The sequence below is a fragment of the Acidimicrobiia bacterium genome, assembly GCA_040878325.1.
Taxonomy (GTDB): Bacteria; Actinomycetota; Acidimicrobiia; order Spongiisociales; family UBA11373; genus JAUYIV01.
In genome coordinates this window covers 1-177,700 of record JBBDMM010000001.1, presented here as the reverse complement: position 1 = coordinate 177,700, position 177,700 = coordinate 1, and the positions used below count along the sequence as shown (strand labels likewise).

General features: G+C 66.6%; 166 protein-coding genes, 4 tRNA genes, 2 rRNA genes and 1 riboswitch. Of the genes, 129 read left to right on the top strand and 43 right to left on the bottom strand.

What is annotated here, in order from left to right; all coding sequences use genetic code 11:
• Window positions 1-126: 126 nt before the first annotated feature.
• On the bottom strand, window positions 127-1,050 hold the full coding sequence (gene speB, locus WD184_00860; GenBank protein ID MEX0825300.1) for an agmatinase: 924 nt from the start codon (window positions 1,048-1,050) through the stop codon (window positions 127-129).
• A gap of 221 nt (window positions 1,051-1,271) precedes the next feature.
• On the opposite strand from speB, the gene WD184_00855 reads away from it, so the two are divergent.
• A complete protein-coding gene (locus tag WD184_00855; GenBank protein ID MEX0825299.1) occupies window positions 1,272-1,913 on the top strand; it encodes a hypothetical protein in 642 nt (213 codons plus the stop codon).
• Window positions 1,914-1,919: 6 nt separating this feature from the next.
• Here the strand turns inward: WD184_00855 and WD184_00850 are convergent, their stop codons facing one another.
• The 4 genes from WD184_00850 to WD184_00835 are packed head-to-tail and all read right to left on the bottom strand — an operon-like array spanning window position 1,920 to window position 4,947.
• The gene (locus tag WD184_00850; protein MEX0825298.1) at window positions 1,920-2,360 is read right to left on the bottom strand and encodes a PPC domain-containing DNA-binding protein; all 441 of its coding nucleotides are present in this window, start codon (window positions 2,358-2,360) and stop codon (window positions 1,920-1,922) included.
• Window positions 2,357-3,142, bottom strand: a complete 786-nt coding sequence (locus WD184_00845; GenBank protein MEX0825297.1) for a BtpA/SgcQ family protein — start codon at window positions 3,140-3,142, stop codon at window positions 2,357-2,359. The genes WD184_00850 and WD184_00845 overlap by 4 nt, the downstream gene beginning before the upstream one ends.
• Entirely contained in the window at window positions 3,139-3,870 is a 732-nt protein-coding gene (locus WD184_00840) for a maleylpyruvate isomerase family mycothiol-dependent enzyme (GenBank protein MEX0825296.1), read from the bottom strand. Before WD184_00840 ends, WD184_00845 begins: the two co-directional genes overlap by 4 nt.
• Window positions 3,871-3,882: 12 nt before the next feature.
• Window positions 3,883-4,947 carry a TIGR00730 family Rossman fold protein gene (locus WD184_00835; protein MEX0825295.1) on the bottom strand — a complete coding sequence of 355 codons (1,065 nt, stop codon included), beginning with the start codon at window positions 4,945-4,947 and terminating at the stop codon, window positions 3,883-3,885.
• A 191-nt stretch (window positions 4,948-5,138) separates the two neighbouring features.
• Between WD184_00835 and WD184_00830 the strand changes: the two genes are divergently transcribed.
• On the top strand, window positions 5,139-5,513 hold the full coding sequence (locus WD184_00830) for a VOC family protein (protein ID MEX0825294.1): 375 nt from the start codon (window positions 5,139-5,141) through the stop codon (window positions 5,511-5,513).
• Between the two features lie 106 nt (window positions 5,514-5,619).
• Here WD184_00830 and WD184_00825 read toward each other — a convergent pair whose 3' ends face one another.
• Entirely contained in the window at window positions 5,620-6,612 is a 993-nt protein-coding gene (locus WD184_00825) for an AAA family ATPase (GenBank protein ID MEX0825293.1), read from the bottom strand.
• Window positions 6,605-8,710 (bottom strand): hypothetical protein, encoded by a 2,106-nt coding sequence (locus WD184_00820; GenBank protein MEX0825292.1) that lies wholly within the window; start codon window positions 8,708-8,710, stop codon window positions 6,605-6,607. The genes WD184_00825 and WD184_00820 overlap by 8 nt, the downstream gene beginning before the upstream one ends.
• A gap of 131 nt (window positions 8,711-8,841) precedes the next feature.
• Here WD184_00820 and WD184_00815 point away from each other — a divergent pair, with 131 nt between their 5' ends.
• The 8 genes from WD184_00815 (at window position 8,842) to dapB (ending at window position 17,320) form a co-directional block, all read left to right on the top strand.
• Window positions 8,842-10,218 carry a branched-chain amino acid ABC transporter substrate-binding protein gene (locus WD184_00815; GenBank protein ID MEX0825291.1) on the top strand — a complete coding sequence of 459 codons (1,377 nt, stop codon included), beginning with the start codon at window positions 8,842-8,844 and terminating at the stop codon, window positions 10,216-10,218.
• A 65-nt stretch (window positions 10,219-10,283) separates the two neighbouring features.
• On the top strand, window positions 10,284-11,369 hold the full coding sequence (locus WD184_00810; protein ID MEX0825290.1) for a branched-chain amino acid ABC transporter permease: 1,086 nt from the start codon (window positions 10,284-10,286) through the stop codon (window positions 11,367-11,369).
• Window positions 11,369-13,306: a hypothetical protein gene (locus WD184_00805; GenBank protein ID MEX0825289.1), complete on the top strand. Its 1,938-nt coding sequence runs from the start codon at window positions 11,369-11,371 to the stop codon at window positions 13,304-13,306. Before WD184_00810 ends, WD184_00805 begins: the two co-directional genes overlap by 1 nt.
• On the top strand, window positions 13,306-14,091 hold the full coding sequence (locus WD184_00800; GenBank protein MEX0825288.1) for an ABC transporter ATP-binding protein: 786 nt from the start codon (window positions 13,306-13,308) through the stop codon (window positions 14,089-14,091). The genes WD184_00805 and WD184_00800 overlap by 1 nt, the downstream gene beginning before the upstream one ends.
• The gene (locus WD184_00795; protein ID MEX0825287.1) at window positions 14,088-14,810 is read left to right on the top strand and encodes an ABC transporter ATP-binding protein; all 723 of its coding nucleotides are present in this window, start codon (window positions 14,088-14,090) and stop codon (window positions 14,808-14,810) included. Before WD184_00800 ends, WD184_00795 begins: the two co-directional genes overlap by 4 nt.
• Window positions 14,811-14,890: 80 nt before the next feature.
• Window positions 14,891-15,259, top strand: coding sequence for a four helix bundle protein (locus WD184_00790; GenBank protein MEX0825286.1), 369 nt, complete (start codon window positions 14,891-14,893; stop codon window positions 15,257-15,259).
• 52 nt (window positions 15,260-15,311) lie between these two features.
• A complete protein-coding gene (locus WD184_00785) occupies window positions 15,312-16,562 on the top strand; it encodes a pitrilysin family protein (GenBank protein MEX0825285.1) in 1,251 nt (416 codons plus the stop codon).
• Window positions 16,559-17,320, top strand: a complete 762-nt coding sequence (gene dapB, locus WD184_00780) for a 4-hydroxy-tetrahydrodipicolinate reductase (protein ID MEX0825284.1) — start codon at window positions 16,559-16,561, stop codon at window positions 17,318-17,320. The genes WD184_00785 and dapB overlap by 4 nt, the downstream gene beginning before the upstream one ends.
• Before the next feature lie 133 nt (window positions 17,321-17,453).
• On the opposite strand, the gene trxA is transcribed toward dapB, so the two are convergent.
• Entirely contained in the window at window positions 17,454-18,287 is an 834-nt protein-coding gene (trxA, locus tag WD184_00775; protein ID MEX0825283.1) for a thioredoxin, read from the bottom strand.
• Window positions 18,288-18,469: 182 nt separating this feature from the next.
• Here trxA and dapA point away from each other — a divergent pair, with 182 nt between their 5' ends.
• From dapA to WD184_00735, 8 genes are all read left to right on the top strand, one after another.
• Window positions 18,470-19,360, top strand: a complete 891-nt coding sequence (gene dapA / locus WD184_00770) for a 4-hydroxy-tetrahydrodipicolinate synthase (protein ID MEX0825282.1) — start codon at window positions 18,470-18,472, stop codon at window positions 19,358-19,360.
• Window positions 19,357-20,988 (top strand): ribonuclease J, encoded by a 1,632-nt coding sequence (locus WD184_00765; GenBank protein ID MEX0825281.1) that lies wholly within the window; start codon window positions 19,357-19,359, stop codon window positions 20,986-20,988. Before dapA ends, WD184_00765 begins: the two co-directional genes overlap by 4 nt.
• Window positions 20,989-21,151: 163 nt before the next feature.
• Window positions 21,152-23,410 (top strand): DNA translocase FtsK 4TM domain-containing protein, encoded by a 2,259-nt coding sequence (locus tag WD184_00760; GenBank protein ID MEX0825280.1) that lies wholly within the window; start codon window positions 21,152-21,154, stop codon window positions 23,408-23,410.
• A 212-nt stretch (window positions 23,411-23,622) separates the two neighbouring features.
• Window positions 23,623-25,146 carry a hypothetical protein gene (locus WD184_00755; protein MEX0825279.1) on the top strand — a complete coding sequence of 508 codons (1,524 nt, stop codon included), beginning with the start codon at window positions 23,623-23,625 and terminating at the stop codon, window positions 25,144-25,146.
• A 229-nt stretch (window positions 25,147-25,375) separates the two neighbouring features.
• A complete protein-coding gene (gene pdhA, locus WD184_00750) occupies window positions 25,376-26,410 on the top strand; it encodes a pyruvate dehydrogenase (acetyl-transferring) E1 component subunit alpha (GenBank protein MEX0825278.1) in 1,035 nt (344 codons plus the stop codon).
• Window positions 26,407-27,381: an alpha-ketoacid dehydrogenase subunit beta gene (locus WD184_00745; GenBank protein ID MEX0825277.1), complete on the top strand. Its 975-nt coding sequence runs from the start codon at window positions 26,407-26,409 to the stop codon at window positions 27,379-27,381. The genes pdhA and WD184_00745 overlap by 4 nt, the downstream gene beginning before the upstream one ends.
• Window positions 27,381-28,514: a dihydrolipoamide acetyltransferase family protein gene (locus tag WD184_00740; protein MEX0825276.1), complete on the top strand. Its 1,134-nt coding sequence runs from the start codon at window positions 27,381-27,383 to the stop codon at window positions 28,512-28,514. The genes WD184_00745 and WD184_00740 overlap by 1 nt, the downstream gene beginning before the upstream one ends.
• Before the next feature lie 4 nt (window positions 28,515-28,518).
• On the top strand, window positions 28,519-28,797 hold the full coding sequence (locus WD184_00735; protein ID MEX0825275.1) for a hypothetical protein: 279 nt from the start codon (window positions 28,519-28,521) through the stop codon (window positions 28,795-28,797).
• Window positions 28,798-28,819: 22 nt separating this feature from the next.
• Here WD184_00735 and hisN read toward each other — a convergent pair whose 3' ends face one another.
• Window positions 28,820-29,602: a histidinol-phosphatase gene (gene hisN / locus WD184_00730; GenBank protein MEX0825274.1), complete on the bottom strand. Its 783-nt coding sequence runs from the start codon at window positions 29,600-29,602 to the stop codon at window positions 28,820-28,822.
• Between the two features lie 133 nt (window positions 29,603-29,735).
• On the opposite strand from hisN, the gene WD184_00725 reads away from it, so the two are divergent.
• The 9 genes from WD184_00725 (at window position 29,736) to dapF (ending at window position 39,550) form a co-directional block, all read left to right on the top strand.
• Window positions 29,736-30,251: a flavin reductase family protein gene (locus tag WD184_00725; protein ID MEX0825273.1), complete on the top strand. Its 516-nt coding sequence runs from the start codon at window positions 29,736-29,738 to the stop codon at window positions 30,249-30,251.
• Window positions 30,248-31,555, top strand: coding sequence for a 30S ribosomal protein S12 methylthiotransferase RimO (rimO, locus tag WD184_00720; protein MEX0825272.1), 1,308 nt, complete (start codon window positions 30,248-30,250; stop codon window positions 31,553-31,555). The genes WD184_00725 and rimO overlap by 4 nt, the downstream gene beginning before the upstream one ends.
• Entirely contained in the window at window positions 31,552-32,802 is a 1,251-nt protein-coding gene (locus WD184_00715) for a competence/damage-inducible protein A (GenBank protein ID MEX0825271.1), read from the top strand. Before rimO ends, WD184_00715 begins: the two co-directional genes overlap by 4 nt.
• Entirely contained in the window at window positions 32,787-33,338 is a 552-nt protein-coding gene (thpR, locus tag WD184_00710) for an RNA 2',3'-cyclic phosphodiesterase (protein MEX0825270.1), read from the top strand. Before WD184_00715 ends, thpR begins: the two co-directional genes overlap by 16 nt.
• A gap of 296 nt (window positions 33,339-33,634) precedes the next feature.
• On the top strand, window positions 33,635-34,735 hold the full coding sequence (gene recA / locus WD184_00705; protein MEX0825269.1) for a recombinase RecA: 1,101 nt from the start codon (window positions 33,635-33,637) through the stop codon (window positions 34,733-34,735).
• 195 nt (window positions 34,736-34,930) lie between these two features.
• Entirely contained in the window at window positions 34,931-36,463 is a 1,533-nt protein-coding gene (gene rny, locus WD184_00700) for a ribonuclease Y (protein MEX0825268.1), read from the top strand.
• Window positions 36,460-37,848, top strand: a complete 1,389-nt coding sequence (miaB, locus tag WD184_00695; GenBank protein MEX0825267.1) for a tRNA (N6-isopentenyl adenosine(37)-C2)-methylthiotransferase MiaB — start codon at window positions 36,460-36,462, stop codon at window positions 37,846-37,848. Before rny ends, miaB begins: the two co-directional genes overlap by 4 nt.
• Complete coding sequence (gene miaA, locus WD184_00690) at window positions 37,845-38,762, top strand: tRNA (adenosine(37)-N6)-dimethylallyltransferase MiaA (protein ID MEX0825266.1); 918 nt, start codon at window positions 37,845-37,847, stop codon at window positions 38,760-38,762. Before miaB ends, miaA begins: the two co-directional genes overlap by 4 nt.
• On the top strand, window positions 38,750-39,550 hold the full coding sequence (dapF, locus tag WD184_00685) for a diaminopimelate epimerase (GenBank protein ID MEX0825265.1): 801 nt from the start codon (window positions 38,750-38,752) through the stop codon (window positions 39,548-39,550). Before miaA ends, dapF begins: the two co-directional genes overlap by 13 nt.
• A gap of 47 nt (window positions 39,551-39,597) precedes the next feature.
• On the opposite strand, the gene lexA is transcribed toward dapF, so the two are convergent.
• Entirely contained in the window at window positions 39,598-40,227 is a 630-nt protein-coding gene (lexA, locus tag WD184_00680; protein ID MEX0825264.1) for a transcriptional repressor LexA, read from the bottom strand.
• Window positions 40,228-40,436: 209 nt separating this feature from the next.
• Between lexA and WD184_00675 the strand changes: the two genes are divergently transcribed.
• The gene (locus WD184_00675; GenBank protein MEX0825263.1) at window positions 40,437-40,742 is read left to right on the top strand and encodes a LysM peptidoglycan-binding domain-containing protein; all 306 of its coding nucleotides are present in this window, start codon (window positions 40,437-40,439) and stop codon (window positions 40,740-40,742) included.
• A gap of 81 nt (window positions 40,743-40,823) precedes the next feature.
• Window positions 40,824-41,270, top strand: a complete 447-nt coding sequence (gene nrdR / locus WD184_00670; GenBank protein MEX0825262.1) for a transcriptional regulator NrdR — start codon at window positions 40,824-40,826, stop codon at window positions 41,268-41,270.
• A 19-nt stretch (window positions 41,271-41,289) separates the two neighbouring features.
• Here the strand turns inward: nrdR and WD184_00665 are convergent, their stop codons facing one another.
• Window positions 41,290-42,192, bottom strand: a complete 903-nt coding sequence (locus WD184_00665) for a hypothetical protein (protein MEX0825261.1) — start codon at window positions 42,190-42,192, stop codon at window positions 41,290-41,292.
• 87 nt (window positions 42,193-42,279) lie between these two features.
• Here WD184_00665 and dut point away from each other — a divergent pair, with 87 nt between their 5' ends.
• The 5 genes from dut to WD184_00640 all read left to right on the top strand — a co-directional run bounded on the left by dut (window position 42,280) and on the right by WD184_00640 (window position 43,540).
• Window positions 42,280-42,708, top strand: a complete 429-nt coding sequence (dut, locus tag WD184_00660; protein ID MEX0825260.1) for a dUTP diphosphatase — start codon at window positions 42,280-42,282, stop codon at window positions 42,706-42,708.
• A 34-nt stretch (window positions 42,709-42,742) separates the two neighbouring features.
• Window positions 42,743-42,815 (top strand) — tRNA-Gly (locus WD184_00655).
• A gap of 231 nt (window positions 42,816-43,046) precedes the next feature.
• Window positions 43,047-43,117 (top strand) — tRNA-Cys (locus WD184_00650).
• Window positions 43,118-43,126: 9 nt separating this feature from the next.
• Entirely contained in the window at window positions 43,127-43,429 is a 303-nt protein-coding gene (locus WD184_00645; protein MEX0825259.1) for a hypothetical protein, read from the top strand.
• A 39-nt stretch (window positions 43,430-43,468) separates the two neighbouring features.
• Window positions 43,469-43,540 (top strand) — tRNA-Val (locus WD184_00640).
• A 112-nt stretch (window positions 43,541-43,652) separates the two neighbouring features.
• On the opposite strand, the gene WD184_00635 is transcribed toward WD184_00640, so the two are convergent.
• The 3 genes from WD184_00635 to WD184_00625 form a co-directional block, all read right to left on the bottom strand.
• On the bottom strand, window positions 43,653-44,522 hold the full coding sequence (locus tag WD184_00635; GenBank protein MEX0825258.1) for a sulfotransferase: 870 nt from the start codon (window positions 44,520-44,522) through the stop codon (window positions 43,653-43,655).
• Between the two features lie 2 nt (window positions 44,523-44,524).
• Window positions 44,525-45,988 (bottom strand): 4-hydroxyphenylacetate 3-hydroxylase N-terminal domain-containing protein, encoded by a 1,464-nt coding sequence (locus WD184_00630; protein ID MEX0825257.1) that lies wholly within the window; start codon window positions 45,986-45,988, stop codon window positions 44,525-44,527.
• 173 nt (window positions 45,989-46,161) lie between these two features.
• Window positions 46,162-47,208 carry a hypothetical protein gene (locus WD184_00625; GenBank protein ID MEX0825256.1) on the bottom strand — a complete coding sequence of 349 codons (1,047 nt, stop codon included), beginning with the start codon at window positions 47,206-47,208 and terminating at the stop codon, window positions 46,162-46,164.
• Window positions 47,209-47,488: 280 nt separating this feature from the next.
• Between WD184_00625 and WD184_00620 the strand changes: the two genes are divergently transcribed.
• The 5 genes from WD184_00620 to WD184_00600 all read left to right on the top strand — a co-directional run bounded on the left by WD184_00620 (window position 47,489) and on the right by WD184_00600 (window position 53,114).
• Complete coding sequence (locus WD184_00620) at window positions 47,489-48,553, top strand: amidohydrolase family protein (protein ID MEX0825255.1); 1,065 nt, start codon at window positions 47,489-47,491, stop codon at window positions 48,551-48,553.
• Window positions 48,553-49,527 carry an aspartate carbamoyltransferase gene (gene pyrB, locus WD184_00615; protein MEX0825254.1) on the top strand — a complete coding sequence of 325 codons (975 nt, stop codon included), beginning with the start codon at window positions 48,553-48,555 and terminating at the stop codon, window positions 49,525-49,527. Before WD184_00620 ends, pyrB begins: the two co-directional genes overlap by 1 nt.
• Window positions 49,524-50,894: an orotidine-5'-phosphate decarboxylase gene (gene pyrF / locus WD184_00610; protein MEX0825253.1), complete on the top strand. Its 1,371-nt coding sequence runs from the start codon at window positions 49,524-49,526 to the stop codon at window positions 50,892-50,894. Before pyrB ends, pyrF begins: the two co-directional genes overlap by 4 nt.
• Window positions 50,894-51,898 (top strand): quinone-dependent dihydroorotate dehydrogenase, encoded by a 1,005-nt coding sequence (locus tag WD184_00605; GenBank protein MEX0825252.1) that lies wholly within the window; start codon window positions 50,894-50,896, stop codon window positions 51,896-51,898. Before pyrF ends, WD184_00605 begins: the two co-directional genes overlap by 1 nt.
• 91 nt (window positions 51,899-51,989) lie before the next feature.
• Window positions 51,990-53,114: a peptidoglycan-binding protein gene (locus tag WD184_00600; protein ID MEX0825251.1), complete on the top strand. Its 1,125-nt coding sequence runs from the start codon at window positions 51,990-51,992 to the stop codon at window positions 53,112-53,114.
• A gap of 1 nt (window position 53,115) precedes the next feature.
• Here WD184_00600 and WD184_00595 read toward each other — a convergent pair whose 3' ends face one another.
• Window positions 53,116-53,388, bottom strand: coding sequence for a DUF1905 domain-containing protein (locus WD184_00595; GenBank protein MEX0825250.1), 273 nt, complete (start codon window positions 53,386-53,388; stop codon window positions 53,116-53,118).
• Window positions 53,389-53,534: 146 nt separating this feature from the next.
• On the opposite strand from WD184_00595, the gene WD184_00590 reads away from it, so the two are divergent.
• Window positions 53,535-55,316, top strand: a complete 1,782-nt coding sequence (locus tag WD184_00590; GenBank protein ID MEX0825249.1) for a long-chain fatty acid--CoA ligase — start codon at window positions 53,535-53,537, stop codon at window positions 55,314-55,316.
• A 150-nt stretch (window positions 55,317-55,466) separates the two neighbouring features.
• Here the strand turns inward: WD184_00590 and WD184_00585 are convergent, their stop codons facing one another.
• Complete coding sequence (locus WD184_00585; protein MEX0825248.1) at window positions 55,467-56,579, bottom strand: DUF222 domain-containing protein; 1,113 nt, start codon at window positions 56,577-56,579, stop codon at window positions 55,467-55,469.
• A 69-nt stretch (window positions 56,580-56,648) separates the two neighbouring features.
• Between WD184_00585 and WD184_00580 the strand changes: the two genes are divergently transcribed.
• The gene (locus WD184_00580; GenBank protein MEX0825247.1) at window positions 56,649-58,670 is read left to right on the top strand and encodes a thioredoxin-like domain-containing protein; all 2,022 of its coding nucleotides are present in this window, start codon (window positions 56,649-56,651) and stop codon (window positions 58,668-58,670) included.
• 17 nt (window positions 58,671-58,687) lie between these two features.
• Window positions 58,688-58,828, top strand: coding sequence for a hypothetical protein (locus WD184_00575; GenBank protein ID MEX0825246.1), 141 nt, complete (start codon window positions 58,688-58,690; stop codon window positions 58,826-58,828).
• A 12-nt stretch (window positions 58,829-58,840) separates the two neighbouring features.
• Here the strand turns inward: WD184_00575 and WD184_00570 are convergent, their stop codons facing one another.
• Entirely contained in the window at window positions 58,841-60,949 is a 2,109-nt protein-coding gene (locus tag WD184_00570; protein MEX0825245.1) for an AarF/UbiB family protein, read from the bottom strand.
• 147 nt (window positions 60,950-61,096) lie between these two features.
• Between WD184_00570 and WD184_00565 the strand changes: the two genes are divergently transcribed.
• From WD184_00565 to WD184_00555, 3 genes are all read left to right on the top strand, one after another.
• Window positions 61,097-62,236, top strand: a complete 1,140-nt coding sequence (locus WD184_00565) for an ABC transporter permease (GenBank protein MEX0825244.1) — start codon at window positions 61,097-61,099, stop codon at window positions 62,234-62,236.
• A complete protein-coding gene (locus WD184_00560; GenBank protein ID MEX0825243.1) occupies window positions 62,233-63,168 on the top strand; it encodes an ABC transporter permease in 936 nt (311 codons plus the stop codon). The genes WD184_00565 and WD184_00560 overlap by 4 nt, the downstream gene beginning before the upstream one ends.
• Window positions 63,169-63,237: 69 nt before the next feature.
• Entirely contained in the window at window positions 63,238-63,396 is a 159-nt protein-coding gene (locus WD184_00555) for a hypothetical protein (GenBank protein ID MEX0825242.1), read from the top strand.
• Window positions 63,397-63,424: 28 nt separating this feature from the next.
• On the opposite strand, the gene sthA is transcribed toward WD184_00555, so the two are convergent.
• Window positions 63,425-64,819 carry a Si-specific NAD(P)(+) transhydrogenase gene (sthA, locus tag WD184_00550; protein ID MEX0825241.1) on the bottom strand — a complete coding sequence of 465 codons (1,395 nt, stop codon included), beginning with the start codon at window positions 64,817-64,819 and terminating at the stop codon, window positions 63,425-63,427.
• A 233-nt stretch (window positions 64,820-65,052) separates the two neighbouring features.
• Here sthA and carA point away from each other — a divergent pair, with 233 nt between their 5' ends.
• Both carA and carB read left to right on the top strand, forming a co-directional pair.
• A complete protein-coding gene (gene carA / locus WD184_00545) occupies window positions 65,053-66,222 on the top strand; it encodes a glutamine-hydrolyzing carbamoyl-phosphate synthase small subunit (protein ID MEX0825240.1) in 1,170 nt (389 codons plus the stop codon).
• Window positions 66,206-69,427 carry a carbamoyl-phosphate synthase large subunit gene (gene carB / locus WD184_00540; GenBank protein MEX0825239.1) on the top strand — a complete coding sequence of 1,074 codons (3,222 nt, stop codon included), beginning with the start codon at window positions 66,206-66,208 and terminating at the stop codon, window positions 69,425-69,427. Before carA ends, carB begins: the two co-directional genes overlap by 17 nt.
• A 92-nt stretch (window positions 69,428-69,519) precedes the next feature.
• On the opposite strand, the gene WD184_00535 is transcribed toward carB, so the two are convergent.
• The 12 genes from WD184_00535 to WD184_00480 all read right to left on the bottom strand — a co-directional run bounded on the left by WD184_00535 (window position 69,520) and on the right by WD184_00480 (window position 81,027).
• A complete protein-coding gene (locus WD184_00535) occupies window positions 69,520-69,873 on the bottom strand; it encodes a VOC family protein (protein ID MEX0825238.1) in 354 nt (117 codons plus the stop codon).
• A 135-nt stretch (window positions 69,874-70,008) separates the two neighbouring features.
• Window positions 70,009-70,503, bottom strand: a complete 495-nt coding sequence (gene purE, locus WD184_00530) for a 5-(carboxyamino)imidazole ribonucleotide mutase (protein MEX0825237.1) — start codon at window positions 70,501-70,503, stop codon at window positions 70,009-70,011.
• The gene (purD, locus tag WD184_00525) at window positions 70,496-71,749 is read right to left on the bottom strand and encodes a phosphoribosylamine--glycine ligase (GenBank protein ID MEX0825236.1); all 1,254 of its coding nucleotides are present in this window, start codon (window positions 71,747-71,749) and stop codon (window positions 70,496-70,498) included. Before purD ends, purE begins: the two co-directional genes overlap by 8 nt.
• A gap of 73 nt (window positions 71,750-71,822) precedes the next feature.
• Window positions 71,823-73,874, bottom strand: coding sequence for a bifunctional phosphoribosylaminoimidazolecarboxamide formyltransferase/IMP cyclohydrolase (gene purH, locus WD184_00520; protein ID MEX0825235.1), 2,052 nt, complete (start codon window positions 73,872-73,874; stop codon window positions 71,823-71,825).
• Window positions 73,861-74,862 carry a phosphoribosylformylglycinamidine cyclo-ligase gene (gene purM / locus WD184_00515; protein ID MEX0825234.1) on the bottom strand — a complete coding sequence of 334 codons (1,002 nt, stop codon included), beginning with the start codon at window positions 74,860-74,862 and terminating at the stop codon, window positions 73,861-73,863. Before purM ends, purH begins: the two co-directional genes overlap by 14 nt.
• On the bottom strand, window positions 74,859-76,229 hold the full coding sequence (gene purF, locus WD184_00510) for an amidophosphoribosyltransferase (GenBank protein MEX0825233.1): 1,371 nt from the start codon (window positions 76,227-76,229) through the stop codon (window positions 74,859-74,861). The genes purM and purF overlap by 4 nt, the downstream gene beginning before the upstream one ends.
• Window positions 76,226-78,403: a phosphoribosylformylglycinamidine synthase subunit PurL gene (gene purL, locus WD184_00505; GenBank protein ID MEX0825232.1), complete on the bottom strand. Its 2,178-nt coding sequence runs from the start codon at window positions 78,401-78,403 to the stop codon at window positions 76,226-76,228. The genes purF and purL overlap by 4 nt, the downstream gene beginning before the upstream one ends.
• The gene (purQ, locus tag WD184_00500) at window positions 78,400-79,131 is read right to left on the bottom strand and encodes a phosphoribosylformylglycinamidine synthase I (protein MEX0825231.1); all 732 of its coding nucleotides are present in this window, start codon (window positions 79,129-79,131) and stop codon (window positions 78,400-78,402) included. Before purQ ends, purL begins: the two co-directional genes overlap by 4 nt.
• Window positions 79,128-79,379 (bottom strand): phosphoribosylformylglycinamidine synthase subunit PurS, encoded by a 252-nt coding sequence (purS, locus tag WD184_00495; protein ID MEX0825230.1) that lies wholly within the window; start codon window positions 79,377-79,379, stop codon window positions 79,128-79,130. The genes purQ and purS overlap by 4 nt, the downstream gene beginning before the upstream one ends.
• Window positions 79,366-80,100: a phosphoribosylaminoimidazolesuccinocarboxamide synthase gene (locus tag WD184_00490; protein MEX0825229.1), complete on the bottom strand. Its 735-nt coding sequence runs from the start codon at window positions 80,098-80,100 to the stop codon at window positions 79,366-79,368. The genes purS and WD184_00490 overlap by 14 nt, the downstream gene beginning before the upstream one ends.
• Window positions 80,101-80,167: 67 nt before the next feature.
• Window positions 80,168-80,845 carry an XRE family transcriptional regulator gene (locus tag WD184_00485; GenBank protein MEX0825228.1) on the bottom strand — a complete coding sequence of 226 codons (678 nt, stop codon included), beginning with the start codon at window positions 80,843-80,845 and terminating at the stop codon, window positions 80,168-80,170.
• Window positions 80,830-81,027 carry a hypothetical protein gene (locus tag WD184_00480; protein MEX0825227.1) on the bottom strand — a complete coding sequence of 66 codons (198 nt, stop codon included), beginning with the start codon at window positions 81,025-81,027 and terminating at the stop codon, window positions 80,830-80,832. Before WD184_00480 ends, WD184_00485 begins: the two co-directional genes overlap by 16 nt.
• Window positions 81,028-81,154: 127 nt before the next feature.
• Between WD184_00480 and WD184_00475 the strand changes: the two genes are divergently transcribed.
• Window positions 81,155-83,584: an adenylate/guanylate cyclase domain-containing protein gene (locus tag WD184_00475; protein MEX0825226.1), complete on the top strand. Its 2,430-nt coding sequence runs from the start codon at window positions 81,155-81,157 to the stop codon at window positions 83,582-83,584.
• A gap of 559 nt (window positions 83,585-84,143) precedes the next feature.
• On the opposite strand, the gene WD184_00470 is transcribed toward WD184_00475, so the two are convergent.
• Window positions 84,144-84,218 (bottom strand) — tRNA-Val (locus WD184_00470).
• 37 nt (window positions 84,219-84,255) lie between these two features.
• Window positions 84,256-84,828, bottom strand: coding sequence for a GNAT family N-acetyltransferase (locus WD184_00465; protein ID MEX0825225.1), 573 nt, complete (start codon window positions 84,826-84,828; stop codon window positions 84,256-84,258).
• Between the two features lie 90 nt (window positions 84,829-84,918).
• On the opposite strand from WD184_00465, the gene WD184_00460 reads away from it, so the two are divergent.
• A complete protein-coding gene (locus WD184_00460; GenBank protein ID MEX0825224.1) occupies window positions 84,919-85,242 on the top strand; it encodes an MmcQ/YjbR family DNA-binding protein in 324 nt (107 codons plus the stop codon).
• Here WD184_00460 and WD184_00455 read toward each other — a convergent pair whose 3' ends face one another.
• Complete coding sequence (locus WD184_00455; protein MEX0825223.1) at window positions 85,243-86,355, bottom strand: HNH endonuclease signature motif containing protein; 1,113 nt, start codon at window positions 86,353-86,355, stop codon at window positions 85,243-85,245.
• Between the two features lie 1,097 nt (window positions 86,356-87,452).
• Here WD184_00455 and WD184_00450 point away from each other — a divergent pair.
• Entirely contained in the window at window positions 87,453-87,812 is a 360-nt protein-coding gene (locus WD184_00450) for a metallopeptidase family protein (GenBank protein ID MEX0825222.1), read from the top strand.
• A 24-nt stretch (window positions 87,813-87,836) separates the two neighbouring features.
• Here the strand turns inward: WD184_00450 and WD184_00445 are convergent, their stop codons facing one another.
• Window positions 87,837-88,196, bottom strand: a complete 360-nt coding sequence (locus WD184_00445; protein MEX0825221.1) for a phage holin family protein — start codon at window positions 88,194-88,196, stop codon at window positions 87,837-87,839.
• A 47-nt stretch (window positions 88,197-88,243) separates the two neighbouring features.
• On the opposite strand from WD184_00445, the gene WD184_00440 reads away from it, so the two are divergent.
• Both WD184_00440 and WD184_00435 read left to right on the top strand, forming a co-directional pair.
• Window positions 88,244-88,531, top strand: a complete 288-nt coding sequence (locus WD184_00440) for a hypothetical protein (protein ID MEX0825220.1) — start codon at window positions 88,244-88,246, stop codon at window positions 88,529-88,531.
• 60 nt (window positions 88,532-88,591) lie between these two features.
• A complete protein-coding gene (locus WD184_00435) occupies window positions 88,592-89,065 on the top strand; it encodes a DUF4332 domain-containing protein (protein MEX0825219.1) in 474 nt (157 codons plus the stop codon).
• A gap of 11 nt (window positions 89,066-89,076) precedes the next feature.
• Here WD184_00435 and WD184_00430 read toward each other — a convergent pair whose 3' ends face one another.
• Together WD184_00430 and WD184_00425 are read right to left on the bottom strand one after the other, a co-directional pair.
• A complete protein-coding gene (locus WD184_00430) occupies window positions 89,077-89,364 on the bottom strand; it encodes a LapA family protein (GenBank protein MEX0825218.1) in 288 nt (95 codons plus the stop codon).
• A gap of 80 nt (window positions 89,365-89,444) precedes the next feature.
• The gene (locus tag WD184_00425; protein MEX0825217.1) at window positions 89,445-90,443 is read right to left on the bottom strand and encodes a patatin-like phospholipase family protein; all 999 of its coding nucleotides are present in this window, start codon (window positions 90,441-90,443) and stop codon (window positions 89,445-89,447) included.
• Between the two features lie 112 nt (window positions 90,444-90,555).
• On the opposite strand from WD184_00425, the gene WD184_00420 reads away from it, so the two are divergent.
• From WD184_00420 to WD184_00395, 6 genes are all read left to right on the top strand, one after another.
• Window positions 90,556-90,729 (top strand): hypothetical protein, encoded by a 174-nt coding sequence (locus WD184_00420; protein ID MEX0825216.1) that lies wholly within the window; start codon window positions 90,556-90,558, stop codon window positions 90,727-90,729.
• 106 nt (window positions 90,730-90,835) lie between these two features.
• A complete protein-coding gene (locus WD184_00415; GenBank protein ID MEX0825215.1) occupies window positions 90,836-91,546 on the top strand; it encodes a DoxX family protein in 711 nt (236 codons plus the stop codon).
• Window positions 91,547-91,640: 94 nt separating this feature from the next.
• Entirely contained in the window at window positions 91,641-93,569 is a 1,929-nt protein-coding gene (gene thrS, locus WD184_00410) for a threonine--tRNA ligase (protein MEX0825214.1), read from the top strand.
• A gap of 107 nt (window positions 93,570-93,676) precedes the next feature.
• On the top strand, window positions 93,677-94,096 hold the full coding sequence (locus tag WD184_00405; GenBank protein MEX0825213.1) for a hypothetical protein: 420 nt from the start codon (window positions 93,677-93,679) through the stop codon (window positions 94,094-94,096).
• A 176-nt stretch (window positions 94,097-94,272) separates the two neighbouring features.
• Window positions 94,273-96,870: an MMPL family transporter gene (locus WD184_00400; GenBank protein MEX0825212.1), complete on the top strand. Its 2,598-nt coding sequence runs from the start codon at window positions 94,273-94,275 to the stop codon at window positions 96,868-96,870.
• Window positions 96,867-97,364: a hypothetical protein gene (locus tag WD184_00395; GenBank protein MEX0825211.1), complete on the top strand. Its 498-nt coding sequence runs from the start codon at window positions 96,867-96,869 to the stop codon at window positions 97,362-97,364. Before WD184_00400 ends, WD184_00395 begins: the two co-directional genes overlap by 4 nt.
• Window positions 97,365-97,386: 22 nt before the next feature.
• Here the strand turns inward: WD184_00395 and WD184_00390 are convergent, their stop codons facing one another.
• From WD184_00390 to fusA, 3 genes are all read right to left on the bottom strand, one after another.
• Window positions 97,387-97,989 carry a hypothetical protein gene (locus WD184_00390; GenBank protein ID MEX0825210.1) on the bottom strand — a complete coding sequence of 201 codons (603 nt, stop codon included), beginning with the start codon at window positions 97,987-97,989 and terminating at the stop codon, window positions 97,387-97,389.
• Window positions 97,990-98,083: 94 nt separating this feature from the next.
• Entirely contained in the window at window positions 98,084-99,361 is a 1,278-nt protein-coding gene (locus WD184_00385) for a citrate synthase (protein MEX0825209.1), read from the bottom strand.
• Between the two features lie 16 nt (window positions 99,362-99,377).
• Window positions 99,378-101,420 carry an elongation factor G gene (gene fusA, locus WD184_00380; protein MEX0825208.1) on the bottom strand — a complete coding sequence of 681 codons (2,043 nt, stop codon included), beginning with the start codon at window positions 101,418-101,420 and terminating at the stop codon, window positions 99,378-99,380.
• A 126-nt stretch (window positions 101,421-101,546) separates the two neighbouring features.
• On the opposite strand from fusA, the gene WD184_00375 reads away from it, so the two are divergent.
• From WD184_00375 to mihF, 48 genes are all read left to right on the top strand, one after another.
• A complete protein-coding gene (locus WD184_00375) occupies window positions 101,547-102,140 on the top strand; it encodes a CDP-alcohol phosphatidyltransferase family protein (GenBank protein MEX0825207.1) in 594 nt (197 codons plus the stop codon).
• Window positions 102,137-103,021: a phosphatidylinositol mannoside acyltransferase gene (locus WD184_00370; protein ID MEX0825206.1), complete on the top strand. Its 885-nt coding sequence runs from the start codon at window positions 102,137-102,139 to the stop codon at window positions 103,019-103,021. The genes WD184_00375 and WD184_00370 overlap by 4 nt, the downstream gene beginning before the upstream one ends.
• Window positions 103,018-104,073: a glycosyltransferase family 4 protein gene (locus WD184_00365; protein ID MEX0825205.1), complete on the top strand. Its 1,056-nt coding sequence runs from the start codon at window positions 103,018-103,020 to the stop codon at window positions 104,071-104,073. Before WD184_00370 ends, WD184_00365 begins: the two co-directional genes overlap by 4 nt.
• 151 nt (window positions 104,074-104,224) lie before the next feature.
• Window positions 104,225-105,106, top strand: coding sequence for a pyridoxal 5'-phosphate synthase lyase subunit PdxS (gene pdxS, locus WD184_00360; protein ID MEX0825204.1), 882 nt, complete (start codon window positions 104,225-104,227; stop codon window positions 105,104-105,106).
• Window positions 105,103-105,684, top strand: coding sequence for a pyridoxal 5'-phosphate synthase glutaminase subunit PdxT (gene pdxT, locus WD184_00355; protein MEX0825203.1), 582 nt, complete (start codon window positions 105,103-105,105; stop codon window positions 105,682-105,684). The genes pdxS and pdxT overlap by 4 nt, the downstream gene beginning before the upstream one ends.
• On the top strand, window positions 105,685-106,425 hold the full coding sequence (locus WD184_00350) for a YebC/PmpR family DNA-binding transcriptional regulator (GenBank protein ID MEX0825202.1): 741 nt from the start codon (window positions 105,685-105,687) through the stop codon (window positions 106,423-106,425).
• 142 nt (window positions 106,426-106,567) lie between these two features.
• Complete coding sequence (ruvC, locus tag WD184_00345) at window positions 106,568-107,068, top strand: crossover junction endodeoxyribonuclease RuvC (GenBank protein ID MEX0825201.1); 501 nt, start codon at window positions 106,568-106,570, stop codon at window positions 107,066-107,068.
• Complete coding sequence (gene ruvA / locus WD184_00340) at window positions 107,065-107,637, top strand: Holliday junction branch migration protein RuvA (GenBank protein ID MEX0825200.1); 573 nt, start codon at window positions 107,065-107,067, stop codon at window positions 107,635-107,637. The genes ruvC and ruvA overlap by 4 nt, the downstream gene beginning before the upstream one ends.
• On the top strand, window positions 107,634-108,656 hold the full coding sequence (gene ruvB, locus WD184_00335; protein ID MEX0825199.1) for a Holliday junction branch migration DNA helicase RuvB: 1,023 nt from the start codon (window positions 107,634-107,636) through the stop codon (window positions 108,654-108,656). Before ruvA ends, ruvB begins: the two co-directional genes overlap by 4 nt.
• A gap of 132 nt (window positions 108,657-108,788) precedes the next feature.
• Entirely contained in the window at window positions 108,789-109,796 is a 1,008-nt protein-coding gene (gene queA / locus WD184_00330; GenBank protein ID MEX0825198.1) for a tRNA preQ1(34) S-adenosylmethionine ribosyltransferase-isomerase QueA, read from the top strand.
• The gene (gene tgt / locus WD184_00325; GenBank protein MEX0825197.1) at window positions 109,793-110,935 is read left to right on the top strand and encodes a tRNA guanosine(34) transglycosylase Tgt; all 1,143 of its coding nucleotides are present in this window, start codon (window positions 109,793-109,795) and stop codon (window positions 110,933-110,935) included. Before queA ends, tgt begins: the two co-directional genes overlap by 4 nt.
• 58 nt (window positions 110,936-110,993) lie before the next feature.
• Window positions 110,994-111,299: a preprotein translocase subunit YajC gene (gene yajC, locus WD184_00320; GenBank protein ID MEX0825196.1), complete on the top strand. Its 306-nt coding sequence runs from the start codon at window positions 110,994-110,996 to the stop codon at window positions 111,297-111,299.
• A gap of 2 nt (window positions 111,300-111,301) precedes the next feature.
• Window positions 111,302-112,978: a protein translocase subunit SecD gene (secD, locus tag WD184_00315; protein MEX0825195.1), complete on the top strand. Its 1,677-nt coding sequence runs from the start codon at window positions 111,302-111,304 to the stop codon at window positions 112,976-112,978.
• Window positions 112,975-114,036, top strand: a complete 1,062-nt coding sequence (gene secF / locus WD184_00310; GenBank protein MEX0825194.1) for a protein translocase subunit SecF — start codon at window positions 112,975-112,977, stop codon at window positions 114,034-114,036. The genes secD and secF overlap by 4 nt, the downstream gene beginning before the upstream one ends.
• An 84-nt stretch (window positions 114,037-114,120) precedes the next feature.
• On the top strand, window positions 114,121-114,636 hold the full coding sequence (locus WD184_00305; GenBank protein ID MEX0825193.1) for an adenine phosphoribosyltransferase: 516 nt from the start codon (window positions 114,121-114,123) through the stop codon (window positions 114,634-114,636).
• The gene (locus tag WD184_00300; GenBank protein ID MEX0825192.1) at window positions 114,629-116,812 is read left to right on the top strand and encodes a bifunctional (p)ppGpp synthetase/guanosine-3',5'-bis(diphosphate) 3'-pyrophosphohydrolase; all 2,184 of its coding nucleotides are present in this window, start codon (window positions 114,629-114,631) and stop codon (window positions 116,810-116,812) included. Before WD184_00305 ends, WD184_00300 begins: the two co-directional genes overlap by 8 nt.
• A gap of 37 nt (window positions 116,813-116,849) precedes the next feature.
• Window positions 116,850-117,392 (top strand): hypothetical protein, encoded by a 543-nt coding sequence (locus tag WD184_00295; protein MEX0825191.1) that lies wholly within the window; start codon window positions 116,850-116,852, stop codon window positions 117,390-117,392.
• Window positions 117,389-117,907, top strand: coding sequence for a hypothetical protein (locus tag WD184_00290; protein MEX0825190.1), 519 nt, complete (start codon window positions 117,389-117,391; stop codon window positions 117,905-117,907). The genes WD184_00295 and WD184_00290 overlap by 4 nt, the downstream gene beginning before the upstream one ends.
• The gene (locus WD184_00285; GenBank protein MEX0825189.1) at window positions 117,907-119,325 is read left to right on the top strand and encodes a hypothetical protein; all 1,419 of its coding nucleotides are present in this window, start codon (window positions 117,907-117,909) and stop codon (window positions 119,323-119,325) included. The genes WD184_00290 and WD184_00285 overlap by 1 nt, the downstream gene beginning before the upstream one ends.
• A 201-nt stretch (window positions 119,326-119,526) precedes the next feature.
• Entirely contained in the window at window positions 119,527-120,024 is a 498-nt protein-coding gene (locus tag WD184_00280; protein MEX0825188.1) for a type II secretion system protein, read from the top strand.
• A complete protein-coding gene (locus tag WD184_00275; GenBank protein MEX0825187.1) occupies window positions 120,021-120,536 on the top strand; it encodes a hypothetical protein in 516 nt (171 codons plus the stop codon). Before WD184_00280 ends, WD184_00275 begins: the two co-directional genes overlap by 4 nt.
• The gene (locus WD184_00270) at window positions 120,533-121,915 is read left to right on the top strand and encodes a hypothetical protein (GenBank protein ID MEX0825186.1); all 1,383 of its coding nucleotides are present in this window, start codon (window positions 120,533-120,535) and stop codon (window positions 121,913-121,915) included. Before WD184_00275 ends, WD184_00270 begins: the two co-directional genes overlap by 4 nt.
• A 74-nt stretch (window positions 121,916-121,989) precedes the next feature.
• Window positions 121,990-122,637 carry an MBL fold metallo-hydrolase gene (locus WD184_00265; protein MEX0825185.1) on the top strand — a complete coding sequence of 216 codons (648 nt, stop codon included), beginning with the start codon at window positions 121,990-121,992 and terminating at the stop codon, window positions 122,635-122,637.
• Window positions 122,634-123,863, top strand: a complete 1,230-nt coding sequence (gene hisS / locus WD184_00260; protein MEX0825184.1) for a histidine--tRNA ligase — start codon at window positions 122,634-122,636, stop codon at window positions 123,861-123,863. The genes WD184_00265 and hisS overlap by 4 nt, the downstream gene beginning before the upstream one ends.
• Entirely contained in the window at window positions 123,845-125,635 is a 1,791-nt protein-coding gene (gene aspS / locus WD184_00255; GenBank protein ID MEX0825183.1) for an aspartate--tRNA ligase, read from the top strand. The genes hisS and aspS overlap by 19 nt, the downstream gene beginning before the upstream one ends.
• Complete coding sequence (locus tag WD184_00250; GenBank protein ID MEX0825182.1) at window positions 125,635-126,993, top strand: replication-associated recombination protein A; 1,359 nt, start codon at window positions 125,635-125,637, stop codon at window positions 126,991-126,993. Before aspS ends, WD184_00250 begins: the two co-directional genes overlap by 1 nt.
• Window positions 126,994-127,146: 153 nt before the next feature.
• Window positions 127,147-129,783: an alanine--tRNA ligase gene (gene alaS, locus WD184_00245; protein ID MEX0825181.1), complete on the top strand. Its 2,637-nt coding sequence runs from the start codon at window positions 127,147-127,149 to the stop codon at window positions 129,781-129,783.
• 1 nt (window position 129,784) lies between these two features.
• Window positions 129,785-130,192 carry a Holliday junction resolvase RuvX gene (gene ruvX, locus WD184_00240; GenBank protein MEX0825180.1) on the top strand — a complete coding sequence of 136 codons (408 nt, stop codon included), beginning with the start codon at window positions 129,785-129,787 and terminating at the stop codon, window positions 130,190-130,192.
• On the top strand, window positions 130,189-131,292 hold the full coding sequence (gene mltG, locus WD184_00235) for an endolytic transglycosylase MltG (GenBank protein ID MEX0825179.1): 1,104 nt from the start codon (window positions 130,189-130,191) through the stop codon (window positions 131,290-131,292). Before ruvX ends, mltG begins: the two co-directional genes overlap by 4 nt.
• A complete protein-coding gene (gene aroE, locus WD184_00230) occupies window positions 131,289-132,068 on the top strand; it encodes a shikimate dehydrogenase (GenBank protein MEX0825178.1) in 780 nt (259 codons plus the stop codon). The genes mltG and aroE overlap by 4 nt, the downstream gene beginning before the upstream one ends.
• Before the next feature lie 148 nt (window positions 132,069-132,216).
• Window positions 132,217-133,884, top strand: a complete 1,668-nt coding sequence (locus WD184_00225; protein ID MEX0825177.1) for an ATPase, T2SS/T4P/T4SS family — start codon at window positions 132,217-132,219, stop codon at window positions 133,882-133,884.
• Window positions 133,884-135,491: a PilT/PilU family type 4a pilus ATPase gene (locus WD184_00220; protein MEX0825176.1), complete on the top strand. Its 1,608-nt coding sequence runs from the start codon at window positions 133,884-133,886 to the stop codon at window positions 135,489-135,491. The genes WD184_00225 and WD184_00220 overlap by 1 nt, the downstream gene beginning before the upstream one ends.
• Entirely contained in the window at window positions 135,488-136,714 is a 1,227-nt protein-coding gene (locus WD184_00215) for a type II secretion system F family protein (GenBank protein MEX0825175.1), read from the top strand. Before WD184_00220 ends, WD184_00215 begins: the two co-directional genes overlap by 4 nt.
• A gap of 216 nt (window positions 136,715-136,930) precedes the next feature.
• A complete protein-coding gene (locus WD184_00210; protein MEX0825174.1) occupies window positions 136,931-137,392 on the top strand; it encodes a prepilin-type N-terminal cleavage/methylation domain-containing protein in 462 nt (153 codons plus the stop codon).
• A gap of 177 nt (window positions 137,393-137,569) precedes the next feature.
• Window positions 137,570-137,692 carry a hypothetical protein gene (locus WD184_00205; GenBank protein ID MEX0825173.1) on the top strand — a complete coding sequence of 41 codons (123 nt, stop codon included), beginning with the start codon at window positions 137,570-137,572 and terminating at the stop codon, window positions 137,690-137,692.
• Complete coding sequence (locus tag WD184_00200; GenBank protein ID MEX0825172.1) at window positions 137,689-138,450, top strand: prepilin peptidase; 762 nt, start codon at window positions 137,689-137,691, stop codon at window positions 138,448-138,450. Before WD184_00205 ends, WD184_00200 begins: the two co-directional genes overlap by 4 nt.
• Window positions 138,451-138,624: 174 nt before the next feature.
• Window positions 138,625-139,728, top strand: a complete 1,104-nt coding sequence (gene pilM / locus WD184_00195) for a type IV pilus assembly protein PilM (GenBank protein MEX0825171.1) — start codon at window positions 138,625-138,627, stop codon at window positions 139,726-139,728.
• Window positions 139,729-139,743: 15 nt separating this feature from the next.
• Complete coding sequence (locus tag WD184_00190; protein MEX0825170.1) at window positions 139,744-140,358, top strand: PilN domain-containing protein; 615 nt, start codon at window positions 139,744-139,746, stop codon at window positions 140,356-140,358.
• A 34-nt stretch (window positions 140,359-140,392) separates the two neighbouring features.
• Window positions 140,393-141,010, top strand: coding sequence for a type 4a pilus biogenesis protein PilO (gene pilO, locus WD184_00185; GenBank protein MEX0825169.1), 618 nt, complete (start codon window positions 140,393-140,395; stop codon window positions 141,008-141,010).
• Complete coding sequence (locus tag WD184_00180) at window positions 141,007-141,594, top strand: hypothetical protein (GenBank protein MEX0825168.1); 588 nt, start codon at window positions 141,007-141,009, stop codon at window positions 141,592-141,594. The genes pilO and WD184_00180 overlap by 4 nt, the downstream gene beginning before the upstream one ends.
• 158 nt (window positions 141,595-141,752) lie before the next feature.
• Window positions 141,753-142,904 carry a chorismate synthase gene (aroC, locus tag WD184_00175; GenBank protein MEX0825167.1) on the top strand — a complete coding sequence of 384 codons (1,152 nt, stop codon included), beginning with the start codon at window positions 141,753-141,755 and terminating at the stop codon, window positions 142,902-142,904.
• Window positions 142,904-143,404, top strand: coding sequence for a shikimate kinase (locus tag WD184_00170; GenBank protein ID MEX0825166.1), 501 nt, complete (start codon window positions 142,904-142,906; stop codon window positions 143,402-143,404). The genes aroC and WD184_00170 overlap by 1 nt, the downstream gene beginning before the upstream one ends.
• Window positions 143,386-144,429, top strand: a complete 1,044-nt coding sequence (locus WD184_00165) for a 3-dehydroquinate synthase family protein (GenBank protein MEX0825165.1) — start codon at window positions 143,386-143,388, stop codon at window positions 144,427-144,429. Before WD184_00170 ends, WD184_00165 begins: the two co-directional genes overlap by 19 nt.
• Complete coding sequence (locus tag WD184_00160; protein ID MEX0825164.1) at window positions 144,426-145,493, top strand: aminopeptidase P family protein; 1,068 nt, start codon at window positions 144,426-144,428, stop codon at window positions 145,491-145,493. Before WD184_00165 ends, WD184_00160 begins: the two co-directional genes overlap by 4 nt.
• A 22-nt stretch (window positions 145,494-145,515) precedes the next feature.
• Window positions 145,516-146,076: an elongation factor P gene (gene efp / locus WD184_00155; GenBank protein ID MEX0825163.1), complete on the top strand. Its 561-nt coding sequence runs from the start codon at window positions 145,516-145,518 to the stop codon at window positions 146,074-146,076.
• Entirely contained in the window at window positions 146,073-146,444 is a 372-nt protein-coding gene (gene nusB, locus WD184_00150) for a transcription antitermination factor NusB (GenBank protein MEX0825162.1), read from the top strand. The genes efp and nusB overlap by 4 nt, the downstream gene beginning before the upstream one ends.
• Window positions 146,441-147,046: a hypothetical protein gene (locus WD184_00145; GenBank protein MEX0825161.1), complete on the top strand. Its 606-nt coding sequence runs from the start codon at window positions 146,441-146,443 to the stop codon at window positions 147,044-147,046. The genes nusB and WD184_00145 overlap by 4 nt, the downstream gene beginning before the upstream one ends.
• A 32-nt stretch (window positions 147,047-147,078) precedes the next feature.
• On the top strand, window positions 147,079-147,393 hold the full coding sequence (gene mihF / locus WD184_00140; protein MEX0825160.1) for an integration host factor, actinobacterial type: 315 nt from the start codon (window positions 147,079-147,081) through the stop codon (window positions 147,391-147,393).
• A gap of 4 nt (window positions 147,394-147,397) precedes the next feature.
• Here the strand turns inward: mihF and WD184_00135 are convergent, their stop codons facing one another.
• Window positions 147,398-148,246 (bottom strand): cytidylate kinase family protein, encoded by an 849-nt coding sequence (locus WD184_00135; protein MEX0825159.1) that lies wholly within the window; start codon window positions 148,244-148,246, stop codon window positions 147,398-147,400.
• Window positions 148,247-148,337: 91 nt separating this feature from the next.
• Here WD184_00135 and rpoZ point away from each other — a divergent pair, with 91 nt between their 5' ends.
• Genes rpoZ through fmt form a run of 5 tightly spaced genes read left to right on the top strand, consistent with a single transcriptional unit; the run spans window position 148,338 to window position 153,051 of the window.
• Window positions 148,338-148,598 (top strand): DNA-directed RNA polymerase subunit omega, encoded by a 261-nt coding sequence (rpoZ, locus tag WD184_00130; GenBank protein MEX0825158.1) that lies wholly within the window; start codon window positions 148,338-148,340, stop codon window positions 148,596-148,598.
• Between the two features lie 7 nt (window positions 148,599-148,605).
• Window positions 148,606-149,811, top strand: coding sequence for a bifunctional phosphopantothenoylcysteine decarboxylase/phosphopantothenate--cysteine ligase CoaBC (coaBC, locus tag WD184_00125; GenBank protein MEX0825157.1), 1,206 nt, complete (start codon window positions 148,606-148,608; stop codon window positions 149,809-149,811).
• A gap of 39 nt (window positions 149,812-149,850) precedes the next feature.
• Entirely contained in the window at window positions 149,851-151,614 is a 1,764-nt protein-coding gene (locus WD184_00120; protein MEX0825156.1) for a hypothetical protein, read from the top strand.
• A gap of 28 nt (window positions 151,615-151,642) precedes the next feature.
• A complete protein-coding gene (gene def, locus WD184_00115; GenBank protein ID MEX0825155.1) occupies window positions 151,643-152,137 on the top strand; it encodes a peptide deformylase in 495 nt (164 codons plus the stop codon).
• A complete protein-coding gene (gene fmt / locus WD184_00110) occupies window positions 152,134-153,051 on the top strand; it encodes a methionyl-tRNA formyltransferase (protein MEX0825154.1) in 918 nt (305 codons plus the stop codon). The genes def and fmt overlap by 4 nt, the downstream gene beginning before the upstream one ends.
• Before the next feature lie 154 nt (window positions 153,052-153,205).
• Here fmt and WD184_00105 read toward each other — a convergent pair whose 3' ends face one another.
• Complete coding sequence (locus tag WD184_00105; protein ID MEX0825153.1) at window positions 153,206-154,009, bottom strand: polyphosphate kinase 2 family protein; 804 nt, start codon at window positions 154,007-154,009, stop codon at window positions 153,206-153,208.
• Window positions 154,010-154,103: 94 nt separating this feature from the next.
• Between WD184_00105 and rpe the strand changes: the two genes are divergently transcribed.
• The 16 genes from rpe (at window position 154,104) to WD184_00025 (ending at window position 169,701) form a co-directional block, all read left to right on the top strand.
• Complete coding sequence (gene rpe, locus WD184_00100) at window positions 154,104-154,766, top strand: ribulose-phosphate 3-epimerase (protein MEX0825152.1); 663 nt, start codon at window positions 154,104-154,106, stop codon at window positions 154,764-154,766.
• Complete coding sequence (locus WD184_00095; GenBank protein MEX0825151.1) at window positions 154,763-155,692, top strand: response regulator; 930 nt, start codon at window positions 154,763-154,765, stop codon at window positions 155,690-155,692. Before rpe ends, WD184_00095 begins: the two co-directional genes overlap by 4 nt.
• A gap of 157 nt (window positions 155,693-155,849) precedes the next feature.
• Window positions 155,850-155,976, top strand: a riboswitch (FMN riboswitch).
• Between the two features lie 46 nt (window positions 155,977-156,022).
• Entirely contained in the window at window positions 156,023-157,060 is a 1,038-nt protein-coding gene (gene ribD / locus WD184_00090) for a bifunctional diaminohydroxyphosphoribosylaminopyrimidine deaminase/5-amino-6-(5-phosphoribosylamino)uracil reductase RibD (GenBank protein ID MEX0825150.1), read from the top strand.
• Window positions 157,060-157,653, top strand: coding sequence for a riboflavin synthase (locus tag WD184_00085; GenBank protein MEX0825149.1), 594 nt, complete (start codon window positions 157,060-157,062; stop codon window positions 157,651-157,653). The genes ribD and WD184_00085 overlap by 1 nt, the downstream gene beginning before the upstream one ends.
• Entirely contained in the window at window positions 157,650-158,864 is a 1,215-nt protein-coding gene (locus tag WD184_00080; protein ID MEX0825148.1) for a bifunctional 3,4-dihydroxy-2-butanone-4-phosphate synthase/GTP cyclohydrolase II, read from the top strand. The genes WD184_00085 and WD184_00080 overlap by 4 nt, the downstream gene beginning before the upstream one ends.
• On the top strand, window positions 158,857-159,318 hold the full coding sequence (ribH, locus tag WD184_00075; protein ID MEX0825147.1) for a 6,7-dimethyl-8-ribityllumazine synthase: 462 nt from the start codon (window positions 158,857-158,859) through the stop codon (window positions 159,316-159,318). The genes WD184_00080 and ribH overlap by 8 nt, the downstream gene beginning before the upstream one ends.
• 56 nt (window positions 159,319-159,374) lie before the next feature.
• Window positions 159,375-160,055 carry a ribonuclease HII gene (locus WD184_00070; protein MEX0825146.1) on the top strand — a complete coding sequence of 227 codons (681 nt, stop codon included), beginning with the start codon at window positions 159,375-159,377 and terminating at the stop codon, window positions 160,053-160,055.
• A 199-nt stretch (window positions 160,056-160,254) separates the two neighbouring features.
• Entirely contained in the window at window positions 160,255-160,941 is a 687-nt protein-coding gene (gene infC, locus WD184_00065; protein ID MEX0825145.1) for a translation initiation factor IF-3, read from the top strand.
• A gap of 3 nt (window positions 160,942-160,944) precedes the next feature.
• Entirely contained in the window at window positions 160,945-161,142 is a 198-nt protein-coding gene (rpmI, locus tag WD184_00060) for a 50S ribosomal protein L35 (protein ID MEX0825144.1), read from the top strand.
• Between the two features lie 10 nt (window positions 161,143-161,152).
• On the top strand, window positions 161,153-161,506 hold the full coding sequence (rplT, locus tag WD184_00055) for a 50S ribosomal protein L20 (protein ID MEX0825143.1): 354 nt from the start codon (window positions 161,153-161,155) through the stop codon (window positions 161,504-161,506).
• A gap of 63 nt (window positions 161,507-161,569) precedes the next feature.
• Entirely contained in the window at window positions 161,570-162,322 is a 753-nt protein-coding gene (locus WD184_00050) for an RNA methyltransferase (protein MEX0825142.1), read from the top strand.
• Window positions 162,323-162,334: 12 nt separating this feature from the next.
• Complete coding sequence (pheS, locus tag WD184_00045; GenBank protein ID MEX0825141.1) at window positions 162,335-163,378, top strand: phenylalanine--tRNA ligase subunit alpha; 1,044 nt, start codon at window positions 162,335-162,337, stop codon at window positions 163,376-163,378.
• Entirely contained in the window at window positions 163,375-165,750 is a 2,376-nt protein-coding gene (gene pheT, locus WD184_00040) for a phenylalanine--tRNA ligase subunit beta (GenBank protein MEX0825140.1), read from the top strand. The genes pheS and pheT overlap by 4 nt, the downstream gene beginning before the upstream one ends.
• Window position 165,751: 1 nt before the next feature.
• The gene (argF, locus tag WD184_00035) at window positions 165,752-166,654 is read left to right on the top strand and encodes an ornithine carbamoyltransferase (protein MEX0825139.1); all 903 of its coding nucleotides are present in this window, start codon (window positions 165,752-165,754) and stop codon (window positions 166,652-166,654) included.
• Window positions 166,651-167,190 (top strand): DNA-3-methyladenine glycosylase, encoded by a 540-nt coding sequence (locus WD184_00030; GenBank protein ID MEX0825138.1) that lies wholly within the window; start codon window positions 166,651-166,653, stop codon window positions 167,188-167,190. The genes argF and WD184_00030 overlap by 4 nt, the downstream gene beginning before the upstream one ends.
• A gap of 132 nt (window positions 167,191-167,322) precedes the next feature.
• Window positions 167,323-169,701, top strand: a complete 2,379-nt coding sequence (locus WD184_00025) for a PBP1A family penicillin-binding protein (GenBank protein MEX0825137.1) — start codon at window positions 167,323-167,325, stop codon at window positions 169,699-169,701.
• Here the strand turns inward: WD184_00025 and tyrS are convergent.
• Window positions 169,698-170,978 (bottom strand): tyrosine--tRNA ligase, encoded by a 1,281-nt coding sequence (gene tyrS, locus WD184_00020; GenBank protein ID MEX0825136.1) that lies wholly within the window; start codon window positions 170,976-170,978, stop codon window positions 169,698-169,700. The genes WD184_00025 and tyrS overlap by 4 nt on opposite strands.
• 40 nt (window positions 170,979-171,018) lie before the next feature.
• The gene (locus WD184_00015) at window positions 171,019-171,741 is read right to left on the bottom strand and encodes a cupredoxin domain-containing protein (GenBank protein ID MEX0825135.1); all 723 of its coding nucleotides are present in this window, start codon (window positions 171,739-171,741) and stop codon (window positions 171,019-171,021) included.
• A 427-nt stretch (window positions 171,742-172,168) separates the two neighbouring features.
• Between WD184_00015 and WD184_00010 the strand changes: the two genes are divergently transcribed.
• Together WD184_00010 and WD184_00005 are read left to right on the top strand one after the other, a co-directional pair.
• Window positions 172,169-173,697, top strand: a 16S ribosomal RNA gene (locus WD184_00010).
• Between the two features lie 218 nt (window positions 173,698-173,915).
• Window positions 173,916-177,700: ribosomal RNA gene (locus tag WD184_00005) — 23S ribosomal RNA — on the top strand; the annotation flags it as partial.

The window sequence follows — 177,700 nt, the reverse complement described above, 5'->3', positions numbered from 1 at the left end:
CCCCCCGCCCCCCCCCCCCCCCCCCCCCCCGGACGTGCCAGCCCACCGAGATAGTGGACAGGCGGTGAAGAGAGCCTCGTCTTGCCGAGGGCGGAAGGCGGAAGGCGGAAGGCCACCTCAACTTGGCTAGCTGCTCGCGTCACCTCGGCCCAAAACCCGCTGCGCCATCCCGTTGAGCAGCTCGAGCACAACCCGGTTTGCTAACAGGGCCGTGATGTCGGAGGTGTCGTAGGCGGGGGCGACTTCGACGACGTCGGCGCCGAGGACGTTGAGGTCGCGGCCGAGGCGGCGGACCGTGTCGAGCAACTCGCGGGCGGTGAGCCCTCCTGGTTCGGGGGTGCCGGTGCCGGGTGCTGCTCCCGGGTCGACCACGTCGATGTCCACCGAAATGAATACACCTTTGGCGCCGTCGGCGGCGTGAGCAACCGCGTCGTCGACCACCGGCCCGAGGCCCCGTTCGACGATCTCGCCCATGAAGAAGGATCGCATCCCCTCGCCCCGCATCCACTCGACCACCGGCGGATCGGGCCAGTACCCCCGCAGCCCGATCTGGACGAAGCGGTGACCGGGCACGGCACCCGATTCGATCAGCCGACGCATCGGCGTTCCGTGTCCCAGAAGCTTTCCGTAGTGGCTCTCGCCGGTGTCGGCGTGGGCGTCGAAATGGATGAGGGCGATCTCGCCGTGGCCGTGGACGTCGGCCACCCCACCGGCGTCGGGGAAAGTGATGGTGTGATCGCCGCCCAGCACGACGGGAACCGCCCCCGCCCCAGCGACGGTCGACACGACAGCGCGGATCCGATCGATGCTCTCTTCCATGTATCCGGTAAGCACGTGCACATCCCCGATGTCGACCACGCCGAGCACTTCGAGCGGATCGATCCCGGTGTCGAGGTGAGGCCGCTTCCCATCGGGGTCGAGGTAATCGGCCTCACGAATCGCCTTCGGTCCGAAGCGGGCGCCGGGCCGGTTGGTGGTCCCCCAGTCGAGCGGAGCGCCGAGGATCACCACCGCGGCATCGCCGATCTCCCCAATCTCCCGCCGAGGCACCCCCACGAACGAAGACCGCGCAGAGAAAGAGGTGTAATCGAAGCCGACCTTGAGGAGAGGCTAGGGGAGTCTCCAGTCTCCAGTCTCCAGACTGGCCTTCCGCCTTCCGCCTTCCGCCTTCAGCAAGAGCGGACGCGACCTTCCGGCGAATTGCGAATTGCGAATTGCGAATTGCGAATTGCGAATTGCGAATGCTGCCCTTGGCGGCCGACAATCGCTCCATGGACATCGCGGTCAATCTGGTCGAGACCTATTTGCGGCTCAATGGGTATCTGACGCTCAGTGAGTTCGAGGTGCAGGCGCGTCGGGTTGATGGGGAATTCGAGTCGATCACCGACATCGACATCATGGCGTTGCGCTTCCCCGGAAAGATCTACGCGGGCGATCCGCACGACGAGCCCGACACCCGGCTGCTTCTCCTCGATGATCCCGAACTGCGGCTCGAGCCGGGCCAGATCGATGTGGTGATCGGCGAGGTGAAGCAGAGTGAAGCCGAGTTCAACCCGGGGATCCGCGACCACAAGGTGCTACACCAGATGCTGCGCCGCATCGAGTGGTTGTTCACCGTCGAACTGACGTCGATCGTCGACGACCTGTCGTCCGCGAAGCTGTGCGTGGCGCCCGCTCGGGGTGGCGGCGAGGTCAGGGTGCGGCTGGTGGCGTTCGGACGGGCGCCGCACTGTGACCTTCATACGATGACCCACGCTCACATGGTGCAGACGCTGATGCGGTTCTTCTCGGGTACCGACCTGGCGTTCCGCCCGGTGCAATTCCGCGACCCGGCGCCGGCGATGCTCAGCCTGCTGTTGAAGAGCGGCTTCGAGGTCACACCGCGGGGTCTCGACGCCCCGCCCGAGGCCTAGGCCGGCTCAGGCCTCGTCGTGGCGCCAGAGGCCGAGACCGGTGGTCTCGTCGAATTGGCGCATCGGGGGGTCACCGATGAGTTCCTCCACCCGCACCTCGAGCGACCAGACCTCGCAGCCGGTGTTGAGGTGGCCGCCGAATGCCTTGCCGTCCTCGTCCGAGAAGACCGCGTGGGTGTGAACGAAGGGCTTGCCGTCGAGAAGCGAGACGTTCCCGACCCCCGACAGGACCTCGAGATGATGGTCGATGGTGAAGTCCTGGTATTCGAGGCGGTTCTGGTCGTAGTAGCGCAGCGACGCCTTGCGCACCGCCCCCAGGTAGCTGATCCACGCCACCGAGATCCCGTGCTCGGTCACGAATCGGGTGATCTCGTGAACGATGTCGTCGCCTGCCTCGAGCCTGAAGAGATGGGTGGTGCCCGACTCGAAGCGGCGATGAGCCTTCATCCCGCCGCCTTCACCAGTGCCGCCGCGCGCTCCGGATCGACCGGGGCAGTGCTCAGGCCGGCTTCCTTGACCGATGTGCCGACGATGACGCCCGAGCAGACCTCCAGGAGTTCTCCGACCGTGGCGGCGTCGACTCCCGATCCGACGAACAACGGTGCATCAGGAACCACCTTGCGGATCTCGTGCAGCCGGTCGAAGTCGACCGGATGGCCGGTTCCGCTGCCGCTGGCCACGATCCCGTCGGCACCGCCCCGCTCCCACAGGTCGCGGGCGGCCTGGGCCAGGGTGAGGCCGGGCGGGGGGACCGCATGTTTCACGAACACGTCGGCGAGCACCTGAAGGGTCGGATGGACTGCTGCTCGCAGCCGGGCCACTTCGGCGGGGCGCCCGGTGATGGGCCCCTGGTCGGTGCTCATCGTGCCGGCAAGGACGTTCACTCTGATGAACGACGCTCCGGACGCCGCCGCGACGGCGACTGCGGCGAGGGCGTCGTTTCGCAACACGTTGATCCCGAGGGGCAGGTCCACCGCCTCGCGGATCGCGGTGGCTACCCGCGTCATTGCGGCCACCGTGACCTTGGGCACATCGTCGGCGAAGAAGGGGGCATCGCCGAAGTTCTCCATCATCAGAGCGTCGAATCCGGCGTCGGCGAGGCGGCGGGCGTCGAGCAGTGCACCGGCGAGCGTCGAGTCGAGATCGCCGTCGAAGCGGGGCGCTCCGGGCAGCGGGCCGACGTGCACCATGCCGATGAGCCGCCAGTGCCCGAGCGAAGGCGCCCTCATACGAAGATGCCGGCCACCTCGAGCGCCATCTCGGCCACCTCACCGGTCGCGGCGAGCGATTCCGACTTGGCGGGGTCGAGACGGCCGACCACCAGGCGGCACCATTCGCCCGCCTGGCCCCGAATCACCTGATCGCCGCCTTCGGGTCCGAACACCCACCGGGCGTACGCCGGGCCGGTGACCTCGACCCGGACTGGCTCATAGTGCTCGCCGGCAGCCTTGAAGGCATGGGGGAGGGTCGCCCACCCGAGCCAGGCGATGTGGCGCAAGCGGGGGGTATCGACGATCTCCTTGTCGAGGCCCTCGAGGATCGCCAGGCCCCGGGCCCAGGTCTCGGCGAGTCGCAGCGTCGCAAACGACCGCGCACTCACCTTGCCCTCGACCCAGGTAACCCGGTCGGTGGGCTTCATCCTGCTGAGGGCGTCGACGACGTCGGCCCGGGCGAACCGCCACCATTCGATGACTTCCTGCGGCCGCTTGCCCTTGGCCTTGGCCGCCCCCGCCTTCACGAAGGCGTCGAGGTCGTCGTAGGAAGCGAGTTCCTTGCGCACCGTGCGGTCCCCGGCGAGGGCGCGGGCGGCGTGCTGTTCCTCCCACGCGAGGATGGCGATCGCCTCTTGGACTGTGTTCCCCTCGACGCGCTTCTTCCAGTCTCGATCTGGAGCGCGTTGCAGCGACTGATCGAGGCCCTGTTGCTCGGCGACGAGGTCGGCCAGGATTTCCCGCATGAACCCTGAAGATTAATCCGCCCCAGGGGCCCCGGACTCGGCCACCGCATCATTGACCGTGTCGAGCAGCAACCTGAGCCTTCCCAGGCTCCGCCGGTCGAAGTGCAAACGCAGGCGGGGGAGGTCGACATGGTCGTTGTCGGCGATCTCGGCGTCGCTGGGTTCCACCGACTCGATCCGCCCTGAAGCGAGCACGTCGGAGTATTCGTCGTTCAGGCGCTGCACGAGCGCGTCATCGGGTGGGGTCCGGAGTCGCAGGACCAGCCGATCGCCGACAAACCGCTGCGAGTGATAGTTGGCGTAGAAGTGGGTGATCTCGCGGGCGGCGACATCGAGGTCGTGGGTGTGGGTGAAGAGGGCGAGATCGTCGGGGGCGATCATGCCCCGCTCGATGAGAGTCCCTCGCACGAAGTCCAGCCATCCCTTCCAATAGTCGAAGCCTGGTGCCTCGAGGAGGACGATCGGATGGATTGTGGTCTTCCCGGTCTGGGTGAGGGTCAGCAGTTCGAACGTCTCGTCCTGCGTTCCGAAACCGCCCGGGAAGAGGGCGAATGCGTGCGACTCCTTGAGGAACATCAGCTTCCGCGTGAAGAAGTACTTGAAGTTGATGAGCCGGGCGTCGTCCACGTAGGGGTTCGCCGCAGCCTCGAACGGCAGCCTGATGTTCACCCCGAACGAGAATTCCCCGCCGGCGCCGCGGTTGGCGGCCTCCATGATCCCGGGGCCGGCCCCGGTGACGACCATCCACTTCTCGACTTCAACCATCCGTTCGGCAAAGTCGGCCGCCAGTTGGTAGTTGGCATGCTCGGGACCCGTGCGGGCCGATCCGAAGACGGACACCTTGGGGATGTGCCGGTACTGGGAGAACACCAGGAAGGCGAACCGCAACTCCTTGAGCGCGCTGTTGAGCAGTTTCAGGTCACCCCGGCTGGCCCGGTCACGGCCGAGTTTGAGCGAGGTGACGATCAACTCCGAGATCAAGTCGAGGTCGTTGTCGTCGTGGTGTTCGAGCACCTCGGCCGCAAGCGCGGCAATCCGAGCGTCCAGCTCCGGATCACCGAGGTCGTAACGGGGCATGGGGGGGAAGGTAGTCGGCAGTCGCCAGTCGCCAGTCTCCAGTCTCCAGGAAGAAGGGCCTTCCGCCTTCCGCCTTCCGCCTTCCGCAAGACTCAGCTCGACGGGTCCGACGCTTCGAACGCGTTCTGCCAATCGCCAATCGCCAATCGCGGGAGGTCGCCGACGGCGGCCGACCTTGCCAGACTCATTCCATGACCATCTCCCGCCTCCATCAGGTGGCGCAGCGGGCTGAGGATTTCGAGCGGGCGATCGCGTTCTACCGCGACACTCTGGGGCTGCGCTTCATTGCTTCGTTCGATCCACCGGGGCTGGCGTTCTTCGACCTGGGGGACACCCGCCTCCTGATCGAGCGGGGGGCACCATCGGCACTGCTCTACCTCGCGGTCGACGACATCGACGCCGAGTACGCCGCCCTCCGCGATGCCGGAGTGGAAGTGACCGACGCCCCCCACATGATCTTCCGCGACGCCGACGGCACCTTCGGCGCCGCCGGCACCGAGGAGTGGATGGCCTTCTTCAAGGACTCAGAGGGGAATGTGGTAGGTCTCGTAGAGAGGAGGGCTTGACCGCCATCCGCGATGCGCGATGCGCGATGCGCAACCCGCCAGCCCTGTGAAGCGCGTTCACCTGCTTCAGACTGGAGACTGGAGACTGGAGACTGGCGACTGAGGACTACTTCTTGAACGGTGGCCCTTCTGGGCCTCGTCTTGCTACTGCTGACCACACTGTTTCGTAGTGGTCGAGGTCGTAGGGGTCGATGTGGCTGAGGACGAACTCTTCCCAGGTGCGGCGGAGGGGATCCTCGTCGTCGGCATACATCCACAACCCGGCCGGAATCCGGTCGAGCACGGTCCGCAGGCTCATCGGGGTTCCCACCCGGGTGCGGGCATCCGACGCGGTGAAGGACTCGTTCACCTCGATGGCGAGCCGGGCGATCGTCTTCACGAAGGGCGCGTGGAGCTTCGGATAGCGGCGTTCCAGCATCGCCTCGGTCTGCTCGACATCGGGGAAGTGCTTCTCCCAGATGACCCACCGGTCGGCGAACGCTTTGTTGAGGGTCTGGGTCCCGGCGTAGTCGCGTAGATCGGTGGGATTCAGCGTGCCGAAGATCCGCGTGTCGTCGCGCAGATGGACGGTCTCCCCGGTGGGGAGGTCGAGGGCCTGGTACCGATCGAGCAGTGCATGCAGGGCGAACAGCGTTTCGGCCCCGGCGGCGTTCAGCTCAGAGAGGTTGATGAGGGCGGGCCCGCGCAGTGCCCGGGTGATGTCGCCGTCCTCCCACCGGCTCTCGGTGCCTCCACGGCCGTCGCCGTGGAGCTTGACCGACCCGATCAGGGTGATGTCACGCACCTCTCCGGTGAGCGGGATCCGGTAGTACGGCATCCGCAGCATCGCCGCGAACTGCTCGAGGTCGTGGTCCTTGCCGGTGCCCATGTGGCCGCGGAGCGCGAGGTGGAGCGGCGTGTCGACCAGGCCGGCACGCCGCACCTGCTCGATCGCGGCGAGGCGGTACAACATGCCGAGGTCGACATAGTTGGGGTCGGCCTCCGGGATCTTGCCGGCTCGCTGATCGTGGTCGGGGATGTCGGCAGGCACCTCGAACGCGGTGAGCTGGATCACCTTGCCCCGTCCGGTTGGGTCGACGAACTTCACTTTCTCAGGCACTGTTGCTCCTTGTCATCTCACGGCGTTCGGACAGCAAGCTCTCGTGGGCCCACCAGGTGTCGCCCCCCGAGAGGGCGATGCTCTTGCGAAGGGCCGAGCGGACCCCGTCGATCATCGCCTTGGTCAATTCTTCCGGTCGGCCCACCACCTGGCGGCGTGAATAGGCGGCTTCGACCGTGGCGTCCCCGATGCCGATTCCCAGAACGGTGGTACCCGAGGCTTCCACCGCATCGACTGACGCCGCCAGGGTCTCCACCGAGCCGCGGGTCATCCCGTCGGCGAGCACCACCAGCATCCGCACCTGGGCGCTGCGGCGGGCGAGGCGCTCGGCCGCGTGGCTCACGTTCAACTCGTCGACGTTGGCTGCCTTCTCGAACATCGAGACAGGCGGTGACCCGGTCGGATCCTTTCGGGCGACGGTGGCGGCTTCGGCCGGGCGGGCCGCGGTCCAGAAGAGTCCGGCGAGGCTCGGCTCGGCCGACTCCCACCGCTGATCGAAGGTCTTGACGAGGTAGTGATTGATGGTTCGGGTGAGGCGGTCGGCGGCGCCGCCCTGGCTACGGCGCAGGGCTCCCCGGGTCTGGTTGAGGCGGTCGACATAGCTGCGTTCGCTGTCGTCGACCCGGGAGGCAAACGCCCGGTTGAACAGTGCCACCTCGAACTCCACCTGCAACTCGTCACAGAGTCGGGCGAGGGTCCATGCCCCGAGGGTGGCGGCCGCCATCGCCCACGGGGCCTTCAGCCCGCCCGGGAGCGGCCGCGGCTGCAACATGCTGGCTGACCCATCGACCAGGAGGCTCACCGCATAGGCGCGGCGGGTGGGGAGCGACCGCCGCTCGAACATCCGCTGATACAGGCCCGCGCCCAGGAACAGGGCGGCGTGTGGGGACAGGTCGCCGGCGTCGTAGCCCGACCGGAGGCCGCGCCGCTGATTGGCGACGAACAGCGGATAAAGCTCACCGGAGATGTGACGGGGGGCCACATCCCACTTGCGGGCGGCCTCATCGATGGCATCTCGCCCGTTGGATGCGAACGCGGTGAATCGGTCTGGCATGGCCGAGACGATCAGCCGTCCGCTCTGGCCCGTCGGGAGGTACACGTCAGGCCCTTCCGAAACCCGCAGGATCTGGTCGGTGGCGGGGTCACCAGCCTCGTCGATGTCGGCTTTCGTGCCCCTCTCGGCCGCCATCGCCTGGGCGGAACGCTTGGTGGCGTCGTACGACTCGGCGTCGCGCAGGATCGGCGTGATGATCCGTACACCGTCAACGCCCTCGTCGATGCGGTCCCGGTCGACTTCCTCGCGCGCCTCGGTCTGGGTCGGGGTCTCGGTGGTGGATGCCTCGGTGAGCAGCCCATGCAGGCGGGCGATCGCCAGCAGGGCGAGCCCGATCCCGGCCGTCTCCCAGGGACCGTCTGCGGCTTGAGCCTGTTCGATGAGGTCCCGGGACTCCTCGAGGGCGGTGGCCACCGGCGTATCGGACAGGCCCTGGAGGGTGTCGACGTCCTGGTAAGCGCCCACCGCGAGAAAGCAGCAGAGGGCGAACTGCCCCATGGGGCGCGCCTTCCCCATCGCTCCCGGAATCGAAGCGCGGTAGAGGTCCCCGAGCACCGAACGGGCGCCCGGATAGATGCCAAGATGCTGAGCCTCCTGGCGGGCGTCTTCGATGGCGAGGAACATCGCTTCGGCGGCCGGGCCTCCGGCCCGGTCGACGGCATCGAGCAGCGTCACCGGATCCTCCGGGAGTGGCTCATCGAGGTCGGGGAACCATTCCGGGGGGAGGGGCCGCTTCTCGTCGAGGTCGGTGGCAACCAGGTGCACCACCTCGTGGAGTGCAGATGCCAGGGCTACTTCGGAGGGCGTGACGGGTGCCCTGCGGGCGTAGGCCGCCTGGAAAATGCCTGGGTCCATAACGATCTCCCCGGCGTCCGCCACCGTCCGCGAACCGAGGCGGACCCGCAATTCGTCGTTGTCGGCCAACGAGCGGGCGAAGCGGGTCACCGCCGGAGCGACCCTTTGATACCGGGCGACCACCGCCTCGACTGCCCGCTCTTCTGGGGGCAGTATCTCGGTCAGCAGGGCTTCATCTCGGGCGCGCACAGCCGCTCATTGTCTCATGAAGTGCTGTGCCCGGTCGCCTCTCAGCCGCCAGGCCAACCGGTTACACTCCATTGTTCTGGGTCGCGGTCCACTGCCGGCGGCCGGCTCCCAATATGGAGGGGAAACAACTAATGAATCGATTCACGAAGATGCGGCACCTCGGTGTGTTGCTCGTGGTGTTTGCGCTGTTTGCCGCCGCCTGCGGCGACGACGATGCCACCACGACGACCACCGGCGCGGCCGCTACCACTACCACCGCTGCGGCGACCACGACCACCGCGGGAGAAGCATTCCCGCCGGAGGCTGGTCCTGCCGGCGGAGTGCTGATCGAGGCCGGTGCACCGGTCGAGATCCGCGCCCTGCAGGCCATCAGCGGCGAGGTCGCCTTCCTTGGCATCGACCAGCAGCGAGGGATCGAACTCGCGATAGAAGACTTCGGCGACGTCCACGGTCACGCGGTCAACCTCGGCACCGTCGAGGACGATCTGTGCCTGGGCGAGGGCGGCGGCGCCGGTGCCACCGTCATTTCGGCGCAGCCTGGAGTCTTGGGCGTCATCGGGACGACCTGCTCGGGTGCTGCGGTGCCGGCGATGGCGATCTTCAATGAAGCCGGAATCGTGATGATCTCGGGTTCCAACACGGGCCCGTCACTCACCTCCGACTTCCAGGGGAACGCCGGGGAGAACTACTTCCCGTTCTACCTGCGCACGGCGCACAACGACCTGATCCAGGGCGGCGCGGCGGCTCTGTTCGCCTTCGACGTGCTTGGACTCACGAACATGTGCACCATCCACGACGGTGACCCCTATACCAGCGGCCTCGCCGGTGCCTTCGGCGCCGCGTTCGAGACCCTTGGTGGGGAAATCTCGGTGGCCACCTCGATCAACAAGGGCGACACCGACATGGTGCCCGTCCTGACCGAGTGCGCCAATGGTGCACCCGAAGGGATCTACTTCCCGATCTTCCAGCCTGAGGGTGACTTCATCCTTCAGCAGCGGGGCGGGGTTGCCGGTCTTGAGGAAGTGGTGATGTACGGCGCCGATGGCCTGATCACCCCGGACCTGTTCTCGCTGCCTGAGGCCGCGGGCGCGTACTTCTCGGGTCCGGATCTCGGGTTCGAAGGCAACGCCGGTTTCACCGGTGAGAGCTACACGAACCTGGTGGCCCGTTACGAGGCCGCCTACGGCGAGGCCCCGGTGGCCGCGTTCCATGCCCACACCTATGACGCGACGATGATGCTGCTCAATGCCATCGCGTCGGTCGGGGTGCAGGGTCCGAACGGCGAGCTGTGGGTCGACCGTCAGGAACTGCGCGACTTCCTGTATGCGACGGTGGACTTCCCCGGCGTGACGGGAACGCTCAGCTGCGACGCGTTCGGTGACTGCGGCGCCAACACGGTGTCCGTGGTCCTGAACGAGGATCCGACGGATCCTCAGGCGGGTATCGCCAACGTCGTGTTCCGTGCCGGCAAGGGCGCTGGCGGCGAAGTCGTCGTCATCGACTCCTGATCGGCTGATTGACCGGGTGGAGACCCGGCACCCTCGGGTGCCGGGTCTCTGCTCACCCAGATCCGATGCAACTGCTCAAGCCCCGAAGCTTCCGTTTCAGTTGGGTCGACACGTTCCTGTGGGCGATCCGCATCGGCGCGCTCGTCTTCATCGTCGTGGGTGTGCTGGGGACCGTTTCGAAGGCGGTCGACGGTGAGGGGCTCACCGCGCAAGCGTGGCGGGAGCTGGTTGTCACCGGGCTCGCCCAGGGGTCGATGTACGGCCTGATCGCCCTCGGATACTCGATGGTGTACGGCGTGCTCGGGTTCATCAACTTCGCCCACGGCGAGGTGTTCATGAGCGGGGCGGTGACCGGATTCTTCGCCGCCAATGCGCTGGCCGACGCCGGGGTCTGGGACAGCCAGCCAATCGTTGGCCTCGGTGTCACCATCCTGGTCTCGATGGCCACCTCGATGCTGGTGGCGGTGCTGATCGAGCGGCTCGCCTACCGGCCGCTTCGCGGCGCCCCGCGTCTCATCCCGCTGATCACTTCGATCGGGATGTCCTTCTTCGTCCAGTACACCTTCCGCGGGCTGTTCGGCGAGAGTTTCAAGAGCTATCCCGTCCTGCCCACGGTGATGCAGGGGCGGATTTCCCTACTCGGCATCGAAATCCTCAAGACGCAGTTGGTAGTGATCATCGTGGCTGCGGTGGCGATGGCCGGCCTCTACACCTATGTAACCCGGACCCGGATGGGCCGGGCGATGCGGGCGATCGCCGAAGACCGTGAGATCGCCGCACTGATGGGGGTCAATGTCGATCGGGTGATCGCCCTCACTTTCGCCGTGGGCGGGGCGATGGCGGGCGTCGCCGGTGTCCTGTGGGCACTCTTGTTCCGCCAGGTCTACTTCCTCACCGGATTCCTGCCGGGGATCAAGGCCTTCACCGCCGCGGTGCTCGGCGGCATCGGCAACATGGCCGGGGCGTATGTCGGCGGGCTCGCCCTCGGCCTGTTCGAATCCTTGGGGCCGCTGCTGGTCCTCGACGGCTGGGACATCCCCTCGGTGAGCCAGTTGAAGGATGTGGTGGCTTTCAGCGCCCTCGTGCTCATCCTCATTTTCCGCCCGACCGGCCTTCTCGGTGAACGGCTCGCAGTAGAGGAGCGCGGCTGATGGCTGTCTCCGAAGCGCCCCCGGTCGACCGGCGCAAAGTGCTGCGGGCGGGCCTTCTCGGTGGGCTCGGTTTCGTGTTTGTCTCGACCATCGGCATGGTCGAGACTTTCTCGACAAAGAACGTCATCGACCCGATCCTGAGCCTCGGATACACGGTGCTGATGAGCATCGCGGTGTGGACCGGGTACCGGGGAGCGAAGGCGGCCGCCGTCGATCGTGAGGCGAGAGCGGCAGAACGGATTCTCTCCGGGGCCGCCGCCGGTTTGGTCGGTGGCCTGGTCGGCGCCATCTACGTGGTCTGGATCAACACCTTCGTGGTGCGCGAGGTTCTCAGCAACATCTCGCCCCGGCTGATCGAACTGCTCAACTTCGGCGGCGGGATGGGGTCGGGGATCACCCTGGCCATCGTCGGTGGGTTGGTGGGTGGAGCGGTCGGCGCCCTGCTGTCGCTGGCCTCCCCGCTGATGCGGCGCGCCTTGATCGGCGCGTTCCTGTGGGTGTTGATCGTGGGGTTCCTCGAGGTGGTGATCAGCCAGATCCTCCGTGAGCTCCACCTGGGTTTCATCGTCGGGCTGGCGATCCCCTCCGTCGCCGCTTTGGTACTGGGGCGGTTCCTGCAGCGGGGTCCGGCGCTCGTTTTCGGGCTGCTCGCTGCGGTGGCGCTCGGTATCTATTCCGCCATCAACCTCGAGAGCGTCGGCCTGAGCATGACCTTCCTGATCGACTTCCTGTACGAGAGCAGGGTGGGTGGCCGGGCGTTGACCACCCCGGCGGCGGCGGTGATCTTCGTGCTGGCTTTTGTCCTGGTGGTGGTCACCGAACGGCCCCGCAAGCGGGCTCGAGCGCGAATCGCCGCGATGGACCCAGAGGAGCGCCAGCGCTGGCTGTTCGGGGGCGTCGCGGTGTTCCTCGGCCTTGGCATCTTCCTCCCGATGCTCCTCGGCAGCGTCGTCAACGAGTTGTTGGCGACGACAGGGATCTTCTTGCTGATGGGCCTCGGGTTGAACATCGTGATCGGCTATGCCGGCCTGCTCGACCTGGGATATGTGGCGTTCTTCGCGGTCGGCGCCTACACGACCGCGATCCTCACATCTCCATTGTCGAAGGTCTCCTTCGATTGGGGCTTCATCGCCACGCCCCTCAACTTCTGGGAGGCGATGCCCTTTGTGATCGTCGCCGCCGCCATCGCCGGCATCATCGTGGGCACACCGGTCATCCGCATGCGGGGCGACTACCTGGCAATCGTCACCCTGGGATTCGGAGAGATCGCCCGAATCCTCTTCCTCTCCGACTGGCTCAGCGGCACCACCGGCGGCGCGCAGGGCATCTCACGGATCCCATCGATCCCCCTCGGGTTCACCGAGATCAAGGGCACCGATCAACAGATGATCTTCTATGCGGTGTTCTTCTTCGTTCTCATCGCGGCCTACATCTCGTGGCGGCTCCAGGACTCTCGCATCGGGCGGTCGTGGATGGCCATGCGCGAGGACGAGCAGGTTGCCGAGACGATGGGCGTCAACATCGTCCGGGCCAAGCTGCAAGCGTTCGTAATCGGAGCGATCATCGCCTCCTTCAGCGGCGCAGTGTTCGCAGTCAAATTCGGGACGATCTTCCCTGCGTCGTTCTCCCTGATCGTGTCGATCACCGTCCTGGTGGTCATCATCGTCGGCGGCATGGGCAACATCCCTGGTGTTGCGGTCGGCGCGTTGGTGATGATCGGAGTGCTGGGGGGACGCAACTCACCCGGCCTGCTGCGCGAGTTCGAGGGCTTCAAACTCCTCATCTACGGCGCTCTGCTGATCTTGATGATGCTCAAGCGTCCTGAGGGGCTCTTGCCCAGCCGGCGGCGCGCCCGTGAGTTGCACCAGGATGAGGCCTTGCAGGATGTCTGGTTGCGCGCCGCGGCAGCAGGCGAGCACGACGAGGACGGGTCCTGATGGCTCTCCTCGAAACGATCGGGCTTCGCAAAGGGTTTGGCGGCGTGGCGGCGATCGCCGGACTCGACTTCCATGTCGACCAGGGCGAGATCGTGTCGGTGATCGGGCCGAACGGCGCCGGCAAGACCACCTTCTTCAACCTGATCACGGGTATGGCCCGCCCGGACTCCGGCAAGGTGATGTTCGACGGTGAGAGCATCGTCGGCCTCACCCCTGACTCGTTGACGCGTCTGGGTATCGCTCGCACCTTCCAGAACGTCCGCCTCTTCCCCAACATGACGGTGCTGGAGAATGTGATGGTCGCCCAGCACTGCCGCACCTCCAAGGGGGTGTTCGCCGCACTCCTCCAGACGCGGGGATTCCGCGATGAGGAGAAGGAGATCGAGGAACGGGCGCGCGACGTGCTTTCTTTCTTCGGTACCAGGCTCACCGGGTATCGCCACGACCAGCCCGCGTTCATGCTGTCGTACGCCAACCGCCGGCGCCTCGAGATCGCTCGCGCCATCGCCACCCAGCCCAAGCTGATCCTGCTGGACGAGCCCACCGCCGGCATGAACCCCCGCGAGACCGCTGAGCTCACCGGGTTGATCGGCCAGCTCCGTGACATCAAGGGCCTCACCGTGGTGGTGATCGAACACGAGATGAAAGTTGTCCGTGATGTCTCCGATCGGGTGGTGGTGCTCGACCACGGGGTGAAGATCGCCGAAGGGCGCTACGCGGAAGTCACTTCCAACCCAGACGTGATCGAGGCGTACCTGGGTCGGCCCACCGGGGGTGACGAATGAGCGCCCCCGTCCTCGAGTTCCGCGACGTCAACACCTACTACGGCCCGGTCCACTCGCTGAAGAACGTCAACCTTCGTATCGACGCCGGGGAGATCGTCTGCCTCCTCGGGGGCAATGCCTCCGGCAAGACCACCACTCTCAAGACAATCCTCGGGATGGTGATCCCCGCCTCGGGCGAGGTGCTGATCGACGGGGACATCATGACCAATAGCCCCACCAGCGAGCGGGTCGAGCGAGGGGTTTCGATGGTGCCCGAGAACCGGCGCCTCTTCAAGCGGATGTCGGTGCGCGAGAACCTCGAGATCGGGGCGTTCCTCCGCAACGACAAGGATGGCATCGAGGAGGACCTGGAGCGGATCTTCGAATTGTTCCCCAGGGTGAAGGAGCGGCTCGGCCAAAAGGCGGGGACCCTCTCGGGGGGTGAGCAGCAGATGGTGGCAGTGGGTCGAGCGCTGATGGCGCGCCCCAAGGTTCTGCTGATGGACGAGCCGTCGATGGGCCTGGCGCCGGTGTTGGTCGCGCAGAGCTTCGAGATCATCCAGCAAATCAACGCGGCCGGGACCACCGTGTTCGTGGTCGAGCAGAACGCCAACATGGCCCTCTCGATCGCCGACCGCGGCTACGTGTTACAGACAGGGCAGATAGTCCTAGCCGACACAGCGAAAGGCCTGCTGGCCAATCCCGAGATGAGGGCGGCGTATTTGGGCGAGGTGGAGTAGGCAGGAAGTCTCCAGTCACCAGTCTCCAGTCTCCAGTCAGACCCCTTGACCTGGCCCGCGGGTTGTGACATGAAACAGGCATGCGTGACTACCGGCAGCTCAAAGTCTGGGAGCGGTCGCACGCCCTGACACTTCGCTCATACTTGGTCACCGGGGCGTATCCACCCGACGAGCGGTTCGGACTCGTGTCGCAGACGCGCCGGTCGGTGTCGTCGATTCCGATGAATATCGCCGAAGGTTCGGGGCGGATGACGCGTGCCGACTATTCCCGGTTCATCGGGTACGCCTCGGCGTCATGCAACGAAGCCGAATACCAGCTCCTCCTGGGTCGAGATCTTGGATATCTGGCAGATTCGGATTTCGAGGCTATGAGCCAGGAATTGTCGGAGCTGCGAGCCATGCTGACAAGCCTCCAGCGGACTCTCTTGAGGACATCAGCCAGCAGCTGATGAGCGGAACTGGAGACTGGAGACTCTGGACGATGGGTACCATCGTCCAGCCATGGACCACCTCCTCACCGTTCTTCCCAATGGTTTGCGTGTGATCACCGAGACCATGCCTTCGGTGCGGTCGGTGGCTGTGGGGTGTTGGGTGGATACGGGGAGCCGTGACGAGATCGGTGCTGAGGCCGGTTGCTCGCACTTTCTCGAGCACTTGCTCTTCAAGGGGACCGAACTACTGGGTGCCCGCGAGATCGCCGAGGCTTTTGATTCGGTCGGCGCTCGCTCCAATGCCTTCACCTCGAAGGAGTACACCTGTTATTGGGCGCAGTTGCGCGACGAGGATGTCTCCATGGGTCTCGGTCTGCTCTCCGAGATGCTTCAGCGCCCGTCCTTCCGTGCGGACGACATCGCCTCCGAGTCGAACGTGGTCCTCGAAGAGATCAACATGAACGAGGACGACCCGTCCGACGTCGCCCACGATCAGTTCGCGCAGGCGCTGTGGGACCAGCACGTTCTGGCGAAGCCGGTGCTGGGCACCCGAGAGTCGATCAACGCAATGGGTCGAGAAGTCATCTCGGAGTATTGGTCACGGCGCTATCACCCTTCCACGGTGGTGATCGCCGCCGCCGGGCACATCGACCACGACGAGGTGGTCAAGATGGCCGCCGATCGGTTCGGCACCTGGGACGGCACCGTGCCCGGACGCGACCTGGAGCCTCCGACGATGAGGTCGAACGTTGAAGTGGTGCGCCGCGACACCGAGCAGGCCCACCTGGTCATCGGGGGCGAGGCGCTCACCCGCGGCGACGACCGCCGATTCGCCTTCGGGATCCTCAACCATGTCCTCGGCGGCGGCATGTCGAGCCGCCTGTTCCGGGAGATCCGGGAAGAGCGCGGTCTGGCCTACGCGGTGTACGCCTTCCGGATGCCGTACGCCGACTCCGGTGCCTTTGGCGTCTACGTGGGCACTACTCCGACCCAGACCCAGCAGGTACTCGAACTGATCCGGGCGGAACTCGGCCAACTGATCGAGTGGGGGATCACGCCCGAGGAACTGGACCGCGCCAAAGGCAACATGAAGGGATCCCTTGCCCTGTCGATGGAGGACACCAACAGCCGGATGGTGCGGTTGGGCCGGCATGAGCTGACCGGTGTTCCCCACCTCTCCCTCGACGAGACCGTGGCCAGCATCGACGCGGTGAGCCTCGAGGATGTCCACGCGGTCGCCAAAGAGGTCTATTCAGGCCCGTACGTCATCGGCGCCGTCGGCCCCTTCGACGCCGCCGACCTGGAAACGTACGTGGCATGACACGCGTCGCCGTATCCGGGGCGGGCGGCCGGATGGGCCGCCTCGTCATCGAGACGGTTGCTGGGGAGCCCGACCTCGAACTGGTGGCGGCGTTCGATCCTTCCCACGCCGGCGAGACCATCTCCGGGGTCGTCGTCGCATCGGATCCCGTCGTCGTCGGCGAGGCCGAGGTGGTCGTCGAGTTCACGATGCCTGACGTGGTGATGCCCAACCTGGCAGCGTGGCGCGATCTCGGAGTCCACGCGGTGGTGGGCACCTCCGGATTCGACGCGGCCCGGATCGCAGCCCTCAGGGAACAGTGGGGGGGCGGGCCGCCCAATTGCCTGGTGGTTCCCAACTTCTCCATCGGGGCGATCCTGATGATGCGGTTCGCCGAACTCGCCGCCCCGCACTTTTCCGCTTCGGAGATCGTCGAACTGCATCACGACAAGAAAGCGGATGCCCCCTCGGGGACGGCCATCACCACCGCAGCGCGGATCACCGAAGCCGGGGGCCGTCAGGAGCGCACGGTCGAATCGGAGGAGCTGCTTCCCGGTGCGCGCGGTGCGGCGGCCGGCCCCCGCATCCACTCGATTCGCCTGCCGGGGATGCTTGCCCATCAAGAGGTGCTGTTCGGCTCCCCCGGCGAAACCCTGACCATCCGCCACGACACCACCGACCGGGCATCATTCATGCCAGGAGTCCTGCTCGCCATCCGATCGGTGGCCGGACTACCCGATCCAGTGACGGTGGGTTTGGAGGGGTTGTTGGGGATTTGAGGCCAGTCCCCAGTCTCCAGTCTCCAGTCTCCAGCAAGAAGCGCTCGACCACGCGAACGCGATCTCCTCCCGTCTTTGAGCGATGGCGATGTCTTGTTTGACTGGGGACTGGAGACTGGCGACTGGAGACTCTTCAGAACAGCGCGTTCGCCAGCGCTCTCCGATACGAGACCGCTACCGGATGATCCGCCCCCAGGATTCCGAAGACGTCCACCATCGCCTGGCGGGCGGGATCGCGTAGGTCGCCGCCTGCCTTGACGACTTCGAGGAGGCGGTCGAGAGCCGGTTCGTACTCGCCGCGGGCCGCCAGGGCCTGACCCAGTTCGAGCAGAGCGGACTGGTCGTCGGGGTCGGCGGCGAGGCGACGTTCGATGGCGGTGAGGTCGATCTCTTGCGCTGCGGTCACCCGGGCGGCGGCCTCGAGGCGTTCCACCTCGGCGGTTCGGGGGAGCCGCCCGAGAACGATCAGGGCTTCTTCGGTGTCGCCGCGGGCGATCAGCATCGAGGCCAGGGCGGTGGCGCCCTCCTCATGGCCGGGGACCCGCGCGACCACGTCGCGGAGGATGGTCTCGGCCGCGGTCTCGTCGCCGTCGAGTACCAGGTCTCTGGCCCGGTCGACCATGCGGTCCTCTTCGGTGGGGAGGAGCGTGTCGACCCATTGGCGCACCTGGGTCTCAGGGATTGCCCCCATGAACTGGCCGACGGGCTTGCCGTTCTTGAAGGCCATGACGGTGGGAATCGACTTGATGCCGAACTGAGCGGCGAGCGCCTGGTTGGCGTCGACATCGATCTTCACCAGCTCGAAGGCACCCCTATGGGCCTCGGCCACCTTCTCGAGCGTCGGCCCGAGCGTCTTGCACGGCCCGCACCACTCGGCCCAGAAGTCGACGACGACCGGCACTTCCTCGCTGCGCTGCAGCACCTCGCGCCCAAAGTCCTGCTGATCGATGTCCTTGACATGGTCCATGTGCGTTACAACGGATCGCGCGCCGTTGGGATTCCGAGGATAGGTGAGTCTCCAGTCACCAGTCGCCAGTCACCAGGCAGACCCGATCCGAATCGGCGCGCCCACTTCGTTCTTGCTGGGGACTGGGGACTGGCGACTGGAGACTCGCGACTACCGTCCTACCAGACACACAGGAGATCTTGATGTCCCTGACCCCACCATTCGGCCGCGTGCTGACTGCAATGATCACGCCCTTCGACTCTGAGGGGGCGGTCGACTACGGGGCGGTTTGGGAGCTGGCGGTCCATCTGGTGGAGACCGGGTCCGACGGCGTCGTGGTGGCGGGCACCACCGGCGAGTCGCCCACCCTTTCGGAGGACGAGAAGCTCTCGCTGTTCCGCACGGTCGTCGAAGCGGTGGGTAACCGTGCTGCGGTGCTGGCCGGCACCGGCTCGTACGACACCGCCGAGTCGGTCCACCTGACGAGATTGGCCTGCGAGTTGGGCTGTTCGGGAGTCATGGCGGTGACGCCCTACTACTCCCGCCCGCCCCAGCAGGGCCTCTTCGAGCACTTCACCGCGATCGCCGACGCCTCGACAGTGCCCGTCCTGCTCTACAACATCCCGTCCCGTACCGCCCGCTTGATCGAAGTCGACACGCTGGCCCGCCTGGCGGCGCACGAGCGGATCGTTGCCGTGAAGGATGCGGTGGGCGACTTGGCCTTCACTACCAGCACCCGGCGTGCCTGCCCCGACGACTTCGCGATCTACTCCGGGGACGACATCCTCACCTTGCCGATGATGGCGGTGGGGGCGGTGGGGATCGTGTCGGTGGCAGCGCACCTCGCCGGCGACCAAATCGCCGCGATGGTGGCTGCAGCAGCCGAGGGCGACTTCGCCGAGGCCCGTCGCCTGCACCTCGCTCTGACGCCGCTGTTCACCTCGCTGTTCGTCGAGCCCAACCCGATCCCGGTGAAGGCGGCAATGGACGCGTTGTGGCGTCCGGTGGGTCGGCCCCGCCTGCCCCTGGTGGCGGCGGCATCCGACACGGTGGACCGCATCAAGGAGGCGCTGGCGGGCGCCCGCGACACATGAGCGTCCGCGTCTCGTTTCTCGGTGGGCTGGGCAACATTGGTCGCAACTGCGCGGTTCTCGAGATCGACGGGAAACTGGCGCTGATCGACTGCGGGCTCATGTTCCCGGACGAGCACATGCTCGGGGTGGATCTGGTGCTACCCGACCTCTCTCCGATCGTGGCACGGGCTGACGACCTCGAGTGCGTGGTCCTCACCCACGGACACGAGGACCATGTCGGGGCCCTCTTCTACCTCCTGCGCGAGGTGAACGTGCCCGTCTATGGCACCCCGCTGGCGGTGGCATTCGCCCGGTCGCGCATCGACGAAGCCGGTATCGATGCCGACATGCGTGCCGTCGCCACCGGCGAGTGGATCGACCACAAGCCCTTCCGCTTCATGCTGATCCCGGTGTCGCACTCCATTCCCCAGGGTGCCGGGATCGCCTTCGACACGCCCGAGGGGATCGTGGTGCACAGCGGCGACTTCAAGCTGGATCCGACCCCCATCGACAGCGTGCCCACCGACCTGCCCCAATTCGCCGACCTCGGCCGCCAGGGAGTGAGGTTGCTGCTATCCGACAGCACCAACGCCGAGGTGCCCGGGTTCGTCCCCTCCGAGTCGAGCCTCGCCCAGCCGCTCTATGAGATCGTGGTGGAGACCAAGGGCCGGTTGATCGCGGCGTGCTTCGCCAGCCACATTCATCGGGTGCAACAGATAGTGAACGCCGCGGTCGACGCGGGTCGGTTCGTCGGACTGATGGGACGGTCGATGGTGCGCAACGTCCCCATCGCCGAGTCGCTCGGGTTGATCGACGTCCCTCCTGACGCGGTGCTCCCGATCGAGGAGCTGTTGCGCCTTCCCCCGGAGAAGACCGCGCTCGTGTCGACCGGCAGCCAGGGCGAGCCGTTCTCGGCGCTCTCATTGATGGCGGCGGGGGAGCACCGTTGGGTGAAGATCACCGAGGGCGACACCGTCCTGATCTCGGCCCGGCCGATCCCCGGCAACGAGATGAAAGTGTCGCGGGTGATCAACGGCCTGTTGCGCCGTGGCGCCCGGGTGTTCCACGGCAACAACTCCGAGGTCCACGTGTCGGGACATGCGGCCCGGGACGAGTTGAAGACCTTCATCAACGTCGTCAGGCCCCAAGCGCTGGTACCGATCCACGGCGAATATCGCCACTTGAAGGCCCACGCCGAGCTAGCCGAGGAGATGAAGGTTCCGGAGGTGTTCCTTTGCGCCGACGGCGACGCCATCGTCCTCGACAAGGGCAAGGCCCGGATGGAGAAGGGGGCGATCTCTGCCTCGCATGTGTATGTCGACGGCCTCGAGGTGGCCGGCTCGGTGCACGGGATCATCCGTGACCGCAGGCACCTGTCCGAGGATGGGGTGGTGGTGGTCACGCTCGCCGTCGACGTGTCCACCGGAGAGATCATCCAGGGCCCCGACCTCGACAGCCACGGCTTCATGGACGATCCCGAGGCCGTGTTCGCCAAGGCGGCCAAGGCCGTGGTCGACGTTCTCGGCTCGATCGAAGTGCCGGTCGATGCAGAACAAGTCGAACGCCATGCCCGCGGCGCCGTCAACCGGGTAATCAGCAACGAAACCCAGAAGAAGCCGGTGGTGATACCAGTAGTCCTGGAGGTTTAGCCCTCCGGGCTAGACCTCCAGCTCCAGCCACTGCTCCTGCTCCAGCCAGAGGCATCGGGGTCGGCCCTTACTGGTACCGGTCTGGCTGGGGCCGGGGCTGGAGCCGGGGCTTTGTCGGACAATCGTTTGTTCTAGCCCACCCCTGCCCTACCCTGGCTCGCACATGGCAACACGGAAGCCTGCCCGCCGGGGCTCGGGGCGGGCGCGGGCTACCGGCACCACCAAAACTCAGCAAAAATCGGGGTCTTCCGCGCTGGCGGCCCTGAGAGAACGAATCCGCGACGGGTTCGGGAGCAACGCCGACGACGTCTGGGGCGTGATCCTGCTCGTCGGCGGCGTCCTCGTCGGCCTCGCCTTCTTTGGCCTCGCCGGTCCGTTCGGAAAGGGCCTGGTAACCGGTCTGCAGGTCTTGTTCGGAGTCTGGGGCTATGTCGTCGGCGTGCTGCTCGTCGTCCTCGGCGCACTTCTGGTGATCACCCGACGCCGCGAGGAGTACCGCCGCCTGGTGAGCGGGTTCATCATCACCTTCCTCTCGACGCTGGCGATGTTCCATTTGATGACCGGCACGGTGTCGCTTGCCGACTCGCTCGACCTCGTCAAGGAGAGGGGCGGAGCGATCGGCTCGCTGATCGCGTTCCCGTTGCGCCGCGTCGTCGGGTTCTGGGGTGCGTTCACCATCCTGGTGGCGTTCACCGCGCTGGGGGTGCTGCTGATGACCCGCACCACGGTGCGCGAGGCGGGTCACACGGTTGCCGACCTGCTCCGCGCTGGCTGGGCTCGAATCAGAGGTAGCGGCAACCGCCGTCGGGCCCCCGTGGTCGAGGTGCGCCAGTCACCGCCGCGGCTGGTGTCTTCCAAGCCCGAACCGCGACCCGATCCCGGGCCGGAGATTCTCGTCCAGGGCAATCCGGGGTCGGTGCCCAAGCGGCGTGTTGGCGCATCGCCCCAGCCCGTGCGGTCCGCGCCGACACAGGGTTACTCGCTCCCGCCGCTCGAACTGCTCGAACTCGGAGGTGGCGCCGGCCAGTCGAAGAAGGCGCTCGACGAGACGGCGCGCGAGTTGGAGCAGACCTTCATCCAGCACGGCGTGGATGCCCGTCTCACCCGGATCGTCCCCGGCCCCACGGTCACCCGATTCGAGATCGAGCTCGCTCCCGGGGTCAAGGTCGCCCGGGTCACCGGGCTGTCGCATGACATCGCCTACGCCCTCGCCACCCCCGACGTCCGCATCCTCGCCCCGATCCCCGGGAAGAGCGCGATCGGCGTCGAGGTACCCAACCGGCGTCGTCGTTTGGTGACCCTCGGTGACATCCTGCGCAGTCCCGAGGCCAAGGAGGCGGTCCACCCCCTCGAGGTCGCCCTCGGCATGGACATCTCCGGCCGCGCCCAGATGATCAACCTGGGGGAACTGCCCCATGTGCTCATTGCCGGTGCCACGGGGGCGGGCAAGTCGTCGTGCATCAATGCCATCGTCACGTCGCTGCTCTTCCGCACCACGCCCGAAGAGGTGCGGATGATCCTGGTGGACCCGAAGCGGGTGGAACTCGGCCAGTACAACGACGTTCCCCACCTGCTCACCCGGGTTATCACCAACCCGAAGAAGGCGGCCGACGCCCTCCAGTGGGCGGTGCGCGAGATGGATCGCCGGTACGACCTGCTCGCCGAGGGAGGGGTGCGTGACATCGACGGCTACCACGAGAAGTTCGATCGCGGCATGCTCGAGGGCGAGCACTACGACCGCTTCCCGTTCATCGTGGTGGTGGTCGACGAGCTGAACGACCTGATGATGGTCGCGGGCCGCGCGGTGGAGGATGCTGTCGTGCGCATCGCCCAGATGGCCCGGGCTGTCGGCATCCATCTCGTCATCGCCACCCAGCGCCCCTCGGTCGATGTGATCACCGGCGTGATCAAGGCCAACATCCCGTCGCGGCTGGCGTTCTCGGTGGCGTCACAGGCGGACAGCCGGGTGATCCTCGACCTGTCGGGCGCCGAGAAGCTGATCGGGCTCGGCGACATGATCGTCGTCACCGCCCGCGACCCCCACGCCCGCCGGATTCAGGGCGCGTGGGTCAGCGAATCCGAGATCCACGCTGTGGTCGAATACGTGCGCAACCAGCGCAAGGCTCGTTACGAAGCGGTCTTCGAGGCAGCCGAGGCGGCAAGGGCCGACGAGGAAGAGTTCGAGGGAGAAGACGGCGACATCGTTCGTCAGGCGATCGAGCTGATCGTCCGCTCCCAGCTCGGCTCCACCTCGATGCTCCAACGCAAGCTCCGGATCGGCTTTGCCCGCGCCGGGCGGGTGATGGACATCCTCGAGCGCCAGGGAATCGTCGGACCCTCCGAGGGGTCCAAAGCCCGCGCCGTCCTTGTATCGGTAGACGAACTCGACTCGCTTCTCAATGGGGAGATAGTGGGGGCGTAGTCGGTCGGCTGCGCCGACCTCCCGCAATGCGCAAGAACCGCGGCTCGCGTCAGCGTGCCTCTGCAGGCATCTCCGCCGGCGGAGCGGTCGCCGCTCGGCGCAATTCGCGATACGACAGCACGCGTTGAAGCCGCGTGGTCGTCGTATCGCGTATCGCGTATTGCGAATTGCAGGGGCCCAGCGCATCGGGGCCCCGCCGTTACTCTTCACCCATGAAAGCCCGGCGCTTCCTTCCCATTGCGGTGGTTTTGGCCGCGGGTGCGGTCGTGTTCATGTGGCCCACCACCCAGCCGCTGCAGGCGCCTTCGTCGGCTTCCACCAGCACCACGGCGCCCTTCATCGACGGCGTGTATGGGGCGGCGTGGGAGGTCGTTCCGGGTGCACCGGTCGCCGGCCGCGAGCAGATCGCCGTCGCCGACGTCGCCGGGAAGATCTTCGTATTCGGCGGTACCACCGGCGGGTACAGCGACGAGAACCTGGCGCCGTCGCTGTTCTTCCAGGACGCCTGGGTATACGACCCGGCCGACGGCTCGTGGGCACTGATGCCGCTGCCCCACTTCGAGATGTGCGATCTGGCCGACCCGGTGGCGATCGCTGGAGGCTTCTGGGCGCCGGTGGTTCTGTGGGGCCGGGTGGATCGCACCGCTGAGCCGACCTGCGTCCCCGCGGCCGCCCTGGACCCGACGTCGCGCACGTGGCGCCCACTGACCGGCGAGTTTTTCGAGCTCCTTGGGCCCGATCATCTGGTCTCGCGGCAGGAGATTCCGCTCGGCGACCCTGCGCTTCCGCCGGCGAGCCGTCTCGTCGCCCCCGAACTCGGGCTCTACTTCGACCTGGTGTCAGGAGCCACGGGTTCTCTCGAGAGCGGAGGAGGGCCCCCGATCACCGGACCGGCTTCATCCGCCTGGACGGGAGAGTGGCACCTCACGGTGGACCGTGGCCTCCTGTTCGGCTGGGAGGCTCATTCCGACTCGTGGCACTTCGACCTCGGCGGCACCCCGATCGCCGCCGATGGGCAGGACATCGCCGCCACCGACCTTGGCGCGTTCCTGGTGAACCAGCGCCTCGAGGCGGCGGTGCTCGATGCCCCCGATTCGATGTTGTGGTCATTCGTGGATTCTGTGCCGCTGCGCGCCTCGGCCTGCGACCCCGAGGTGCTGTCGGTGGGCGGCCGGCCGCTGGTGCGCACCTGCGTAGGGGTGGCCATCTACGAGGCGGCAGGAGCGGGGTGGATCCCGTTCTCGCCCCCGATCGGCATCGATGGCACGATGCTGGCCACCGCCGACACCCTCTACTGGTTCTCGGGCCAGGTGTCCCGCCTCGAATTCGCCCCTGACGGCGTGATCGCCCCCCGCCGGTTGCCGATCGGGCTCACCGACATCGAACTACCGGACGGATACCACTTCGCCCGAGCCATCGGGTTGGTGCAGACCATGGACGCCGACGGCAACGTAACCGCCGAGGTCCATGGGTTCGAAGTCTCGACTCCGACGGGAGGGACATGCACTCTCGTCGGCTTGTATCGAGTGAACGCGAGTCCAGTCCCAGATCCGGTGAAGGTGATCTCCGTGGAACGCCCGGTCCTCCCACCGCTCAGAGTCCTCGACTACTCCAGCGAGGGTGCACCCGTCCGTATGGTGATCCCCACCGCCCCGACCGACTCAGTGGAGGCCCGCTGCGGCGACTACGCAGAGGCCCTCGAACTGGTAGCCGCCCTCCAGTGGATCGAGGTGTAGGAGGCCTCGCTCCGCTCGGCCCGCAATTCGCAATTCGCAATACGACGGAACGCGAGCACACGCCGTCGACGCGTCTGTCGCATTGCGCATTGCGCATTGCGCATTGCGCCGAGCGGCGACCCGACCAACCCTGAGATGCCTTGAGAGGCACTCTGGCGCGAGCCGCGGGACTGGCGCATCGCGGGAGGCCGGCGCAGCCGGCCGACCAGATACCATCCCGCCAGTGCAAATGGAAGTGCTTCGCATCCTCGATGTCGACGGGTCGTTGATCGGGGATTCTCCGGTCGATCTCGACGAGGCTCGTCGGCTCTTTGCGGCGATGGTCACCGCCCGGGTCTACGACCGCAAGGGCTCGGCGCTGCAACGACAAGGGCGGTTGGCCACCTACGCGCAGTTCGAAGGGCAGGAGGCTGCCCAGATCGGGTCGGTGGCGGCGCTGCGTCCCGACGACTGGCTGGTCGGCACGTATCGGGACGCCGCGGCGATGTGGATGCACGGCTACCCGTGGGAGGCTCTGCTCTTGGGTCGGATGGGCGACGAGCGTGGCGGTGCCCCTCCGGCCGGCGTGAACGTGCTGCCGCCGTCGATAACCGTGGGCGGGCACATGATCCATGCGGTCGGATTGGGGTGGGCCGAACGGATGAAGGGCAGCGACCGCATCGCCCTCACCCTCTTCGGTGACGGCGCGACCTCGGAAGGCGACTTCCACGAGGCGATGAACTTCGCAGCCGTGTATTCCACTCCGACGGTGTTCGTCTGTCAGAACAACGGATGGGCCATCTCGATGAGCCGCGGCCGCCAAACGGCGTCCGAGACGATCGCCCAGAAGGCGGACGCCTACGGGATGGCGGGCGTTCTGGTCGACGGCAACGACATATTCGCCGTGTTGACGGCGGCGCGTACGGCCGTGCAGCGGGCACGGGCGGGGGAGGGACCCACCCTGATCGAAGCCCTCACCTACCGGATCGGTCCCCACACGACCACCGATGACGCCGGGCGCTATCGCTCCGACGAGGACGTCGACGCATGGCGCAAGAAGGACCCGATCGATCGGCTCAGGGCTCACCTCCGCTCGGCCGGCGGATGGGACGAGGCTTGGGAGGGGGCGATCGAGCAGTCGGCCTCCACCGAGATCGAGGCCGCCGTCGCCCAGGCCGAAGGGCTGGAGCCGTTCCCTGCCGACGCGATGTTCGATCGGATGTATGCCAAGCCGCCCGGTTCGCTCGAGGCCCAGCGTCGCCTGCAAGGGGACGAACCAGGGTGAGCGAGTTGAACCTGGCGCAAGCCCTCAACGACGCCCTCGACGTCGCCCTTGCCGCCGATGACCGGGTGGTCCTCCTCGGCGAGGATGTCGGGGTCACCGGCGGCGTGTTCCGGGTCACTGACGGGCTCCACGAGCGGCACGGGGGGAGGGTGATCGACACCCCGGTGGCCGAGTCGGGGATCGTAGGGGCAGCCTTCGGCATGGCCATCGCCGGTCTCCGCCCCGTCGCCGAACTTCAGTTTCTCGGATTCGCCTACCCGGCCTTCGATCAGATCGTCAGCCATGTCGGCCGGATCCGCAACCGTTCGAACCACCGCTTTACCGCGCCGTTGGTCATTCGGATTCCTTTCGGCGGTGGGATCGGCGCCGCCGAGCATCACAGTGAGTCGTCGGAGGCGATCTTCGCCCACACCCCGGGCATCAAGGTGGTCGCCCCGGCGACCCCCGCCGACGCCAAGGGACTGCTTCTGTCGGCCATTGCCGATCCCGACCCGGTGGTGTTCCTCGAACCGATCCGGGTCTACCGGGCCATCAAGGAGGAGGTCCCCGCGGGGCACTACACGGTGCCGATCGGGGAGGCCAGGGTGGTGCGGGAAGGGGCCGATGTCACCCTGGTGTCCTATGGGGCGATGCTGCGCGACGCCGGGCGCGCCGCCGACACGCTCGAAGCCGATGGAGTGTCGGTGGAGCTGATCGACCTCCGTACGCTCTCGCCGATGGATCACGCCACGATCGTGGGATCGGCACGCAAGACCGGGCGGGTGGTGGCGGTGGTGGAGAGCCATCGGTCCGCCTCACTGGCTTCGGAGATCGCCGCGGTCGTCCAGGAGCAGGCGCTCTACTCGCTGCTCGCCCCCGTCGAGCGTGTCACCGGATGGGACACCGTGGTGCCGCTCAAGCGCACCGAGCACCACTACATCCCCAGCCCTGCTCGCATCGTGACTGCCGCCCGACGGACACTGGCAGGCTGATGGCACACGAATTCCGGCTCCCCGACATCGGCGAAGGCCTGACCGAGGCGACGGTGGTGCGGTGGCTGGTGCCGGTCGGTGCCGCGGTGGCCCTGGACCAGCCAATCGTCGAGTTGGAGACCGACAAGGCCGTGGTCGACATTCCCGCCCCCCACGCCGGGTTCGTGCTCTACCACGGTGCCGCCGAGGGGGCCACGCTGCCGGTTGGGGCGATCCTCGTGGTGATCGGAGCGCAGGGCGAGTCGTGGACTGCGACGGCAACTGCCCCTCGCCGTGCCGAAGTGAAGGCCGCCGCTCCCATCGTCGGCAACCTCGAGGAAGCTCCCGACGGCGACCGGTCCAAGGCACTGCCGCTGGTGCGCAAGCTGGCGGCCAGCATGGGCGTCGATCTCTCGGCCGTCACCGGTACGGGGCCGGGAGGGATGGTCATCCGCGAGGACGTCGAAGCGGCGGTCGGCAGCGCGGGACCGGTCGAACGGGTGCGGATGTCGCCCACCCGGCTGGCGATCGCCCGCAACCTCACCCGGTCGTGGCAGGAGATCCCTCACGTCACCACCTTCGGGTCAGCGGACGCCTCGGGAATCCTCGCCGAGCGGTACCGGATCGGTGAGGCAAGCGGACGGCAGACTCCCCTCGAAGCCATCCTCATGGTGGCGATCGCCCCATTGCTCGCTGAGTATCCGTCGTTCAATGCGTCGGTCGAGGGCGAGACCCTGGTTCTCCGCAAGTATTACGACCTGGGCTTCGCGGTGGAGACGAACGAGGGGCTGATGGTCGCCGTCGTCCGTGGGGTTCCAGGGCAGGGGATCGAGGAGGTTGCGGAGCAGATCGTCGAGCTCGCCGCCGCAGCCCGCGATCGAACGATCGGCCGCGATCGGCTGCGCGGGGGAACCTTCACCATCTCCAACATCGGGGCCGTCGGTGGCGGCCACGGCACGCCGATCATTCCCTACGGCACCACGGCCATCCTCTCGGTGGGCCGGGCCGATGAGAGGCCCGTGGTGCGTGACGGGAAGATCGTGGTCGGTCGCGAGATGCCGTTGTCGCTCTCCTACGACCACCGGGTGATCGATGGGGCGTTGGGGCGCGAGTTCCTCGGCGCGGTGATCGCCGCCATCGAAGTGCGGGGCTGAATCGGTGGACGGTCATAAGCAGCGCCGGGCGTTGACCGCCGCCGAGCAGGCGCTGCAGGCGCTGGCAGACGGTGATTCTGATCGGGCGCAGGAGGCAGCGGCACGCGCCGCAGAGCTCGACCAGGTCGGGGTGTTCGCCGGGCTGATGGAGGCGGTTGCGTCCGCAGGCGCCGAGATCGCCGCGACGGGCGCCGTGTCACGGTCGGGCTGGCAGCGGCTGTCGGCGGCGCTCGGCCCGGGCCCGCTCCAAGCGGTCGCCGACCTCGCCGCCGAGCGGGCCTGATCTACCGCGGCTCGCGGCGCCGTCAAACCTTTGAGCCAACGATCGACATCACCGCGTCATGGAGCAGTCCGTTGGTGGCGACCGCGTTGCCGCCATCGACCGCCCGGCGACCGGAGCGATCGGTCATCTGCCCCCCGGCCTCCTCGACGATCACCTGAAGTGGGGCGAGATCCCAGATTGCGGCGACCGGCTCGACCACCACGTCGACCGCGCCTTCGGCGAGCAGCATGAACGACCAGAAGTCACCGAAGCCCCGGGTCCGGCCACAACGACGGGACAGTTCTCGTGCCTCATCCCCGAAGCCGGCTGCCTCGCAGGACAGCAGCGAGTTGAAGGAGAGGTGGGCGTCGGCGAGCGAACCGACCGACGACACCGCGATCTTCGAGGCGTTGTGCCATGCTCCGCTGCCGCGGGCGGCCCACCAGCGGGCGCCCAGTGCCGGCGCCGACACCACGCCGACGACGATAACCCCGTCGGCCTCGAGGGCGATCAAGGTGCCCCACACCGGTACCCCCCGGATGTAATTGACCGTGGCGTCGATCGGGTCGACGATCCACCGGCGTCCGGCGCGTGTCTCCTCGCCGTACTCCTCACCGAGGATCGCGTCGGCGGGAAAGGCTCGCTCGAGCACCCGGCGGATCGCCTGCTCGGCGTTGCGGTCGGCCTCGGAGACGGGCGTCGCGTCGGACTTCACATCGACGGCGAGGTCGTGCGCCCGAAATCTGAGCGCGGTGACCGCGTCGGCGGCATCGGCGGCCTCGAGCGCGACCCGGAGTTCTTGGCGAAGAAGCACTGGTGGAATGATCGCCGAGGCCGCCCCGCCGGGCAACACCCCAGAGCGGCTGCGCCTCAGTGCGTCCGCTTGCCTCTTACCGCCTACCTCTTGATTCTTGACTCTTGGCCCTTGGCTCCTTCCACCGTCGCTACGGTTTGCCCTCGTGATTCACGACGAGCATCCGTTTGCGGACCCCGAAGACATGCGTGACCCGGTTCGACGATTCCGGGGCCGGCTCGCCGCGCCCGTCACGGTGATCACCGCCGGAGGACCGGGGAACCACAGTGGTCTCACCGTGTCCTCGCTGGTCGTTGCCGAGGGCGAGCCTTCCCACGTGATCTTCCTGTGCGGCACCAACACCGATCTGTGGAGCGCCATCGTGGCGTCGGGCCATTTCATCGTCCACGTGCTCGAGGAGAGCCACCGCGAGATCTCGGACCGCTTCGCCGGCATCCGCCCCAGCCCCGGAGGGTTGTTCGCCGGGCTCGACCCGGTCGATACCGATTGGGGCCCGCTGATCCCTTCGGTGGAAACCCGGGCCTTCTGTCGTTTCAGCGGCCACACCGAGACCGAGATCTACGCCCTGGTCGACGGGATCGTCGACCGCGTCGATCTGTCCGACGTGAGCCGGCCCCTGCAGTACTTCCGGGGCCGCTACTTGCGGAGCGAGACCCCGTGAAGGCCGCCCCGTCCGTCTGGCTCACCACGCTCGGCTGCGCCAAGAACCAGGTCGATTCCGACAAGCTCGAAGCGCGGCTCGGCGAATCCGGATATGTCTTTGCCGAGTCACCGGAGACCGCCGACGTGGTCATGGTCAACACCTGCGCCTTCATCGAGGCGGCCCGGCGCGAGTCGATCGACACGATCCTCGAGCATGCCGATCGGAAGCGTGCCGACGCCAGCCTGGTCGTCTTGGGCTGCATGGCCCAGCGCTACCAGGCGGAACTCGCCGAATCCCTGCCTGAAGCCGATGCCGTGCTCGGCATGGAGCGGTATGGGGAGTTGATCGCCGACCTCGACCGGCTCACCGGCTGGTCGCCGCTGCGGCTGCGGATCAGCCCGATGGACATCCTCTACGAGGTGCGCCGGCCCACTCCCACCACGCCTTATGCATACGTGAAGGTGGCGGAGGGTTGCGACAAGACCTGTTCGTTCTGCGCCATCCCCCAGTTCCGCGGCAAGCAGCGCTCGCGGCCGCCGGTGGGGATCCGGGAGGAGATCGCCGGCTTGGCCGCCGCCGGGGTGGGGGAGATCGTGCTCGTGGCACAAGATCTGGCGGCGTATGGGCGGGACATCGAAGCCCCCGGTGGGATCGTCGATCTGCTGCGATTCGTGTCGGATGTCGGCGGCCTGCGAGCGCTTCGGCTGCTCTATCTGTATCCCCGCGAGATCACGCCGGCGCTGATCGAAGAGATGACCTCGAACCCGGTCGTGACGCAGTATTTCGACCTCAGCCTGCAGCACGCGTCGGGCCGCCTGCTGCGGGCGATGCGCCGACCCGGCGACGGTGCCCGCCACCTCGAGCTGATCCGGCAGATCCGCCAGGCGGCTCCCGATGCCGCCTTCCGGTCGTCGTTCATCGTCGGGTTCCCCGGGGAGACGGAGGCAGATGTCGACCTGCTCGAGCAGTTCCTGGTCGACGCCGAACTCGACTGGGCGGGATTCTTCCCCTATTCGGCGGAGGAGGGGACTCCGGCGGCCGACCTGCTCGATCAGGTCGAGGGCGTGGAAGCCGCCGAACGGACCCGCCGGCTGCAGGAGGTGCAGGAGGAGATCACCGCTCGCCTCGGCGCCGAGCAGATCGGTCGGGTACTGGATGTGGTCGTCGACCAGGTGGAGGACGGCACGCCGGTGGCGCGGTCGTATCGAGAAGCGCCCGAGATCGACGGGGTGGTGCTGCTCGACCGCGGATCCCCCGGCGAGTGGCTGCGCGCCCGGGTCACCGCTACTTACGGATCGGACCTGATGGCGGAGGTCGTGTGATCGTCGAAGTCCTCGCCGTGGGCACCGAGCTCCTCTTGGGTCAGATCGTCAACGGCAACGGTGCGGAGATCGGCAGCCTCCTCGCCGACGCCGGGCTCACCCATTACCGGCAGGGCGTCGTCGGCGACAACCTGCCGCGCCTCACCGCGGCGGTGGCCGAGTCGGTCGGCCGCTCGGACGCCCTGGTGATCACCGGCGGTCTCGGCCCCACCCAGGACGATCTCACCCGTGAGGCCCTGGCGGTGTGCGCCGGGGTGGCGATGGAATTCGACGAGGAGCACGCTGAGCGCCTGCGGGCTATCTGGGCGCGGCGCGGCCGGGAAATGCCCGAAACCAACCTGCGTCAGGCCGAGCATCCCGAAGGATCGGTGCTGATCCCCAATCCGAAAGGGACCGCACCGGGACTGCGGATGCAGATCGGGTCTTGCTGGGTGTTCGCCCTTCCCGGGGTCCCCGAGGAGATGCGCCCGATGCTCCACTCCGACGTGATCCCCTTCCTCGCCGCCCGGGCGGGTGACGACCGCGGCGTCATCGCCAGCCGCCTGCTGCGGACCTGGGGTGAGTCGGAGTCGCGGATCGCGGTGGTCCTCGCCGACCTGTACGAGCAGGGTGAGAACCCGACGCTCGCCTTTCTCGCTTCGGGCGGGGAGATCAAGCTGCGGCTCACGGCCCGCGCCGAAACGAGAGAGGAAGCAGCGCGCCTCATCGATCCGATCGATGCCGAGATCCGCCGGCGTCTCGGTCGAATGGTCTTCGGGGCCGATGAGGACACTGTGGAGCGGATCGTCCTGGCCCGGTGCGCCGAGCGCGGCTGGTCGCTCGCCACTGCTGAGTCGGCGACCGGGGGCCTGGTGGCGGCGGCAATCACGGCGGTGCCCGGCGCCTCCGAAACGTTCCGTGGCTCGGTGGTGGCATACACCCGCGGTGCCAAGGAGGCGCTGCTCGGGGTGCCGGCCGGCCTGATGGACGATCACGGACTGGTCAGCGAGGAGACGGCCCTGGCGATGGCCGCAGGGGCTGCAGAGCGACTCGGGGCAGATGTCGTGGTAGCGGTGACCGGGTCGGCCGGGCCGGACCCGCTCGAACACCGGCCGGGGACCATGGTCTTCGCAGTGCGCACCCCCGAGCGGGCGCAGGCGCGAATGCTCACCTTCCCCGGGGATCGGGAGCGGGTCCGCGCCTACAGCACGACGACTGCACTCCATCTCCTGCGACTGGCGGTGACGGGGGAGTGGTGGCCGAACTGATGCGGGTGTTCGTGGCGGTCCCCCTCGATGAGGAGACCCGCCACCGGCTGGCCCATGTGGTGGCCGAGCGGGTTCCCGAGATTCCGGGCGGCGCCGTCGACCCGCAGAAATGGCATCTCACCTTGCGCTTCCTCGGTGAGGTCGGCGAGGTCGAGGTAGACCGGATTCGACACTCGCTCGACACGGCCGACCTGGGCGGTCCGTTCAGCGTGACCTGGGGTGGGTTGGGGGCGTTTCCCCGTCCGGCACGCGCCTCGGTGTTGTGGGTGGGAGTCCCTCGGGGCGCCGACGAGTTGCGCTCTCTGTGGATGGCGACGGAACTGGCTCTCGAGGATGCCGGATTTCCTCCCGAGGATCGTCCCTTCCGCCCCCACCTAACGATCGCCCGGATTCGGCCGCCCGAGGACGTGAGCCTGGTGGTTGGTGGCGAGCCGTTGGCCAACGTCCCCATGAAAGTCGACCGAATCACCCTCTTCCAGAGCCGCCTGGGACGGGGAGGCGCCAGCTATTCGATAGTGGACGAGTTCGCCCTCTGAAGAAACCCGCAATGCGCGATGCGCAATGCGCTACGCGCCGGGAGTGATTTTCCCAACGAACCTGTCCTTGTTCAGGACGCGCCAATCCGACGGAGTTGGCTGGCCCTTCGAACGCGATACGACGCGTCGCGTATTGCGGTATTGCGTATCGCGAATTGCCTGACTCCTTGTAATCGAACATGTGTTCGTCTACTGTCACCGACAGCCCGAGTGAGATACCATTGATGTAATTCTCTCCCGGATGTGTCACAGGCCCGGCGTAGCGTCAGCCGCATCATCACTAAAGGAGTCCGAAGGTGGAACGAGACAAGTCCCTCGAGATGGCCCTCTCGCAGATCGAGCGCCAGTTCGGCAAGGGCGCGATCATGCGGCTCGGCACCGACAACATCGTGAAGATCGAGGCGATCCCGACGGGTGCCCTGTCGCTCGACCTCGCATTGGGTATCGGAGGCGTTCCCCGCGGTCGGATCGTCGAGATATACGGACCTGAGAGCAGCGGAAAGACGACCCTCGCGCTCCACATCGCCGCCGAAGCCCAGCGCAACGGGGGTATTGCCGCCTTCATCGATGCCGAGCACGCTCTCGATCCGAGCTACGCCTCGGCCCTTGGGGTCGATGTGGACGAGTTGCTGATCTCGCAGCCAGACACCGGGGAGCAGGCCCTGGAGATCACCGACATGCTGATCCGTTCGGGCTCGCTCGACGTGATCATCATCGACTCGGTGGCCGCCCTCACCCCCCGGGCCGAGATCGAAGGCGAGATGGGCGACACCCACATGGGCCTCCAGGCCCGCCTGATGTCGCAGGCGCTGCGCAAGTTGGCCGGCTCGATCAACCGCTCACACACCACCGCCATCTTCATCAACCAGATCCGCGAGAAGATCGGCGTCCTATTTGGTTCTCCCGAAACAACCCCCGGTGGTCGCGCCCTGAAGTTCTATTCGTCGGTGCGGATCGAGGTCCGTCGTATCCAGACGATCAAGGACGGCCAGGAATCGATCGGCAACCGGGTGGTCGCCAAGGTGGTCAAGAACAAGGTGGCTTCGCCCTTCCGCAAGGCCGAGTTCGACATCATGTTCGGCACCGGCATCTCCCGGGAGGGAAGCCTCCTCGACGTGGCGGTGGAGCAGGACGTGGTCCGTAAGAGCGGCGCCTGGTACACGTACGAGGACGATCAGCTGGGCCAGGGTCGGGAGAACGCCAAGCGCTTCCTCAAGGAGAACCCGGAGGTCGCCATGCAACTCCAGGCCCGAGTGCTCGAGGCGGTCGGTCTCGCCGGCAAGGTGATGGAGTCGTTCGACGAGGATGATGTGGAATCCGACGACGAGACCGTCGCCCCGGCGAAAACCAAGGGTTCGGTGGAGAAAATCTCCATCGACGACATTCCGGAAGACTGATCCTGGCAGATCGGCCGGGGCGCGGTACGATTACCTCCCAACGCGCACACGCAATTGAAACAAAACGTTCTGAAGTTACGGCCCTGCCGGGAGGTGTGATCGACCGAGTCTGTGGATGACTGGGTCTGAGGGTGCGCGTCGAGCCGGGTGGCTCGACGCGCAGTTTGTCCGGCGGGGTCGGCCGGAAGGAGAATCATGGCCACCGCGGTGATCGGTTCGATCGCCGGGATCGTGGCGCTCGGCGCCGGGATTCTCATAGGCCGCTGGCTTCAGCGAAGAAGCCTGGGCCGGGCCGCGACGACGGCCGACCTATTGGTTCGCGACGCCCGCACCTCCTCACAGCGGATGCTGGAACGGGCCGAAGAGGAGGCCCGCGCCAAGGCAGAGACCTATCGCGAGCGCGAAGAGGCGACTCTCGAGCATCGTCGCGTCGAGATCGAATCTCAGGAGGAGCGGATCATCCAGCGCGAGGCGACCCTCGAACAGCGTGCCTCGAATCTTGCGCAGCGCGAGACCCTGATCCTTGACCGCGAGCGCGACGTGTCGTCATCGCGCCGCGACGTCGAGGCGCTTCGTGAGGAGGCACGGGCCGCGCTGGAAGCGCTCGCCGGCGTCGATGCGCGCGCTGCGAAGGAAGAGTTGCTGCATCGGGTCGAAGACGAGGCACGCCGCGATGCGATGGTTCTCATGCGCGACATGGAGACCAAGGCTCGAGAAGAGGCCGACCGGCGAGCCCGACGCATTCTTGCCACCGCGGTGCAACGGCTTGCGTCGGAAGTGGTAGCCGAGACGACCGTATCGACCGTCGCCCTGCCGTCGGACGACATGAAGGGCCGCATCATCGGGCGGGACGGTCGCAACATCCGCGCTTTCGAGTCGGTCACCGGGGTGAACATCATCGTCGACGACACCCCCGAGGCGGTCGCCATCTCGGCGTTCGACCCGGTGCGGCGTGAAGTGGCCCGAATCGCCCTCGAACGCCTCATCGCCGACGGTCGCATCCACCCATCATCGATCGAGGACGCCTACGAGAAGGCCTTGGCGGAGGTGGAGCAGGGAGTGCGCGATGCCGGCGAGTGGGCGCTGCTGGAGGTCGGGGTCTCCCGGGTACATCCCGAGATCGTCACACTGCTCGGCCGGCTCAAATACCGGCTCTCGTACGGACAGAACGTGCTCCACCACCTCATCGAGTCGGCAAAGGTGGCGGGGATGCTGGCGGCGGAGATCGGTATCAATCCAGAAGAGGCGAAGCGGGCGGCCTTCCTCCACGATATCGGGAAGGCCGTCAGTCACGAGTTGGGCGGCTCTCACGCGCTGGTGGGCGCCGAGATCGCCCGCCGGTTCGGTGAAGACCCGGCGATTGTCCACGGCATCGAGGCCCACCACAACGAAGTCGAGCCCCGAACCCTTACCGCGGTGGTGGTGCAGGCGGCGGACGCCGTGTCTGCCAGCCGCCCCGGAGCCCGTCGCGAGGCGGTCGACTCCTACGTTCGTCGTCTCGAGCAGCTCGAGGCGATCGCCATGGAGTTCGACGGGGTCGAGCGGGTGTACGCGATGCAGGCCGGACGCGAGGTGAGAGTGGTGGTCGATCCCGGATCGGTGGACGATCTCGGCGCTCACGATCTCGCCCGGCGAATCTCCAAGCGGTTCGAAGAGGACCTTCAGTATCCGGGTCAGATCCGGGTAACGGTCATCCGCGAGCTGCGCGCCACCGATTTCGCCCGATGACCACCGTCGAACTCGGTATCCCCGTGGTGCGCGAGCGTCGCGTTCCGACGCGCACCGGGCGCCGGTACCTGGTGCGGACCTTCGGCTGTCAAATGAACGAGCACGATTCCGAACGCATTGGAGGGCTGTTCGAAGCCGATGGGATGGTTCCCGCCGCCGGGCTCGCCGATGCCGACGTGGTGATGATCAACACCTGCTGTATCCGCGAGAACGCCGACAACCGCCTCTATGGGAACCTCGGTCAACTCAAGGCGGTGAAGGACGAACGCCCCGGCATGCGGATCCTGGTGGGTGGGTGCCTCGCCCAGAAGGATCGAGAGGTCGTTCAGGCAAAGGCGCCGTGGGTGGATGTGGTCTTCGGTACGCACAACCTCCATCGGGTGATCACCCTCCTCGATCACGCCGAGGAGTGGGGCCCGGTCACCGAGATCTGGGACGAGACCGCCTCGATCGACGATGTGCCGTCCACCCTGCCGGCCCACCGGGAGGTTCCGCATTCGGCCTGGGTGACGATCACGATCGGGTGCAACAACGGGTGCACCTTCTGCATCGTGCCGATCGTCCGGGGCAAGGAGATCTCGCGGCGTCCGGGCGACGTCGTCCGCGAGGTGCGCGATCTGGTTGCCGACGGGGTGGTCGAGGTGACCCTTCTCGGCCAGAACGTCAACTCCTACGGGCGGGACCTGGCGATCGATGGCCGCCGCCGTCCGATCTTCGCCGACCTGCTGCGGCGAGTGGGCGAGATCGAAGGGATCCGGCGGATCCGGTTCACCAGCCCGCACCCCAAGGACATCAAGCAGGATGTGCTCGAGGCGATGGCCGAGACACCTGCGGTGTGCGAGCAACTCCATCTGCCCCTTCAGAGCGGCAGCGCCCGGATCCTGCGGGCGATGCAACGCGGCTACACCCCGGATCGTTTCATCGAGAAGCTGCGGGCCGCCGAGGCGACGATTCCCGGCCTGGCGACCTCCACCGACGTCATCGTGGGGTTCCCCGGCGAGACGGAGGATGACTTCCAGCGGACACTCGATGTGGTGGCCGAAGCCCGCTTCGACGGTGCCTACATGTTCATCTACTCGCCCCGACCGGGGACCCCTGCAGCCGACATGGACGGGCAGGTCGACCCCGCAGTGGCGTCCGCGCGGTTCACCCGGTTGGCCGATCTGCAGCGCCAGGTGTCGCTGGAGAAGAACCAGGCGTTGGTGGGCAGCACGGTCGAGGGTCTCGTCGAGGGTCCTTCGAGGAAGGATCCTGGAGTGGTGACGGCGAGGACGAGGACCAACAAGGTCTTGCACGTTCCCGGTGAGCACGCCCCAGGGTCCTTTCTTGACGCCGTCGTCGAGCGTGCCGCCCCCAGCCACCTGGTCGGGCGGGTGGCGACCTGAAGGTCGGGGCGATTCTCGGCCCCACTGCGGCCGGTAAGAGCGATGTCGCCCTGCTCGTCGCCGAGCGGCTCGGCGCGGAGATCGTCTCGGTAGACAGCATGCAGGTCTATCGGGGCATGGACATCGGGACCGCCAAGCCGGCGGCCGGCGAGGTCGCCCGTGTGCCGCATCACATGATCGACATCGTCGATCCGGAGGTGGCCTTCTCCGTGGCCGAGTTTCAGGTGCGCGGACGTCTGGCGATGGCCGAGATCGAGGGTCGGGGAGCTCGGGTCCTGATCGTGGGTGGCAGCGGGCTGCACTTCAGGTCGCTGGTGGATCCGCTGGAGTTTCCTCCGACGGACGAGAGCCTGCGGGAGGTCATCGAGGGCATGTCGGCCGAGGAGGCAACCGCGGAACTGCTCGCGGCTGATTCGGAAGCAGGGGTGTGGGTCGATCTGAGCAACCCGCGCCGGGTGATCCGCGCCCTGGAGATCCACCGGCTCACCGGGTTGACGCCTACGGCCCGGGCGACTGCGCCAACTGCCGATGCCGTCCGGGAGTATCGGCCCGAGATCCCGGTGGCCGTGGTGGGTGTCGATCCGGGGGAGCAGCTTCCCGCCCGGGTGGAGCGGCGGCTCGACCGGATGATCGAGGGCGGTCTGCTCGACGAAGTCGATGGCTTGCGCGGCCGGTTAGGCCCCACCGCCGCCACCGCGGTCGGGTACCGCGAGATGATGCGGGTGGTCGAGGGGGAGTGGGACCTGGCCACCGCTCGCAGGCGGGCGATCGACGCCACTACCGCGCTGGCGCGGCGCCAGCGCACCTATCACCGGCGCGACCCGAGGATCGACTGGCTGGGGTGGCAAGATGACCCCGCTTTGCTTGCCGAGACGGCGGTGGCGAGCCTCGAGGGGGCCGGATGGACTTCGTGAAGATGGAGGGCCTGGGCAACGACTTCGTCGTCTTCGGTGGCCCATTCGACCCATCTCCGGCGCAGGTGGCTGATTGGTGCGACCGCCGGCGCGGGATCGGAGCCGATGGGGTCCTGGTGGTGACTCCGGTGGACGCCGGGACCGTGTCCATGGGCTACTGGAACGCCGATGGATCGGCCGCCGAAATGTGCGGGAACGGCTTGCGGTGTGTCGCCCTATATGCGGTGACGCACGGGATGGTCCCCGGCCCCGAAGTGACGGTCGACACCCCGGTCGGGCCGAGGAGCACCGTGGTGCGAGACGGGACCGTCCGCGCCCAACTCGGCCCGGTTGCGGTCTCCGGTGACCCGGTGGAACTGATCGGCTATCGGCTGGAGCGGGTCGACGTCGGGAATCCCCATGCCGTCGCCTTCGTCTCCGACACCGGGGCGGTGCCCGTCGGCGCCGCCGGCCCCCTGGTCGAAGGCGATCCAGCGTTCCCCGACCGCACCAATGTGGAGTTCGCCACGGTCGTCGCTCCGGACCGAATCGACCTCCGGGTGTGGGAGCGGGGAGTGGGCGAGACCCTCGCCTGCGGCACCGGTGCCGCCGCCACGGTGGCAGCCGCCATCCACCGCGGCCTGACCGATCCCAAGGTGACCGTGATGCTCCCCGGTGGCCCACTGCTGGTGGAGATCATCGAAGGCGAAGCCTGGATCGAAGGCCCCGCCCGCGAGGTCTTCTCAGGAACGATCGTCTTCCCCCGGCTTCCGGGGGGAGTACCCCGAAGGGGGGAGGGGGGCAGCTGACCCTGCGAGCAGGCTCGCCAATCGCCAATCGCGCTCGAAGGGCCCTCTTACTTCACCGTTCGCAGGACCGCGACGACCTTCCCCACGATCTCGACGCCGCTGGTGAGCACGATCGGTTCGTAGGCAGGGTTCTCGGCGATCAGTAGCACCCGGTCGCCCTCACGGCGGAATCGCTTGACGGTGGCTTCTTCGCCGTTGATCAGGGCGGCCACCAGTTCGCCGTTCCGGGCGTCGGGCTGGCGTCGCACGACGACGAGGTCGCCGTCGAAGATCCCCGCGTTGATCATCGAGTCGCCCTGGACCCGCAGCATGATGACAGGCTCGTTGCCGACCAGCTCGGTGGGCAGCGGGAAGATCTCCTCGATGTCCTCCTCGGCGAGCATCGGAGAGCCGGCGGCGATTCGCCCAACGAGGGGGACATCGCGTACCGGGGCGCGGCGCAGTTCGCCGTCACCGCCGGTGTCGATGACTTCGATGGCGCGCGGCTTGGTGGCATCGCGGCGGAGGTATCCGCCCTCCACCAGGGCCGAAAGGTGACTGTGGACGGTGGAGGGCGAGCTGAGACCGACGGCCTCCCCGATCTCCCGTACGGATGGGGGATAGCCCCGACGCTGCACCGTCTCGTAGATGAGCTCGAGAATCTGCTTCTGGCGATCGCTTATGTCGCTCGGGGACATGGGGCCCTCCCTTTCTTATCGCCGAACGATAGCCGAACAGGTGTTCACCGACAAACATATGTTCGACTTGACAGGCGAACACCCGTTCGGTACATTGGTCACCTCAGAGCGAACACACGTTCGTGTCACACCGGGTCCATAGGGTGTGCAGCGTGTGGGGGGTAACCAAGGCCCCCGAGACAGACAGCAAAGTAGGAGGTGCCAGCGCAATGACGATCTCCGCCAATACCCGCACCAGGGTCGTGGTTCTCCTCACCTCGGTCGCCGTGGCGCTGGCCCTCCTGCTCGCTGTCGCCGTTGCCGCTCGCGCCGAGGGGCCAACGGTCGCCTCGCACGACGAAATCAGCTTCGTCACCCATACGGTTCGGGTTGGCGACACTTTGTGGGATATCGCCATGGTTCACGCTCCCGAGGATTCCGACGTTCGTGACTTCGTTTTCGACCTGAAAGCAGTGAACGGCCTCGAGACGAGCAGCATTCAGCCGGGCCAGGTGCTCCGGATCCCGGTCCCCTAGACCACGGATCGTCGTCGTCGGGCACCCTCCGTGGTTCCTGTTGAGAACGCCTGGTCGGCGGCACCGGTACCCTTCGAGGCCATGCGATGCCCCTATTGCTCGGCCGAGGACACCAGGGTCGTCGACAGTCGTCCCGCTGAAGGCGGGTCGGCCATCCGCCGCCGCCGGGCGTGCGAGGTGTGCGCCAACCGATTCACCACCTATGAGCGGCGGGAGAGCAGTCTCACGGTGCGCAAGCGGGATGGCCGCATCGAGCCCTTCGTCCCCGAGAAGGTACGGGCGGGGGTGGCGAACGCGGTCGCCGGTCGGGAGGTTCCCCCAGGGGCCATCGACGCCCTCGTGGGCGAGATCGAGGCCTTCGTCGAGGCCGAAGGCGAATCGGCAACCGACGAGATCGGCCGGCGGGTGCTCGAAGCGCTCCGCCATCTCGACGAGGTGGCCTATCTCCGATTTGCCTCGGTATACAAGGACTTCGAGGGGGCCAGCGACTTCGAGCGAGAGATGGCCGCCCTCGAGGACCCGGGCTGAACCCTGTTCGAATCGCCGGTCAGCCCGCACCCCCTAGAAGGATCCTCACCTCGGCGATCCCGCGCTTCAGTTCCAGGATCAGGGTGGCGGCGTCCGCTTCGACCTGCCCGAGTACTGCTTCGACTTCGGCGAGGGTGTCCGCCCGGGTCGCCTCCAGCTCGGCGATGAGCGCCACCGCGGTCGCCTCCTCCCCGCGCCGGAGCGCCAGGAGATAGCGGTCGATCCGCCCCGGCACCGTGGCCAGGGCCTGTTCCACGCTTTCCCGATACGCGGCGTACTCGTCGCTGTCGTCGAGGCGTCCTGCCGCCGCTGCCGATTGGCTGAGCATGGCGGCGAGGGCCCGGGCGGCCGGATCGATCAACTCGGGGGGAGCGCTCGAGGGAAGCAGCGGGATCTCGAGGATTTCCCCGGCCGCCTCGCGGTACTGGGCGGCGCGGGCGAGTCGGGCGGCGATCGAGTCGGCGGCGTCGGCCAGGATCAGGAGCCGGTGGCGGACGGATCGCACATCCGCCACGGGTCCGGCCGGCATGAACGGCAGGAACCCCGGTGGTCCGGGACGGGCGACCACGAGGAGCTCCCCGGCCGCTTCGAGAAACTGCCCGGCGGCGGCCGGGTCGGTGAGGGTCGCCGCCTCCTCCATCGCCTCGATGGCAGCGGAGAAATCGTCGACTGCCGTGGCGTATTCGACGAGGCGGGCCTCCGCCTGGTCGGCGGGGAGGTAGATGACGAACCGCGCCACGAAGAGCACCGCCAACCCAACGAGCGCCGCCCCGGCGACGATCGGGTACCGATACTCCCGTTTCGACTCCACCACCTTCCCCAGGGGGGTGGGTCGCCAGTCGAAGTCGAGGTCGGGGACCGGCTCCTCCAGATCGCCGTGGGTGCCGGCGCGCGCCACCGTCGCTGGAGTGGTCTCCAGCATGCCGAGAATCGTCCTACGGGACGCTTCTCGTTCGGGTGTCCTCAGCCGGCTCACGTCTGTCATCTTCCCAGGGGCATAATCGACATCATGCGCATCCCGCTCAAGCGGCTCGACCCCGACCTTCCGATGCCCGCTCACGCCCATCCGGGCGATGGCGGCGTGGACCTCTACGCCCGCGAGGCCACCTCACTCGAGCCTGGGGAGCGGGGGGTCGTTCCCACCGGCGTGGCGGTGGCGATCCCGGATGGGTTCGCCGGTCTGGTCACCCCGCGGTCCGGCCTCGCCGCCCGTTCGGGGCTCGGGGTGGTCAACAGCCCGGGGCTGGTGGACTCCGGCTATCGCGGCGAGATCAAGGTGATCCTGGTGAATCTGGGCTCAGAAGCGATCCAGATCGAGCGAGGTGATCGAGTCGCCCAGATGGTGGTGGTACCCGTCGCCTCACAAGAATTCGAGGCGGTCGATGACCTTCCGGAGTCATCGCGTGGGGCCGGGGGGTTCGGTTCCACGGGCTCCTGACCGAAGAATGCCTCGTGATATATTCACCGTTCTCGCGGACGTAGCTCAGTTGGTAGAGCGTCACCTTGCCAAGGTGAAGGTCGCCGGTTCGAGACCGGTCGTCCGCTCCGAGGGGCGGCGAGAGTCGCCCCTTCCTATTAGTCGGGCTCGGGAGGAGGTCGGGGTTGGGCCCCGACCGGGTCTGACGGATACGGCCCGGCATGGGGTTGGGGCCCCATGCTCGGGAGGAGGTCGGGGTTGGGCCCCGACCGGGTCTGACGGATACGGCCCGGCATGGGGTTGGGGCCCCATGCTCGGGAGGAGGTCGGGGTTGGGCCCCGACCGGGTCTGACGGATAGGGCGGCGTGGCCGAGTGGTTAGGCAAGGGTCTGCAAAACCCTCTACCCCGGTTCAATTCCGGGCGCCGCCTCGGAGAGACATGACCCACGACGAGTTGGTGGAGGCACTGCGGTCGATCGACGGGCTCGTCGATCACGGTGGCGGCTCGCCCAACTTCCAATTTCGCTCGCGACCGTTCCTCCACTTCCACGAGGACGACCGGGGTACCTACGCCGATGTCCGCCTCGGGACTGCGGGCTTCGAGCCCATCAGGGCCTCGACCGCCGACGAGCGTCTCGCCTTGTTGGGTAGCGTGATCGACCACGTCGAGCGCCTCGCCCAGACCCGGAAGTCGCATCGTCGGCAGACCCAGAGGGACCGAACCGACCGCTCGAGGCGGTGACGGACCCGCACCGGGTACCACTACAGTCCCGCCCCTGAAGGGCGCTTAGCTCAGCGGAAGAGCGCTTCCCTGACACGGAAGAGGTCACTGGTTCGATCCCAGTAGCGCCCACGGGAACCCAGCAGAATTCGGCAAAGCCGGACTCTGCTGGGTTCCTTGCGAGTTCGGCTTTGCCGAACTCGGGGGCACCTGGCGAGGCGGACTTCTGGACGCGGGCTCTCGGTCAGGAGTCGAACGTGTATCCCGCCAGGTGTTCGTAGGTCTCGATCCCCCGTGCGATCCGGGTTCGATCGCGCTCCGACCAGTCGATGCTGTGCCGACTCCTCTTCGGTGAGGTGAACACCTTGGCGGCGGTCGCGGTGAGGTACTCCTCGGTCGGTTCGAGGCCGAGGAAATCCATCACGACCCGGAGGGTGGCCACCGGAGCCGCGGTGAGTTGCTCGAGTCGAACGTCGAGGATGTCTTGCGGGTCGGTTCGGCGCTTGATCTCGCTGACCCCGTCGCACAGCTGGAAGTAGCGCTCGATCCTCGGCGTCACCTTGCCGCGACCACCCTTTCTGGCATGACTCGAAGCGATGTTGTCGTAGGGGTTACGGACGACATGGATCAGTCGCACCGGAACGCCCACCGTCGCCCGCAGGCGGTCGAGCAGCGCAGGGGTCTCCTGGCGTCGCAGCGTCGAACGGCCTCCCTTCTTGTCACCCAGGACGAGCATCTCGTCGTGCCGGCCCTGCCATTGACCGTCGACCGCGTAGTCGTAGCCGGCCCACCGATGGCCCATCTCGGTGAAGGCGCGGTTGTTCCGCAGGATCAGGTCGTACAACTGGAGACGCCCGAACCCGGCCGCCAGAAACGCGATGACATCGAGTTCATGGGCGATCACCGCGTTGGGATGGGCATCCACCAACGACCCGACGAGGGTGTGGCCGCTGCGCGGGTAGCCGACGAACAAGCAGAATGTCCGGACGGAGCCGAAAGATGACTGGCGGCGGAAGCCTCCCCAGGCCGATACGGCACGGACCTGGAGTATCTCCCTGCGAGTCCGCGACTCGGAGAAGGGCCGGATCAGATCGAACGGGAGCCCTGATCTCACCGCTACCCGCCGACGTCGATTCCTGCCAGTTTCTCGGCGAGCCGCTTCTTGCCCTCGATGTCCGAGCCACGCTCGATCATGATCCGCTGCGCCTGCGGGGAGCCCGCCCCGTGCAGGGACTCGGTCAGGTAGCCCACCGCGTTGCGGCCCATCGTCATGTTCTCGATGAGCCGGAGGATCCGCACCCGGTCGGCGGTGGGAACGCCCGGCCTGCCCTGGAAGTACTTCTCGAGCAGCGGGCCGACGTCGGGGTGGTCGAAATCCTGCTCCGAGGGAAGGGTTACCACCGCGCCGCCGGCGAGATCCTGGGCGAGGCGGCCGATCTCGTAGGGATAGCGGGTGACGTTGAGCTTGCACGAGTTGGCGAGTAGCGGCTCAGGCTCCCAGTTGCCGGCGGGTCGCTCGGTCGACTCGTGTGATGCCGCCATCCCCAGCCCGTAGATCGTTTCGTTGAGGTGGGACATCTCGACCAGCTTGTCGCGAATGTGCGAAGCCTTGGGCACGCCGTTGTAGTCGGCGATCAGCGCCGCCGCTCCGATGAGCACATCTCCCACCCCGGACTTACAGACGTATGACCGGCGGTGGTACGAAGTGAACCGGTCCACCAGTTCCGCGGCGGACTCCGTCTCGCCGTCCATGAACACGTGCTCCGTCGGCACGAACACGTCGTCGAACACCACCAGGCACTCCTGGCCGGCGAACTGGGCGTTGCCGACGTCGATGTCGCCCTCCATGCTCCGGGTGTCGCTCGACTGGCGCCCGTACACATAGGTGATCCCGGGTGCCTCCACCGGGAGCGCAGCCACCACGGCGTAGTCGCGGTCCTCGGGGGCGAGCCGGGCGGTGGGCATCACCAGCATCCAGTGTGAGTTGATCGCTCCGGTCTGATGGGCCTTCGCCCCCCGGATCACCAGGCCGTCGCCGCGCCGTTCCACTACTCGGACATAGAGGTCGGGGTCCACCTGGCCGCCGGGGCCCTTGCTGCGATCGCCCTTGACGTCGGTCATCGCACCTCCAATGACCACATTGAGCCGCTGCATCTCGGTGAGCCACGCGGTGAAGCGCTGGTGGTACCCGGTCTGATGGGCGGCGTCGAGGTCGAACGTCAGCGAGAAGAGCGAATTGACCGCGTCCATGCCGACGCACCGCTGGAAGCAGGTGCCGGTCATTCGGCCCAGCTGCCGCTGCATCCTGTTCTGCGCCACCACGTCATCGGCGCTGCCGGTGATGTGGAGGAACCGGTTGACGGTGCCGCCGGTGAGTTCGGATTTCGCCGCGGCGAGTTCGGGGTCGTCGACCGCCAGGTCGTAGGTGGCGGCGATGGCATTGATGGAGGGCCGGATGATCGGGTGGTCCACCGGCTCGGCGATCAGTTTGCCGAAGAGGTAGACGGCGAGGTCACGGCCGCGCAGGCTCTCCAGGTACTCGGTGCCGTCGCGGATGGGGTCACCGGGTTGCCACGCCATTGGGTGAGGGTACCCGGGGGATCACGAGGAAGGGGCCGCCTAATGGCGGCCCCTTCTATCGCATTGGTCAGCTCGTCGGTTCAGGCGGCCCGATTCCGTCGGAAACGCATGTTCAGCTCACAGGCGCGGATCCCCTCTACTGCTCAGACGGCAGCTGTGTCGAGGGTCGACGTCTACTTGCAGAGCCCTCCCGGCGAGCTGGTGTCGCACCGGTTCTTGTCCCAGGTGTTGGCCGTGCCGCCGGTGCCAGCGCCGAGGGTGTCGTCGGAGATGTCGAATCCGCCACTGACTCCGATCTTGTTGAATCCGAAGAAGTTCCCTGGAGCTCCGCTAACGGTGAAGCCGTCGTCACCGATCGAGGGCACCTGGTTGTGGGAGAGGTTGTTGCCGGTGATCACGGGAACCGTGTCCCGAGTGTCGGTGAGTTCGAACCCGTTGACGTTCACCACTCCCGGAGTGTCGCTGACCAGCTCCACCGTGTTGTGGTGGATCGTGTTCCCACTCAGGGAAGTGGCGCCTGCCCGACCTGAGCGGAAGTCTGCGAAGAGGACGATGCCGGTGCCGTCGTAGCCACCACAGTCACCCGACGACACATGAAGGGTCCCACTGACCTCGTTGTGCGAGATCTCGTTGTCGCCATGTGCTCCGCCGTCGAAGCCGCCGGCCAGTATGCCGATACCCCCTCCGCAGAAGGTCCACAGATCGGTGAGGGTGTTGTGGTCGATCACCCAGTCACTCCCGTTCCAGTTGGTGATGCCCTGGAGAGAGTCGTTCATCGTGTTGTGACTGACCGCGACTCCATTGGCGCCCCGGCTGAAGATGGGAAAGTCGAGCTCGCCGTCATCGCCGCCGGTCTGCTGAGTGCCTTGGAAGTGGAAGCCCCTGATGGAGCTGCCGCTGCCGCTGTAGTCGGGTGGGAACAGAAATCCAGCAACCAGAAAACCGGGGTGCGAGTAGGGACCAGTGTCGATCACGACGTGGCCGACGGCCTCGAGGTTCACCATCTTGTCGACGGTGGCCCCGGCGTAGGTGCCGGCGCACACTCGGATGGTGGCTCCTGCGACCGCCGCATCGATGGCGTCTTGAATGGTGGTGTGATCGGCGCTTTTGCACTGGCCACCGTCGTCGTCCACCCAGAGTGTGTCGTTACCGGCGTGCACTGGGCTCATCACCGTCAGTAGGAGGACGGCGACAGCGAAAATCGTGTTGAATCGTCTCATCAGAAAGCTCCTCTCGGTCGCGATCGAGACCACGATCGCGAATGGTCCCCTCTATCTTCCAATCCACCCTACCCAACAACCAACGTTACTTTGGGTGTTCGCTGGATGCGTTGAGTATTCGCCTCTTGGCGCGAAAGTCGCGATGACATAGAATCCTGTCGCCCGAACAGGGAGTGGAGTGAGTACGAACGGAAAAGGTCACCTTGGCTGACTCTCGATCCGTTGGCGATCGAACCTCCCCGGCCCCCGATGTGGGGGTCCTTTTCTTGGGGGAGGAGCGATGACCACCATCCGGCTCCCCGGCCTCGTCGATGTCCATACGCACATGCGCGACCCTGGTCAGACCCACAAGGAGGACTGGGCGTCGGGCACGGCTGCAGCGCTGGCGGGGGGTTTCACCACGGTGCTGGCCATGCCGAACACCAAGCCTCCGGTGGTCGATCGAGCCTCGTTCGACGAGGCGCAGCAGGCGGCTCAGGCCCGGGCGCGCTGCGACTACGGCCTCTTCGTCGGGGCCACCGAGACGAACTTTGCCGACGCGGCGGCGCTCGCCCCCGGCGCCGCCGGGCTGAAGATGTACCTCGACTCCACCTTCGGCGACCTCCGTCTGCTCGATCCGGAATCCTGGTCGCGCCACCTGGAGGCCTGGCCAACGGATCGCCCGGTGGCGGTCCACGCCGAGGGGTCGACCCTCGGGGCGCTGCTTCTCATCGCCACCCTGCTCGAGCGCCCGGTGCACGTCTGCCATCTCGCCACCGAGCAGGAGATGGTGATGGTGCTGCGGGCCCGGGATCGCGGGTTGGCGGTGACCTGCGAGGTGACCCCTCACCACCTCTTCCTCGATACGGCCATTGCCGCGGATCTCGGCCCCCTCGCCGAGGTGCGCCCGCCGCTGGCTTCGCCCGCCGACCGCGAGGCGCTGTGGCGCCATCTCGATGACATCGACTGCTTTGCCACCGATCACGCCCCCCACACCAGCGCGGAGAAGGCCGGGGATGCCCCGCCACCGGGGTTCCCCGGGCTCGAGACGGTCCTTCCCCTCTTCTTGGGCGCCGTCGACGATGGCCGGCTGACCCTGGATCAGGTGACCGCCCGACTCCACGACAGTCCCCGGCGAATCTTCGGGCTTCCGCCGCAGGAGGCCGTGGTGGAGGTCGACCCCGATGAGGCCTGGACCGTCATCGGGTCGCAGCAGCACACCCGGGCAGGGTGGACGCCCTTCGAGGGGCGCCCGATGCGCGGCAAGGTGACACGGGTGACGCTGCGAGGGGTGGAGGTGTTTCGGGACGGTGAGGTTCTCGCCGATCCGGGGTTCGGTCAGGACGTACGCACAAAGGAGAGCTGATGGATCGAGAAGCGCGCAGCCACCTTCCCTTTGGGGACAGGCAGGACGCACCGTTCTACGGGCGTGACATCGTGTCGGTACGGCAGTTCGACAAGGACGACCTCGACTACATCTTCGAGGTGGCGCACGAGATGCAGGCGATGGTCGCCCGCGTCGGCACTTTCGACCTGCTGAAGGGCAAGCTTCTCGCCAACCTGTTCTACGAGCCGTCGACCAGGACTTCGTCCTCTTTCGCGGCAGCGATGGAGCGGCTCGGTGGGAGCGTGATCTCGATCAATGAGGTGACCTACTCGTCGGTGTCGAAGGGCGAGTCGCTGCCCGACACCGTCCGCACTCTGGAGCGGTACGCCGATGTGATCGTGCTCCGTCATCCCGATGTCGGGGCCTCCGCCCTCGCCGCCGAGTACGCCACCAAGCCGATCATCAACGCCGGTGATGGTGTGGGGGAGCACCCCACCCAGGCCCTCCTCGACCTCTTCACGATCCGGGAAGAGCTTGGGGAGGTCGACGGGCTCACGGTGACCATGGTCGGCGACCTCAAGTACGGACGCACGGTGCACTCGCTGTCCCGCCTGCTCTCCAAGTTCGAGGTGACCCTCAACCTGGTCTCGCCGGAGATCCTCCAGATGCCGGCGGAGATACTCGAGGAGTTGGAAGAGGCGAAGACCCCGTTCGCGGTGCACGGCTCGCTGGACTCGGTGTTGCCGGCGACCGACGTGCTTTACGTCACCCGGGTACAGAAGGAGCGCTTCGAAGAACCCGCCGCCTATGACGCAGTGAAGGACGGGTTCGTCGTGACACCCGCCACACTGGAAGCCGCAAAGGAGCGGATGATCGTGATGCATCCCCTCCCCAGGGTGAACGAGATCGCGATGGAGGTCGACGCCGATCCCCGGGCGGCCTATTTCCGACAGATGGAGTACGGCATGTATGTGCGGATGGCGCTGCTGGCGATGGTGCTGGGCAAGGCGTGAAGGCGTTCTTCGAGGCCCTTGACGAGCGGTCGCGTGCGGTCGACTCCTTGCTGTGCGTCGGGATCGACCCGCGGGCCAAGGATGCCGTCGAGGCGCGTCGGGTGTCGCTCGACCTGATCGCCGTCACCGCCCATGCCGCCGCGGCGTTCAAGTTCAACTCGGCGTTCTTCGAAGCCCATGGGGCCGCCGGCATCGAGGCATTGATCGAAGTGGTGGCATCGGTCCCCGACGAGATTCCGACGATCCTCGACGCGAAACGCGGGGACATCGCATCGACTGCGGCCGCCTACGCCGAGGCGTGCTTTGGCGTCGTTGGGGCCGGATCCGTGACACTGAGCCCCTACCTGGGCCGCGACGCCGTGGACCCTTTTCTGGCCCACCCCGGCCGGGGGGTCTGGTTGCTGTGCCGCACGTCGAACCCGAGCAGTGCCGATCTCCAGGACGCCACTCTCGACACCGGCGAGTTGATCTACGAGCGTGTGGCTCGGCTCGCCGCGGGGTGGGCGGAATCCGATCGGCTGGGAGTCGTAGTGGGAGCAACCTTTCCGGGCGCCATGGCCAAAGTGCGGGCGATGATGCCCGAGCACTGGATCCTCGTACCGGGAGTCGGCCCGCAGGGAGCCGATCCTGAGGCAATCGGGGTGGCATTGCGGTCCGACGGCCGCGGGGTGCTGATCCCTTCCTCGCGCCTCGTCGGAGACTCGCCGGATCCGGGCGTCATGGCCACGGATCTGCGGGATGCATTTCGCGGGGTCCGACCCCGTGAGGCTGTCCCCCGGCCTCGCGGCCTCGCCTACGATCTCCACGCCTCTGGATGCGTGCGCTTCGGCGAGTTCACTCTCCGGTCGGGGGTGGTCTCTCCCATCTATGTGGATCTCCGGCGAGTGTCCGGCCGGCCCGGTCTCCTTCGTCGGGTCGCCGCCTCGTACGGCTCGGTTCTCGAGACGCTCACGTATGACCACGTCGGCGCAGTTCCCTACGGGGCACTGCCCCTGGCGACGGCGGTTGCCCTCGAGCGATCGAAGTCGCTGGTATGGCCGCGCCGGGAGTCCAAAGAGCACGGCACCGGTGCCCGGGTGGAGGGCGAATGGCGAGCGGGGGATCGGGTGGTGCTTGTCGACGATGTGGTCACCAGCGGAATTAGCGCGATCGAAGCGGCGGGTCTGCTGCGTGACGCCGGACTGGTCGTCGAGGACCTGGTGGTGCTGATCGAGCGGGACAGCGGAGCGAGGGCGGCCCTTGCCGGCGAAGGGATCAAGATGCACGCCATCACCAACCTGGAGACCCTCGTCGACGAACTAGGAGAAGCCGGGGCGATCGGCGAAGACGAGCGGCGGGCAGTCGCTTCGTTTCTCGCGGGACGGTGATGTACCGGGCACTACGCGCTCTCGGCTTCCGGCTGGATCCCGAGCGGGCACATCGTCTGGCTCTTCGCGGAGTTCGTCTGGCCCGCTGGGCGCCGCGGCGCCGCAGCCGGTTCGTGGTCGAACCGGTGGAGGCGTTCGGCCTGCGCTTCCGCAACCCTCTCGGCCTCGCTGCCGGATACGACAAAGACGGATCGGCCTGGAGGGCCCTGGCGGCACTCGGATTCGGACACGTCGAGGTCGGGACCGTGACGCCTCGGCCGCAGCCGGGAAACCCCCGGCCGAGGGTCCATCGGCTGCCGGAACAGACCGCGCTCATCAATCGCATGGGGTTCCCCAGTGTCGGGGCCGATCGGGTTGCGGCGCGCCTTGCCGGCCGGAGCCGGCCCGGTGGGGTGGTGGTGGGAGTGTCGATCGGGCCGAACGCCGACACCCCGCCCGACCAGCGGATCGCCGACTACCTGACCCTCGTCGATCGGTTCAGTCCGCTCGCCGACTACCTGGCGGTCAATGTCTCGTCACCGAACACCCCTGGTCTCCGTGACCTGGAAAGTGATCTAGCGGAGTTGCTCGGCCCGATCGTCGGGCGCCGCGATGAATGGGCGCGACGTCTCGGGCGGCGGCTACCGCTGCTGGTGAAGCTGTCGCCGGACTCGGAGGAGTTCGAGACGGCGATCGGCGCCGCCGAGTCCACCGGCGTCGACGGCTTCGTCGTGGGCAATACCACCACCGCCCGGCCGGGCATCGTCGACAGTCCGGATGGTGGGCTGAGCGGCAGCCCGCTGGCGCCGATCGCGCTCGACCGGCTTCGGCGCGCCGTGGCGGCGACCTCGTTGCCGATCGTCGCGTCGGGCGGCGTGATGAGCCCGGATGACGTGCGGGACCGCCTCGAGGCGGGGGCGGTGCTCGTTCAGATGTACACGGGCTTGGTTTATTCCGGGCCCCGTTTGCTGCGGGATTCCTTGGGGGCCCTGCGAGGCCACTCGCCCTCCGGCCGAGTTTTTTGATCCTCCCGCGCGACTTGTCTTAGGTTTCGCGACTTTCCCGCCGATTCGATCTGTGACGCCGGGTGGCCGGCGGAGCTAGCGGAGAAGGATCATGCGAGGATTTTTGCGGCTGATGATCGTTGGAGCACTGGCGGTGTCGGGAATCGGGATGGCGCCTGTCGCCTCGGCCAACCACCAGACCCCCTTCGGCGGGACGGTTCATTCGTACGGTCAGATGGTCGACTATCCACTGGTGTTTCCGGTGCAGGGAGACCACTGGTACTACGACTGGTTCTGGGCATATCGGGGGAACGGACTCCATCACGCCCAGGACATCATGGCCGAGAAGATGGTGCCGGTCGTCGCCGCTGCCACCGGCACTGTGACCTATGTCAACTGGTCGACCGACCCCGCAAACCTCAACCCGCACCGTTGCTGCAACCTGGTGATTCGCCACGACGACGGTTGGCAGAGTTGGTACATCCACCTCAACAACGACACTCCGGGCACCGACGACGGCCAGGCGTGGGGAATCGCCCCCGGCATCGTCCCTGGAACGAGGGTCAACGCCGGCGACGTGATCGGCTGGGTCGGCGACTCCGGCAACGCCGAGAACACCGCACCCCACCTCCACTTCGAGCTCTATGACCCCGACGGCGTCCTCGTCAACCCATTCGATGCGTTGCGCAAGTCACAGGGCCTCTCGGTCTGTTCCGTCAGGGAGCTGAGCGATGTGTCGGCGTTGGTAGAAGGCAGAGGTCGGCTGATGAAGGGGAGCGCTGGTGAGCAGGTGCGCGCCCTCCAGGTGTTCCTCAACACATTCGAATTCCAGCCCGGACCGATCGACGGAATCTTCGGCAGCCTCACCAAGCGGGCGGTGAAGGCGTTCCAGGAGGCGTACGACCTGAAGGTCAACGGCAAGGTCAAGAAGCCCACCAGGTCGGCGATCATCCAACTGTCCGACCTCGCCGACAAGGCATCGGTCCTCAACCCCGATAGCCGCTCAATCGGGTACGGCGCCTCTGGTGCGGACGTCGCCCAGCTCCAGGGCTTGCTGGCAGTCGTCGGACACGATCCTGGCCCGCCCGATGGACACTTCGGTGCGAAGACCTACAACTCGGTGCGGGCATTCCAGGAGGCGAGGGGCCTGGGAGTCGACGGAATCATCGGTCGGGGGACGAGGGCGGCGCTCACCGAGTTGCTCGGCCTGACCGCGCTGATCGACTGCGACTTCTAACTCAGCCGTTGGGGGCGAGGTGAACGGTGACGGTGTCGCCCGCCTGCTTGCGGATCGCGGCGCGGATGTCTGCCTTCACCGGGAGCATGTGAGTGCCATCGCCTCGAGCCATGAACGACGAGCGAAACGGATGGCCATCGATCGTGCCGGCCACCTTGACCAGGCCACGGGTGCCGAAGAAGTTCGCCGAGCCTTCCATCATCACGTAGGTCCACGCCCCCTCTGAGGTGCCCTTGTGGAGGATGGCCGTGAATGTCCGGTCGAGGGTGCTCATGGCCCCGAGGATATCGAACCGCGCCGGGACGATCCTGCGAGGCGTCGTCGAATGTCAGATCGGGGCCGTGGAGCGCGAAATGAGCCCGCATCTGATTCCTCGTTCGAGGGCCGGGTACGATCTGCTCGTTTCCCAACGGAGGTCACGTGGCCGACACGATTCCCGCCCGGCTGCTGCGGCAGGCCGAGATACGGCCGGGTAGCCCGGCCTACTTCGAAAAGATCGATGGCGAGTATCGGGCCACGTCGTGGTCCGAATTCGCCGATCAGGTAAAGCGTGCGGGAAAGGCATTGATCGCGACCGGGTTCGATCCCGGGCGTCACGTAGCGATCCTCGGTTTCAATCGTCCCGAATGGGTGATACTCGACGTCGCCTGCATGGCCGTCGGCGGCGCGCCGGCCGGGATCTACACCACCTCGTCACCGGAGGAGGTCGCCTATGTCGCCGGGCACTCCGAGGCTCCGGTGATCCTGGTCGAGAACAAGGTCCAACTCGAGAAGGTGCTCGCCGTCAGAAGTGACCTACCGCACCTGGCGTGGATCGTGACCATGCGCGGTGCCCCGGTGGTCGATGATGCCCAGGTGCTCTCGTGGGACGAGTTCCTGGCGATGGGGGACGGCGTGAGCGACTCCGAGTTTCTCGCCCGCGTCGCATCGCTGGAATCGTCGGGTCTGGCGACCCTCATCTACACCTCCGGCACGACTGGCCCTCCCAAGGGCGTTATGCTGACCCACTCCAACCTCACCTGGACGGCCGACCAGGCGCACTCGGTGCTGCCCAGTCTGTCCTCGGACGACTGCACCATCTCGTACCTGCCTCTCAGTCACATCGCCGAGCAGATGTTCTCGATCCACCTCCCGATCTCCGTGGGCTGGCCGGTCTATTTCGCCGAGTCGATCGAAGCGCTGGCCGAAAACCTCAAGGAAGTCCGCCCGACGGTGTTCTTTGCGGTCCCGCGGGTTTGGGAGAAGTTCCACGCTGGTATCGCGGCCAAGCTCGGTGAGGCCCATGGACCGAAGGCACGGATCGCTTCTTGGGCGCAGCGGGTGAACCGCGAGTCCGTCGACCACATCAACGCCGGCAAGCGGCTGCCCGCAGGGCTGGCGGTACAGCAGGGCGTCGCCGACAAGCTCGTCGGCCATAAAGTGCGCGCCGCGGTCGGCCTGGATCGCTGCACCGCTGCGGTGACCGGTGCGGCGCCCATCTCCACCGAAGTCCTCGAGTTCTTCGCCGGCTTCGGCCTCAGCGTCCTCGAGGTGTACGGGCAATCGGAAGGCTCTGGTCCGAGCACGTTCAACCAGCCGGGGGCAACGAAGTTCGGGACGGTGGGGCTGGCATTTCCCGGTTGCGATGTCGTAGTGGCCGCCGACGGTGAGGTGCTGGTGCGGGGTGGGAACGTCTTCGCCGGGTACTACAAGAACGCAGACGCGACGGCTGAAACGGTTAAGGATGGGTGGCTTCACTCGGGCGACATCGGTGAGTTCGACGACGAGGGTTTCTTGACAATCACCGGTCGCAAGAAGGACATCATCATCACTGCCGGCGGCAAGAACATCGCCCCCAGCGACATCGAGACACACCTCAAGGACGACATGATGATCTCCGAGGCGGTGCTGATCGGCGACCGCCGCAAGTTCATCACCGCTCTGGTGACTCTTGCCCCCGACGTCGCCGATGCCTACGCCTCGGAGCACGGGGTCTCGGGACCACTCCACAAGTCGGACGCGATTCGGGCCCGGATCCAGGAGACGTTCGACAGGGTGAACTCGCGTTATGCCAGGGTCGAACAAGTGAAGAAGTTCGCCATCCTGCCTCGCGATTTCTCGATCGACGAAGGCGAACTCACCGGAACGCTCAAGGTGCGGCGCAACGTGGTCGTCGAGCACTTCGCCGACGAGATCGAAGCGCTCTACCGCGATCCGGAGTAAAGGGATGGCCGTGCCCGTGCCCGGTTGAGCACCCGGGCACGATCCGCCCTGCCGCCCGTCGCCAGGATCGGGACGGGGCACGAGATTTGCCGCTGACGCATGAACGACCATCCCCGGCGGATGACGCCTATGCAACCAGGCATCCTGCCCTCACTCCAACTGCGGTAAATCCAGAAACCCCAGGTGGACTGCGAGGTGATGCGGTCGGCAGAGCAGGCACATGTCGCAGACATCGGTGAGTCCGCCTTCGACCCAGGGGAGTTTGTGATGGGCGTCGCACCAGGACGGCGGCCGTCCGCAGCCCGGAATCACGCATCCCCGATCCCGGATTGCGAGTGCTTTGAGCTGCAGTGGGGTCGCGGTGCGGACCGTTCGTCCCATATCGAGCAGTCGTGACGGGCCGTCCATGACGACCCGGCACACGTTCGAGTCGCACGCGAAGAACTCCATGGTCTTGAGGCCGATCATCCGGCCCTCGCCGATCTCGCTACGGGACCGGACTCCCTGGTGGAGGGTGTCGACATCGACGATCACATTGAGGTGTGGCTTCTGGCCGCCCACGATCGGGGCCGTGCCGGAGTCGAGGTGGTTGCGGCAGAGCTCATGGAGGGCGTCGGCCCGCCGCTGTGCGGGGGTGCGGCCGTCGTTGCCGTCACGGTTGGCAGGCCCGGCGAGTGACTGGATCGCGGCGAGCACCGTCTCCCCGGAGACCGGATCGAGTTCGGCGTCGAGGCGCATCATCCCGTCGAACGTCTCGGTGATGGACAAGCGGCGCCGGGCGAAACGCTCGCGCTCCTCGTTCTCCGTGACGGCAAGCGCTTCGCGACGACGCCACATCTCCACCTCACCAGTGAATTGCTTCGCGGTCAGGGTGGAGGCTTTGCGGACTAGGGAGGGTTCGGCCTCGAGGAAGGCGTCAGGAGCGGACTCGTGAGCCCTCGCCAGCCAGCGCACCCGCTCCGGACCGATATCCCCACTCTCGAACGACTCGGCCGTGGCAGGCATGTTGCGGAGAGCGCGAGCGGTGCGTACCCGGCCGGCGGCAGCCTGATGGGAGTCGCCGATGCGCTCCGCCACGTAGGAGGCGGTCGAGAGATAGCCGTAGGGTTGGTAACAACGACGTTCGTCGATCTCGGCAAGCAGCTTGGCGGCTCGGGCCTCGTGCCGGCTGATCTCACGGCGTTCGTGCTCGTACGCGTCGAACAGTTCCGTGTCGCTGAGCGCAGAGGGCCCGTTCAGGGGATGATCGATGAGTCCCAACATTCCGACAACGTATCGCCTGGGTGTGACAAGAATGGGAACGCCCCATTGCCACCCGGCGTTGCTCCCACCGTGACCCGTCGCCTGACACCTTTCGCGCTCCTCGCCCTCGTCGCCGTATCCTGCGGCGGCTCGAGTGGGGGTGGGGAGAGCGTCCTCACGCCCTCCGAAACGACCGTCACGACCATCGACCGCGGTGAATCGTTCGCCGGCACGACGCCCGCTCCGGAGTTTCCCGACGGTCTCGAGTGGCTCAACGTCGAGCGTCCCCTGAGCCTCGCCGAGCTGCGCGGCAAGCTGGTCTTGCTCGACTTCTGGACCTACGGGTGTATCAACTGCATCCACATCATCCCCGACCTGAAGCGACTCGAGGCGGAGTACGCCGACGAGTTGGTCGTGATCGGGGTCCACAGTGCCAAGTTCGCCAATGAGGGCGACACCGAGAACATCCGCGACATCATCCGGCGTTACGGGCTCGAGCACCCGGTGGTCAACGACAGCGACTTTGCGGTGTGGCGTGATTGGGGCGCCAGCGCCTGGCCGACCGTCGTGCTCATCGACCCGGCCGGCAACATCGTGGGTGGCCATGCCGGCGAGGGGATCTACCCGATCTTCCAGCCCGTGATCGACTCGCTCGTCGAGGAGTTCGACGAGCGAGGACAAATAGACCGTACCCCGATCGACCTCGATGTCGAGCGAGCGCCCGACACCGTGTTGTCGTTCCCGGGCAAGGTTCTCGCCGACCCTGTCGGGGGCCGCCTGTTCGTTGCCGACACCAATCACCATCGCATCGTCGTTGCCGACTTGGAGACCGGCGAGGTCATCGACGTTGCCGGCTCCGGAGGGCGTGGCCTCGAAGGAGGTGACTTCGCGACGTCGTCCTTCGACCAACCACAGGGGATGGCGCTCGTCGATGACGGGCGCACCCTCTTGGTGGCCGACGTCGGCAACCACTCGATCCGTGCTCTCGACCTCGCCTCGAGGTCGGTGACGACGCTGGTGGGCAATGGGGATCAGTCCTCGACCTATCCACCTCGTTCGGGCATTGCCCCGGATGTGGAGCTCTCCTCCCCGTGGGATCTTCTGGTGGACGGCGAGGTGCTCTACATCGCAATGGCCGGCTCGCACCAACTATGGACGCTGGACCTGGGTTCGGCCAGGTTCGACCCCTTTGCAGGCACCGGAGGTGAGAGCGTGCTGAATGGCCCGCGCCTCTTCGCCGAGCTGGCCCAGCCGAGCGGGCTCGCCATCGATGATGCGGGGCGGATCTATTTCGCCGACTCGGAGTCGTCGTCGATCCGCTGGGCCGACCCCGGCGCGGACGGCGAGGTGGGTCTCCTGGCCGGTACGCCGAACAACCTCTTCGACTTCGGTTTGGTCGATGGCGTCGGACCGGCAGCCCGCTTTCAGCATCCTCTCGGGGTCGTCCACGTCGACGGATTGCTCTTCGTCGCCGACACCTACAACTCAGCCCTGCGGGTCATCGATCTAGCGAACGGTGCAGTGACCACGCTCGCCGGCGGAGATCAGGGCTGGGCCGACGGGCTGGACCCGCGCTTCTCAGAGCCGGGAGGCATCTCGTTCGCCAACGGATCCCTCTACGTCGCCGACACGAACAACCACGTGATTCGCCGGGTGGATGCGGCGACCGGCGAAACCGAGACCCTGGTGTTCTATGGGATCGAGCGCTTCCCTTACACCGGCTCAGATGGGGGCCCGGCCACCTTCGAGGTGGCGGCGGTGGCAGCCGGACCCGGGGCGGGGCATGTCGTACTCGACCTCATGCTTCCGGCGGGCTACAAGCTGAACGACATCGCTCCCTTGACCATCGCCTGGTCGGTCGAGGGAGACGCGGCCGATTTCGGCGACCACGCACTCGTTTCGATCGTGGAGCCCGGGCTGCCGCTAGAGATCCCGGTCACCTGGTCCACCGGGGAAGCGACCCTGCGCGGCGAGCTCACGGTGTATTACTGCACGGAAGAGTCGAGTGAGCTCTGCCTCGTGCATCAGGTTGCCCTCGAGGTTCCCGTGGTCGTTGCTTCCGGCGGCCCGGAAGCGGTCTTGGTGGCGTACCGAATACCCGATCCCGACTGACCGGATAGGCTCGCTCGATGGCCGGGACCAACCAGGGGCCGCCGCCCAGATCCATCTGGCGGCGTATCGAACGCCGCTTTGTCGGCTTGTGGATGTCCGCGCTGGTCTGGATCGCCGAACGGAAGCTGAAGAAGTCGACCAAGAAGGCGCGCCGCTGACCCCCTGGCCGGTCAGTCCCGACGGCGGAGCATGTCCAGCACCAGGGCGAGCACAACGGCGAACGCGGTGACCACCAGAGTCACCGGGAGCCAGTCAGAGGTCCGCTCGGCGGTCGAGGCGATCGCCGCGCCCAGCAGCGCACCGGCGGCGATCAGGCCGAACGTCAGCCGATATCCGGCGCGACGAACGGTCGCCTCGAGCTTCTCGGCGCCGAAGTCGATCCTCATCCGAGGACCGGGCCGCGCCCCGACGAGGCGCTCGATGGCCTCCACCATGCGGGTGACCCTGACCTTGAGTTTTTGGGCTTGATAGAACATCCGCTGCGGGTTGATCTTCTCGCGGATGCCCCCGGTCAGGGTCCGCATCAGGAACTTCCCGGCCACATCGAACGGGTCGAGGTCGGGATCCAACTCTCCGGTCGCCAGCTGCATCTGCGCCATCGCCTTGGCGGTGAGCGTCATCGAGGCGGGAAGTGGGATCCGGTGGCGAATCGAGATCTCGGTCATCTCCTGGAGGATTGGGCCAAGCTGTAGTTCGCTGAGGGGTACATCGCGATACCTCGCCATCAGCGATCCCAATTCGGCCTCGATCGCACCGACATCGAGGTCGTCGCGCTCGGCGCCGGCAGCCAGCATCAGGGTGACATCGGTGAGGAAGCTCACGTCCTCCTGCCAGAAGGCCAGCAACAACAGCATGAGCTGCTCACGGAGGTCCGGCTCGAGTAAACCGACCATCCCGAGGTCGAGCAGGTACACCTTGTCATCGGCCCACATCAGATTGCCCGGATGGGGGTCGGCGTGGAAGAAGCCTTCGGACATGATCTGTCGGTAAAACGACTCGAGCAACTGGCGGGCCGCCTCCTTGCGGGCGGGGCTGTCAGGGGCGTTCCGAATCGCCACCCCTTCGATCCGTTCCATGACCAGCAGGCGCTCCGTGGTCAGCTCATGATCGACCTGAGGCACGTCGATCCGGGGGTACGGCTCGAGGACTCGCCGCATGCGCTCGATGTTGGCCGCCTCGTTCCGGAAGTCGAGTTCCCGCTGCAACGAAGCAGAAAGGTGTTCGAACACGGCCGGCATGTCCACTACCTCGCGCAGTGCGGGGCGCTTCTCGGTTTTCTCGGCGAGGACCTCGAGCAACGCGAGGTCTTGCATGATGTCTTCGCGGGCAGTTGGGCGCTGGATCTTGACGACGACCCGGCGTCCGTCGGCGGTGACTGCTCCGTGCACCTGGGCGATCGTGCCGGCAGCCATCGGCTGGCGCTCGATGCTGTCGAACACGTCTTCCCAAGGAACACCCAACTCCGCCTCGGCGACGCCGACCACCTCTTCCTCGGTGAGCGGTCGGGCATTGTCCTGGAGCATCGAGAGCTCTTCGATGAACACCGGCGGAAGCAGGTCGGCGCGGGTCGAGAGGATCTGGCCCAGCTTCGCAAAGGTGGGGCCGAGCTCCTCGAGGGCCGTGCGGAGACGGCGCGCTTGAGCCCGCTGTGCCTCGAGCGGATCGTCGGGTCCGCGTCCGAAGAGGCTCTGCAACCCGTGCTTCGCCATCACCGTGGCAAGGTGGGTGGCGCGGCCGAGCAGGTGGGGTTCGACGGGCTCCGGATCGGGCTTGAGCAGCCCGGGGAGGGTGGGGATCGAACCAGGGGATTGCGCAGCGCCGGCGGTGTTGACGATGATCACGGTGCAGGTGGCGTTGTGCGAAATCCGGTTGGGGATGTTCCCGAGCAGGAACTCCTTGCGGCCGCTCATGCCGGCATTGCCGACCACGAGCGTGTCGATCTCCGCCCGGTGCGCCTCCTCGAGCAGGGCGCGCGCCGGATCGTCATCGACTACGACGATGGACTCCCCCCGGGGTCCAGCGAGCTCGGCGGCAAAGCGGCGGAGTTGATCGGCGAGGAGGTCGACCCGTTCGGTCAGGGCACTCGTCCCGGCCGCAGCGTCGGCGACCATCTCTGCGGTAGGGGGGTGCGGGACCACCACCTGTACCAGCCGGAGGACAGCCTCATGACGATTGGCGAGGGCCGCCGCCCAGGTCGCGGCGGCGTCGCCGGTCGGGGAACGATCGGTGGCCGCCATCACGCGCCGGATCGGACCCCCTGCGGCGGAAGGAGCGTCCACGGTTCCTCGCAAGCTCACCACCCGGGTCAGGCCGCCGCGAGACTAGCCCCCACCAGGACTTCATCTCATCGTGCCTGCGTCGGCAGTCCGCCGGTCACTCCATTCGGAGTCATCCGTCTGGTGTTCGGTGTTACCGTCCGGCGCCTCGTGACGAGGTTCGTACTCAGGCGGGTTCTGTGGGCCGTGGTGACGCTGATGTTGGTCGCCTCGATCGCATTCTTCGCGGTGAACCTGTTGCTGCCGTTCGACTTTGCCGTAGGTGTCGGGCAGCGGCCACGGGCGATAGAGGCGATCCGCGAGCACTTGGGGACCGACCGTCCCCTGGTGGTCCAATGGCTCGACTACATGGCGAACTTCGTTCGGGCCGACCTCGGCGAGTCCTACGACGGCGAACGCGTGTCGACGCTGGTGGCGTCGGTGCTCCCGACCACCGTGGCGATCTTCGCCGTCGGAGGGATGGTGGCGTATCTGGTCGGCGAGTGGATTGGGCGGGTGGTGGCATGGAGCCGAAACCGCTTCTTCAGCGGCGCCTCGAGCGCAGGGAGCGTGCTGTTGTTCACCGCATTCCCACCGTGGCTGGTGTTCCTCCTCATCTACTTCGGCACGGACCGCCTCTTCCAGGTCCGGGGGTGGTTCGGGCTCGACCTGATGCCATACGGCCCGGTGCCGGAGGGGCCGCTGTTGAACGTGCTCGCGGTGGGGCTGGTGGCGGCGTTCGTGGGTGGCATCCTCTTGCGAGGATGGGCCCGGCGTAACGATCGCCGGGTGCTGGGGATGCTCGCCATCCCGATCGGCCTGGCGGCCTTCGTGACGTCCTTGCTCTCACTCGGCGTCTGGGCGGCGGCGATCGATCTGCTGTTGTGGCCCAGTGCGGTGATGGCGACCATCGCCATCGTGCTGATCGCATTCGGGGAGAGCATGCTCGTGATGCGTGCCGGGGTCTCGGCGGAGATGACCGAGGACTACGTGTTCACCGCTCGGGCCAAGGCCTTGCCGGAGCGTTCCATCCGTGACCGCCATGTGGCGCCGAATGCGGTGCTCCCGGCGATCTCGAGGCTGGTCACCAGTGTGCCCTACTTGATCACCGGCCTGATCATCATCGAACGCGAGCTTCGACTGAACGGGGTGGCGAGCCTCTTCTTCCAGGCGATCGAGTCCGGGAACACGCCGATCATCATCGGGATACTCACGATCGTCGGGCTGCTCGGTCTGGTGCTCAGGATCGCGCTAGACGCCATCCAGGCAACGATCGATCCCCGAATCCGCATCGAGGGGGAGGCGGCATGACCCACGACCCTGTGGTCGAGATCGAATACGACCACGAGATCGAAGGATGGGCCGACACCAGGAGGAAGATTCGGCAGAGCAAGATGGTCGTCGCCGGGGTGTCGATCCTCGCCGTCTTCGCCGTGCTCACCTTCATTCATCCGGTCCTCCAGGCCACCATCTGGTCTTCGAAACAAGGGGTCTATCGACCGGAGACCGGGCACGACCCGGCTATCAGCCATCCGTCCGGCCCCACGCTCGATCATCTCCTGGGCACGGATTCGCTGGGCCGCGACGTGCTCAGCCTGATGACCTTCGGCCTCCGTCCCACTTTCCTGGTCGCGGTGGCGACGGCCATCAGCGCCGGAGTGATCGGCCTGGTGGTCGGGACGTCTTCGGCGTATTTCCGCGGGAAATACGACCGGGTCATGACTCAGGTCGCCGACGCGTTCGTCCTGCTGCCTCCGCCGCTGATCTTCCTCATCGCCAGCAAACGAGGCTTGCTGGGGCCTCTCGCGCTGGGACTGCTCTATGGCCTATTCTTCGGATTCGGCCCGGCGGCGATCGTGGTCAGGTCCCGTGCGCTGTCCGTGATGGAGAAGCCGTTCATCGATGCGGCTCGTTCGGTGGGTGGCAGCCCCAGTTGGATCATCACCCACCATGTGGTGCCGCACGTGATCCCCCACGTGGCCGTGGTGGTCTTGGCGGGAGTGGTTGGGGCCTTGGTCACCCAGGGGTTCGTCGAGTTTCTCGGCATCGCCGAGTACCGGTTCGGGCTCGGGAACCTCGTCTACAACGCGCTGACCTACCGGACCGCGCTGGGGACGTCGGTTCCCTGGAGCGCCCTGATGGCAGGGGCTCTTTCGATCTCGTTGCTGGCCTCATCCTTCTACATGATCAGCTCCGGGCTGCGCGAGGTGACCGACCCGCGGCGGGGCTCGCGGAGGATCTGATGCCGGTCCGGCGCAGCGCGCTCGCCACGGACCTTCTCGTTGCCCTCATCGGGTTTGCCCTGGTGTTCAGTGCGGCGTTCATTGCCGGCCGGTACTTCCTCCCATCGCCGGGACTCGACATCGCTGCTCACCGGCCATGTCATCTGCACCGAACTCGCCGACATCCGCGGAGGCGAGCCGATCTCCTTCACGGCCGTCTTCGACCACGCCGACCCTCCCCCGCACTGAACTGGCCGACACGACCAGCAAGAATGACTCAGGCGTCCCGCCCCTGGAGCCGCTGCAGCCCGTCGTAAGCGGCGTACTTGTAGGCCTCGCTCCGGGTGGGGATGTTGAAGGTCGAGTCGATGAACTGGTCGATCGTCTTCCCGGCGTGGATCACCGCCTGCCCGATGTGCACCAATTCGGCCGCCTCTTCACCGACGATGTGGACGCCGAGGAGCCGGCGGTCCTCGCGGCGGAACACCAGCTTGATCATCCCGTAGGTGGTGCCAGCGATCCGGCTTCGCGAGTTCTCGGAGAAGTCGTAGCGGCCGACCTCGAAATCGATTCCGGCGGCGGCCGCCTGTTCGGACGTCATCCCCACTACTCCCACTTCGGGGATCGAGTAGATCCCGGACGGGGCCAACTCGTCGACCCCCTCCTTGAACGGAATGTCGAAGGCGTGACAGGCCGCTACCCGCCCCTGCTCAGCCGAGACGGAGGCGAGGGCAGGCGGGCCGATCACGTCGCCGGCCGCGTAGATCCCGGGCGCCGTCGTCTGGTACTCGGCGTCCACGATGATCCGCCCGCGGTCGTCGAGGTTCACCCCGGCGTCCTCGAGCCCCAGACCGTCGGTATTGCCCTTGCGCCCGGCGACGAACAACACCTTGCCGGGCCTCATCACCCTGTCACCGATGGTGACGGTGAGCTTGCCATCGACGCGATCGACCGTGGCGGGCGGAGACCCGACCAACACCTCGATGCCGAGATCCTTCAAGCAGACGGCGAGCTGCTCCGACGCGTCGAAGTCGAGGAAGGGCATGAGCCGCGCGGCCATGTCGACGAGCGTGACTTCGACCCCTAACGCACCGAAGATCGACGCGTACTCGCATCCCACCGGTCCGCCTCCGATGACCACCATGCTGTCGGGGATGCGGTCGAGGGCAAGGATCGAGTCTGAGTCCTCTACGTCGGGGTCGTCGAAGGGAATACTCGGCGGGCGGAGCGGATGTGATCCCGTGGCGATCAGGATCACCTTGCCATGTAGCGCCTCATTGCCGCCGCCGGCCAGTGCGACCGACACGGCGTGATCGGGTCCAAGAAGCCCGGCTCCGTGCACCACCACCACCCCGTGGCGTTCCAGGTTGACGCGCACGGTTTCGCCGGCGCGTTCCGACTCCTCGGCCGAACGCTTGCGAAGCCGGTCGAGCATGATGTCACTGCTCAACTCCATTCCGACGCCGTACAAGTGGCGACGGGTGTGACCGGTCAGGTAGAGGGCGGTCTCGCGCAGGGTCTTGGCGGGAATGCCGCCGCTGTTCACCGGGGCCCCGCCGAGGCGCGCGGCGCGCTCCACCAGAGCCACCGATTTCCCGAAGTAGGCCGCTTGGGCCGCGGCCTTCTCGCCGGCCGGGCCCGATCCGATGACCACCAGGTCGTATCTCTCCATCACTCGCCTCAGGGTATCCGCCGCGACGCCCGGCGCTGACCTTCGCCAATGACGAGCATGATCGACGAGTAGCGGGTGCTCCTCTCCGCGACGCGCGTGTTGCTACCGTGCCCCCGGATAGAGGCCACGACGACGGGGGAGTGACCGATCGGCGGCGCCATCCACATCGATGGTGACGAGCCGCTCGCCGGAGCGGCGGTCCGGGCCTTTTCCCAATCAGCGGACGGCAAGCGATGAGGCGCGCCCTACTCGTAACCGCAGACGGCGCCGAGTTCCGGGGAGTGGCGGTCGGCGCCGAGGGAGTGACCGTCGGTGAGGCGGTCTTCAACACCGCCATGGCCGGATACCAGGAGGTGGTGACCGACCCTTCCTACACCGGGCAGATCGTCGTCATGACCGCGCCTCACATCGGCAACTACGGGGTGACCCCCGCCGACGACCAGGGACGTGGGCCGCACTGCGCCGGTCTCGTGATGCGCTCGATGTCACGGCTCGCCAGCGGTTCCCGCGCCACCGGGCGACTGGACGAGTACCTCACGGACGCCGGGGTGGTCGCGCTCGCCGAGATCGACACGCGGAGGTTGACCCGGCACGTCCGCGAGCGAGGGGCCATGCCGGCGGCCATGGGCTCCGACGTCGATGCCGCAGAGTTGAAAGAGCTCGCTCGGTCATCGCCCGACATGGCGGGCCGCGACCTCGTCTCCGCGGTCACGACCAGGAAGGCCTACTTCGTCCCGCCGGTGGGTGAGCGGCGGGCGACCGTCGCCGCCTTCGACTTCGGCATCAAACGGGCCATCGTCGACCAGTTGGCACTCCGAGGCTGCGGCGTCCATGTGGTACCGGCGGGAGCGACACCAGAGGACATCATGGCCATCGGGCCCGACGGCGTCTTCCTGTCCAACGGGCCCGGCGATCCGGAGCCGCTCGTGGGTCCGATCGCCACGGTCGCTGCTCTCTTGGCCAAGGTGCCGATGTTCGGGATCTGCCTCGGGCACCAGATCATGGGGCTCGCCCTCGGGGCTACGACTTACAAGCTTCCGTTCGGCCACCACGGGGCCAACCACCCGGTGCGGCGCCTGGTCGACGGCGGCATCGAGATCACATCGCAGAATCACGGCTTCGCCGTCGACCTCTGGTCGCTCTCTGTCGATGCTCCACCGCGATCATCGGATGGCCTTCCAGGCCCGGATCGCCTCCCCGGCTCGGTGACGAGCCGTTTCGGTGAGGTGGTGGCGACCCATCAGAACCTCAACGACGGAACGCTGGAGGGATTGCGGTGCCGTGAAGTTCCCGCCTTCTCGGTCCAGTATCACCCCGAGGCGGCACCCGGACCGCACGATGCGCGCGGCCTGTTCGACCGCTTCATGGAACTGATGGGGGCGGGTCATGCCGCGCCGGGATGACCTCCATTCGATCCTGCTGATCGGGTCGGGCCCGATCGTCGTCGGCCAGGCCAGTGAGTTCGACTACTCCGGCACTCAGGCGATCAAAGCACTCCGTGCCCATGGCTTCCGGGTGATCCTGGTCAACTCGAATCCGGCGACGATCATGACCGATCCCGACCTCGCCGACGCCACCTACATCGAGCCGATCACCTCCGAGGTGGTCGCGGCGATTATCGAAAAGGAGCGCCCCGACGCACTGCTGCCGACGCTGGGCGGCCAGACCGCCCTCAACGTCACTGCCGAACTGCATCGTTCGGGTGAGCTCGGGCGGCTCGGCGTGGAGGTGATCGGGGCGTCCTTCGATGCCATCGAGGCTGCCGAGGATCGGGGCCGGTTCCGCGAGCTCATGGAATCAGTTGGGCTCGAGTGCCCTCCCTCCCGGGCAGTTCGCTCGATCGAGGATGCCCGCCTTGCCGCCGAAGAGGTCGGCTTTCCGCTGATGCTGCGCCCCTCCTACACCCTGGGAGGTGGTGGCACCGGGATCGTGACCGACCCCGCGGCCCTCGATCGGGCAGTCGCCCTCGGCCTGGCGGCGTCGCCGGTGGGAGAGGTGCTCGTCGAGGCGTCAGTGGTCGGGTGGAAGGAGTTCGAGCTCGAGGTAATGCGCGACGGCGCGGGCAACGCCGTGATCGTGTGCTCCATCGAGAACGTCGACCCGATGGGGGTCCACACCGGCGACTCGGTCACCGTGGCGCCGGCGATGACCCTTTCGGACCCGGAGTACCAGGAGATGCGGACCGACGCGATCCGCTGTCTCGAAGCGGTCGGCGTGCAGACGGGCGGATCGAACGTCCAGTTCGCCGTCGACCCCGTGACCGGTCGGCGGCTCGTGATCGAGATGAACCCACGGGTGTCCCGATCCTCGGCGCTGGCATCCAAGGCAACGGGCTTCCCCATCGCCAAGATTGCCGCACTGCTGGCGGTGGGGTTCAACCTCGACGAGATCGCCAATGACATCACCGGCAAGACCCCGGCCTCGTTCGAGCCAGCGCTCGATTATGTGGTGGTTAAGTTTCCTCGATTCGACTTCGCAAAGTTTCCTGACACCGACGACGCACTGGGCACCTCGATGAAGAGCGTGGGCGAAGTGATGGCGATCGGGCGCACCTTCCCGGAGGCCCTCCAGAAGGCGATGCGCAGTCTGGAGATCGGCGACAGGGTCGCCGGCGTCGCCGAGCTCGACCTTGCCGCACTCGTCGCCTCCTGTGCGCTGCCGCGATCCGACCGGTTGCTGCGGGTGGCGGCCGCCCTGTGGCGGGGAGCATCGGTGGCGGAGCTGGCGGAGGCGACCGCGATCGACCCATGGTTCCTCGACCAGATGTCCCTGGTGGAGGAGCTGGCCCACCAGGTGGAAGGAGAAGGCCCATCGGAAGACGGGGCTCGGGCTGCCAAGCGTCTGGGAATCTCCGACGCCAGGCTCGCCGGGCTCTGGAGTCTGACCGAGGCCGAGGTGCGTGCCCGGAGGGCTGGATGGGGCATCGAGGCAACGTTCAAGACCGTCGACACCTGTGCCGCAGAGTTCGAGGCGCTGACCCCCTACTTCTATTCGACCTTCGAGGACGAGGACGAGGCCGCCCCGCCGAGCCCGCGCACGGTGGTGGTGCTCGGGTCGGGCCCCAATCGGATCGGGCAGGGGGTGGAGTTCGACTACTGCTGCGTCCACGCCTGCTTTGCGCTGCACGAAGCGGGCTATCAGCCGGTGATGATCAACTGCAATCCGGAGACCGTGTCCACCGATTACGACACGTCCGACCGCCTGTACTTCGAACCCCTGGATTTCGAGAACGTGATGGCGGTGATCGAGCGGGAGCGCCCCGAGGCGGTCATCGTGCAGTTGGGCGGGCAGACCCCGCTGCGGCTGGCGCGTGCCCTGGCCGATGCCGGCGTGCCCATCGCCGGCACCTCGGCCGATGCCATCGATGCTGCCGAGGACCGGCGGCGGTTCTCGGCCCTTTGCCGCGAGATCGGCGTGCCCCAGCCTCCCAACGGCGAGGCGACTTCGGTGCGGGAGGCGGAGGAGGTCGCCGACCAGATCGGCTTCCCGGTGCTGGTTCGCCCTTCGTACGTGCTGGGCGGCCGGGGGATGCGAGTGGTGTACACCCTCGACGAGTTGATCGAATACTTGCGCGGCCTTTACGGGGCAGCGCCTTCGGAGGTCGACGCCTCGGGCGCCCCGGTGGCGATCGACCGGTTCCTCGAAGGCGCGGTCGAGGTGGATGTCGACGCGCTGTTCGATGGGGCGGAGCTGGTGATCGGCGGGATCATGGAGCATGTCGAGGAGGCCGGTGTCCACTCCGGCGACTCGGCCTGTGTGATTCCGTCGCAGACCCTGTCCGAGGAGGCTCGCAAGCTGATCGTCCGCTACACCGATGCGCTGGCGCAGGGCATCGGGGTGCGCGGGCTGCTCAACATCCAGTTCGCGGTGCGGGGTGACGATGTCGTGGTGCTCGAGGCCAACCCTCGCGCCTCGCGCACGATCCCGTTCGTTTCGAAGGCGACGGGGGTGCCCCTCGCCAAGCTCGCCACCCGGGTGATGATGGGGGAGAGCATCCAGTCATTGCGCGATGCCGGGTTCCCGTTGCCCGATGAGCAGGTGCCGGGGTTCGTCTCGGTGAAGGTGGCCGTGATCCCCTGGCCGAAATTCCCGGAACAGGACATCGTGCTCGGGCCTGAGATGCGGGCCACAGGAGAGGTGATGGGAATCGCCGCCGACCTCGGCACTGCCTACGCCAAGGCGTTGCTGGGCGCCGGGGTTCGGCTTCCCGAGAAGGGGACCGTGTTCTTCTCACTGGCGGATCGCGACAAGGAGGCCGGTCTCGAGGTGGCCCGGATCTTCGCCCGGCGCGGATTCCGTCTGCTCGCCACTGCCGGTACCGCGTCCTTCCTGGCCGAGCGGGGGGTGCCCGCGGCGCACGTCGACAAGGTAGGCGAGGGCCCCTGGGATCCGGTGACTCTCATCCAGGAGGGCAAGGTCGACCTCGTGGTCAACACCCCGCTCGGACGCCGGGCCCGCGGCGATGGCCGAATGATCCGCGCCGCTGCTCAAGCAGGCGCCATCCCCTGCATCACCACGGTGCGCGGCGGCCTCGCCGTCGCCCGCACCCTCGAAGGTGCCGCCGCTGACGTGCTCCAAGTGAAGAGCCTGCAGGAGTGGAGGGCGTAGGGCTCCGCTCCGGTCGGCTCGCGTTTGGCGTTTGGCGAGTCCGCTAGGTAGTCATGGCGAGCCTGGTGGCGCGCCACGCGACTCGGCGATCCTCAACCCGCGTCGAACACACAAAAGCGGTTGCCTTCGGGGTCGGCGAGGATCACGTAGTCGGCGTCCGCCGGCCGCTTGTCCCAATGCACCTCGGTGGCCCCCAGTGCGATGAGTCGCTCGACCTCGGCCCCCTGGTCTTCGGCATACAGGTCGAGATGGATTCGTGGCGGCACTTGTACCTCCGAGCTCACCCGGTCGAGTGAAAGGTTCGGCCCTTTGCCATCCCGCGGCCGCAGGAGAGCGAACGTGTCGTCATCACCCTCGCGCGGCACGTAGTCCAACGCCGCAGTCCAAAACGCCTTCTGCCGCTCCAGGTCATCCACCCGAATCACGATCGAGCCAACTCTGATCATGTGGGGACTGTACGGAAAGCGATCAGCGATCGGCGACTCACAAAACGCCTCGCTTCACGCGTGGCCAGCCGCAGGCTGGGCCAAGGCCCCCCTCTTGCGGGTGGTGGGAGGCGGGTGGCGGCAGGCCGCCAGGCACTACGCGTCCGGCAGCTTTGCCGCGCGCACCTTCTCCCGATCTTCCTCCAGCACCTGCGCCAATCTCGCCTTCAGTTCCGGATGACTCAGCGCCAGGATTCGGGCTGCGAGGTAGGCGGCGTTCTTGCCCCCCGGGGATCCGATCCCCAGCGTCGCCACCGGTACCCCTGGTGGCATCTGCACGGTCGACAGCAACGCGTCGATGCCCTGCAGCGTTCCCGACGCCATCGGCACCCCGAGGACCGGGAGGCTGGTGTGGGAGGCCACCACTCCGGCGAGATGGGCGGCCATCCCCGCGGCGGCGATGACGATCTGAATGCCGCGGCCTTCGAGTCCGTCGAGGTACTCGGCCAGTTCGGTGGGGGTTCGATGGGCCGAAATCACTCGGGCCTCGTGGCCGATGCCGAGCCGACCAAGCGCTTCGCGGCACCCGGCGATCTGATCGCCGTCCGAGGCCGAGCCGACGATGACGGCCACGAGGACGGGATCAGCCATCGTGGCTTCCGATGTCGGTGCGGTGGATCATGCCCTCCCACTGTACGTGGCCGACTCCGTCATAGGCCGAGTCGCGCGCAGCAACGTTCGTGTCGCCGCGGGCGACGACAGCACCCACCCGGCCCCCGTGGGTCAGCAGTCGCCCGTCGTCGACGCCGGTTCCGGCATGGATGAACCAGCGGTCCGCCGTCTCCAAACCGGGCGAGAAAGTGATCGGATCACCCCGTCGCGGCCGGTCGGGGTAACCGGCTGCTGCCAACACGACCGCGCAGGTATCGCGTCGATCGAATTCGAACCGGGGCGGATTGTCCCGAAGCCCTGCCACCCAGGCGCACACCTCGGCAAAGACCCCGTCGGGGAGCCGGGGGAGGATCGCCTGGGCTTCAGGATCTCCGAGTCGGACGTTGTACTCGAGGAGGTATGGACGGTCGCCATCGAGGATCAGCCCGCTGAAGAGGAACCCGTTGAAGGGCGTGCCGCCCTCGGCCAGCGACCGCAGCGTCGGCACGACGAAGTCGCTTCGCACCGCGTTCTCCAGGTCCTGGCCGACGTTGGGGTTGGGGCTCACCGCTCCCATCCCGCCGGTGTTGGGTCCGAGGTCACCGTCCAGCAGCCGCTTGTGATCCATGGCGTTGGGGAGGGCAATCGCCTCGGTGCCGCGGCACGCATGAAACCAAGATGCCTCGAAGCCTCCGAGCCGCTGTTCCATTACCACCGTCGATCCGGCCGGCCCGAGTAGCCCGGCGAGGAGATCGCGGGTGATCGCGGCGCACTCGTCGAAGGTGTCGGGGAGGAACACTCCCTTGCCGGCGGCAAGGCCATCGGCCTTGATCACGGGCGGAGCCTCGAAAGCCCGGAGGGCGTCGTCGACGGCTGCAGGCAAGGTGACGATCCGATGGGTGGGGGAGGGCACCCCGGCGGCTGCGGTCAGAAGTCGGGTGAACGCCTTGGATCCCTCGAGTCGGGCCGCCGCCGCCGTCGGCCCACAGCTCGGGATTCCGGCGGTGGCGAGCGCATCCGCCAACCCGGCGACGAGCGGCCCCTCCGGCCCGGGGATGACCAGGTCCACACCCCGAGCCGCTTCGACAAGCCCGCCAATGTCATCGGCGGGAACATCGATGTTCCGTCCGTGCTGAGCAGTCCCCGGATTTCCCGGAGCGATCAGGATCTCGATCCCTGGAGCGGTCGCCAACGCCCGACAGATAGCGTGCTCCCGACCCCCTGAACCAACGATGAGGACTTTCATGCGGAGGGCCCAAGGCGGCCGGAGGCCGCCCGCCCTCTTGCTGGAGGCTGGAGGCTGGAGGCTGGCGGCTTCTTCAATGCCGAAAGTGCCTTCGTCCGGTGAACACCATTGCCAGGCCGAGTTCGTCGCATGCGGCGATCACCTCCTTGTCGCGGCGGGATCCCCCCGGCTGGACGATCAGGGTGACGCCGGCGGCGGCGGCGAGGTGGACGCAGTCGTCGAAGGGGAAGAACCCGTCGGAGGCGAGCACGCCCCCCCGGGCGCGATCTCCGGCCTTCTCCAGTGCAAGGCGGCAGGCGTCGATCCGGCTCATCAGCCCGGCCCCGGTGCCGACCAGGGTGCGGTCGTGGGTCACGGCTATCGCGTTCGACTTGAGGATGGCCGCGGCGCGAAGGGCAAACTCCGCCTCGCCCCAGTCGTCCGGCTGGAGCCGGGTCGGCACGGTCCACGACGTCCGGTCCGCGGGTCCCGGATCGGACGTTTGAACCAGAGTGCCCCCTCCGATCGAGTGGACCACCCGGGCGGGGTTCGGATCGCCGGGCGGCACCGCCAGCAGCCGCAGGTTCTTGCGTTGGGAGAGCAGGTCGAGCGCACCCGGGTCGAAGCCGGGCGCGGCGATGCACTCGACGAACAATGCCGACTCGATGATCTCCCGGGCAGTTGTTTCGTCGAGAGCCAGGTTGAAGCCGAGAATCCCGCCGAATGCCGCCTCGGGATCACCCGACAACGCCCGGCGGAAGGCCTCGGCCTGGGTCTCGGCCTCGGCGAGACCGCAGGGATTGGAGTGTTTCACCACCGAGCATCGATGGGGGCCGGGGCCGGCCACCGCCCGGTAGGCGGCGTCGAGGTCGAGCAGGTTGTTGTACGAGAGGTCCTTGCCGTGGAGCAGCCTGCCGGCGGCGACTCCCCGACCGGTGCCGTCGGGCACCAGGCGGGCCTCCTGGTGGGGGTTCTCCCCGTAACGAAGCGGCCGGTCCGCAGCCCAGACAGCGATGGCGGTGTCGTAATCGGCGATCAACCGGAACGCCTTGGCCGCGAGTCGGCGGCGAAGCGCCCGGGGCACCGACCCATGGGTGCCGATCTCCTCCGCCACCTCGTCATAGTCGGCCGGATCCACCACCACCGTGACCCCGCCGTCGGCATTCTTGGCGGCAGCGCGCACCAGGGTGGGGCCGCCGATATCGATTGTCTCGATGATCGTGTCGCGGTCTACTCTGGCGGCGAGGGTCTGTTCGAACGGATACAGGTTGCAGACCACCAGATCGATCGGTTGGTAACCGCGTTCCTCGATCTCGGCCAGATGGGCACGGACGCGACGATCGGCGAGGATGCCTGCGTGGATGGCGGGATGGAGGGTCTTCACTCGCCCGCCGAGCACCTCTGCTGCCCCGGTCACCTCCTCGACGGCGCGCACGGTGACCCCGGCCTCTTCGAGATCGCGGGCGGTACCGCCCGAAGCGATCAGGGCGACTCCTGCCTTGGCGAGCCGGCGAGCGAAGTCGGCGATCCCAGCCTTGTTCGAGACGCTGAACAAGGCCCGGGCGACCCTGGGCTGCAGACGGTCGAGCAGCATTCGGACAGCCTCGGGGTAGATCCGATGTTCCACCTCGGTGAGAATCCGCTGGGCGAGGCCGTCGGCACTCTCATCCCCGCGCACCTCGATCGATCCCTGGAGCAACACCGGCCCGGTGTCGACCCCCCGGTCGACGAAGTGGACCGTCGCCCCCGCCGTCGTCACCCTCGCTTCCCATTGTCGGGTGACCGCGTCGAGCCCGGGGAAGTCGGGGAGGAGCGAGGGGTGAATGTTGAGGATCGTCCCCGGGAACCGGTCGAGGAACCAGGGGGAAAGGACGCGCATGTACCCGGCGAGCAGCAGGTGGTCGACGACGGCGACGGCCTCGAGGAGGCGCGCCTCGTGGTCCGCCCGGGTGTCGGAGGCGGCCACCACGACCGTGGCTACGCCCCGCCGGGTGGCGCGCTCGAGCACGGGGGCGTCGGGGTTGTCGCTGACGACGAGGGCCAACTCGGCATCGGAGAGGTCGTTGGTGAACGCCTCCATCAGGCTCTCGGCGTTCGATCCTCGTCCCGAGGCGAGGATGGCGAAGCGGGGCCTAGCGGGCGGCATAGCCGAGGTCGGTCACTCCGCCTTCGACGACCTCTCCGACCCGAATCCAGTCGGCGGGCTCCAATCCGGGCTCGACGATGGCAACGAATCCCAGGCCCATGTTGAAGGTCGCCGCCATCTCCGCCGCCGCGATCTCTCCCGCTTCTGCGATCAGATCGAACACGGGAGGCCGCGCGTAGGCATTGGGGTCGACGTTGGCACCGAGTCCCTGGGGGAGCATCGCCGCGATCCTGCCGAGCAAGCCGCCCCCGGTGATGTGGGCCGCCGCCTTGAAGGCGGTGCCGAGCACCCGATCGACGTAAATGGCGGTCGGGGTACGCAAGGTGTCGCCGACGGTTCGATCGAGCCTGGGCAGGGTGTCGTCGAGACCGAAACCACCGCGGTCGATCAGGGCGCGCCGGGCAAGGGAAAACCCGTTGGAGTGCAGTCCGGTCGATGGCAAGGCGACCACCGTGTCGCCCGGGCGAACCGAGGCGGGATCGGGCAGGGTGGTGGCGTCGACCACACCCACCGAGAATCCGGCCATCTCCACAGTGTCGTTGTGGAGGGCGTCGGGCATCTCAGCGGTCTCGCCGCCCAGCAACGCGCAGCCGGCCTCCCGGCAGGCGGCGGCGATCCCGCGCACCGCGGCTTCGAGGCGAGCCGGGTCGAGCCTGCCCGCCGCCAGGTAGTCGAGGAACAGCAAGGGCCGCGCACCGAGGGGGAGCAGATCGTTGACGTTCATCGCCACCAGATCGCGTCCCAGGCCCTCATAGTGCGATGGCTCGGTCGCGAGCAGGACCTTGGTGCCGACCCCGTCGCAAGTGGCGGCAATCAGGGGATCCGTCATTCCCGAGATGTCGGGACGGATCAGCCCGGCGAAACGCGAATCATGCGCCACCACGCCGGCGGTGTGGGTGGATCGGACCAGCGGGCCAATCGCTTCGATGAACCTTTCGGCCGCGGCGATGTCGACTCCCGCCGCCTCATACGAGAGGGGCCGGGTCACACCGGGTAGTCCCCGGTCATGCACGCCATGCAGAACTCCCCGTTGCCGGTGGCCCGGCGCAGTCCCTCCACCGACAGGTAGCGCAGGTCGTCTACTCCGATCATGTCGGCCACCCGTTCGACCGAGCCTGCCCGGTTGATCACCAGCTCCTCGCGGCTGGGGGTGTCGATCCCCAGATAGCACGGCCAGGCAAGGGGAGGACTGGCGACGCGCATCACGACCTCGGACGCACCAGCGTCGCGCACCATCTGGACTATCTGGCGCGAGGTGTTGCCTCGTACGATCGAATCGTCGACGAGCATTACCCGCATCCCCCGCACTGCGTCCCGGATCACCGAGAGCTTGAGTTCGATCTGAGCGGTGCGCGAGTCCTGGTCCGGAAGGATGAAGGTGCGGCCGACGTAGTGGCTGCGGAGGATCGCCTTCTCGTACAGCACCCCGCTGCGGCGCGAATACCCGATGGCGGCGGGAACACCCGAGTCGGGCACCGGGATCACCACGTCGGGCCGCGGTGAGCCGGACTCCTCGTCGGCAACCGCCAGCTCCATTCCCATCCGGATCCGCGCACTGTTGACCGATTGGCCGAACACCGTCGAGTTGGGACGCGAGAAGTAGACCAGCTCGAACACGCACGGGCTCGGTTGGGCGGGCTCGAGGAGTTGGAGAGTCGTCACCCCTTCCGGGCCGATCGTCACCAGTTCACCCGGTGCGATCTCCTTGACGTGCTCCGCATGGAGGACGTCGAGAGCGCAGGTCTCGGAGGCGATCACCCAGCCGCCCTTCATCTCGCCGAGAACGAGGGGGCGGAGCCCGTTGGGGTCGCGCAGGGCGTAGATCGTGCCGTTGCACAGCATGGTGAGCGAGTATGCGCCGACCGCCCGCTCTGCCATGTAGCGGAGCGCGCCCGCGAAGTCGGGTGCTTGCGACCGGGCGATGAGGTGCACCAGTAACTCGGTGTCGAGCGACGTGGCCACCAGGGAGCCTTCGGCCTCGAGACTCTTGCGCAACTCGTCGGCGTTCTTGATGTTGCCGTTGTGCGCCAGGGCGATCTTGCCGTACGGGGTGTTGGCGATGAACGGCTGGGTGTTCTGCTCCGGTCCCACGGTCGAATACCGACAATGACCCACCGCTCGAGTCCCCGCCATCGCTTCGATCCGATGGAACGGCAAGGCATCGGCGATGAGGCCCTGGCCCTTTTCCGTGTGCAGTTCGCCGTCGGCTCCGGTCGAAGCGATTCCCGCGGCCTCTTGCCCCCGGTGCTGGAGCTCGAAGAGCGCTCGGTGGACCAGCGGGGCGGCACCGTCGACGTTGTAGACGGCGACGACTCCGCAGTTCTCTCGCAGCTTGTCGAGGGGGACCGAGATCACGCCGGCTCCTTCGCGTAGGCGGTCGCCAGATCCCCGACGCCGAGGTCGATGAGGCCACCGATCGTGAGGCGGTTCCCGCCGACTACCCCCATCTGCTGCACCGGAACTCCTGCAGTCGCCGCGTCGGCGATCGCCGCTCCGGCGTCCTCAGCTCGGGTGGTGATCCACGCCGCCCCTGACCCCTCGCCAAATAGCGCCCAGTCGGGTCGGCTACCCCACTCGCCCCCGACCTCGGCGCCGACGCCGCCGCGGATGCAGAGTTTGGCGAGGGCGACGGCGAGGCCTCCGCGCCCGGAGTCCTTCGCCGCGCGAATCCTCCCGGCGGCGATCTGCCCCACCAAGAATGCTGCGAGGCGTTGGTCGGCGGCGAGATCGACCGAGGGGGCAGGTCCGGCCGATCCGGTGATCATGCGTCCGTAGGCGGCATGACCCTGCTCGCCGGGGGGTGATCCAGCGAGAAGCAGGACCTCGCCGGACTCCATCGCAACGGCGGGTATGCGGCGGATGTCTCCGACGGTGCCGACGACCCCGATCATCGGAGTGGGGGGGATCGCCCCCGCGGGCGACTCGTTGTACAGCGAGCAGTTGCCACCGGTCACCGGGAGGTCGAGTGAGCGGAGACCGTCGCCGAGACCCTTGATCAACGCCGCCAGGCGGGCGAACTCGACCGGATCGGAAGGCGACCCGGCGTTGATCCCGTCGGAGACCGCGACGGGCCTCGCTCCGACGCAGCCGAGGTTACGAACTGCTTCGCCGAGCAGCGCCTGGGTGCCGAGGTAGGGGTCGACGGCGCAGCGTTCACCGCCACCCACCAGGCTGATCGCGTAGCCGGCCGTCGACCCGGGCAACTTCTGCACCGCCGCCTCGCCCTGGCCCGGTCCGCGGATGGTGCGATTCCCCACGGTCTGGTCGTAGCGCTCGTAGAGCCGCGAATGATCGGCCATCCCTGGTTGGGCGATCAGTTGGATGAGCACTGCGGCGAGGTCGTCCGGAATCGGAAAGTCGGGGTACGGCCGCGGGTCGGGGAGCGTCCCTGTCTCCCACTCCTGGCGCGGGGTGCCGTCGGCCACCAGGGCGGCGGGCACGTCGACGACGATCGCGCCGTCGTGGCGCACCCGCATCTGGCCCGAGTCGGTGACGGTGCCGCAGACCGCGGCGTGGACACCGTGGCCGCGGAAATGGGCGAGAGCGGTTTCTGCGCGGCCCTCGGCAACCACCAGCATGAAGCGCTCCTGCGACTCGGACAGCAGGATCTCGAAGGGCTCCATGCCGGCCTCTCGCTGCGGCACCAGGTCGAGATCGATGTCGAAGCCGGTGCCGCCGGCGGCCGCCATCTCAGCGGTGGCGCAGGCGATGCCACACGCTCCGAGGTCCTGGCAGGCGACGAGCCCATCGTCGAACGAGAGCATCGCCTCCATCAGCTTCTTGCCCATGAACGGGTCGCCCACCTGGACGTGCGATCGGCGCGCGGTGTGCTCGTGGTGCTCGCCGAGCTCCTCTGACGCAAAGGCCGCGCCGAGGATGCCGTCGCGCCCGGTGGTGGCGCCGACGACGAGCACGGCGTTGCCCGGGCCGGTGGCGGCTGCGGTACGCATCCCCTCGTGGCGGACCAACCCGGCGGCGAGGGCATTGACGAGTGGGTTCCCCTCATAGCCGGAGTCGTAGACCGTGAGGCCGCCGATATTGGGCACCCCGTACGAATTGCCGTAGCCGCCGATGCCGCCGATGACCCCGTCCCGGAGCCATCGGGTGCGGGGGGAGGCCGGGTCACCGAAGCAGAGCGCGTCCATGACGGCTACCGGGCGGGCGCCCTGGGCGACGACGTCGCGGAGAATTCCACCCACCCCGGTTGCTGCTCCCTGATACGGCTCGACTGCGCTCGGGTGATTGTGGCTCTCGATCTTGAAGGCGATCGCCCATCCGTCGCCGATATCGACCGTACCGGCGTGGGCTCCCGGGCCTGCCAGGACACCCGGTCCCGTCGTGGGGAGGGTCGCCAGCAATGCCTTCGTGGACTTGTAGGAGCAATGCTCACTCCACATGCCGGCGAACACCGCCAGTTCCACCCGGTTCGGCTCGCGTCCCAACTCGGCGACGATGTGGTCGAGTTCGGCCTCGGTGAGCCCCATCGCCAACCCGATCTCGCGTGCCGAGTTCTCGGTTGAAAGCGTCAAGACCCGCCTCCCGTCTTGCCGACTAGGACGCTTGGCGCGTTCTTGCTGGAGGCTGGAGGCTGGAGGCTGGAGGCGGCGCCGAAGGCGCCTTGGAACAGCCGGAGCCCGTCGCCACTGCCGAGGTCGGGATCCGAGGCACGCTCGGGGTGGGGCATTATCCCCAGCACCCGGCCGGTAGCGTCGAGGAGCGCCGCCACGCCGCCCACGGAGCCGTTGGGGTTGTCCTCGTAGAGCAGCGGGGCATGCGCGGCGACCGCGTCGAATCCCCCAGGGTGGAAGTAGGAGCCCTCGCCGTGGGCGATCGGCATACGCAGCCTGGAGCCTGCGGGCACGGCCTCGAACCACGGGCTGCTGGAGTCGAAGGCGCACTCGAGCGTGACCCATCGATGACGGAACCCAGCAGGGTCGTTGTAGGACAGCGCCCCGGGAAGCAGCCCGGCCTCGACGAGGATCTGGAAGCCATTGCAGAGTCCGATCACCAGTCCGCCCCGATCGACGAGATGGTCGAGGCTGCGCACCGCCGGCTCCTGGCTGGCAAGCATCCCCGCCCTCCAGTAGTCGCCGAACGAGAAGCCTCCGGGAAGTCCGGCGAGGACGACGTCTTCCGGCAGTGCGCGTCCCGAAGGGTGGGGAAAGGCGTCGAATCCGGCGGTGCGAAGTGTCTCGAGGAGGTCGCGGTCCCCGTTGGAGCCGGGGAAAACGATGACGGCTGCCCGCGGGCCGCTCACGTCGAACCCGCGATCGACACCGTGTAGGTCTCCAGGTTCGGGTTGACCAGCAGCTGTTCGCAGAGGTCAGCGGTGATCCGCTCGGCCTCCTCGGCGGAAGGGCAATCGATCGTGAGGGACAGCGACCGGCCGACGGAATCCACGGTCACCCCGTCATGGCCAAGGCGGGCGAGGCTCTCCTGAACTGCCTCCGCCTGCGGGTCCTTGACGCCGGGGCGGGGGCGGACCGCCAGTTCAACTCTGAACACTGGCACCCGGTTCCGCGGCAAGGGCGCGGTCGAGGTGGGCGAGGAGCTTGCGGTATCCGGCGAGGAGATCGCCCTCATCGAAGCGGAATAGGTCCTTGTCGAGGATCTCCCCGGTCGCCAGGTCGCGGAACCGGCAGGTGTCGGGGGAGACCTCGTCGGCGAGAACCAGTTCGCCGTCGGCGGTCCTGCCGAACTCGAACTTGAGGTCGACCAGGTCAACCCCCGCCTTGAAGAATAGGTCGCGCAGGGCGTCGGCGGCTCGGCGGGACATCGCCCGCAGCCAGGCGACCTCTTCCGGGGTCGCCAGGTCGAGGAGGCGCACATGGTCATCGTTGATCAAGGGATCGCCGAGATCGTCGCGCTTGAAGTACATCTCGATGACCGGGGGGTCGCATTCGGCGAGGTGATCGAGTCCGGTTCGCTTGCCGAGGCTCCCGGCCACCTTGTAGCGGACGACGGATTCGATGGGGATGATCTCGACGAACTTGGCCGCGAGGGTCCGGTCGTCGATGCGGCCGATGTGGTGCGTGGGAATGCCCTGGCCGGTCAAGTACCCGAAGAGGCGTTCGGTGATCTGGCTGTTGAGGGTGCCCTTCCCCTCGAACTGCTCGTGCCGCTGGCCGTTGAACGCAGTGGCGTCATCCTTGTAATAGATGTGCGCGGTGCCATCAGGCTGCGAGACGACTCGCTTTGCCTTGCCCTCGTAGACCGGCCGCTCCAAGGTTGGGTTCCCGCCCCTCGACTGGGCGGCATGGTAACTGGACCGGAGTGGAAGACGCGTCCGTTCGTCAGGAGGCCGGGGTGTCGTCCCGGCCGAGGACCAACCCCACGACGAACCAGATGCCGTGCACTGGCTCGTCGCCGAGGTTGAACAGGCGGTGGGGGCGGGTGGAGTCGAAGCCGATGGCGTCTCCCGGTTCGAGGCGGTGCTCCTCGAAGCCGATCTGCACGCCGAGGGTCCCCGAGATGATGAACCCGTACTCGCGTCCGTGGTGTCGCATCAAGGATTCGTCGGGCGTCGACGACCCGCCGACCTCGTATATGACGTGGAGAAAGTCGATGTCGTCGTCGGGGCCCACCGAGAGCTGCTCCCACCGCACGCCCGACACCAGCTCGACCGCCTTCCGCTCGGCGGGTCTGACGACCGGGTGGTGTTCGGGATCGCGGGGTGCGCTGCCGTTGCTTCCTTCGACGTACTCCTCACCACGCATCACCCGGTCGAGGGAGATGTCCAGTTCGGTGACGATCGCGTAGAGAGTCCCGACCGACGGGTTCGATTGACCCGACTCCAGTTGAGAGATGAGGCTGGCGGACAGGCCGATGCGGCGAGCCAATTCGCGTTGGCTCAGACCCGCCTTGACCCGCTCGTCGCGGAGCCGCTGTCCGATTCCGTCGAGGTGGTGGTTCGGGCCGTCGTCGGAGTCTCTTGCTGCGGGGGTCCCTCCGTGGATCACATCAGCATCCATCCGCCGTCGACGTAGAGGTTGGTTCCGTTTACCGACCGATTCTCTCGACGAAAGTCACCCTGTTCCACGTCGCCGGCGAGGTGGCGATGTGCGACCCGGGACGTCTCGAGGTCAACGTCGCTGGCACCAGGCGGGTGCTCGCCGCCGCCGCCCGCGCCGAGGGAGTCGTGTAGCGAAGCCATAAGGCCGACGAGCCTCGATGTGGAGTCGACCCGTGCGTGGCGGTGACTCCGCGACTCGGTTCCGCGGCTGTCCGTCACCCCGGGCTTGGCGCGGTCAGGGCGGTACGATCCGAACTGGAGGCAGAATTTGAGCGTCGTTCTTCCTGAGGGAACGGTCACCCTCCTGTTCACCGACATCGAGGGCTCCACCAAGCTGCTGGCTTTGATGGGGCTGCCGGCATATGCCCAGGCCCTCGAGGAGCACCGCGGCATGCTGCGGGAGGCCTTCGTCCACCACGGCGGCGTCGAGGTGAGCACTGCAGGAGACTCCTTTTTCGTGGCCTTCCCCACCGCCTCGGGAGCAGTGGAGGCGGCCCGAGAAAGCCAGCAGGCATTGGCGGAAAGCTCGATGCAGGTACGGATGGGCCTGCACACCGGAGCCCCGCTGGTGGCCGACGGCGACTACACCGGGGCCGACGTGCACCTGACGGCCCGGATCGCGGCCGCAGGACATGGGGGCCAGGTGCTGCTCTCCAGGGCGACCCGGGAGCTGGTTTCGGTCGAGGTCACCTCCCTCGGCGAGCACCGACTCAAGGACTTCGACCACCCGGTGGCGATCTTTCAGCTCGGTTCGCAAAGTTTCCCGCCGCTGAAGACGATCTCGAACACCAACCTGCCCCGACCGGCCAGCTCATTCGTCGGCAGAGAGCGGGAGGTGTCCGAGGTGGCGGCGTTGTTAGGGAACGGAGCCCGGCTGCTCACCCTGACCGGACCAGGCGGATCGGGAAAGACCCGCCTGGCGATCGAGGCTGCCACCCAACTGGTGCCCGAATTCGCCGCTGGGGTGTTCTGGGTTGGACTTGCCGCGCTGCGCGACCCCGCCCTGGTGCCCGACACCATCGCCCAGACCCTGGGGACCCGGGACGACCTGGCGGGCCACATCGGGGATCGGCAGCTGCTGGTGGTGATCGACAACCTGGAGCAAGTGGTGGCCGCGGCCCCGCAGCTCTCGGCCCTGATCGAAGCCTGCCCCAGACTGCGCATGCTGGCTACGAGTCGGGAGCTGCTCCGGATCAGGGGTGAGGTCGAATATCCGGTGCTTCCACTCGCCGAGACCGAAGCAGTCGATCTGTTCTGCTCCCGGGCGGGAGTAGAAGCCGACGACACGATCCATCGACTCTGTGGCGCGCTCGAGAACCTCCCCCTGGCGGTCGAGCTGGCCGCGGCCCGGACCAGCGTGCTTACGCCGGGACAGATCCTCGAGAGGCTTACGGGACGGCTCGACCTATTGAAGGGAGGACGGGATTCCGATCCCCGCCAGCGCACTCTGCGGGCGACGCTCGAGTGGTCTCACGAGCTGCTCTCCGAAGCGGAGCAACGGCTGTTCGCCCGCCTCGCCGTGTTTCGAGGCGGCTGGACACTGGAGGCGGCCGAACTTGTCGCCGAGGCCGATCTCGACGTGCTCCAGTCCCTGGTCGACAAGAGCCTGGTCCGTCGCACCGGACCGCGGTTCTGGATGCTGGAGACGATTCGCGACTACGCCGTCGAGCGACTCGATACGTCGAACGAGGCAGAGTGGGCGCGGCGGCGCCACGCCGAGCACTTCTTGGCTCTGGCCGAGGAGGCGTATCCGCATCTCACCGGCAACCCCAGGCAGTGGACCGACCGGCTCGAGGCCGAATACGACAACTTTCGAGCTGCCCTCGACCGCCTCCAGAGTGGCGGCGCCACTCAGCTCTCCCTGCAGCTCGCTGGAGCGCTGTGGAAGTACTGGTACCAACGTGGGCACTACACGGAAGGCCGCCACCGCCTCCAGATCGCCCTCGCCGCCGACCCCGCCCCGACGCCAGCACGGGCTCGCGCCCTCAACGGGGCGACCGCAATGGAGGGCGAGGGAGGCGACGCCGCCGCAGCGCGGGTCTATGCCGAGGAGGCCTTGGCCCTGCATCGCAGCCTCGATGACGAATGGGGCATCGCCAACTCTCTGTTCATGCTCGGGTTCATACCTGAGTCCGCAGAGGGCTTGCCACTTCTCGAGGAAAGTGCCCGCCTCTTCGAGAGCCTCGGCGACGAGCACTACATCATGCTCGTGAACAACAGCCTGGCCTGGGCGTATGGGGACCTCGGTGACCTCGCGCGCGAACGAGCCCTCATGGAGGAGAACCTCGTCAGAGCCCGCGCCGCGGGCAACCGGCGGATGGAGCTCGACCCACTCTCAAGCTTGGCAACCCACGCGTTGCGGGAAGAGCGGTTTGCGGACGCCTACGCGATGCTCCGGGAGTCCGTACGCCTTACCCTTGAGCTAAACGAGCCACTCACGCTGGCCGCCATCCTTATGCAGATAGCCGAGATCCTCGCCGCCGAAGGGCACGCGACAACAGCCACCCGACTCCTCTCCTCGGCCGAGGCGATTCGCGAGAGGACCGGTGGCAGTCGGGAGTACCTCATCGCGAGGAGGGACCGAACCCTTGCTGCTGTGCGAGTTCGGCTCGATGATGCGGCGTTCACTGCCGCGTGGGAGCAGGGCCGGACTCTGACCGTAGAGCAGACGATCGACCTCGCCCTTGACCAGGCCTGAGCGCAGCGCTTCCGGGTTCGCCCGGTGCCGGCGCTACAGGCCGAAGCAGCAGGAGACCCCGTGCTGGTCGCGGTTGGATCAGCGGTGGGTGACAGCCGCACGCTTCGGGTTTCAAGGAGGGACAACGGTGATTGCCGATCAGGACCCCTCGCGGTTTCAGGCGGCCTGGTACTTGAACGTAGGTAATCGCGCCGTGGTCGGAGAGGGACTGGACCCAACAGCGACAAGGGGTCTTACTGGTGGGCGCTATCGAACCAGTGACCTCTTCCGTGTCAGGGAAGAACAGGCCCATTCGCATAACCCCAGGTCAGAAGCCACTTCCCCCCGAATCCCTATATGCGGTGTGGGTTTTCTTCGTGTAGGTGGGGTGAGTGGGTTTGAGGTGGGTTTGAGTAGGTCAGCACGTTGTGGCCCCGAGGGTGACGTCGTCCAAGCGGAGGGGGTAGTAGACCCGGCAGAGGTCGCTGAGGATGTCTGCGATGCGGCCAAGCTGCCGTTCGATTTCGTTTGGCAGTGTGAAGCGGGCACTAAAATCCCTTATGAAATTTGGGGTTTCGCGTGGTGGGCGCTACTGGGATTGAACCAGTGACCTCTGCCGTGTGAAGGCAGCGCTCTGCCGCTGAGCTAAGCGCCCGGAGAAGGCGGGATTGTACCGGGCTGGCCGGGGCCCATCACGACAGGTCGAGCCGCATCAGCCAGCGCGGCAAGCCGGCGCTCACCGAACCGGTCTGGGCAACCCTGCGGAACCCGGCCTCCTCAAAGGTCGTGACCGTGCCCACGTAGAGGAACGCCGTGCTGACCCGCGAGTCCTCCGGGTCGATGGGGTAGGCCTCGAGCGCGGGGGCGCCCATCGCCCGGGCGTAGTCGACGACCGAGGCGAGGAGCCCCTTGGTGATGCCCTGGCGGCGGTAACCGGGGCGCACGTTGAAGCACACGATCGACCACACCGCGCGATCGTCGACCTTCGGGATGGTGCGCGACCGCACCAGCCGCTCCAGGTCGGTCCTGGGGCCGAAGCCGCACCAGGCGACCGGGATCTCGCCCGCGTAGGCGATCATCCCCGGCGCCGGCGTGTCTTGGAGCTGGCGGCGCAGGGCTCCCACCCGCGTCTCCTCGTCGGATCGTGAGTAGTCGCCAGAGGACATCCGAAAGTACTGGCAGGTGCAGCCGCGCCCGGACGGAACCACCTCGAGCACATCGTCGAGGCGCTCGAGGGAGGCGGGCACGAAGGTGACTTCCGTCATCCGGTCATTCTGCCGTTCGGGCCGGTCGTATCCTCGATCTGTGGAAAGCGCCATGTGACGTCAGCGGAGCTCCTCCGTTACTGCCTGTCCATGCCTGGGGCCTGGCAGGACGAACCCTGGGAGGACGACGTCGTCGCCAAGGTCGACACCAAGATCTTTGTCTTCTTCGGGGACCGCTCGGTCGGGGTGAAGTGCGGGACCCGCGAGGAAGCCGACGAGTGGTTGGCGCGCTACCCGAACGACGCCTCCGTGATGGCCTACATCGGGCGCTCGGGCTGGAACACGCTCGCCCTCGACGGAGCCATTCCTGAAGCCGAGATCATCGAGGCGGTCGACGAGTCGTATCACCTGGTCGTCTCGAAGCTGCCGAAGAGCAGGCGGCCGGAGGGTTGGGACTCGCCGGGACGGCGCTGATCAGCGGGGACCGGCGCGCGCCGGTTTGAGCCTCCCCGCCTCCCGGTCGCGGGCAGTCTTCTTCTGGTGGCACTTTCGGTAGCGGGGCTTCAGGTTCTCAAGCGAGGTTTCGCCCCCGTTGGCCTTTGGGTCGTCGTGGTCCCATTCCAGTCCGTGGCGGTTGCCGCAGTCGTCGCACCGGGGTCCGTCGAATTCCGGAGGATCGCCCAGGTTGAGGGCGACCTTGACCGCGGCGGGGATGTGTCGGGTCCAGCGCTTGATATGCCGCAGGTCTTCACCGTCGAAGAACATGCCAGACAGGAAGGCGTCGTCGGCTACACGACGGGCGGTCTCGGGATCGATGGGTCCCACCCCGGGGATCTTGCAGAACTCGCCATCCTGAACGCTTCTCCAGCCTCGCTCGGCCACGCCGTGCGAGACGAGCACGACCAGTTCGGTGTGTCCCTTTGCCGCGCCGGTCCCTGCGATGAGGTTGGGGAGGGCGTCGGCGAGATAGCGCGGGAACGGCTCCTCGTGACGATTGGCTCGGGCCAAGCGCCGCGCTTCGGCTTCGAGTCGGTTGACCAGGCGGCAGCCCACCTCTGGCTCGAACTCACCCTCGAAACGAACCATTCCGTCCTCTGTGACGCCGTGGCTGAGGAATCGTGCTTCTCGCTGCCGCTCTGCCAGACCCTCAAAGGACTGAACTTCGAGCCGCCGTTTGCGACCCTCGTCTCGCAGCACCTGGAAGGGGGCACCGCCCCGGGCTCGCTCCAACAGCGCCCCCGCCGAACCCGGAGCCACCCGCTCGGTCCTGGCGATCTCGGCTGCCTGTTCGAGCGATATCTGACCGGCCCGCATCGCCTTGCCCAACGCGGGTGTCTTCGCCGCCTGCTCGGCGGTCTGCAGCGTCTCCCTGGCCCGGCGGACCGAGGTGCCGGTCACCCGGGCCACATGGCCGGGATCGGCGAGTCGGGCGGCGAGCGCCGCCTCACCGAACGAGGCCAGCTTCTTCGCCTCGGCGTAGTGCGCCAGGAGCGCCCGAGCCTCGGCGTCGTCGCACCGGTTCGGATTCAGCGCGTCGTTCGCCTTGTGCAAGAACCCGACCGCCTCGGCCAGGAAGTGCCTTTCCATGTCAGCACAATGCCACCGGGGTGTGACAGAAACCGGCTCGTCGCGATTTGCGTGGGTTGTTACCGATCAATTGCGCGCAGAGAGCGTTCGATCTCCTCCAGCCGATAGTCCAGATTCTCGCGGAGACGTTCGCCCGGCAGGGGGTGCTCTCGATCGCGATCGATCATCCACAGCGCCGTGGCGGCGTGTCGCAGGGCGACCATCAGCTCGAGGTCCGCGTGGTGCTCTGACGGAAGCGGTCTCGCCGACCGATACCCGTCGAGGAACGACTTCCAGAGTGTTCGGTGATTGGGGTAGTCCTTGAGGTTTCCGAGAATGCCCCCGAAAATCCTGGAGATAGAAACCCCAGCCGCAGTCGTCGAAGTCGATCACGGCAGTACGGCGACCACGGTGAAGGCAGTTGAGCAGGATTAAGTCGTTGTGAATCATCCCGTGATTGGCCGGCGTCCGAGCGATGCCGCCAAGGGCGGCCCCAGAGCGTTGGTGCACTTCGTCGATGAGATGTCGCCCTCGGGCCAGCTGGGAGGCGTCGCGGTCGAGCAGCGCCCCGACCTCCCACCTCGGCCTCTCGAAGGCTGACGGCGGAGTGAACGACTCTGAGAACGAATGCATCCACCCGAGTGCCTCTCCGATCCGAGACAGCGTCGCCTGTCCGGCACCAGTACCGGGCCGGCGGACTGCTCCTGGTTGCCAGGTGATGACACTGCAGAGCCGAGCCTCGTCGCCGGCATCGATTTCGGCCACCAGGCGCCCATGCCGGGTCGGGAGAGGAGTCGGGACTTCGATCGGTCCGGTTGCAGCCAGGCCGCTGAGGTAGACCAGTTCGGATCGAATCTGCCTCGAGGTGCGATATCCGGATCGGTGGATCCGTAGCGCCAGGTCATCGGTGGGGGTCGTCACGCGGAACACCGCGTTGTTGAACGCCCTGATGGGCTCCACCCGCGCACCTGTCAGGCCATACTCGTCGAGCGCCGCGCTCAAGAGGCCGCTTGGGTAGGTGACATCCCAATGCACGCCGGGAAGGTACCGGATCCCATGCTGCGCATCGCTCGAGTCACGGCGAGGCCTGTCTTCTGGCGGTCGTATCCTGCCCCCCGGTGAGACGCGACGAGTTCGAAGCACTGGTGGACGCCGCCCTCGAAGAACTTCCCGAGTGGGTGGTCGAGGCGGTCGACAACGTCCATGTGGTGGTCGAGGACTGGCCGTCACCCGACCAGGACGACGAGTACGGCGGAGGGGGCACCCTGCTCGGTCTGTACCACGGGGTGAACCTCCACGACCGGGCGGGCCATTACTCCGGCGCGATGCCCGATCGGATCACCATATTCATGGGCCCCCACCTGGCCCTGCGGCTGCCGCCGTCACGGCTCAAGAAGCAGATCCGCAAGACGGTGCTCCACGAGGTGGCCCACCATCTGGGGATCGACGACGAGCGTCTTCACGAGCTGGGGTACTAGATCGACCTCAGTAGGCTGCCAGGCTCACTTGGAGACAGCCGCCGACGCCATCCAGCTGGCGATCGACACGATGAGAGCGCCGAAGAAGGTGGCCCAGAACCCGGTGGAAGTGAGGCCGAGGTCGAGTCGGTTGGGCGCGGCCAGCCAGATGACGAGGGCGAACATCAACCAGTTGATCACCAGCAGGAATAGGCCCAAGGTGACCACGATCAGAGGGATGCTGAGCACCTTCAGGACCGGCTTGATGGCGGCGTTGACGGCGCCGAGGATCACCGCGATCAACACGAGTTTCCAGAAGTCGCCGCTGAACTCGAGGCCGCCCACCACGCCGACCGCCACCCAGACCGCGAATGCGTTGATGGCGACGCCGAGGACGAATTTCATCCCGCCAACCCTACCCGTCCGCTGGCGGCAAGCCGGGAGTCGCGGCGATGGGCAGCAGCGACACCCAGGGATGGGTAAAGGCCCCTCGGCAGGGTGCCGATTGCCACTCGGTGGAACCTGCAAACACTCCGGACCCCTACGACAGTTGCGAGCGAGGCCGCTGCAACCACGATCTGGCGCGTGCGGTCGGCATCGACGAATTGTGGGGTGTCGATGGCCCCTTTCCCGCAGGGGCGATCATTCTTCGACCGGGCGGCTCGGCGGTGCTTCTCGACGACCAGGACGAGGCCTACCAGCCTGACTTCGCCGCCGAACAGCAGCGCTGGGCGGTCTGATACCGGCCCGGGTGGTGCGATCTTGGTAATTTGAGGCCAGGCAACAGAAACCGAGATCAGATGGCCAGCCTGACCAGCCTCAAAGGGATCACCGACAAGCAGATCGAGCGGCTGCAGTCCGCCGGGATCAAGGGAACGGCTCGACTGCTCACCTGGGGCAGCACTCCTGACGGGCGCCGGGAAATAGCCCGCGAGACCAAGATCCCGATCCAGCGTGTCGCCAACTGGGTTCAGCGCGCCGACCTCATGCGGGTCAAGGGTGTCAGCGATGATTACGCCCGTCTCCTCGTGAGGGCCGGCGTCGACGATATCGCCGACCTGAGCACCCGGAACCCTGCCCAATTGGCGGACGAGATCGAAGTGGCCTCAGCGGTGGAGCGTGACATCAAGCGACTGCCGACGAAGGCAAAGATCGTCCAATGGATCGAGCAGGCTCGACTGATGCTGCGCCACGTCTGGTACCACGACACATGGGGTGACGAGGAAGTCACCGGGCGAAAGGCGCCCGCACTCTTTCCAGCCCCGCGGGTGTGACCCCGGGCGGTTCAGAACTCGGAGTCGGGGTGTTCCCGTGGCATCGCCGCGGCCCTCTTGCTATGCCGGCGCCGAACCAGCACCCGGACGAGCTCGTCGACTCCCGCCCCGAGGATCATGAATGTGATCAGCACCCAGGCCAGGGCTGCTTCAGCGCGCCAGAAGAGGAATTGAACCTCGGTGGTGTCGAAGTTCTGCAGGATCAGGATCAGCGCCAGCAGCCCCAGGGACCCGTAGAAGACAATGAGGCGAAAGCGTCGGGTCTGCCAGACAGGCTTCTCGTTCGGTATCTGGGTCACGGCTCGTCTCCTCGGCTTGCCTGCGGATGCAAGCGTAGATGGCTGATCGGTCGCGAGCCCGATGCCGCCATTGCCCCTCGTCATCTGACCTTGGCGACGACCTGCGGTTCCCGCTTCCAGGGATAGCGCCGCTTGCGGGCGACGAGGTGGCGTTCGAGCACCGGCCATACCTGAGGCGATCCAAGGGTTCTCCGCATCGAGCGCAGGGTCCGCAAGAAGGCCGGCAAGGCAGCCGCCGGATCCAGCGGATTGGGTCGGGTCTCGGCGAGGACCGACCGGTCGGGACGAAGCACCACGATCTCGGTCTCGGGCCACGCGGTGCGGATGGCGTCCAGCTCGGCGGTGAGGGCGGAGCCCCCAAGGCGATCGACGACGCCCTCATAGAAGCGGGCGTCAGGACGCTGTTCGATCGAGGCCATCGGAGCCACCACGATCACCAGGTCGAGAGGCTCGGCCGATCCGAGCACCAGGTCGGCATTGGTTCCACTGGCGATACCACCGTCGACGTAATGACGGCCTTCGATCAGCACGGGCTCGAAGACCATCGGCACCGCGGTCGAAGCGGCCACGACTACTCCGAGGCCGGCATCCGGGCTGCCGACCGTACCGAAGGCGACCCGCTCCTTTGCCTCGAGTTGATACGCAACGATGGTCGTCGGACGGTCGGGCCAGCTGGCGGCGGCGTCGCCCATCGCTCGCTCGAGCCACTCCTGGATACCGGCGGTGCTGTATCGGGCCGGGCAACCGAGTGCCAGTCTCACCCCCGGCTTGCGGAGGCCGGGAATCAGGCCGTGCCTCACCCAGCGGCCCATCCCCGTCGGCCGGATCCGCCGGTAGATGATGCGACCCAGAAGCCGCGACAGCTGCGGGGCGCCGCGGACGTCGCCAACGATCGACTCCAGGTCGAGATGGCCCGACCGAATGAGGGCGGCCGCCACTGCCCCCGATGAGGTGCCGACGATGACGTCGGCGTCATTGGGTTCCCACCCCGTGGCCATTCGCAACGAGAAGAGGGATCCGAAATTGAAGGCGGCTCCGGTGACGCCACCACCACCCAGGACCAATCCGACGCGTGACATGAAGCCCAGACTCTAGGGAGGGCAGGGACCGGCCTGCCCGGCGGGCGCGGAGGTCCTTGGTCGGCGCGCGACGGCGTTCTACGCTCGTCCTTCGGTCGATCGAGGAGAAACCATGTTCGCGATCGTCACAACGCTCATCATCGGAATGGCCGCTGTCGGCGGGCGATCGCATCGCCTGGTACTGCTCCACGATCCCATCGACCCCGACCTGCCCTGCCCGTGGTGCCGCACGAGCACCTTCGAAGACGATTCCTCCTGCCCCGGCTGCGGCAAGCACTTCGGATAGCACCGGCCGGGCCTCGTCCGTCCGGTAGCCCACGGCCTGGTCGGAACGCTGGTGGCTGTCCATCGGCGCCTCCATCTATCCTGCCCGTCATCGAAGAGGGGTGATCATGACGACGACCGTGGTTCAGTTCGACGAGCCCCGATGGTCCAAGTGGCTATTCGGCTCCAGCAGGACGGCGTGGCTTTGGTTGGGGGCCCGCCTGTGGCTCGGTTGGGAATGGCTGCACGCCGGCTGGGGCAAAGTCTTTGGCGGCAACATCACCTGGAAGGTATGGGAGTGGGGCAGCGAGTTCTCGCTGACGGGTAGCGGTTCCATCGGATGGGTTCGCTCGGGAACCGTCGTCACCGCCGATGGCACCGAGGTCTTCCGGGGTGTCGGCGACTCGGTGGCTGGATTCGCCGCCAGGGCGATCGAAGCATCCCAAGGCCCGCACCCCGATGTCGCCTACTCCTGGTACGTCAACTTCCTCGAGTTCGTGCGTGACGACTTTCATCCGATTCTCGGCCCGATGGTGGCAATTGGTGAGTTCGCCATCGGAATCGCCCTGATCGTCGGAGCATTCACCGGGATAGCGGCCTTTCTCGGCGCGTTGCTCAATTTCTCGTTCATGTTCGCCGGAAGCTCAGGGGCGAACCCGGGGATGGTGCTGGTGTCGCTGTTCCTGGTGCTCGCCTGGCGCAATGCCGGCTGGTACGGCCTCGATCGTTACCTGCTTCCGAAGCTGGGAGTGCCGTGGCAGCGACAGCCACGGCCACAGCCCCAGCCACAGCCGGAACCCGAAAGCGCGTCTCGGAGAGACATGCGACAGGACGAGTAGGCACCACCAGTTCCGGCGACATCCGCAGCCGGAATCTCGTCTGGCTCGAGCGGTAGCCGGGGCTCGGGCTGGGCCTCACTACCCTTGCGCTCCCATGCCCAGGCTGACGCTTCCCGACGGAAAGGTCCTCGAGGTCGAGGACGGCGCGACCGGGTTGGACGCCGCTCTCGTCATCGGCCCGCGCCTTGCCAAGGCGGCGGTGGCGGTGAAGGTCGATGGAGAAGCGTTCGACCTCTCGCGGCCGCTCCCGGAAACGGGGCGCCTCGAGGTGGTCACCGCGGCCACCGAAGAGGGGCGCCATATCCTGCGTCACTCGGCTGCGCACATCCTCGCCCAGGCTGTGTTGCACTTGTTCCCGGAGGCGACATTCGCCATCGGGCCCCCGATCGAGGACGGCTTCTACTACGACTTCGACATCGGGCGGGCGTTCACTCCAGAGGACCTCGAGGCGATAGAGGCGCGCATGGCCGAGATCGTCTCCCTCGACCAGCCGTTCGTACGAGACGAGTTGTCGAAACAGGAGGCCCTCGCCGAGTTCGCCGCCCATCCCTTCAAGACCGAGATCATCCAGTCGGTCGAAGAGGCCGAGGGTGCCTCCGGCGAAGCGGTATCGGTGTATCGCAACAACGGGTTCACCGACCTGTGCCGGGGCCCGCACCTTCCGTCGACCGGGCGGCTTTCCGCGTTCAAGCTGCTGCGAACCTCCGGGGCCTATTGGCGGGGTGACGAGAAGAACCCGCAGCTTCAGCGCATTTACGGCACGGCGTGGGAGAGCCGCGACGCGCTCGAGCAGTACCTATATCGAATCGAGGAGGCGCGCAAACGCGACCACCGCAAGCTCGGCGCCGAGTTGGACCTGTTCTCCTTCCCCGAGGAGCTGGGCAGCGGGCTGGCGGTGTGGCATCCGAAGGGCGCGTTGACCCGGATGGTGATGGAGGATTACTCGCGCCGCACGCACCTGAGCCATGACTACCAGTTGGTGGCGACGCCGCACATCGCCCGCCGTCGGCTCTGGGAAATCTCCAAGCATGTCGACTTCTACGCCGAAAACATGTACCCGGCGATCGAGGTCGACGAGGGCGAGCGCTACATGATCAAGCCGATGAATTGCCCGGGCCACATCCTCATCTATCAGGCGCATCCGCGGTCGTACCGCGAGCTGCCGATGAGGCTCTTCGAACTGGGCACCGTGTATCGCTACGAGCGATCGGGCGTGGTCCAGGGCCTGCTGCGCGCCCGGGGCTTCACTCAGGACGACAGCCACATTTTCTGCACCGAGGATCAGGTGGAGCAGGAACTGCAGACCCTCCTCGACTTCGTGCTGATGGTCGATCGCGATTTCGGGTTCGTCGAATTCGACGCCGACCTGTCGACGAAGCCCGAGAAGTATGTAGGCAGCGACGATCTGTGGGAGAAGGCCACCGACGCGTTGCGGCTGGCTCTCGACAATGCCGGGCTGAACTATCAGGTGGCCGAGGGCGAGGGAGCCTTTTACGGACCGAAGATCGACATCCACATCCGCGATGCGATCGGCCGTCGGTGGCAGATGGGGACGCTGCAGGTCGACTTCGGGCAGCCGGCCAATTTCGACCTCGAATACACCTCGGCTGACAACAGCCGCCAGCGCCCGGTGATGATCCATCGGGCGCTGATGGGATCGATCGAGCGCTTCTTCGCGGTGATGCTCGAGCACTACGCCGGCGCCCTGCCAGGGTGGCTGTCGCCGGTCCAGGCGACGGTCGTCCCGGTGGCCGATCGGCATGGCGACTACGCCACCCAGGTCGCCACCGACCTGCGCCGCGCCGGATTGCGAGTGGAGGTGGATCAGTCCGACGACACCGTGGGTGAAAAGGTGCGCCGTGCCATTACCGCCAAGCACCCGGCAGTGTTGGTGGTGGGCGACAACGACGTCGAGGCCTCCACCGTCGGGATCCGCCTTCGCGGGAGTGAGGAAGAACGACGGGGGATCGCCGTGTCCGAGGCGGCTGACGAGTTGCTGGAGCTCTGCCGTCCGCCGCGGTAGCCGCCAGCCTTCCACCATCCGCCTTCCGCCTTGCGCAAGAACCGACCCAGGCGGTTGGTCGGGAACCGCCTGGCGGTTTCGGCCGTCAGAGCGGCCAAAGGAGACCCATGAAGAGATATATCGCCCTGCTGGCGTTGGCGTTGGTGGTGGCAGCGTGCGGCGATGCCACTGCGGACGAGCCGACCACGACCTCCGGACCCGACGGCGGTCGGGTGGCGGTGGGCGCCCCGATCTCCGTGGCGGACGCGTTGGCGTTGGATGGCAATGCTCCCGTGCTGGTGACGGGGTACCTGTTCGTGTTGGAGGACGGGACCGTGCTGCTGGCCGACATGATCTTGGAGTCGTACCCCCCGCAACCGGGCGGCGCGACCATCGTTGTCGACGGGTTCTCCGTCGAGGGTATGGCACTGGAGCAGGCTGACGCGGACAGCGGTTTGGCCCAGGTCAAGTGGACCGAGACCCCATATGAGATCCTCGGCACGGTCGACGGTGGCGTTCTCGTCTACTACGACAACCCCAACGCCTGAGGCGGCCGGGCGCGGCGAAAACGCTGGCCCCCGCAGCCCGCCCGGCAGGCACTCTCCCGCATGCTCGGCGATCTCCGAGAGGAGACTCGGCGGGTAGCGGGCAGCGGGTCTTTTGACGCGGCGTCGACTCGTCGTAGCCTTGCGGCCGTTATCAGGCAGTCCAGGAGGAATCGGGCGTGAAGACGGTCATTGGAGGCTTGGCCCGGATGGTCGTCCGGAGCCCGCTGGCGGTTTTGGTGGCGATGCTGGTCATCACGGGATTCCTCGGATACATGTCCGGGCAGATCGTGCTCACCGACGGCAACGACGGCTTTGCTCCTGATGCCGAGGCGCTTATCGCGGCAGAGGAGATCAGCGAACTGTTCGGGAGTGAGTCGTCTTCTTCGGTGTTCCAGGTGCTCATCTCGGCCGACGATGGCGACGTGGTCGACCTCGATGGCCTCGACACGGTCGAGACTGTCGCCGGCATCGTCGAAGGCAGCGACCTTGCCCCACTCTTGATCACCCGGCCCGGCGAGCCCGCCGTCGTCTCGTACGTGTTCCCGATTCGGCAGGCGATCGCGAACGGCGAGATCGACGCGCCCGCCACCGACGCCGAGCTCAAGCAGGCGTACGCTGCCGCGCTCGAGACGCTTCCACCCGAGGTTTCGGGGGTCGCACTGCAGTTGATGTCGTCCGACCGCGTCCTCGACAACCCCACCGCGTCGCGTGGGCTCGTGCTGGTGTTCCTCAACGCCCCGCGCTTCGACGACTCGACCTCCACCCCGGACTTCGATCCGGCAATCGACTACGAAGACTTCCTCGACGTCCAGGTAGACGTCGCAGAGGCGATTCGTACCGCCGCACTCCCTACCGGCTACTCCGCCGAGCCGTTCTCGTTCGAGTTGATCTTCGCCAGCGGTGACGAATTCGAAGCCGAAGTCGGTCGACTCTTCGGCATGGCGGCAGGGATCATCATGCTGATCCTGTTATTCGTCTACTGGGTGCGTCCCCGCTCGGACGAGTCCCGCCTGGCCGGCATTCGACGGACGGTTGCCGACATGGCGCTGACGATGGCGGCGATCTTCATGGCCGTGACCTGGATGAACGGCATCGGCGTGTTGTTCGGGCCGAAGTACCTCGGATGGATCGACGACTTCGGGCCGATGAATCAGATCGTCCCCATTCTGTTGATCGGGCTCGGGGTGGACTACGCCATCCACCTCACCACCCGGTACCGCGAAGAGGTTGGTAACGGCGCAGGGGTCGACGCGGGCATGGAGCGGGCGATCCACACCGTGGGGGTGGCGCTGGTGCTGGCCACCGTCACCACCGCCGTCGGATTCCTCACCAACCTCGTGAGCCCGATACCAGCGCTCCGGGACTTCGGCATACTCGCTGCCGTCGGCATCGTCGCCTCGTTCCTGATCATGATGTCGTTCGTCGCCGCCTTCCGCATCCTGCTCGACCGGCGGGCGGAGCGGGGCGGTCGCCTGCCCCGCCAGGGGATGGGGGCCACCCGCGAACGATTCCTTCCGAAGCTGATCGGCCGGACCTCGGTGCTTGCCGAGAAGGCGGCGGTGCCGACGGTGATCGTGGCTCTGTTGCTCGGAGCGGCCGGGATGTTCGGCGTCACCAAGCTCCGTTCCGAGTTCTCCATCACCGACTTCGTGCCACGGCCGAACCCGCTTCTCGAGACCTTCGACACCCTCATCACCGATTTCTCCGGCGGCTTCGGGGAGACCACCGATGTGCTGGTCGCCGACGGGAACCTCGCCACCGCGGAGATTCACAATGCCATGGCGACATCGATCGCCAACCTGACCGGCGTTCCCAATGTCGTTCTGTATGGCGGATTCCCAGACGCGGAGTCGGTGATCTCGCTGATCGCATCACATCTCGACCCGGCTCTCCCGGGCTACGACGAGACCCTGGCGGCTGCGGCCGCCAACGCCGGATTCGGCCCCGACGGGACGGTGTCACCGGGCGCCGACGTCGGCGCCCTCTATGACGCCCTGTTCGCCGCCACCCCCGAGGAGGCGAGCCGGTTGATCCATGTGTCGGATGGCGGGTATGACGCCGCGTTGGTGTCGATCACGACGCAGGCGGGGGAGCGTGGCGCAAGCACCCTCGAGGGGGACGTGCGCGAAGCGTTCGCGCCGGTATCTGACCTCGGAGTGCGGGCGGTCCCCACATCGGACTACATCATCACCAACGTGGTCATCTCGTCGATGAGCGACTCGCAGCTCTCTTCGTTGGTGATCGCGGTGATCGCGGCGGCGTTGCTTTTGGTCATCAACTTCTGGGTCGAGTCGCGCCGCCCATTCCTCGGGCTCATCACGATCGCCCCCGTGGCCCTGGTGATGCTGTGGGCGTTCGGGCTGTTCCCGGTGTTTGGTCTGACGTTCGGCCCCGTCACCGCGACGGTGTCGGCGCTGGCGATCGGGATCGGCGTGCCCTACATGATCCACATCACCCACCGGTACCAGGAGGACCGGATTCGATGTGCCTCTCCCGAGGAGGCGATCCGTTCCACGACCACCAACACCGGTGGGGCCCTCGCCGGCTCGGCGCTCACCACCGTGGCCGGCTTCGGGATCCTGATGACCGCGTCACTGGTGCCGTTCCAGCAGCTAGGCCTTGTCACCGCCTACACGATCTTGCTTGCCCTGGTCGGGGCGATCCTCGTGCTGCCGAGCATGTTGGTGCTGTGGGACCGTTGGCATCGCCGCCGGGGTGACGACCCGGTAGACCCGAGGGCCGTACGCCGGGCGATGGACCTGAACGGCTCGTGAGCGAGCGCCGCCGCCGCCGGATCGAGATCTCTGGAGAGGTGGCGCGCGCGGTCGACCTGCCCCCGGATCTCGACTCCACCCAGCGAGCGCCTTATGCCATCCCGTCGACGCGCCGCCGGAGGAACGCTGCCGTGGTCTACGCCGTGACCGCGGCGCTGGCGGCGCTGGCCGCGATTTCCCACCCGGGCATGATCTTTGCGGCGGCGTTGCTGGCGTCAATCGCTCTATGGCACACGCTCTCCGCCTGGGACATTGCCGTCCTCGATCCCCAGGCTCTCGAAGTAGCCAATCGAGAGGTCCCGATGGCGGTGGGTCACGCTTCGGCCGCCGTCGGGTTCGACGGCTGGCGGGCGCGCCCCGTGTGGAACGTCCTGGTGTTCAGTGCCGATGACCCCCCCACCGAGCGAGGCCTGGTCCGGGTCGACGCGGTGGAAGGGACGGTGGTGGGCACCTATGTGGAGAAGATTCAAGAGCCGCCAGCCACCAGCCATTGATCCTTGAATCTTGATTCTTGACTCACAGCACGAAGCGGTCGCCTTCCCGGTCGCCGACCTCCAGGGCAACGGCGAGGTCGGCTCGTCGGGCCCACTTTTCGAGGACGGCGAGGCCCTGGACGTGGCAGCCAGCCTTGAAGGTGGGCCAGGGCTCGCCGTCGTGGGCGTCACCCATGTCGACCGAGTGCCCGGGTGCCGGCTCGATCCACTCCGGGTGGACGATGAACCCCTCGAGGCTGACGACCGCGAGGTCGAGCACGGTGCACCGTTCGAAGATGCTGGCCGCGACGGCCACCGGATAGAACCCTTCGTCCTCCTCGCCCCGCCTCACCGCCAGGGCATCGAACTCGGTGGCGAGGGTGTCGACCGGGTGGTCGCCGTCGGTCGGCCCGATTCCGGTGCCTTCGAGTGGCTCGGGATCCAGGATCGCCCGCGCCGCATCAAGTGAGCGCTGCAGGTCGTCGACGTCGAAGGCCCATGGCGCGCCTTCTGCGTCGGAGAGGAACTCGGCGAAGAGCGTCCCGTCATCGAGGTAGACGTACCCGACGGTCCGACCCTCCTCGGTCAGATCGACGATCGGCTCGCCGTCCTCGCTCTGTCCGTCGCGAGCGGTGAGATCAGACAAGTCAGCCCCCAGTCCTCAGTCTCCAGTCGCCAGTCCACCGTGGCCAGTCGCCTCGCGCCCATTGCAGGAGGGCCGCCGACACGGTTGACCGTTCTTACCTCTCGAGTTTGCGCTCGGGGTGACCCGTGTAGATCTGGCGGGGGCGGCCGATCCTGGTCTCGGGATCGCCGGTCATCTCACGCCACTGGGCGACCCATCCGGGGAGGCGTCCAATGGCGAACAGCGGAGTGAACATCCTCACCGGGAAGCCGAGCGCCCGGAACATCAGGCCGGAGTAGAAGTCGACGTTGGGATAGAGCCGACGCTCCACAAAGTAGTCGTCGGCGAGCGCTGCTTCCTCGAGCTTGACGGCGATGTCGAGGAGCGGATCGTCTCCGCCGACCAGGTCCATGACCTCGTATGCAAAGCCCTTGAGGATCTTCGCCCTCGGGTCGTAATTCTTGTAGACCCGGTGCCCGAAGCCCCACAGCCGGAAGGGGTCGTTGGGGTCCTTCGCCTTTTTGATGTACTTCTTGAAGTCGCGTCCGTCTTCGTTGATCTCTTCGAGCATCTCGACAACCCGCTGATTGGCGCCGCCGTGCAGCGGGCCCCACAGAGCACTCATCCCTGCCGCCACCGAGGTGAAGAGATTGGCCTGGCTCGACCCGGCGAGCCTCACGGTCGAGGTGGAGCAGTTCTGGCCATGGTCGGCGTGGAGGATGAGCAGCACGTCGAGTGCCTTCGCCACCACCGGATTCGCCAGATACTCCTCGACCGGGAGGGCGAACATCATGTGGAGGAAGTTCGACACGTAGTCGAGGTCGTTGCGCGGATAGATGTATGGCTGTCCCATCGACTTCTTGTAGGCAAACGCCGCCACGGTGGGGAGTTTGGCGACGAGCCGGAGCGCTGACTGCTCTACCGAGTAGGGATCGGTGGGGTTGTGGAAATCGGGGTAGAAGGTGGCCATGGCGTTGGTGGCCGAGGCGAGAATCGCCATGGGGTGGGCGCTCTTGGGGAACGCATCGAAGAGCCGCTTCATCTCCTCGTTGAGGAGCGTGTGGCGGGTGACGTCGTGGACGTACGCCTCGAGCGCAGCGTCGGTGGGCAACTCACCGTGGAACAGGAGATAGGCCACCTCGAGGAACGTCGAGTTCTCGGCAAGATCCTCGATCGAGTAGCCGCGGTACCGCAGCGCTCCGGCCGCCCCATCGACGAACGAGACGGAACTCATCGTCCCTGCGGTGTTGGCGAACCCATAATCGAGCGTGACGAGGCCCGTCTGGGCTCTGAGGTTCCCGATGTCGAATCCGTCGCCCCCTTCGGTTCCGGGGACGATCGAGAATTCGAGTTCCCCGCCGTCGTATTTCAGGACGACCTTGCGATCAGCCATTGTTCCCTTTCAGGGTTCAGTCCTCGTCACGAGTGGCTGCGATGACTCGCTGAGCCTCGTTCGGTGGAGCCTCTTCATACCGGGCAAACTCCATCTCGAACGAACCCCGGCCGCTCGTGATGGAACGGAGGTCGATCGAATACCTCTGCATCTCGGCGAGGGGGACCTCGGCCGTCAGCACCCTTGTCCCGCCTTCCGAATCCATCCCCAGCACCCGGCCCCGTTTGGCGTTCAGGTCGCCGATCACCTCGCCCATCAGGTCCTCGGGGACCCGCACGGTTGCTCTCATGATCGGCTCCAGCAGCGTGGCGTTGAGCTTGGGTGCCGCTTCGCGCACCGCCAGGATACCGGCCATCCGGAAGGACAATTCATCGGAATCGACCGGGTGGTACTTGCCGTCGAAGACCGTGGCCTTCACTCCGACCACCGGGAACCCGGCGAGGATCCCGCGCTGCAGAGCTTCGACCACCCCCTTTTCGACGGCCGGGACGTATTGCTTCGGGATCGAACCGCCTTTGATCTCGTTGGCGAACTCGAACACCGAGTCGGCTCGCAGGGGCTCGAAGCGAAGGTTGGCGACTCCATATTGGCCCCGCCCTCCTGACTGCTTCTTGTGCTTGCCTTCGACTTCGGCCGTCCCCCGGATCGTCTCGCGGTACGCGATCTTCGGGAGGGCGGTGTCGATGTCGACCCCGAAGCGGGAGTGGAGCCGGGCGATGGCCACTTCGAGGTGGGCATCGCCGAGGCCAGACAGCACTGTCTGATGGGTTTCGACATTGCGCTCGGACCGCAGGGTCGGATCGTCTTCGACCGCGCGGTGCAATGCAGTGGACAGTTTCTCCTCATCGTGCTGCGAGCGGGGAAAGACCGCGAGGGACATCGTCGGGCGGGGAAACCGAACCGGATCGATGACGACTTTCGAACCTGGCGAACGGAGGGTGTCACCGGCGAGCGTCGCCTCGAGCTTCGCGACTGCGGCGATATCGCCTTCTTCGACGCGCTTGGTCTCCGCGTGCTCCTTGCCGCGCATCGTAAAGATGTTGTGCATCCGGCCGGCGACGCCCCGATTGGGGTTCTGCAGATCGGCATCTAGGTTGATCTCGCCCCGGAACACCCGGAACATCGAAATCCGGCCGACGTATTGGTCGGACATGGTCTTGAAGACGTAGGCGACGACCCCGGAACCGTCGAGGCTTTCACCTTCGGCCAAAGGCGGCGCCGGCCGCTCCGAGGGCCTCGGGCCGTAGTCGATGAGGAATTGCGCCAGCCGGTCGATCCCGATGAGTCCGGTGGCCGAGCCGCAGAGGACCGGGAATGCGGTCCGCTCGACCATCCCGCGGTGCATTCCCGCGATGAGTTGCGGTCCGGTGGGCTCCTCGCCCGAGTCGAGGTACTTTTCGAGCATCGCGTCGTCGGTTTCCACCACTGCTTCAACCAGCGCCGTGTGCAGTGCGGCTACCTCGGCATGGATCTCCTCAGGGACGTCGCCTTCCGTAGCCTTGTTTCCTGCCGAGTAGGTGAAGGCGCGACCTCCAACGAGGTTGGCGACCCCGCGGAGATCGGCCTCGGCGCCGATTGGAATCTGGAGCGGAGCGATCCCTGTGCCGAACACTTCTTTGAGTTGGGTGAGGGTGCGGGAAAACGAAGCCCTTTCGCGGTCGAGCTTGTTGACGAAGACCGCCCGCGCGATGCCTTCCTCCCCGGCCATGTTCCACAGCGCTTCGGTCTGTACCTCGACGCCGTCGACGCCCGACACGACGAACAGGGCGAGGTCGGCTGCCCGGAGGGCGGTCAGGGCCTCGCCCATGAAATCGGACAGCCCCGGCGTGTCGATGAGGTTGATCCGGTGACCGGACCACTCGAATGGCGCCATCGCCAGGCTGACCGAGGAACCGCGAGCCACCTCCTCGGCGTCGAAGTCGGTGACCGTGTTCCGGTCCTCGACCCGGCCCATGCGGGTGGTCACCCCGGCGGTGAAGAGCAGTGCCTCCGCGAGCATCGTCTTTCCACTGCCGCTGTGGCCAACGAGGGCGACGTTGCGGATCTTGTCCGAAGCCATCCAGCCTCCCGAGGTTTCCGGAGATCGAGTGCGGCCGGAGTGTACTAACGGGTCATGGGTCGCTCTGGGCCGAAAGACCGGATCGGGTAAGGTCGGCCGGAGTAGCCGCACTGCTAGGTTCCCCCCATGCTGGACATCAGAGCCCGCAAACAGGTTTCGCGTGTCGCCGATCCGTTCGCCCGCCTCCTCGCCCGGCTGGGGTTGACCCCGACCATGATCACCGTCGCCGGTTTCACGATCTCGGTCGGTGGGGCGGTGCTGATCGCCATGGGATACCTGGCGGTCGGAGCCGCCGTCCTCGGGTTCGGGGCTGTGCTCGACATCCTCGACGGGGTACTCGCCCGCCTGACGAACCAGGAAACGGCGCGAGGTGCCCTGCTCGATTCGTTCACCGATCGTCTCGGTGAGGTCGCCGCCTGGACCGGGCTGGCCTTCTACCTCGGACGCCGCGCTGAGGCGACTCTGGTCCTCTTGTCACTGCTCGCCGTGTGCGGCTCGTTGCTCATCCCCTACCTCCGGGCGAAGGCTGAGGGCGCCGGGCTCGATGGGAAGGGCGGCCTGATGGGCCGAGCCGAACGCCTGCTCGTCTTCGGGATCGGCGTCGGTCTCCACGGTGTCGGCCTCGCCACCCTTCCGGCAACCATCTGGATTCTGGCGATCCTGTCATGGCTCACGGTCCTGCAGCGCTTCCATCGCACCTGGGCCCAACTGCAAGAGTGAAGCGGAATCTGGGCTACCTCCTTTACCGGGTGCTCTCCGGACTGTTCGGCCTGCTGCCCGAGCCTGCGATGCGTCGGCTGGGCCACGCCGCCGGTTGGGTGGCTTCGTTCATCGCACGTGACCGCTTCGCGATGGCAGTCCGTCACCAATCGCGGGTGCTCGGTGACGGCGCCGAGGCGCAACGGTCGGCGCGCAAGGTCTTCGGGTATTACGGCCGGTACTGGGCCGAGACCTTCTGGATGCGGCCCCGGCGGCGCGCCGCCGCGCTGGCGAGGACCGAGTTCCACGGGGTCGAGCGTCTCCGCGCCGCAGTGGCGACCGGGCGCGGGGTGGTGGTGGCGTTGCCTCACGTGGGCAACTGGGAGATGGCGGGCATGCGCGCTGCCGAGGAGGACCTCCGGGTGCTGGCGGTCGCCGAGGAACTCGGCAATGAGCGGATCGTCGAGTGGTTCATCGAGATGCGACGCATGATGTCGATCGACGTGGTCATCGCCCGAAAAGGCGCGCAGGTCAGCAAGGAACTACTCCAGCGCCTGCGCGCCGGGGGAGTGGTCGCACTCCTGTGCGATCGTGACATCACGGGGACCGGTGTGCCGGTCGAGTTCTTCGGCGAGACCACCACCCTTCCGGCGGGGCCGGTCGCGCTCGCCGACCGCACCGGGGCGGTGCTGCTTCCTGCCGGCACCTACTTCGCCGATGGCGCCGGCCATGCCATCGAGGTGGGCGAACCCATCGAGCTACCCCAACTGCCCGACCAGGATGCCCGAATCGCCGCCGGGGTTGCCCTGCTGGCTGGAGTGGTCGAAGACATCATTCGCAAAGCGCCTGCCCAGTGGCACCTGATCGTGCCCAACTGGCCCAGCGACCGGGTGACGGGATGAGGATCGCCGTCGTTTGCCCCTACGCGTTCGACGCTCCCGGCGGGGTGCAGGACCAGGTGACGCGTATCGTGAGATGGCTGAACGATGCCGGCCACACGGCGTGGGCGGTGGCGCCAGGCAGCGGAGGGCCGGAGGGAACCCGGTCGGTCGGTTCCTTCAAGTCGCTGTCGGTGAACCGGTCGCGCGCCCCGGTGTCGGTCGATCCCCGAGCCATCAAGCGCGTGGGTGAGGCGGTAGGGGATGCCGATGTCGTCCACATCCACGAACCGCTCATGCCCATGGTCTCCGTTGGTGCGCTGTTCGCTGCCACCCCGCCGAAGGTGGGCACATTCCATGCCGACCCCAGCAGGGCCGTGCGGATGGCATACCGGGCAGGCGGCCCCCTCCTCGACCTGGCCGCCAGGCGCCTGCGGGTGGTCACTGCCGTCAGCCCGGTGGCGGCCTTGGCAATCGACCGACTCCCGGGTATTCGGATCGTCCCGAACGGCATCGACATCGACGACTATCGACCGACCGCCGCGCCGGTTGCTGGTCGAGTGGTGTTCCTCGGCCGGGACGAGGCGCGCAAGGGCCTCGACGTGCTGCTTCAGGCTTGGCCGCTAGTCCGGCGGATGGCGCCGGAGGCGGTCCTGCGGGTCATCGGCACGCTGCGGTCGCAGGGGCCGGACGGAGTGCAGTTCCTCGGTCGGCTGAGCGGTCCGGCGAAGATTTCAGAGTTGCGCGATGCCGCGGTCCTTGTCGCCCCGAACCTGGGCGGAGAGAGTTTCGGCTTGGTGGTGTTAGAAGGGCTCGCCGCCGGTTGCGCGGTGGTGGCGAGCGATCTCCCGGCGTTTCGCGCCGTAGCCGGCGATGCCGCCGAGTATGCCCCGGCGGGTGAGCCGCCTGCCCTGGTCGAGAAGGTGGGGCGCCTTCTCGGCGACGACGCGCGGAGGGCCGCCCTGGTCCAGCGGGGACTCGAGCGGGCGCGGCTTTTCGGCCCGGAAGTGGTGCGGAGCGCCTACCTGGCCGCATATCGTGACGCGATCGGGGCCTCGTCGGGGGTGAGCGAATAGGCTCGCCCCGGGACCAGGTTTCGGCTTGCCACAAGCCGAAAGCTGATCGAGCCAGCGACCTATTCGCTCGCCCCCGGTCCGCCCTGGGTCACCGCCCGGTGTTGCCCGGGGGACCTGCCGGTACAATCGAGTGAAGGACCAAGGAGCAACCATGGACAAGGGCACCGATCGCGTCAAGCGGGGCCTGGCCGACATGCTCAAAGGCGGAGTGATCATGGATGTCACCAACGCCGAGCAGGCCAAGATCGCCGAGGAGGCGGGCGCCGTTTCGGTTATGGCGCTGGAGCGAGTCCCCTCCGATATTCGCCGGGATGGCGGTGTGGCCCGGATGGCCGACCCGACCAAGGTAGAGGAGATAATCGCCGCAGTCTCGATTCCCGTCATGGCCAAGGTGAGGATCGGCCACTTCGTAGAGGCGCAGATAATTCAGGCTCTCGGCGTCGACTTCATCGACGAGTCGGAAGTCTTGACGCCGGCCGACGAGGCGTATCACATCGACAAGTGGAAGTTCACCGTGCCGTTCGTATGCGGCTGCCGCGATCTGGGGGAAGCCCTGCGGCGCATCGGTGAAGGCGCGGCGATGATCCGGACGAAGGGCGAGGCTGGTACCGGCAATGTGGTCGAGGCGGTCCGCCACATGCGGACCGTCACCGATGGCATTCGGCGGCTGCAGTCGCTCGACAGCGAGCAGCTGATGAGTGCGGCCCGCGACCTGGGGGCACCGTTCGAGCTGGTCCAGGAGGTGGCCGAGGCCGGGCGGTTGCCAGTGGTCAACTTTGCGGCTGGAGGCTTGGCCACACCTGCCGACGCCGCCCTGATGATGCAGCTCGGCTGCGACGGCGTCTTTGTCGGATCGGGAATCTTCAAGAGCGCTGATCCCGCGGCCCGAGCCCGCGCCATCGTCGAGGCGACGACCTACTACCAGGACCCGCAGATCCTCGCCAAGGTGTCACGCGGGCTCGGCGAGGCGATGCCTGGCATCGAGATCGACCGGCTCGCCGACGAGGACCTGCTGCAAAATCGGGGCTGGTGACGTCGGTGCGCGTCGGGGTGTTGGCCTTACAGGGTGACGTGCGGGAGCACACCGAGATCCTTGTTCGGCTCGGAGCCGAGGTCACCGAGGTCCGCCTGCCCCACGACCTCGATGGTCTCGACGCCCTCGTGATCCCGGGTGGGGAATCGACGACGATCGGCAAGCTGGCGGACCGCTACGGGATGGTCGAGCCGCTGCGCGCCGCGATCGAAGGGGGCCTAGCCACGTTTGGTACCTGTGCCGGGATGATCTTTCTCTCGGGGTCCACCACCGAAGATCGGCCTCAGGTTCAACTCGGGGTCCTCGACGTCGTCGTGCAACGCAATGCGTTCGGACGCCAGACCGAGTCATTCGAGGCGGAGCTGCCGGTCGAGGGCATTGGCGAACCGGTGCACGCCGTATTCATCCGAGCGCCGTGGATCGAAAAGGTGGGTCAACGGGTGGAGGTGCTCGCCGAGGTCGATGGCCACCCGGTGATGGTCCGCGAAGGGAATGTCATCGCGACGTCGTTCCATCCCGAGCTGACGGGCGACACCCGGATACATGCGTTGTTGTTGCAGATGGCCGAGGAGGGCTAGATGTCGGGGCACTCGAAATGGTCCACCATCAAGTACAAGAAGGGGGCCAAGGACGTTCAGCGCGGCAAGGTGTTCGCCAAGCTGGCGAGGGCCGTCGAGGTAGCAGCCCGCGCCGGTGGCGGTGATCCTGCCGCCAATGCTTCGCTCGCCCAGGCGATCGACAAGGCGAAGAGTGCTTCGGTGCCCAACGACAACATCGACCGGGCGATCAAGCGCGGAATCGGCGATACCGAAGGGGCCCATTACGACGAGATCTGGTACGAAGGTTACGCCCCCGGCGGAGTGGCGCTCTACGTGCTGGTGCTGACCGACAACCGGAACCGGGCCGCATCGGACGTGCGGTCGACGTTCAGCCGGAATGGCGGCAGCCTGGGTGAGCCGGGATCGGTCGGCTACCTGTTCGAGCAGCGGGGCTACATCCTCGCCTCAGGCCCGGAGGACGACGTGATGCTCGCCGCGCTCGATGCGGGAGCCGAGGACGTGAGGCCGTCGGGCGATCAGTTCGAGGTGATCACCACCCCAGCAGACTTCAGGGCGGTTCGCCAGGCCCTGGAGGATGCCGGCCTCACCGTCGAGGCATCGGAGGTCACCCAGATTCCGACGACCACCGTCGCGCTCGGCGAAGAGACCGCGCGGTCTGTTCTTCGCCTGGTCGACGCCCTCGAAGACCTCGACGACGTGCAGACCGTCTACGCCAACTTCGACATTTCAGACGAAGTACTGGCGGCGGTAGCCGGCTAGCGCCGGCCACCACCGCCAGCCCCGGCTCCAGCCCCGGCCACGGCCAGAAGGAATCCGGACGGGTGGGGCGGGGGCTGGGGCCTTGGCTGGAGCGGGCTCAATCACTGAAACTGTCACCGACACCCTCTAACCTCCCGTACATATGTTCGTTCTCGGCATCGATCCTGGGCTCTCGCGTACCGGATACGGCGTGGTCGAGGCAAGCGGCACCACGATCCGCGCCGTCGCCGCCGGGGTGATCTCCACGGCTCCCGGTGACACCATTGCCTCCCGGCTCCGCGAGCTCTACGACGACCTCGAGGGGGTGGTTGCCCAGTTCGCTCCCGAGGAGGTTGCCATCGAAGAAGTCTTCGTCAACCGCAATCTGCAGACAGCCACATCGGTGGCGAGGGCATCGGGCGTGGCGATGCTCGCCGCCGCGCGGGCGGGCCTGGCCGTGTTCGAATACACCCCGTCGGCGGTGAAGATGGCCGTCGCCGGCTACGGCGATGCCACCAAGGACCAGGTACAGGTGATGGTGGCGCGGCGTCTGGGGCTCGCCGGAGCACCATCACCGGCGGATGCCGCCGACGCGCTCGCAGTTGCGCTGTGCCATCTGCAATCTGCCACCCTCCGCCGGGCAGTTGAAGGTGCCCCGCGATGATCGGGCGGCTCCGGGGTGTGCTGGCGGGTCGCACCGCGACCGGTCTGCTCGTCGACGTGGGCGGGGTGGGTTACGAGGTGGCGATGCCACCGCGAGACATTGGCGAGTTGCCGGCGGTGGGGGAGGAGGTGGTCGTTCATATCCACCTCCATGTGCGCGAGGACGCCATGGCGCTGTACGGATTCTCGACAATGGAGGGTCGTGATCTGTTCCGCGACCTGATCGGCGCCAGTGGGGTCGGGCCGAAACTCGGTCTGGCGATGCTGGCGACCCTGACGCCGTCGCAGTTGCGGGGCGCCCTGGCCGCCGAGGATGTCGACACGCTCACCGCGGTGCCGGGTATCGGCAAGCGCAGCGCCCAGAAGTTGATCCTCGACCTACGCGCCCGTCTCACCATGCCCGAGGGAGAACTCGGAGCGGTGGCCGGCAGCGTCACCGAGGTGCGCGGTGCCCTCGAAGGGCTCGGCTATGCATCCGGCGAGATCCGTGAGGCGCTCGACGGCCTCGACCCCACTCAGGGTCCGGAGGCACTGCTGCGCGCTGCTCTGCAGAGGCTGGGGCGCGCATGAGGGAGGAGGGCCTCCTCGCCGCCCGGCCGTCCCCGGAGGACGCCGCGTTCGAGGAGGGTCTGCGGCCCTCGACGCTCGACGAGTTCATCGGTCAGGACGACCTGAAGGAGAGGCTCTCGATCCTGGTGGAGGCCGCGCGGGGGAGAGGGGAGACCCTCGACCACATTCTCTTCAGCGGTCCTCCGGGGCTCGGCAAGACCACGCTCGCGGCGATCGTTGCCTCGGAGATCGGCGCGCGGTTCCGTGCCACTTCCGGTCCGGCGTTGGAGCGAGCGGGAGACCTCGCCGCCATTCTCTCCAACATCGAATCGGGCGACGTCATGTTCATCGACGAGATCCATCGCTTGCCGCGGGCAGTGGAGGAGATCCTTTACACAGCGATGGAAGACTTCCAACTCGACATCGTCGTCGGCAAGGGAGCCGGCGCCCGTTCGATTCGGCTCGAATTGCCGCCCTTCACCCTGGTGGGTGCCACCACCCGGGTGGGCCGGGTGTCACCTCCGCTGCGCGATCGCTTCGGATACGTCGCCCGTATCGACTACTACCGGCCCGAGGAACTGGAGTCGATCGTCGCCCGGTCTTCCCGGCTCATGGACATCGACATCAGCGCTGCTGCCCGCCGCGCCATCGGCACGCGGTCCCGGGGGACTCCGCGAATCGCCAACCGGCTGCTACGACGCGTACGGGACTTCGCCGATGTGAGGGCGGCGGGTACCGCCGACGAGGAGACGGCTCATCAGGCCCTTGCAGTATTCGAAGTGGATGCAGCGGGGCTCGACCGGGTCGATCGAGCGATCCTCGAAGCCGTGATCCACAAGTTCGACGGCGGGCCGGTGGGCCTTTCCACGCTGGCGATCGCGGTGTCGGAGGAGCCGCAGACGGTCGAGGACGCATACGAGCCATTCCTGCTTCAAATGGGCTTCCTGCAGCGGACCGCCCGGGGACGAGTGGCGACCCGCCTCGCCTACGAGCACCTCGGTGCCCCAATGCCCGATCCGGCGCAGCAGAGGCTGATTTGAGAGTCTCCAGTCTCCAGTCTCCAGTCTCCAGCGAGGAGCCGTAAGCGCCCTCCGCCTTCCGCAAGACGAAGATTCTCGGCTTCGGTGCTCTTTGAATTGTGAATTGCGAATTGCGAACACAACACTCCGCCGATGGAGACGGCGGAGTTCGACTACCAGCTTCCGGAGGAAGCGATCGCGCAATCTGCGGTCGAGCCGCGGGATTCGGCGCGATTGCTCGACACGCGGGACTTGTCCGATCACAGGTTTGCAGAGCTTCCCGGGATGCTCCGTCCCGGCGACCTGTTGGTGGTGAACCGGACGCGGGTGCGGCGGGCGCGGTTGATCGGCGAGAAGGCGGGCTCGGGCGGCCAGGTGGAGGCGCTGCTTCTACGGGCCCGCGGCGACGGCACCTGGGAGGCACTGATGCGTCCGGCGCGGCGACTGCGAAATGGCGTGCTCCTTCGGTTCGGGCCGCTCGTCGCCTCGGTGGTGGACGGTCCCGTCGAGGGCGAGGTCGTTCTCCGGGCCGAAGAGGGGTCGTTCGAAGAGGCCGTCGCCGCGGTCGGGTTGGTTCCGCTCCCGCCGTATTTCCACGGACAGCTCGCCGACTCCGAGCGATACCAGACGGTCTACGGGGACCGGGCCGGATCTGCCGCCGCCCCGACCGCCGGGCTCCACTTCACCGCCGCGCTGCTCACCGCTTTGAACGATGCAGGAATCGGCATGGCGTCGGTGGAACTGGACATCGGCCTCGACACCTTTCGGCCGATCACGGCGAGCCACCTCGGTCAGCATCAGATGCACCGGGAGCGGATGCAGGTGGGAAGCGACGCGGCCGCCGCCATCGAGTCGACCCGGGTAGCCGGAGGGCGGGTGGTGGCTGTGGGAACCACCGTGGTTCGGGCACTTGAAACGGCAGCGACCGGGGATGGGCAAGTCGAGCCGGTAGAGACCGACACCGCCCTATTCATCACCCCCGGCCATCGGTTCACCGTGGTCGACCTGCTGCTCACCAACTTCCACGTCCCCGGCTCCACGCTGGTGGTGCTACTGGCGGCCTTCATGGGCCCGCGGTGGCGTGATACCTATTCGCTGGCCCTCGAGCGCGGGTATCGGTTCCTCTCGTTCGGCGACTCGATGCTGGCGGAGCGGGCATGACGGTCCCCGTGAGCCTCCGGGTCGACGCGGCCGACGGCGCGGCCCGCACCGGAGTGTTGAGCACTCCCCATGGCCCGGTGGCGACGCCGGCCTTCATGGCGGTCGGCACCCGGGGCACGGTACGGGCCCTCGATCCCGAGGACCTCCGCCAGGCGGGGGCAGAGATGATTCTGGCGAACACCTATCACCTGATGCTGAGGCCGGGGGACACGGTCGTGGAGCGCCTCGGCGGCCTCCACGAGTTCATGGCGTGGGTCGGGCCGATACTCACCGACAGCGGTGGCTACCAGGTGTTCTCGCTCGATCCGATCATCGACGAGGACGGCGTCACCTTCCGGTCGACCTACGACGGTTCCGTGGCGCGCCTCACCCCGGAGGGAGCGGTGCAGGTGCAGGAGCGCCTGGGGGCGGACATCGCCATGGTACTCGACCACCTGGTCGGGCTTCCCGCACCCCGCGAGAGGGTGGGTGACGCGATGGAGCGCACGTTGCGCTGGTCGGCGCGGGCCGCGGCCGTCCATCGGCGTGACGACCAGGCACTCTTCGGGATCGTGCAGGGCGGCGCGGCATTGGATCTGCGCGAGGAGAGTGCCCGCCGCACCGCGGAGATCGGCTTCGTCGGCTTCGGCATCGGTGGCTTGAGTGTCGGGGAGAGTCCGGAGGCTCGCAACGAGGCCTTCGAGGTCGTGTGTGGGGTGCTCCCGGTGGCCGCTCCCCGTTATGTGATGGGTCTGGGCGACACGACGGGAGTACTCGACGCAGTGGCCCGCGGGTGCGACCTGTTCGATTGTGTATGGCCCACACGGCTCGCCCGGCATGGCAAGGTGCTGTCCCGGCTCGGGGACTTCTCGGTGCGCCGGGCCGAGTTCGCCGATGCCGATCGACCGATCGATCCCGAATGCGGGTGCTCCACCTGCACCCGATTCTCGCTCGGGTACCTGCGGCATTTGCGTGTCACCGGGGAGATGCTGGGCCATCGGCTGCTCAGCATTCACAACCTGAGCTACACGTTCGAGATGCTGGAGGGGGCGCGTCGGGCGATAAGAGAGGGGCGCTTCGAGGATTATCGCCGGGCAATCGTGGGTGCCCGGAGCCAGCAATCCGCTCCGGGTGGCTACGCTACGGACCCGTTCAAGTAGAACGGTCGAGCGGCGCCGCACGCCGCCCGGCCCATCACTGACCAGCCCCGGAGGACCGATGCTCACCATCCTCGCCCAGGCCGAAGAAGGCGCCGAATCTTCGGGCAACGTCTTCGTGACGCTCGTGCTCTACGCCGTGATCATCGGCGGGCTCTTCTACTTTCTCATGATCCGCCCGCAACGCACGCGGATGCGGCGCCACCAGGCTCTCATGTCCGAGCTCCAGGTCGGCGATGAAGTGCAGACGATCGGTGGGATCTACGGCCGTATCGAGCACCTCGACGAGGACTCGGCCGTTCTCGGCATCGAAGGCGGCGGCCGCTTGCGAGTGGCACGCCGAGCCCTTGCAGCCAAGACCAGGTAACAATGTCCCGTCGTAGCGCCATCGTGACCCTGACGATCACGCTCGTCGTGGTCTACGGGTCGCTGATCCTCACCCAGGCGACGGGTACCACCCCCCGTCTCGGCCTGGACCTTCAGGGCGGCTTCGCCGTCGTGCTCAATGCCCCGGAGGGAACCGACCCCGAAGTCATCGAGCAGGCGGCCGAGATCATGCGTCGCCGCATCGAGGCGCTCGGCAACGTCCAGGAGCCGGAGATCGCCGTTCTGGGCGATTCGAGCATCGAGGTTCAACTCCCCGGAGTCACCAACCGAGATCGGGCCCTGGCGGCGGTAGGCACCACCGGCAGCCTCGAGTTCCGGCCGGTCCGGGACATCAGCCCGATACCCGGGGTGAGCCCGCTCTTCTTCCAACTCCCGCCCGAAGACCCCACGACCACGACGACCACCACCGTCCCGTCGGGTTCCACAACGACGGCGGCCCCGGGGGGAACCACCACGACCGCCGGCACTACGACGACGACCTCCGCCGGCACCACCACGACTTCAGCCGGGGGCACCACCACGACGGTCGACCCCACGGCCCACATCGTCCTGCCCGACGGCGTCACGTGGTGCGATGAGGTCGAACAGGCGGGATGCGTCGATCGGGCGACTGGACTGACCCCCGATCCCGATCCGTTGCTCGATGCCTTCCTCGTCTCCGAGCCTGAAGATGGTGGCATCGTCTATCACGTCGCCCCCGCCCGCGTCCTCGGCTCGGATCTCACCGGCGCCACGGCGCAGTTCTCGCAGACCGGCACCGGGCTGGGCGAATGGGTGGTGGTCCTCGAATTCAACGCGGGGGGAAGCGTCAAGTTCACCGAGGTCACCAAGGAGTTGGCGGCATTCCCGATCGGAGACCCGCGGCGTCAATTCGCCATCGCCCTGGACGGGATCGTCCAATCGGCGCCCCAAATCGCGTCGTCGGTCGACCCGAACGTCGGTATCCCGGGTGATTCGGCAGTCATCACTCTCGGCTCGTCCCCGAACCAGCAAGAAGAGGCATCGAATCTGAGTGTGGTCCTCCGTTATGGATCGCTGCCGGTGGCCTTCGAGCAGGCGACGGTGCAGTCGGTGTCCGCCACGCTCGGGTCGGATTCGCTCGACGCCGGCCTGATCGCCGGACTCATCGGAATCATCCTGGTCGCCGCTGCCATGCTCCTCTATTACCGGGCACTCGGGTTGGTGAACGTCATCGGCCTAACCGTGTTCGGGAGCCTCGTCCTGGTGGTGTTCTCGCTGCTCGGCGAGTTGCGCGGGGTCACGCTCACCCTCGCCGGGGTGGCGGGGCTCATCGTCGCGGTTGGCATCACCTCGGACTCGTACATCGTCTACTTCGAACGGATCAAGGAAGAGGTGCAACGGGGGCGATCCCTCCGCGGAGCCATCGACCATGCGTTCAGTCGGGCGCTGCGCACCATCCTCACTGCCGACTTCGCCTCATTCGTGGGCGCGGTCCTCCTGTTCTTCCTGGCCATCGGTTCGGTCAAGGGTTTTGCCCTCGCCCTGCTCGTGGCAACGGTGTGTGACGTGTTGGTGGTGATCTTCTTCACGCGGCCTGCCGTCGCTCTGTTGGCCTATTCGAAGTCGCTCGGCGAGGGCGGGCGTATGAGTATTCGCGGCGCAGTGGGGATGCCTGCTGAGGAGGTGGGCGGCGCATGAGCACGCTTAGCGACCTATACCGGGGCCGGACTCACTTCGACTTTGTCGGCAATCGGCGCAAGTGGTTCGCGGTGTCCGGGGCGATCATCCTCATATCGCTCCTCTCCCTGGTGTTCCGTCAGTTCAACCTGAGCGTCGACTTCGAGGGAGGCACCCTGGTCGAGGTGGAGAACCCTGCAGGCGCTTCGGTCGCCCAGATACGCGACGCGATGACGGCGCTCGGTCAGGGCTCCGCGCGGATCCAAACGACTTCGGGGGGCGACGGCATTCGCGTGCAGACATCGCAGTTGACCCCAGAGCAGGAGGATCTCCTGGTGGAGCGACTGGCGGCGCTGGCGGGGGTCGATCCGGGGGACGCCACGAGGCAGACGGTAGGCCCGACGTTCGGCGACCAGATCACCCGATCAGCCGTCCGTGCCCTGGTCGTGTTCCTCATCGTGATCGGGCTGTTCATCGCGTGGCGGCTCGAATGGAAGATGGCGGTGACGGCGCTGGTGGCCCTGTTCCACGACCTTATCTTCACCGCCGGTGTCTACTCCCTGGTCGGGTTCACGGTGTCTCCGGCAACGGTGGTCGCCATCCTGACGATCCTCGGCTACTCGCTCTACGACACGATCGTGGTCTTCGACAAGGTCCAAGAGAACGTGCGCGAGCGGGGCGATCGCCACACCTACTCGGGAATAATCAACATGTCGATGAACCAGGTGTTCATGCGATCGGTCAACACCTCGTTCACCACCCTGTTGCCGATCGGTTCGCTGCTGTTGGTCGGTTCGTTCCTGCTGGGGGCAACCACGTTGCGGGAGTTCGCTCTTGCCCTGTTCGTCGGGGTCGCCGTCGGTACCTATTCCTCGATCTTCCTCGCCGCCCCGCTGCTGGGTATGTGGAAGGAACGCGAGGAGCACTGGCAGCGGGTACGCCTTCGGGTCGAGCGGCGGGGTGGGGTCGAGGACTTCGCACCCCGCACCGTCACCGCCAGCGTCGATCACACCGCCCAGGTCCTCCACCAATCCGGCGCCGCCCCCCGCCCACCCCGCAAGCGCCGCAAGCGGAGATAAGACAGTCTCCAGTCCCAGTCTCCAGTAGGAGGCAGCGGGCAGCGGGTAGCCGGTAGCGCTTAGCGGTCACCGTACAATCGTCCGATGATCGACCTCAGGGCTTTCATCCGGGACGTGCCCGACTTTCCGGCGGCGGGGATCGTGTTCAAGGACATCACCCCGCTGCTCGCCGATGGGCGGGCGTTCGCCGAGGCGGTGACACTGATGAGCGAGGCGATCGCCGTGGTGGAGCCGACCGCGATCGTGGGGATCGAGTCGCGCGGTTTCATCATCGGCGCCCCGATCGCGGCCCGTCTTGGGGTGGGCTTCGTACCGGTGAGGAAGTTCGGCAAGCTTCCGTGGCGCACGTTCACCCAGTCGTATGACCTCGAGTACGGCACCGACACCCTCGAGATCCACGAGGATGCGGTCGGGTCGGGGTCGCGGGTCGTCGTCGTCGACGACGTCCTGGCGACTGGCGGCACCGCCGCCGCAACGGTCGATTTGATCAGCGGTGCCGGTGCCTCGGTGGAGGCGGTCTCGGTGCTTCTTGAACTCGAGTTCCTCCAGGGACGATCGCGTCTAGACGTCCCGGTACAGGCCCTGATTCGATATGAGTGAGACCCCGGCCCGGCCCGACGACGCGGTGATCGCCGAGCTCGGCCCGGTTCTGGATGAGTTCCGACGCCATCACCCCCACGCCTCTGATCGCAAGATCCACAGCGCCTACGAGGTGGCCGCGGAACGGCACGACGGGCAGTTCCGGATGAGTGGGGAGCCATACATCACCCATCCCCTGGCGGTGGCGCTGATCCTCGCTCGGTACGGACTCGACGCCGATACGGTGGCGGCCGCCATCCTCCACGACACCGTGGAGGACACCGGCCTGACCCTGGATGAGGTGAGCGCGGGGTACGGCCCGGCTGTCGCTGCCCTCATCGACGGCGTCACCAAACTCGATCGGGTCCGGTTCTCGAACACCGAGGAGGCCCAGGCCGCGACCATCCGCAAGATGGTGATTGCGATGGCCAAGGACGTACGGGTGCTGCTGATCAAACTGGTCGATCGCCTTCACAACATCCGGACCATCCACCCGTTGCCTCGTGAGAAGCAGGAGCGGATCGCCCTCGAGACACTGGAGGTGTATGCCCCGCTAGCCCATCGCCTCGGGGTGCAGGAGATCAAGCACGAGATGGAGGATCGCTGCTTCGAAGTCCTCCATCCGCGCCGTTATGCCGAGGTCGTCGACCTGATGCGCGCCCGGGCGCCGGAGCGCGACGCATACATCGCCGCGGTCGTGGTCGAGGTGAAGAGCCTGCTCACAGATCAGGGGATAAGCGCCGAGGTCACCGGACGGCCCAAGCACATCTATTCGGTGTACCGCAAGATGATCGACGGCGGTCGAACTTTCGACGACATCCACGATCTGGTCGGCATCCGGATCATCACCAAGGAAGTCGGCGACTGTTACGCCAGTCTCGGGATCATCCATACCCGCTGGCCGCCGGTGCACGGGCGCTTCAAGGACTACATCGCGATGCCCAAGTTCAACCTCTATCAGAGCCTTCACACCACCGTGCTGGGGCCGGATCGCAAGCCGCTGGAGGTGCAGATTCGTACCCGGGAGATGCACGACCGGGCCGAGCACGGGATCGCCGCCCACTGGCGGTACAAAGAGGGGGCGGAGGTCGGCGAAAGCCCGGTCCTCGATCTCGCTCACTCGTCTGACGACTTCGAGACGCCCGGTGAGTTCCTCGCCGGCCTGAAGCTCGACCTCTACCGCGACGAGGTCTTCGTGCTGACGCCCAATGGCGACGTAAAGGCCCTTCCCCGCGGGGCGACGCCTGTCGACTTCGCCTACTCGGTGCACACCGAGGTAGGACATCGCTGCACCGGGGCTCGGGTGAACGGCCGGCTGGTGCCGCTGTCGACCCGTCTCGAGTCCGGCGACATCGTCGAGGTGATCACCTCCAAGAGCGATGGACCCAGTCGGGACTGGCTCTCCTTCGTTCGGACTTCGCGGGCATCGGCCAAGATCCGCCAATGGTTCACCCGGGAGCGGCGCGAGCATGCGCATCAGGAGGGGAAGGACCAGGTCGGTCGACTGCTTCGCAAGGAGGGCCTCGGCCTCACTGCCGCCACGCGGGATGAGTTCCTGATCGCGGTCGCCGAGTCGCTCGGGTTCCAGGACATCGACTCGCTCTACGTCTCGGTGGGTGACGGCAACACCCAGGCGCAAACGGTGATCAACCGGCTGTTGCGGCTGGCGCGTCCCGAGTTGTACGAGGACGACGAGGAGGAAGGGGATGAGGGCACCGGCTTCGCCCCGTCCCGGCGAGCCCCTGCCGGGGGGATCGTCGTCGAGGGCATGGACGACATGTTGGTGCGGGTCGCCCGGTGCTGCGGACCGGTGCCCGGCGACGCGATCGTCGGGTTCGTCACCGTGGGGCGGGGAGTGTCGATTCATCGCTCGGATTGCACCAACGTGGACGCACTGGGGGATCGGTCGGAGCGGATGATCGAGGTCGGATGGTCGGCCGACCAGGTGGGGTCGTTTCGATCGACGGTGCAGGTGGAGGCGCTCGACCGACCCCGGCTGCTGCGAGACATCACCACGGCGCTGGCCGATCTCGGGGCCAACATCGTGTCGTCGTCTTCGGCCACCAGCCGCGATCGCGTGGCCATCCTCAGATTCGAGATCGAGCTCTCCGACGTCGCCACGCTCGACCGGGCGATCACTGAGATGAAGCGCGTCGAAGGCGTGTACGACGCCTATCGGCTCTTGCCGAATAGATAGCCGGGCGACGCTCGTCGCACGGACTAGTCCTTTGGCGATGGCCAGAATACTCCTCAACGTGGTCGAAACGCCTACCGACAGTTGTCATATGAGGTATGGCTTCCATGACGACGAGGGCTTTTCGCTCATCGACGCCGCCGTGGCCACCGTGGTGGCGATGATCCTGGTGACGGCATTCGGCGGGATGATGGGCTCCACCCTGCGGGGCTCGCGGACCAACGCCCAGGCGCAAGAGGCTACGGCCATCGGCACCGAGCGGATCGAGTATGCGCTGTCGCTGACGTGGGAGTCGATCGCGATGTCAGGGATCGACGGAGACGCTCCGATGCTCGGGGGCGACCAGCTGCTCGCCGCCGACGCCGGTCTGGAGGCCGACGAGTCGCTCGTTGAGTTGCCGGCCGGGCTGATCCCGCCGCGCGTCAACGAGACGGTCGACACTACGAGCTACACCATATGGCAGTACGTCACGGACGCCGGCGACGGGCTTCGCCGGGTGGTCGTGTTGGTGACATGGGTCGAGGGTGGGATGTCGTCGAGCCACAACACCTCGGTGCTCGTCTCCGAGCCGGTGACGCGATGACAACGCCCAGGGTGCTCGCAGGACACCGAGCCGACGCGGGCGTCTCGATCGTCGAGCTCGGGATATCGATGTTCATCACCTCGCTGCTCGCAGTCGGTCTTGTCACCTGGATCGCATCCGGCGCCGAGTCGGTCCTCGTCCATGAATCCGACGACATCGCCGTTCAAGACCTCCGCGTCACCAAGGAAGTGATGAGCCGTGAGCTTCGTCGTGCCGCCGGCCTGGTCGGTGCCGAATCGAACAGCGTGACGGTGTGGCTGGACGACGATGCCGACCTCGTCGTCGACGCCGGCGAGCACGTGACTTGGACCTTTGGCAGCGGCGGAAGTCTGGTCCGCTCGACGGACGACGGGGAGTCCATCCTGATCATGGATGGCCTGGTGGTGTCGGAGAGCGGTTTCGCCTTCGATGACGTCGACGTCGACGACATCACGTTGATCCGCTTGACACTTGTCGCCCACGTCGACGACTCGCAGCGGACCATTAGCACCGAGATCCACCTGAGGAGCGGTTGATGAGAACGCCGACCGCTCGACGCGTCTTCGCCGACGATCGCGGGGCGGCTCTCGCCCTCGTGGCAATTCTCGGCGCCACGCTTGCCGTTCTCATGTCGGTCATGCTCACACGCGGGATCGCCCAGTTCGGCAACACCGCCGCCGACGAGTGCTGGGAGCAGTCGCTTGCCACCGCCGACAGCGCGTTGGGATGGGGGCTGGCACAACTCGAAGCCGACGAGACGTTCACCACCGGCGAGGCCCTGCCGGCGAGCCTCGTAGGCAGTGGCGACGAGCGGGCGTGGGCCCGCGAGGCGGCGTTGGCCGTCGAGGGCGAAGACCTCATCTCGACCCCCGAAGGGGAGGGAGCGTTCATCAGGCCGGTCGACTCGGCGATCGTCTACGCCATCGGGTTCTGCCCCGAGCGTGACGCCGCGAATCCGCGGGTCAGGGTCATCCGCGCCACCTGGGAGGGCGGCATCACCGTGACGTCCTGGCAGCTGACCTGGGCGTTCCTCACCAACGACGACCTCAAGATCTCGGGGAACCCGACCTTCCACGGCGCGGCGGCATCGGCGCACTCCAACGGTTCGGTCGACGTCTCCGGCAACCCCGACTTCAAGGACGGCTGCCTGACCGCGTCGGATGGCGGCACCGCGAGCGGAAACCTGAAGATGCACTCATCGTGCCCGCCGGCGGGCACCCGCTTCCAGCAGCCCGTCGAGATCGTCCCCGAGGTCATCCCGATCGACCACTGGCACTTGTCGGAGTACGACATGTGTCCCGACGGCAAGGTTCGGGCGGGGCCGGCACATCCGACCCTCTATGCATCCGTGGGCTCGGAGCCCTGCACCGGGCAGGTGCTGGACCAGGATGCGTCCTCTCCCTATCGCGGGTGGAAGTTCGAAGGGTGTTGCGACTCGAAGGAGTGGGCGAAGTGGCTCTACGACACGAACACCAAGAACGACGGTGCGTACTTCTTCCACGAGGGGACCGTCCGGGTGCCCAACCGCCCGGGCACGAACGGCAACCCGTGGCGCGTCCTGATGATCGTCGGCGCGCGGGGCTCGTGTGACTCGGTGGTCGCGGGTGACCTGTACATCTCCGGCAGCGCCGTGCTGGCCCCCTACACGGCAGGCTCGGCCCATGCCGACAACACCATGGTCGTCATCGCCGGCCGTGACGTGGAATGGTCGGGCACCGGCAGGCTCGAGCTTCCCGGGGTCGTCGCCGCCCATGAGCAGATCAAGATCAACGGCAATCCCCAGGTCGAGGGCGGATTCATCGCCGAAGCGGCCTGCGACTCGCCGAACTCGAACATCCACGACACCGAGATCTCGGGCAATCCGACCGTCAACCTCGATGGCGCCATGGACACCGGCTTGACGACCGATGACGGCCCTGGGTACGTGCGCCTGGTCGATTGGGACGAGCTCTAGCCAGCCTGGGTGGCCACGACGCCGGTTCGACGGAACGAGGCTCACTCAAGCACGCGGCGACAGCCGACAGGGCTACCCAGGGCTTCACGATCATCGAGGCCCCATCCCCATCTGGCGCGAGGCCACCCTGCCCTGGCGCGAGCCCTGGGGAATAGCGTTCAAGTATGCCACCCGTAGTGGTCGATAACGCTACTAAGAGTAATGCGTAAACTAACTAGTCACGACTCGGGTTTCAGCATCATCGAGGCACTCGTTGCCGCGTCGATTCTCCTCGTGATCTTCGCCGGATTTGGGACCACCCTCGGAGGAGCCTTCAACGGAGCCCAAGACAACGATGTGGCCCAGGAGGCGACCGCACTGGCGGTGGAGCAGATCGAGTACGCCCGCTCGCTGACATGGGACGGCGTCGCCATGACGGCTCTGGCCTCGGGCGCGCCGGCGATGGACCAGACCGAGGGAGTCCTCCTCGCCAGCGAAGCCGATCTGGAAGCGGACGAGTTGCTCGTCGTCGACGATGACGGTTGGATCTCGCCCAAGGAGATAGAGACGATCGATGGCCAATCCTTCACCATCTGGCGTTATGTGAGTGACGCCGGAGGTGGCATACGCCGATTCCTCGTCATCGTCGAATGGAACCTCGACGGCGTCGTGTCGTATCACCGCAACAGCACCCTGATCTCAGAGGCATCGACGAGATGAACCGACTCAAGAGTGACTCGGGTACATCGATCGTGGAACTCGGGGTGGCGATGTTCGTGACCGCACTGATGAGTGCGGCGATGGTCACCTGGATGCACACTGCCGGGGCAGCCACCTCACTCCACGGGGGTGACGACCAGGCGATGCAGGATCTGCGCATCGCCAAGAGCGTCATCGGGCGCGATCTTCGCAGCGCGGAGAGTGTGCTCGGCGCCGAGACCGTGTCGGTCACCGTCTGGGTGGATGACGACGACGACGACTTTCAGGACATCGGGGAGGCGATCACCTGGGCGGTCACCGACGACGGAGAACTCACCCGTACCACCGACGGCGGCGAATTCGGCGTGCTCGCCTCGAATCTGGTCTACGGCGAGAGCTATTTCGGCTACGACTCACCGACCCTGGAGGACATCACCGAGATCGGTATCCAGCTGAGGGCCCACGTCGTCACCGTCGCGGGGGAGTCCGGCACGAGAAGTATCGGGTTACGAATACACGTGAGGAACGCATGAAGAAGTCATTGAGATCACTCGCAGCGGAGGACCGGGGAATGGCGATGTTCGCGGTCGTGATGCTGGGCTCGGCGATGGTGCTGATGTCATCGGTGGTGTTCGCCCGCGGCGTGGCCCAGTACGGCAACACCAGTGGCGATGCCCTCTGGGAGCAAGCGCTGGCCACGGCCGAGTCGGGTCTCAGTGTGGGGCTGGCAACCGTTGAAGCCGATGACGGCTATCACACCGGCGAGTTGGCAACCGAAGGCCTGGCCGGCACCGGCCACGAGAAGACGTGGGTGGTGGCGGCGGCCGACGCCCGCCCCGTAGAGGACGTGGTGGGAACGCCCGACGGCGAGTTCGTCATCGTGAAGCCGTCCAACAGCGCTTTCCTGTACTCGGCCGGGTTTGCCCCGAGCCGCGATGCGGAGAACCGTCGGGTTCGGGTCGTGCGGATCGATTACGAGCTGATCTCGTACAACACCACGTGGACCACCCATTTTGCGTTCCTCTCTGACGATGACCTGGAGTTGCGCGGCAACCCGACGTTCCTGACGGGGGCCGCCGTCGGCATCCACGCCAACGGATACCTCGATGTGGGCGGGAGCACCGAAGTGGATGGATGCCTGTCGGCGTCGGGCGGGGCCCAGGTCACCGGCGGGGTGTCACAAGACCCCGGGTGCCCGGCGCCGGGAGCCCAGCCGCTGGAGTTCATCCCCCTGGTCCACCCGCGCAACCATTGGGACGACTCTTTCTACGACCTATGCCCCGACGGCAAGGTCCGGGCCGGGCCGGCCCATCCGGCGTACGGGAACACTGCCGCCAACGTGCCCTGCACCGGCCAGACACTGGCAGCCGACGCCGGGGGCTCGCCCTACCTCGGATGGCGCTTCATGGGTTGCTGCGACTCGGATGACTGGGCGACCTGGAAGTACGAAAGCACCGGCTCGAACGACGGGGTCTTCTATGTGTTCGAAGGCACCGCCACCATCGTCTCGAGCCCGGGATCGACCTTGATCCCGTGGAAGACCACGGTCATCACCGAGGCTCGCGGGGTCTGCGGCAGTCTTGTGGGCGGCGACATCGACATCGCCGGAAGCCCGAAGATGATCCCGTTCCCCGGGGCCGGCAATCTGCAATTCATCGCCGGGCGCGACATCGATATCAGCGGGAGCCCAACCATGTCGGGTCTCACCGCGGCTCATGAGCAGATCGACATCTCGGGTACTGCCGTGGTCAGCGGCGGCGGGTTTCTCGCCGCATCAGCGTGCGACTCGGGCAACCTGGTGACGATGTCGCGGGTCGGCGGCAACGTCACCGTGGACAACGACGGTCCGGTGGAGACCGAGCTGGGCGCGACGGTCGAACTGCTGACGGCCACCAGCTGGGTGGAGATCTAAGACAGTCCAGAGCCACCAGCCACCAGCAAGAGGAATGTTCGGCTGGTGGCTGGTGGTGTCCTATCTTCCTCCCCATGCTCATCGACTCGTCGGTGCTGTGGCTGGCGGGGACCAACTGCTGGGTGATCGCTCGGGAGGCCGGGGGGCCGGCGGTGGTGGTGGACGCCCCTCCGGATGGCGCCGGGGTCGTCGACCTCCTGGCGCGTCATGAGCTGATCCCCGCCGCCCTTGTGCTCACGCACGGGCATGTCGACCACCTCGGGGGTGCGGGGTCTGTCGCGAAGTCCTTCGCGTTGTCCGTCTATCTGCATCCCGACGACGAGTGGCTGGCGGCCGATCCGCGTCGTCAGCTCGAGACCCTGTGGGGGACGGCTCCGCCGGGCGATTACGAGCAGCCGGAGCGATACGAGCATCTGGAGGACGGTCAGACCCTCGACCTCGCCGGGATCGCCCTCACTGTCCTCCACACTCCGGGGCATACGCCGGGGCATTGCTGCTTCTGGGTTCCGGAGGAAGGTGCTCTCTTCAGCGGGGACCAGTTGTTCGCAGGCTCGATCGGCAGGACCGACCTGCCCGGAGGCGACCACGGTGCACTGATGCGATCGATGGCGGAGCGGGTGGTCCCGCTGCCCGCCGGCACCGCCGTGTTTCCTGGGCATGGGCCTACAACTACCCTTGCCCGGGAGCTCGAGACCAATCCCTTCCTCGAGAGATTCCGTTGATTCCGCGACTCAAGGGCACCGACGACATCCTTCCGCCCGAATCGGCTCGGTGGCGGTCGTTGCTGCGCGCCTTCGACTCCCTCGCCGAACGCTACGGGTACGACCTGGTGCTGCTTCCGGTGATGGAGTCGACTGAGCTGTTCGCCCGCGGGGTCGGCGAGGCCACCGAAGTCGTCGAGAAGCAGATGTACACCTTCGAGGACCGTGGCGGCCGTTCGGTGACCCTGCGCCCGGAACTGACCGCGAGCATGGTCCGCGCCTTTCTCGAGGCCGGGGGACAGGGTTCGGCGAAGTTCGCATCTAGCGGGCCGATGTTCCGTTACGAACAGCCCCAGAAGGGCAGGCGTCGACAGTTCTACCAGGTCGACCTGGAGTACCTGGGAGAGGCGTCACCCGAGGCCGACGTCGAGGTGATCGAGTTCTCCTCCCGCCTGCTCGACGAGGTCGGGGTGGCCGGGGTCACCCTGAGGCTCAACTCGATCGGCGACGCTCCCGATCGGAGCGCGTATCGCCGTCTCCTCCAGGAGTTCCTGCGGTCCCGTGAAGCCGATCTCTCGTCGGATGCGCAGCGTCGCATCGAGACGAACCCGCTGCGGGTGCTCGATTCAAAGGCAGACACCGCGGTGGTCGCCGACGCCCCTGTTCCCCTCGACCATCTCGGTGACGGCGCCCGGGAACACTTCACGGCCGTGCGTGCCGGCCTCGATGCAATCGGAGTCCCGTACGAAATCGCACCGCGCCTCGTCCGGGGGCTGGACTACTACAACCGCACTGTCTTCGAGTTCTTCTCGTCTTCCTTCGAGGCGGCGCAGGATGCGCTCGGCGGGGGCGGACGTTACGACCCCCTCGCAAAGTTGATCGGCAGCGGTCGCGAGGTGCCCGCAGTGGGTGTCGCGTTGGGGTGTGATCGAATCGTCCAGGCAATGCCGGCGGTCGAGGCCTCCCGTCTCGACCTGTTCGTGGCGGTGGCCGACGTCGGGCGCCGCGACGACGCCCGACGTTGGGTCGCCCGGCTGCGGGGCGACGGAATGCGGGTCGACTGGGATCCGACCCCAGGTCGCTCTCTCCGGGGCCAGTTCAAGGCCGCCGACCGTGCGGGTGCGTTTGCGGTGGCGGTGGTCGGAGACGAATGGGAGGGTGGCGAGGTGACCGTGAAGCGGCTGGTGACCGGTGAGGATGCCCGCGTCCCGATCGAGGAGGTGGCCGGGTGGCTGACCAACCGCTGAGGACGGCTCGCGCCGGGGAGCTCAGGGCGGGCGACTCGGGCCGCGAGGTGCGGCTCGCCGGTTGGGTGGCAACTCGCCGGGACCACGGCGGCGTGCTGTTCCTCGACCTGCGCGATGCATCAGGAGTGGTGCAGGTCGTGATCGATCCCGATGCCGACGACGCAACCGCAGCGGTCGCGGATTCTCTCCGCGCCGAATACTGCATCAGCGTCACGGGCCTGGTGCGGGCACGCCCCGATGGCACTGCGAACAATGATCTCCCCACCGGAGACGTCGAAGTGGCCGCCGCCCTGGTCGAGGTGCTCTCGCCGTCCGACCCGCTGCCATTCCAGATCGATGACCGGTCGGAAGTGGACGAGACCCGCCGCCTCGAGTTCCGCTACCTCGACCTGCGGCGGCCGAGGATGGCGGCGAACCTGGTGGCGCGTTCCAAGGCGATCCACGCGATGCGGTCGACAATGGCTGCCCAGGGCTTTCTCGAGGTGGAGACGCCGACCCTGGTGAAGTCGACGCCGGAAGGCGCTCGCGACTTCCTGGTCCCCAGCCGACTTCGACAAGGCTCCTTCTATGCACTGCCGCAATCGCCCCAGCTGTTCAAGCAGTTGCTGATGGTCGGCGGGGTCGAGCGGTATTACCAGATCGCCCGGTGCTATCGAGATGAGGACTTCAGGTCGGATCGGCAGATCGAGTTCACCCAGCTCGACATCGAGGGCTCGTTCTGGCGTAGAGAGGAAGTGTTCGCTTCCCTCGAACCGGTGCTGGCTGCGGTCGCCCTGTCACTCCGCGGAATCGAACTGGCGCAGCCCTTCCCCCGGCTCACCTGGCACGAGGCAATGGCCCGTTACGGCACCGACAAACCCGACACCAGGTTCGGGATCGAGATCGTGGATCTCAGCGGGCTCTTCGCCGGCACCGAGTTCAAGGCGTTCGCCGGCGCCCTGGCCGTCGGGGGGACCGTGGCCGGGATCGGTGCCGGCAAGCAGGACCTATCCCGCAGCGGGTTCGATGCGCTGGTCGAGCGGGCCGTGGCGCTCGGGGCCAAAGGGCTCGTGTGGCTGGTGGTGGAAGCGGACGGAACCCTCCGGTCACCGGTGGCGAAGTTCCTGTCCGCGGCCGAGCAGGAGGGCCTGGTTGCCGCCTTCGGGGCCGTCCCGGGCGACACCCTTCTGGTGGTCGCCGATCAGACCAAGGTGGTGCAGTCGGTGCTCGGTTCCCTGCGCCTGGACCTCGGCAAGCCGCGCGGTCACGACGACCTTGCCCTGCTGTGGGTGGTCGACTTTCCCGTGTTCGCCGTGGGGCCGAATGGCGAATTGATGCCGGAGCACCACCCATTCACCGCGCCCTACGACGTGGCCGAAATGCGCGATCACCCCGAGACCGCGCTGTCGCGGGCCTATGACCTGGTGCTCAACGGCAGCGAACTCGGATCGGGGAGCGAGCGTATCCACGACCCCCGCACCCAGAAGACCGTGTTCGACATCCTCGGAATCTCCGACCAGGAGGCCGAGTCGCGGTTCGGCTGGTTCATGCGCGCCCTGCGCTACGGCACCCCTCCGCACGCCGGCTTTGCGGTGGGGATCGATCGGCTGGTCGCCATCCTCCAGAACGAGCCGAACATCCGTGAGGTGATTCCCTTCCCGAAGACTCAGACCGGCACGGATCCGCTCACGGGGTCTCCGGGCCCGGTGGCGGGGGTCCAGTTGGCGGAGTTGGGGATCGATCTCCTCCCGGAGGTGAAACGAGCGCTAGAGGAGGAAGCGGACACCGGCTGATGGACGACCTCTTCGCCGGGGAGCGGGCCGCGCGGCGCAGGTCTGCGGAGCCGCTGGCGGCGCGGATGCGCCCGGCCAACCTCGATGAGGTGGTCGGGCAGGGGCACCTCCTGGGGCCGGGTGCCGCCTTCGGGACGATGGTGCGTTCGGGCCGGCCGGTTTCCATGATCCTCTGGGGACCGCCCGGGACCGGCAAGACCACGCTCGCCCGTCTGGTCGCCGGATCCAGCGGGGCGGCGTTCGAGCCCATGTCGGCGACCTCTGCCGGCGTCAAGGAAGTGCGCGAGGTGCTGGCTGGAGCGCGGCACCGTTTGGAGCAGGACGAGCGTCGGACCGTGCTCTTCCTAGACGAGATCCATCGGTTCACCAAGTCGCAGCAGGACGCCCTCCTGCCCGGCGTGGAGGATGGCACCGTGATCCTGGTGGGGGCGACCACCGAAAACCCGTTCTTCGAGGTGAACTCGCCGCTGATTTCCCGGAGTCTGTTGTTCAGATTGGAGCCGCTGTCTGTCGATGAGGTCGGCACCCTGATCGAGCGGGCGATGCTGGAGCCTGATCGGGGGGTCGCCGAGCCGGGATCGATCGATCCCGCCGCCGCCGCTCTTCTTGCCGAGCGCTGCGGCGGGGATGCCCGCCTGGCCCTCAACGCCCTCGAGGTCGCCTCGGTGATCTCCGCCGGTCGGGGCGCGGACACCATCGCCGTCGACGCCGTCGAGGAGGCTCTGCAGCATCGGGTGATCCGCTACGACAAGGCGGGTGACCAGCACTACGACGTGATCTCCGCATTCATCAAGAGCCTGCGCGGTTCCGACCCGGACGCAGCCGCGTACTGGCTGCAGACGATGCTCGCCGCAGGCGAAGACCCGGAGTTCATCGTCCGGCGGATGGTGATCCTCGCGTCCGAGGACATCGGGCTGGCCGACCCGACCGCCCTCGGCGTGGCCGTCGACGCGGCTCGGGCACTCCAGTTCGTGGGCCTGCCTGAAGCCTCCTACGCCCTCCACCACGCCGCACTCCACCTGGCAACGGCTCCGAAGTCGAACTCGGTGGCGAGGACGATCGCCGCGGCGCGGCAGGCCGTCGAGGAGCATCCGGGGGCCCGGGTGCCTCCCCATCTGCGGTCGTCCGGTTACCGCGGGGCCGAAGCCCTCGGCCACGGCGTCGGCTACGTGTATCCTCACGACCGCCCGGATGGCATCGCCCCGCAGCAGTACCTCCCCGACGAATTGGTGGGTCAGACGCTCTACCGGCCCGGCACCACCGGCGCGGAGGCCGAGCTGGCGGAGAGACTGCGAGTCGTCGATGAGGCCATGGGGAAGGGAGATTCGAGAGTCAAGAATCAAGAGCCAAGAAGGTAAGAGCAGAGGGCGAAGGGCGAACCCGGCCGGGCGTCCAGCCCACGGTGGGCCGGGCGTTGATTCTCGATTCACGGCTCCCGGTTCTTGGTTCTTGATTCTTGGCTCTTGGTTCTTGGATTCTTGGTCCTTGACTGTCTCACTACCCTCTCCGCGATGAGCACGCCCGTTGCCGGCGCCGACATTCGGCGCGCTTTCCTCGACTTCTTCGCGACGCGGGGACACCCGATCGTGCCGTCGGCCTCACTGATCCCGGTCGATCCCTCGCTGCTGCTCACGGTGGCCGGCATGGTGCCCTTCAAGCCGTACCTGCTCGGCGACGAGGTGCCGCCCTTCCCGCGCGCCGCCAGCTCGCAGAAGTGCATTCGGACCAACGACATCGAGATCGTCGGCACCACCGCACGGCACCTCTCGTTCTTCGAGATGCTGGGCAACTTCTCTTTCGGGGGCGACTACTTCAAGGAGAAGGCGATCCCGTGGGCCTACGAGTTGATCACCGAGGTGTATCAGATGGACCCGGGACGGCTCTGGTACACGGTCCACCACACCGACGAGGAGGCCGCCCAGATCTGGATCGACCAGGTGGGGGTGCCGGCCGACCGGGTCCAGCGGCGGGACCGGGACAACTTCTGGCAGATGGGGGTGGCCGGCCCGGCCGGCCCCTCGTCGGAGATTTTCTACGACCGCGGCCCCGATTTCGGTGAGGACGGCGGCCCCGTGGTCGACGAAGAACGCTTCATGGAGTTCTGGAACCTGGTGTTCATGCAGTACGTCCAGGACGAGCCGTATCACGTGATCGGCGACCTGCCGACCAAGAACATCGATACGGGTTCCGGCCTGGAGCGGGTCTGCGTGCTGCTCCAGGACGTAGACACCGCCTTTCTCACCGACCTGCTGCGACCGGTGCTGGCGGCGGGTGAGGCGGCCACGGGCGTGTCGTACGGGCATCGGCCGGAGAGCGACGTGAGTTTGCGCATCCTCGCGGACCACGGGCGGGCGATCACCAACCTGATCGCCGATGGCGTGGTCCCGTCGAACGAGGGTCGCGGCTACGTGCTCCGGCGGCTGTTGCGCCGGGCGGTGCGCCACGCCTGGCAGCTCGGGGCGGAGGAGAACGTCACCCCCCGCCTGGTGAGGGCCACCATCGACACTCTGGGCGATGCCTATCCGACATTGCGTGCGGCCGCCGACGGGATCACCGAGACCGCCGAGCGCGAGGAGGAGAGGTTCCGCCGGACGCTCGAGTCGGGGCACTCGCTGCTGAGCGCCGAACTCGAGCGGATCGACACCGGCGCGTCCCTGCCCGGCGAGACCGCCTTCAAACTTCATGACACCTTTGGGTTCCCGGTGGAGCTCACCGCCGAGATCGCCGCCGAACGAGGTGTCGACCTCGACCGGCACGCCTTCGACACCGAGATGTCGGCGCAGCGGGAACGCGCCCGGGCGGCACGAAGCAAGGCGGCCACTGCCGATGCGCCTCAGGTGTACCGCAAGATCTACGACAAGTCGGGGCCGACCCGCTTCGAGGGGTATGACCACGTCGACACGATGGGCGTGGTCCTGGCGATCGTGGCCGACGGTGAGACGATCCAGCAGGCCACCGAAGGCCAGGAGGTGGAGGTGTTCTTCGACACCACCACCTTCTATGCCGAGTCGGGTGGCCAGGTGGGCGACTCAGGAACGGCCATCACCGAGACCGGCCGGTTGCGGGTGAACGACACCCAGCACGCCGTGCAGGATCTGCACGGGCACCGGGCCCTCGTCGAGCAAGGAACGGTCGCGGTGGGTCAGCGCGCCTCCCTGAGCGTGGAGCCCGGGCGCCGGGAGCGGATCCGCAAGAGCCACTCCGGCACCCACATCCTCCACTGGGCGCTCCGGTCGGTGGTCGGGTCCCACGTTCAGCAGGCAGGCTCGCTGGTGGAGGCGGGGCGGCTGCGTTTCGACTTCTCTCACTTCGGGGCGCTCACCGACGAGGAGGTCATCGAGGTGGAGCGGTTGGCGAACGAGCGAGTGATCGAGAACGCCTCGGTCAGGGCGTATCAAGTGACACGGGGCGAGGCCGAGGAGATGGGGGCGCTGGCCTTCTTCGGGGAGAAGTACGGCGAAGTGGTGCGGATCGTCGAAGCCGGCTCCTATTCCCGCGAACTGTGTGGCGGCACCCATGTCCACGCCACCGGCCAGGTGGGTCCGCTGGTGGTGGTGAGCGAATCATCCATCGGGTCGAGCCTGCGTCGCATCGAGGCCTACACCGGTTCGGCCGGTTACGAGTACTTCTCGGACATGCGCCGACGGCTCCGAGCCACGGCGGAGAGCCTGCGGGTGCCACCGGATCGCGTCGACGAAGCGGCGGCGAACCTCGCGGCTCGGTCGCGGCAGCAGGAGGAACGACTCGACCAGATCGAGGCCCAGACGCGCAACGAGGCTGCCCGGGAGATGGTGGAGCGAGCCGAGGAAGTGAGCGGGCGGCGGCTGGTGGTGGCCGACCGTCACGACCTGTCGCCGGATGCGCTGCGCCAATTGGGGATGCAGGTGCGCGATCGCATCGGGTCGGGTGTCGCCGTCCTCGGCAGCGCCCGAGATGGCAAGGCCGGGCTGGTGGTGGTCGTGACGAGCGATCTGGTCGCACAGGGCATCAACGCCGCGGAGATCGCAGGCCCGGCGGCCAAGCTCGTCGGCGGTGGTGCGAGTCGCGATCCGGAGCTCGCCCAGGCCGGCGGTCCCAATGGGGACCGCATCGAGGATGCCATCGAGGAGGCGGTCCGACTCGCCCGCGAGTCGCTCGGCCGGGTCTGAAGTGGGCCGAATCCTCGCTCTGGATCCCGGAACGGTGCGGATTGGGGTTGCGGTCACCGATGCGGCGGGCATCGTGGCGCATCCTCGGGGCTTTCTCGCTGCAGACGACCCGGCGCTCGTTCAGCAGGTCGCCGACCTCGTCGCGGAACTCGCGGTGGATCGTATCCTCGTGGGGTTGCCCACCGGGCTGAGCGGCATCGAGGGGGCGGCAGCCGTCGCGGCCCGGGCATTTGCAGCGGAGGTAGAAGAAGGAACAGGCGTGCCGGTCGAGTTGATCGACGAGCGTTTCACCACCGCGATCGCAGAGCGATCGCTGATCGAGACCGGCACCCGACGCAAGCGGCGGCAGCAGGTGCGCGACGGAGCCGCGGCCGCCGTGCTGCTGCAGGGCTACCTGGAGAGAGAATGAGCTTCGAGCTAGAGCCCTACGAGCCGGGATCGTCGCCTACCGGTCCGCGCGGTCCGAATACCTTTCTCCGGGGGCTCGGCGTCCTCGGGTTCGTCCTGGTGCTGTTCGCGGTTGCCTTTCTCGGTGTGACGTGGCTGGCGTCGGCGGTGAACGACGTGATCGCCGGACCCGAGTCCACGACAGTGGTGCCTGGCGTGCCGGTGACGGTGGAGATCACTCCCGGTGCGCCCGCCTCGGAGATCGCCCGCCAGTTGGCGGAGGCAGGCGTGGTGGTCTCGGCCTCGGCGTTCGACCGGGCGGTGAGTGACGCCCGCGCCAGCGACCGATTGGTCGCCGGCCGCTATGAGCTCGAGACCGGGATGTCTCCGGAATCAGTGCTGGCCTTGCTCATCGAGGGGCCCGTCAGAGAGGTCTACCGGCTCACCGTCATCGAAGGCCTGACGATCTCACAGACGCTCGACTCGATCGCCCGCCAGACGGACATCCCGTTTGCCGATCTCTCGCGCCCGCTGCTCGACGGGACGATCGTGTCGGGTCTCATGCTGGGCGAGCCGGAGAATCTCCAGGATTGGGAGGGGCTGCTGTTCCCCGATACCTACGAGTTCGAGGTCGATGCCACCGCCGAGGAGATTCTCGGCCGGATGGTGGCCACGATGAGTGAGCGGGTCGGCTCGGTGGACTGGACCTACCTCGATGCGTTGGGGTTCACCCCCTACGAGGGGATCGTGATCGCCTCGCTGATCGAGAAGGAAGGGCTCTTCGACGACGATCGCCCGGTGATAGCCAGCGTGATCTTCAATCGGCTCGCGGTCGACATGCCGCTCCAGCTCGACGTGACGGTGATCTATGCACTCGGCGGCCTGCCTGACGGCGGGCTGACCCTCGAGGATCTCGAGGTCGATTCGCCGTACAACACCTACCTGATCACCGGTTTGCCGCCGACGCCCATCTCGACCGTTCGCATGGCGTCGCTGCAAGCCGCCGCGGCGCCCGATGAGACCCCGTATATCTACTTCCTCGCCGATGAGGACGGGCGGGCTCATTTCGCTGAGACGTTCGAGGAGTTCCTCGAACTCCAGGAGGAGTATCTGAGCCCGTGAGCGTGGCCGCGAACGGCTCGCGGCGATTCGTGCTTCTCGGCGACCCGGTGGGCGGGTCGCGCTCTCCGGCGATTCACCAGGCGGCCTTCGAGACCGCCGGTATCGACGGCCATTATGAGGCCCGTCGGGTCGACCTGGCCGGCCTCGGGGCGGCCATCGACGAGCTTCGGTCCGGAGCGATCGACGGAGCGAACATAACCATGCCCTACAAGTCGACCACCGCAGGAATGGTCGACGAACTCGATGAAGACGCCCGTCTCGCCGGGGCGGTGAACACCATCGTGGCAGGCCGTGGCCGACTGAAAGGGCGCAACACTGACGTGGTCGCCCTGAGGGCGGCACTCGCCGCTTCGGTGGGCACCGTGCTGATCCTCGGCGCCGGTGGAGCCGCGAAGGCAGCCGCGGTGGCGTCGGCAGGCCGGGACACACTCGTTTCTGCGAGAAACCCGGCTGCGGCAGAGGCGATGGCGGTCCGCTTCGGCCTCGACACCGTGGCCTGGGGAGATCCGGCCGAGGGTGCCGCCGTCATCAACGCCACCCCCCTGGGGATGGCCGGCGAAACCCTCCCGCCGGGAGTGGTCGACGCCGCCGGATGGCTGGTCGACCTGGCCTACGGCGCCGAGCCGACCCCGGCGGTAACGGAGGCACTTCGGCGCGGCCTGCCGGTCGTCGACGGGATCGATCTGCTGGTGGCCCAAGCGGCGGCCGCGTTCACCATCTGGACCGGCGTCGCGGCACCCCTCGAGGCGATGATGCGGGCGGCGCGACGGGCCTGACCGTGGTCGCCGGCATGTCCCGGCACCGACTGCCACTCGAGACCTGGGCAATGCCGCGGCGCGCCCGACCTCTCCTCTCAAGCACACGGTGGGTCGTGCCGACAAACCCTTTGTATGTCCGCCGCGAATGGACCGAGGAGCCACCGAATTGGCTGAGCGCGAAACGATTGGATCAGTACTCGTCGACACCGGGCTGGTGACGGATGCCGACATGGCCCGCGCCCGTTCACTTCAGGCAGAGACCGGCGACTCCCTGACCCGCGTTCTGGTGTCCGAGGGAATCGTGGGCGAAGTCGATCTGGCGAAGATGATCGCCAGCCACATGGGCGTGGAGTTCGTGAGCCTCAGCGACGTCGCGATCGACCCTGCCGCCGCCGCCCTCATTCCGGAGTCACTGGCTCGGCGCTACGCGGCAATTCCGATCAAGTTCGAAGACGATGCCCTCGTCGTGGCGATGGCTGATCCCGGGAACGTGCTCGTGGTCGATGACATCCGGGCGATCACCGCGCTGCGGATCATCCCCAAGATCGCCACGAGGAGCGAGATCGACGACGCGATCCGGCGTGCAGGCCGGTTCGACGACTCGGTGGCCGATCTTGCCGACCTGGCGGGTGAAGAGGTGGCGGAGGACGACCTCAGCAAGATCGAGGCCGCGGTCGACGAGGCACCGATCGTCAAATTGGTCAACACGCTCATCAGCCGCGCTGTCAACGAGCGTGCCTCAGACCTCCACATCGAACCGGGGGAGAAGGACTTGCGGGTGCGGTTTCGCATCGACGGGGTGCTGCACGAGGTCATGAGCACGCCCCGGTCGGTCTCCGGTGCGGTCGTGAGCCGCCTCAAGATCATGGCGGATCTCGACATAGCCGAGCGCCGCGTCCCGCAGGACGGCCGGGTGAGCATCAGGGTGTCGGGACGCCCCATCGACCTGCGGGTTGCCACCCTTCCCACCATCTATGGGGAAAAGGTCGTCATGCGAATCCTCGACAAGGAGGACGCGGTGCTGGATCTCAAAGCACTGGGCTTCCTTCCGCATTCGATGACACGGTTCGAGACTTCCTACACGAAGCCGTACGGAGCGATTCTCGTGACCGGCCCCACCGGTTCGGGCAAGACCACGACCCTCTATTCCGCCCTGAACATCCTCAACGTCCCTTCGCGGCACATCATCACGGTGGAAGACCCGGTCGAGTACCGGCTGGCCGGGGTGGTCCAGGTGCAGGTGAACCGCAAGGCCGGCCTGCAATTCTCGACCGTGCTCAAGTCGATCCTGCGGTCCGACCCTGACGTGGTACTCGTCGGCGAGGTCCGCGACGCCGAGACCGCCAAGATCGCGGTCGAGGCCGCGCTCACCGGACACCTCGTGCTGACGACCCTCCATACGAATGACTCTGCCTCCAGCGTCAACCGCCTGGTCGACATGGGGGTAGAGCCCTATTTGGTCGCTTCCGCAATCGACTCCATTCTCGCCCAGCGCCTCGCCCGGCGACTGTGTGACCGGTGCAAGGTCACCAAGCCGGCAGGCCCGGAGCTGATCAAGCAGATGGGCCTCGACACCGAGGCGGGGCCGGTCACCATCTACGAGGCGGTCGGCTGCAAGGCCTGTTCGGACACCGGGTACCGCGGCCGGGTGGCCATCGTCGAAGTGCTCCTGATGTCCGAAGAGCTCCAGCGGATGGCCGTCGAGCGCCGCCCATCCGATGAGATCAAGTCCGTAGCCGTGGAGCAGGGGATGCTGACCCTCCGCCAGGACGGGATGGAGAAGGTCAAGCTCGGCATGACCACCCTCGAAGAGGTCCTGAGGGTGGTGGTCTGATGCCTCCCGACAAGATGTTGCTCTCTGTCGCCCAGCGGCTGGTGGACGAGCGCTTGCTCTCCGCCGATGACCTGGCCTCGGCGTCCCGTGCCGCCGAAGGCGACGGGTCCCAGGTGCTTCGCAGCGTCATCGAGGACGGCACGGTAAGGCGGGCTGACGCCCTTGCGGTCGTCGCCCGCCATATCGGGGTCGAGTTCGTCGACCCCACGTTCGGATTCGTTGCCGACCCGGAGGCCTCCGCCCTTCTGGAAGGGCGGGTGGCGGTGTCCGAGACCGCCCTGCCGATTCGGGTGCATGAGGGCCAGGTCGTGGTGGCAGTCCCTGATCCGCTCGACCAGGGAGTTCGCGATCGGGTACGGCGAGGGGCGACGGCTGACGTGGTGTTCGCCCTCGGCCCGCGCGATGCCCTCGACCAGGCCGTCAGGCGGCTGTACATGGCCGGCGGTCCCGGCATCGAGCCAGTGGCGATGCCGGGCAGTGGCCGGTTGCTGGCGGGCCTGGCGGAGCCGCAAGAGGTGCTTCAGTCCGAGACGACAGGTTTTCACATCAATGATCTACTGGAGGTTCTGATCGAGCACGGGGGTTCGGACCTCCACCTGGCCGCAGGCTCGCCCCCACAGATGCGGGTGAACGGCGAGCTGCATCAGATCGACGGATTCGGGGTCCTCAAGCCGGGTCCGTTGCGTACTCTCGTGTACGGAATCCTCACCGCTCGGCAGCGCGAAGAGCTAGAGAACAAACTCGAACTCGACGCTTCCCATCCGGTTCCCGGGCGGGGACGCTTCCGGGTGAGTGCCTTCTTCCAGCGGGGTTCGGTCGGGGCGGTAATGCGGGCAATCCCCAATGAGATCGTCTCCCTCGAGAAGCTGGGGATGCCGCCGGTCGTCAGTGAGTTCACCGACATTCCCCGTGGTCTGGTGTTGGTGACCGGAGCGACGGGGTCAGGAAAGTCCACAACCCTTGCCGCGCTCATCGACGACATCAACAGCCGCCGGGCGGTTCACGTCATGACGGTCGAGGACCCGATCGAATTCATGCATCGCCACAAGAAGGCAATCGTGAACCAGCGAGAGGTCGGCGGCGACACCCCGAGTTTTTCCTCGGCGCTCAAGCATGTACTCCGTCAGGACCCCGATGTCATCCTCGTCGGGGAGCTGCGCGACCTGGAGACGATGAGCACCGCGCTCACCGCTGCCGAGACGGGGCACCTCGTCTTTGCCACCCTGCACACCCAGGATGCGCCGGGATCGATCGACCGGGTGATCGACGTGTTTCCCCCGCATCAGCAGCAGCAGGTCCGGGTGCAGCTCGCCGAGTCGCTCGCCGGTGTGGTGACGCAACAGCTCCTCCCCACGGTCGATGGCAAGAGCCGGGTGGCCGCCGTCGAGGTCCTGGTGGCGATTCCGGCGATCCGCAACATGATCCGCGAGGGCAAGGTCCATCAGATTCGCAGCGCCATGCAGGCGGGAGGCAGGCATGGGATGCAGACGATGGACCGGGCGCTCGCCGCACTCGTCAAGACCGGCAAGGTCGACTTGAAAGTGGCTACGGAAAGAGCCCAGAACGTCGATGAGTTCATGAACCTGCTTGGAGGGAACCAGCGATGAGCACCCTGACGTTCGAATACCGCGCCCGTGACCGTTCGGGTGGGGTTCACGCCGGGATCATCGAAGGCTCGTCTTCGGCCGCGGTCGCCAGCGCGCTGCGCGAGAAGGGTTACGTGCCGCTCCGGATCGACGAGAAGCGATCGTCGGCTCTCGACAAGGAATTCTCGCTTCCCGGCTTCAAGAAGAAGGTGAAGCCGAAAGAGGTCGCCATCTTCAGCCGCCAGCTGGCGACGATGGTCAACTCCGGCCTCACCCTCACCCGATCGCTGGGCATTCTCGAGGAGCAAACGGACGGTGCGCTTCTCCGGGGGATGATCACCAATGTGCGCCAGCAGGTCGAGCAGGGGAGCAGCCTGTCGGCGGCCCTTGCCAATCACCCGCAAGCTTTCAACCATCTGTATGTGTCGATGATCCGAGCCGGTGAGGTGGGCGGTGCGCTCGACGAGACCCTGGTGCGGCTCGCCGACACCCTCGAGTCGACGGTGCGGCTCCGGTCGAAGGTGAAGTCGGCGATGGCCTATCCGGTGGTCGTCCTCACCCTCATCGTGCTGATCGTCGCCGGAATGCTGCTGTTCGTCGTACCGATCTTCAAGGGCATGTACGACGACCTCGGAGGAACGCTTCCCCTTCCCACCCTGATGCTCATCAACATCTCCGGCTTCATGACGAAGTTCTGGTGGCTGTTCATCGGATTGACCGTCGGGGGGGTAACCCTGTTTCGCCGCTGGAAGCGATCGGAGACGGGCCAGATCTCCTGGGATCGCCTGAAGCTGCGCGCTCCGGTGTTTGGCAAATTGGTCCAGAAGGTCGCCATCAGCCGGTTCGCTCGAACCTTCTCGGTGCTGAGCCGCACCGGTGTCCCGGTTTTGCAGGCTCTCGACATCGTGGCTGCCACCGCCGGCAATGCCCTCGTCGGCCAGGCGGTCAATGACGTCCAGGCATCGGTGAAGCGGGGCGAGTCTCTGGCAGGCCCGCTGAGCCGCCACGCGATCTTCCCGCCCATGGTCACCCACATGATCGCCGTCGGTGAGGAGACCGGGGCACTCGACACCATGTTGTCGAAGGTTGCCGACTTCTACGACAACGAGGTCGACGACACGGTGGGCGCCCTGACCTCCCTGATCGAACCGCTGCTCATCGTCGTCATGGGCCTGGCGGTCGGCGGGATCCTCATCGCCCTCTACCTGCCGATGTTCAACATCGCCAACCTGATTCAGAACTAGTCGGTCGCCAGTCTCCACTCTCCAGCGGGCTTCGGTCCGCTGGAGACTGGTTTTTGGTGGGGACAGTCGCTCGGCGAGGGGCCTTCCGGGTTTCGCCCTTCGCCCTTGCTTGCTCGTTCTCGCGAAAACCGATCAAGGACTGAGGCGGCGTAGGCCGATAACTCTCTTCAGGCCAGAGAGGCCTGAAGAGACCCGATATAGGAGGTTCTCGACAACATGATGAAGACCATCCGACGTGGCATGAACCGCGACGAGGGGTTCACGCTCATCGAGTTGATGGTTGTGGTGATGATCATTGCAGTCCTCATCGCCATTGCCATTCCCTCGTTCCTTGGATTCCGTAAGTCGGCGCAGGACCGCTCTGCCCAGAGCGAGATCCGCAACGTCCTCCTCTCGGAGAAGGCGTTCTGGCTGGACTCCGGTGACTACACCGAGACCGCCGCCGACATCACGGCATTTGAGCCGAATGCAAACCTGAACGCCGACCCCGCACTGGGTGTGGCGCTTCAGCTCAACGCTCTAAGTGCTGACACCGTCTGCGTCGTGAGGACTTCCGCGTCGGGGACGACCTTCTCCATCTGGGAGAGCTCCACGGCCGGGACGTTCTACGGAGCGACCGACCTCAGCGCTGCCTGCCCGGACGCGGCCCCCGCGGGCTATGTCCAGGACGGCTTCTAAACAACCCACGGTCGACGGCGACCAAGAGCGGGCCTCCGGGCACGCTCGGAGGAGGGGGCGGATTTCGATCCGCCCCCTCCTCTATGCCCTGAGGGGGCCAAGGATGCGATCCACAATCGATGCTGACCGCGGGTTCGTCCCGGACGACGGCCAACAGACCTGATGTACTCTCGAGCCGTGAGCGGAATGTGCTTCGGTGTACTCGTCGTCGGGGTCGGACCGGAGTCCGGGCGCCACGCCTGCAGCTCGATCCTCGAAGCCGAAATGACCGTCGATACCTGTACGGGCACCGACTGGTGATCATCGCTCTCGCCGGGCTCGCCGGCATGCTCGTCGGTAGCTTCCTCAACGTGATCGCCCATCGCGTGCCCGTTGGGGCTTCGGTGGTGAAACCGGCGTCGCGCTGCCCCCGGTGCGGGAGCGAGATCCGGGCAAGGGACAACATTCCGGTGTTGTCGTGGATCCTGTTGCGTGGCAGGTGCCGGGACTGCTCCGCCCCCATCTCGGTGAGGTACCCGGTGGTCGAGTTGGCGACCGCGGCGTTGCTCGCCGCCACCGCCGCCGTGATTGGCGAGTCGTGGGTGCTACTGGCATACCTGTGGTTCGCCGCGTTGACATTTGTCCTCTCGCTGGTGGACATCGATCACAAGCGACTGCCCAACCGAATCCTTTACCCTGGCACGGTCGTCGGCGCGGTACTGCTTGCCGCTGGAGCCACCGCAGATGGTGATTTGTCGTCACTGTGGCGTGGCCTCTCGGGAGGAGTCGCCTACTTCGCGGTGCTCCTGCTGGTGGCGCTGCTGGCTCGCGGTGGTTTCGGCATGGGCGACGTCAAGCTCGCTTTCGTCCTCGGGCTGTTCGCCGCATTCAGATCGTGGGAGACGCTCGCGGTGGCAGTATTCGGCGCGTTCGTCCTCGGGGGCCTTGCCTCGATCCTGCTTCTGACTCTGACCAAGGCGAGCAGGAAGGACGCCATTCCGTTCGGTCCCTGGCTCGTGCTCGGCTCGTGGCTGGCGATCGCGGTCGGTGACTCGGTCGCGGCGTGGTACCTCGGATAGAGGCCGGTCTCGGCCGCGCTGAGCGCGCGTCCCGCGCGCTGGCGGTGATCGGGTTGAATCCTTGGTCCCCGCGCGGCCCCTGAGTACGCTTTGCTGACACAGGCGTAACTACAGGTCTGTGACCAGGGTAAGGAGCCTTGCTATGGCGCCCATTGGTGGCTCGCGGAGAGACCCATGGCTGTCTCGATAGGTCTTGACATCGGATCGGAGGCGGTCCGGGCGGCCGTCGTCGACAGCGGCAAGGGAGCACCGGTTCTCCGGCGCTTCGTCGAGATGCCGTTGCCGCCTGGCGTGATCGAATCGGGCGACATCGTGGATGAGGGAGCGATCGCAGAGGTCGTGGCCGCGCTGTGGAAGCGCTACAGGTTGCCGCGCAAGCGGGTGGTGGTCGGAATCGCCAATCAGCGAGTGATCGTCCGCCAGGTGGACGTCCCCCATCTCGAGGAGGGGGAACTCGTCGACGCCCTCCCGTTCCAGGTCCAAGACGTCATCCCTATCCCGGTGGAAGAAGCCGTCCTCGACTTCGTCCCTCTCGAGGAGTTCACCACCCCCGAGGGTGACCTGATGCTGTCGATCCTGGTGGTGGCCGCTCAGCGCGATATGGTGGAGGGGCTCGTTCGCATCGCCAACAGCGCTGGTTTGAGCGTGTTGTCGATCGATCTACAGGCCTTCGGGCTCGTCCGGGCAGCCTTCGGGGCCGACCTGATGCTTGGCGGCGAGGGCCCCCAGGCGATGCTCGACATCGGCGGGTCGATCTCGCAGATCGCCATCGTACGCGGCGGCATCACCCGCTTCGTGCGGATTCTCCCCACCGGTGGTGAGCACTTCACCGAGACGCTGATGGCCGGAATGTCGATTTCGCGGGAGGACGCGGAGGCCCTTAAGCGGCGGGTCGGCGTCGCTCCGCATGGTTTCCCCGAGGGCGACGACGAAGAGATGATCGCCCGCCGCATCCTCACCCGAACGGCCGATGCCTTGATCGAGGAGATTCGCGGCTCGGTCAATTACTACTTGACCCAGGCAGCCGAGCACGGCCTCGATCGACTGGTCGTTGCCGGCAACGGGGCTCGCCTGCCCCACCTCGCCAACCGTGTCGGCCGCTCGCTCAACACGCGGGTCGAGCCCGTGCGAGTGCTGGACCACGTCAGCGTCGGCCGGGTGCAGATGACCGAGAGCGAGCTCCTCAACTTCCAACCCGTGCTTCCGGCCGCGGTCGGTCTCGCGCTCTGGGGGTCCTATGTGGTGCCTCCGACGAACAGGTTCGCGCATGTCGCTTGACAGCAGGCACCGATCGTGAGACCGATCAACCTCCTTCCGCCTGAGGTCGCCGAGGAGCGGAATCGACGCCGGCGCGTCGGTTTCCTGATCTTCGGTGTCGTCGCATACATCGCGCTCCTGGGGGTCGGTGTCCTCTACTGGGATTCCCGGGTGTCGGCGGCCCGCGACGACGTCGACGCCCAGTTGGAGATCAACCAGAGCCTCGAGCGCGAAGTGGTGGCGCTGAGTTCGGCCGGTGAACTGCAGACCGAGTACCAGGATCGCTCGGATCTGGTGCGCACCGCGCTCGCCACCGACATCGACTGGGGAATCCTCCTCAACGATCTGGCGCGTCTGCTCCCGCCGCGGGTGTGGGTCGAGACGTTCAGCGGCACGATCGTTGTGGAGACCACCCCTGGGGTGCTCGGGCAGGTGGCGTTCTCCGGGGTCGGGTTCGACTTCCCGGACGTGTCGGCATGGCTTCGTGCCCTCGACTCAGATCAGTTCAATGGCGTCACCGGCACCTGGGTCAGTACGATCGCCGAGGGGGTCATCGGGGATGTAGACGTGGTGACCTTTACCTCGACGGCCGTGCTGACCTCGGCCGCGGCCACGAACCGTGCCGAGACCTTGATCCCGGAGATTCCCTGATATGCGGCGCATTGGGCTTCTCCTCATTCTCGGAATGCTTTTCATCACAGCGGCGTGGTGGATGTTCCTCGTCAGCCCGCGTAACAGCCGCATCGCCGAACTGGGGGACGAGTTGGTGGTCGCCCAGGACACGGAACAACGCCTGCGGGTACAGGTCCGGCAGCTCGAGGAGATCAGGGACCGCGAGGTCGAGTATCTCGCTGCCCTCGGTCAGCTCGAATCACTCATCCCTGAGCGTCCGCTGCTCGACGAGTTCATCGAGGCGATCTTTGCCTTGACAAACGATACCGGGGTGGAGCTCCAGACTCTCTCCCCGTCGCTGCCGGCGGTCGCGGGCGACGACTCGGATTCGGATCTGCGTGAGATCGCCATTTCCGCCCAGATAGAGGGTGAGTTTTTCGAGATCCTGGGATTCCTGTTCGGGTTGAACGAGATGGATCGGCTGGTGCGAGTCGATGGAATATCGGCATCGTCATCGGTCAATGAGTCCGGGGTCACCGTGTTGGCGGTGGGCGTCCAGATGAGACTCTTCACCCTTGCCGATCTGCTGCCACCTCTCGAGGACATCGTGATTCCCGGCGATGGCGGTGCGAGCACCACCACGACCACCCTGGCGGGCGATGCCGAGGCCGGCGGGGAGGTGGACCCGTGATCGGCGTCAAGCGGACCCTGGTGTCGGTGCTGGTCTCGCTCCTCCTGGTGGGAACGGCTGCTGCTTCGGTCTGGCTGCTGGCTTCAGCCGGGGTGTTCACGGGAGGTGAGCCAGCCCTGCCGAGTGCATCGGTCAATCCGGGCACCGTTGCCGCCGCCCCGGGAGGAGCGCTCGATCCGTCGACGGATTATCAGGTCGCGCAGCCGCGTGACCCATTCGAGCCCCTCATCGTGCCGGACTCGACCACGACCGTTCCCGGTGGCGACACCACCACATCTACCAGCGGGGGTGCGACCACGACCACGACCCCGGGTGCGACGACCTCTTCGTCGACCGGCGGTACCACCACCAGCACCACTACGGGCGATCAACCCCAGGGGAAGCGGGTGACATTGCTGGAGGTGAGGCAGGAGGCCGGGGGTCGGGTCGCCGTCGTGGAGGTCGACGGTCAGACTTACACGGTTGGGGTCGGCGACACCTTTGCCGGCGACTTCAAGGTGGTGAGCCTCAGTGACAACGGCGGGGTCTTCACCTACGGCGACAGTGCGTTCACCCTCGCGGTAGGCCAATCGATAGTGAAGTAGGGCCGCCCGCCGGGTCAGCTCCCCCCTCCGCCCCCGCCCCCGGCGGCCGAAGGCCGCCCGATGGCGGCGCCACCTCCCCCGTCGAAGACGACGGAGGAGGACGCTCTTGCGGAAGGCGGAAGGCGGAAGGCAGTAGACGGAAGGCCTAGCCTCATCTCATGCTCCGCTTTCTTACTGCTGGTGAGTCACATGGCCCCGGCCTGGTGGCCATCGTCGAAGGGCTGCCTGCCGGCCTCGAGGTGTCGGCTGAGGGCATAGCCGCGGAGCTGGCGAGACGCCGGATGGGCCACGGACGGGGTCCGCGGATGCGGATCGAGCAGGACGAGATCGAGGTTCTCGGCGGAATCCGGTTCGGCAAGACCCTGGGGAGCCCGGTGGCCGTGCTCGTCCGCAATACCGAATGGCCGCGTTGGGCCGCAGAGATGTCCCCCACGCCGGGTGCCGCCACCCGGCCACTGACCACCCCTCGGCCGGGGCACGCCGACCTCGCGGGGATGCTCAAGTACGACACCCACGACGCCCGCGACATCCTCGAGCGATCTTCTGCGCGGGAGACCGCCGCCCGCACGGTCGCCGGTCATCTGGCCAAACGGCTCCTCGCCGAAGCGGGGGCGGAAATCGTCAGCCATGTGATCGCCATCGGACAGGTCGAAACAAGCGGAGACACCCGGCCCGGCCCGGGCGAGCTCGACCTCGTCGATCGCTCGCCGGTGCGGACGCTCGATCCGGTCGCTGAAGAGCGGATGGTTGCCGCCATCGACCTGGCACGCGACCAACGCGACACGCTCGGGGGCGTCGCCGAGGTGATCGCCTATGGAGTGCCGGCGGGCGTGGGCAGCCATGTCCATTGGGATCGCCGCCTCGACGGTCTTCTTGCCGGGGCGCTGATGTCGATTCCAGGGATCAAGGCCGTCGGCGTCGGGGACGGACTGATTTCGGCAGCCCGTCCCGGCTCGGCGGCTCACGACGAGATCGGCTTCGAGGATGGTGTCTTCAAGCGCCCGACCGAGCGGGCGGGTGGGATCGAAGGTGGGATGTCGACCGGCCAGCCGATTACGGCGCGGATTGCCATGAAACCGCTGTCGACGCTGATGCGGCCTCTGCCGACCGTCGACGTCACCACCAAGGAGCCGGGTGAGGCGTTTCGGGAACGCTCGGACGTGTGCGCGGTGCCGGCCGCGGCGGTGGTGGGCGAGCAGATGGTGGCGCTGGTGCTCGCCGCTGAGATGTCCCGGATGTTCGGCGGCGACACAATCGCTGACTTCCGCCGGTCGGTGGACTCGTACAGAAGCCGCCAAGCCGCCTTCTGATGGCGACCATCTGGCTCATCGGCATGATGGGTGCGGGAAAGACGACCGTTGCGCCACTGGTGGCGGCGCGGCTCGGGCGCGACTGGGTGGACACCGATCGCCTGGTGGAATCCCGGTCGGGTCGGAGCGTCGTCGAGCTGTTCGCAGAGGGAGAGGGAGTCTTCCGCCGGGCGGAAGCCGAGGTGGTGCGTTCGCTGCTCGGCGAGCCGATCGTGGTCGCCTGTGGCGGGGGAGTGGTGCTGGACGAGGAGCTGACCGCGTCGATGCGCTCTGGCGGGTTTCTCGTTTGGCTCGACGCACCACCCGAGGTGCTGCGCTTGCGGACCGGCCCCGCAGCGGAGCGGCCGCTGCTGAGTGCCGGCCCCGCGGGGACTCTCCTCCGGATTCTCGAAGAGCGGCTTGGGAGGTATGAGGCCGCGGCGCATGCGGTGGTCGTGGCCACGGTGCCACCGCAGGAAGTGGCGGAGAGGGTGATCGAGGCATGGGCGAAGTCGTCGTAGGCGGAGTCACCCGGGTGGTGATCGGGCGCGATCTCCTCGGGCCTGATGCCGTCTTAGGGGACGCCACTCCGGCGTTCTGTGGCCTCGTGACTCAGCCAGGAGCCGCGCCCGTGGCCGAGCGCGTTGCCGCCGGACTGGCCGCAGCCGGTATCCGTACCGAGGTGTATCCGGTCGCGGACCGGGATGTCGCCAAGTCGCTTGCGACCGTCGAGGCGGTCTGTCGCGGCCTTGCCGAGGCGGGGGCGACACGAGACGACATGGTGGTCGGGGTGGGCGGGGGAGCGGTCACCGATCTCGCCGGGTTCGTCGGGGCGGTTTTCTTGCGGGGGGTGAGGGTGCACTTCGTGCCGACCACTCTGCTGGCGGCGATCGACGCCTCGATCGGAGGAAAATCGGGGGTGAATGTCGGGGGCAAGAACCTGATCGGGGCGTTTCGCCACCCGGCGAGGGTGGTGATCGACCTTTCGGTGCTGGACGCCCTGCCGGGGGAGCTGATCAGGGAGGGCATGGCCGAGGCACTCAAGGCAGGGCTCGTGGGCGATCCCGGGCTGTTCGAACTCATCGAGCGCGACGGCCAGGGGGCCGACCTGGCGGAGGTCGTCACCCGGGCGGTGGCGGTAAAGGCCCGCATCGTCGGCGAGGACTTCGAGGAGCGGGGCGCGCGAGCCCATTTGAACTACGGGCACACGGTGGGACACGCTCTCGAAGCAATCACCGGCATGCCGCACGGGGAAGCAGTCGCCGTCGGGATGGTGGCCGCGGGGCGGGCGTCGGTCATCGAGGCCGGCTTCGACGGAGAGGAGCGGCAGCGTGCCGCCATCGCCGGGTTGGGCCTGCCCACCGAGGCGCCCATCGTGGACCGGGTCGAGTTGTTGAGCCGTCTGCGGCTCGACAAGAAGCACGACTCCCGAGGTCTCCGGATGGTGGTCCTCGAGGCAGTCGGTCGCCCGCTGGTGCGGCCGGTCGGCTCCGCTACCGTTGACGCCGCCCTCGCAGCCGTTGGCATTTCGGGAGGAGAGTCATGAAGCACGGCGAACGTCTGAACGCGCTCCGGGCAAGCATCACTGCGCCGATCCTGGTGTCGCGGGCTCCCAACCTCCAATACCTGACAGGCTTCACCGGCTCGAACGGCTTTCTCCTGGTGAGACCCTCCGGCGCCGCCGTGTTCATCACCGATGGCAGGTATGGAGAGCTGGCCAAGGCACTCGTTGCCGATCTGTCCGACACCGAGTTGATCGTGTACACCTCGGGCATGTGGGATGTGTTCCGCAAGGTCGTCGGTGGCCTCGACTCGGTGGCGCTCGAGGCCGACGGGGTCACCTGGGCATTCTCCAGCGACTTCGCCCGGGAGACCGCAGTCGACACCGTCGCCGGCGGAGGCTCGGTCGAGGCCCTTCGGCGCACCAAGGATTCCGTCGAGATCGCCGCCCTGGGTGCGGCCGCCGCGGCGGGTGACGCCGCGTTCACCGCGCTTCGGACCATCGCTGGAGGCGCGGTGAGCGAGAAGCAGTTGGGCTGGCGGCTCATCGACGTCATGCGCGAGCACGGTGGTGATGCCGCCGAGTGGGAGCCCATCGTCGCAGCAGGCGCAGGAGCGTCCATTCCTCACTACCGGGCAGGGGAGAAGCGAGTCGGGTCGGGGCTGCTCCTTCTCGACTACGGGTGCGTCGTGGACGGCTACCACTCCGACATGAGCCGGACGGTGTGGCTCGAGGGGGAGGCGGACGAGGAGATGACGCGGGTGTACCGGGCGGTGCTGGAGTCGCAGGAGGCGGGACTGGCCAGGGTGGCGCCCGGCGTTGCCTGCGGGGCCGTCGACGAAGCAGCGCGAGAGGTACTCCGAGGCTACGGCTACGAGGAGCAATTCCTCCATAGCACCGGTCACGGCGTCGGTCTCGAGATCCACGAACCGCCCTGGGTTCGCCGGGGAAACGACGACCTGCTCGAGGTCGGCGATGTGATCACCGTCGAGCCAGGCGTATACATTCCGGGTGCAGGTGGGGTGCGCATCGAGGACATGATCGTGGTGACCGAGTCGGGCGGCTCGGTCCTCACCGGATCACACAAAGAGTTCACGCTGGGCGCTTGACGCCGGCTGACTGGAGGCGGCGATGGTCTCGACGAACGACGTACGGCCCGGCATGACGCTGGACCTGGATGACGGCATCTTCCAGATCGTCGACTACCAGCACGTCAAGCCCGGGAAGGGCAAGGCTTTCGTACGCATGAAGTTGAAGAACATAGACTCCGGCGCCGTAGTCGACCGGACCTTTCGCGCCGACGAGCCGGTCCAGCAAGCGATCATCACCCGGCGTCCCCACCAGTTCCTGTATCGCGACGACTTCGGGTTTCACTTCATGGACGGCGAGACCTTCTCCCAGCTCGCCCTGAAGGGCGATGAGGTCGGCTCGGCGGAGGCGTATCTCAGGGAGGGGGACAACGTCAGCCTCTCGATGTACGAGGGCAAGGCGATCGGGATCGACCTGCCGGCGTCGGTCGAGATGGAAGTGGCCTACACGGAACCAGGGGTGAAGGGCGATCGGTCGTCGGCGGGCACCAAGCCGGCGACGACGGACACCGGGCTGGTGGTCCAGGTTCCGCTGTTCGTGGAGACCGGCGACCGGATCAAAGTCGACACCCGCTCTGGCTCGTACATGACCCGGGTCACATGAAGCCCGCGGAGGCCCGCGAGGCGGCGCTCCGCACGCTCTACCAGGCAGACCAGCGACGCGAGTCTCCCGACACCGAGGAATTGAGCGGACGGGCTGGTGGGCTCGTGACCGGTGTGTGGGCCGACCGTGCTGCCCTCGACGGGGCGATCGGCGCGGTCTCGTCCGGGTGGCGGGTCGAGAGGATGCCGGTGATCGACCGCAACATCCTGCGGATCGCCCTATGGGAACTGCTCAACCGTCCCGACATCCCGGTGGCTGTCGTCATCTCGGAGGCAGTGCGGCTCGCGAAGCTGTATTCCACCGAGCGCAGTGGGGGATTCGTCAACGGCGTGCTCTCCCGCCTCGCGACTGAGCGGGTCGACGGATGACCGGGCTGCTGGCGGTCGTTTCAGGGCGAAGCGCCGAAGATGCGGTCCGCTCCGCGGCGGCACTCGGCGAGGTCGACGGGTTCGTGGTCGGCGCCGAACTGATCTTGGGCCCGGGGCCGGCGATCGTATCGGCGTTGGCCGGGCTGGGGCCGGTGATGGTTCTCGCCGGCCTTCACGGTGACACCGCTTCCGCCGTAGCGGCAGCAACTCGCCTGGCCGACTACGGCGCCACGTGGGTGACGGTTCAAGCCAAGGATGGCCCCGATCTGGTGGCCGCAGTAGCCGCGGCAGGCGTGCGAGTGGTGGCGGTGACCCTACGCCCCGGGCAAGGAGACGCGGAAGTGGCGGCGCTGCGGCTCGGTCAGTCGCGCGGCCGGACGGTATCTCGCCTCGCGGAGCTCGCCGTCGGGGCAGGTGCGGTCGGAGTCTTGTGTGACTCGCCCGACCTCGGCGTCGTCGCCCAGGTGGCGCCCGCGGCAGATAGGTTGGTACGTGTTGCCACCGCCGAGGAAGCCACCCGCGCCGTCGATCGCGGCGCCACCCACCTGATCGCCGGGTCCGATCTGCTTCCAACCATTCGGGACGGGTTGGCGGCTCGTTGACCAGCGGGTGCTGCGCTTCTTATGCTCGACATGTGTCGACCCCTCCATACCTCTCTCCCGAGCAGCGGGCGGCCGCGCTTGCCAAGGCGGCGGAAGCACGGCGGGTGCGGGCTGCAGTACGCGAGGAGCTGCGGACGGGCGAGGCCACCCTCGCGGATGTGCTGGGTCGGACCGACGACGAGATGATCGCCGGCATGAAGGTGAAGGCGATTCTGACCGCGCTCCCCGGCCTGGGGAAGGTCAAGTCGTTTCGGCTGATGGATCGGTTGGGGATAGCCGACAACCGTCGGGTACGAGGTCTGGGGACTCAGCAGCGGAAAGCGTTGCTGGAGGAACTGGGGCCCTGAGGGCTCACTGTTCATCCATGTCTCGCCCCGCGGTGATCGCCGAGACGAACTGGATGGCCGATACCCCGGGATCGACCTCCTCGTCTTCGAAGGCAATCAGCTCGCAACGGATCAGTCGATCATCTCGGTCCAGCGCTGTCGCCACCAACTCGTGTCCGCTGACGACGGCTATCTGATCGTCGTGTACTGCCACCCGGACGATCGGGTCGATGGTCGGGGCGCCGACCGTGTCGGGTGACGCCATGAGGCGTGCCGGGTCGAAATGGCAGGTTGGTTTCGGAGATTCTGCGGGCGGGTGCTCATCGAGATGTGCGATGACCACCTCGGCCACCGTATCGACGCCAACCCGACTCGTATCGACGATGAGGTCGTAGTTGCGCCAGTCGTCGACTGTGACGCCGTAGGTGTCGTGATACCGCTCGGCTTCGACCGCTTGACGGGCGAGCACCTCGGCGGTGGCCTCTTCTACCGATGAATATCGCTCATCGGCGCGGCCCGCTCCGTAGACCCGGCCTACGGCAGCCTTCGGGTCGACGACGAGGTAGACCTTGAACGACTGGGGTACGAAGTGCCATGCCAGGCGGGAGTCGATCACGGCCGCCTGGTCGGTCGCGGCGAGGCGGATGAGGTTCCCGTCCACCTCGGCGTCGATCGTGGGATCAGATTCGGCGAGTTGGTTCAACTCGAGCACCGTCAGCCCCCGCCGGGCAGCCAGTTCCCGGAACAGCGATCCGGTCGACACCAGCGGCCACCCGGTGATCTCCACTACCCGCCTCGCCACTGACGACTTTCCGCTGCCGATGTTGCCGGCAATGGCGATCTTTCCCGGTGTCCGGGGCGGTGCGTGGTTCATCGCGGTGGAGCGTAGAAGCCTCGCTGTTCGTTTCCCGCCGGAGGTACGCAACCGACGCCGCCGCGAAGGCATTGATCGTACGACGGGAACGATGCCCCTCGCCCCTATAATGGATTCCCTGATGATGGTCGACCCGCCGATCGAAGCCGTGCTCGAGAGTACCAAGGAGCGCTTTACCCTCGTGGTGCTTGCCGCTCGCCGCGCCCGGCAGATCAACGCCTATTTCAATCAGCTCGGCGACGGCATCGGAGGGTATGTTCCTCCCCAGGTCCACTCCCTGTCACGGAAGCCCCTCTCGATCGCATTCGAGGAGATCGCCGCCGGCAAGGTCGTCGTCGACTCCGGCGAGTAGGTAAGCCATGCTGGCTGGGCGCCGCATCGTCCTGGCCGTATCTGGGGGAGTCGCCGCCTTCAAGGCTGCCTATCTGGCCCGGCGCCTGGTCGAGAATGGCGCTCACGTCGAGACGATCATGACACGGTCGGCGCTCGAGTTCCTCGGCCCGCAGACCCTGGCAGCGATCACCGGGTCGCACCCCCATCTCGACTTCTTCGGCGACGACGACGTCAGCCCCCACACCATCCTCGCTCGGTGGGCCGACGCCATCGTCGTGGCGCCTGCCACGGCCGCCACCATCGCCCGGATCGCCAACGGTCTGAGCGACGACCTGCTCTCCGGCACCGTGCTCGCCTTTGCCGGCCCTGTAATCGTCGCACCGGCCATGCACACCGAGATGTGGGAGCAGCAAGCGACGCAGCGCAATATCACCACTCTCGCCGCCGATGGCGTGGTCGTGGTGGGCCCTATCACGGGGGCACTGGCGGGCGGCGATGAGGGCCCCGGCCGCATGGTGGAGCCTGAGCAGATCATCGAGGCACTCCAGGCTGCACTCGGACACGGTTCACTCACTGGGTGGAAGGTGCTGGTGAGCGCCGGCGGAACCCGAGAGCCGATCGACCAGGTTCGTTTCATCGGCAATCGGTCATCGGGGAAGATGGGTCACGCAGTCGCGGTCGAGGCCGCCGAACGCGGAGCAGAGGTGACGCTCGTCACCTCTGCCGAGGGTCCGCAGCACCCGCGCATCGTCGTCGTGAACGCCGCGACCGCGGCGGACATGGCGGAAGCGGTGTGGAAGCACGCTCCCGCCGTGGACGTGGCGGTGCTGTCGGCGGCGGTTGCCGACTTTCGGCCCGCGCAGGCGTCGTCGGGCAAACTACGCCGTGCCGATGGCCTGCCTCGACTCGACCTCGAGCCCACACCCGACATACTCGCCGGCGTGGCTGCGCTCGAGCGCCGGCCGTTCCTGGTCGGCTTCGCCGCCGAGGTCGGCCCGGCGGCCGACGCCGCGGGAAAGGCCAAATCGAAGGGCGTCGACCTCCTCGTGGCCAATGACGTCACTGCCCCCGATGCCGGGTTCGAAGTGGACACGAATGCCGTCACTGTTTTCACCTCCGATGGGTCGGCAGAGGAGTGGCCGACGATGCCGAAGCAGGCCGTGGCCGCCCGGCTGTGGGACCGGATCATCGAGATGCGAAGCGGTGAGGAATCCTCCGCGCGATCTTCGTGATCGGCAGGCCGACGGATACGTCCGAATGAACTTCGCCTGATGAAGGTCGTGCGCGTGGTGCCCGACGTCCCGTCGTTCTCTGTGGACGACGGGTTCGCCTATCGGGCGCAAGACGGTGTCACCGTCGGCTCGATCGTCCGGGTGCCCCTCGGTGGGCGCCGGGTGCGCGGTTGGGTCGTATCGACCGGGGAACCCGATCGTCCCCGGCTGAGAGAGGTCCTCGGTGTATCGGGGGACCTACCGGTATTCGACCGGCGTCTACTCGATGTTCTTCGCTGGGCTGCCTCGCGCTATGTGGCGCCACTCGCCGCGGTGCTTGCCAAGGCCACCCCACCCAACCTTCCGCGGCTCCGCGAACGACCCGATCTTCCGCCGGTGGCGCCGCGGCCCGTAGCCCCCTTCTTGGCGGTCCTGGCCGACCGCATCGTCCACGGCGGGCGCTCCGGTCCCACCACCCTGGTCGGCCCGGGTCCGTGGGGCGAGGCGATCGAAGGGATCGTGGCGTCGGCGGCCGGTGCAGGGCGAACCGTCGTGGTGATCGCGGCGACCTTCGACGAGGCATCGGTGATGGCCGAGAGGTTGGGGAGTTCGATGGGAGACCGGGTGCTACTGGCATCCTCTCGCGTTCCGGCCGCTCAGACCACCGCAGCCTGGGAGAGCGCCGCGTCGCGACCAGGCACGGTGTTGGTAGGAACGCGCGAAGTGGCGTTGTGGCCATGGGCGTCGCCGGGGCTGGTGGTGCTCGCTGGTGAGGGCAGGCGGGGAATGAAGGACAAGGCGACCCCCACGGTGCACGCGCGCGATGCCGTGATGCGCCGGAGCACGGTGGAACGGTTTTCGGTGCTGTTGTGCGATCTGGTGCCGTCGGCGGAGGCGGTCAGTCGTTCGGCCTCGGTGATCTCCACGGGACGGCGCTCGTGGGGCCACGTAGAGGTCGTCGACCGGCGGGACGATCCGGTCGGCACCGGTCTGCTTTCACCGGCCACCGTGGCGGCTCTTCGGGCAGCGGTGGCGGACAGCCGCAGGGTCCTGCTGTTCACCGACCGCCGGGTGGCGGCGCAGCGGTGCGTGCGCTGTCGGGCCCTACGCCAGTGTGGGCGGTGTGGCGCCGGCCCTGGCGCCGGTGAAGCGTGCTCGCGTTGTGGGGCCCCAGTAGGCGCCTGCGAGGCGTGCGGCGGCCGCCGGTTCGAGGCCCTCGGCTCGGGGGCACCCCGGGTGCTCGCCGACGCCGGGAGGTTGGTCGGCCGGGAACAGGTGGGTGAGGTGGGCTCGGGGCGGCCGGTCGTGGTGGGCACCGAGCGCGACTTGCCCGGACTGGCTGTCGAACTGACGATCGTGATCGACGCCGACGGACCGATCCTCGCCCCGCACTATCGGGCGTCCGAGGATGCGCTGCGCCTGCTCGCTCGGGCCGTGGCGGCGGCCGGATCTGGCCGAGGGCGTCGGGCCATCGTGCAGACCGTTGATCCCGACCATCCCGTCGTCGAGACGTTGCGCCGGGGGAATCCGATTGAGTTCGTCAGGGCGGACGCCGCCCGCAGATCCTCGATGGGATTTCCGCCGGGAGGCGAGATCGTGGCACTCGAGGCGTCGGGGCTCCCGATCGGCGCCGCGGCCGATCTCGTCGACGAGATCGGGGGGCGCGCCGAGGTCCTCGGTCCGGCGGCGTCGGGTGACGGGCTGAGGTGGCTTCTCCAGGGGCGCGACCTCACGGCTGCCCGGACCGTCCTCCGCGGGGTGGTGGGGAGGTGGCGGGAGGGTGGCGCCCGGGTCAGGATCGACTCGGACCCGATCGAACTCTGAGTAGCGGAGCAACTAATCTCCCTCGCCGATGGCGATCTTCCCAATCCGGACATTCCCTGATCCCGTGCTGAGGATGAAGGCGACCCCGGTGGTCGACTTCGATGGGTCCTTGGAGCGGATCGTCGACGACATGCTGGAGACCATGTACGCCGCCCCCGGGGTGGGCCTCGCCGCCAACCAGATCGGGGTCTCGGTTTCGGTGTTCGTGTTCGACATCGGAGACGGCCCCCACCATGTGGTCAACCCCGTGCTTGAGGATGCGTCGGGGTCGTGGACCTATGAGGAGGGCTGCCTCTCGGTACCGAACAAGTATTGGCCGATCGCCCGGCCGTCTTTGGCGGCGGTGTCGGGGGTTGACGTACGCGGGGAACCGGTGCGCTATTCGGGCGACGAGCTCGTCGGTAGGGTCCTCCAGCACGAATTCGACCACCTGCAGGGGCTGCTCCTCCTGTCGCGGCTGGGACGACGGACGAGAAAAGCGGCCTTAAGAGAATTGCGCGAAGAGTCGATGGGATCGGTGTGACCGCGCTTCGGGCCGCCTTTTTCGGCACCCCCTTGGAGTCGATCCCGGTGCTCGCGGGCCTCCTCGAGGTGGCGGAGGTGGCCTTCGTCGTCACCCGGCCGGATGCCCCCCAGGGGCGATCCGACGGTCGGGTCGCTCCCCCGGTCAAGTTGGCGGCGGAGGGCCTCGGTCTGCGGGTACTGCAGCCGGAGCGCCCGGTGGAGGTGCTGGAGGAGACGGGCTCGGTAGATGTGGCGTTGGTGGCTGCGTACGGGCTCCTGGTGCCGCCCTCCCTTCTCCTCGCCCCGGCGCACGGGTTCGTCAACCTTCACTACTCGCTGTTGCCACGGTGGAGGGGAGCGAGCCCGGTGGTGCGCACGATCCTCGCCGGCGACAAGAAGGCAGGCGTGACGCTGATCCAGATGGATGAAGGCCTCGACACCGGACCGATCTTTGCCTGCGTGGAGACTCCGCTCGGCACCGAGGAGACCGCCGGTCATTTGACCGCACGGCTGGCCGTTCTCGGGGGGGTGCTGGTGGCCGAGTTGCTCCCCGAGATCGCCGCGGGAAGGTCGGTCGCCAGTCCCCAGAACGAGTCTCAAGCGACCGCGGCCGGGAAGGTGACCGTCGAGGAAGCGTTCCTCGACCCCGCCCGCCACACCGCGGCGGCGGTGCATCGCGCAGTACGGGCCTTCGATCCCAAGCCGGGGGCGTGGGGGATGGTGGACGGCGAGCGCGTCAAGGTGTGGGCGGTGCGGGCAAGAGAGGCCGATGCCGAACCGGGCGTCGCCAGCGAGGTCGACGGAGCTGTGATCCTGGGCTGCTCCGATGGAGCCGTCGAGCTGGTCAGGGTGCAACCCGCGGGCAGGGCGCGCATGGCCGCCACCGCCTGGATGAACGGCCGCCGCGGCGAGCCCGCCCGGTTCGGCTATTGACGATTGTTAAGCCCAGCCCCGGCCCCGGCTACGGCCCCAGCCAGACCCGGACAGGCACTTCCGGGCCGTGTGCCGCGTTCTGGCCGGAGCAGTGGCCGGAGCCGGGGCTCCTTCTGACTGGAGACTGGGGACTGGAGACTTGGGTGCCTCGCCCTCACTCGATCACGATCTGGTCGAGCCCCTGTTCAGGCGCCGGGTACTCCATCTTCAGGCTCTCCAGCGTCTCGACGAGGACGGTCCCGATGACCACGTTGCGGTACCACTTGTGGTTGGAGGGAACCACGTACCAGGGTGCCCATGGGGTGCTGGTGCGGGCGATCGCTTCCTGGAACGCTGCCTGGTAGTCGTCCCAGCGGGCTCGCTCGGCGAGGTCCCCCTGCTCGAACTTCCAATGCTTTTCGGGCTCGTCGAGGCGACTGCGGAGGCGAGCCGCCTGCTCTTCCTTGGAGATGTGGAGGAAGAACTTGAGGATGGTCGTTCCCTCGTCGGTGAGCATTCTCTCGAAGTCGTTGATGTGGTCGTAACGCCGTTGCCAACGGCTTTCGGGGACGACCGAGTGAACCCGGACGACGAGCACGTCCTCATAGTGACTTCGGTTGAAGATGACGATCTCGCCGTTGGCGGGGACCTCCTGGTGAACCCGCCACAGATAGTCGCGGGCCAGCTCCTGCTCGGTGGGTCGCTTGAAGGAGGCCACCTTGACGCCCTGGGGGTTGACCCCCTCGAAGACATGGCGGATGGTGCCGTCCTTGCCCCCGGTGTCAGTCGCCTGGAGTACGACCAGCAACCGATGCTTGCTGCTGGCGTAGAGCAGCTCCTGGAGCTCCTCGAGGCGCTTGATGACCTTCTTGAGCGCGTCCTTCCCTTCGCTCTTGTCGCCGGCGAACCCGCCCAGGTCCCTTGGGTCGTGGTCGGAAAGCCTGAAATCGGTTGCGGACTCGATGCGGTGTCGCTGCATGGGGCCACAACCTATACATTCCTACGGGTGCCCGCGGGAGTTGGGGACGGACGGCTGGTGTGGGGGTGGATGCGCGCCGGGGTAACCTCCGACAATGCCTGCTCGCATCGCCCCGTCGCTTCTGGCGGCAGACTTTGCCCGTCTTGGCGAAGAAGTCGCCCGGGTCGAAGCCCACATCGACCTGTTGCACCTCGACGTGATGGATGGGCACTTCGTCCCCAACTTGACCTTCGGCATGCCCGTCATCGCAGCGTTGCGGGCCGTCACCGCTCTCTACTTCGACTGCCACCTGATGGTCACCAATCCGATTGCACTGTTCGAGCCGCTGGCGGCCGCGGGCGCAAGTCTGGTGACGATTCACATCGAGGTGCATCCGGATCCCACCCGAGCCGCCGAGGAGGCCCGCCGGAACGGGCTGGGTTTCGGGCTCGTTCTCGACCCGGGGACACCGTTCGAAGCCGTCGCCCCGTTCGCCGAGTTGTGCGACCTCCTCCTGGTGATGTCGGTTCATCCGGGATTCGGCGGCCAGGCATTCATTCCGGAGGTTCTTCCCAAGCTGGAGGCGGCCAGGAAGTTCATTGACTCCGCGGGACTCCCTACCGATATCGAAGTAGACGGGGGCATAACGACGAGCACAGCTCGATTGGCCCGGGATGCCGGTGCTGACGTGTTCGTGGCCGGAACGTCGATTTTCCGGGCGCCTGACCCCGTCGCGGCGATCAAGAGCCTTCGGGCGGCGGCAGACGGGATGGAATGAGCGGACAGATCCTCATCATCGACGACGATCCAGATATCGTCAGGTTCGTCGAGACGAGCCTCACCATGGATGGCTATGTCGTCCGTAGCGCTTTTGACGCGCTTGCCGGGATCGAGTCCGCCCTCTCCGACCCGCCGGAACTGGTTCTTCTCGACCTGATGATGCCGGGGACGGACGGATTCGAAGTGTTGCGTCGCCTCAAGACCAGCCCCGCGTCGGCCAACGTCGCCGTAGTGCTGCTGACCGGCAAGGCAAACGTGCGCGACCTGGTTCGGGGCCTGGACGGGGGGGCGGACGACTACATCACCAAGCCATTCGACATCGAGGAGCTTCGGGCGCGGGTGGGCTCGGTCCTGAGGCGATCGAAGGCGATGCGAGATCTTTCACCTCTCACCGGCCTCCCCGGAAACTTCCGTATCTCTGAGGAGTTGGAACGCATGGTCGCGGGGGGAGGACCGGCTGCAGTGGTGCACGCCGACCTCGACAACTTCAAGGCATTCAACGACCACTACGGGTTCATGCGGGGGGACAACGTGATCAAGTTCACAGCCAACACCCTGGTCGAGGCAGCGGTCGAAGTCGGCGATCCTTCGTGCTTCATCGGCCATGTGGGTGGCGACGACTTCATCATGGTGATGGACCCGGCGTCGTCGGAGCAGTTCTGCAAGGCGGTGGCGGAGCGGTTCGACGATGGAATCCTCGACTTCTACGACACCCATGACGCGATGCGCGGCTACGTCGAGGTGATCGACCGGCGAGGGGAGCGACATGCCTTCCCGATCGTGTCGATCTCGCTCGGCGTCGCCACCAACAGTCGCCGTACTTTCACCAGTGAGTGGGAGGCCTCGGCCATCGCCGCCGAGATGAAGGAGCACGCCAAGAGCGAGGCCGGTTCGTCGTTCAGGATCGATCGAAGGACGAAGTAGGGCGCAGGTAGCAGGTCAGGCGTCAGATCGTCTTGCGATTGGCGATTGGCGAGAGGCGTCGTGGGGCTCGACCGACACTCGGTCGTATCGCGTATCGCGTATCGCGAATTGCGAACCCGGCGAAGCCGGGTTCATCGACCATTACACTTCTGTCGCGCCCCCTCTTCGGGGCAGGGTGAAAGTCCCTACCGGCGGTGAAAGCCCGCGAACCCTTGCCAACCGCGAGGGCCGAGCCGATGGAATACCGGCGCCGACGGTGACAGTCCGGATGAGAGAAGAGGGGTACGTGTCGCGCGCTCGCGCCCGCGTGCCCCGGACGGGAGACGAGCGTTGCGCGAACACATGCTCGAGGCGATCCGGCTGGCAGCCGCTGAGCACCCCCACCCCAACCCGCGGGTGGGGGCCCTGGTGCTGGACGCGGCCGGACGGGTCGTCGGCCGGGGGGCGCACGCCGGGCCCGGTACACCTCACGCCGAGCGGCTCGCTCTGGCCGAAGCCGGTGATCGTGCTCGTGGCGGGACGGTGGTGGTAACTCTCGAGCCGTGTGCCCATTCGGGCCGCACCCCACCCTGTACCGACGCCGTCATCGCGTCGGGAGTCGCCCGCGTGGTGGCCGCAGTGGGTGACCCCGATCAGCGGGTCGCCGGCCGGGGATTCGAACTGCTGCGCGACCGGGGCATCGAGATCGTCGCGGGTGTGGCGGCGGAGGAGGTATACGCCCTCGATCCCGGCTACTTCCATCATCGAGCCACGGGACTGCCGTTGATCACCGTGAAGATGGCGGCAACGCTCGACGGCCAGTCGGCCGCTTCGGACGGCAGATCGAAGTGGGTGACCGGTACCGCCGCACGCGAGGATGCACATCGGCTACGAGCGGGCTCCGATGCGGTCCTGGTCGGTTCCGGCACCGTGATCGCCGACGACCCCCGCCTCACCGTTCGACTGCCCGGTTACGAGGGCCCCCAGCCGCGTCCGGTGGTGGTCGCCGGCCGCAGCCTGATTCCGCCCGTAGCAGCCGTGTTCGGGCGCGATGCGATCGTGTACTCGGCCCTTCCGGTCGATCTCCCTGCCGAGGTCGTGGTGATGCCCGGGGTCCACGGCGTAGACCTGGAGTCGATGGTGGCCGACATGGGGAAGCGGGAGTTCCTCGACGTTCTCTGTGAGGGTGGGGCCACCCTCGCCGGTGCCATCCTCCGAGGTGGTCTGGCCAGGAGACTGGTCGTGTACCTGGCGGGTGCGCTCGCCCTCGGGACGGGGCGGCCGATGCTCGACGGCGTCTTTGCGTCGATGGACCAGCTGACCCCGGTCGAAATCACGGATGTCGTTCGGCTTGGTCCCGACCTTCGGGTGGACGCGGAGGTTCGCTGATGTTCACCGGAATCGTGGCCGAGGTCGGCTCGATCGCAGGAGTGGCGGCGGCCGGCCGGAGCCGTCGACTGTCGATCTTGGGTCCGCACACTCACCTCGGGCTGTCGGTGGGCGACTCGGTCGCGGTAAACGGGGTGTGCCTGACGGTCGTCGCGATGGGACCAACCCTCTTCGATCTCGAGGCGGTTCCCGAGACCCTGGAGCGCACCAATCTCGGCGCCCTCGCGCCGGGGTCGACGGTCAACCTCGAGCGCCCGGTGGCCGCCGCCGGCCGTTTCGACGGGCACCTCGTGCAGGGCCATGTGGATGGGGTGGCCTCGGTGCGGTCATTGCGCAGCGATGACGAGTCATCCCGGTTGTGGTTCGACCTTGCCGCTGAGCACCACCGCTACATCGTGCGAAAGGGTTCGATCGCCCTCGACGGGGTGAGCCTCACCGTCTCGGGCGTCGACGACTCTGGGTTCGAGGTCGTTCTGATCCCGCACACCCTTCAGGTGACGACGATGGGTGCGCTCGCCGTCGGCGATCAGGTGAATTTCGAGGTCGACGTCCTGGCGAAATACGTCGAACGACTCATGGAGACCCGTTCATGACCCTGGCCACGGTCGAGGAGGCAATCGCGGCGGTGCGTAGCGGCGAGTTCGTCGTGGTGGTCGACGACGCGGATCGCGAGAACGAGGGCGATCTCATTCTCGCCGCCGAGAGGGTCACGCCGGAGCGGATCGCCTTCATGGTTCGCCACACCTCAGGACTCATCTGCGTGCCGCTACTCGGCGAGCGGCTCGACGAACTTCGCCTTCCGCTGATGGTCACCGAGAGTACCGACTCGCACCGCACGGCCTTCACGGTTTCGGTCGATTCGCTGCAGGGGACCACCACCGGGATTTCGGCCGCCGACCGTGCAGCGACGATCCGGGCACTGATCGACCCGGCCACCGACCCAGCCGACCTGGCCCGTCCCGGACACATTTTTCCGCTGCGCTACCGGCAGGGCGGGGTGCTGCGCCGGGCGGGGCACACCGAGGCGGCCGTCGACCTGGCCCGCCTCGCTGGCCTCTACCCGGCCGGGGTGCTGTGCGAGATCGTGAGCGAGGACGGTTCGATGGCCCGCTTCGAGGAGCTGCAGCACTTTGCGACCGAACACGGGATTCCCATGGTCAGCATCGCCGATCTCATCTCGTACCGGCGCCACCGCGAGCAACTGGTAGAGCGGATCGCCGAGGCCCGGATTCCAACCGCCTTTGGCGAGTTTCGCGCCGTCGGTTACGAGTCACGACTCGACGGCACCCAGCACATCGCCCTCGTCAAAGGCGAGGTGGAGGACAAGGAGAACGTGCTGGTGCGCGTCCACTCGGAGTGCCTCACCGGCGACGTATTTGGAAGCCTGCGCTGCGACTGTGGCATGCAACTGCACGACGCGATGGCAAAAATCGCCGGCGAGGGCGAAGGGGTGGTCGTCTACTTCCGCGGTCATGAAGGCCGCGGGATCGGGCTGATGCACAAGCTCCAGGCCTATGCCTTGCAAGAGAACGGCCGGGACACGGTGGAGGCGAACCTGGACCTTGGGCTGCCCGCCGACGCCCGGGACTACGGGATCGGGGCACAGATCCTGGTCGATCTGGGTGTCCGCTCGATGCGACTACTGACGAACAACCCCACCAAGCGGGCGGGGCTCGAAGGGTACGGGCTCAGCGTGACCGGGCGAGTACCGCTCGAAACCGAGCCGACCGATGAGAATCGGGCGTACCTCGCGGCAAAGGTCGCCAAGCTCGGCCACCTGATGGATCTGGGTACCGATGGCTGATATCGTCCCACCGTTCGATGCGCGCGGGTTGCGGGTGGGGATAGTCGTCGCCGAGTTCAACGGATCGATCACACAAGGACTGTTGCGCGGAGCCCTGGAGGCTCTCGATCGGGCAGGGGCACCCAACCCCACCGTCATTTGGGTGCACGGGGCGTTCGAGTTGCCGGTGGTGGCCCGGGCGCTGGTCGAGGCAGGCCACGATTGCGTGGTCGCCCTCGGCGCAGTGATCCTGGGGGAGACGGATCACTATCAACATGTGGCCACTCAGACCGCGGCGGGACTCCAGCAGGTGGCGGTGGACACCGGAGTGCCGGTGGCCTTCGGGGTCCTCACCACCAGCACCGCGTCGCAGGCAGTCGAACGCAGCATCGCCGGCCCGGCGAACAAGGGTGCCGAGGCCGCCGAGGCCGCAGTGCGGGCGGCTCACGCCGTGCGGGCGCTGCGGGGCACCTGAAGCGACGCGGCTGGAGGGTCCACCCGCGTTAACGTCGGCAGGTGCCCACTGTCCCCATGTTGCGCGGAGCTCTGAAGGGGTCTGCGCCGGGCCTCGTCGTCGAGCGATCGCTCTGGGAGGCTGGCGCCACCGTCGTCGTCGGGGTCGACGAGGTGGGCCGGGGAGCCTGGGCTGGCCCGATCACCGTTGGCGCCGTCGTCGTTCCGCGCGACCGTCGGATCTACAAGCTCCGTGACTCGAAGATGCTCACTGAGGGCGAACGAGAGGCGCGCTTCGATCGGGTCGCAGAGTGGTGCGAAGCATGGGCGGTAGGTCACGCCTCTTTCGAAGAGTGTGATGAACTGGGTATGTCGGAGGCCCAGCGGCTAGCAGCCAGGAGGGCGATCGACGGGCTCGGAGTGACTCCTGAAGCGGTGGTGGTCGATGGGTCGTGGGACTTCGTGGGAGGCCCCCGCACCGAGACCATTGTCAGGGGGGATGCCACCTGCCTGTCGATCGCGGCCGCGTCGATTCTCGCCAAGGTCACCCGCGATCGGCTCATGCGAGTCGAAGCCGAGCACTATCCGGCCTACGGGTTCGACTCGAACAAGGGCTATCCCGAACCACGCCACCAGGCCGCCCTCCAGTGGTATGGCCCGAGCGCAATCCACCGTAGGTCGTGGGTATTCATGGACTCGCTGATGTGGAACGGGGTCGCACGGCTGGTGCGTCCGGAGGCGCAGGGACGGTTGTTCTAAGAGCGCGATTCGCGATACGCGATTCGCAATTCGAAGGAGCCAGGATGATCTCCCAGCGGCGGGGTCGGCGACCCTCTGTCGTATCGCGTATCGCGTATCGCGTATCGCGTATCGCGTATTGCGCATCGCGTATCGCTATGCTTGCTGCACAACTGAATACGAAAGAGGAGGCGCTGCTTCCCACCCGGCCACGAGAATCGTGCGCCGTGGTCGTTCTCACGAGACGGCAGCCGCTGCCGTCTTTCACTTTGTCGGCCGTCGAGGAGGAGATCAGATCACACAGGAACTGAGGGTCAACGACAAGATCAGGGCGAAAGAGGTGCGTGTCGTCGCACCGGACGGAAGCCAGATCGGCGTGCGGAAGATCGAGGAGGCCAGGTGGCTCGCCAGCCAACTCGGATTGGACCTCGTCGAAGTGGCACCGGATGCCAAACCGCCCGTGTGTCGGATGATGGACTACGGCAAGTACAAGTACGAGCAGTCGGTCCGTCAGCGTGAGGCCCGCAAGAAGCAGACCAGGACGGTTGTCAAGGAAGTCAAGTTCCGGCCCAAGATCGACACTCACGACTACGAAGTGAAGAAGCGCCGGGTCATCGAGTTTCTCGACGAGGGCGACAAGGTGAAGATCACGATGATGTTTCGGGGACGCGAGGTGACCCACCCGGAGCTGGGGGAGCGAATCCTGAAGCGACTGGCGGCGGATGTGGTCGGAATCGGCGGGGTCGAGACCGGCCCGAAGCTCGAGGGCCGCAACATGACCATGCAACTGACGCCGGAGAAGCGGCGCCGGGAGGCCGACGAGGGATCGGCGGCTGACGAGACGACGACCGGCGACCTTGCGGCCGGCACGAATGATGATGATGCGGCCACGGCCGCCGAGGAGTGAGAAATGCCGAAGCAGAAGACGAGACGATCAGCGGCCAAGCGGTTCAAGGTCACGGGCAGCGGCAAGCTCCGACGCCTTCAGGCCTTTCGGGCGCATCTGGTCATGGGAAAGAAGTCGAGCTCGCGGATGCGACGGCTTGCGGGGGACACCGAGGTGTCTTCCGCCGATCGCAAGCGGGTCAATCGGATGTTGGGACGCTAGGAGGCGGCTGATGGCAAGAATCAAGCGCTCCGTCCACTCGAAGAAGAAACGCCGGAAGATTCTCGAGCGGGCGAAGGGATACACGGGGGCTCGCAGCCGCCGGCTCCGTACTGCCAACGAGCAGGTGATGGGGGCGATGCAGGATGCGTACTCCCACCGGAGGGCCCGTAAAGGAGATTTTCGCCGGCTGTGGATCGCCCGCATCAATGCGGCCGCCCGCCAGCACGGCACCACCTACTCGCGCCTCATCGCAGGCCTCAAAGCGGCCGAGATCGAGATCGACCGGAAGATGCTCGCCGAGATGGCGGTGTCGGATCCAGCGGCCTTCGGTGCCCTGGTGAAGGTGGCCGGCGCGGCGGAGTAGGGCGAGAGCCTCGTCCCGCCGTTGGTACATGGCATCTTGTGAGTTCGTTCCCGAGGTGACCGGTTGATCACTTCTCTTCGCAACCCCGAGGTGGTGGCGGTCGTACGGCTCCATCGGCGGCGGGGGCGCGCCGATGCGGGGCGAACGCTGCTGGAGGGGCCGGTGCTGATCGGCGAGGCGGTGGCCAACGGTTTCCCGATCGCGGCGATCTATGGGCTGGAGGACGATGAGGTCGGCGTCTCTCTGGGCAGTGCCGCCGGCGTCGAATTCACCGCGGTGAGTCCCGAAGTGCTGGCGAAGCTGTCGACCACCGAGGAGGCGCAGAGCCCGGTGGCGGTGATGGCGATCCCGGCTCCATCCGCCATCCCCTCGGGACGCTTGATCGTCGCTTGGGGGGTGGGCGACCCAGGCAATTGCGGCAGCCTGATCCGCACTGCGGCGGCCCTCTCCTATGCCTTCGTCGCGGGGCCGGGCTCGGCGGATCCATGGTCGCCCAAGGTGCTGCGGGCAGGCGCCGGCGGCCAGTTCCGCACCACCTTGGCTCAAGCCGACCATCTCGACCAGGTCCAATCCGGAGGTCGAGTGCTGATCGCCACCGTGGTCGAGGGCGGCGTTGCTCCCGGGCCGCTCCCGGCCGATGCCGCCATTCTGGTGGGGAGCGAGCCCCACGGCCTCCCCGCCGAGATCGTGGCCTCCGCCGATATCCGGGTGACCATTCCGATGGCGAGCGGCGCCGAGAGCCTCAATGCGGCGGTTGCCGGGGCCATCGTCGCGTTCCTGGGCGGCTCGGGACCGTCGCCGGGCGGCACGATCTAACCTGCTCTCGCAGTGACCTCACCCGACGAGATCCGGTCGTTCGTCGCCGCCGCCCTCGAGCGGCTCGAAGCCGCGTCATCCTTGGCCGCGGTCGACCAGGTCGAGGCCGACCTGGTCGATCCCGCCTCCCCGGTGACCGTGGGCCGGCGATCGCTGCGAGAAGCCGACGCGGCCACCAAACGCGACCTTGGCCGGGTCGTCAACGAGGCTGCCACCCGATTGAACAGCCGAATCGAGGAGCGGCGGCTCGAGCTCCAGTCGGCTCAGCGCGACGCCCGTCTGGCGGAGGAAGGACTCGACATGACCCTCCCGGGCCGGGCACCGGCGAGAGGTGCCGTCCATCTGGTACGGCAGGTGTGGGACGAGGTGGTGGACATCTTCGTGGGTCTCGGGTACACGGTGGCGTCCGGTCCCGAGATCGACACGGACTATCACAACTTCCGGGCGCTGAACTACCCCGACGCCCATCCCGCCCGGCTCGAGACGGACACCCTCTACATCCGACACGGCGACGATCCCGAAGGGGTGCTGCTGCGCACGCAAACGTCCACGGTGCAGGTGCGATGGATGGAGGAGCACGATCCCCCCGTGTACATCGTCGCCCCCGGCAGGGTGTATCGGCGAGAGACCACCGACGCCACCCACGCGGTGGTGTTCCACCAGCTGGAGGGACTCGTCGTCGACGAGTCGATCACCTTTGCCGACCTGCGGGGGACTCTGCAGCACATGGCCGACGAGTTCTTCGGTCCCGGCCGCAGGCTGCAGTTCGTCCCGAACTTCTTCCCCTTCACCGAGCCGTCGGCCGAGATGCACGTGTCGTGTTTCGGCTGCGATGGAGCGGGGTGCCGGATATGCAGCCAGACGGGGTGGATCGAATTGCTCGGCTGCGGAATGGTCGATCCGAACGTCCTCGAGAACGTCGGCTATGACCCCACCCGGGTGTCGGGTTTCGCCTTCGGGATGGGGTTGGATCGGCTGGCGATGATCCGGTACCAGGTGCCCGAGTTGCGCCATTTCTTCAGCTCCGATCTACGGGTCCTGGAGCAGTTCCGATGAAGGCCTCGCTTCGCTGGATCGAGGAGTTCGTGGATCTGCCGGTGGACGATCCTGACGAGATCGCCCGGGTCTTGACCGTTCTGGGGATCGAGGTGGAGACCGTCGAACGGCTCGAGGTCCCCTTCTCGGGGGTGGTGGTGGCGCGGGTGGAATCGATCCGGCCGCATCCGGATGCCGATCGGCTGCGCGTGGTCACTCTCGACTCTGGTAGCCCTCCACTCGAGGTCGTCTGCGGCGCATGGAACTTCGACGCGGGCGCCACCGTCGCCTACGCCCGGGTGGGATCTGTGCTGGCGGGGGGGCTGGAAGTGGGGGAGCGCGAGATCCGCGGCGTCGCCTCTCCGGGGATGATCGCATCGGAGACCGAATTGGGGATCGGCGACGAATCCGATGGCATCCTCATCCTCGACGGCGGTCTCGTCCCCGGGTCCGACTTCGCCGAGACGCTGGCGTACCCGGACGCAGTGTTCGACTTGTCGATCACCCCCAATCGCCCGGATGCGATGTCGATCTACGGGATCGCCCGCGACCTGGCTGCCTACTTCGACGTCCCGGTGCGGTTCCCGGTCCCGACGGTCGCGCCGACTGGCGGTGCCACCAACGCGGTGGTGCGGGTGGAAGAACCGGCGCTCTGTCCCCGGTTCACGGCGCGCGAGCTGCGGCAGGTGACCGTGCAGGCCTCCCCTTTGTGGATGAGGGACCGCCTGCGCCGAGTGGGAATCAGGCCGATCAACAACATCGTCGACATCACCAACTATGTGATGATCGAATACGGCCAGCCGTTGCACGCTTTCGACCTCGATCGCATCCCCGAAGAGACCATCGTGGTGCGGCGAGCACGCCCGGGGGAGACCCTGCGAACCCTGGATGGAGCAGATCGGGAGCTCACCGAGGCCGATCTCGTGATCGCCGGTCCGGAGAGCCCGCTTGGCCTGGCGGGGATCATGGGTGGTGAGGAGTCGGAGGTGTCCGGGGCGACCACCCGGATACTGCTCGAGGTGGCCCACTTCGCGCCGGAGGGGGTGCTCCTGGCAGGAAAGCGTCATGGCATGCGGTCCGAGGCCGTGTCGCGTTTCGAAAGGGGCGTCGACCCCCACCTTCCGCCGCTTGCGTCGGCGCGCGCCGCCGGGCTGATGGTCGACCTCGCCGGCGCCGAGGTCGCGGATGGCTTCATCGACCACTACCCGACGCCATGGATCGCACCGGTGGTGACGCTGCCGGCGGGGGAGGCGCAGCGACTGCTGGGCATTCCGATCGATCCGAAAACGGCGGCGGCGTACCTGCGGAGGCTCGGGTTCGCGGTGTCGGGCAAGTCCGATCTCGTGGTCACCGTGCCGTCCTTTCGGCCGGATGTGAGCCGCCCGGCCGACCTGGTCGAAGAGGTGGCCCGGATCCACGGGTATGACAAGATTCCGGCAACCCTGCCCTTCGGCAAGGGCGGAGTGCTTCCGGCCTGGTCGCGGCGCGAGCGGCTGATCCGCCAGGTGATGGTCGGGGCGGGCTACTTCGAAGTCTGGAACTTCGATTTCATGGGCGTTGAGGCACTCAAGGCGATGGATATCCCGGCAGGCGATCGGCGGAGCTCCCCGGTAGAGGTCCGCAACCCGCTGGGCGACGAACAGCGGCACTTGCGGACCACACTTCTGCCCGGCCTCCTCGAGGGAGTCGCCCTCAATCAGGCTCGAAACCTCGGCGATGTGAGCCTCTTCGAGATGGGGACGGTCTTCTTCCCATCCGACGCCGAATTGCCCGAGCAGCCTCAGCAGCTCGCCTTCGTGGCGTCCGGGCGGACTCCAGGGGCGGCGTGGGAAGCGCGTCCCGAGCGTGATGCCCGCGATGCCACCGGGGTCGTCGAGGCGCTGCTTGCCGCGCTCCATATCGACGGCCGACTCGAGCAGGTGCACGAGGCGGGTTACCACCCCGGGCGATGCGCCCGGGTGATGCTCGGGGAAGAGGCGATCGGGTTCGTGGGGGAGATCCACCCCGCAGTGTCGGAACGATTCGGAATCACCGGCCGGGTTGCCGCCGGCGAGTTGGATCTGGACGCCCTCATCCCGCGCCGGGTGGCGTTCCGGGCTCCCAGCCTGTTCCCACCCGTGGTGTTCGACCTCGCGTTCGACCTCGCCGAGTCGGTCCCTGCCGCCTCCCTCGTGCAGGTGATCCAAGGAGCCGCCGGAGAAATGCTGGAGCGCGCCCGCATCTTCGACGTGTTCCGTGGCCCACCGCTGGAGCCCGGGAGAACGAGTGTCGCCGTGCGGCTCACGTTTCGGGCTCCGGATCGAACCCTCACCGACGAACAATTGATACCGGTCCGCGAGGCGATCGCCGGGCAGGTCGCCGAAAAACTAGCCGGGCGTCTCCGAGGAGGCTGAGATGGATTTCAACCGGGTAGCCGACCTCGGAGCCAAAGGACTGCACGCGGTGCTCGACGTGGCAGCGGCGGTGAAGCAGGACCCGGCCAAGACGCGGGGAGCGCTCGCCGGGAAGCGGGTCGGGCTGTTCTTCCAGAAGCCCTCGACCCGAACCCGGGTGTCGTGCGAAGTCGCCGTCACCGACCTGGGGGCGGTGCCCATCGTGCTGAAGCAGGATGAGGTGGGGCTGGGGAGCCGCGAGGCGGTGGAGGACGTCGCCCGGGTGCTCGACCGCTACTTGGACATCCTCGCCTTCCGTGTCTTCCGCCACGGTGACCTGGTGACGATCGCCAAGTTCGCCGAAGCGCCGGTGATCAACCTGCTCTCCGATCTGGAGCACCCATGTCAGGCGCTGGCGGATCTACAGACACTGGCCGAGAACCGACCCCTCAAGGGCGCGACCATCGCCTATGTGGGCGATGGTAACAACGTGTGCAACTCGCTGATGATCGCCGGTGCCGCGGTCGGCGTCACGGTGCGGGTTGCTTCGCCGGCCGGATATGCCCCGGCGGAGAAAATAGTGGCGGAAGCTCGGGCGGTCGCCGTGGCCGGCGCTGAGATCGTGATAACTGAGGACCCTGAGGCGGCGGTGGCGGGTGCCGACGCGGTCTACGCCGACGTCTGGACATCAATGGGTCAGGAGCTCGAGTCGCAGCAGCGACTGAAGGCGTTCGATCCGTATCGCATCGATGAGGCCCTGTTTGCCCGCGCCGGCGAGCAGGCGATCTTTCTCCACTGCCTTCCTGCGCACCGCGGGGAGGAAGTGACCGACGGGGTGATGGATCACGCCCGGAGCCGCGTGTTCGATCAGGCCGAGAACAGAATGCACGCGTTCAAGGCGCTACTGCTCCACATCGCCGGGTGACCGAACTCGGCGGCCCGGTGCTGGCGGCGGCCAGGTGGCTTCTCGGCCGGCATCTGGTCAGTGAGGTGGACGGGGATCGGGTAGTGGTGGCTCTCACCGAGGTCGAGGCCTACGACGGTGCCAACGATCCTGCCAGCCATGCCTTCCGGGGCGAGACGCCGCGCAACAGCAGCATGTTCGGCGCTCCGGGCACGCTCTACGTCTACCGCTCGTATGGGGTCCATTGGTGCATGAACGTGGTGTGTGGGCCGCCGGGGACCGCGGCCGCCGTGCTGCTGCGGGGTGGAATCCCGGTCGAGGGTCACGAGACCATCGAGCATCGGCGGGGAGGCCGCCGTCCCCTGACGGTGGGGCCGGGAAACCTCACCCAGGCGCTCGGGGTCACCGGGGAGCACGATGGGTCGTCGCTGTCCGGGGGCCCGCTGCGCCTGGAAGCCGGGCTGCTGACGGGTCGCGTGACCGCGTCGCCCCGGATCGGGATCTCGCGGGCGACCGAGCGCCTGTGGCGTTTCGTGCTGAGGGGGGTGAGCGAATAGGCGCTGGCTTCATCAGGTTTCGGCTTGTCGCAAGCTGAAACCTGATCCCGGGGCGAGCGCTCACCCCCTCGCCCGATTGACGCGGTTTCAAAGGGTGTGGTCACTATCGTGGCCCACGGAGAAACACGACCGATGCCTCGCCTCGGGGTGGGTGCGCTGGGGATCGCGCTGATCGCCACTGCCTGCTCGGTGACACCAATCGAGGATCCGGGGATTGGAGCGGGCGGCCTCACCACGACGGTCCTTGCGGCCGATGGCTCGGTATTGGCCGAGTGGCACGCAGAGGAAGACCGTCAGCTCGTTGCGTACTCCGATCTGCCCAAACATCTGGTCGATGCCGTCGTCGCCATCGAAGACCGCCGCTTCTGGATCCACAACGGGGTCGATGTGAGAGCGGTGGCGCGGGCCACCCGGGAGAATATCGAGGCGGGGGCCGTGGTCGAAGGCGGATCGACGATCACCCAGCAGTACGTCAAGAACGTGCTCCTCTCGGATGATCTCACCCTCGAGCGCAAGGCTGAAGAGATCGGCCTCGCCCTCCAGCTCGAGACCACCCTCACCAAGGAGGAGATCCTCGAGCGTTACCTCAACACCATCTATCTCGGTGAAGGGGCGTACGGGGTGAGCGCCGCCGCCAAGCGGTACTTCGGACTCCCGGTGGGATCATTGAGCCTCGGCCAGTCGTCGTTGCTCGCCGGCCTGATCCTCGCCCCGTCGGATCTGAACCCTTATGAGCATCCAGTCGAGGCGATGGCGCGGCGTGATCTGGTGCTCGCCGAGATGGTCGGCCTCGGGTGGATCGACCAGTCGGCTGCCACCGAGGCATCCGCGGAGCCTCTCGACCTGGCCGTTCGGGGCGTATCCGACCTGATGAGGTTCCCCTACTTCACCGACGAGGTGCGCCGAAGACTGCTCGAGAACCCGGCGCTCGGGGCGACCGCCGACGACCGGTACGAGGCGCTCACCACCGGCGGGCTGACGATCTACACGACCATCGACCCTGCCGTTCAGATGGCGGCGGAAGCGGCGATCGCCTCGGTGCTTCCAGATGACGGCCCGGCGGCGGCACTGGTTGCCATCGATCCCCGCAACGGCCATGTCCTCGCCATCGTCGGCGGGGACGGCTTCTACGACGCCTCCGACCCCATCGGTCAGTTCAACCTTGCAACGCAGGGGAGGCGGCAGCCCGGCTCTGCCTTCAAGCCGTTCACCCTGGCCGCCGCCCTCGAGTACGGGATCGAGCTCGACAGCACCTGGCCCGGCGGACGGGCCGCCTACATCCGTACCGCCGACGAGGTGTGGACGGTGCGTAACCACAAGGACGCCTACTTCCCGGGTCTCTCGCTGCTGGAGGCGACCGTCTTCTCGGTCAATGTGCCCTACGCCCACCTGATTCACCTGATCGGGGCCGACCGTGTGGTCGCTCTGGCCAAGGAGATGGGCATCACCGCCGACCTGGCCGCAGTGCCGTCGATTGTTCTCGGCACCGAAGAGGTGACCGTGTTCGACATGGCGGCCGCCTACGGGACCTTCGCCAACGATGGCATCAAGGTGGACCCGGTGCTCGTGAGCCGAATCGAGGATCGCGATGGCCGGGTGATCTACGAGCATCTCCCCACCTTCGAGCGGGTTCTGGACGAATTCGTGGCCCAGCAGGTGACGGCGACGCTCACCGAGACGGTTCGTCGGGGGACCGGTCAGCAAGCAAAGATCGGTCGGCCGATTGCCGGCAAGTCGGGCACGACCGAAGCCACCCACGATGCCTGGTTCGTCGGGTACACGCCCGAGTTGGTCGCCGCAGTTTGGGTTGGCTTCGCCGAGGGCAACAAACCGATGGTCGCCCCCAACACACCCTTCACAGTCACCGGAGGAACCTGGCCGGCGCAGATCTGGTCGCGTTTTGGCATCGCCGCGCTTGGCGGCGTCGGGTATTCAGACGCCCCCGAAGCGGGCAGCAACGACATGGTGACCGTAAAGATCGATGTGACCACCGGGTTCCTCGCCGGTCCCCTCTGTCCCCGGTCGAATGTCGCCGATATCCAGCTTCAGGCGTCGTCCGTGCCCCGAATCGTTTGCCCGATCCACAACCCCGAGGGTCTGGCAATCCTCGCCGACGGAACGGTGCCTGGAGTCGGCACCTACACGATCGTTGATGCGGTATCGGTGCTCGAGGCCGCCGGATACACGATCTCGCTGCTCTGGGCCGACGTGCCGCAAGTCCCGGGCACCGTGATCGGGCAATTCCCTGCCCCGGGGTCGGAGCTTCCGATCGGATCGAAGGTGGAACTGGTCGTGGCGGGGCCCGAACCCGGCACGATCGCCCCGGACGTACTCGGTCGCCATCGTTCGGACGCAACCGAGCGGTTGACCGCGGTCGGGCAAGAAGTGACCGTGATCGTCGTGGCCGACCCGAACGCCTCGGTGGAGCCGTATCGAGTGTGGGCACAGATGCCGGGGCCGGGAGAGCCGGTCACCGGGAGGGCGACCATCTGGGTGCAGCCCGCCGGCTAGCGGAATCTCAGCAGGAAGTACCTCTTCTTGCCGACGCGCAGCACGACCGTGCCATCACCAAGGAGATCCTTCGGGCCGATCGCACGGGCCGGATCGTCGACGATGGCGTTGTTGATCTGGACGCCACCTTGAGTGACGAGGCGCTTGGCCTCCCCGTTCGACGCCGCCGCGCCGGCTGCGACCAGGGCCTCGAGAACCCCCACGCCCTCTTTGAGAGCCGACGCTGCCAACTCCGTCGAAGGAGCCGAGTCGAAGGCGTCGGAAAGGGTTCGTTCGTCGAGGTCGGCGAAGGGACGGTCGCCAAAGAGCGCGTCGGAAGCGCGTTGCGCCTCGGCGAGGCCCTTGTCGCCGTGCATTATCCGGGTGGCCTCGGTGGCCAGTGAACGCTGCGCGGGGCGGGCCGCCGCATCCTCGAAGGTCGCCGCCTCCAGTTCGGCGATCTCGTCGAGCGGCAGGAACGTGTACAGCCGGAGGAACCTGCCGACGTCGGCGTCGGGGACGTTGAGGAACCATTGGTAGTAGGCATAAGGGCTGGTCTCGTCGGCGGCAAGCCACACCGCTTCGCCCGACGACTTGGCGAACTTCTTGCCGTCGGATCGTTCGACCAGCGGCCAGACGAGGCCGAACACCTTCGCACCGTGAAGGCGCCGGGTCAGCTCGACCCCGGCGGTGATGTTGCCCCACTGGTCGGAGCCGCCTATCTGCAGGCGACACCCCTCGATTTCATACAGGTGGGCAAAGTCGAAGGACTGCAGCAGCTGGTACGAGAACTCGGTGAACGAGATGCCGTGCTCGCGCTCCTCGAGGCGTCGTCGCACCGACTCACGGGCGATCATCTGGTTGACCGAAAAATGCTTGCCGACGTCTCTGAGAAAGTCGACGAGTCGGAGCCCTCGCAACCATTGGTCGTTGTCGATGAGCAAGCCCGACTCGGGATCGGAGAGATCGACGATTCGGCTCATCTGATCGCGGAGCCGCTCGACGTTGGCCGCGATCTGGTCGTCGGCCAGCAGTTCTCTCTCCCCGTCGCGCCCGGAGGGGTCACCGATCCGGCCGGTGCCACCTCCTACTAGGGCAATGGGGCGATGCCCCGCGCGTTGCAGCCAGGCCATGGCCATCAGTCCGAGCAGGTTCCCGATGTGGAGCGACGATCCAGAGGGATCGGCCCCGTAGTAGAAGGTGACCTTCTCGTCGGCCAGGAGGCCGCGCAGGCCCTCGACGTCGGTGACGTCCTGGACGAAGCCGCGCTCGGCGAGTGTGTCTAGGGGGTGGGCCATCGACGCCGCAGGGTAGCGACGGTGGTGGGCCCCCCGAGGGTCAGCCGCCGACGACGAGGGTGCCGACCATGTTCTCATGGCCCGGCACGGTGCAGATGAACTCGTACGACCCTGCCGGGGCGTTGAACTCGATGCGGCGGCCGGTAGAGGCCGGCAACTCGAGTTCGAGATCGAGCGCTTCGATCGCGAAGGTATGCCGGATTGAATCCTTGTTGTCTACGTAGACCGCAACAGTGCCGGCGGTAGCGCTGAGTGAATCGGGCACCCATTCGGCGACGTCGGCCGCGAGCCGGATATCACCGGCCGCCGTCGGATCGTCCTCGAGGCCGAGGGCGAGCACGACGCTGACCACGGTGCCTGCGAGCAGGATGATGGCGGCGCCGATCCAAGAGAGCGAAGCGGCCCGAGCGGACAGGGGACGCCACGCCGCGACCGCCACGAGTATCGCCAGGATGGAAGCCAGCAGGGTCATGAGGGTGATGTTGAACCCGATCGCAGATTCCGGGTGGCTGAGATCGTCCACGACATAGGGGATGCTGGTCAGGATCGTTGCGAGTCCGATCCCACCGAAGACGCCGAAGGTGATCCGGTTGGGGCGCCACCGGGTGAACCCCCAGGCGACGATGAAGGCGACGCCGATGATGATGACCGGCGGGATGATCTCTCCAGACGCGAGGGTGATGATGATCACCCAGAGCGCCATCCCCACCGCGACGATCGCGGCGACCCGTCTCCAGGCTGGCCCAACGGTTGATTCAGTCACGGATCTCCCCTCCGGTGTTGCACGGCGCCAGAGAATAATCACGCCGGCTCGGGGAATGCCGACTCAAGCGGGGGAGTTGGAGACCGATGTGGTGCTGGGCCCGCACGGTCTTTGACGAGTTCCGGCCCGGTGCTACAGTTCTGGTCCCTCCCGGGACTCAGCGACGAGCGCGCGTGCCCTGGGACTTCGGAGTGTCTGGCTCCTTGACAACTAAACAGTGTGCCAAAAGCCAGTTTTGCCTCTCCCGACAAGGTGGGTTCGTCCCGTCGCGTCTGGGGAGGCCGTACTCGAGTAGAAGGTGCTGGAGCGATCCGGCACCGGATGTCAGAGACAACGATCTGATGTCAGACGTGGGTGAACGGTTTGGCCAGACACCCACAACCAAACTCGAACAACTGAGGATTCTGGGTCTTCGGACCCGGATCTTTCGTCGGAGAGTTTGATCCTGGCTCAGGACGAACGTTGGCGGCGTGCTTAATGCATGCAAGTCGAACGAGGGTCCCTTCTCGGGTAACCGAGTCGGGACACCTAGTGGCGAACGGGTGAGTAACACGTGAGAAACCTGCCCCGGAGACCGGAATAGCCCAGGGAAACTTGGATTAATGCCGGATATCCTCGAATGATCGCATGTTCGATCGAGGAAATGGTCCGCTGCTCCGGGATGGTCTCGCGGCCTATCAGCTTGTTGGTGAGGTAACGGCTCACCAAGGCTCCGACGGGTAGCTGGTCTGAGAGGACGATCAGCCACACTGGGACTGAGACACGGCCCAGACTCCTACGGGAGGCAGCAGCAGGGAATTTTGCGCAATGGACGAAAGCCTGACGCAGCAACGCCGCGTGGGGGATGAAGGCCTTCGGGTTGTAAACCCCTTTCAGGAGGAACGAAATTGACGGTACCTTCAGAAGAAGCCCCGGCCAACTACGTGCCAGCAGCCGCGGTAATACGTAGGGGGCGAACGTTGTCCGGATTTATTGGGCGTAAAGAGCTCGTAGGCGGCTCAGCAAGTCGGCCGTGAAAACCCGGGGCTCAACCCCGGGACGCCGGTCGAAACTGCTGTGGCTAGGGTTCGGTAGAGGAGAGTGGAATTCCCGGTGTAGCGGTGAAATGCGCAGATATCGGGAGGAACACCAGTAGCGAAGGCGGCTCTCTGGGCCGATACCGACGCTGAGGAGCGAAAGCTAGGGGAGCAAACAGGATTAGATACCCTGGTAGTCCTAGCTGTAAACGTTGGGCACTAGGTGTGGCGGACTCATTGACGTCTGCCGTGCCGCAGCTAACGCATTAAGTGCCCCGCCTGGGGAGTACGGTCGCAAGGCTAAAACTCAAAGGAATTGACGGGAGCCCGCACAAGCGGCGGAGCATGCGGCTTAATTCGATGCAACCCGAAGAACCTTACCTGGGTTTGACATCATGGGAAAAGCCGTGGAAACACGGTGTCCGAAAGGGCCCATGACAGGTGGTGCATGGCTGTCGTCAGCTCGTGTCGTGAGATGTTGGGTTAAGTCCCGCAACGAGCGCAACCCCTGTCCTATGTTGCCAGCGGATAATGCCGGGGACTCATAGGAGACCGCCGGGGACAACTCGGAGGAAGGCGGGGACGACGTCAAGTCATCATGCCCCTTATGTCCAGGGCTGCACGCATGCTACAATGGCAGGTACAACGGGCTGCGATCCCGCGAGGGTGAGCCAATCCCTAAAAGCCTGTCTCAGTTCGGATTGGAGTCTGCAACTCGACTCCATGAAGCTGGAGTCGCTAGTAATCGCGAATCAGCCAAGTCGCGGTGAATACGTTCTCGGGCTTTGTACACACCGCCCGTCACATCACGAAAGTCGGCAACACCCGAAGTCAGTGGCCCAACCCTTACGGGAGGGAGCTGCCGAAGGTGGGGTCGGCGATTGGGATGAAGTCGTAACAAGGTAGCCGTACGGGAACGTGCGGCTGGATCACCTCCTTTCTAAGGAGCAATTGAGGTCCTAGTGACCTCGAGCTTCTAGTCAATGAACTGGCTATTCATTTCGAATCGTTGAGATCCGATCGTGGCTTCGGCCCGATGGGATCGATCGCCGGCGTGGGCACACTGTTTAGTCGTGAGGGAGTCAGAGCCACCTGGCACTGATTCACTCTGGCACCTTGAGAACTGCATAGCGAGCACAAGCGTCTTGTATTCACATGATTCAAGCTACTAAGGGTTTGCGGTGGATGCCTTGGCGCTGGGAGCCGATGAAGGACGTAGCAGGCTGCGATAAGCCCCGGTGAACCGCCAAGCAGGTTTTGATCCGGGGATTTCCGAATGGGGAAACCCGTCTGGGGTAATGCCCAGTCACTCCGGTCTGAATATATAGGACCGGAAGAGGTAACCGGGGGAATTGAAACATCTCAGTACCCCGAGGAGAGGAAAGCAATAGCGACTCCCTGAGTAGCGGCGAGCGAAACGGGAACAGCCCAAACCAGCACGGCGTGATAGGCCGGTGCCGTTGTCGTGCTGGGGTTGTGGGAGCCATCTGACGGACCACCGGGTCCGTCGAGGAGTTACAAACTCAGGCGTTAGCCGAACATACCTGGAAAGGTAGGCCATAGGAGGTAACAGCCCTGTAGGCGAAAACGCACTGAGCTCCTAATGGAGTTCCCAAGTAGCACGGGGCCCGTGAAATCCCGTGTGAATCTGCGAGGACCACCTCGTAAGGCTAAGTACTCCCCAGCGACCGATAGTGAACTAGTACCGTGAGGGAAAGGTGAAAAGCACCCCGGTGAGGGGAGTGAAATAGAACCTGAAACCGCTTACCTACAAGCAGTCGGAGGATCACTTCGGTGATCTGACGGCCTGCCTTTTGAAGAATGAGCCGACGAGTTAGCAGTACGTGGCAAGGTTAAGGCGTTAGCCGTAGCCGCAGCGAAAGCGAGTCTTAATAGGGCGTCTAGTCGCGTGCTCTAGACCCGAAGCCGGGTGATCTATCCATGGGCAGGGTGAATCGAGGGTAAGACCTCGTGGAGGCCCGAACCCACCAAGGTTGAAAACTTGGGGGATGACCTGTGGATAGGGGTGAAAGGCCAAGCAAACCCGGCGATAGCTGGTTCTCTCCGAAATAGCTTTAGGGCTAGCGTCGCGTGTTCCACGTTGGAGGTAGAGCACTGATTGGGTAAGGGGGCCTACAAGCTTACCGACCCCACTCAAACTCCGAATTCCAACGTGCCACAGCGCGGCAGTCAGACCATGGGGGATGAGCTTCTTTGGTCAAAAGGGAAACAGCCCAGATCGCCAGCTAAGGTCCCTAAGTCTGGACTAAGTGGGAAACGATGTGGAATTGCATAAACAGCCAGGAGGTTGGCTTAGAAGCAGCCATTCCTTGAAAGAGTGCGTAACAGCTCACTGGTCGAGTGGTTCTGCGCGGAAAATGTAACGGGGCTCAAGTCCAGCACCGAAGCTGCGGGAATCCATCAAGCTCGACTCGGTCCTTCGGGATCGAGTCCAGGCGGTGGATTCGGTAGGAGAGCGTCGAGCGGCCAGCGAAGCGGCGGCGTGAGCCAGCCGTGGAGGCCGCTGGAGTGAGAATGTCGGCATGAGTAGCGAGAGGGGAGTGAGAATCTCCCCCGCCGAAAGTCCAAGGTTTCCTGGGGAAGGCTCGTCCGCCCAGGGTTAGTCGGGGCCTAAGGCGAGGCCGTGAGGCGTAGTCGATGGATAACCGGTTGATATTCCGGTACCACCACGTGCGCGCCAAGGCCGAATCCAGTTTGCTAAGGAAAGCCCTTCGGGGCCTACCGACCCAGCTGGTAGTAGGCCAGCGATGGAGTGACACGGAAGGGTAAGCAGACCCGGGCGTTGGTTGACCCGGGGTAAGCATGTAGGGCGAGGTCCAGGTAAATCCGGATCTCACAAAAAGCCTGAGGTGCGATGCCGATCCGCTTTTAGGAGAAGCTGCTGAACGCCCAAGCCGTCGAGAAAACCTTCTAGCGAGTGCACGAGGTGCCCGTACCCCAAACCGACACAGGTGGACAAGTAGAGAATACTAAGGCGCGCGAGATAACCGTGGTTAAGGAACTCGGCAAAATTGCCCCGTAACCTAGGGATAAGGGGCGCCCCAGTACGGTTAGAGGACTTTGCGTCCTCGAGCCGGAGGGGGCCGCAGTGACTAGGCCCAAGCGACTGTTTACTAAAAACACAGCAGCGTGCTAAGTCGCAAGACGACGTATACGCTGTGACGCCTGCCCGGTGCCGGAAGGTCAAGAGGAGGGGTTAGCCACTTCGGTGGCGAAGCTCTGAATTTAAGCCCCGGTAAACGGCGGCGGTAACTATAACCGTTGGAATACCAACTGGCGGTTGGTAAACCTGGCTATATGCTGGAACATCCGAGCATCCGGCGGTACTAGTTCGTGTCGCACCCGGCCAATAGGGTGCGACCATGAGCAGTGACAATCCGTCCGGTGCGGACAATCAGCAGGAAACCGTAAAGGGATCCTCAGAGACTGTACGCCAGGCGCCGCATCAGCGGCGATGAGACAGTCCGACCCCTATGGCGACATAGGGAGTGAGGCAGAAATGTCCTCGCCACTCTCTCTTCGGAGAGGGGAGTAACAACGTGCCTAAGGTAGCGAAATTCCTTGTCGGGTAATTGAATTGCCCGGTGCGAGGGCGACCTCGCACAACAACCCCGCTCATAACGGCGAAACCCTCACCGACTGCCTCGTGTCAAGGACGAGGCGAGAGTCGGCGGGCGATGCCGTGGGAAGCCCTCTGTCGAGATGACTCGGCATGGCCCCGTAACGACTGATCCCGAAAGGGAGAGGCTCCGGTGACTGTCACACCCGCGACATATGTTGCGGGGATGGCAAATCTACCGCCGGGGCAACACGCGGGCTCTCAGAACAGTCGACTCGATGTTCCGTCATACATCAGTGGTTACTTCGATGGCGAAGGATGCTTCTCGGTGTCGATCTCCCCAAAACCTCGTCTGAGGGTTGGGTGGGAGGTCCGACCGAGCGTATCGATCAGCCAGAACGAAGACCGCCGGCAAGTCGTGGATCTCATCCACTCGTACTTCGCTTGCGGCTCGATCCGGCCCGATACGAGCGATCAAACGATCAAGTGGGAATGCAGGAGCGTCTCACAGATCGTGAGTCGTATTCTTCCGCATTTCGATAGTTGGCCACTCGTGTCAGCGAAGCAAGCAGATGTGGAGCTCCTCGAGCAAGTCTGCATGCTGATGCTGGAGGAAGCGCACCTCGAGCCCAACGGGCTCAAGATGATCGCCCGCCTGGCGGGCGCCATGAACCCCAGTGGGGTTCGTCGCTACTCGATGAGTGATATTGAGCAATCGTTCTGAGATGAAGGCATAGTCTGTCGCCTCTGGAAACAGAGGAAATCGATGAAGTTCCGACCTGCACGAATGGCGCAACGACTTGGGCGCTGTCTCAACCACGGACTCGGCGAAATTGCAATGTGAGTGAAGATGCTCACTACCTGCGACAGGACGGAAAGACCCCGGGACCTTTACTGCAGCTTGGCATTGGAGTTTGGTGTGTTATGTGTAGGATAGGTGGGAGACTTGGAAGCGGAGGCGCTAGCTTTCGTGGAGTCAACCTTGAAATACCACCCTTGACATTCTGGGCTTCTAACCTCGATCCGTTATCCGGATCAGGGACATTGCCTGGCGGGCAGTTTCACTGGGGTGGTGGCCTCCTAAAATGTAACGGAGGCGCCCAAAGGTTCCCTCAGTCCGGTTGGCAATCGGACGTTGAGTGTAAGGGCACAAGGGAGCTTAACTGCGAGACCTACAAGTCGAGCAGATGCGAAAGCAGGGCCTAGTGATCCCACGGCGGCATGTGGAAGCGCCGTGGCTCATCGGCTAAAAGGTACCCCGGGGATAACAGGCTTATCTTGCCCAAGAGTCCATATCGACGGCAAGGCTTGGCACCTCGATGTCGGCTCGTCGCATCCTGGGGCCGTAGCAGGTCCCAAGGGT

Excerpts from the sequence above, each read along its gene's own strand:
- WD184_00855 (MEX0825299.1), top strand. The coding sequence starts at position 1,272 with ATGGACATCGCGGTCAATCTGGTCGAGACCTATTTGCGGCTCAATGGG.
- WD184_00850 (MEX0825298.1), bottom strand. The coding sequence starts at position 2,360 with ATGAAGGCTCATCGCCGCTTCGAGTCGGGCACCACCCATCTCTTCAGG.
- WD184_00845 (MEX0825297.1), bottom strand. The coding sequence starts at position 3,142 with ATGAGGGCGCCTTCGCTCGGGCACTGGCGGCTCATCGGCATGGTGCAC.
- WD184_00840 (MEX0825296.1), bottom strand. The coding sequence starts at position 3,870 with ATGCGGGAAATCCTGGCCGACCTCGTCGCCGAGCAACAGGGCCTCGAT.
- WD184_00835 (MEX0825295.1), bottom strand. The coding sequence starts at position 4,947 with ATGCCCCGTTACGACCTCGGTGATCCGGAGCTGGACGCTCGGATTGCC.
- WD184_00830 (MEX0825294.1), top strand. The coding sequence starts at position 5,139 with ATGACCATCTCCCGCCTCCATCAGGTGGCGCAGCGGGCTGAGGATTTC.
- WD184_00815 (MEX0825291.1), top strand. The coding sequence starts at position 8,842 with ATGAATCGATTCACGAAGATGCGGCACCTCGGTGTGTTGCTCGTGGTG.
- WD184_00810 (MEX0825290.1), top strand. The coding sequence starts at position 10,284 with ATGCAACTGCTCAAGCCCCGAAGCTTCCGTTTCAGTTGGGTCGACACG.
- WD184_00805 (MEX0825289.1), top strand. The coding sequence starts at position 11,369 with ATGGCTGTCTCCGAAGCGCCCCCGGTCGACCGGCGCAAAGTGCTGCGG.
- WD184_00800 (MEX0825288.1), top strand. The coding sequence starts at position 13,306 with ATGGCTCTCCTCGAAACGATCGGGCTTCGCAAAGGGTTTGGCGGCGTG.
- WD184_00795 (MEX0825287.1), top strand. The coding sequence starts at position 14,088 with ATGAGCGCCCCCGTCCTCGAGTTCCGCGACGTCAACACCTACTACGGC.
- WD184_00790 (MEX0825286.1), top strand. The coding sequence starts at position 14,891 with ATGCGTGACTACCGGCAGCTCAAAGTCTGGGAGCGGTCGCACGCCCTG.
- WD184_00785 (MEX0825285.1), top strand. The coding sequence starts at position 15,312 with ATGGACCACCTCCTCACCGTTCTTCCCAATGGTTTGCGTGTGATCACC.
- dapB (MEX0825284.1), top strand. The coding sequence starts at position 16,559 with ATGACACGCGTCGCCGTATCCGGGGCGGGCGGCCGGATGGGCCGCCTC.
- trxA (MEX0825283.1), bottom strand. The coding sequence starts at position 18,287 with ATGGACCATGTCAAGGACATCGATCAGCAGGACTTTGGGCGCGAGGTG.
- dapA (MEX0825282.1), top strand. The coding sequence starts at position 18,470 with ATGTCCCTGACCCCACCATTCGGCCGCGTGCTGACTGCAATGATCACG.
- WD184_00765 (MEX0825281.1), top strand. The coding sequence starts at position 19,357 with ATGAGCGTCCGCGTCTCGTTTCTCGGTGGGCTGGGCAACATTGGTCGC.
- WD184_00760 (MEX0825280.1), top strand. The coding sequence starts at position 21,152 with ATGGCAACACGGAAGCCTGCCCGCCGGGGCTCGGGGCGGGCGCGGGCT.
- WD184_00755 (MEX0825279.1), top strand. The coding sequence starts at position 23,623 with ATGAAAGCCCGGCGCTTCCTTCCCATTGCGGTGGTTTTGGCCGCGGGT.
- pdhA (MEX0825278.1), top strand. The coding sequence starts at position 25,376 with ATGGAAGTGCTTCGCATCCTCGATGTCGACGGGTCGTTGATCGGGGAT.
- WD184_00740 (MEX0825276.1), top strand. The coding sequence starts at position 27,381 with ATGGCACACGAATTCCGGCTCCCCGACATCGGCGAAGGCCTGACCGAG.
- rny (MEX0825268.1), top strand. The coding sequence starts at position 34,931 with ATGGCCACCGCGGTGATCGGTTCGATCGCCGGGATCGTGGCGCTCGGC.
- miaB (MEX0825267.1), top strand. The coding sequence starts at position 36,460 with ATGACCACCGTCGAACTCGGTATCCCCGTGGTGCGCGAGCGTCGCGTT.
- dapF (MEX0825265.1), top strand. The coding sequence starts at position 38,750 with ATGGACTTCGTGAAGATGGAGGGCCTGGGCAACGACTTCGTCGTCTTC.
- lexA (MEX0825264.1), bottom strand. The coding sequence starts at position 40,227 with ATGTCCCCGAGCGACATAAGCGATCGCCAGAAGCAGATTCTCGAGCTC.
- WD184_00675 (MEX0825263.1), top strand. The coding sequence starts at position 40,437 with ATGACGATCTCCGCCAATACCCGCACCAGGGTCGTGGTTCTCCTCACC.
- nrdR (MEX0825262.1), top strand. The coding sequence starts at position 40,824 with ATGCGATGCCCCTATTGCTCGGCCGAGGACACCAGGGTCGTCGACAGT.
- WD184_00665 (MEX0825261.1), bottom strand. The coding sequence starts at position 42,192 with ATGCTGGAGACCACTCCAGCGACGGTGGCGCGCGCCGGCACCCACGGC.
- dut (MEX0825260.1), top strand. The coding sequence starts at position 42,280 with ATGCGCATCCCGCTCAAGCGGCTCGACCCCGACCTTCCGATGCCCGCT.
- WD184_00645 (MEX0825259.1), top strand. The coding sequence starts at position 43,127 with ATGACCCACGACGAGTTGGTGGAGGCACTGCGGTCGATCGACGGGCTC.
- WD184_00630 (MEX0825257.1), bottom strand. The coding sequence starts at position 45,988 with ATGGCGTGGCAACCCGGTGACCCCATCCGCGACGGCACCGAGTACCTG.
- WD184_00625 (MEX0825256.1), bottom strand. The coding sequence starts at position 47,208 with ATGAGACGATTCAACACGATTTTCGCTGTCGCCGTCCTCCTACTGACG.
- WD184_00620 (MEX0825255.1), top strand. The coding sequence starts at position 47,489 with ATGACCACCATCCGGCTCCCCGGCCTCGTCGATGTCCATACGCACATG.
- pyrB (MEX0825254.1), top strand. The coding sequence starts at position 48,553 with ATGGATCGAGAAGCGCGCAGCCACCTTCCCTTTGGGGACAGGCAGGAC.
- WD184_00605 (MEX0825252.1), top strand. The coding sequence starts at position 50,894 with ATGTACCGGGCACTACGCGCTCTCGGCTTCCGGCTGGATCCCGAGCGG.
- WD184_00600 (MEX0825251.1), top strand. The coding sequence starts at position 51,990 with ATGCGAGGATTTTTGCGGCTGATGATCGTTGGAGCACTGGCGGTGTCG.
- WD184_00595 (MEX0825250.1), bottom strand. The coding sequence starts at position 53,388 with ATGAGCACCCTCGACCGGACATTCACGGCCATCCTCCACAAGGGCACC.
- WD184_00585 (MEX0825248.1), bottom strand. The coding sequence starts at position 56,579 with ATGTTGGGACTCATCGATCATCCCCTGAACGGGCCCTCTGCGCTCAGC.
- WD184_00575 (MEX0825246.1), top strand. The coding sequence starts at position 58,688 with ATGGCCGGGACCAACCAGGGGCCGCCGCCCAGATCCATCTGGCGGCGT.
- WD184_00560 (MEX0825243.1), top strand. The coding sequence starts at position 62,233 with ATGACCCACGACCCTGTGGTCGAGATCGAATACGACCACGAGATCGAA.
- sthA (MEX0825241.1), bottom strand. The coding sequence starts at position 64,819 with ATGGAGAGATACGACCTGGTGGTCATCGGATCGGGCCCGGCCGGCGAG.
- carA (MEX0825240.1), top strand. The coding sequence starts at position 65,053 with ATGAGGCGCGCCCTACTCGTAACCGCAGACGGCGCCGAGTTCCGGGGA.
- carB (MEX0825239.1), top strand. The coding sequence starts at position 66,206 with ATGCCGCGCCGGGATGACCTCCATTCGATCCTGCTGATCGGGTCGGGC.
- WD184_00535 (MEX0825238.1), bottom strand. The coding sequence starts at position 69,873 with ATGATCAGAGTTGGCTCGATCGTGATTCGGGTGGATGACCTGGAGCGG.
- purE (MEX0825237.1), bottom strand. The coding sequence starts at position 70,503 with ATGGCTGATCCCGTCCTCGTGGCCGTCATCGTCGGCTCGGCCTCGGAC.
- purD (MEX0825236.1), bottom strand. The coding sequence starts at position 71,749 with ATGAAAGTCCTCATCGTTGGTTCAGGGGGTCGGGAGCACGCTATCTGT.
- purH (MEX0825235.1), bottom strand. The coding sequence starts at position 73,874 with ATGCCGCCCGCTAGGCCCCGCTTCGCCATCCTCGCCTCGGGACGAGGA.
- WD184_00485 (MEX0825228.1), bottom strand. The coding sequence starts at position 80,845 with ATGGATGCTGATGTGATCCACGGAGGGACCCCCGCAGCAAGAGACTCC.
- WD184_00480 (MEX0825227.1), bottom strand. The coding sequence starts at position 81,027 with ATGGCTTCGCTACACGACTCCCTCGGCGCGGGCGGCGGCGGCGAGCAC.
- WD184_00465 (MEX0825225.1), bottom strand. The coding sequence starts at position 84,828 with ATGACGGAAGTCACCTTCGTGCCCGCCTCCCTCGAGCGCCTCGACGAT.
- WD184_00460 (MEX0825224.1), top strand. The coding sequence starts at position 84,919 with ATGCCTGGGGCCTGGCAGGACGAACCCTGGGAGGACGACGTCGTCGCC.
- WD184_00455 (MEX0825223.1), bottom strand. The coding sequence starts at position 86,355 with ATGGAAAGGCACTTCCTGGCCGAGGCGGTCGGGTTCTTGCACAAGGCG.
- WD184_00445 (MEX0825221.1), bottom strand. The coding sequence starts at position 88,196 with ATGAAATTCGTCCTCGGCGTCGCCATCAACGCATTCGCGGTCTGGGTG.
- WD184_00440 (MEX0825220.1), top strand. The coding sequence starts at position 88,244 with ATGGGCAGCAGCGACACCCAGGGATGGGTAAAGGCCCCTCGGCAGGGT.
- WD184_00435 (MEX0825219.1), top strand. The coding sequence starts at position 88,592 with ATGGCCAGCCTGACCAGCCTCAAAGGGATCACCGACAAGCAGATCGAG.
- WD184_00425 (MEX0825217.1), bottom strand. The coding sequence starts at position 90,443 with ATGTCACGCGTCGGATTGGTCCTGGGTGGTGGTGGCGTCACCGGAGCC.
- WD184_00420 (MEX0825216.1), top strand. The coding sequence starts at position 90,556 with ATGTTCGCGATCGTCACAACGCTCATCATCGGAATGGCCGCTGTCGGC.
- WD184_00415 (MEX0825215.1), top strand. The coding sequence starts at position 90,836 with ATGACGACGACCGTGGTTCAGTTCGACGAGCCCCGATGGTCCAAGTGG.
- thrS (MEX0825214.1), top strand. The coding sequence starts at position 91,641 with ATGCCCAGGCTGACGCTTCCCGACGGAAAGGTCCTCGAGGTCGAGGAC.
- WD184_00405 (MEX0825213.1), top strand. The coding sequence starts at position 93,677 with ATGAAGAGATATATCGCCCTGCTGGCGTTGGCGTTGGTGGTGGCAGCG.
- WD184_00385 (MEX0825209.1), bottom strand. The coding sequence starts at position 99,361 with ATGGCTGATCGCAAGGTCGTCCTGAAATACGACGGCGGGGAACTCGAA.
- fusA (MEX0825208.1), bottom strand. The coding sequence starts at position 101,420 with ATGGCTTCGGACAAGATCCGCAACGTCGCCCTCGTTGGCCACAGCGGC.
- WD184_00375 (MEX0825207.1), top strand. The coding sequence starts at position 101,547 with ATGCTGGACATCAGAGCCCGCAAACAGGTTTCGCGTGTCGCCGATCCG.
- WD184_00365 (MEX0825205.1), top strand. The coding sequence starts at position 103,018 with ATGAGGATCGCCGTCGTTTGCCCCTACGCGTTCGACGCTCCCGGCGGG.
- pdxS (MEX0825204.1), top strand. The coding sequence starts at position 104,225 with ATGGACAAGGGCACCGATCGCGTCAAGCGGGGCCTGGCCGACATGCTC.
- WD184_00350 (MEX0825202.1), top strand. The coding sequence starts at position 105,685 with ATGTCGGGGCACTCGAAATGGTCCACCATCAAGTACAAGAAGGGGGCC.
- ruvC (MEX0825201.1), top strand. The coding sequence starts at position 106,568 with ATGTTCGTTCTCGGCATCGATCCTGGGCTCTCGCGTACCGGATACGGC.
- ruvA (MEX0825200.1), top strand. The coding sequence starts at position 107,065 with ATGATCGGGCGGCTCCGGGGTGTGCTGGCGGGTCGCACCGCGACCGGT.
- ruvB (MEX0825199.1), top strand. The coding sequence starts at position 107,634 with ATGAGGGAGGAGGGCCTCCTCGCCGCCCGGCCGTCCCCGGAGGACGCC.
- queA (MEX0825198.1), top strand. The coding sequence starts at position 108,789 with ATGGAGACGGCGGAGTTCGACTACCAGCTTCCGGAGGAAGCGATCGCG.
- tgt (MEX0825197.1), top strand. The coding sequence starts at position 109,793 with ATGACGGTCCCCGTGAGCCTCCGGGTCGACGCGGCCGACGGCGCGGCC.
- yajC (MEX0825196.1), top strand. The coding sequence starts at position 110,994 with ATGCTCACCATCCTCGCCCAGGCCGAAGAAGGCGCCGAATCTTCGGGC.
- secD (MEX0825195.1), top strand. The coding sequence starts at position 111,302 with ATGTCCCGTCGTAGCGCCATCGTGACCCTGACGATCACGCTCGTCGTG.
- secF (MEX0825194.1), top strand. The coding sequence starts at position 112,975 with ATGAGCACGCTTAGCGACCTATACCGGGGCCGGACTCACTTCGACTTT.
- WD184_00305 (MEX0825193.1), top strand. The coding sequence starts at position 114,121 with ATGATCGACCTCAGGGCTTTCATCCGGGACGTGCCCGACTTTCCGGCG.
- WD184_00300 (MEX0825192.1), top strand. The coding sequence starts at position 114,629 with ATGAGTGAGACCCCGGCCCGGCCCGACGACGCGGTGATCGCCGAGCTC.
- WD184_00295 (MEX0825191.1), top strand. The coding sequence starts at position 116,850 with ATGGCCAGAATACTCCTCAACGTGGTCGAAACGCCTACCGACAGTTGT.
- WD184_00290 (MEX0825190.1), top strand. The coding sequence starts at position 117,389 with ATGACAACGCCCAGGGTGCTCGCAGGACACCGAGCCGACGCGGGCGTC.
- WD184_00285 (MEX0825189.1), top strand. The coding sequence starts at position 117,907 with ATGAGAACGCCGACCGCTCGACGCGTCTTCGCCGACGATCGCGGGGCG.
- WD184_00280 (MEX0825188.1), top strand. The coding sequence starts at position 119,527 with ATGCGTAAACTAACTAGTCACGACTCGGGTTTCAGCATCATCGAGGCA.
- WD184_00275 (MEX0825187.1), top strand. The coding sequence starts at position 120,021 with ATGAACCGACTCAAGAGTGACTCGGGTACATCGATCGTGGAACTCGGG.
- WD184_00270 (MEX0825186.1), top strand. The coding sequence starts at position 120,533 with ATGAAGAAGTCATTGAGATCACTCGCAGCGGAGGACCGGGGAATGGCG.
- WD184_00265 (MEX0825185.1), top strand. The coding sequence starts at position 121,990 with ATGCTCATCGACTCGTCGGTGCTGTGGCTGGCGGGGACCAACTGCTGG.
- WD184_00250 (MEX0825182.1), top strand. The coding sequence starts at position 125,635 with ATGGACGACCTCTTCGCCGGGGAGCGGGCCGCGCGGCGCAGGTCTGCG.
- alaS (MEX0825181.1), top strand. The coding sequence starts at position 127,147 with ATGAGCACGCCCGTTGCCGGCGCCGACATTCGGCGCGCTTTCCTCGAC.
- mltG (MEX0825179.1), top strand. The coding sequence starts at position 130,189 with ATGAGCTTCGAGCTAGAGCCCTACGAGCCGGGATCGTCGCCTACCGGT.
- WD184_00220 (MEX0825176.1), top strand. The coding sequence starts at position 133,884 with ATGCCTCCCGACAAGATGTTGCTCTCTGTCGCCCAGCGGCTGGTGGAC.
- WD184_00215 (MEX0825175.1), top strand. The coding sequence starts at position 135,488 with ATGAGCACCCTGACGTTCGAATACCGCGCCCGTGACCGTTCGGGTGGG.
- WD184_00210 (MEX0825174.1), top strand. The coding sequence starts at position 136,931 with ATGATGAAGACCATCCGACGTGGCATGAACCGCGACGAGGGGTTCACG.
- pilM (MEX0825171.1), top strand. The coding sequence starts at position 138,625 with ATGGCTGTCTCGATAGGTCTTGACATCGGATCGGAGGCGGTCCGGGCG.
- pilO (MEX0825169.1), top strand. The coding sequence starts at position 140,393 with ATGCTTTTCATCACAGCGGCGTGGTGGATGTTCCTCGTCAGCCCGCGT.
- aroC (MEX0825167.1), top strand. The coding sequence starts at position 141,753 with ATGCTCCGCTTTCTTACTGCTGGTGAGTCACATGGCCCCGGCCTGGTG.
- WD184_00170 (MEX0825166.1), top strand. The coding sequence starts at position 142,904 with ATGGCGACCATCTGGCTCATCGGCATGATGGGTGCGGGAAAGACGACC.
- WD184_00165 (MEX0825165.1), top strand. The coding sequence starts at position 143,386 with ATGGGCGAAGTCGTCGTAGGCGGAGTCACCCGGGTGGTGATCGGGCGC.
- WD184_00160 (MEX0825164.1), top strand. The coding sequence starts at position 144,426 with ATGAAGCACGGCGAACGTCTGAACGCGCTCCGGGCAAGCATCACTGCG.
- efp (MEX0825163.1), top strand. The coding sequence starts at position 145,516 with ATGGTCTCGACGAACGACGTACGGCCCGGCATGACGCTGGACCTGGAT.
- nusB (MEX0825162.1), top strand. The coding sequence starts at position 146,073 with ATGAAGCCCGCGGAGGCCCGCGAGGCGGCGCTCCGCACGCTCTACCAG.
- WD184_00145 (MEX0825161.1), top strand. The coding sequence starts at position 146,441 with ATGACCGGGCTGCTGGCGGTCGTTTCAGGGCGAAGCGCCGAAGATGCG.
- WD184_00135 (MEX0825159.1), bottom strand. The coding sequence starts at position 148,246 with ATGAACCACGCACCGCCCCGGACACCGGGAAAGATCGCCATTGCCGGC.
- rpoZ (MEX0825158.1), top strand. The coding sequence starts at position 148,338 with ATGCCCCTCGCCCCTATAATGGATTCCCTGATGATGGTCGACCCGCCG.
- coaBC (MEX0825157.1), top strand. The coding sequence starts at position 148,606 with ATGCTGGCTGGGCGCCGCATCGTCCTGGCCGTATCTGGGGGAGTCGCC.
- WD184_00120 (MEX0825156.1), top strand. The coding sequence starts at position 149,851 with ATGAAGGTCGTGCGCGTGGTGCCCGACGTCCCGTCGTTCTCTGTGGAC.
- def (MEX0825155.1), top strand. The coding sequence starts at position 151,643 with ATGGCGATCTTCCCAATCCGGACATTCCCTGATCCCGTGCTGAGGATG.
- WD184_00105 (MEX0825153.1), bottom strand. The coding sequence starts at position 154,009 with ATGCAGCGACACCGCATCGAGTCCGCAACCGATTTCAGGCTTTCCGAC.
- rpe (MEX0825152.1), top strand. The coding sequence starts at position 154,104 with ATGCCTGCTCGCATCGCCCCGTCGCTTCTGGCGGCAGACTTTGCCCGT.
- WD184_00095 (MEX0825151.1), top strand. The coding sequence starts at position 154,763 with ATGAGCGGACAGATCCTCATCATCGACGACGATCCAGATATCGTCAGG.
- WD184_00085 (MEX0825149.1), top strand. The coding sequence starts at position 157,060 with ATGTTCACCGGAATCGTGGCCGAGGTCGGCTCGATCGCAGGAGTGGCG.
- WD184_00080 (MEX0825148.1), top strand. The coding sequence starts at position 157,650 with ATGACCCTGGCCACGGTCGAGGAGGCAATCGCGGCGGTGCGTAGCGGC.
- ribH (MEX0825147.1), top strand. The coding sequence starts at position 158,857 with ATGGCTGATATCGTCCCACCGTTCGATGCGCGCGGGTTGCGGGTGGGG.
- WD184_00070 (MEX0825146.1), top strand. The coding sequence starts at position 159,375 with ATGTTGCGCGGAGCTCTGAAGGGGTCTGCGCCGGGCCTCGTCGTCGAG.
- rpmI (MEX0825144.1), top strand. The coding sequence starts at position 160,945 with ATGCCGAAGCAGAAGACGAGACGATCAGCGGCCAAGCGGTTCAAGGTC.
- rplT (MEX0825143.1), top strand. The coding sequence starts at position 161,153 with ATGGCAAGAATCAAGCGCTCCGTCCACTCGAAGAAGAAACGCCGGAAG.
- pheT (MEX0825140.1), top strand. The coding sequence starts at position 163,375 with ATGAAGGCCTCGCTTCGCTGGATCGAGGAGTTCGTGGATCTGCCGGTG.
- argF (MEX0825139.1), top strand. The coding sequence starts at position 165,752 with ATGGATTTCAACCGGGTAGCCGACCTCGGAGCCAAAGGACTGCACGCG.
- WD184_00025 (MEX0825137.1), top strand. The coding sequence starts at position 167,323 with ATGCCTCGCCTCGGGGTGGGTGCGCTGGGGATCGCGCTGATCGCCACT.
- tyrS (MEX0825136.1), bottom strand. The coding sequence starts at position 170,978 with ATGGCCCACCCCCTAGACACACTCGCCGAGCGCGGCTTCGTCCAGGAC.